Below are 230,686 nucleotides of genomic sequence, written 5' to 3'. Positions count from 1 at the left end.
GAAGGTCAGACACGGACACAAATTGCGCCGTATGATCGCACATTTGGTTCGAAATCCGTTTGGAAACGCGTCCTTGCGATTGCTGCAGGACCGTTCATGAACTTTGTCCTCGCGTTCGTCATTTTATTCGGTCTTGCCTTATATAATGGCTCTCCGACAGGGGAAAGCGTCATCGGAACAGTACAAAAAGGTTCACCTGCCGATCAAGCAGGACTTGTTGAAGGTGACCGAATCATCTCAGTCAACGGACAGGATACAGCCAAATGGACGGATTTACGTGCTGGATTCCAAGATCGTGCTGGGAAAGCGACAGAAGTAAAATATGAGCGTGATGGGAAAGAGACGACAACTGAAATCACGCCAAAAGTGCAACAGCAAGGAGAACAGAAGGTCGGCATCATTGGTGTTACGAATGAGACAGAAAAATCATTCGGAACAGCACTACAAACGGGCGTTTCAGAAACATGGCGGATGTCGACGCTCATCGTCGGAGCGGTTGGAGATCTCGTGACCGGTGTCGTTGGCGTCGATCAATTATCAGGGCCAGTCGGGATCGTCAAGATGACCGATCAGGTCGCAGATAGTGGGTTCTCGATGCTCTTGACATGGACGGCACTGTTGTCCGTTAACTTAGCAGTCTTCAACCTATTGCCACTTCCAGCACTTGACGGAGGACGCTTGCTGTTCCTCTTCCTTGAAGCCTTACGCGGTAAACCTGTCGATCCTCAAAAAGAAGGATTGGTTCACTTCGTCGGTTTTGCGCTTTTGATGTTACTCATGCTCGTCGTTACTTGGAACGACATTCAAAAATTCTTTTAATTAATCACTCAGTCAAAGGAGTTCGTGACTCATTATGAAACAATCAAAACTATTCATGCCAACGTTGCGTGAAGTACCATCTGATGCAGAAGCCATCAGTCACCAACTCTTGCTTCGTGCAGGATTCATGCGTCAAAATGCCGCTGGAATCTATTCGTATCTCCCACTCGCAAAACGGGTTCTCGCAAACATCGAGACAATCATTCGCGAGGAATTAGAGGCAGCGGGTGCGCAAGAATTACTGATGCCAGCGATTCAACCAGCTGAACTATGGGAAGAAACAGGACGCTGGGATATCTATGGACCTGAATTAATGCGCTTGACGGATCGTCATGATCGCCGGTTCGCGCTCGGAGCGACGCACGAGGAACTGATCACTTCAATCGTTCGTGATGAATTGAACTCGTACAAAAAGTTACCGGTCAATCTCTTCCAGATTCAAATGAAATACCGTGACGAACGTCGCCCACGTTTCGGTTTATTACGTGGTCGTGAGTTCATCATGAAAGATGCATACTCGTTCCATTCGTCACAAGAGAGCTTAGACGAAGAGTATCAAAACATGTTTGATACGTATTCGCGGATTTTCTCACGTGTGGGTCTTGAGTTCCGTCCAGTCGTCGCTGACTCGGGTGCAATCGGTGGTAGTGGAACACATGAGTTCCATGCGTTAGCAGCAATCGGTGAAGACACGATCGTCTACTCGGACCAATCGGATTATGCAGCGAACTTAGAGATGGCAGAGTCGATCGATGCCTATCCGAAGCAAGACAAAGCACCAGAAGCACTTGAAGAAGTGCATACGGCAGATGCGAAGACGATTGAAGCGGTCAGTGCACATCTGAACTTACCAGCAAATGAATCGATCAAGACCGTCATTTTCAAAACGGAACAAGGACTTGTCATGGCACTCGTCCGGGGCGATCACGAAGTCAACGATATCAAATTGAAAAACTATCTGGGCGCACTCGACATCACGATGGCGAGCGACGAAGAGATTGAAGCAGCGCTTCACTCAACGCCTGGAACACTCGGACCGATCGGGGCAGACATGAAGATCGTCGCCGATTACGCGGTACGTGCCTTGACGAACGCTGTCTGTGGTGCAAACAAAGCGGAAACACATTATATCCATGTCGATCCAAGCCGTGATTTCGAAGCAGACTATACGGACTTGCGCTTCGTCGAAGAAGGTGACGCGTCACCAGACGGCAACGGAAACGTTAAATTCGCACGTGGCATCGAAGTCGGTCAAGTCTTCAAACTCGGAACACGTTACTCTGAAGGAATGGGAGCGACGTTCCTTGATGAAGGCGGTAAAGCACAACCACTCATCATGGGATGTTACGGCATCGGTGTCTCGCGGACATTGTCGGCAGTCGTCGAACAACATTATGATGAGCGCGGAATCATTTGGCCAAAAGCAATCGCACCATACGATGTCCATTTGATTGTCGTCAATGGTAAAAATGCAGAACAGCTTGAACTCGGAGAAACACTATACCGTGAATTGACAGCTGCAGGATTCAGCGTCCTGCTTGACGACCGGAAAGAACGAGCAGGCGTCAAATTCGCCGATGCGGATTTGATTGGTCTACCGGTTCGCTTGAACGTCGGCAAAAAAGCGGCAGAAGGAATCGTCGAATTAAAAGCTCGTCGCGATGGCGATGCAGAAGAAATTGGACAAGAACAAGTCGTTGAGGCTGTTCGTTCACTCTATGAAGGTTTAGAATAAAGAATGGAGACGGTCACTTTTCATAAAGTGACTGTTTTCTTGTCTCACACCCATTCGCCCCTTGGGCAATCCGCAAGAGGAGGAGGAGTTGCTGTCACGGTGTGAAGCGATCAGACAGCACAATTGCGAGTGGATACACAACAACGCATGTCACTGTTGCTGAGTGACTTGGAATTACCGAACGGTATCATTGAAGAATACTTTAACGAAGCAGTTCTTGAGAAGCTTCGCGTCAATAAAGCAAAAGCAACCTGGACATTTGAAATCCGCTTGCCACACGTTTTGCCCCAAAACGTCTATCAACTCTTTACGAGTCGTTTGATAAGTCGGTATCAGCAATTCGCCGAAGTCAAGGTCATCCTATACGCAGATGGTCGACCAGACGAACGCCTGTATCATGATTACTGGCCATATGTCGTGCAAGATCTCGCCGACGTTTCATCGGCGATGCGGACACAACTCGGACGTGTCTTACCGGAGTTCAAAGAACAGAAATTATTCATTCCAGTCCGGAGTGAACCGGAAGCAGGATTCTTAAAAAGTAGCTTATGTGGGGAATTGCAGTTACTTTATAGTGCTTACGGATTCCCGAAATTCAACTGTGAACCGATTGTTCAAATTAACGAATCGAAACAAGAAGCGTTGCGCAATCAGGTGAAACAGGAAGACATGGAAGAAGCAAAGCGGATGCTCGAGTTGCAATTCAAACGGGAACAATCGCGGGATGACGATGAAGGACCGGTTGAAATCCGGATCGGGAAACCGATTCAAGATGAGATTGTCCCAATCAAGACGATCCAAGACGAGGAACGACGAATCGCGATTCGTGGTCTCGTCTTCTCGGCAGAGAGTCGTGAACTACGAAGTGGAAAGACGATCTTTACGTTTAAGATGACGGATTATACGGACTCCCTCGTCGTCAAGATGTTTGCGCGTGACGAAACAGACGTCAAGATTCTCTCTGCGATCAAAAAAGGGATGTGGATCCAAGCGGCAGGTCGCGTTGAGTTCGATACATTCCTGCGCGATCTTTGTATGATGATTGCCCAACTGTCAGAAGTGAAGATGGAAGCACCGGCTGACCCTTGGGCAGGCGAGAAGCGTGTCGAGTTACACGCGCACTCGCAAATGAGCCAGATGGACGCCGTCATGAACGTGACGAAATACGTTGAACGAGCGGCGAAATGGGGTCATCCTGCTGTTGCGATCACGGATCACGCGGGTGCCCAAAGTTTCCCGGATGCTTACTATGCCGGAAAGAAAAACGATATCAAGGTATTGTATGGAATCGAAGCGAATGTCGTCGATGACGGGGTGCAAGTCGCCTATCATCCCGTGGACCGTAACTTAGATGACGCGACATTCGTCGTCTTTGACGTCGAGACGACGGGTCTATCGGCGATGTACAACAAGATCATCGAACTTGCAGCCGTCAAGATCCACGACGGTGATATCATCGATAAGTTCGAAGCATTCGCGGATCCGAAGCATCTATTGTCGGCGACGACGATTGATTTGACAGGGATCACCGATGATATGGTCCGCGGAAAACCAGACCCGGAACAAGTCGTCAAGGAATTCATGGACTGGGTCGGCGACTCGATTCTCGTTGCCCATAATGCCTCATTCGATATCGGATTCTTGAATGCGACACTCCGTTCCGGTGGACACGATGAATCGGTCTTGCCAGTCATTGATACGCTTGAGCTAGCCCGTGTTTTGATGCCGACGCTAAAAAACCACCGATTGAACACACTCGCGAAACGATTTGACATCGAATTGACGCAGCATCACCGCGCCATCTATGACGCGGAAGCGACAGGCTATTTGATGGTCAAATTGCTGCAAATGGCAGATGAGATGTTCGACATGAAGACACACGCCTCACTCAACCGGGAGATGGGGAAAGATATCTCGCGGGCACGACCATACCACGCGACGGTCTATGCGAAGAACCGGACGGGCTTGAAGAATTTGTACCAATTGATTTCGATTGCTCACACGAAACACGTGCACCGTGTCGTCCGCACACCACGCTCGCAACTCGTCGCGCATCGGGATGGATTGATCATTGGATCAGCTTGCGATAATGGCGAGGTGTTTGATGCTGCCTTGAACAAGTCGGACGAAGATTTAGCAAAAGTGATGCAGTTCTATGATTTCATCGAGATTCAGCCACCCGCGATGTATGGTCATTTGATTGAACGGGAAATCGTTCAGAATGAACTCGAACTGCGCGAACTGATTAAAAAGATCATCCGCGTCGCGGAAGAACATGATATTTTACCAGTCGCGACAGGAAACGTGCATTACCTCGATCAACATGACGCGACGTACCGGGAGATTTTGATCCGGACGCAAGGTGGAGCAAACATGCTGAATATGCGAAAACAATTGCCACCGGCACACTTCCGGACGACTAAGGAAATGATGGACGACTTCAAGTTCCTCGGACCGGATGTGTCGGAACGTCTCGTCATCACGAACAGTCAAGCCGTCGCGGAGCAATTCGAGAACATCGACATCATTCCAAAGGATCTCTATACACCGAAGATCGAAGGAGCAGATGAAGAAGTACGGAACTTGTCGTACGATATGGCGCACCGGATTTACGGCGACACGTTACCGGAGATCGTCGAAGCCCGCCTCGAAAAAGAGTTGAAGTCGATCATCGGTCACGGATTCGCCGTTATCTATCTGATTTCCCATAAACTCGTTAAAAAATCACTCGACGACGGCTATTTGGTCGGTTCACGAGGATCGGTCGGATCAAGTCTCGTTGCGACGATGACCGAGATCACGGAAGTCAATCCATTGCCACCGCATTACGTCTGTCCGAATTGTAAGGAATCGGAGTTCTTCGATGACGGTTCCGTCGGTTCGGGATTCGATTTACCGGATAAGTCTTGTTCGAAATGTGATGTCCCATTGTTTAAGGATGGTCATGATATTCCGTTCGAGACGTTCCTCGGATTTAAAGGGGATAAAGTACCGGATATCGATTTGAACTTCAGTGGAGAATACCAGCCACAAGCCCATGCCTATACGAAAGTCCTGTTCGGTGACGATTACGTCTACCGTGCCGGAACGATCGGTACGATCGCTGAGAAGACAGCGTATGGCTACGTCAAAGGGTATCAGTCGGAGAATGAGTTGACGTATCGGAATGCGGAAGTCGATCGTCTCGTCAGTGGTGTCACCGGTGTCAAACGGACGACCGGACAACACCCGGGTGGGATCATCGTTGTACCGGACTATATGGATATTTACGATATTAGTCCGATTCAGTATCCGGCAGACGATATGGGTTCTGAATGGAAGACGACACACTTTGACTTCCACTCGATTCACGATAACTTACTCAAACTCGATATCCTCGGTCACGATGACCCGACAATGATCCGGATGCTACAAGATCTGTCAGGACGTGATCCGAAGACGATTCCGGTCGATGACCCAGAAGTCATGAAAATCTTCAGTTCGACGGAATCGATCGGTGTAACGCCGGAACAGATTGATTCAAAAACAGGAACGCTCGGCATTCCGGAGTTTGGAACAAAGTTCGTCCGCCAAATGTTAGAAGAGACGAAACCGACGACGTTCTCAGAGCTCGTTCAGATTTCAGGACTCTCGCACGGAACGGATGTCTGGCTCGGAAACGCCAGCGAATTGATCTACAACGGAACGTGTGAACTAAAAGACGTCATCGGTTGTCGAGATGACATCATGGTCTACTTGATCTACGCCGGTCTTGAACCGTCGCTTGCCTTTAAAATCATGGAGTCGGTCCGAAAAGGGAAAGGACTTTCGATTGACATGGAAGAGGCGATGATCGAGAACGATGTACCTCTCTGGTATATCGATTCTTGTAAGAAAATCAAGTACATGTTCCCGAAAGCCCATGCTGCCGCCTACGTCTTGATGGCTGTCCGGATTGCTTACTATAAGGTCCACCATCCGATGTATTACTACGCTTCGTACTTTACGGTTCGTGCGGGTGACTTTGATATCGGTGCGATGAATAAAGGCTCTGCTGCCGTTCGGAAAGTCTTGCAAGACATCAAGGATAAAGGATTTGAAGCGACGGCGAAGGATAAAGGGCTGTATACGGTTCTTGAAATCGCGCTTGAGATGATCGAACGTGGCTTTACGTTCCAAAAGGTCGATCTCTACCGCTCAAGTGCAACGGAATTCCTCATTGACGGAGATACGTTGTTACCACCGTTTAATGCCGTGACAGGTCTCGGGACGAATGCAGCGAAGCAGATCGTCGAAGCACGTAAAGGCGGCGAATTCCTCTCGAAGGAAGACCTCCAAAAACGCGCTAAGTTATCGAAATCGATCATTGAGACGCTCGATAACCTAGGCTGTCTCGAAGGGTTACCGGACGAGAATCAGCTCTCCTTGTTCGACTTGTAAGCCCTTAGGAACACTTGCTTTGAGCGCTTTCCTATGCTATATTGAGTGAGGAAATGTTTTTTATACTACGACTTGGAAGGAGTAGGGGGACCTGCTCCTTTCTTGTTTGTTTTTTGAAGGAGGATGAAGATGACGAACGTAACGGAAAAGGTCGAAGCGCTCGCAAAACCAATCGTCGAACGAGAGGGGATGGAGCTAGTCGACGTTGAATTCGTCAAAGAAGGGGCGGATTGGTTCCTACGTGTCTCCATCGACAAAGAGGGTGGCGTGGATCTTGAAGACTGCGTCAAAATCAATGAACAGTTATCGGAAGCATTGAATGACAATGATCCGATCGACGAGCCGTATTACCTCGACGTCGCTAGTCCAGGAGCGGAACGTCCACTGAAGAAAGACGAGGACTTCGAAAAGGCGATTGGGAAACATGTGTACATCAAAACGCACGATCCAGTAAAGAATGCGGTTGAATTCGAAGGAACGTTGCTCGCGTACACACCTGAGATGCTTGAAATCGAAGTGCGTGTCAAAACAAGAAAATTGAAAATTGAGATACCGGTCGACAAGATTTCACTTGCGCGACTTGCGGTAATGTTCTGACGGAAAGGAAGAGAACGATGGGACCACAGTTACTCGAGGCGATCAATCAAATCGCGAAAGAGAAGGAAATTGACAAGAACATCATCATCGATGCGCTCGAACAGGCATTGATTTCAGCGTACCGACGCAACTTCGGAAAAGAATCGGAGGCTGTAAAGGTCGAATTCGACCAGCAGACAGGAGACATCCGTGTCTTCGCGCTTAAGGAAGTCGTCGAACGATTGACACAACCAGAAGAGCAACTTTCGCTTGAAGAAGCGCACGAGATCGATCCGACATATGAACTCGGCGATTTCCATAAAGTCGAAGTGACGCCAGGCGACTTCGGTCGTGTTGCAGCACAAACGGCGAAACAGATCGTCACACAAAAAATGCGTGAAGCAGAACGCGAACGCATCTACAATCACTTCGCGGATCGTGAAGATGAGATCATGACAGGTATCGTCGAGCGTCAAGATGCACGCAACTTGTACGTCAACCTAGAAGGTATCGAAGCTGTCTTGACGACACACGAGCAAATGCCGAACGAGCGTTTCGGGATTCGTGATCGCATCAAGGTGTACGTCACGAAAGTTGATCCAATGGTCAAAGGATCAGGGGCATCGATTCTTGTGTCACGGACACATCCAGGTCTCTTAAAACGTCTCTTTGAAATCGAAGTACCAGAGATTTCAAGTGGCGAAGTCGAAGTCAAGTCTGTGGCGCGTGAAGCGGGCGACCGTTCGAAAATCGCAGTCGCGGCGGATGACATCGATCCAGTCGGTGCATGTGTCGGGCAAAAAGGGGCACGTGTTCAACGCATCGTCAATGATTTGAACGGGGAAAAAATCGATATCGTCCGTTACTCGGATGATCCGAAAGAATATGTTGCGAATGCACTCAGCCCAGCTCAAGTCGTTGCGGTCTATGTCAACGAACCAGCGAAAGCGACAATCGTCGTCGTTCCAGATTTCCAATTGTCGCTTGCCATCGGGAAACGTGGTCAAAACGCGCGTCTCGCAGCGAAATTGACAGGATGGAAAATCGACATCAAGAGCGAGTCTGAAGCGGAAGCAATGGATCTCGAAGATGTCTTCGCGACGGAAGAGCCGGCAGTAGAAGCGGTCCAAGTCGAAGGCGAGGAATAATTCGTGCAAAAAAAGGTACCATTACGTAAGTGTGTCATCACACAAGAAATGAAACCGAAAAAAGAATTAATTCGCGTCGTCCGGACACCTGAACAAGAGGTCGTCATCGATTTAAATGGTAAGATGAATGGGCGAGGTGCCTATTTATCGAAAGATGCGGCAGTCATTGCGACGGCGAAGAAAAAACGGACGCTTGATCATCATTTGAAGGTCAAGACGACAGATGCCTTATACGATGAATTGCTTGAAATCGCGGGAGGTACAAATGAGTAAATGGGAATCCCTTCTCGGTCTCGCGAATCGAGCTAGAAAAGTGACGACGGGAGAAGAACTCGTACTGAAAGAAGTACGAGGAGGACAAGCGAAGCTTGTTCTTTTAGCAGCAGATGCGGGGGCTGCCACGCGTAAGAAAGTCACAGATAAATGTACGAGTTATCAGGTTCCTTACCTAGAAGTCGCCGACCGGACGATTCTCGGTCAAGCATTAGGAAAGGATGCGCGTGTTGTCGTGTCAGTCAATGAAGCCGGATTTGCGAAAAAGCTAACTGAACTCCTCTCGAACGACTAATTGGAGGTGGATCCTTTGGGTAAGCGTGTATACGAATTCGCCAAGGAACAAAACGTAACAAGTAAGCAGGTCATCACCCAGCTCGAAAAGCTGGAGAAACCAGTCAAGAATCATATGGCAGTATTAGATGAACAGACAGTACAGCAACTCGATCAAGTATTTAATCCCGAAAAATATCGGGCTCAAAAGACGGAGGCTCCAAAACAAGTGAAATCAGATAATAAACCGAACCGACCAGGAAGTACAAACAAACCAGCAGGTAACCAATCACGTAACAGCAAAGGCGGACGCCCAGAATTCGGCAACCGTAACAACCGTGGGGGCAAACGTCGTCCGAACCAAAAGAAAGCAGAACCACGCAAACTTGAAGTAGCGGATCCGAACTCGAAGTCGAGTCAACGGAAAGCAGCTCGCCGAGCGCAAGAAGAGGCGATGGCAAACGTCGTTCAATACTCTGACAACTTGACAGTCGGTGAACTCGCTGAAAAAATGGCGAAAAAACCGAATGAACTGATCATGAAATTGATGGGTCTCGGTGTCATGGCGACGATCAACCAAGATCTTGATGACGAGACAGTCGAACTGCTCGCGACAGAGTTTGGTTTTGAAGTCGAAAAGACTGTCCAAGTCGATGAGACGGACTTTGATCAATACGAATTGAACCTTGACCAGTACGAATTGTCTGAACGTCCACCGGTCGTTACGATCATGGGACACGTCGACCACGGTAAAACGACATTACTCGATTCGATCCGTAACACGAAGGTCACTGCAGGCGAAGCCGGCGGGATCACGCAGCACATCGGTGCTTACCAAGTTGAGATTGACGGCAAGAAGATCACGTTCCTTGATACACCAGGTCACGCGGCGTTCACGACGATGCGTGCACGTGGAGCAGATGTCACGGATATCGCGATCATCGTCGTTGCAGCCGATGACGGTGTCATGCCGCAGACGGAAGAAGCGATCAGCCACGCGAAAGCAGCTGGCGTTCCAATCATCGTCGCTGTCAACAAGATGGATAAAGAGGGTGCGAACCCTGACCGTGTCAAACAAGAATTGACAGAGTTCGAACTCGTTGCAGAGGACTGGGGCGGCGATACGATCTTCGTACCGGTTTCAGCTCTTAAAGGAGACGGCATCGACGAATTGCTCGAGATGATCCTTCTCGTCTCAGAAGTTCAAGAATACAAATCAACACCAGACATGAACGGTCGCGGAACAGTCATCGAGGCGAAACTCGATAAAGGACGCGGTCCAGTCGCTACACTTCTCGTTCAACACGGAACACTTCGCGTTGGTGACCCGATCGTTGTCGGTCACACGTTCGGTCGTATCCGGGCAATGGTCAACGATATCGGTCGTCGTGTCAAAGAAGTCGGACCATCGACGCCAATCGAAATCACAGGTCTAAACGATGTCCCGAAAGCGGGCGATCAATTCTTCGCATTCGAAGATGAGAAAAAAGCACGCCAAATCGGTGAAGCACGTTACCAACGTGAAATCGAAGCACAACGTCGCGATTCAGCGAAAGTTAGCTTAGAAGATCTCTTCGACCGCATCAAAGAAGGCGAAGTCAAGGACCTCAACATCATCATCAAAGGTGATGTCCAAGGTTCAGTTGAAGCCTTAGCCGGTTCATTGAAGAAAATTGATGTCGAAGGTGTTAAAATTAACATCGTACACTCAGGTGTTGGTGCGATCACGGAAGGTGACGTCATCCTCGCCTCGGCAGCAAATGCGATCATCATCGGATTCAACGTTCGTCCGGATGGTAACGCGAAATCAATGGCGGATCAGGAGAAGGTTGAAATTCGTCTTCACCGGATCATCTATAACGCGATTGAAGAAATCGAGCAAGCGATGAAAGGTCTCCTTGATCCTGAGTTCGTCGAGAAAATCATCGGTCAAGCTGAAGTCCGTGATGTCATCAAAGTATCGAAAGTCGGTACGATCGCGGGTGGATATGTCACGGAAGGTAAGTTAACGCGTGATGCAGGTGTCCGTGTCGTTCGTGACAGCATTGTCATCTACGAAGGAAAACTCGATACACTTCGCCGCTTCAAAGATGATGTCAAAGAAGTCGCTGCTGGTTACGAGTGTGGTATTAAGATCGAACGTTATGATGACGTAAAAGTCGATGATGTCATCGAAGCGTTCATCATGGAAGAAGTCAAACGGAAGTAACAGAACGGAATCCATTCTTCCGAACTGGAGGGAACAAACATGAGTTTACGCTCGAATCGTGTCGCCGAACAGGTGCGTAAGGAAATTACGCAACTGCTCATCAAGGATGTCAAGGATCCACGCGTCAAGCCGATTACCGTCACAGGTGTCGAAGTGACAGGAGACTTGCAACAAGCGACGATCTTCTATTCAGTCCTCGGTGACGAAAAAGCACGTGAGGATGCGCGCATCGGTCTTGAAAAATCAAAAGGCTTCATGCGTAAGGAAATCGGATCGCGGATTCGTCTGCGGAAAACACCTGAACTATTGTTCGAGGTCGATTCTTCTGTCGAATACGGATCACGCATTGATGAGTTGCTTCGGAATTTGAACAAAGATTAACACCTAAGGCAACCACGCGTGTGGTTGCCTTTTTTCAAGGAGGACATCACGTGGAACCCATCGGAGTATTACCACTAGATAAACCAGCCGGCATGACGAGTCATGATTGTGTCTTTCGTCTACGTCGCTTGTTTCAGACGAAAAAAGTCGGACATACAGGGACGCTTGACCCAGAAGTAACAGGTGTCTTACCGATTTGTCTCGGTCGAGCGACGAAACTTGCCCGTTTCATCACGGATGAAGGAAAACGTTACGCGGCGGAAGTGACGATCGGTTTTGCAACGACGACAGAAGATGCACACGGAGAGATCGTTCGTGAAACACCGGTCGAACCCGAAAGTATTACTGAAGAGGCGATCGCTGATATTCTGAGCGCCTTGACAGGAGAGATCGAACAGACGCCACCGTATTATTCAGCAGTCAAAGTGAACGGGAAGAAACTATACGAATATGCACGAAAAGGGATTGAAGTCGAGCGACCGACACGGATCGTCCGTATCGATCGATTGGAACGGACATCGGACCTTGTGTTCGAAGATGGTCTTTGTCGCTTCCGCCTTGATATCGCATGTGGAAAAGGGACCTATATCCGGACACTAGCAGTCGAAATCGGAGAACGACTCGGTTATGCGGCACACATGAGCGACTTACGCCGGACAGGTTCTGGTGCGATTGCTGAGACGGACACCGTCACACTCGAGACACTCGAATCGTATGAGACAGTCGAAGAGCGGATGCAACACGTCCTTCCGATCGAACACGTCATCCAAAAATGGCCACGATTGACGGTTGATGCAGCAACAGCGCAACGTGTCTTGAACGGAGCAAAGCTGACAAGCATTCCAGTCGAATTCGAGCTGTTTACTGTCTATAATGAAGAGGACGTACCTTTAGCGCTATATCGACGTCTTCCAGAAGAACAGGTAGCACGCGTCGAGGTCATGCTACAAATCGATTAAGATCGGAGAGAGCATCATGGACATCATACATTTGACATATCCGGAACAGCCTCAAAAAGCCCCTGCTGTCATCGCACTTGGCTTTTTTGACGGTGTACATCTCGGACATCAGCAAGTCATCGCAGCAGCACGGAAAGAAGCGGAGGCTCGTCGCCTGCCTTTGGCTGTCATGACCTTTGATCCACATCCGAAACAAGTACTTGGTAAAGGGGATGAACCGGTCCGCTACATCACGCCGCTTGAACGTAAATTAGAGAAAATCGAACGCCTTGGTGTCGATCGTGTTTACGTCATTGAGTTCACGATTCCTTTCTCGGAATTGTCACCGCAAGCTTTCGTCGATGAATATCTGATTGCGTCCGGTGCAGAGCATGTCGTCGCTGGATTTGATTATTCCTATGGTCGCTTCGGAGCTGGCAAAATGACGACGCTTGATTTTCATAGTCGTGGCACGTTCACGCACACCGTTGTAGCAGAGTTCCAAGAAGAAGCAGAAAAAATCAGCTCAACCCGGATTCGTCGTTTACTTGCTGCAGGAGAAGTCGAACCGGCTGCACGTTTGCTTGGAGAACCCTACCAAATCAAAGGCACGATCATTCACGGTGACGCACGCGGTCGACAAATTGGCTTCCCGACAGCCAACATGCGCCCAGAATTCGCCTACGTCATACCGAAACTTGGTGTGTATGCGACATTCGTTCGCTTAGCGGACGGTCGTCGATTCAAAGCGATGACGAACGTCGGCAGACGCCCGACGTTTTATGAGACGGGAGACGTCAGTATTGAGACACATCTTCTTGACTTTGATGAGGATCTTTATGGTCAAGAATTGACGCTTGAATGGATTGCTTATTTACGCGATGAAAAAGCCTTCAATGGTATCGATCAATTGAAAGAACAGTTGACACGAGACCGCGAAGAGGCAAATACACGATTAAGCGTTTGACAGTACGGACAGGGTTCGTTATGATAGGTCAGTACGATTACGTACAGCCGATTCACTTGGCATCTGGTCTCACCATCCGATGCTCGGGAATACGGTCATTCATAAGATGGAGGTGGAGTGACAATGGCACTCACAAAAGAACGTAAAAACGAAATCATCGAAGCATATGCTACGAAACAAGGCGATACTGGTTCGCCGGAAGTACAAGTTGCTGTTTTAACTGAACAGATCACAACTTTGAACGATCACTTACGTACACACAAAAAGGATCACCACTCACGTCGTGGTCTCTTGAAAATGGTCGGTCGTCGCCGTAACTTGCTCACATACCTTCGTAACAAGGATGTTGCACGTTACCGTTCGTTGATCGAGCGTCTTGGTCTCCGTCGCTAATCCCGACGAGAACGAGGTAGGGAAGCAGGAGCATCGTCTCCTGTTTCTTTTTTTTGCCGATTCATGGACTTTTTGCGCAAGAACCTACATAATTAGATTTGAATGAAAAAACGGATAGCAGTGAGAGGAGATTTGTGCATGTCACAAACAAAACAGACGTTTTCGACCGAACTCGGTGGACGTCCATTAACGATTGAAATCGGTCAATTAGCAAAACAAGCGAACGGAGCAGCATTGATTCGCTACGGCGATACAGCCGTTCTTGCTACGGTCGTTGCATCAAAACAACCGAAGGACTTAGATTTCTTCCCATTAACAGTGAACTATGAAGAAAAATTATATGCGGCAGGGAAAATCCCAGGTGGATTCCTCAAACGTGAAGGACGCCCTGGAGAGAGCGCGATCTTGACTTCGCGTCTGATCGACCGTCCGATCCGTCCATTATTCCCGGACGGTTTCCGTCACGACGTTCAAGTCGCGACGACGGTTCTTTCGTCAGATGCTGACAATTCACCAGAAGTCGCTGCGATGATCGGAGCTTCGATTGCGCTTTCGATCTCGGATATTCCATTCGACGGTCCAATCGCAGGCGTGACAATCGGTCGCGTCGACGGAGAGTTCGTCGTGAACCCGACTTCAGCGCAAATGGAAGTCAGCGACATCGACCTTCAAGTTGCCGGGACAAAACATGCCGTCAACATGGTTGAAGCAGGTGCGAAGGAAGTATCGGAACAAGCAATGCTTGAAGCGATCTTGCTCGGACACGATGTCATCAAGGAAATGATCGCGTTCCAAGAAGAAATCGTCGCACAAGTCGGTAAAGAGAAGTTTGACTACACGGTATCAAGCTTCGATGAGACAATCGTCAATCGCCTGAAAGCAGAAGCATTGGCAGAAGTCACACAAGCAGTTCAAGTCGAAGAAAAACAAGCACGTGACGTTGCCATCAACGAAGTCATCGCAAAATACATCGAGTTGTATGCAGCTGACGAGTCAGTCACAGCAGAACAACTAGCAGAAGTATCAGGCGTTCTCAACAAGTTCGTCAAAGACGAAGTCCGCCGTCTGATCACAGAAGATAAAATCCGTCCAGATGGTCGTGGTCTTGCTGAGATCCGTCCACTTGATTCAGAAGTCGGTCTCTTACCACGTGCACACGGTTCAGGTTTGTTCACTCGCGGTCAGACACAAGTCTTGTCTGTTGCGACACTCGGTGTTGCGGGTGACGCTCAAATCATCGATGGACTGGGTCTGAAGGAAGAGAAGCGTTTCATGCACCACTATAACTTCCCGCCATTCTCAGTCGGGGAAGCACGTCCGATGCGTGCACCAGGTCGTCGTGAAATTGGTCACGGGGCACTTGGAGAACGCGCACTCTTACCAGTTCTTCCGAATGAAGTCGATTTCCCGTACACGATTCGTCTCGTGTCAGAAGTCCTTGAGTCGAACGGTTCTTCATCACAGGCTTCAATCTGTGGTTCGATCCTTGCCATGATGGATGCTGGTGTTCCACTTAAAGCACCTGTCGCTGGTATCGCGATGGGCTTGATCATGGAAGGCGACAATTACTCGATCTTGACGGATATCCAAGGGATGGAAGATCATCTCGGAGATATGGACTTCAAAGTCGCTGGAACTCACGAAGGTGTCACAGCTCTGCAAATGGATATGAAAATCGGCGGAATCACGCGTCAAATCCTCGAAGAAGCACTCGAGCAAGCACGTCTTGGTCGTCTGCACATTCTTGAGCATATGCAAACGGTCATCGCTGAACCACGTGTCGAATTGTCACAATACGCACCAAAAATCGTCACACTCAAAATCAATCCAGATAAAATCCGTGATGTCATCGGACCTGGTGGTAAAGTCATCAACGGTATCATCGATGAGACAGGCGTCAAGATCGACATCGATCAAGACGGAACCGTCTTTATCGCTTCGACGGATCAAGCCGGCATCGATCGTGCCCGTCAATTGGTCGAAGATATCGTCCGTGAAGTCGTCGTCGGTGAAGAGTTCGATGGAACAGTTCGTCGTGTTGAGAAATTCGGTGCATTCGTCGAATTGTTCAAAGGAAAAGACGCACTCGTCCACATTTCGGAACTCGCACTTAACCGTGTCGGTCAAACGGAAGATGTCGTCAAACTTGGAGATAAGCTAAAAGTCCGTGTCACGGAAATCGATGACAAAGGACGTGTCAACGCTTCACACAAAGTCCTGCTCGTCGAAGGCTTAAGTGAAGAAGATCGTGCGGCATACGAAGAAAAGAAAAAGACAGAGCGTGAGAACCGCCCGCCACGTCGGGATCAGGGTTCACGCCCACCACGTGACGGACAACGTCCACCACGTCGTAACTAATGAATCCAAGGTGGCTCGACGGTGCAGAGAATGCAACGAGAGCCACCTTGTTTCCTATATTTGGAGGAATCACTATGATCGAACGGATACAATTAGAAAACGGAGTTCGACTGATCGTTGAACGGATGCCGGAAGCACGCAGCGTCGCGACCGGAATCTTCATTCAAGCAGGAAGTCGGACGGAACAGATCGAGGAGCATGGTATCAGTCATCTCATCGAGCATATGATGTTTAAAGGAACAAAACGCCATACGGCAAAAGAGATTGCGGTTTATTTTGATCGACTTGGTGGAAATATTAATGCGTTCACGAGTAAGGATCAAACGTGTTATTACGTCAAGACACTAGATGAACATGCAGGCGAAGCCTTTCACGTATTGGCGGACATGTTCCTTGAATCGACGTTTGACGCGGATGAACTGGAAAAAGAGAAAAAGGTCGTCATTGAAGAGATCAAGATGTACGATGACACACCGGATGATCTCGTCCATGAGTTATTAGCTGTTGCGGCTTACGGAGAAGATGTCATGGCTCGACCGATTCTTGGAACGGAAGAGAGTGTGCTTCGGATTGATCGTGCGATGATCGGACGATATCTCGAAGAAGCGTATGCTCCGGATCAAATCGTCATTTCCGTTGCCGGAAACGTCTCAGACGAGTTGATTGCGCAGATTCAAGAGCGGATGTCGATTCTCGAATCACGATCGAAGACACGCGAGACGACAGAGCCAAGGTTACAAAATGGTGTGATTCGTAAGGAAAAGGATACGGAGCAGGCTCATATTTGTTATAATTTCCGTGCGATTCCTTCTGCTGACCCACGTTTGCCTGCCCTCGCCTTACTCAATAATGCATTCGGTGCGACGATGTCGAGTCGCTTGTTCCAATCCATCCGAGAGGAACGCGGTCTTGCCTATTCAGTCTTTTCCTATTACACGACGTTTGACGATCATGGAACGTTCACGATCTATGTCGGCACGTCTCCGGAATCAGTCGAAGAGGTCGAACAGGTCCTTGCTGCTGAAATCGATCGCTTGAAGCGGGATGGATTATCGACGAAGGAACTCGAAGATGGGATTGAACAGCTGAAAGGTTCTCTGATTCTAGGGAACGAAGGCACATCGAGTCACATGAATCGAAACGCCCGAAATGAGTTGCATCTGCATCGTCACCCATCACTTGAAGAAGTGTTAGCGGATGTCGAACGGATTCGTCCATCGGATATCGAAGGGCTGATTGAGCACATCTTTTCGGAGGAACCGGCAAAGGCCTATATTCTTCCGGCAGACGAAGAAGAGGAAGCATGATAGCAGAACGGAATAGATGAAACATATGAAATGACGATGTCGAGAAAGAAGGAATACCGTTGAATTTAGCTGAATTGATTCAAGTCATACAGACGCAAAAAATCGAACGAATGGTAGAAGTGGACGTTACGTCCATCACGACCGATTCACGGGATGTTAAACCGGGAACATTGTTCGTCGCCATCAAAGGATATACTGTTGATGGACACGACTATGCTAAACAGGCGGAAGCACAAGGAGCGGTCGCAATCGTCGCGGAACAACCGGTCGACGTGTCGATTCCTGTCATTCTTGTTCGTAGTACATCACGTGCCATTGCCGAGTTGGCTGGCAAATTCTATGATTATCCTTCTGAAAAGATGCGGATGATTGGTATTACGGGAACGAATGGGAAAACGACGACGACGACGATCGTCCGTGATATATTAGCGCACCTTGGTCGGAAGACGGGTATCATCGGTACAGTTGAAGTCAAGATTGGTGACCGCGTCGTGCCAAGTCGCAATACGACACCACAAAGCTCCGAGTTACAAGCCTTTCTGCATCAGATGCATGAAGAAGATGTCCAAGATGTCATCATGGAAGTTTCTTCACATGGATTAGAGCTTGGTCGGGTAACGGGTGTCGATTACGACGTTGCGGGATTCACGAATCTGACGCATGATCACCTTGATTTCCACAAAACGTTTGAAAACTATGCGCGTGCCAAAGGATTGTTGTTTGCACAACTCGGTCAACGGCTGTCGACAGAGAAAGTCGCGGTCTTGAATGCGGATGATCCGACGAGTGAGCTGTATGAGATGATGACAGGTGCTCGTGTCATGACATACGGCATCGACAACGCAGCTGATCTCCGAGCAACAGCGATTGAACAGTCGCTTCAACAAACGACGTTCACGATGCTGTACAAGGAAGAACAAGTCGATGTCACGGCGAATTTCATCGGTCGCTTCAATGTCTACAATCTGTTGCTTGCGACAGGGATCCTCTTGTCTTGCGGATACGATCTAGCGACGATCGCAGGCGCGATTTCAGCAATCCGTCCGGCAAAAGGACGGATGCAACGCTTGCCGATTGAAGGATATAACGTCTATGTCGACTATGCGCATACTCCTGACGGCATCGAACAATGTCTGAAAGCACTCGTTGACGTACCGAAGGAAAAAATCGTCTTCCTGATCGGGACAGGTGGAAACCGCGACGTGACGAAACGACCAAAGATGGGCGAACTCGCTTCGACGTACGCAGGAACCGTCGTCATCACAACGGATGATCCACGATATGAAGCATATGAGTCGATTACATCCGGCATCGCCAAAGGGATGACCCACGATCAGTTCGTTGAAATCGGTGATCGGGAAGAGGCTGTGCGTTACGCAGCACGACTCGCACGACCAGATAATATCGTCATCTTAGCCGGTAAGGGCCATGAAAAATATCAAATCATTGGGGATGAGAAATTCCCGCTCGATGAGGAAATCATCGTCAAAGAGATGATACGACAAATGGAGGAACAGAAGTGACTTATCAACCAATCGTTGTAACCATAGATCAATTTGAAACATTCGTAAAAACACATCCCAAAGGCGACTTACTCCAGCTTCCAGCATGGGGAGAAGTCAAAAGCGCGACAGGATGGACACATGAACGGATCGCGGTCGGAACGGCTTCCGGTGAGATTGCCGGAGTTGGTCTTCTTTTGTTCAAGAAAGTACCGAAGCTACCGTTCACGCTTTGTTATGCACCGCGCGGTTTCGTCGTCGATTATAAGGATACGGACGCAATTCGCGCCCTTCGTGACGAAGCGATTCGTGTCGCAAAACAACAGAAGGCAATTGCGATTAAATTTGATCCAAACGTCGAGCGGGAAGAATATCCTGGTCTGTTGCAGGAGATGCAAGGACTTGGCTTTAAACATAATGGCTTCGGTGGCGGTTTTGACTACGCGCAGCCACGCTTTACGATGGAGACGAGTCTTGTAGGGACAGAAAAAGAGATCTTCGACGGTTTCCATTCGAAGTTCCGCTACAACGTCCGCCTTGCTGAACGCAAAGGTATCGTATGCGAACAAGCGGATCGTGAAGGGCTAAAGACATTTGCGAAACTGATGGTCGAGACGGGCGAACGGGATGGTTTCTCGATCCGCGGTCTGGATTATTTCGAGAATCTGTACGATCATCTTCACCCAAAAGGTGATGCAGTCTTGTTTTTGACGAAACTCGATGTCGTACGTGCGCTTGAGAATACAGAAGCCTTATTACTTCAAGCCGATAAGGAACTCTCGAAGATTCATCGTCAGCTTGAGAAAGAGACGGCTGAGAAAAAGTTAAAGAGCTTAAACAATCGCTTGGAGCAGACGACAGCACAAATCGAAAAAGCCGAGAAGTCGAAGACGGAACTGATGACGATTGCTGCCAAACATCCAAACGGTGTCATCCTGTCTGGTGGTCTTTTGACGCTTGCTGGTCGTCGCTCGTATTACTTATACGGCGCTTCATCGAACGAGTACCGGGAATTCATGCCGAACCACTTGATGCAGTGGACGATGATGCAATATGCGAAAGAACATGGTGCGCTCTCCTATGACTTCGGTGGAGTCAGTGGTTCGACAGACCCGGATGATCATTACGCGGGACTCTATGCCTTTAAATCTGGTTGGGGTAGCCGGATGATTGAAAAAATCGGTGAGTTCGATTATGTACTCAATCGTCCGCTCTATCTGTTGCTTGAGACTGGGTTGCCGATTCTACAAAAACTTCGGAAGAAGCTTCGCCGCTGATGAAACGGGGAACAATCTTCGGTTGGATCGTATTTTTATTGACGATGTTTGCGATTGGATTGTTTCTTGCGGCATCCATGAATCGGATGCCGACGATTTTGATGGATCAACCGGAGCTCGGGATTGATAGTTGTCCACGAGATGTAGCGGGGGAAGATCGCTTAATCAATGCAAGCGAGACGAACCTGAAGCGTCTCCACCCTGCTGTCGAGACAGGGGCAAAGGATCTGATCCGTGTTGCGCATTCGTGCTACAATATCGATATCAAGATTACGCAAGGATACCGCTCGATTCAGCAACAGAACGCGCTTTATGAACAAGGACGTTCTAAGGCAGGGGAAGTCGTCACGAATGCACGTGGTGGTGAATCAATGCACAATTATGGACTCGCTGTCGATTTCGTTCAGCTCGTGAATGGAGAGATTTCATATGATCTTGAGTATGATGGGAATCGGTCAGGGAAAAGTGATTGGCGCGAAGTCGCGGATATCGGAAAAGCGCTCGGTTTCGAATGGGGAGGCGATTGGAAACGATTCGTCGACTATCCTCATTTTGAGATGACGTTCGGGTATTCGCTCGACGAACTGAAGGCTGGTGAACGTCCAAGCCGTTCGGAAAAAGCGAAACGAACGGAAGAAGTCGAAGATTTGTTGAATACGTGATCAACGTCATTCCTGGAGTAATGTGGCAGGAATGACGTTTTTTTTAGATTTCCTAGTCCGATTGTTGGCAGATTGTGAAAATTCGGCTAGAATAGTGATAGTGATAAGTGGACGGCTCACGAAAAGTGAATATGAATTATAGGAGGTCATGTTGTGTCAAAGAAGAAGACGGAAAAAGTAAGCGTCTTTGCTCTTGGTGGCGCCGGTGAGATCGGGAAGAACATGTACGTCGTCGAACTCGACGAGGACATCTTCGTCATCGATGCCGGATTAATGTTCCCAGGAGACGAGATGCTTGGAATCGATAAAGTCATTCCAGACATCAGTTATTTAAAAGAAAACAAAGAGCGGATTCAAGGGATTTTCATTACCCATGGTCACGAGGATCATATCGGGGCACTCAGTTACGTCTTGCGTGACTTAAAAGTACCGGTTTACGGAACGCGTTTGACGCTCGGTTTGATTGAACACAAATTAAAAGAAGCCGGTTTATTGAAAAAGGCAGATCTTCGTCCAATTGATGCCAAGACGAAATTAACCGTTGCAGGTCATTTTATTACGTTCTTCCGGGTCAACCACTCGATTCCGGATGCAGTCGGGGTATGTATTCAAACATCTCAAGGTGCGATCGTCCATACAGGGGATTTCAAGTTCGATTACACACCAGTTGATGGAAAACAAGCGGATTTCGGGAAGATTGCAGCAATTGGTCAACGGGGAGTGCTTTGCTTACTGTCTGACTCAACGAATGCAGAGCGACCAGGGATGTCTGGATCAGAATCGATCGTCGGTTCTGAACTGAACGACGTCATCTATGAGGCACCAGGACGTGTCATCGTCGCTTCATTTGCTTCGAACATTCATCGTCTACAACAAGTGTTTGCGGCAGCAGAAGCGAACAATCGAAAAGTAGCGGTCGTTGGTCGTAGCATGGTCAATAACGTCGAAGTGGCACAGCGTTTGAATTACTTACGCTTCAAACAGAAAACATTGATTGATCTATCTGACATCAACCGCCTCGACGACAACCAAGTCGTCATCTTGACGACAGGATCGCAAGGTGAGCCGATGGCAGCCTTGACACGAATGGCGCGTAACGCACATAAGCAAGTCAATATTCGCTTGAACGATACGGTCGTCGTTGCGGCTTCGCCGATTCCGGGTAACGAAAAGTCGGTTTCGAAAACGATCGATCTTTTGTTCCGTGCTGGTGCGAATGTCATTTACAACCAACGGAAAGTACACGTATCCGGTCACGGTCATGCGGAAGATCTGAAGTTGATGCTCAACTTGATCAAACCGAAATTCTTCCTACCGATTCACGGAGAATTCCGGATGCAAAAGGCACACAGTCGTCTCGCACAGACGGTTGGCGTCAATGCGAACAACATCTTCATCATCGAGAATGGGGATGTCGTTGAGTTCGAGAAGCGCAAAGCACGGATGTCACGCAAAGTGAACGCTGGAAACGTCTTGATCGACGGAATCGGTGTGGGTGATGTCGGAAACATCGTCCTTCGTGATCGTCGCTTGTTATCGCAAGACGGTGTCGTCCTTTGTGTCATTACGATCAGCCGGAAAAACAAAACGATCGTATCGGGACCAGAAATCATCTCTCGCGGATTCGTCTACATGCGTGAATCAGAGGATATGATCAACGAAGCAAACCGAATCGTTGCGAAACAACTACAAGGTAAATTAAACGGAGAATTGGATTGGACGGAGATGAAGTCGTTGATTCGAGATAAACTGAGTGCTTATCTCTATGAACAGACGAAACGCCGCCCGATGATTCTTCCAATCATCATGGAGATTTAACAAACGAGCGGCTCAGATTGACCAATACCTGGTCCACTGAGCCGTTTTTTTATCAGGAGGGATGACGTATGGCGACGACGAAACGAAAACCTGTACGAAAAAAAACGCCGCCACGGAAACGACCGGCAGCGAAGAAACAACGTCAGCCGATTGCGTATCGTACATATGCGACCATCATCGCAATCGTCTCATTATTAGCTTTCGTTCTCGCTTTCGGGGAGTTCGGGAAAGTCGGACTGACGCTAGCCGATGGAGGAGAGCGGTTAATTGGTCAGTTCGGTTCCTTATTATATGGTGGAATCGGTGCTGTGCTACTTTTATTCCTCTCGAATGCGTCGCGTGCTCAAAAATGGGCATGGTCGATGTTACTGATGGGTTCAGTCGTCTGGATTGATCTATTGCTCGGAGCACCACGTGGTATTCTCAATGGATGGCTCTATCAAAACGCAGCTTATTATATTTCGAGCGTGGGTGCCTTCTTGATTGGTCTGTTCTTCATCGGAACGGCCGTTCATATACTAAACCCATCGTTTTATGGAGAGCTGTGGCTTGGGCTCCGAGAACGTGCAGAAGAGTTTCGCAATCGTGAACGGACACCACGTCCTCGTGTCGAAAAAGAGTTGAAACCGAAACCGGTTCGTGAGAAAAAACCGAAGACGTTGCGACCAGCAACTGTCGAGGAACCGATCGAAACGGAACAAGAAGCAGAAGATCCTTCCGTCAACATTCAAGACGTTCCGATCATCGGTTTCACGGATCACGTTGAACCGCAAGCAGCGGAGACACAAGGACCGTTGACGATGACAGAGACACCCGACGGTTATCAATTGCCGTCGCTTGATTTGTTAGCAGAACCAACATCAAAAGACTTGTCCGGTGAGAACAAACGATTGAAGGACAATGCGACGAAATTAATCGCGACCTTAAAGTCGTTCGGGATCGGAGCAAAAGTTTTAAAGATTCATCTCGGACCTAGTGTCACGAAGTACGAGATTGAACCAAAACAAGGAATCAAGCTTAGTCGAATCACGGGACTCGCCGATGACTTAGCGCTAGCGTTAGCCGCAAAAGATATTCGGATCGAAGCACCGATTCCGGGTAAAGCGGCTGTTGGAATCGAGGTGCCGAACCGTGAAGTCGCCATGGTATCACTTCGAGAAGTACTAGGAGCGGAGAGCGTCCAATCGGACAGCGATCGTTTGCTCGTCGCACTCGGACGAAGCATTTCTGGTGAGACGGTGACAGCGAAGTTGAATAAGATGCCACACGTCTTAGTTGCCGGTTCGACGGGTTCCGGTAAATCGGTCTGTATCAATGGGATGATTGTCTCGATATTGATGCGGGCACGACCGGATGAAGTCCGCTTGATGATGATTGACCCGAAAATGGTCGAATTGAACGTCTACAACGGCATTCCGCACCTCTTAGCGCCCGTCGTCACCGATCCTAAAAAAGCGGCACAGGCATTAAAACAGGTCGTCTCGGAAATGGAACGCCGTTATGAGATCTTCAGTCAAAACGGAGCGCGCAACATCGAAGGCTACAATGCACTCATTGATAAGATGAACGCAGAGGAGAAAGTGCATCAACGATTACCGTACATCGTTGTCATCGTCGATGAGTTAGCTGACTTGATGATGGTCGCGTCAAACGAAGTCGAAGATGCGATCATGCGACTTGCACAAATGGCGCGAGCAGCAGGAATTCATATGGTCATTGCGACGCAGCGTCCGAGTGTTGACATCATCACCGGTGTCATCAAGGCGAATATCCCGTCGCGGATCGCATTCAGTGTATCGAGTGCGACTGACTCGCGGACGATTCTTGATACGGGAGGCGCTGATAAATTGCTCGGACGAGGAGATATGTTGTTACTTGGTAACGGCATGAACAAACCGGTCCGCGTACAAGGAGCCTTTTTATCGGACGAAGAAGTCGAGAAGGTCGTCAATCATGTCATCAGTCAGCAAAAGGCACAGTATGTTGAAGCGATGATTCCAAAAGATGTACCAGAGGGCGAAACAGAGGTCGACGATCCACTTTACGATGAGGTCGTCCAGTTCATTCTGACACAAGAGACGGCATCAACGTCGATGATTCAACGAAAGTACCGCATCGGTTACAACCGAGCTGCCCGTCTTATTGATGCGTTAGAAGAAAACGGTCTGATTGGTCCATCTGAAGGATCTAAACCACGTCGCGTCATGGGACGTTAATCGAGTAGAAAGGAAGTCGTGGAATATTCCAAGGCTTCCTTTTCTTTTCTAGAAAAATGTATAGAGAAGCCCCGGTATCTCGAAAAAAGTAAAAGACATATGAAAAAAGACATGATGATTTTGTAAAAATAGAAATGACTGGAAAAATTAATGAAGGCATCAAAAATAAAATCGCTTTCATGAAAATAGTTGTCAGACGTCTGTTGATTTTCAGTAGTGTTTTTGGCATACTCAGTCATATGAGTGACCGACCTTCAACACGAGGGCTGGGAGCGGCTTTTTCACAAATAGATAATGAAAGCGCTCTCATAATTGCAGAGGAGATGGATGAAATGAAGAAGAAACAGGTAATCGTATCGATGATGTCAGTAGCGACAGTTGGTCTTGCTGCTTGTGGTGGTTCAGGTGAGAAAGCCGATCAAAAAGATCAATTCTCTGTTGCGATGGTAGCCGATAAGGGTGGGATCGATGATAAATCGTTCAACCAATCCGCTTGGGAAGGTCTGCAAGCGTACGGTAAAGACAACAAACTTCAAAAGAATGAAGGGTTCTCTTATCTACAATCTAAATCGCAACAAGATTATCAACCGAATCTATCGCGTCTTGCTCGTGGGGGAGAAGATTTAGTTTTCGGAATCGGGAACACGTTCAATGAGGATATCAAAACAGTTGCTGATCAATTCAAAGACACACAATTCGCAATCATCGATAACGTCGTTGAAGGAAAGAACGTCACGTCGATCACATTCAAGGAAAATGAAGGAGCATATCTTGCAGGGATTGTTGCTGCAATGGAGACGAAAAAAGATCATATCGGTTTCGTTGGTGGGATGAAGATGGACGTCATCGAGCGTTTCCGTGCCGGTTTCGAAGCAGGTGCTAAGTCCGTCAATCCGAAGATTAAAATCGATATCCAATACGCAGAAGACTTCGCAGCTCCAGAAAAAGGTCAAGCGATCGCAGCTGGAATGTATGGTAAAGGCGCAGATATCATCTTCCCAGCAGCAGGTGGTACAGGAAACGGTGTCTTCACAGAGGCGAAAAACCGCAAGAAAAACGGTGAAAACGTCTCAGTCATCGGTGTCGACCGAGACCAAAAAGAAGAGGGTATGCCGGAAGACGTTACATTAACTTCTGTCATCAAACGTGTCGACCGTGCAGTCGAAGATACAGCAAACGCAGCGAAGGATGGTAAACTCGAGGACGGCAAAACGATTCGTTATGGTCTGAAAGAAGATGGAGTTGATATCGTACCATCTGAAAAGATTTCGAAGAAGACGTTGACTGCGCTTGAGAAAGCAAAATCAGATGTCGTTTCTGGAAAAATCGAAGTACCTGAGCAATAAGCGTTGAAAAAAGAAGGGGCATTCTTAGGTAGAATGCCCTATTTTCTTCCATTATTGATTGCGTTATGAAAAGGGTTACAAAAGCGCCAGAAGTCAGACTTCTAACCTGTTACAAAATGATTGCAGGATTGTGTTGGGCGTCATATACTTATCTTGGCTGGAGTTCTCATACGTCAGAAGTCTGAGCACTGGTTACAACTAGATAGAGGATGGAGATGCGTCATGTCGATTAAATTAGATCATCGTTTGCTTTATTTACGTGTGATTGAAAAGATCAAGTCTGACATCGATGACGGCGTTTACAAGGAAGGCGAGAAGCTCCCTTCAGAGTTTGAACTTTCAAAGCAACTTGGCGTCAGTCGAGCTACTCTTCGAGAGGCATTACGAATTCTTGAAGATGAGAACATCGTCATCCGTAAACACGGTGTCGGTACGTTTATCAATGCAAGACCACCGTTTACTTCTGGAATCGAAGAATTGTACAGCGTAACAGAAATGATTGCGCGCGCAGGTATGGTTCCGACATCAGAAGTGTTATCATCCGAGATGGTCCAACCGACTGAGCGCGACCGAGAGCGTTTTCAACTTGGTCCGGATGAATTGGTTTATCGAATCGAACGAATCCGACTCGCAGGGGATGTTCCTGTCGTCTATTGTATCGATAAGATTCCAAGCCATTATATTAAAAATGAAGAGCAGTTCACCTCTTCGACATCATTATTTGATGCTTTAGAAAAAGAACTTGGACGACGTGTCACGCATGCCGTGACGCACATCGAGCCACGTATTGATCCGAAAATCGCTGAACAATTACATACGGACCAACCTCTGCTCGCTTTGCGTCAAACGCATTATGATGAGCTCGACCGTTCCGTTCTTTTTTCAGCGAACTATTTTCGAGCAGATAAGTTTGATTTCCACGTCATCCGTAAACGTGTGTGAGCCATTGTTTTAGGATGAATACTGAAAGCGCTTTCCTTCATAACCTACGTAACGCTCCTCATCGCCAGCCTCGGGTGCTAGACGTAGTCTTGAACTTTGTATGACCATATTCGAAAGGGGATTTTCCAGATGAAAAAGAAGTCACTTCTCGCATTAGCAGCAACAGGTTTAGCAATGAGTTCGGTCCTTGCAGCATGTGGTGGCAACGACGATTCAAAAGATTCAGGTAGCGGTAGCAAATCAGAAGGCTTTAAAGTAGGTATGGTTACAGATACAGGCGGCGTGGATGATAAATCATTCAACCAATCTGCTTGGGAAGGTATCCAGAAGTTCGGAAAAGACAACGACTTAAAAGAAGGTACTGGCTACAAATATCTTCAATCTGCAAAACAATCGGATTACCAACCAAACCTTCAGCAATTAGCTCGTGCTAAATACGACTTGATCCTCGGTATCGGATTCTTGATGGCTGAAGATATCGGTAAAGTAGCGGATCAGTTCAAAAAGAACAACTTCGCACTCGTCGATATGGTCGTTGACAAGCCAAACGTCGCGTCAATCGTCTTCAAAGAAAATGAAGGATCATTCCTTGTTGGTGTCGTTGCTGGTTTGACGACGAAATCAGATAAAGTCGGATTCGTCGGCGGCGTTAACTCTGACTTGATCAAGAAGTTCGAAAGTGGATTCAAAGCAGGTGTTAAAGCAGTCAACCCAGACGCTGACATCGAAGTTCAATATGCAGAAGACTTCAACGCTGCTGAAAAAGGACAAGCAATCGCTTCAGGTATGTACGGTAAAAAAGTCGACGTCATCTATCATGCAGCTGGTGGTACAGGACAAGGGGTATTCACAGAAGCGAAAAACCGTAAGAAAAACGGTGAAGATGTTTGGGTTATCGGTGTAGACCGTGACCAAGTCGAAGAAGGTATGCCAGAGAACGTCACATTGACGTCAATGGTCAAACGCGTTGATACAGCAGTTGAACAAGTCGCGAAAGATACGAAAGACGGCAACTTCCCAGCAGGTAAAGTCGTTGAGTTCGGTTTGAAAGACGGCGGTGTTGATATCGCACCTTCAAAAGACAACGTTTCGAAAGAAGCGCTCGACAAAGTCGAAGAGTACAAAAAACAAATCATCGATGGCGACATCAAAGTCCCAGCGACAGACGACGAGTACAAAGAATACGAAGCGTCACTGAAATAATAATGAAAGCGGGGGTCGCTAGCATTGCGGCTCCCCCTTTTAAACTAAACATGGGAGTGGATTTTCTTGGAATACGTCATTGAGATGCTAAACATCAGAAAAGAGTTTGGCAGTTTCGTCGCAAATGATAACATCACGCTCCAGCTTCGGAAAGGTGAGATTCACGCTTTACTTGGTGAAAACGGTGCCGGAAAATCGACGCTGATGAACGTCTTATTTGGTTTGTATCAGCCTGAGGCTGGAGAAATTCGTGTACGTGGTGAAAAAGTCAATATAACGAGTCCGAACGTCGCGAACGATCTTGGAATCGGTATGGTGCACCAACACTTCATGCTCGTTCAAAATTTCACTGTTACTGAAAACATCATTTTAGGTGCAGAGCCACGTGCCGGAATTAAGATCGACCGTGCAACTGCACGTGAGAAGGTACGCCAGATTTCTGAACAGTATGGTCTTGCTGTTGATCCTGATGCAAAAATCGAGGATATCTCAGTCGGAATGCAACAGCGTGTTGAAATTTTAAAGACGTTGTACCGTGGTGCAGACATCTTGATCTTCGATGAACCATCTGCTGTCTTGACACCACAAGAGATCAAGGAATTGATTCAGATCATGAATCGTTTGATCGCAGAAGGAAAGTCGATCATCCTCATCACGCATAAACTGAAAGAAATCATGGAAGTAGCTGATCGCTGTACGACGATTCGCCGTGGTAAGTATATCGGAACGGTCGATATCGATGAGACGATGACACAGTCGCGTCTTGCTGAAATGATGGTAGGTCGTGAAGTCAACTTTAATGCGGAGTATTCCAAGGCAACTCCACAAGAACTCGTTCTCGACATCAAGGATCTAGTCGTCAAGGACAGTCGCGGCATCAAAGCCGTCGATGGATTAAATCTCGACATTCGTGCTGGAGAGATCGTCGGAATTGCCGGAATCGACGGGAACGGGCAAACGGAATTGATTGAAGCCATCACTGGTCTCCGTAAAGCGGATAGTGGAGAAATCTTCCTCAACAATAAATCGATCAAAAACTTGAAGCCACGTAAAGTGACGGAATCAGGTGTCGGTCACATTCCGCAAGACCGTCATAAACATGGACTTGTCCTCGATTATTCAATCGGACATAACATGGTCTTACAAACGTATTACAAACAACCGTATTCAAAAGCAGGCATCATGAACTATAAACAAGTCATGGAAAAAGCAAAAACGCTCATCGAGAAGTTCGACGTCCGAACTCCAAGTCCAGAGACGTTTGCTCGTGCCTTGTCAGGTGGTAACCAGCAAAAAGCGATCATTGCGCGTGAAGTGGATCGTTCACCAGACCTATTGATTGCAGCACAGCCGACACGTGGTCTGGATGTCGGAGCAATCGAGTTCATTCATGAACAGTTGGTTCTTGAACGCGAAAAAGGTCGCGCAGTCTTGTTGATTTCATTCGAACTCGAAGAAATTCTTCAAGTATCAGATCGGATTGCCGTTCTTTATGAAGGGAAAACAGTTGCCTTCTTGGATCCAAAAGAAACGAATGAGATCGAGCTTGGCTTCTTGATGGCCGGCGGTAAGAAAGAGGAGGTAGGTCATTCATGAAGTTAGAGCGTTTTTACGGCATCCTCATTCCGATTCTTTCCATCATCCTTGGAATGGTCGTCGGGGCGATCGTCATGGTCATCGGCGGGTATGATCCGATTGCCGGTTTTGATCAGTTATTCTATGGTATTTTTGGCGAACCATACAGCATCGGTGAAACATTGCGAGCAGCAGCTCCGTTGATCTTTGCCGGTCTTGCTGTCGCATTTGCTTTCCGAACTGGACTCTTTAACATCGGGGTTGAAGGTCAGGTTCTCGTCGGGTGGATGGTCGCAGTTTGGATCGGGATTGAGTTTGATCTACCGATGGCGATTCATTTACCGCTTGCTCTAATTGGAGCAGGTTTAGCAGGTGCACTTTGGGCATCGATTCCTGGTATCTTAAAAGCGAAGTTCCACGTGCATGAAGTCATCACGTCAATCATGATGAACTATATCGCGTTGTATGTGACGAATGATATTTTACGTCACGTCATCGGTATTACGAACGAGCGGACGGAGTCAGTCAAGGAATCAGCATCCCTTGCGTCACCGTTCTTACAAGAGATCACGGATTTTTCACGTTTGCATAACGGGATTTTCATCGCAGTCATCGCTGCCCTCGTCTTCTGGTTCATTTTGTGGAAAACAACGCTTGGTTATGAACTCCGAGCAGTTGGATTCAACAAGAATGCTGCAGAGTATGCAGGTATGGGCGTTAACCGGAACATCATCTTATCGTTCGTCATCTCAGGTGTGTTCGCAGGTCTCGCTGGAGCGATGGAAGGTCTTGGGACGTTCCAAAACATGACATTGAATGCATCCTTCACTGGGGTAGGATTCGACGGAATCGCGGTTGCCTTGTTAGGTGCGAATAACCCGATCGGTGTCGTTCTCGCGGCGTTACTGTTTGCAGGACTCAACATCGGTGGTCTGTCGATGCAACAGATTGGTATTCCACCGGAACTGATCAAAATCATCATCGCATTCATCATCATCTTCGTGGCTTCGGGTTACGCGATTCGTCTCGTCATCGAGAAGTTCACGGTTAAGAAAGAATCTAAAAAAGCGAAAGGAGCCGGTCAATAATGGGCTTTCTTGAAGTACTTTATATCATCGTGCCAATCGCACTCGCCTATTCGGCTCCGTTAATCATTGCAGCACTTGGCGGCATTTTCAGTGAGCGTTCTGGTGTCGTCAACATCGCGTTAGAAGGATTAATGGTCATGGGTGCCTTCACAGGTGTCGTCACGGCATTGACTTTATCGAAAATGGGCTTAGGTGCTGCGAGTCCTTGGCTTGCGATGCTCATCGCGATCGTCGTTGGGGCAGTTTTCTCACTGTTCCTTGCGATTCCAGCAATCCTCTTCCGAGCAGACCAAACGGTTCTTGGAGTAGCGATCAACTTGCTTGCGGTCGGTCTTGCAATCTTCCTTGTTCGGGCACTTTACAGTAAAGGACAGACAGATTCGATTCCAAACCGGATTTCGAAAGAGAATGTACCATTCTTGTCTGATATTCCAGTCTTGAAGATGTTCTTCGCAAACGTCTACTACACATCGTATATCGCAATCGTTCTCGCGTTCGTCGCCTGGTACATCATCTTCAAGACACCATTCGGTCTTCGCTTACGTTCTGTCGGAGAACACCCGATGGCAGCGGACACGATGGGAATCAACGTCACGAAGATGCGTTTCATCGGTGTTATGATCTCTGGTGGTTTCGGTGGTCTTGCTGGTGCTGTCTACGCGACGTCGATTTCATTGAACTTCAGTGTGACGACGATTCTCGGTCAAGGCTTCCTCGCGATTGCAGCGATGATCTTCGGAAAATGGAACCCGCTCGGTGCCATGGGGGCAGCCCTTTTCTTCGGGTTCGCTCAAGCGATTTCGATCATCGGTCAGCAATTGCCGTTACTCGATCAAATTCCACAAGTGTATCTGTTGATTGCGCCGTATTTATTGACGATCTTAGCACTTGCTGGTGTCGTTGGTCGTGCGGATGCACCAAAAGCTGTCGGTGTACCGTATATCAAAGGAAAACGCTAAATTTTTACTAATCATAGACCGGATGTTGCCAATTGGCGACATCCGGTTTTTTTAGATAATCGATAGATTGAATGAGAAAAAGTCCAATAAAAAAAGATGCTTCGCGAGGAAACATCTTTTTTTATTCACTTATTCGAATTTTAACGCATCGCCATCGAACGATTCATCTGCTACTTTGATTGAATCCGTCGGGCAACCTTCGAATGCATCAATCATATCGTCGAATAATGCTTCTGGAATTTCGGCAGTACCATTGTTATCATCAAGAATGACATACGCCAAACCCTCATCATCATAATCATAGATATCTGGTGCCGCTGCTCCACAAGCACCACAAGCGATGCAAGTATCTTTGTCGACAATCGTAAATTTAGCCATTGAACGGTCTCCTCTCTATACGAAAACATTATTGAAACACGCTGTTCTCATCTATATGTCATTGTATCGGACTCATCGTTGCATTTCAATGACGAAGCGTAAGTGACAACAGAAAATGTATATATCATCACATGCCCGCAAATAGTATGTCTAAAACGTAACGAAAAGAAAAAGGATGGGAAATCATCTTCAAATTGATAAACAATTTACATTAGAAGGGAGCGTGACATATGGAAGTTTCTTTACTCGAGCGTATTTTTCTGGAATCGATTCAGCGCCTTCGAAATGAACGATCAGACCGGAGTCTTTATCATGTTTTTCAAGGAAAGAAATCAGCGACTTCTCTGCAAGATGCCCATTTTTATGATTTGGAATCGGTGTTCGGTACTGTATTAGTCAGTAAACAACGATTCGAAACAATCTTGGCTGAACTCGCGCAGAAGAATTGGATTGAGCGGCAAGAGACCTTGCGACTGACGCACGAAGGCGCACGACTAATAAATCAAACGGATCGTGCGATCATTGATCAACTAGGTGGAGAACTTCGTGGTTATGCTGAGATGATGTGGAAACGACTCAGCCTTTTGGTTCAAACCATGATTTGCTTGGAAGCAAAACAGCCGTTCATTCCTGTGCAACAGGAAACCATCGTCCGTGAATGGGTAAAAAGTGTTCTTCCGATCATCTCAAATCGAGCAGAATGGTTACATGATATGCAGCAAGAGTTGATATTTCTCCTTGAGCGCTTATCAGAACGAGATGCGACATTAATTAGTTACCGCTTGTCTGGCGTGCAAGCAGGATGGTCTTATCCACAATTAGCTCAAATGATGAAAACAGATGTGGAGACTGTCCAATACGAATTTACGATCGCTTGGCGAAAGTGCATCGATGACTTGGAAAAAACACCACTTTTAAAGCAAATAGGCGCTGATCTACACACGACAAAAATGACGCAGTCTGCGAAAAAAACATGGGAGTTATTGCAACAGGGGTTAACCGTTGAAGCGGTTGCGATCCGAAGACGATTAAAAAATAGTACGATGGAAGATCATCTCGTTGAGATTGCGATGTATGCTCCTTCGTTTCCGCTGGATCATTTTGTCACGCCATCTCAGCAAGAAGAGGTACGACAGATTGCACAGCGACTCGGAACCTACGCGCTAAAGCGAATCAAGAGTGAGATGCAATCCGATATATCTTATTTTCAAATTCGATTGGTGTTAGCACGTAGTAAATGGGAGGGAATGTAATGGAAGCGTTATTGCATCGTCATTTTGGTTACGAAGCATTTCGACCAGGGCAACGCCAAATCATCGATGCCATCCTAAACGGAACAGATACACTAGCAATTTTGCCGACAGGTGGAGGAAAGTCTGTCTGTTATCAATTTCCTTCTTATGTACAAAATGAAGGGCTGACGTTGATTTTGTCTCCGTTACTCTCGTTGATTGAAGACCAGGTCATGCAAATCAAGCGCCGAGGAGAGCGATCTGTCGCTAAATTAACATCTGTCGAGACGCGAGAAGAGAAAGAACAGATTTTATCTGTACTCGAACATCTACGATATCTTTACTTATCACCGGAGCAACTCGCGCTGCCGCAGATTCGGGCTCGGCTAAAACAGGTAAAGATTGCGCTCTTCGTCGTAGATGAGGCGCATTGTATCTCCCAATGGGGTCACGAATTTCGACCGGAGTATGCAAGACTTGGTCACATTCGACAAGAACTCGGCCTTCCACCATGTCTCGCCTTAACGGCAACAGCAACTCGTGCTGTCGAGCAAGATATTCGAACACAACTGCGTATGCATGAGCCACAAATCATCCGTCGTTCTGTCAACCGACCAGAAATCCAATATGTTGTCGATCGCGTTGATCGAGAAGAAAAAGATGCGGCAGTTGCTCGGTGGATGGAACGCATCGTTCGCCCATGCGTCATCTATACGACGACCCGTAAAGAAGCGGAACGAATTGCTGGAATCATTGACGGTGCGACCTATTATCATGCTGGGTTGACGATAGAAGATCGCCAACTTGTTCAACAACAGTTTCTTCATGATGAGATGGACTGTCTCGTGTGTACGAGTGCGTTCGGAATGGGTGTCGATAAAGGTAACGTCCGAACGGTCATTCACTATACGATGCCTGCGACGATTGAAGCCTATATGCAGGAAGTCGGACGTGCTGGTCGTGATGGTAAAGAGGCAACGGCGATTTTACTCTACGCTGCTCAAGATGAACAATTACAGACGTACTTGATCGACACGCAATATGCACCCGTCTTATGGATCGATCAATTGCAACAAGGGATGAATCAAGGCGAATCCTATGCCAAGATGGAAAGTCGTCTTCGTCTTAATCCGGAAGATCCGGCATATCGATTACTCAAATCGCAACTCGAGAACGGGTGGTCGAAGGAACGCATCATCCAGTGGCAAACGGAACGTAAACAATTAAAAAGACAAGAGGTCAACCTGATGATGGACTACATTCATCGGAACGAATGTCGCCGTACGATGTTGTTGCATCATTTTGATGAGCAGGCAATCGTACAACCACGGTGTTGTGATGTGTGCGGAACGATTGAATGGGAAAATCCGGTGAAGAGAAAGACCCATCAACCGGTAGATTGGAAAATGCGTTTAGAACAAGTCTTTTTTTCATCACTAGATTCGGTGTAAACTAGACAATATCGTTATATTTTTCAAGAAAAGGTGATAAACATTGAGTAAACAAGATCAACGACGGTTGCATCAGAACGAAGAGGATCAGTCATTGCCACCGCGTTCTTCGCGTATCGAACACGTTCGTAACGAGCGATTGAAACAACCGTTTCGAAAAAATCCGCTAGCAATCACGCTGACGGTACTCATGATCACGATCATCATCGCCTTCGTCTCCATCGGTTTCATGATGTAAGGGCACATTGTGAACGGAGATTTTTTTCCTTTCAGCGTATACTAGAAAGGAAGGGGAAGGAGGCACGATGCATGGATCGTGGGAAATATAATATCAAAGCAGTCGCTGCGTTAGTGGGACTCAACCCGACGACCATTCGTGCTTGGGAGCGGAGATATCAGGTGCTCGATCCGGATCGAAGTGAATCCGGACATCGCATTTATAGTGATAACGACGTCGCGAAATTACGCTGGATCGTCGATAAACAAAAAGAGGGATTGTCTGTCTCTAAAGCAATCCAGTTGTATGAGATGCCTGTTAATCGGGCTGAGGTACCGCACGATTATGGAGTCGAACTGCGAGATCAGTTGTTCCAGGCATTGACGAACTTTGAAGAACGACATGCGCACGACATTATGAATAAAGCATTCTCGATGTTTAGCTTCGATAAAGTCATTCAGGACATCGTCGGTCCGCTCTTACATGAGATTGGAGTGAAGTGGGAGTCGGGAGAGATTACGATTGCGCATGAGCATTTTGCGACGGCATTTCTAAGAGCTCGCCTCTCGACACTGTCGTTACAGATGCCGATCAATCCATTTTTACCGCGAATCGTCTGTGTCTGCGCGCCGGAAGAAGAACACGAACTTGGGCTACTTTTCTTCACGCTTTACTTACGTCAATCTGGATTTGATGTCATTTTCCTCGGTTCCGGTATACCGGTTCAGGACTTAGTGACGGTCACGCATCAGTTGCAACCGAAAGCCGTTATTCTTTCCTGCACGTTATCCGATCATTTACCGTTACTTGATGAAGCGTTAGCACGTCTAATGTCTGATTTTCCGGATCTTGAGATTGGTCTTGGTGGTTATGCGGTCGATCAGCTCCCGGAACGATATGGTCCACATTTACTTGGTGCAGACGATCAATCTTGGAAAAGTTGGTTAAGTCGACTCACTCCGACAACTGGTGTATAGTATGGTTCATAACGAACGGAGACATCTGTGTTTCCGGTTTTGACTGGAGGAGTCTATTATGAGGTTTGAACAAATGAAACAAGGACACCTTCGTGTCTTCATCACAAAGCAAGAGTTATCGCTTCACGACGTCCGACCAGAAACGTTGGCTGTCGGGAAGGGACAAGCTTTATTGCGTAACCTATTAGAAGAAGCCGAATCGAATTTTGGTTTTCAAGCAGCGGGAACACTCGAATTTTTCGTTACATTTTTTCCGAATGACGGGATGCTCGTTGATGTACGTCGTGAAGGCGATTTGCCAGAAGAGATGAACGAGGAGTTCGATCAAGTCGAAATCCGTATGACAGTTGATATCGTCCATCACGTCTTATATGCTCTACACTCGCTAGAAGACGTCATTCAAGCGAGTCATGGATTATTGCGACATATGCCTCGGACAGAGACAGGTGGTAGCCTCTACTTCTTCGAGGGAAGCTACTATCTCTATTTCCAAGAACGAATGAATGAGGCGCTCGAGCAGACGGTGACGACGATTTTGTCTGAATACGGTGAGCCGAGCCCGAAAAGTCCACTCGTCATGGCGGAGTATGGGAAAACGATTCAGGCGGAACATGCCGTCGCAACGATAGCCGAACAGTTTAATATGTAAAACATCAGGTGCGACATTCCATTATAGGGGGATGCCGCACCTTTTTGTCTTCTGCTGGAAGTGGCACCATTTTGTATTTTTTCATCGTCAGAAGGATGGTATGATAATCATTGAACGTAAGAAGAAGGAGTGAAGTAGGATGAAAGTGGCAGTATTATACGGTGGGACTTCAGGAGAACGGGAGGTTTCATTAAACAGTGGAAAGTCGATCATGGAAGCATTAAACAGTAAAGGGCATGAGGTCACGGCTGTTGATTTCCATCCTGATCAAGCGCATGAACTCTTCCAGCTGGATGTAGATGTAGCTGTCATCGCTCTTCACGGGAAAATTGGTGAAGATGGACGCGTACAAGCATTGCTTGAACTGGCAGACATTCCATATACAGGTTCAGGTGTGTTAGCGTCAGCGCTTGCGATGGATAAGGCACGTTCGAAAGTTCACTTTGATAAAGCAGGCATTACGATCGCCCGTGATGTGCTGTTAGAGCGTGGAGCTGATATCGAAGCGAAAATCGCAGAGTGGGATGGTCAATTTCCTTGTGTCGTCAAACCAGCACAAGAAGGCTCATCAAACGGATTGACGATTGCTCAAGACGAGAAGATGTTACGTGAAGGAATCGCGAAGGCGTTCGAAGCGGACGATGCAGTGCTTGTTGAACAATTCATTAAAGGGCGTGAAGTGACAGTCCCGGTCGTCGGTCATAAAGGGGCAGAAAAAGCACTACCTGTCATCGAGATCATTCCGAAGAACGCCTTTTATGACTATGAATCCAAATATGCCATCGGTGGTTCGGAGCATATTTGTCCTGCTGAACTGGATGAAGCAACGACAGAAAAACTTCAAGAATGGGCTGTTAAAGCGCATCAAGTCCTTGGCTGTGCAGGATACTCGCGATCTGATTTCCTTGTGCCGGAATCCGGAAATCCAGTCATCTTGGAGACGAATACACTTCCTGGTATGACTTCGACTAGTCTATTCCCGGACGGTGCACGAGCAGTGGGAATTGAATATCCGGAATTGGTCGAATATTTCATGGAACTTGCGATCGAACGACATCGTCAAACAAAACAACCAAATCAATGATATCCTAGGAAAAGAAGTGAGAAAGCGCTTACAAATATAGGCGTAACCCCTTTCATTACGTTCGAGAAAAGAGTATACTTTATCCGAACAAGGAAACGGCATAGGGGATGCCACTTATGGGGAGGAACGTTGGAATGATCACTGACCAACAACATGCGAATCATCGCAAGAACGTACTGGAAGCGACACAAGAAATCGTCAAGGAGGCACTAGGGAAACTTGGTTATCCAGACGAGATGTACGAATTACTTAAAGAACCACTCCGGATGTTGACAGTCCGGATTCCGGTACGGATGGATGATGGTTCGACGAAAATCTTCACAGGATATCGTGCGCAACATAACGATGCCGTTGGACCAACGAAAGGTGGAATTCGTTTCCACCCGAACGTGACGGAAGTCGAAGTCAAAGCATTATCCGTCTGGATGAGTCTGAAGGCAGGTATCGTTGACTTACCATACGGCGGCGGGAAAGGCGGAATCATCTGTGATCCACGTGAGATGAGCTTCCGTGAAATCGAACGTCTCAGCCGTGGGTATGTCCGTGCTATCAGTCAAATCGTTGGACCGACGAAGGATATTCCAGCACCTGACGTCTTCACGAACTCGCAAATCATGGCATGGATGATGGACGAATACAGTCGAATCGATGAATTCAACTCACCTGGTTTCATTACAGGGAAACCGCTCGTCCTCGGTGGCTCACACGGTCGTGAGACAGCGACGGCGAAAGGTGTCGCAATCATGATTCGGGAAGCGGCTGCTAAAAAGGGTATCTCGCTCGAAGGCGCACGTGTCGTCGTTCAAGGATTCGGCAACGCCGGAAGTTTCTTATCGAAATTCATGTATGATTTAGGTGCAAAAGTCATCGCGATCAGCGATGCGTACGGGGCACTCCATGATCCAAACGGTCTCGATATTCCATACCTACTCGACCGTCGTGACTCGTTCGGTACCGTGACGACATTGTTCAAAAATACGATCTCGAATAAAGAATTGCTTGAACTTGAATGTGATATTCTTGTTCCGGCAGCAATCGAGAATCAAATCACAGAAGACAATGCGCACGATATCAAAGCAGCGATCGTCGTTGAAGCGGCTAACGGTCCGACGACGAACGAAGCGACGAAAATTCTCGCTGAACGTGACATTTTGATCGTTCCGGATGTTCTTGCTTCGAGTGGTGGCGTAACGGTTTCTTACTTCGAATGGGTACAGAACAACCAAGGATATTACTGGACGGAAGAGGAAGTACACGAGAAACTTGAAAAAGTACTCGTGAACTCGTTCAACCAAGTCTATCAGACAGCGCAGACGCGAAATGTCGACATGCGACTTGCCGCTTATATGGTAGGTGTCCGGAAGATGGCGGAAGCATCTCGTTTCCGTGGCTGGGTCTAATATTAAGATGAACGTCCGCTTCTTCTTTACGAAGAGCGGGCGTTTTGCATTGCAATTTCTTTCGTCTATGGTAGAGATTTGCTAAGATATAAAAAAAGCAACCGGAAGAGGAGATATTCGAATGTTAGATTGTATCGTAATCGGTGCAGGACCGTGTGGGTTATCGGCAGCGATCGAAATGCAAGATCGGGGACTAGACGTCGAAGTGCTCGAAAAGGGAAATATCGTCGAAGCGATCTATCGTTATCCGACGCATCAAACGTTCTTTTCAAGTAGTGAGAAGTTAGAAATTGGTGGTATACCTTTTATCAATAAAGAATTAAAACCGCGACGTCTCGACGCGCTCGTCTATTATCGAGAAGTCGTTAAACGAAAACAGTTGACGATTCGTCCGTTTGAGACGGTTGAGCGGATTGAACGTCAAGCGGATCATTTTATTATCCATTCGGAGCGTTCCGGGGAAAAAAGAAGCCGAGAAGCTCGCTCCGTCGTGCTTGCGACAGGTTATTATGGTTTACCGAATCGAATGGATGTTCCTGGAGAGGAATTATCTCATGTCTCGCACTACTTTACGGAAGGACATCCGTATTTTGATCAAGATGTCGTCGTCATCGGTGGAAAAAACTCGAGCGTCGATGCAGCGATTGAACTTGAAAAAGCGGGAGCACGTGTGACAGTCCTTTACCGTGGACCGGAGTATAGTCCATCCATCAAACCATGGGTGTTGCCGAACTTCGAATCTCTCGTTCGTTCGGAAAAGGTCAAGATGATTTTTGGAGCGTCAATCGAAGAAATTACGGAGCAAGAGGTGGTTTATCAAATAGATGGAGATAAACAGACCGTCCGTGCTGATTTTGTGTTTGCGATGACAGGTTACACACCCGATGTCGGATTGTTCGCTGACACAGGCATTACGATTGATCGTAAAACAGGTATTCCAAGTCATGACGAAGAGACGATGGAGTCGAATGTCCCGGGCATCTATATCGCAGGTGTCGTGGCAGCAGGATTTGACGCTAATAAAATATTCATTGAAAATGGACGTTTTCACGGTGCAAGCATTGCCAATCATCTCGTTGAACGGTTACGTGGTGTATCGATACAAGCCTAAACAAAACCTCTTGATTTGGAAGGAAAATTTCCGAATCAAGAGGTTTTTTCATTTATTCAACGCGGAATGATTCTTCGAGTTCTAGTTGTGAAGCATCGATTTCAAGTTCGACCATCAGTTTAAGCCGCGCTTTTTGTGAATTCAGTCCATTTGAGAAAATGACGCCGAGTTCTTTTAATTGTTGTCCGCCACCCGTATATCCGTAGACGTCTTGAACGATTCCGTTGAAACAACGGCTGACGATGACGATCGGCATGACGGTAATCAATTCAGCGATCGCATCCACGATACTTGGTGGTACATTTCCTTGACCGAGGACTTCAAGGACGAGTCCATCATAGCCGAGTTGTTTCACAGCAAGTAATAAGTCGGGTTCCATACCGGCATAGACTTTGAGAACGGCGACCCGTTTTGAGAGCGAAGTCACCATGTGTGTTTGTTTTAAGAGCGGTGTATTGAATAAGTAGACATGATCCTTCGTTACCATCCCAAGGTTTCCGAAATGAACGGATTTGAACGTATCGACGGATGACGTATGCGTTTTTGTGACGTTGAATGCCGAATGAATTTCCCCGTTGAAGACGACGAGGACACCTTTTCCGCGCGCAGCTTCACTGACAGCGACACGAAGTGCCGTAATCAGATTAAACTCACCATCGGATCCGACCTCATTGGAAGAACGCATAGCTCCTGTCAAAACGATCGGAACAGGTGCGCCAAGCGTCAAATGTAAGAAATAAGCCGTCTCTTCCAGTGTGTCCGTGCCGTGAGTGATGACGACGCCGTCGTAATGTTCCTTCTTGAGCTCACTCTCGATGAAATGGGCTAGACGCAACATGATGTCAGGTGTCATGTGCGGAGAAGGTAAGTTTGCGAAGTGACGCGTCGTGATGTTGGCAATATCTGTTGCTCGCGGGAGTGAAGCATCGAGTGGATTGATATCATTTGGTAAGACATGACCAGCATGATCCTGTGCCATGGCGATCGTTCCACCCGTATGAATGAGTAATAATGATTTCATGCTAAAGGGTCCTTGTCTACAGACAGAAGACCTTCACCTACTTTCTATGACGGATTCGGTTCGTTCTCCCATATTGTAACCTTTTTCCCTCTTGAAACAACGAGGACGTTTTCTTTTTTCCAAGAAACCTTTATTCTTATAAATGAGGAAGAAAGGGGGAGAGGAAGCGTGGTTCAAATCGTTTTCTCCGGAGTTGCCCCAGGCATCGCACTCCTAACTTATTTTTATCTCCGTCACGAACATGAGTCGGAGCCAGTCGGCTATATCCTTCGAAGTTTCATTTTCGGTATTTTACTGGTCTTTCCCTTGATGTTCATCGACTATATCGTCCAGACCGAATTTGGTGGGCGTGAAGAGGTGCAGTTGATTCGAACAGCCGTTACGGAAGAATTCGCCAAATGGTTTGTCGTCTTTTATACGGTCTATATTCATCAACGGTTTAATGATTATTACGACGGGATCATCTACGCGGTAGCCTGTTCACTTGGGTTCGCAACGCTTGAGAATATTTTATATCTGATGGTGAATGGAACTGTCGAACATATGCTCTTCCGGGCACTCTTACCCGTATCTGGGCATGCATTGTTTGCTGTCATCATGGGATTCTTCATGGGGATGGCGAAATTCTCGCCTCATCCTTATCGTTGGCTATCCCTTTCGATTGCGCTTCCGGTATTTGCGCATATCTTATTTAATTTGTTAATATTGGAAAATGGTGGTATATCTTTTTTGCCAATTATCTTTATGGTTATCTTATGGACGATTGGATTATTTCAAGTACGAGGTGCCAATCGTTTGAATCGACGATTTAAACGGAAAAAACAACATTCAGATGGTATCGAATAGAGAGTAGGAGCGGAGTAACATGATGGAAATCGGGGATTTGGTAATGCTTTCGAATAGTGAGGATCGACAAGGTCGCTCAAAAGTGACGGCCGTGACGAACCGTTTGATTTGGATTGAAGCGCCGAGTGAGGTCGCGACACTTAAAACATTCATCTTGTCAGAGCAAGAAGAAGTTTCATTTTATTTTTTCAAGGAGAAAGGCAAATTATTTGGATTTGATACGGTCGTCGTTGAACGACAAAATGATCCACTTCGTGGTCAACGTTATGCTTTGAAACGACCAAAGGATGATCAAATCGAACGCATCCAACGACGCCAGTTCGTTCGAGTGCCGCAAATACTCGATGTCGCTGTACATCCTCATAACGCGCATTTCGAGCCGTTTACGACGGTGACGCTTGATTTATCGGCTGGTGGAATGATGATCTTGTCAGATCAATTACCGATTGCAAAAGATGAAGAAGTGGAGATGACATTCATCTTACCTACGGGTGATGGGGTATCAAGTACACTAGACGTCGTGGCTGAACTTGTTCGAATCGATCGACGGGAAGAACGATATGAATTAGCCTTTCAATTTACGATGATTCCCGACAGAAGTCGTGAACTTGTGTTGCGTCACTGTTATCAAATGCAAATGAAAAGTTCAAGAAGGGGCATGAATCCATTCACCTGACCGCATTTTTTTGCTATGATAACGTTCGGAAGAATGAATCCCTATCAATCATAGGGAAGATGGAAGGATTGGATGGATGATGAAAAAGATTCAAATCGCTTTAGATGGACCAGCGGGTGCTGGGAAAAGTACGATCGCAAAACAATTGGCAGCACGCCTTGACTATGTATACATTGATACAGGAGCTATGTACCGGGCCGTGACGTTGGCAGCACTTGAACAATCGCTTGATCTCAATAATGGGGAAGCGCTCGGAGAATTAATGAAATCGCTTGATATTCGTTTAACACCAGGCGAAAACGGGCAACGTGTCTTTATTGGTGATCGCGAAGTGACGGATGCGATTCGTTCCATCGAAATCACGAATAATGTCTCGTTCGTCGCTCGTCAAAAAGAAGTCCGGGCTGCACTCGTCACGGCACAGCGAAAATTAGCTGAACGCGGCGGAATCGTCATGGATGGACGTGATATCGGTACAGTCGTATTGCCGGATGCAGAATTAAAAGTCTTTTTAACGGCAACTGTGGAAGAGCGTGCAGCTCGAAGACATCGTGAAAATATCGCGCGTGGAATGGACAGTGACATCACGATTCTTCAAGAAGAGATCGCACTGCGTGATAAGCGCGACAGTGAGCGTGAAGTCTCGCCATTACGCCAAGCTGACGATGCACTATATCTCGATACGACAGAGATGACGATTGATGAAGTCGTCGTCCGATTGATGGAGCTAGCAGAGGGTGTCCTAAAATGAAACGTCAAGATACCATTTACCGGATTGCGCGGTTTGTCGTCTGGGTCATTGCGAAAACAGTCTTCCGATTGAAAGTGACTGGGCAAGAGAATATTCCGAAAGACGGTTCCTTACTTGTCTGTGCCAACCACAGCTCGAACTGGGACCCAGTCTTCCTCGTCAGCGCGATTCCGCCAAAACGCGCGGTTCGTTACATGGCAAAAGAAGAACTGTTCAAAGTTCCTGCCTTAAAACAATTAATGATTGCGGCAGGAACATATCCTGTCGGTCGCGGTCAAGGCGATCGTCAAGCTTTGAAACGGACGATTGAGCTCTTGAATACGGATGAGACGGTCGGTATTTTCCCAGAAGGAACGCGATCTGCGCCAGGTGAATTCACAGCAGCACAACCAGGAGTCGGGTTCTTTGCGTTACGATCGAATGCTCAGATTTTACCGATTGCAATCATCGGATCATATCGCCCGTTCAAACGGATGCACGTTGCGGTCGGAAAACCGGTTGATATCTCGGATTTACGTGACCAGCGGGGCGCGGCGAAATCGATTTCTGACCGAATCATGGACGAAATCAAATCCGTCTACTTCAATCACGCTTAATACCTTGACAAATAGTCAGAATTGTAAGAAGTTAGAAGCAGGATAAACGCATTGACATGTGTCAGGCGTTTCTTGTACTCATCGTGAGGAGGTTGTTTTGGAATGGTCGAAGAAATGAAAGATATGCCTGATTTTGAAATTCATCGGGACCAGGTAGTTACCGGAATGGTCGTGAAAATTGAAGACAAGCAAGCACTCATTGATATCGGATATAAAACAGAAGCCATCTTACCGATCAGCGAAGTATCGAGTCTTCATCTCGATGATATTCGCGGCGTGCTGAACGTCGGAGATGAACTACAAGTGAAGGTCAAGAAAATCACGGATGAAGAGGTCGTCGTCTCGAAACGAGAAATCGACGCGCTCAAAGCGTGGGAGCAAGTAGAAGAGAAGTATAAATCAGGTGAAATCTTTGAAGTTGTCGTCAAGGACATCGTCAAAGGTGGACTCGTCGTTGATATCGGTGTCCGCGGATTCATTCCGGCGTCACTCGTCGAACGGCATTATGTCGAGGATTTCTCGGATTACATCGGTCGTTCGATCGAAGTCAAGGTCGTTGAACTCGATCAAGAGAAGAACCGTGTCATTCTCTCGCATAAAGCGGTCGTTGAAGGCGAATTGAACGCGAAGAAAAAAGAGACACTCGAAAATTTAGAAGTAGGTCAAATCCTCGAAGGTACAGTCCAACGTTTAACGGACTTTGGTGCTTTCGTTGATATCGGTGGCGTCGACGGTCTCGTTCATATTTCGGAGATGGCACACCACCGTGTCGAACGTCCTTCGGATATCGTCACGGAAGGTCAAAAAGTCGAAGTCAAAGTACTTGGTGTCGACCGTGATACGGAAAAGGTGAAGTTATCGATCAAGGAAACACAACCTGGTCCATGGCAACAGATGGAAGGGAAGATCGAAGCTGGCGATATCGTCAAAGGACGTGTGCGTCGTCTCGTTCAGTTCGGGGCTTTCATCGAACTTGCGCCACAAGTAGAAGGACTTTTACACATTTCGCAAATTGCGAACCGTCACATCGGTTCACCTTCGGAAGTACTCGAAGAAGGACAGGAAATTGAGGCGAAAGTACTCGAAGTGCGTCTTGATGAGCATAAGATTTCGCTATCAACACGTGTCCTTGAAGAGGAAGAATCATCCGCTGACGATTATTCGGATTATACGAATCAATCAGAAGGATTCTCAGTCGCTGACTTGACTGAAGACGATTCTGATCAGAAAGAATAAGTAATGACACAAAGCGGACACAAGCGTGTCCGCTTTTTATATGCGGTTTGTTATGGTATATGACAGTTTGATTTGATACAATAGAACGGCTATGAAGCGAGAGAAGAGAAAGAAGGTGTTGGGATGGCAATTCCAGTCGTGGCGATCGTAGGTCGCCCAAATATCGGAAAGTCGACGATTTTTAACCGGGTGATTGGAGATCGGGTTTCAATCGTAGAAGACAAGCCAGGCGTTACCCGCGACCGTATTTACGGAACTGGAGAATGGCTGAATCGTCATTTTCATTTGATTGATACAGGTGGAATCGAAGTCGGGGATGAGCCCCTACTTCAAATGATGCGTCATCAGGCGGAGCTCGCCATTGATGAAGCGGATGTCATCATTTTCATGGTGAACGGACGCGAAGGAATTACAGCAGCGGATGAGGAAGTCGCGAACATGTTATTCCGTTCGAACAAACCGGTCGTCGTCGCTGTCAATAAAGTCGATAACTTTGAAATGCGTGATTTAATGTATGAATTTTACTCCCTTGGATTCGGAGACTTGTTCCCGATTTCTGGTACACATGGTCTTGGTCTCGGTGATTTACTTGACCGTGTCCTTGAACTCGCACCAGATAAAGAAGAATTAGAATATGACGAAAGTACGATCAAGTTTGCCTTGATTGGTCGTCCGAACGTCGGGAAATCAAGTATGACGAACTCGATTCTCGGTGAAGAACGTGTCATCGTCTCGAACATCGCTGGTACGACACGCGATGCGATCGATACACCGTTTACACGGGATGATCAAGAATACGTCATCATCGATACGGCCGGGATGCGAAAACGCGGGAAAGTCTATGAATCAACAGAACGTTTTAGCGTCATGCGTGCTCAAAAAGCAATCGAACGGGCAGATGTCGTCTGTGTCGTTCTTGATGGCGAAGAAGGCATCATCGAGCAAGATAAAAAAGTGGCGGGATATGCGCACGAAGCAGGTCGTGCGGTCATCATTGTCGTCAATAAATGGGATGCTGTCGAAAAAGATGATAAGACGATGAAAAAGATGCAAGAAGAGATCCGGGAAGAATTCCGTTTCCTTGACTATGCACCGATCGTCTTCGTCTCAGCAAAAACAAAACGTCGTTTGCAGACGTTGTTACCGGTCATTCAACAAGCAGCACACAGTCATGCACAACGTATTCAGACAAGTGTCTTGAACGATGTCATCGTTGACGCGGTCGCGATGAACCCGGCGCCGACGGATAAAGGGGTTCGTCTTCGGATCAACTATGCGACTCAAGTCGCGTCACGTCCGCCAACGTTCGTCTTGTTCGTCAATGATCCAGAATTGTTGCACTTCTCCTATAAACGATATCTCGAGAACCGGATCCGGGAGGCATTTGACTTCACAGGTACACCAATCCGGATTTTAGCCCGTCAAAAACAATAATGAGGTGAGTCAGTATGACCAAAATCGCAGTCATCGGAGCAGGGAGCTGGGGAACAGCCCTCTCGCTCGTCTTAGCTGATAATGATCAAGAAGTCATTCTTTACGGTCGTGAACAAATGAATGTCGACCGCATCAATGAGCATCATGAAAATACGCAGTTCTTGCCAGGTGTTGCGTTACCAAAAGCATTAAAGGCAACGACGGATCTTAAAGAAGCGGTCGAAGGGGCGACGCATATCTTGATCGTCACACCATCCTCTGCGATTCGAGCGGTTTCTCGTCAACTAAATGAGTTGCTGACGGAACCTGTCGTTTTGATCCATGCATCGAAAGGAATCGAGCCAAAGACACATCTTCGGTTGTCAGAATTAATCGAAGCAGAGGTCGATCCAGCGAAGCGTAAAGCGATTTGTGTCTTGACGGGTCCATCCCATGCTGAAGAGGTCGCATTACGTAAACCGACGACGGTAACGATTGCTTCAGAAGATTTAGAAGAAGCAGGTCGTGTTCAAGAGCTGTTCACGAATGAAAACTTCCGTGTCTATCTGAATGCGGATATCATTGGCGCAGAACTCGGTGGTGCTTTGAAGAACATCATCGCGCTTGCCGCCGGGATGACGGATGGTCTTGGTTATGGTGACAACGCGAAAGCTGCTTTGATAACGCGTGGAATGGTCGAAATGGCGCGTCTCGGTACGATGCTTGGAGCTAAACCGATGACGTTTACTGGATTGACGGGAATGGGTGACTTGATCGTTACTTGTACATCGGTCCATAGTCGCAATTGGCGTGCGGGGAATGCCATCGGTCGCGGTGAAAAGTTAGAAACGGTGCTAGAAAACATGGGAATGGTCGTCGAAGGTGTTCGTGCGACACAAGCCGCCTATGATTTAGCGGAGACGAAGCAGTGCGAACTGCCAATCACTTCTGCGTTATACCACGTTCTTTTCGATGGTCATACGCCGGAAGAAGAAGTCAAAAAGTTGATGCAACGACCACAAAAAAATGAAATCGAGCATCTCTTCACGACGAAAGATTAACGGAGTGGGGTGGAAACCTTGAGTCCAGGATTAATAAAAATGTGGATCTCGTTCGCTGGCATCGGACTCTTTGCGATCAGTGTCTTGCTGGTCACGGTCAGTCGGACGAAATTGAAAGGGATATGGCAGATTCTCGTATCGACTTTGGCATTCGTCTGTTTCATCGTCGCATCGATCATCATGGTGTTCATCGTCATGGCGGGACCAAGCGCATGAAGAAGTGGTTCGTGATCCTCATGCTCATTCCGGTGACGTTGTTATCAGGTTGTCTATTTCCAGACAGTCAGAAACCGTCGAACCGCGTACCGTATCCGCAACAGTTACGTACCGTACAGGATGCTGTCGATGCGTATCAAAAAGACACGGGTGTTTTGCCCATTAAGACGATGGAAGCGGACACTCCGCTCATGGAGCGTTATCAAATCGAATTAGGGCGGCTCATTCCGCGTTATATGAGTGACCCACCATCAAACAGTTTTGAAGGTGGCGGAACATTCATCTATCTGTTAGTTGATGTCGACACGAAACCAACTGTTAAGTTGATGGATTTACTTGTTGCAGAAGAGTTACAGAAGCTCCAAGTTCGGATTGATGCGTATCGGAAGAAGAACGAAAAGTATCCGTTTAAAGGATCGTTCGGAAAAAACCAGTTTACGCTTGACTATAAAAAACTATTCATCAAAAAAGAACCGACTGTCCCAAGTCCGTATTCAGATGAAAAGTTGTCAATCTATGTCGATGGTCAAGGACGCCTCTTCATCAACTATTTACCAGAGTTGAAGAAAGCTGTTCAAACTGCGAAGAAAAAGCCGAAAGTCGGTCAAGATATTCGGTATTTGCTCTATGAAGATCAACCTTTTGTTCCTGCCTATTCTCAAAGCTACACGATAAACGAAAAAGGCGAACCTGTGTTTTCAGAGAAATCGAGCGAAGAATCTGAAAATTGAACGTTATTTACACGAAAATGTTGTAATAGCAACGTTTATGGGGTATGATTACCCTCGAAGAAGTGATTGGGAGGGGGTGAAAGTAATGAACAAAACTGAACTCATTCAAGCAGTCGTCGAAAAATCAGGTCTTACAAAAAAAGACGTGACGAAAGTTGTTGAATCAACATTCGAATCGATCACTGAGACACTTCAGTCTGGAGAAAAAGTCCAATTGATTGGATTTGGTAACTTCGAAGTCCGTGAGCGTGCAGCCCGTAAAGGTCGCAACCCACGTACGAAAGAAGATATCGAGATTCCAGCAAGTAAAGTACCTGCCTTCAAACCAGGTAAAGCATTGAAAGATGCTGTGAAGTAATCCGGCTACATAGTCGCCCGAGATTTTCTCGGGCGGCTTTTTTGTGGACATTCAGAAGCGTGAAAGCCCGCCGATTATGGTATATTAAAAAAGAAGAACGTCCATCAACGAGATGGCACTGGAGATCGGGGGGTAAAAGCATGGAACAACATGAGCTGCGCGTGGATGAAATCATCACTGCACTCACCACTAAACAAACGACACGATTGGCTCGACATGTGGATTTCCCTTCCATCGATCGTGAACAGATCAGTTGGTTGATTGATGTCGCTCAACATGACACGCTGGATACGGAAGCACTCGTCAAAGCGATTCATTTCGCACAAGTAGCGCTACGTCTGCATGAGCGTGTCAATGAAACCCTACGCGGTTCGAAGGAGCGACAGTTGCTTGTATTAGCAGGAGATTTATTCTCGAGCTACTTTTTCGAACAGCTAGCTGGGTTACCAAAAGAGATTCTCGTTTCACTCGGACGGACGATTCAACGGGTCAACGAGGCAAAGTGTGCCCTTCACGAAATGAATTATGCATCGACGGAAGAACGAGTTCTCTTATGGTTAACAGCAGAGTTCGGATTAATGCAAGGACTCGCAGCAATCACGAAACGAGAATGGCTGACACGACAGGGGCGGCAGATCATTCAACAACAGGCAGAACAATTGGATCTGGTCGCACAGAAATTACTGTTATCGCATCTCGAGCAGATGGCGGTAGCATGAGATCTTGGAAAGGGTGAGCGGTGTGCAGGCAAAAGATAAAGAAAAAAAAGTATATGAAGTGTTTCAATCGATATCAACGAACTATGATCAAATGAATTCAGTCATCAGCTTCCGACTGCATAAACTATGGAGACGCGAGACGATGCGCCGGATGCAAGTCTTCCCGGGTGCTAAATGTCTCGATCTTTGTTGTGGAACAGCGGACTGGACGATTCAACTAGCGAAAGCAGCCGGTCCGACAGGTGTCATCAAAGGACTTGATTTTTCAGAGAACATGCTAAGAGTCGGCGTGGAGAAGGTAGAAGCGCTCGATATGAAAAACATCGAATTGATTCACGGAAATGCGATGGATCTACCGTTCGGTGATAACTCGTTTGATTATGTGACGATCGGGTTTGGTCTACGAAACGTACCGGATTATCTACAGGTCATCAAAGAGATGCATCGTGTCTTAAAACCAGGTGGAACGGTCGTCTGTCTCGAGACGAGTCAACCGACGGCACCGATTTTCCGCGAGGCATATTCATTGTATTTCGGAAAAATCATGCCACAAGTCGGGCGATTGCTTGCGAAATCATACGATCAATACAACTGGCTACAAGAATCGACGGAAGTGTTCCTCGACCGCGTCGAACTGAAACAACTCTTCGAACAGGCAGGCTTCATGCAAGTGGAAGTCAAGGCATTCGCGGGTGGGGCTGCTGCGATGCACCTTGGGAAGAAGTGGTGAGATGTCACTGCATTCCATATACCGTGATGTCACGAAGGAAGTTAATTTAGTCGATCGTTTTCTGATCAGTCATATCGCTTCTGAGGAACCAACGATCGATGCGGCAGGAAAGCAACTGTTGAAGGCTGGTGGAAAACGGATTCGACCGGCATTCGTATTGTTAGCGTCTAAATTCGGTGAAGCAGATCGGGATGAGCTGATTCGTGTGGCGGCCAGTCTTGAGCTCGTCCATATGGCATCACTCGTTCATGACGATGTCATTGATGACGCGGAACTACGACGAGGGAAACCGACTGTCATGCAATACTTTGATGAAGAAGTCGCACTGTATTCCGGGAACTATCTGTTTGGAGAGGCGATTCGATTGATTGGTGAAGTCGGAAAGCCGGAACTTGTCCAAGTGATGGTCCATACGATGCGTGAAATTTGCGAAGGTGAGATTGAACAAATCTATGACCAATATGATTGGGAACAGTCGATTAAACGCTACATCAAACGGATCGAACGAAAAACAGCCATTCTCATCGAAGCGAGTTGTCACCTAGGTGCCATTGTTGCGAACTGTTCTGCAGCCGATACGAAAGCGTTACGGTTGTTTGGACGAGATATCGGACTTGCGTTTCAAATTGCTGACGATTTGCTTGATTTCACAGCGAATCGCACAGAACTTGGTAAGCCCGTAGCAGAGGATTTGCGTCATGGACACAAAACATTACCTGTCTTTTATGGTGCAGAAGATGCTGTCTTTTATGAACGTCTTTCAAAAATCGAGAGTATGCCAACACATGAAGAAGTCGCACCTTTATTGTCGTTTCTTCAAACTTCGGGTGCTCTCGAACGAACGCAACAAACAGTCGATCATTACATCCATCGTGCCATCAAACGTCTCGAACCATTACCTAAATCCTCTGCGAAGCGATCGCTTGAAGAAGTCGCGCGCTACGTTGGAAAACGAAAAGGTTGAAGATTGTCAAAAATTTCTTGCTGTTCTTCTTAAAAGCCAGTAAACTGACTATGTAAGCGCTTTTCTAAAAGCATTTCATAGGGGGAACTAGAGATGGAACAGACATTTTTGATGGTCAAACCGGATGGCGTAGAACGTGGATTGATTGGGGAAATCATTGGACGGATCGAACGCAAAGGATTCATCATTCGTGAAATGAAAATGATGAACGTCACAGAAGAGTTAGCAAAAGCACATTACGAAGAGCATGCGGAGAAACCGTTCTTTGGAGAGTTGGTCACTTTCCTCACATCAGGTCCTGTCGTTGCACTTCGTGTCGAGGGTGCAGACGTCGTTGCCGTCTCGCGTTTGATGATCGGGAAAACAAAACCACTTGAAGCAGCACCTGGAACGATCCGTGGTGATTTCGCGAACACGATGAGTGAGAACGTCATCCATGGTTCAGATAGTGTCGAGAGTGCGGAGCGTGAGCTTGCCCTCTGGTTTCAAGGACAGCCAGTCAACGCGTAATTCATGAATAGAAAGACAACGGGGAAGGGATTCGATTTGATCGAATCCCTTTTGTCGTGTTCTTGTAAAACGGAATGACCCAATTGTCGAATTGCTTTTTGGAATGCCTATAGCTTTATGCTACTATAGAAAATAAGTTGAACCGGTCATGGAGATGACCATTCGATATCGAGAGTGAGCGAGGTGTGCCAATTGGAAGATTATGAACTTTTTATTCAACGATTCAAGACCAAATCAGGGATTGATCTCGGTCAGTATAAAGAAGCACAGATGAAACGGCGATTGACGGCGTTACGTGACAAAAAAGGATATAGTACATTTGCTTCTTATATGCAGGCAATGGATAAGGACACATCGTTATACGACGAGTTTTTAGATCGAATGACGATCAATGTCAGTGAATTTTTCCGTAATCCGATTCGTTGGCAACAATTGGAACAAGATATCTTACCGATCCTAGAGTCGCGAGCACATGGACGAATCCGGACGTGGAGCGCAGCTTGTTCGACCGGAGAAGAACCATACTCCCTTGCGATGATTTTAAGTGAACGGCTCGATCCATCCGCCTTTACGATTCAAGCAACAGATTTGGATGAACTCGTCCTAGAAAAAGCCAAGCTTGGTCGATACGGAGCTTCTGCATTGAATGAAGTCGTCGAAGCGCGTAAAAAGAAATACTTCATTGAGCAAGAGCAAACGTTCGAAGTCGTTCCGGAAATCAAACGACTCGTTCGTTTCAGTAAACATAATCTGTTAGGAGACCGGTACGATACGGGGTTTGATTTAATCATCTGCCGCAACGTGCTGATTTATTTTACAGAAGAAGCGAAAGCGCACGTCTATCGTTCGTTCGTCGAGGCCTTAAAGCCAGGCGGAATCTTATTCGTTGGTGGAACGGAACAAATTTTCCAACCCGAACGGTTTGGGTTAAAGATGAAACAGAGCTTCTTTTACGAAAAAATCGGTTGATCAGGAAGGGATGAAGCGAATGCGTTACATGACAGCAGGAGAATCACATGGAAAAGGGTTGACCGTCATCATCGATGGGATGCCAGCAGGACTCACGATTGATTTCGAAGCCATCCAGCGTGAAATGACACGTCGCCAAGGCGGATACGGACGCGGACGACGCATGCAAATCGAACAGGATCAAATCGATGCGCGTGGCGGGATCCGTCATGGATACACGACAGGATCACCGATCAGTTTGTTCATCGAGAATAAGGATCATACGCACTGGACACAAGTCATGCAAGCGGAACCGCTCGAAGAACAGTTGGAGCGCCCGCGGACGTTGACGCGTCCACGCCCCGGACATGCGGATCTCGTTGGTGGATTGAAGTACGGTCATCGCGATTTACGCGATGTACTAGAACGTTCTTCCGCTCGTGAGACGGCAGCACGCGTTGCCGTCGGCGCCTTCGCTAAACAATTACTGAATGAACTCGGGATTGAAGTGTTCTCGCACGTACGGTCGATTGGTGGCATCGATGCACCGTGGAAAGATCCCGTCGAACATCAGGAAACGATTGACGCTTCACCCGTTCGCTGTGCTGACGAACAAGCAGGGCAACGGATGATGGAGGAAATTGATGCGGCCAAAAAAGAAGGGGATACACTCGGCGGTGAAATCGAAGTCGTCGTGACGGGCATGATGCCAGGAGTCGGATCCTTCACTCAAAACGACTTAAAGCTCGACAGTCGAATTGCGCAAGCTGTCATCAGCGTCAATGCGATGAAATCAGTCGGTTTTGGTGACGGATATGAACTCGGTCGTCGCAAGGGGAGTACCGTCCAAGATGAAATCGTTCATGATGCATCCGGCTATCATCGGCGGACGAACCATCTAGGCGGAATCGAAGGTGGAATGTCGACAGGCATGCCGATTCGCGTCCAAATTGCGATGAAGCCGATTCCGACGCTCTATCGTCCACTACAATCAGTCGATATCGAGACGAAGGAAGCATTCACGGCACAAATCGAACGAAGTGATGCCTGTGCCGTTCCGGCCGCATCGGTTGTTCTAGAAGCCGTCGTCGCGTTTGAGATTGCGGTCGCTATCCTTGAAATGTTCGGGACATCGACACTCGATCGCCTTCAGGCTGCCGTCGCTGCTTACAAAGAGGAGGTCCGGACGTTTTGATCGAATTTGATATCCGGTTGAACACGTCATATCCAGTACTTATCGGAAATGGGGCATTAGCCCGGTTATCGCATCTTTCCGCGCTGAACGAGGCGGACCGCATTTGGGTCATCACGGATGAAACAGTACATCACTTGCAGATGGATCGATTGCAGGCTGCATTAGCGGATGTATCGCCGTCGATCGATGTTCATATCAGCACTGTTGCGCCAGGGGAGAACAGTAAGTCGCTTGCCGTCTATGGCGCTCTACTCGAAGAAGGGGTTCGGTACGGGATGACACGTCATAGCTTGATCCTTGCGTTCGGTGGTGGAATGATTGGTGATTTAGCGGGATTCGTCGCGGCAACCTTTTTGCGCGGCATCCCGTTCCTTCAAATTCCGACGACACTGTTAGCGCATGATTCAAGTGTTGGTGGAAAGGTTGGTCTCAACCTCTCCCTCGGTAAAAACTTAGTCGGTGCATTTTATCAGCCAAGTGGTGTCGTATATGATTTAACGCTCCTTCAGACATTACCAGACCGGGAATGGCGAAGTGGCTTCTTTGAGTTAGTCAAGCATGGGTTCCTTGCGCGACCATCATTTGCGGATTCGTTACTCGATATTTCGCTGGATGCTGTCAAAGGACTCGACTTAGAAGACTGGCTCGCACGGGGGATCAATGTGAAACGGGATATCGTCGAACAAGATGAGACGGAGCAAGGGATGCGTGCGTTCTTGAATTATGGACATACATTCGGTCATGCCGTTGAATATGCGAGTCCTGGTCTTGCGCATGGCGAGGCAGTAGGGATCGGACTTGTCTTCGTCAAGTTCTTGGAAGGAAATGACGGACAGGCGAAGCAGCTCGGGCAATTGCTCCACCGTCTTGGAACGGAATTACCGAATCGACAATCGTTTAAGACCTATCTTGAACTGATGCGTCGCGACAAGAAGAACCACCAAGCAATGATTCGATTCGTCCTTGAAAAAGAAGGGCGCTTCATTTTAGAAGCGATTAGCGAAGAACGATTGCGCCAAGCATTCAATCAAACAGTGAGGTGTCTAGAATGGGCTTAAGAGGAACAGTACAAGTACCAGGCGATAAATCAATGACGCACCGCGCTTTCCTGTTCGGCGGAATCGCCGAGGGAACGACACGTGTCAGAAACGCACTTGAAGGGGCCGATTGTCTTGCTTCACTAGAAGCGATGCAGGCGCTTGGTGCACAAATCAATCGAACACCAGAGGAAATTCGGATTACCGGAACGGATACGTTCCAAGAAGCGACAATTGATTGCGGAAACTCGGGGACAACGATTCGTCTCTTGAGCGGTATCCTAGCAGGCGGTCAAGCGACGTACGCGCTCGATGGCGACGCTTCCTTACGTAGACGTCCGATGAAACGGATCACGGAACCGCTTGCGTTGTTCGGAGCGAACATCACAGGTGAGACGGCGCCGCTTCACATTACAGGAACGCCGCTTGTCGGAACGACGTATACGTTACCAGTCGCAAGTGCACAAGTGAAAAGCGCCGTGTTGCTCGCAGGTCTGCATGCGACGGGTGAGACGACGGTCATCGAGCCGATCCTGTCACGCGACCATACGGAACGGATGTTGCCGCAGTTCGGCGTTGACGTAGCAATCGTTGAACATGAGGATGGTCGGCACATTCGTGTTCAAGGTCCTGTACGCTTACAAGCAACGTCACTCGACATTCCAGGGGATCCATCGTCAGCAGCGTTTTGGTGGACGGCGGCAGCGATCGGGCAGGATAGTCGCATCACGACGACCCACGTCTTGATGAATCCGACACGGATTGGTTTTTTACAGACGTTACGCCAGATGGGTGCAAGTGTCGAAATCAATCATCGCTCAGAAGACGGTGGAGAGGAGACGGCAGATGTGACCGTCGAGACGACATCGTTACAAGCAATCACGGTCGAAGGTGATCAGATTCCATCCTTGATTGATGAGATTCCGTTACTCGCTTTGCTTGCGACGCAAGCGGAAGGACGAACAATCATTCGCGATGCACAAGAGCTTCGTGTCAAGGAAACGGATCGGATCGAGACCGTCGTGACGGCATTACAGCGTCTTGGAGCGAATATCGAGGCAACGGATGACGGCATGATCATCGAAGGACCGACACCTCTGCAAGCAGCGGAAGTCGACAGTGCAGGTGATCACCGGCTTGCGATGATGTTGACGATTGCGGCGACGATCAATCCAGAAATTATGGTTCATGGACGCGAAGTAGTTGAAGTCAGCTACCCAACGTTCTATGATGATTTAAAGAAACTTCAATCCGACCAATCTGAGTAAGCAAGAGGCGGATGACAGAAAGTGGGGCGTTTGCCTTGAATGAACAACTATTGAATGGCATCATCGAAGAATTGGAACACGGTCACACCTCAGAAGCGTTAGCAGCATTAGAAAAACTCGAAAAGACAGGAACGGATGAGGACCGCCTCGCCGTTGCCGATCTCTATATCGAACTCGGATTGTCTGACCGGGCGGTCGATCTCTTGGCGCCACTTTACGTCGAATATGCGGGTAATGCGGGAGTCGCCTTGTTACTAGCAGAGTGTTATATCGATTTGGATCGCGAAGAAGAAGCGATCTCCGTCCTCGAGCAGGTCGACACAACGGACATGGAATATGGTCCACGTTCTCTCGTATTACTCGCTGACCTCTATCAGTCGCAAGGTCTTGACGAAGTAGCGTTAGCGAAACTGAAGGAAGCGCGTAACCTTGCACCGGACGAACCGTTACTGGCATACGGTTTGGCTGAGCTCTACATGACGCTCGGTGCGTTTGATCAGGCGGTACCGTTATTCGCCGAAATCGCGGAGCGACCAGAGTTACGTGCTGAATTGCCGCTCGATGCCCTTTACGCGGAATCACTCGCGATGACAGGACAATTTGAAGATGCGATTCCACTGTACGAACGTGCTGTCGCAGAACGCTCCGACTTGCATACACTGTTTGGTCTTGCGATGACGGCTCACCGTGTCGGTCAACACCAAAAAGCGGTCGAGACATTCCAGCAATTGATTGCACAGGATCCGGACTATACGTCGGCGTACGTACCATACGCGGAAAGCCAAGCCGAACTTGGTTTGACAAAAGAAGCGCTGAACGTCATCAAACAGGGAATGGAGCGCGACGATTACAATGATGAGTTGCGGACGATGGAAGCCTTGTTCCTTCTAAAACTCGGCGATCGCGCTGGAAGCGTCCAAGCGCTGCGTGAGGCGCTTGCCTTGAATCCGGAATCGATCGTCGCAGCGGAACGCTTGCTGTCGTTACTTGCTGAAGACGAGGACCACGAAGCGATGATCGAGACGATCTCTGCCATCGAAGAACACGTCACGGCTCCGATTCTGACATGGTACCGGGCACGCGCTTTGTATGCCTTAGAGGAATACACGCAAGCGATGGAGAATTATGCGATAGTCGAAGGTGCATTCACCGAAGATGCGCTCTTCTTGAAAGAGTATGGATTCGCACTCGTCGAGGAAGGACGGCGTGAAGAGGGACAACGTCTTCTCCGTCGCGCTGCTATGTTGACACCAGAAGATAATGAACTCGTCGACTATGTTGAACGAATGGATGGATGACTTCACGGGAGAAGGGAGTAGGATTGAGATGATAGAGAGAAAGCAGCGATTCTTACGCCGCATCTTGACCTATTACACGTTAAAGCGACGGGAAGCGAAATGGATCATCGATTATTGGCTGCGTAATGAGGCAAAACTCGAGCAAGTACACTTCGTCCAAAATGCGACATTCGCTCCGAAGGCAATCATCATGACGACATACGGATTCGACGCGGAACCATTTCTCTTCAAAAAAGGGGATGTCACGACGCTAGATCCAGAAAAAGCGTATCATGATATTCGCCTGACCGCGGAAGATATCTATATCGAGTTGAACTTTCAAGGTATGATGATGGATGACGAGTATTTGTCTTTACTCGAGGAAAATCCGTTTCGCCCAGAAGTTGCTGTTGAACCGCGCTTAGCGGATGAAGCGACACATTTCATCGCGGTCACGGTCAATCGGCAGGAAGAAGAACGTTTAGTCCGCTTGATTGATGAAGCGCTGGATGCACGCGATCAACATCGATTCCACTCTCTTTCCGAACAGTTACGGCTCGTTCGAAGTCAACTTCCTTAACAGAAGGACTCTATTGCCCAGCAGAGGTAGTAGGGTCCTTTCGTATGTGAAGATTTGTGCAAAATATGAAGAAAAATAGAGTGGAATTTCATAAAACGTTCACATTAAGAGAGTAGGAGGAAATGCGGATATGATACATTAAATGTGACGAATTGTAAGTACGAAGAAAGGGGGAAATGACTTGCGTTTCAAACCATCCGACGTACAGCGGACACGAAGCGAGCAAGCGTACATCGATACGCTGATCGTGCCTTTGCTTCCGGTCGGTTTCGATGAGGCGATGCATGCTTACGCGGAATGCGCAGACATGACATTGACGGTGGCGTCCGAAGTCGAACGCCAGCTATCCGGACGGGCATTGCTCGTTCCTGCTCTGACCTATATCGATGCACCGTCGATCGAACAGTTGGAAGGATGGCGTCAAGCGGCTGCTTCCGGGCAATTCCGTTTCATCACCTTCATCACTGCTGATTTAAGGTGGAAGGAGACTGCCGCCGAAGAGATTATCTACGTGCCACGTCTAGCTCTTGAGACGATGAGTCGTGACCAACAAGGTCAGATGGTCGGGAATTTTGTAGGACAAGTTCTCGAACAGTTAGGAAACCGTTGGACCGCGCTATGAAGCGGTTGACGCAATGATTTTATTAAGATACTATTACCATGTGAGAAATTTGTGTGAAGTACTGTCGTCTTGGGGCACAGCGTACATCACAAGGGGGGATCGAGATGGCTCAAAACGGGTCTAACGTAACACGTCGTCAGTTCTTGACGTATACATTGACAGGCGTCGGCGGTTTCATGGCGGCGACGATGGTCATGCCGATGGTCAACTTCGCAGTTGATCCAGTCCTGAAGAAATCAGGAGCAGGCGATAAAGTAAAAGTAATGAAGTTGTCGGATATCACGACAGAACCAAAACGGGTCGACTTCAAGAAACAAACGCAAGATGCATGGTATGAGTTCGAAGAAACGTTGTCAGCTTGGGTGTTCAAAGATGATAAGGGAGAAATTTTAGCCCTCTCACCAATTTGTAAACACTTAGGTTGCCAAGTCAGCTTCGGTTCAGATCCGACGCACCCGGAGCAATTCTATTGCCCATGTCACTTCGGTCGGTACACGAAAGATGGCGTCAACGTTCCAGGAACGCCTCCGACGAAACCACTCGATGGTTATGAAATGCAGCAGAAAGATGGTTTCCTCTACCTTGGTAAACCAGTCGAAAGAGGTGCGTAAGCGATGATGCAAAAAATCTATGATTGGATTGATGAGCGCGTTGACATTACGCCGCTCTGGCGAGATATCGCCGACCATGAAGTACCGGAGCACGTCAACCCGGCACATAACTTTTCAGCTTTCGTTTATTGTTTTGGCGGATTGACGTTCTTTACGATCGTCATCCAGATTCTTTCGGGGATGTTCTTGACGATGTATTATGTACCGGACATCATCAACGCACACGCGTCCGTCTACTATCTTCAAAATGAAGTCGCACACGGACAAATCGTTCGTGGTATGCACCACTGGGGTGCGTCGGTCGTTATCGTAATGTTGTTCCTACATACATTACGTGTCTTCTTCACTGGTTCATACAAAAAACCACGTGAATTGAACTGGGTCGTCGGAGTTCTCTTATTCTTCGTCGTCTTAGCTCTCGGTCTGACAGGATACCTATTGCCTTGGGACATGAAAGCATTGTTCGCGACAAAAGTTACGATTCAGATTGCTGAAAGTATTCCGGTCATCGGTGGTATCGCGAAGACCCTCCTTGCGGGTGGAGAAATCGTCGGCGCAAGTACAATCGCTCGATTCTTTGCGATTCACGTCTTCTTCCTTCCTGCAGCATTGTTCGTCTTGCTCGGGGCCCACTTCATGATGATCCGTAAACAAGGGATCTCTGGACCACTTTAAACCGACTATCATCTAGACAACAAAAAAGGGGGAGAACACGATGCATCGTGGTAAAGGAATGAAATTCGTCACCGATTCACGGGTGTCGATCAACAACCGGATGCCGAACAAGTCGAAAGATTATTCGGAATATCCAGGTCGAACGGAAGCGTTCTGGCCAAACTTCTTACTTCGCGAATGGATGGTTGGAGCGGTCTTCTTGATCGGCTTCATGACATTGACAATCGTAGAAGCAGCACCACTTCAAAACATTGCCGATCCGACGAATACGTCGTACATTCCGCTTCCGGACTGGTACTTCCTATTCCTCTATCAGCTCTTGAAATACCAATTCGCTGCAGGTCCGTACATCTTGATGGGAACGGTCATCCTCCCAGGTCTTGCGTTCACAGCACTTCTCGTCGCGCCATGGCTCGACCAAGGTCTTGAACGTCGTCCTGCGAAACGTCCGATCGCAGTCAGCATGATGCTTCTCGCAGTCGTCTCGATCGTCTTCTTGACATGGGAATCTGTTCAAACGACTCACTGGGATACAATCCATAAACAAGGTGAGTTGACGATGAACGAAGGACCAAAAATTGATACATCGGCAAAAGGATACGAAATTTATTCGAACCAGTCATGTGTCAACTGTCATGGTAAGAACCTCGAGGGTGGAGCAGCAGCTCCGGCACTCGTTGGTACGAAGAAGACAGAAGAAGAGATTTATGAAATCGCAGATAAAGGTGTCGGTTCGATGCCTGCTGGTCAGTACAAAGGATCAGACGCGGATCGTAAAGAACTCGCGAAATTCATCGCTTCATACGGTGAAGGCGGCGAAAACAATAAATAAGCCAAAAGCCGGGGGAGCAATCCTCCGGCTTTTGTCGATGATGAGGTGAAACGATTGCAAGGTATTTTGACATTACTCCGACATAAAGCCGTACTCTGGATTGTCGGATTGATCAACTTAGCAGGTACTTTATACGGTTACTACTGGTATGAACCACAACTTGCGACATCGAAGTGGTATTACTATCCGTTCATTCCAGATAGCCCGACAGCATCCCTCTTCTTTACGATTATCGTCTTTCTTTGGATTTTCGGGCGACGTTCCCGACTGTTTGAAGCGCTCGCGTTCGTGACATTGATCAAATATGGGGTCTGGGCAGTCGTCATGAACGCCTTGATGTTAAATCAACTTGGAACGGGGGATTCGTTCTTAACAGCAATGGCACTGATGTTGATGGTATCGCACGGAGCGATGGCGTTCCAGGCGTTGTTATACAGTCCGCTGATGACGTTTCGCGTCAAGGAACTCGTCCTCGTCGCCATCTGGGTCATTCATAACGATGTCGTGGATTACGTCCTCGGTCAGTGGCCGCGTTACCCAGCGCTTGCGGAGCATATCCAGTGGATCGGCTATGGCTCCTTCTGGTTGACCGGATTATGTCTTTTGATGGGATATCTGCTTGTTGCGCGCGATTCAATTGACAATAAGATCACTTGAACATAAAATAGACCTATAATCAAAAAAAGAAAGGAACGATGTCTCGTGGCAAACTATTTGATCTATCTCGCGATCATCATCATCGTCCCGATCTGGGCTCAGATGCGGGTGCGGAGCACCTATAAAAAATATCAAGATGTTCCGATTCAGAGTGGAGTGACGGGAGCGCAGGTCGCAGACTTCATCATGAAGCAGAACGGGATCACGAACGTCCGTCTCGAGCCAATCGGTGGAACGATGTCCGACCATTATGACCCAACGAACAAAGTCGTTCGTTTGTCGGAAGACGTCTATTACGGTTCGACGGTCTCAGCCGTTTCGATCGCAGCACACGAAATCGGCCACGTCATTCAAGATGCGACGGATTACAATATGATGCGTGTCCGTCACCGGATCGCACCTGTCGCGTCAATCACATCGAACTTATCGTTCCCACTGTTGTTGATTGGTCTATTTGCCGGTTTCAGTGGTCTTGCGATGCTTGGTGTCGTCTTGATGCTCGGTGCCGTTATCTTCCAACTCGTCACGTTACCGGTCGAGTTTGACGCCTCGAATCGAGCGATGGCGCAGTTGACGGAACACGGAATCATTGATGCCGAAGAAGAACGTGGTTCACGTCGTGTCTTAAACGCAGCAGCTTGGACGTACGTCGCAGCAACACTCGTTGCTGTCGCCGAGTTCCTTCGTCTCGCACTGCTCGTCTTCAACCCGTCAAGTGATGACTAAAACGAAAAACACGGATTGCTCGTTTGAGCGATCCGTGTTTTTTTACGTTTCTTTGATTGGGACTCGATTTTCATCGAACGTGAATCCTTCTCCCGTTACTTCATAGACATCATGCAACGTGATGAAGGCGTGCTGGTCGACACTTTTAACGAGCGTCTTCAAGCGATTGATTTCATTGCGAGCGACGACGACGTACAATACTTCGAGATCCCGTCCGGAGTAACCGCCTTTTGCGATTAGACGGGTCGTGCCACGGTTCATCGTCGCATGAATACCGTCGGCAATTTCTGTCCGGTGATCACTGATGATCATCGCTGCTTTACCGGCATACGTGCCCTCTTGCATCCAATCGATGACGCGGGCACCGACGTAGACGGCAAGTAACGTATACATTGCCTGCTTATAATCGAGATACGTCAAGGATGCGACGATGACGAAGAAATCAAAGACTAAGAACGTTCGACCGATCGACCAACCGAAGTAGCGCTTCGTCAAACGCGCGATGATATCGACGCCACCTGTCGTACCACCGTTGTTGAAGATGATGCCAAGACCAACGCCGATGAAGACACCGGCAAAGAGCGCAGCAAGCACCATATCGTCGCGCAGGTCGATGACGAGTGGTGAATACTTGGCAATCAATCCATACCAGAAGGAAAAACTGAATGTACCGATCAACGTGTAGACGAAGGTCGTCCGACCAAGAATCTTATAACTGACGAAAAAAAGTGGGACATTCAACACTAAGTTCGTGATCGATGGAGACCATCCGAACAGTCCTTTTAAGATCAAGGTAATCCCAGTAAAACCGCCTTCTGCTAACTCATTTTGAACGTTAAAATGATAAATACCAAAAGCAAAGATGAATGATCCGATCAAAATCCAGAAAATGTTCTGGATCCGAATCGGAAATTGGAATGGAGGTGCCATTTCCGTATGCTCCTTTCAAATCAAGACTCTTTCTCTAGGGTAACGGCACGGTCGGAAAAAGACTAGCTTTTCCTATAAAAATCAGTCGAAAAGTGATCAGTATGGTCATTCCGATTGATATTGCTTAGAATAGAGACGAATAGAAGTCATAAAGAGAGTGTGGTTTTATCATGAAAAAAGCAATTGGGATTCTTTGTTATCCATCCGTCGGCGGGAGTGGGGTCGTCGCGACGGAGCTTGGTATGAAATTAGCGGATCGTGGACATGATGTCCACTTCATTACATCGAGCATGCCGTTTCGCTTGACGGAATATCGGCCAAACATCACGGTCCACTTGGTTGAAGTCAACCAGTATTCCGTTTTTAAATATCCACCATACGACATTACGTTAGCGTCAAAAGTCGCAGAAATCATTGATTTATTCGATCTTGATGTCATCCATGCCCATTACGCCGTTCCGCACGCGGTCTGTGCAGATCTCGGGCGAAACATGGCAAAGAAAAAAGGTGTCGCCGTCGTGACGACGTTACACGGAACGGACATCACCGTCATCGGGCAAGATTTAGAGATGCAACCGGCAATCCGGTACGGCATCGAACGATCAGACGCGGTCACGGCCGTCTCCGAGAGTCTAGCGATTGAGACGAATGCGACGCTCAACGCACACTACGACATCGATGTCATTGCGAACTCGATTGATGAGAGTGTCTATTATCCGATGCGGGATGAACGCTTGAAGCGGCATTACGGCATCGAAGCGGACGAAGTCGTCGTCATTCACATCTCGAACTTCCGACCGGTCAAACGAATCGATGATACGCTTGCGGCGTTCGCCATTGCAGCGAAAGACCGGAAGATGCGTCTGTTGCTCGTCGGGGATGGTCCAGAGATGGGACAAACGAGACGTCGCGCAAAGGAACTCGGCATTTATGACAAAGTGATCTTTGCCGGTAAACAGGAACACGTCGCGCAATTGCTCGCCATTAGTGATATTCATGTCCTGTTGTCTGAAAAAGAAGCGTTCGGGCTCGTCGTTCTTGAGGCGATGGCAATTGGCGTCCCGAGTGTCGTCTCGACAGCAGGTGGCTTACCGGAAGTCATACAAGACGGCGTAACCGGATATATCGTTCCGACCTACGATGTCAAAATGGCTGCGGCACGAATCGGTGAACTCGCGGATGATCCGATGTTACGGGAACGGATGGCAGAAGAGGGCATTCGCGATACGCGTCGTCGTTTTGATTCGAATGAGATTGTTCGTCGTTATGAACAAGTCTATGAACGGGTGTGTGCGCGTCATGAACTTGCTTGAAGGCGCACATCATATCATTCAGACGATCGAGGAGGCCGGTGGTGAAGCGTATATCGTCGGTGGTGCCGTTCGTGATATGTTGCTCGACCGGACACCAGGAGACTATGATTTAGCGAGCTCGATGTTACCGGAACAGATCATCGATTTATTCCCTGTTGTCATTCCGACAGGACTCGAGCATGGAACCGTGACGGTCGTTCTCAACCACGTGCCGTACGAGATCACGACGTTTCGCTCAGAAGCAACGTACAGCGATCGCCGGCGACCGGACGAGGTGACGCTTGGCGTTAGTTTGGAAGAGGATTTGACCCGGCGTGACTTTACGATCAACGCGATGGCACTCAGACCATCAGGTCGTGTCGATCTGTTTGGAGGAGCGCGTGACATCGAAGAGCGGATCATCCGGACGGTCGGCGAACCAGCCGAACGTTTTAATGAAGATGCACTTCGAATGATGCGGGCGTTCCGCTTCATGAGCCAACTGGATTTCTCGCTTGACGAAGCAACTGAACAAGCAATCGTTAAACTCGCTCCGCATCTAGCGGCCGTTGCGATTGAGCGGATCGCGATCGAGTTCGAGAAGCTCTTACTTGGTCCTGGAAAACAGCGGGCGTTACAGGCGATGCTCCGGACAGGAATCGAACGCTACCTTCCCGGCATGACTTCAGAAATCGTCAAAGGACTCGCGCAGCAGTCGTTTCAGGGTGTTTCAAAGGATGCCGTCTGGACACTCGTACTCGATGCCGGTCTCGCGAAAGATCAATTGACGCGCTGGAAACGATCGAAACATCAAGTGCAGCTCGCAACGCGTTTAATACCTCTGTTACACCGACCGTTACAAGACTGGGATCGTTATCGATTGTCGGACGAGGAACTGATGATCCTTCGGGAAATGACCGGAACGGATTATCCAGAGCGATCAGACTTACCGATTCGCAGTCGTAAAGAGCTCGCTGTCGACGGAAAAGACATGATCCGCCTCGGTCTTCAAAAACAACAGATCAAAGAAGCACTTTTGCATTTGGAATACAGTGTCGTCACGCGCGCTTGCCTAAACGACCGCGTGACATTATTGAAGGAGGTAGAGCGATGGCGCACTCAGTCCGAGAACAAATCTTGATCGCACTTCGTCAGCGAACGTGGTACTCCGGACAGGAATTAGCAGAGACACTAAATATTTCACGTACCGCTATTTGGAAACATATGCAAACCTTGAAGGAAGAAGGATACCAGATCATCTCGAATAAAAAACAAGGCTATCAATTAGTCGATGAAGGCGATTTGCTGACACCGATTGCGATTGAACAATGGTTAACGACAGCGCGCCTTGGTCGCCACATCCTTCATTTCGAAGAACTGGACACGACGCAGCGGATTGCACATGAGCAAGCGCAACAGCAAGCGCAGGAAGGAACACTCGTCGTATGCGATCACCAGACGAATGGACGCGGACAGCTAGGGAGAACGTGGCATGAGGCGAAAAATGAGGGCATCGCGATGAGTCTACTCGTCCGACCAGATGTACCGATGCACCAAGCAGGTCAATTAACGCTCGTAGCAGGTATTGCACTTGCACAGTCTCTCCGGACATTCGATGTTCCGGTTACGATTAAATGGCCGAACGACATCTTGATCAACGGTCGTAAGGTGGCAGGCATCTTGACGGAAATGCAGACCGAGGCGGACCGAATCAGTTCAGTCATCATTGGCATCGGCATCAATGTGCATCACGAGCAGTTTCCGGAAGGGATCAAAGACCGTGCTACCTCGCTCGTCCGAGAATCAGGAAGAACTTTCCGACGTGCGGAGGTCGTCGCGACGTTTTTGAATCGATTTGAACGACTATACACACAGTGGCTCGAGCTAGGGTTCGGATCTTTCGTCTCCGAGTGGGAAACACTCGCAGATCGCTTACATGAACGAGTGACGCTACGGACACGTCAGATGACCGCTTCCGGAACATTGCTCGGTATTGACGAGACGGGCACGATTCGGATTGAGACGGAAACGGGGGAAACCCGTTTCCATTCGGCAGAGCTGATTTACTGGGAAAAAGAATAAAGGTTTGAATCAGACGGTTTGCAGAGAGCTTTTCCCGTCATGTATAATAAAGCCACGGATGGTATCCGCTTGCCGGAACCATACCGAATTGACAGGTGCCAGTTTTAGCTGTTTCAACTGCCTTGATCTTAACGGACAGGGACAGAAGGACGATATTCAATTATTCCGCCTTCTTTTCCGCATGCATTTATTTTGGAGAAGAAGGCGTTTTCCTTTTGTCCTCCCTACACACGTAAGGAGAGAACACGATGCACACAATGGGTCCAATACTCAAAAAACAACAAGCTGGAGAGAAGCTCGTCATGTTGACGGCGTATGATTATCCTTCAGCAAAACTATCGGAGGCAGCAGGAGTTGATATGTTGCTCGTTGGCGATTCCCTCGGAAACGTCATCCTCGGCTATGACTCAACGATTGCCGTCACGGTCGACGACATGGTTCATCATGCGCGTGCGGTACGCCGCGGCGCACCACAGACGTTCATGATCGTCGATATGCCGTTCGCAAGCTATCACGGTTCATTTGATCGCACGCTTGAATCAGCGGCGCGTATCTTTCAAGAGTCGCAGGCAGATGCCTTGAAGCTGGAAGGGGCAGGGGAGATCTTAAAGACGATTCGTCGTTTGACGGACGCTGGGATGCCTTGCGTCGCGCATCTCGGATTAACACCACAATCCGTTGGTGTCCTTGAAGGATTCAAAGTCCAAGGGAAATCATTAGAAGCAGCCGAACAACTGATTGCAGACAGTTTGGAAGCAGAGCGTGCCGGAGCGAAGATGCTCGTCCTCGAATGTGTGCCGCATCCGCTCGCGAAACGCATTCAAGAGCTCCTCTCGATTCCGGTCATCGGCATCGGTGCCGGTGCAGACGTCGCCGGTCAAGTACTTGTCTATCATGACATCTTGACGTATGGTGTCGGTCGTTTACCGAAGTTCGTCAAAGCGTACACGGACTGGAATACTTCAGGAACGGAAGCAATCGCTGCTTACGTCAAAGACGTCAAAGCCGGTGCTTTCCCTGAACTAGCACACTCGTTCCAGATGGACGAAGAACTGATTGGTGCGCTTTATGGAGGGACTAAGGAATGAAGATCATTCAGGACGTCCAGACGTTACGCGAATGTTTAGCGGGAGCCGGTTCAATCGGTTTTGTACCGACGATGGGATTCTTGCATGAAGGGCATGCCTCCTTGCTCAAACAAGCACGACAAGAGAATGATGTCGTCGTCTTGAGTATTTTCGTCAACCCGACACAATTCGGACCAAACGAAGATTTGGATCGTTATCCACGAGACGCGGAACGCGATCAGAAAATCGCGGAGGCAGAAGGGGTCGATTATCTGTTCTATCCGACGAACGAGACGATGTATCCGCTGGATATGGCCCGTGTTACGGTCCGCTCCGGTGATGATGTCTTATGCGGCGCATCACGACCAGGACATTTTGATGGTGTGTTGACGGTCGTCAGCAAACTATTGAACGTCGTCCGTCCAACCCGTGCTTATTTCGGCTTAAAGGACGCACAACAGCTCGCATTGATTGAAGCGTATGTCGCTGATTACTTCGTTCCGGTTGAGATCGTCCGTTGCCCGATCATTCGCGAAGCGGATGGTCTAGCAAAATCGTCACGCAATGTCTATCTTTCGGAAACGGAGCGGGCGCAAGCACCAGGAATTCAGCAGGCGTTGCAACAAGCGAAACAAGCACTCGATCAAGGGGTGCCTGTTGAAACGGTTCTCGAGCGGACGCGCGAAGCACTTCGATTCGAAGGGACGACAATCGATTACGTCGAAGCCGTCGACTACCCGTCACTAAGACCCGTCACTGAACAAACGACTACGATTCTCTTAGCAGTCGCCGTGCAGTTTGCATCGGCACGCTTGATCGATAATTTACTATATACGAGAGGAGCATGACGATGTTACGCACATTCATGCACGCTAAACTACACAAGGCCCGGGTCACCGAGGCGAACTTACACTATGTTGGTTCGATTACGATCGATGAGGATTTACTCGATGCTGTCGGGATTCTTGAAAATGAAAAAGTCCAAGTGACGAACAATCAGAACGGTGCACGGATTGAAACGTATGCGATTAAAGGTGCTCGTGGTTCAGGTGTCATCTGTTTGAACGGTGCGGCAGCACGCCATTTCCAAGTCGGGGATGAGGTCATCATCATGGCGTACGCGCAACTATCGACGGAAGAAATCGCGACACATGTTCCAAAAGTGGCTGTTCTAAATGAACAGAACGACATCAAACAAATGTTGTCTCAAGAAATCGCCCACACGATCTTATGAAATTTTAGAGACCCGATCATGTCAGCGGGTCTCTTTTTTTGTTAAGATGAAGAATGAAATGCCATCCGGTCATGGAGAGGATGGATAAAAGGTGGAGGATCAGTGTTGAAGAAAAAGTACGTCGTAGTCGACCTGGAAACGACAGGTCATTCCATAAAGGCTGGCGATGAGATGATTGAGATCGGCATGGCGGTCATTGAAGATGGACAGTTGACAGAACAATTGTCTGCCTTCGTGCGTCCGACCCAACCGATTCCTCCATTCATTTCCCAGTTGACGGGCATCACGGATGAGGATGTCAAAGAGGCCGAGACATTCGATGTCATCGCACCGCGTGTCTTATCATTGCTCGACGGTGGTGTCTTCGTCGCACATAATGTGCAGTTCGATTTAAACTTCTTAAACGATGCGTTAGAAGAGGAAGGATACTTGCCGTACACAGGTCCTGTCATCGATACGGTCGAACTCGCACGAATCTTACTTCCGACAGCAGAAAGCCACGCGCTGTCGCATCTGTCAGAGTCATTACAACTTGCCCATCAAGAGGCGCACCGGGCAGGGAGTGACGCTTCGGCGACGGCTGAATTGTTGCTTGAACTACTCAAACGACTACATACGTTGCCGCTTGAGACATTGAAGCACTTAAGACGTTTATCACCACGCCTGTTCAGTGCCATCGAAGAGGAAATCGACCATGCGATTCGTTTAGTCGGCATCGAGGAGGATTCACAGTTTGATCGTTTCCGTAAAATCGCTTTGAAAAAGCGCCAGACGATAGAGCGGTTGGCACATCCGCCCGTTCTTGAACCGTTCGGACCATTTGTTGATGAATTGAACACCGTTACGTTCCCTCGTCTATTCGAAGGATATGAAGAGCGACGTGGGCAGCTCGAGATGATGCGTCATGTCTATCAATCGCTCGATCAAGAAACACCGTTACTCGTCGAAGCGGGAACAGGAACAGGAAAATCGCTCGGTTATCTTGTGCCTGCAGCGCATTACGCACTTGAACATGAAGTCCCGATTGTCGTCAGTACGCACACGATTCAATTGCAGGAGCAACTATTCGCGCGTGATTTACCGCTCTTGCGTCAACTGTTCGATGCGCCGGTCCAGATTGCATTGCTTAAGGGACGGAGTAACTATATTGATTTACGGAAATTCGAATTTTTCTTGAATGATCAAGAGGATGCTTATAACTTCACGCTCGCAAAAGCAATTCTACTCGTCTGGTTGACGGAGACGGAAACGGGAGATTTAGAAGAAGTCAGCTTACCAGGCGGTGCAGCGCAAGGCAATATCGGGATCAAACAGTTGATCCAGTCTGATAGCCAATCGCAACTCGGGCGGTTTGACCCGTGGTACAGCCGGGACTTCTTCCAACATGCGATTCGCCAAGCAAAGGATGCAACGATCATCGTCACGAACCATGCCTTGTTGTTTAGTGATCTGCAGTTCGAAGCCGGGGTCTTACCGAAAGGAAGTCCGTTGATTCTTGACGAGGCACATCAAATCGAAGAGGTCGCGAGCCATCATTTTGGTCTCGTCTTTGATGGACATACGTTTGATCGTCTGTTCCGACAACTCGGGTATTCGTCCGATAAAAAATTATTACACCGCTTGCTCGATCTGTCGGAAGAATGGGACATCGCCGAGATGGTCGAAGCCCATAGTGAGACGGTCGATGAGGCACTGACGACGTTGCTCGAAGAGGCAGACGGTCTATTGATGATTATTCAAGCATACGGGCTCGAACTGGCTTCCCGCAAAGCACGACGGGAAGGAATGGTCAGCATTCGCTTCAAGCGACTCGACCGTTCGATGCGTGCCGTCCAGGAAAGTGCCAAGCGGGTTGAATTGGTGTTGCGGCGTTTGCGTCAAGCAATCCGGGCGATTCATAAACTGTTCCATGAACACCGGGAGCAGATGAGTTATCGCGAACGTTCACTCGTCGCAGATTTAAAAGCGATCACGTCACAAATCGAAGAAGCGGAGCTCGCCATCTTCGAGACGATGCTTGCCCCGCACGATGAGACGGTATCTTGGATCGAGACGTCTGTTAAGAACCGGAAACTAACACGGGTCTACACACAACCAATCGACATTTCAGAGCGACTGCGACGCGATGTCTTTTCGAAACGGACGTGTATCCTGACGTCTGCGACGCTGACTGTCTCGAACAAGTTCCAGTTCATTGAGAACCGTTTAGGGCTCGATGCGTTCGAGACACGTCGTTTCGTCGTTCCGTCGCCGTTCGGATATGCCGATAACGTGCGATTAATGATTCCGACGGATCTCCCGCTCCTACAGGATGTACCATTGCCGGAATTCGCAGAGACGATTGCGGAAGCCATCTTACAAATCGCAGAGGTGACGGAAGGACGGATGCTCGTCTTGTTTACCTCAAATGACTTGCTAAGACTGACGCATGAAGCGACGAAACCGCTGTTACCTGACCGGTTTACGTTACTCTCGCAAGGGGTCACGCAAGGTTCACGGCAACGACTGATGAAACAGTTCAAGCAACTCGATGCCTGTATCTTGTTCGGAACGGCTAGCTTTTGGGAAGGGGTCGATATCCCAGGAGATGATCTTAGTTGTCTCGTCATCGTCCGACTACCGTTCGCGCCACCGGATCAACCGATCGTCCAGGCACGCTCGGAACGGATCGAAAAACTCGGGAAATCATCATTTTTCGAATACAGCTTACCGCAAGCGATCATTCGCTTTAAGCAAGGCTTTGGTCGCTTGATCCGGACGACGAACGACCGAGGTGTCGTCTTCGTACTTGATCGCCGGATTGAGACGACGCGTTATGGAAAACGGTTCGTCACGAGTCTGCCGAAAGTACCTGTTTTATCAAAACCGCTTGATGAACTGACGGCAGAACTAGAATTGTTCTTGAATGATGGCGATTAAGTCTATTCAGATAAACCCTATCGCATTATAATAGATAGAGAAAAATGAGGGAGGACATACAGATGGATTCAAAAATTGAAACACTTGCGACCGTCAAAGTGAACCGCCATGACGATACGTATAAAATCGTCGACTTGTTGAATCGAACACTGAAAACGGAAGATTTAATGTTCGGTCTTGCTCTCGATGAAAAAGACAAGGAGCAGATGGTCTTTACCATCTACCGCACATGAAGTGGAAAATCACGCTTGGTCTGCTAAGTGCACTCATCCTTTTGACTGTACTTGGCACCGCCGTTTATCAGGTGACGATCGCTGAGGCAAAAGACCGGGAACAGAGCGTCGCCGAACAAGCAGAGGCGCGTCTGAAAAAAGAACTCAAACCGACGGACGTCCGGTTCGAATCTGTCTTTAACGGGAAGCGTCAATATGTCGTTTTTACGATGAAGCAGAACGAACAGGCGGTACGGGCGTTCGTTCCGAAAAAAGGAACGATTGAGACACGACCAGTTGCTGATGGTATTGCCATCAAAACGGTCATCGCGGATCATCCGGAACTAGGAGACATCGTGTCTGCTAAGTACGGCTTTGAGGATCGTGCCGTCATCGAGATCGTTTCAAAGACGACGACAGGCTATGATTATTCGTATTATACGTATCAAGAAGGTTCTTTCATCAAACGATTACGAATCAAGTAAAGGGAGTGGGCGACATGTTATCGAAACGCGTACGACAATTGACACCATCTACGACGCTAGCCATCACAGCGAAAGCCAAGGCACTACGTGAAGAAGGTCAAGACATCATCGGTTTAGGTGCGGGAGAGCCCGACTTCAATACACCGGAATTCATCATCCAAGCAGCATTCGAGGCAGCAGAAGCGGGCGATACGAAGTATACGCCGTCTGGCGGAACGGTTGCCTTGAAGGATGCGATCATCGAAAAGACACGCCGTGACTTATGGATGCCATACGAACGCTCAGAAGTCATGGTCGCTTCAGGAGCAAAGCATGCACTATCAACGTTGTTCCAAGCGATTCTCGATCCAGGCGATGAAGTCATCGTCCCAGCACCATACTGGGTCAGTTATCCAGAGCAAATTAAACTCAGTGACGGCGTACCGGTCATTTTAGAAACGGATGAATCGTCTCGCTTCAAAGTGACACGGGAATTGCTCGAGCAACACATTACCCCAAAAACGAAAGCACTCGTCTTGAATTCACCATCGAATCCGACAGGAATGGTCTATTCGAAAGAAGAGCTCGAGATGGTAGCAGATGTTGCGATCAAGCACGATCTACTCGTCATCAGTGACGAGATTTATGAAAAGTTGCTCTATAACGGTGCGACACATATTTCGATCGCGTCCTTGCCAGAGATGCGCGAACGGACGGTCATCATCAATGGTGTCTCGAAGTCCCATGCGATGACAGGCTGGCGAATCGGGTATGCAATCGGACCGAAGGAGATCATCTCAGCGATGACGAACTTAGCGAGCCATTCGACGTCGAACCCGACATCGATTGCGCAAGCAGCATCGGTTGCTGCGTATGCAGAAGGCGATGCACCGGTCGAAGCGATGCGTGTCATCTTTGAGGAACGACTTGAGAAAATCTATGCACGACTCATTGAAATCAAAGGATTGACGTGTCTGAAGCCAGAAGGGGCATTCTACTTGTTCCCACATGCAAAGCAAGCTGCCGAGATGTGTGGATTCGATAATGTCGATGACTGGTGTACAGCTGTTTTATCTGAAGCGAAGGTTGCCTTGATTCCAGGTTCAGGATTTGGTGCACCGGACTATGTCCGCCTATCTTACGCGACGGATCCGGCACGTGTCCTAGAGGCACTCGACCGGATTGAAGGATTCATCACGGCACATACAGCCGTTTAATAGAGAGAGGATGTTGACTGTTGAAAGCAATGATTCGGGATGTAAACAAATATGTAGGAGAAGAAGTGACGATCGGGTGTTGGTTAGCAAACAAACGCTCAAGCGGTAAAATCGCCTTCCTCCAACTTCGGGATGGCTCTGGATTCATGCAGGGTGTCGTCGTCAAAGAAACAGTCGGCGAAGACTTATTCAAGCAAGCAAAAGGCTTAACGCAGGAATCATCACTATGGGTGACAGGTGTCATCAAATCAGATGGCGGTCGGACAGCGATCGGTCATGAAATGGAAATTTCAAAAATCGAAGTCATCCATGAAGCGATCGATTATCCGATCACACCAAAAGCACACGGAACGGACTTCTTGATGGATAATCGTCACCTCTGGTTGCGTTCAAAGCGTCAGCATGCGGTCATGGTCGTTCGGAACGAATTGATTCGTGCAACGTACGAATTCTTTAACCAAGAAGGATTCATTAAAGTGGATCCGCCAATCTTGACAGGTAGCGCACCAGAAGGAACAACAGAATTGTTCCACACGAAATATTTCGATGAAGATGCGTACCTTTCACAATCGGGTCAGCTTTACATGGAAGCGGCAGCAATGGCACTTGGAAAGGTCTTCTCGTTCGGTCCAACGTTCCGTGCTGAAAAATCAAAAACACGTCGTCACTTGATCGAATTCTGGATGATGGAGCCTGAGATGGCATTCCACGATCACGAGATGAACCTCGAAGTCCAAGAAAACTATGTTTCGCACCTTGTGCAATCAGCACTGAAAAACTGTCGTGCGGAACTTGAGTTGCTTGGACGTGACTTGACGGTCCTTGAAAACATTAAAGCACCGTTCCCGCGCGTCAAGTACACGGAAGCAATCGATATGCTCAAGGAGCAAGGATTCGACGATATCGAATTCGGCGATGACTTTGGTGCACCACACGAGACAGCAATCGCAAACAGCTTCGCACGTCCTGTCTTCATCACGCACTGGCCAAAAGCAATCAAACCGTTCTACATGAAAGAAGATCCGGAAAACCCAGACTTCGTCTTGTGTGATGATTTGATTGCCCCTGAAGGATACGGGGAAATCGTCGGTGGTTCACAACGTGAAGAAGATCACGAAAAACTCCTCGCTGAGATGAAGAAACATGGTCTTGACGAGACAGGTGCTTATAAATGGTATCTCGAAACACGCCAATACGGTTCTGTTCCACACAGTGGTTTCGGTCTTGGTTTAGAGCGGACAGTCGCTTGGATCACAGGTGTCGAGCACGTTCGGGAAACGATTCCGTTCCCACGTTTGCTAAACCGCCTCTATCCATAAGCAGTAAGGAAAAACATCGACCCATCGTCTCGACGGGTCGATTTCTTGTTTAGACTAGAGAATCGAGGAAATACGATGAATCATAATTTAGTGCAATTATTCGAGGAAGGGACGGTCGTCTTACCGAAACGATTGTTCACCGAGGCAAAACGGTTAGGCATCAGTTTTGTCGAGTTCACGTTGATTGGTCAATTGTTTGCTTGCCGGGCAGAGGGCATGGAGATGCCGTCACCGGAAGAGTTAAGTAATCGACTTGGACTATCCGAGACGGAAACAATCGAGACGACACTCGGTTTATTACAAAAAGGATTATTGGCAATGGAGAACGTCAATGGGTCTGAACGTTATTCGCTTGTTCCGCTTTACGAAAAGCTGATGGCACCACCGGAACAGGAAGCACCGAACTTTGATACGATCAACCCGTCCGTCTTCCAACAATTCGAACGGGAACTCGGGATGATGTCACCGTTTCAGATGGAGCAGATCATTCAGTGGTTGACGATCGAGAACATTTCGGAAGAGCTAGTGCTTGCCGCACTTCGAGAAGCAGTCTATCATAATGTCCGCAAAATGACCTATATCAATCAAATTCTGCGGACATGGGAACGTGAAGGGATCAAGACGCTTGAGGATCTCGCAGGGCGGGGAGGTTAAGGAGATGTTACGAAAGGCAGAAATCGATCGGATTGAAGCAACGTTAGAAGAGATGTTTCCGGATGCATTTTGTGAGTTGATTCATCGCAACCCGTTTGAGCTGGTCGTAGCGGTTGCACTCAGTGCACAAGCGACCGACGTACTTGTCAATCAGGTGACGCCTGGGTTGTTCGCAGCGTATCCGGATCCTGCTTCGCTTGCTGCGGCACCCGTTGAGGAAATCGAGGATAAAATCAAACGACTGGGATTGTACCGAAATAAAGCCAAAAACATCAAAGCGCTTGCGGCACAACTCCTTGCGCAACACGACGGAGAAGTCCCGACGGAACGCGCCGGGCTCGAAGCCTTACCTGGCGTTGGACGCAAGACGGCGAACGTCGTCTTGTCTGTCGCTTTCGATGTACCGGCATTTGCGGTTGATACGCATGTCGAACGTGTTTCGAAGCGCCTCGGGATCTGTCGCTGGAAGGATAATGTCACGCAGGTTGAAGCGACACTGATGCGTCGCTTCAAACGGGAGCGTTGGTCAAAGCTTCATCACCAATTCATCTTCTTTGGACGTTATCACTGCAAGGCACAACGTCCGAACTGTGAAGCGTGCCCGTTACTCGACATGTGTCGAGAGGGGAAAAAGCGGACAAAAGGACTAGCTACACCATAAAAAAAGTGGATCCGAGATCGGATCCACTTTTTTTTGCATATCATCCATTCCAAGGAGTATCGGACCATTCACGACGCTTTTTCGTGATTGGTACTTTTTTGAATCCCCAGTTTCGGAAATCTTGGTCCGGACTATCACGGCGAATGTAAATCTTATCTTTGATGGCTTTAAAAATCCGGTTTTCGTCCCCATAATGGACAAACCGGGGTTTTACCTCGATGACACCACGACGAACGCGAGATAAAGGTAAGCAGACCAAGTCGGCAATCTCAAGACCAGATTGGTAGAGGTCGCTGTCTTTTTCAGCAAAGATGAAGCCTTTGATTTTTTGACGACTTTTTTCGACGTCGAGATGGACCGTTCCCGAATTGAAGATATCGAAGAACGCCTTTTGAATGAGCAAGTTTTGATAATCATCACGGCTTTCAAGAACAACACGCGCACTCGTTGCTTCTGTCTCATCGAGGAAGGAATAAAATGACTTCATCAAATGAGCGAAGGCAACGACATACGGATCCTTCGGTGTCGAGAAGAAGTCTTGTAGCTTCTGTTTATCGACTTCGACGCTGACGATCGTACAATCAATATCAACTAAAAATTCCGGCAAGGCGATCCAGAAATGTCGTAACATATCGATCGTGATGCCATCTTCTTTACCGTACGGATGCTCCGCTTTTAAAATCTCCTTCAAATGAAGCGGAATATGCGGATCTTCAAAAACTTTTGCCTTAAAATCCATCAAACGTTGACGAAGCGGACTTGGTTCACCGGTCTCGTCCGAATCGATGGCATATTTATATTCCATCAAGACACCCGTTAAGTTGAATTGTGTATTCCCTTTCGGTGTCCCAGTTTCATCAACGAACATGATGTATTTCTTCGGGGCAGGGGTTGAATTCTTAGGAAATCCTTTGACGTCAACGCCTTTGACGTTCGATTGTACCCGTTTGTTCAAATGAATCTCCTCCAATTGCACAATAATTACACAGTCTTTTCGAAAGAAATGCTCTTGATGCCACTTTACACGCTAGGCGGCTGAAAAGCTATAGCCTGATAAGTGAAACCGTAGAAACATTCTCTCGTATGATTAGGTGTTCGACTTAAGGAAGATAATTCCTGTTTTTTAATCGTTATTCTTCACCATTCATCAAGCGATCGATATAACGAACGGATTTAATCGTTTCATTGAAGCGTTTCAGACTCGTTTTTGGCTGAAATGCTTGAACGGAAATTTGCTTTAGTTGATCCACGGCGCTTTCGACCATGCTAGGTCGTAAGTAAGGACTATCCTGGGCATTCGTTTGCCACTGTGCAATCAGTTGATCCGCTCGTTCAACGAACGGTACGACGTCACGATTGAAGTCATATTCGGTTCCGGCACGTCCTTCTTGATAAATACGTTCAATCTCTTGTAATAACGGTTCAATTGTCATTGGTTTTTAACTACTCCTCTCGGCCGATACGGTACAATCACATATCATGGTACAATAAACGCGATAGGAGGGGAATCGTTTTGAATTACCCGAACGGGAAAAAATTTCAAAAGCCACTCGAGTCGCATGGAACCCGAATCAAGAAGGCGCGATCAACCGATTCGACCTTTTCGAATCGAGGGATGACGCTCGAAAAATTATTGAATGAAAGTAATACGTTTTACCTGACCCATAATCGGGCAATCATTCACAAGAAACCCACTCCGTTACAAATCGTCCAAGTCGATTATCCAAAACGGTCGGCAGCGGTCGTCAAGGAAGCCTATTTCAAGCAACCGTCGACGACGGACTATAACGGTGTTTATCGCGGAAAATATATTGATTTCGAAGCGAAGGAGACGACGAATAAAACATCCTTCCCGATAAAAAATTTTCACCCCCATCAAATCGCACACATGCGCCAATGTGTCGAACATGGAGGAATTTGTTTTGTCATCATTCGTTTCAGTCTGTATAATGTGCAATATGTGCTTTCAGTCGAGCACGTGTTCCCCTGGTGGGATCAGCTAGAAAGCGGACGAAAATCTATTCCGCTGACGGTCATTGAACGAGACGGTATCAAAGTCGAGACTGGCGCGTACCCTGCCATCGATTATTTAAAGGCAGTGGACGAACTATATTTCAATTCAGACACTTTTTGATTGAAGGAGAAGGATAGCATATGGAAAGAAGTCGTGTCGCACGTCGTGAAGAGACGAAGTCATCTGAGAAAAAGATGAAACGGACGAAACGTCCCCAAAAGAAAAAGTCAGGTGGAGGTTCCGGTGGGAAAGGTCCACTTTGGAAAAAGTTATTACTGATTGCTACCGGTCTATTCATCTTAATGATGCTGATTGGTGGCGGTTTTGCAGCATATGCCGTAGCTACTGCTCCTGAGCTGGATGAAGCAGAATTACGTGATGCTTTGCCGCTAAAAATTTACGCAAGTAATAAGAAGGAAATTACGAAAGGTGGAACGAGTCGGGAATACGTCTCGATTGATGAAGTCCCTGAAGTCGTCAAGGACGCATTCATTTCGATTGAGGACCGTCGTTTCTATCAGCACAATGGAATCGATTTCCGTCGTCTTGGCGGAGCCATCATCGCGAACGTGACGGACGGATTTGGTTCTGAAGGGGCTTCGACAATCACGCAACAGGTCGTCAAACAGTCGTTCCTGACTTTTGATAAGACGATTACACGGAAAGTCCAAGAGCAATGGCTCGCGATTCGTTTAGAACAGGACTATACAAAAGATCAAATTTTAGAGATGTACTTGAACAAAAACTACTATGGTCAAAATTCATTTGGCATCCAAACCGCTTCAAAAGCATACTTCAATAAGCCTGTAAATAAATTGAATTATGCGGAAGCCGCGATGCTCGCAGGACTCCCACAGCGTCCGACGGCATACGATCCAATTAAAGGAGATCCGAAGTTAACGAAATGGCGTCAGACGCAAGTACTCAATGCGATGCAGACGACAGGCGTCATTACAGAAGCACAACGGGATAAAGCAGTGAAGCAGCCAATCTCAAAATTGATCAATCCGGCACCGAAGTCAACAAAGGATGAATCTTACGATAGTGTCATCTTCGATATGGTATCAAAAGAGTTAGAAGATGATTTTGGCTTGGAAGGAAAAGACATCTATGGTCAAGGTTTAAAAATCTATACATCGATCGATAAACCGATGCACGATTATATGAACGAAGCCATCAAAAAAGACCAAATCGTTAAAATGCCTGAATATGCAGAGACAGCTGCTTCGGCAGTGAATACACAAACGGGTGAGATTTTAGCTGTCGTAGACGGAAAAAATCCGGGTAAGGGAACAGCGAGACGAAACTACGCAAATGAACCGCACCAACCGGGATCGTCCGCAAAACCATTCTTCGCGTATGGTCCAGCGATCGAGAACGATAAATGGTCGACTGCGAAGCAATTGACGGATAAACCAACAGAAGTCAATGGAAAAGAGATTGGTAACTATTATGATGGATACCGTGGCACGAATACGATACGCCACTGGTTAAAAATTTCAGCGAACACACCGGCCATCCAAACGTATCAAGAAATCGGTGGTGACCCAGTTCAAGCATTCGCTGAAAAATCAGGTTTGAAATTAGAAGACGATGAGTCGATTTCACCAGCTTATGCGATTGGTGGGATGAAGCATGGTTTCAATACGACTCAAATGGCTGGGGCTTATGCGACACTCGGAAACGGTGGCGATTATATCAAACCGCACCTGATCAAATCGATTGAATACAGTGATGGATCAAAAATCAAATCACCAGTCAAATCGAAAAAAGCAATGGAAGACTACACGGCGTATATGTTGACGGACATGTTGCGTGATGTCTTGAAACCAGGCGGTACGTTCCCAAGCGCTGGATTATCGTTTGACGCAGCTGGAAAAACTGGGACGACGAATGCTTACAAAGATGTCTGGTTTGCTGGATACACATCAGACGTTTCAATCAGTGTATGGACAGGAACTACGAAGTCCGGCAATAACAATGGTGCAGGGCTCAGTGGTCCGTATAACAGTACGATGGCGCAACAAATCTGGAAAGATTTCATCACGAAGACACGTGATCGTACGCCGGCACCATTTGAACAACCTAGTTCTGTCCTCAGTATCGGAAACGAATTGTACGTGAAAGGGACGAAGGAACCTGTCGTTGAAAAAAAGACGGTACCCGCTCCGACTGGATTACAAGCATCTTACGATGAAGACACAAAGAGCGGTGAACTGACTTGGAACTATAATGATGCTGCGCTTCGTGCCAATGGGTATGACGATGTCTCGTTTGAAGTGACAATGACGGATGCTGATGGTCAATCATCGACAGTCGGAACGAGCTCGACGAATCGAATTGCGATCAGTGGATTGAAGCCAGGTCGCTCGACATTCCAAGTCGTCGCGAAGGCTTCTGGAGAAAAATCAGGTCCGGTTTCGACGACAGTAACGGTCACGGATCCTGAAGCAGAAGAACCGACAACGGACGAACCGACAACGGACGAACCGACGACGGACGAACCGACGACGGATGAACCGACGACGGATGAACCGACGACGGATGAGCCGACGACGGATGAACCATCAACGGACGAGCCGACGACGGACGAACCGACGACGGATGAACCGACGACGGATGAACCGACGACAGATGAACCATCAACGGACGAGCCGACGACGGATGAACCGTCATCGAATGATGGGGCGAATGCTCAAAATAACTCAAATGTACCAGCGGAACGAAACAACAATCCGAACAATCCGAATAACAGTGGAGACGACTCTGAAGATTAATAAAGGAGCGTCACTTGTAAAGTAGACAAGACCAAAGACGAGTAGTTCGTTCTTTGGTCTTGCCTCTTTTTTTGTATAATGAGAAGTGGAAGGAAGTGAAGGCATGCAAGCGAAACAAACGCTCGTTGCATTTCTCGAAGAATTGAAACAGGACCGCTCGTTCATGGAGCGGATTACGTATATGAAAACGATGGAAGCGACAGCTGGGCGTTATGTCGATTTTCCAGAACGACTCCCGGAGCGTTTACGACAAGCCCTTCGCACACGTGGGATCACACAATTGTATCGTCACCAAGGGTTAGCGTTTGAACGTGTACAAGCGGGAGAATCGACGGTCATCGTCACACCGACTGCCTCCGGAAAGACCTATTGTTTTAACTTACCGGTCCTATCGCACCTGCTCGAGCATCCGAACGCGCGGGCATTATATCTCTATCCGACAAAGGCCCTCGCACAGGATCAAAATAGTGAATTACTTGAACTGATCGATCAATTAGAGGCGCCGATCCGATGTTTTACCTATGACGGAGATACGTCACCGACGATTCGAACAAAAGTACGAAAAGCTGGTAATATCGTCATCACGAATCCGGATATGCTACATTCCGGCATCCTACCACACCATACGAAATGGATCGAACTGTTCGAGAACTTGAAGTATATCGTCATCGATGAGCTTCACACGTATCGTGGCGTGTTTGGTAGTCATGTCGCCAATGTCATTCGTCGCTTACGACGGATTTGTCGGTATTATGGTAGTGATCCCGTCTTCATCATGACGAGTGCGACGATTGCCAATCCCAAGGAACTGGCAGAACGTCTGACGGAAAAAACAGTCGGTTTGATTGATGACAACGGTGCGCCAACAGGACGTAAACATTTTCTTGTCTATCAACCACCGATCGTCAACGCACAACTCGGCATTCGACGTTCTGCGACGCTTGAGACGAAACAACTGGCGATGCGTTTCATCAAGAAAAAGTTCCAAACGATCGTCTTTGCACGGTCACGCGTTCGCGTTGAAGTCTTACTGACGTATCTAAGAAGCATCTATCCGCATGAGCTCGGTCCGCGATCGATCGAAGGGTACCGGGGCGGTTATTTGCCGAGTGAGCGTCGCGATATCGAACGACGGTTACGTCAAGGAGAGATCACCGGTATCGTCTCGACGAACGCTCTCGAACTTGGTGTCGACATCGGTCAACTGCAAGTCTGTATCATGAATGGTTATCCGGGAACAATTGCTTCGCTTTGGCAACAAGCAGGACGAGCGGGGCGCCGTCAAGATGATGCGTTAATCATTCTTGTCGCTTCTTCCGGTATGCTCGATCAATATGTCGCAGAACGACCAGAGTTATTCTTGAATCAATCCCCGGAAGCAGCCCGACTTGATCCGGATAATCTGATCATTGCCGTCGATCACGTCAAATGTGCAGCGTTTGAACTGCCTTTTACGAAAGGAGAATCATTTGGAACGCTCGAGACGGAAGATATCCTCGAATACTTAGTCGAAGAGCGTGTCCTGCACGAACGTGGCGATCGATTTTATTGGATGAACGATGCGTTTCCGGCTCATGGAATATCACTTCGGTCGAGTGATCAAGAGAACGTCATCATCGTCGATCAGACCGAGGTACCGAATCGAGTCATCGGTGAAATGGATACGTTTAGTGCGATGACGTTGTTACATGACGAGGCCATCTATCTTCACGGAGCCGATCAATACCAAGTGGAGCATTTGGATTTCGAAGAGAAAAAAGCGTTCGTCCGTGCCGTGGACGTCGATTATTATACGGATGCTAATTTTTCAGTCGACCTTTCCGTGCTCGAAGAAGATGAACAGTATGCAGAGGGAGAATATAGTGTTGCGCGCGGTGATGTCAGCGTCCGCGGAATGGCGACGATGTTCAAGAAGATTAAGTTCGGTACGCATGAGAACATTGGGTCAGGTCCGATTCACTTACCGGAACGAGAAATTCATACGACAGGTGTCTGGTTCACGTTACCCGATCACGCACGCTCTTCGACAGAGCTCGAACAAGTGTTAGAAGGAGTCGCGAATAGTCTCAGACGTGTCGCGCCGCTTTATTTGATGTGTGATGCCAGTGATGTCTTCGTCGTGCCACAAGTCAAGGCGACACACACGCAACAGCCAACTGTATATCTATATGATCGTTACCCTGGAGGTGTCGGTCTCGCGGAGTCGATATATAAGCAACGTGGTGTCATGTTGCGTGCCGCCCGTGATTCAATCGTCACATGTCCTTGTCAGGACGGTTGTCCAGCTTGTATCGGTATGGTCGGCGTAGCTGACGAAAAAGAACGAACGATTCAGTTGTTGGCAGAAATGGAGAAGGAATTATCATGAAAAATCGTCTTAGACGTATGCTGAAATCTATATCAGACGCCGTACCAGAGAATCAAGTGTCTTCCGCACCTGAAGTGGAAACGCTGAAGGCACCAACCGGATGGACTGACGAACAGCAAGCCTGGATTGATCGTGGGGCCGATATCTTGACGTTCGAGGAAGAGTGGATCGTCAGGATCGACAAGCGATATGCATTAATAGATCGGCATGGAGATCGGAGTTTTGCCGAAGTGTATGAGTCCTTACAGCTTCCTCATCCACCGCTTGCACTGGATGTTCCACTTGAGCAAGTCATTTTCTTTGATACGGAGACGACAGGATTACGAGGAACCGGAACGACGATCTTTTTACTCGGGTTCGCGCGCTTTGAGAAGGGTGGATTGCTGATGCGACAGTATTTCTTACCACATCCTCACTTTGAAGCTGCTTTTTACCATCACTTCCTGCATGATATCGGAGATGATGTCCGCTTTGTGACCTATAACGGGAAAAGCTTTGATTGGCCGCAAATCAAGACACGTCATGTCTTTGTTCGGGAACGGGTTCCGCGATTACCGAAAGTCGGTCATCTCGATTTACTTCATGTCGCGCGGCGAATCTTTAAAGGAATGTATGATTCCTATCGATTGACAGCGATGGAAGAGCGAATTGGATTTGAGCGGGAAGGGGATCTACCTGGATTTTTGGCACCGATGCATTATTTCCAGTACGTCGAACACCAGCATCCGGATATCATGACAGGGGTCTTGCAACATCATCTGGATGATTGTCTGACGCTTGTCGGACTCTATGATGCGTGCAACCGACTCGTCACACATCGAGCGGAGGCGCCTTCCCCAATTCAAGAAAACATCGCGATTTGGCTGGCAGATCTCGGAATTCATGAAGGATCACACGCTCATTTTCAGCAAGTCAAAGAACTATCAGCAGAAGGATGGTTGCGCCAAGGATATTTGCATAAAAAAATGAAGAACCATGAACAAGCTCGAGAGTGTTTCTTGAAGAGCGACAGTTATTTAGGGTATGTCGAGCTTGCGAAGTGGGCAGAGCACATTGCAAAAGATCCGGTGCTTGCTTATGATTATACGGAACGAGCACGACAACACGTCGTGCGCCATCATTGGTTGATTACGAAAAAAGAACGAATTTTGGCAGAGCTGGATCATCGAGGACGTCGGTTGAAAAGGAAGTGTGACGTGTGAAAGTTGTCGCCATCACAGGATATAAACCCAATGAACTAGGTATCTTTGATCAAAAACACCCTGGGATCCGGGTCTTAAAGGCAGCATATCGAGAGCGGATGATTCGCTTAATTGAGGATCGAGGCACAGAGTGGTTTATCACGAATGCCTCACCGGGTTGCGAAATCTGGGCATGCGAGGTCGTACTTGAATTAAAGGAAGAGTATCCCCATATTCGTCTCGGTATTCTGTTGCCGTTCTTGGAACAGGAAGCACGCTGGAAAGAGCCAGTTCAAGCGCAGTACCTTTCCATTCTTGAACAAGCTGACTTCGTCGAAGCAATCAGCCAGAAACCGTATACGGATCCATCGCAGTTACGTAATAAAAACGAGTTCATGATTCAAAAAAGCCAAGGATTATTGTCGGTTTTTGATGAAGAACATGGAGGATCAGCGAAATTTTTAGTAGAGCGTGCTAGAATAGAAATGGAACAATCCGATTATCAGTTGTTTTTAATTACACAAGATGATTTATCTTGGCTCGAACAAGAATTACAATACAATGATCAGTGGGAGTGAAGAGGATGTATAAGCCATTGTTGACAGCGGACGATATTTACAAAAAGGAATTCAAAACCGGCCTCCGTGGCTATGTCATCGAAGATGTCGATGGATATTTGGATCAAATCATTAAAGATTATGAAGGATTCGAACGTGAGATCGAACGTCTGAAGAAAGAGAACGAGGCGTTAAAACAAGCACCAGCACAACCGGTAAAACGTGAAGAGCGCCGCGTCGAGCAAGCGGAGCCACAAGTATCAAGTTCATCGAACTATGACATGTTACGTCGTATTTCAAATTTAGAGAAGGCCGTTTTCGGACGTCCGCACCAAGATTGACTTATCAAAAAAGACATTTCTGTCAGATCAGAAGTGTCTTTTTTTATTTCCTTCTTTTTTGAAAGAATCGTCATCTGAACGAAAACGGTGTTAAGATAACTAATAATACATACTACAAAGGATGATGAACCATGTTACAAGTCATGACTGCTTCTGTTCCTCAACCACCGCGCCGTCGTTTTTTTGCAAGTAAACAAGTGAGTACGACGACGAGTGAGACGGATGCACTCTGTAATGAAATCCGTCATGTTTGTCGTTTTGATTGGATGTTGTTTGATCGGATTCGTCTTTCTGACACGATTGTCATTCCTTTTGCGCTGATCGGACCAAAAGGATTGTTCCTCGTGTTACAAAACGATGCGGTCGTAGAATGGATGACGGAGGAATCTTGTCATGTCATGGATTCTGAGCATGGAAGAAAAGTGTTTGCACTTCATCCCATCAATCAGTCGAAACAAATCGTTCAAGCGGTTCGAAAAACGCTAAAAGAACAAGGGATCATCATTCCGATTCATGGCATCACACTTTTTCCGAATGCACCACAGATGCGGACGGAACGAATTAAATTCCCGACGGGGCACAGTTTCAAGGATGTGCGGGCGTTCATCGTCTCAAAGAAATCCTCCCCTGTTCAAGAGCAAGAACGAAAACAAGTTGCGTTTTATCTCGCGCAGCAGCAGGAATGAACAAAGGCAGTGAAGCGCTCGCTTCACTGCCTTTTCGTTTGAATTCATCGTCTTGGTCGAGAAGCAAGAATGTCCTCAGCTTGATCCAAGTCTTCTTTCAAGACATACACCGCTACGCGATCATCCAAGTCTTTACTGAAACGCCGGAATAAAAACGAAGTCTTGACGCCGCGTTCGACTCGAATGTCTAAGTCAGCTGCTTCGAGTCGAGCAGCGTCCTTTAATAAATCTTCTCCTTTTTCACCAAATGCTTCCCCGATTAGTGACCATCGAAGGTTTTCCTTCGTTCGTCTGCTGACGATAACGAGAAATGCAATGACTAAAAGAATGATTAAAACCGTTCGAACTAGCTGTATATCCATCTTTACCTTCACCTCACCTACTATCATACCGAGTTAACGCGCATAAAGTAAACGTTCAACATAGCGGGCGAACGATTTACTTTTCAAACCTTGTTGGCGATACGCGATATAACCGTCAGGGCGAATTAAATATAATCCAGATTGCTTGATGCCAAAGCGTCTTGCCAGTTCACCACCTTGATCGACGACACCATCCTCTTTAAGGGATTGATGGATCGGTACTGTCTCAAATAGATCGGGATAGGTATAGGCGAGTTCCTTGAATGGCTCAAGAAGATCATCGGTTGCATTTTTTGGTAAGAACAGTAGTAATAAGAAATTCCGATCGGCACGACGTAACAATAGTTCGTTCTTTTTCGTCCGCGGGTGAACGACTTCACTGTAAGGCATCGGTTCACCTGGTTTTGGTGTCAATGGACTAAAGTGTCCTTGTGTGACGAAGGTCGAACTCGCTGGGTAGTGGCTGTTGAGCTGTGCAATCCGGTTCGTCACGAAATGATGTAAGGGTGCGATCTTGAGGCTATTACGAATGACTTTTTCCTGCAAGGGTAATAAAAAGGGAATATTGATTTGCAAGAGTTCCGTTGCAAGATTGGTTGATCGTAAAATCCCTTGTGCCGCTTCTCGACGTTCGACGCTATAAGAATCAAGTAACGGAAAACTCGCCTTGAACTGATGGACACACCATAGTTTCCAAGCGAGGTTCATCGCATCAGCAATTCCGGTATTCATTCCTTGACCACCGACGGGTGAATTGATGTGTGCTGCATCCCCGATCAAATAAATCCGGTGGTGTCCGAATTTCTCGATGATCCGGTTATGGACGCGAAACATCGAATACCAATGGACTTTTTTGAGCTCAAACGGTACTTTGGCTCGATTTTGTAAAAAATCGTCAATCGCTTTATGGTCGGTCGGAACAGGTCCGCTCGTTAGATTGCCGGTAATCCGGAACAAGTTCGACTGGAGAGGGAACGACTCGATAACGCCATGATCAGAGAAAAAAATATGAACCTCCTCAGAAGAGAGCGGCCAGTCGACCTCGATGTCAGCCAGTGCCCACGATTCTTTAAACGACTTCCCGCTGAACGGAAGCCCGAGCTCACGACGGACGAAACTGTTTGCACCATCTGCTCCGATGATGAAGGAAGCGTCGACCGTCTCTGTTTCTCCTTTATGTTGTAAGGATGCTGTAACGAATGTTGGAAATTGAGCAAACCCTGTTAATTCTGTTTCGCGCTCGACTACGTGTCCATATTTGGCGAGTTGCGCTTCAAGAATCCGTTCCGTCTCACTTTGAGGCAACAGCGTGACGAACGGAAAAGGTGTATTCAAATCCGTAAAATCAAGTTTTGCCTGCCATGCACCATTGACATAGAGGTTTCCTTGATTGATTTTGATTGCATTCTCCATCAAGTCTTCTGCAACACCAAGCCTTGCGAACAACTCCAGAGAACGCGCTTGAATCCCGATCGCTTTTGAGACGACAGATGGTCCGCTTGCACGTTCGACGATGCGAAAGGATAATCCATAGCGTGAGAGTGCGAGTGCGAGTGTTAAACCGGTTGGTCCGGCACCGATAATGAGGACATCTAATTTTTTATTCACGGATAACCCCCCTTAATTTACATCTTAGCCAAAACTCGTTACCATTAAACTATTGATGACACGCTTGACGTGTGAAAGGATGAAACTTGTGAACGAACAACTTTTTACGACAGAACGATTGATTGCGAATTTTAAAGAATATATCCGTCAGAATGAGGCACATCTGACGAAACGACATGCGTTAAACGCCTATTACAAGACGGTAGCAGGATCGATTTTATCGGACCGGATTGCTAAGAATGCGGATCTCATCGTCCGTATGCGCCATCTGGAAGAGGCGTACCAACACGTTGCACAAGAAGGGCGATGAAACAGGTGAACTTAGCCGATATCCGAAAGCATTACGTAGATTCTGAAGAACGTTTACCTCGTCATGCGGCAGCTGTACTCGTTCCATTAGTCGAGCAAGATGGCGAAGTCTATTTGTTATTTCAAGTGAGAGCTAAGACACTACGTTCGCAACCAGGTGAAATCGCTTTTCCAGGTGGTCGGATCGATGGTGGTGAATTACCGAAAGCAGCAGCTGTCCGTGAAACGGTCGAAGAATTAAATGTCAGTGCTTCTGAGATTGAAGTGATTGGAACGCTTGAACCACTCGTGACACCGAACCGGTCGATCATTTACCCGTATCTTGGTATTCTTCATGCGACGGACTTTAATCCTTCGCCGGCCGAAGTCGATCATGTGTTTCTCGTGTCATTAACGGAATTGATGACTTCGAAGCCGATTAAAGGAGATATGGAGTGGCGGATCCGCCCCGGTAAGGAAGTGCCAACCGAACGCATGGCGAATCGAGAAGCCTATCTGGATCGTACGTATACAGTCACGGAGCACTTTTATGAGCACGGGGATTATCTTATTTGGGGATTAACCGCTAAAATCTTGCGCCAGTTCTTAGCTCAATTGACGCGTGACTAGCTTTTTCGGTCGTTATTTTATATGATTAACTGTAATTGAACGTGTCAGGAGATGAGTCAAATGGAAGAAACAGAAGAGTTATTCGATTATATCGTTGGCGATATGGTAAAAACGAAAGAAGGCTGGGTAGCGGAAGTAACGGCAGTATTGACAAATACGGTCGTTGGTGATGTATCCCACACGAAAAACTTTGAGGCACTCGGATTAGAGTTTGAAAAACAAGTCTTATTAAAGTCAGAGATTGAATTGTTAGAACGTAAAACAAAGTAACACATGAAAGCACACCACATGTTGGTGTGTTTTTTTATGTTCATCCAGTGAACTGAATAATAATGAAATCCTACATTCTTTTGATTTTTGAAGAATTGGACAAAATGACTGAAAACATCGAAAAGATACATTTATTACAAAAAAGTAACAAAGATTAATTCGTAACAGAACGGTTACAAAATATAAAAACGTTGATATACAACGATTGAGAGCGTTTTTTGTAAGCGTGTAACCATTTCGTTACTTTTTAACAGATATATTTCAATTCATGGTGTTCGCTTTTCAAACTATTTGTCACCGTGATACGTTGTGCGGGTCGTAAAACGGCGAGAAAGGTTGGCATCAACATGAAACGAACATCATTCCTTTTATCCCTTTGTTTAGCGGGATTCATATTTATTCTTTTGCCGCATCATGAAGCGTCGGCAGCACAAATTGGGATCGGTACGGAGAAAACGATCGTACAAAATCCATTAGAGATGAAGCGTCAAGCTGCTCAAGAGAAGCGTGAACAAGCAGAGGCGAAAAAACAAGCGCGTCTAAAAGCCTTGGCTAAGCAAAAAGCAGACGCAGAGCAAAAAGCAAAAGCAGCACAAGAAGCCAAAAAGGAAACACGACAGGTAAAGAAACAAAGTCGAACACAAGCAAACGCTAACCGTTCCACAAAGCGTACGGAAACGTTTGAGACGACAGCATATACGACGAATCCAGAAAACAATGGAAGCCGTTTGTATAATGGTCGTGCCTTAACAGCATCGGGTTATGACGTCACGAATACGATTACATACGAAGGACGTCGCATCGTTGCTGTCGATCCATCGGTCGTACCGCTTGGAACTAAGGTACATGTAGAAGGTTTCGGCGACGCAATTGCGCTCGATACAGGTGGTGCGATTCGCGGGAAAATCATGGATCTTCTTGTCGGTTCAAAACAAGAAGCTTTAGAATGGGGTCGCCGTCAAGTCACGGTGACGTTCGAATAAGAGCAGTATACGGTTAGGCGATGGATAGTTTCCATCGTCTTTTTTGTTTTGAGGAAGGATAAAAGAACGATCTGTTCGATGTTGGATTTAGAAAACAGGGGAAAGAGTGGACGGAATAGGTTTTAGAATGTCCAAGAAAGGGGAATTTTACAAAGATAATAAACCGGGAAACGAGGGATGGTTCGTGATTGAATTCAAGGATGTCGGCAAAACGTATGCAGACGGAACAAAGGCAGTGCAACACGTGAATTTTACGGTTGAACAAGGCGAGATTTTTTGTTTGATCGGTCCTTCAGGATGCGGTAAAACAACGACGATGAAAATGGTTAATCGATTGATTGATCATACGGAAGGACAAATTTGGATCGATGGTGAACCGATCATGTCGATCAATGAACATGAACTCCGTCGGCGAATTGGCTATGTCTTACAACAGATTGCCCTCTTTCCACATATGACGATTGAGGAGAACGTCAGCGTCGTACCTGAATTATTGAAGTGGAATAAGGAGAAAGTAGTACAACGGGTCGATGAATTATTTCGGTTGACTGGGTTAAACACCTCACTTAAGAAAAAATATCCAAGTGAACTCTCTGGTGGACAGCAACAACGTGTTGGGGTTATGCGGGCACTCGCAGCAGAACAAGACGTCATCTTGATGGACGAACCATTTTCTGCGCTTGATCCCATTTCACGGGAACAATTACAAAATGATTTGTTGCATCTAAACGAAGAGCTTGGTAAAACAATTTTGTTCGTCACGCATGACATGAATGAAGCGTTGAAACTAGGGAGTCGCATCTGTCTGATGAACGCTGGAGAGATTGCTTTCATCGGTACGAAGGACGAGGTACTAGCAAGTAACGATCCGTTCGTTCAAGAATTCATGCGTCAAGTCAGGGGGAGTGTCGAATGAATGGATTGATCGAAACGTATCAAGACCGGAAGACTGAATTGCTTCAAGCGTTGATCGAACATATCCAATTATCTGTCATCTCCTTGCTCATTGCCTGTGTGATCGCTATTCCGCTTGGGATTTACTTATCACGTAACAAGCGTCTGAGCGAGTGGTCGATTGGTGTGACTTCAGTCATCCAAACGATTCCATCACTCGCATTACTTGGTTTGATGATACCGCTTGTCGGGATCGGTACAGTACCGTCGATCATTGCACTTGTCTTGTATTCTTTATTACCGATCGTTCGAAACACTTATACAGGGCTTGCCGAAGTTGATCCTTCGATTAAGGAAGCGGCACGCGCATGTGGGATGACTCCGATGCAGAGCCTTTGGAAAGTCGAGCTCCCACTAGCTTTACCTGTTATGATGGCCGGGATTCGGACCGCGATGGTACTGATCATTGGTACGGCGACGATTGCCGCCCTGATCGGTGCTGGAGGATTAGGCTCGATCATTCTTCTCGGGATTGACCGTAATGATAACTATCTATTATTGCTCGGTGCGATTCCAGCAGCACTGCTCGCGCTTTTATTTGACGGCTTATTACGTCAAACGGAAGTAGCGACTCGTAAACGACAAACAGCACGTCTCGTAACGGCAGTCGTCTTGATGGTTGCGATCGTCGTCGCACCTTTTGCTGTCGGTCGCAGTGAACGACCAGATCTCGTCGTCGCTGGAAAACTAGGTGTAGAACCGGAAATTTTAATGAACATGTATAAGATTGTCATTGAAGATGAAACGGATTTGACGGTACAAGTCAAACCGAACTTCGGGAAGACGACCTTCGTCTATAAGGCGCTCGAATCAGGTGATATCGATGCGTATCCAGAGTTTACAGGAACGGTGCTCGCTAGTTTGACGAATGAAAAACCGAAGTCGAATGATGCAAAAGAAGTGTATGAACAGGCAAAAGCCGGTCTTGAAAAACAAGATTTAGCCTTGCTACCACCGATGAACTATAACAATACCTATGCTGTAGCTGTTCCAAAGAAATTAGCAGACCGTTACGATTTGAAGACGATCTCTGATTTAAAACAGGTCGCGAATCAGTTGACGGCTGGATTCACGTTAGAATTTAAGGATCGACAGGATGGGTATAAAGGGATTCAAGATAAATATGATGTCAATTTCCAGAAAGTCGTCACGATGGAACCAAAATTGCGCTATAAAGCAATCGAGTCAGGTGAGATCGATGTCATTGATGCTTACTCGACAGATCCGGAGATTGCGAAATACGACATGGTCGTCTTAAAAGACGATCAGCAACTATTTCCTCCATATGAAGGAGCTCCTCTTCTGCGACAAGAGACGATCGAGGAGTATCCAGAAGTAAAACAAGCACTTGAGCAATTATCAGGTAAAATTTCAGATGAAGAGATGTCAAAAATGAATGAAGCCGTCGCATACGGCGGAAAGACGGCGAATGAGGTCGCTCGTGATTACCTGAAGAAGGAAGGCGTCATTCAATGAAACTTTTACTGATCAGTAACCCGACAGCTGGGACGAACGGCACCGGATTACTTGGAGAAGTCATCGAACCATTAAGTACATTATTCGATGAAATCGTCATCAAGAATACGAAGCAAGCTGGAGATGCGATGCAATTTGCGGAAGATTCATCCGCATTTGATGCGGTCGTCGTCATCGGTGGAGATGGAACGGTGTTTGAGACAATCAACGGGGTCGCAAAACTGGATGATCGCCCGATACTCGGTATCATTCCTGGAGGGACCTGTAACGACTTCGCTCGAACTCTTGGCTTACCGATGGCTCCTCGGCTTGCTGCAGAAGCGATCGCGATGCAACACGTTGTTCAGGTCGATCTCGGACAAGTCGAAAATAGCTATTTCTTGAATTTCCTTGGTGTCGGTCTTGTCGCAGAGGCATCGATTGGCATCGATACAGAAGAAAAAGCACGCCTCGGGAAGATGGGATATTATCTATCGACGATTCGCTCAAGTCTAGAAGCACAACCCTTCGAATATGAACTGATTTTAGATGAAGGTCGTCACATGACCGGCGAAGCGGTTCTCATTCTTGCGGCAAACGGAGAATCGCTCGGTGGAATCGAGACGAACTTATCAGATGGAGCCTATAATGACGGGAAACTTGATTTAGTGATCGTCGATGAAGTAAATTTAACAACCATTCGAGATGTGATCCTTCAAAAAATTGGTCTTGCCAATGATCCTTCCTTTACACATATCTTGACGAGTGGGTTTCAGTTGAAAACAAAAGACGCAAAAGTGATCGATACAGATGGTGAAAAAGCCATCCATACACCGGTTACAGTTAAAGTATTGCCGGAGTATCTGCGCATGTATGGAGGCACACAATAATATAAAGTAATGAATGAAAAGAAGGTCGTCATAAAAAACGGTCTTCTTTTTTATCTTTCAGTACATATATGCGGTTATGCTTTGACGCTTTAAAGAAAATATTTGATAAAGGATGACTTTCAATGATTCTTTCTGTACAATGAAAAAGTATTTTGAAAAGGAGGTGGAGCACCATGAAAGGAAACGCATGGGCTTCAAAAGTTGGATTTATTTTAGCAGCAGCGGGATCCGCCATTGGTCTGGGGGCCATCTGGAAATTCCCGTACACGACTGGAACGAACGGAGGAGGCGCGTTTTTACTCATGTTCCTCGTGTTTACCTTATTACTTGGACTGCCCGTTTTAATTGCCGAGTTTTTAATCGGTCGTACGAGTGGAAAAACAGCACTTCAAGCGTTCTCGGCACTTGGTCATAAGAAGTTCACATTCATTGGTGTACTGGGTGTCATCGCCTGTTTCTTGTTGCTCTCTTTCTACAGCGTCATCGGAGGATGGGTTTTGATTTATACCATTCTTGGTTTCACAGGTCGCCTGACGACGATGGACAGTGGTGCGCTTGGTGAATTGTTCGGAACGATTTCCGCCTCACCGTTATATGTCATTTCAGGGCAATTGATTTTCCTCGCTTTGACATGTTGGATCGTCTTACGTGGTGTTCAATCCGGTATTGAAAAAATGAGTAAAATCATGATGCCATTATTATTCGTGTGCTTCATCATCCTTGTCGTTCGATCATTGACACTTGATGGTGCAATGGAAGGTGTTAAATTCTTCATACAGCCTGATTTTTCGGTCCTCAACCGAACTTCGGTCCTGAGTGCGCTTGGCCAAGCGTTCTTCTCCTTATCGCTCGGTGTATCAGCGATGCTGACGTATGCTTCCTACATGAAGGAACGTGGCGAGATTAATCGTTCCGCCGCATGGATCGTCGCGATGAATATCGCGGTCTCATTATTAGCTGGATTCGCGATTTTCCCAGCTGTTTTTGCTTCGGGTCTTGACCCTGCAGAAGGACCGGCATTGCTTTTCATCGTATTGCCGACTGTTTTCAGTCAGATCCAGTTTGGCTCGTTGTTCTTAACACTTTTCTTCCTTCTGTTTGCTTTCGCATCGATCACTTCATCGATTGCTATGCTTGAGGTCGTTGTTGCTTCATTAACGGATCGTAAGGAGAATGCGACATCGCGTGATAAAAAGCGGACGACATGGCTTGCGACACTTGCGATTGCGATCGTCGGAATTCCGTCCGCACTCTCGTTCGGTATGTTGAGTGATGCTCAATTCATGGGGAAAACGTTCTTTGACAGCGTTGATTTCCTTGTCTCGAATATTTTAATGCCGATTGGTGCTTTACTGATTTCGATTTTTGCTGGGTACAAGCTCGATCGAGCTCTTGTCGAACAGGAACTCGTGACGAGTCCATTCATGAAAAAAATCGTGCCTGTGTGGCGTGTGAGTGTTTGTTACTTGAGTCCGATCGCAATTTTGATCATCCTTGTATGGCCAATGTTCGGATAATAGATCACTTTTTTTGGGTAGTCGACAATTTTGTCGACTACCTTATTTGTTGTCAAAAGAATCATGCGAAAGAAAGAACGAATAGTTCATTCTTCGGTCTGATGCGATATTTTTAAAAGTATGTTGAAATATAAATACACGAGGCGTAACATTTCGGAAAAACGGGAAACTTTTTGTTAGACGTTACGTAATGTTAAAATAAAGACACGTAAACCTGATAGAAGAATCAGTACGAAGGAAGAGGGGATGACATGAAGTCTTCATGGTGGATATTTGGTTCCATCGGTATGATGTTCGTATTTCTACAATTGGCCGATACGTTCAACTTCTCGGGAATCTTCATCGCTCTTGGTTTGTGGTTCATTTGGAGCGGTTATCGAACAAAACCAGGTCGACGATATCGGACAGAACGGAAATCGACCGAAATCAAGCGGAAAAATGTGAAAAAGAAATTACTACTTGATGACGAAGATGAGTTCGTCGGAAGTGTCATTTTAAAACCGGAACGGGCGACACGCCGATTTGAAGAGACGGATGATTTAGAACTTCAAGTATTGCAACGGACGATCGAAGAAGGATTCACAAAAATCCAGACGTACGATCAAATCGTTCCCTCTATTCGAGATAGTGAAATCAGAAGTGAGATGCGCATCGTCTCACGGGAAGCACATGTCTTGTTCGAGGAGTTATATGAAAGTCCACGCGACGTCAAAAAAGTTCGGGACTTCTTTACGTTCTATCTGGATTCCTTACTGTCGATTTCAGAAAAATATGCCGATTTGGAACGCCGTGGCGCTCAAGTTCAATTGGATACGAAAAATCAATTGATTTCGAACTTGAAAATGATCGGACAAAAATTAAAGCAACAACAAACCTTGTTGCTTGAAGGGGATACCGTTGATTTAGAACGGGAACTCTTAACGATTGAAAAGGTATTGACGCAAGAGACTGAACAACGAAAACAGGAGGAGAGTTACCGACATGACCCATTCTGATAAAGATACATGGCAACAATGGCCTGATGAGCAAGATCAACCGACGATTTCTGATCCGTCGGTCGACTTAAACGTAGCGGAGACACCGCCCAAAATGCCGGCTCGCCCTGTCGAAGAAATGATTCCTTCGGATGTTCCAGCAGAACAACGACAAAAGATTGAACGTCTACTGCAGGTGATCGATCTACAAAAAACGGATGCCGTCATGCAATTCGGGGCGCCCGTTCAGCGTGAACTATCCCAATTCTCTGATCAAGTCTTAAGTGAAGTGAAGATGAAGGACGGCGGGGAAGCAGGGAAATTACTGAGTGACTTAATGCAGCGTGTCCGCCAAATGGATCCAGATACGCTTCAAGAAAAAAAGAGCTTCTGGTCGAACGTGCCGGTCATCGGTCGGGCGAAGAAAAAAGCGGAAACGTATTTCTTGCAATACGAGAAAATGAGCGCTTATCTCGAAGAAGTCGTACACAATCTTGATCGATCAAAATTTGGATTGATGAAAGACATCACGTTACTCGATCAAATGTATCAAAAGAACAAGCGTTATTTTGAGGAATTAAACGTCTATATTGCAGCTGGCGAGACGAAAATCGCTCACGTTCGTCAACATGAAATCGAACCGTTACGAACGGAAGTCGAGGTATCGCGGGATCAAACGAAGTTACAGGAATTGAATGACTTGATTCAATTGACGGATCGTTTTGAAAAGAAAATCCATGATTTAAAATTATCCCGAACAATTAGCTTGCAGATGGCACCGCAAATTCGTGTCATTCAACAAAATAACCAAATTCTAGCGGAAAAAATTGAATCAGCAGTCGTCAATACGATTCCACTTTGGAAGAACCAAGTTGTCCTATCTTTGAGTCTGTCGCGTCAAAAAGCAGCACTTGAAATGCAGAAGGATGTCACCAATACGACGAACCAGTTACTTGAGCAAAATTCGAAGTTGCTGAAGGAATCGTCGATTGAAATTGCGGAAGAAAACGAAAAAGGCATCGTATCCGTCGAATCGTTAAAAGTAGCGCACCAAAACTTGATCGAGACACTGGATGAGACATTACGTATCCAACAAGAAGGAAAACAAAAGCGACGCGACGCAGAGCATGAACTAGAGCGAATGGAGAATGAATTGAAACAAAAAGTCATCGAAGTCGCCTCAAAAAGCAGAGAATTACCGAATCGACCATACTAAGGAACACGACATTTCGTGTTCCTTTCCTTCATGAAAGGAGAGTTTGAATGAATAATGAAGAGAAGCAGTTGAAATGGGATACGACATGGTTATTATTCGCACGGATGATGGCAGACCGTCATTCAAAATGTGCCTCAAAATCCGTTGCCTGTGTCATCGTTAAAGATGAAAAGCCAATTTCGATCGGAATAAACGGAACACCTAGTCAGCATGTGAATTGCAACGAAATTTACTTAAAGCAAGATGGTATTCTCTATACATCACGTCCTGACCACCCGATTGTTGAAGAATCGGTTGAACGAAACGGAACTCTCTTTTATCGGTGCGAAAATCAGGAAGAACACCATGAATGGTCGAAGCAACATGAGATTCATGCTGAAATCAACGCGCTCGGTAAGCTAGCAGCTGATTCGACGAGCGCGCGTCATGCAACAGCTTATGTCACACATAGTCCGTGTCATGCGTGTAGTTTAGCGCTCATCGCTTCTAAAATCGATCGTGTCGTTTATTCGACAGGGTATGAGTATGGGGACGGACTGAACCTGATGCGACAAAGTGGAATCGAAGTCATCCACTTGCCACTCGCAAACGAATATTTTCTTGAAAAAATTTAACGAAAAAGGGTTGTAAACGCTTCCATAGCATTGTATGATGAAATCAAGCATTGCCATGGTAATTATTCACTCTTCCATTCGGACTGATTTTCAATCGAAAATCGGTCCACTTTTTTTTAGAAAAGAATTGACAGACCTTGAATAGTTTGGCATGATGACTATAGAATATGACGAAGCGGAACGCCGCATTTTCATACAAAACCAATCAAGGAGCTGGAATGCCAGGTCGTTGAATGAAAAATCCTGACTCACATGAGTCAGGATTTTTTTTATGGATGAACAAGTGTCGCTTCCTTGAGGCGTTTAGCACGGATTGCACATTTTGTGGCGACCGCACCTGAGAGGATCGTCATGAATCGCTGACAGAGGATGTCTGGTTGCGATTGATGTAAGAATAGTTGATGTAATAGTCGGTTGAAGGCGGCGTCTAGCGAAGACAAGTGCCGTTTGATTGCAGTGGGAGACATATCTTGAATTTCCTCTGCTTGGTAGCCAGCATCACTTTGGAAAGCAGAGAGGATGAGAAGCTCTGTTTGCGCATCAGCCAACGTTAGCCCTTGTTCTTGGACATGATGACAAGCCTCACGCAATTCATGAATCAACAAATGTTCCAAAGCATACGACGTATGCATTTGATATGGATCGTACACCTGGACAGCTTGCCGAATTTGATCGCGTGTCACAATTTCGGATACCGTCCATTGATCGAGTGTGCCAACAGCTTCACTGTATAGTTGAGTAAGTGGTCGAATCATCGTTTCTCCTCCTTAAGCATAAATGGACTTCCAGTTTCATCATAATTCATTTAGAAAACGCTTACAATATCTGTTTATTAGTAGTCGTGATGAAATCGTGTCTGCTATGATATGAGTGAAGAAAAAGGAGTGAGATGACGTGATTCAATTATTCAAAGCACTTCCGGAAGTGACAATGCCTTCTTATGGAAATGATGCTTTTTCCATCCATCAATCGAATCAACCGATTGGACTTTCGATAGAGACGCTTGTTCCGGGTGAGCGAATCGAAGAAGTGTTACTCGTTGCCTCTGGTGAAATCCGTACTGGTCAAACCGGGAGAGAATGGTTACAGTTCACGTTCAATTCGCCCGCTGGATCTTGTAAGGGAAAACAGTGGATCAATCAAGGAACGGCAGAAGAAGCACTTCGTCCATATCTCGAAACACGAATCGTTCGGGTCGAGGCGAAGGTAGAGGAATATCCGTCGCAATCCGGAAACAAGTCATTGACCGTTCAGCGCGTCACTCCGATTCATGATGCCTCACCGACGCAGTTCTTGCCGCAATTACCGGCAGATGAATCCCTTGAAACGTATCGTGATCAGTTGTTTGGACTAATCGATCAACTTGATTCTCCTTACCAAGAAATCGCACTATCGATTCTGCGACAGTACTGGGCGGATTTTTCAACACGACCGGCTGCTCTGTTTCATCACCATGCCTATATCGGTGGGTTGCTGAAACATACTGCTTGTATGATGACGATTGGTCGAGGAATCTGTGATAGTGAACAACCATACTTGACGCTACTCAAATGTATTCAAGAAGCAGAAGCCGATCATAAAAATGAACTCTTCCAAGCAGCTGAACGAGAGATACGTCAATTTTCTTGGGATGACAGTTTTGATGCCCTCTATCAAGCGGCAAAAGGGATTGCTCTGTTAGATCAACGACCGAATCCGAATGAGTTGTTGCTCGGTATTTTATTGCACGACATCGGAAAGCTATGGGAGTATACGCATGCGGGTGCATCGACAGATCGTTTTTCAAGACTGTTGCACGTAACAGAGGAAGAGGAAGAACTGGCAGGTATTGCGCTTGATCCGGACGGTGTATTGATGGGTCATATGCCATATGGTTGTTTTGTTCTTGAACAAACACTTCGAGAAGAAGATATCCGATTACCGCGTGCTGTTTATCACCGTCTCATGCATATGGTATTATCACACCATGGTAAACGCGAGTGGGGGTCAAGTGTTACGCCGCAAACGACAGATGCTTGGTATCTTCATGCGATTGATCTACTCGATGCACGAAAAGAAAAATGGCGTCAGCAACAAGGACGCTAAGGAGTGAAATCATGCAAGACAAAATACGTACGACCGTCATCACTGGTTTTTTAGGTGCCGGTAAAACTACGCTACTCAATCATCTCGTTTCTCAACCGACAGAAAAATTTGCCTTGCTCGTCAATGAAGTAGGTTCTGTTCATATTGATGAAGCATTGATTGAACGAAGTGACGAAGAGATGATCGAATTGACGAATGGCTGCATTTGTTGTTCGATTCGAGGCGATTTACGGGATGCGTTGCTACGGATCGCAAAACGCCGTCGAGATGGGGAGTTATCGTTTGATCGATTATTGATTGAGACGACAGGCGTTGCGGATCCAGGACCGATTCTACAGACATTCTACTTTGAGCCGGCTGTTGAACAGTCCTATCAGATTTCAAGTGTTGTCACAGTCATCGATGCGTACCACTTGGAACGTCAACTGACGTTCCAAGAAAATGTGAAACAAATCGGCTTTGCTGACGTCCTGATCTTGAATAAAATGGATTTGATTGACGAGTCAAAGCGCGAAACGTTGTCCGCTTTACTGCGCGAACGAAATCCTTCTGCAGCTATCATTGAAACGGAACAGGCTCAACTTGAATCGGACCGACTGTTTGAAACGTTCCATTTTCCAAAAGAAGAGCAAGTACGACTCAGTCAACAAACGGATCAGATTCATCAGTCGGTTGAGGATTTCACGGCATTGACGATCGTCGAGGAACGACCCTTGAACCGAAATCGATTCGGAATGGTCCTACGTGAGGTGTTAGAAGCGTATGCGGAAGATCTCTATCGCTATAAAGGAATCATTCATTTTGCAGATACGGATCGAAAGGTCATTTTACAAGGTACTGGCATGATTTACGGCACAGCAATCAGAGAACCATTTAGCGAACAACCAAAGACGACGCTCGTCTTCATTGGGAAAGGGCTAGATGAACAAGCGATACGAAAAGGAATCGAGGCGGCAATTGAACATGGTTGAACTTTATTTTGACGGTACGGTCCGTCCTTCAAATGATGAAGCGGCGGTTGGGCTTTTCAGTAAAAATTCCGAGGGAGAAGTCACGGAAAAAATGTATCAAATTCAAGCGATCAATAATCATGAAGCAGAATTTATTGCTTTTGCGAAAGCCGTCGATTGGGCGCACGAACTGATTGCACAAGGCGAGAGCGTCATTTCGTTTCGGACGGATTCAGAAGCGGTTGCACTCGCAGTCGAACGCGAATTCGTCAAGAACAAACGAACACAGACGATCTTTGATCCTGCCTTTGCGCGTTATCAACTCTTACCACTCGCTTTCGTGAAGTGGATTCCACGGTCGGAGAACAAAGCAGATCGTGTCGCACGAGAAGCGTTACGATTATACGAAGCATGATTGACGACAAACACCCCTATCCTCACGGTAGGGGTGTTTGTTCATGTTCGATACGCTCGATCAGAATTTGGTCGACGCGTCGTCCGTCTAAATCAACGACTTCAAACCGGTACGGTCCAATTTCGACAGTACTTCCACGGGAGGGTACATCACCTAACGTATATAGAATCAAACCAGCAACCGTATGATAGGCGTTCAACTGTTCACCGGGTAAGTCTTCTGTATAACCGAGCGTCCGCTTTAAATCATCGATGTGCAATAGACCATCCGCGAGGAAGGAGCCATCCTTTCGCATGACGAGTTCCGGTTCTTCCTCGACGCTTGAAATTTCGCCAACGAATGCTTCGAGGATGTCGAATAAGGTGATCATGCCGAGGAAACCACCGTATTCATCAAGAACAAAGGCGATGGATACCGTCTCTTTGCGCATCCGTTCAAGCAAGACGGTTGCTTTTAATTGACGGGGAACGATCAGTGGTGATTGAATCAGTCGTTCAAGTTCTTGAACAGGTCGTTCCGTTGATAGCACCTCTTTCGCATCGATGAAACCGACAAAGTGATCCAAGTCACCATGACCAACCGGTAAGTTTCGATGTCGTGCTTGCCGGAGCTCTTGTAAGATCGTGTCGGAGTCATCCGCTAAGTCAATCCATTCGGTAACGGTACGCGGCTCCATCAGTTCGTACGCGTACAAATCATGAAAATCAAACACACGAGAGACTTGCTCTGCTTCAGATCGATTGAAGGTGCCCTCTTGCGTACCACGAATCAGTAATTGCCGGACTTCGTCTTCCGTCTCGTCTTCTGTTTGCAGGCGATCCAGACCAATCAAACGGAAGATGGAACTCGTCGACTTACTTAGAACCCAAATGAATGGTCGAAGCACAATCGAGAAAAAACGCATCGGTGGGGCAAGCCACATCGTGACCCGTTCTGGACTGACAAGGGCGATACGCTTAGGAACGAGTTCACCGATGACGAGCGAAATATAGGTGATGATCGTTACGACGAGAATATAACCGATCGTACTGGCATAAGGGGCGAGCCACGCGAATTGAGCAAGCCACTTGATGACCGGTCCTGAGAGAGCAGCACCACCAAAGGCACCATTGACGATTCCGATTAACGTGATGCCGACTTGAACAGTCGATAACAGATCGGTTGGTCGATCGAGTAACTCTAATGCAACATGGGCTGACTTTTTGCCATCATTCGCTGCTTTCTCTAATTTGGACCGTTTGGAGGAAAGCAAAGCGAGTTCAGTCATCGCAAAAATACCGTTTGCTAGAATCAAAAGCAGTACAATCGTTAAGTTAATCAACCACATGAAATCTTCACTCCTTTTTTCGATAATAAACTATTCCCGAAAACTGTCTCTCTCATTCCCATTCTGTCTACTTTTGCGTTAAACTAAAAGAGAAATAATCAAAAGGGGGAATTTGTTTATGGAATACCGTGTAGAACGTGACACGATGGGGGAAATTCGTGTACCAGAAGCGCAGGAATGGGGCGCACAAACACAACGTAGTCTAGAAAACTTTAAGATCGGAACGGAAAAAATGCCGATTGAAGTCATTCGTGCCTTTGCAGTCCTGAAAAAAGGAGCGGCGCTTGCGAACCGCGACTTAGGCGTGCTTGAGGCAGAAAAAGCGGGTGTCATCGCTGAAGTATGTGACGAGATCATCGCGGGGAAATTCGATGATGAGTTTCCGCTTGTCGTTTGGCAAACGGGTTCAGGTACACAGTCGAATATGAACGTCAATGAAGTGATCGCTCGGGTCGCGACACGTAAGTTGAAAGAACAAGGCAGTGAGACGACGATTCATCCGAATGATGACGTCAACAAATCACAAAGTTCAAATGATACATATCCGACAGCGATGCACTTAGCAGCGAAGACAGTCTTGCTGGAATCACTATTCCCAGCAATCGATGCGTTGCATGCGACACTTGACGAAAAAGCGAACGCGTTTGCGGATATCGTCAAGATTGGACGGACACACTTGCAAGATGCTACACCGATCACACTCGGTCAAGAAATCAGCGGTTGGGTCCGGATGCTTGCACTTTCGAAGCAGATGATCGAACGGACGCTTGATCCGTTAACAGAATTAGCAATCGGCGGTACGGCAGTCGGGACGGGCATCAACGCACATCCGGACTTCGGTGATTTGGCTGCGCAAAAGATGAGCGAGGAGACGGGATATGAATTCACGAGCGCGGAAAACAAATTCCACGCCCTAACCAGCCACGATCAACTCGTCTTTACGCATGGTGCGGTCAAAGCGTTAGCGATGGACGCGATGAAGATCGCAAACGACGTTCGCTGGCTCGCGTCAGGTCCACGAGCAGGAATCGGCGAAATTACGATTCCAGAAAATGAGCCGGGAAGCTCAATCATGCCGGGGAAAGTCAATCCGACTCAAAGTGAAGCGTTGACGATGGTCGCAGCGCAAGTCCTTGGAAACGATGCGACGATTGGTTTTGCTGCAAGTCAAGGAAACTTCGAACTAAACGTATTCAAGCCGGTCATCATGTATAACTTCATACAATCGGTTCGTTTACTGACAGATGCCTTGCATTCGTTCAATGACCACTGTGCGATCGGAATCGAACCAGAACAGTCCGTCATCGCTGAGAACGTCGAACGTTCGTTGATGCTCGTCACTGCACTCAACCCGCATATTGGATATGAGAATGCGGCGAAAATTGCAAAGGCAGCGCATCAATCCGGGTCAACCTTAAAAGAAGCAGCACTTGCGACTGGTCTACTAACAGAAGAACAATATGATCAATGGATCGTACCAGCAGATATGGTCCGTCCGAACTTAAAAGCGTGAGTTGAAAAAGCGGGGGATTTCCCTCGCTTTCTCTTTATCCGAGGATTGTTCTTCGGATGTATAGAAAGAGAGGGGATTGGATGGAACGAAGTCGAAAACGAATAGAAAAACAACTGCAACAGACGATCATCATGGTCGAGACGTTACTTCGGATGCCGGCCGTGCCACGAACAGAACTACTCGCATTGGCAAGCTGGCTTGAAGGACTCGGGAGAGAGGAACTGTTCAGAGGACTTGCCGATCAAGTGAGTCGGGAAAAAGCGACGTGGGAACAAATGAATGCGGTCATCACGCAGCCAATCGTTAAAGAATTACTGCAGCCAATCGTCGATCAGTTGTCGGACCGTTCACGCGCCAACCGGATTCGAAAAGAATTGGTCGTCACTGTGACAAGACGTTTTCTTGAGAATATCAAATGGAAAAAATCGCTCGAACAGGAGCGCTATATGTCACGATTCTTCAGTTCGGTGGAAGACACGTTGTCGATATCACATGATATTGCTATGGATGCCGTCATTATCGACCATTCATCTATCGTGGAATCATTGGAGTTGTTCCAAAAACTGATCAAACAAATGGAGTCAGCATTCGTTCCCGTCATCATCGTAGGTCCAAACCGGTCTGATATTCGTCAAGTCAGCTATGAGATGGGAGCCGATGACTACTGGGATGAGACAGTGACGAATGAAGAACGACATGTTCGTCTAGCGAGACTATTACGAAAATTAAGGGTCGTATCTTCGACGATCTTGGTCGATGAACTGACGGGAGCTTATAACCGGAAATACCTCCAAAATGCCTTTGATCGTCGCGTAGCACGTCTCGAACGTGAACAGCGGACATTTGGGTTAGCGATTTTTGATATCGATCATTTTAAGAGGATCAATGATTTACATGGACATCCAACGGGGGATTTGGTCCTCTCCGAACTAGCTACCATCGTTCAACAAGCCGCTCGTCTCGATGATGAATTCATTCGTTTCGGTGGTGAGGAATTCATCTTATTGTTTTCAGCAGAAACAGTACCGCAAGCCGTTGCGAGTATGAATAAAATTCGCGAGCGTGTCGAGCGCCATATTTTTGCGAACGGATTAAAAGTAACGGTTTCGATTGGTCTCTCCTTTGCTTTTGATCTCCTCACATCCCTGGCGCAAGCAACAGCAGAGGCAGATGAAGCTCTGTATCAAGCGAAACGTAATGGTCGTAATCAAGTGGTGTCCTATTCGACAGCGATATCGATCGAAAAAATACCAGTCTATATCCGTGTCGAGGAAGGATTCCTTAAACAGGTACATACGCTTGATATGCCGGGTCATCCGAAATACCATATTGAGGTGATTCCGCTAGATGATCAACGGACGTCGCCAATACAATTGGCGATTCTTTCACTCGATCAGTTAGCAAGCGAGAACTTTGTACGATTAGAGGAGTGGAGACAACAACGGGAATCGATCATTGATGCTTTGGTCGTGACGGATCAAGAAGACGATCGTTTAGCCAATGCGCTATCATGCGGTGCGACAGACTATATCATGACCTCACAGATCGATTCTGATATGGAGGAATGGATTGCTGAATGGATCATGCAAATTCCTTAAAAAAACAGCCACATTCGTCCATCATACGGAGCAATGTGGCTGTTTTTTAGTTACTGATCATATCGACGAATGATGAACGGATAATCGTTTCCCTCGACCGCATCATAATGTGTTTCGGAAGTAATCTGAAATGAAGATGGGATTTCGGGATAATGTACATCTCCAGAAAGAACCGTATCAATTTCAGTGATATACAGGCGGCGAGCAAGAGGAAGCGTTTGAGCAAACAACTCTCCACCACCAATCAAAAAGACTTCTTCTTCTGAATCGACGTATGGTTGCAAAGCAGATAGATCATGCCATACCGTTACACCTTCGGCTGCAAACGTCTGATCGCGCGTAATGACGATGTTCTCTCGACCGGGCAACGGTCGTCCGATGGATTCGAACGTCTTTCGTCCCATGATGATAGGTTTGCCAATCGTCGTACGCTTGAAGTGAGCTAAATCAGCTGGAAGGTGCCAAGGCATCGCATTGTCACGACCGATGACATGATTTTTTGTAAACGCTACGATATGTGTGATCATACGGCTACCACACCTTTAATGTGCGGATCAGGATCATAGCCTTCAATGATGATGTCTTCGAAGCGGAAGTCTTCAATACGATCGACTGTTCGAGCGAAGCGCAGCGTCGGTAATTTTTTCGGGGTACGCGTCAACTGAAGATTAACTTGTTCAATATGATTTGAATAAATATGAGCGTCACCGAGCGTATGAACGAAGTCACCAACCTCAAGTCCACACACATGAGCAATCATATGTGTCAGTAACGCATAAGATGCAATATTAAATGGTACGCCTAGGAAAACATCAGCTGAACGTTGATACAATTGGCATGATAGTTTTCCGTCAGCGACATAAAATTGGAACAAGAGATGACAAGGTGGTAAAGCCATCTCATCGACTTGTCCAGGATTCCAAGCACTGACGATCAAACGACGAGAATCCGGATTCGTTTTGATCTGTTCAATGACTTGTGCTAGCTGATCGACCGTCGTGCCATCTGGACGTGGAAAAGAGCGCCATTGTGCCCCGTAAACAGGACCTAGATCTCCGTTCTCATCGGCCCATTCGTTCCAAATCCGCACACCATTTTCCTGTAGATAACGAATATTCGTATCACCCGAGATGAACCAAATCAACTCATGGATGATCGACTTCATATGTAACTTTTTCGTCGTAATGAGAGGAAAACCATCTTGAAGGGAGAAGCGCATTTGGTGACCAAACACGCTGAGTGTTCCCGTTCCCGTCCGGTCTTCCTTTTTTGTTCCGTGTTCCAAAATGTGTTCGCAAAGTGCATGATATTGTTCCATCGGATGACATCTCCTTTTCGAAAAATCCAAATTTCATTGTACCATAAATTAAGATTTTGAGGATGTCGGTAAATGTCTTGCGAATAGATAACGGAATAAGCCAAAGAGCGGAATCACGTCTTGCCACTCTAGTGATTGTGCATTCCGAACACGAATGCGCCGGAGCAGATAGACTTGCAGAATGTAGAATAATAACAAATCGACGGTCATCGTTCGAACGAATTGATTGGTCTCAAAGTAGATGCGGAATATACTCCAATCAGACCGAGCAAGAGCAATCCAAAGCAATAATGTCGTCACGACGCTAAGTAAGGCGACGACGGTAGGAATCCACCCGCGACGACGAAAAGGAAGAAACGTTTTCCTTGGAATAGCGAGGGCGACATAAGGCATCAACACGAAGGCACCTAAGAAGAACGATCCAATACTTGCGACGAGCGGTCCGGGGCGCATGAATCGTTTCTCATCTAGAAATAGTAAAAAGAAAGCGAACGGATAAATGCCGAGTAAGGCAAATAAACTTAACGCGGATGTATCAAATTGACTTTGGTCGAAACGTAAAAACGACATCAAGAAACCTTCTGGAAAGACACGATTATTTCCAAATAATAAGATGAAGACAATAGCAATCGCCCAGACAAGGAAGAGCAAATATCGACGATACATTTGTCCACACTCCTTTCTCATACCTTTCTTTCCCATCATCTTGGATGTAGTAAACACTTGTATTTCATATTTCATGATATCAAATATGTTAAGGTTCTTGCTTGAGCACCTCTCATGGACATGTTAAGATGACGTTGTGATAATTGAAAGCGCTTTTACAAATTGATGCAATCGTTTGCTCAATATGTAGCACGTTACGTACATAAAAGAGGAGAGTGTTGAGGATGGAACGTAAATGGTGGCATGATAGTGTCGTTTATCAAATTTACCCACGTAGTTATAATGATTCGAATGGGGATGGAATCGGTGACTTGAACGGAATCATCGAAAAGTTGGATTATTTGAAGACACTTGGTATCGACGTCATTTGGCTAAGTCCTGTCTATGATTCACCGAATGACGATAATGGCTATGATATCCGTGATTATGAAGCCATCATGAAGGAATTCGGGACGATGGATGATTTTGATCGTCTTCTAGATGAGGCACATGCACGAGATATCAAAATCGTCATGGACCTCGTCATCAATCATTCGTCAGATGAACATCAGTGGTTCGCGGAGTCGCGTCAAAGCAAGGACAATCCATATCGGGATTATTATATGTGGCGCCCGGCAAATCCAGACGGTTCGCTACCAAACAACTGGGGATCGATTTTCTCTGGACCTGCCTGGGAATATGATGAAACAACGAATGAGTATTACTTACACTTATTCTCGAAGAAGCAGCCTGACTTGAACTGGGAAAATGAGCAGATGCGTCATGATGTGTACGGGATGATTCGTCGGTGGTTGGATCGAGGGATTGACGGTTTCCGAATGGATGTCATCAACTTGATTTCAAAGACACCTGGCTTACCAGATGCGACGGTCCATCCAGGAGCACTGTATGGAGATGGTGGAGAACATTATATCAACGGACCGCGTGTCCATGAGTTTTTACACGAGATGAACGAAGCCTCCTTCGGTAAATACGATGTCCTGACAGTCGGTGAGATGCCAGGAGCGACGACGGATGATGCCATTCTTTACACGGATCCGGCACGTAAAGAGGTCAACATGGTCTTTACGTTCGAACATATGGATCTCGATTCAGGTCCGAATGGGAAATGGGACGTCATTCCGTTTGATTTACTTAAACTCAAGCAAAACTTCACCAAATGGCAGACGGCCTTACATGAGACGGGCTGGAACTCGCTCTATTGGAACAACCACGATCAACCCCGTGTCGTTAGTCGATTCGGAAATGACACGACGTACCGCGTCGAGTCAGCTAAAATGCTTGCTACATTGTTGCATTTGTTAAAAGGGACGCCATATATCTATCAAGGCGAGGAAATCGGCATGACGAACGTCGCTTTTGAAGACATCGCGGACTATGAAGATATCGAAATTCGAAACATGTGGAAAGAACGTACGGAACAAGGGGCATCACCGGCTGAACTACTACGTTCCATCCATATCAAAGGACGAGACAATGCGCGGACACCGATGCAGTGGGATGCGTCGGAGAACGCTGGTTTCTCAACGGGAACACCGTGGTTGAAGGTCAATCCAAACTATCCGGAAATCAACGTCGAACAGGCGCTTGCAGATGAGCAATCCATCTTTTATTACTATCAACAGTTGATTCGTCTACGACATGACCATGAGCTCGTCGTCTATGGTCGCTATCAACTCTTACTCGAAGATCATCCAGAAGTTTACGCCTATTCACGAACGCTTGAAGGGGAGACATGGTATGTCTACTGTTCGTTTGCGGATCATGATGTGAATATTCCGTCTACGCATGATACGTCAGATCGGGTCATCGGAAACTATGAAGAGTCCGTCATTACCGACGAACTCACACTTCGACCTTATGAGGCAGTCGTCTTTCGTACGTTTGAAGGTTGATTCATCTAGCCATAAAACAGAGGGCTGACTCAAAAAAAGAATGACGCGTCTTTTCACGCCCCTTTCTCAGGCGAGACACTAAGCCCGCTTTCCTACTTCATTCAAGCAGGAAAGCGGGTCTTGTTTGTCTCTGAAGCGCATAAATGCGCTGTTTCCTATAGAAGTTGCGTGTGACGCGTCATTTTTTACGAGAAAAGGGTGGCAGATCATCATTCTGCCACCCTTTCTTTATAAATTATCGCTCCAATTGAGCGACTTGTTTAACCTGAGCGATGATTGTATCACGATCAGTCGTTGATGGATTGAGGCGGATGCCATACAGTCTTTCGGGACCCACTGGCTTCTCGTGCAATAACTGACCTTCGATGCACAAAGGTTCTTGACCCTCGATCAATGAGAACTCAACCACGATTTTCATTGATTTGAGGAGTGGAAGTTTTAGTTCTGTGCTGATTGCTAGTCCGTTCGGTGAGATATTATGAATTTTCATCAGCCCTTTAGGAGTACGCTGGTCATTTTTCAATAAATGAAATTCACCTGTTATTGGTTTTTTCAGCGTATATCGAAAGGGTTCATTCCGTTTAATTTTCATGTAGGCACCTCCACTCCCATTATCCGACAATTTCGTCAAGTCTTCTAGTTTTTTTAGATCATGCAGCAGCGTCTGTCGATTGTTTCGTTGGGTGGATACGTTTTGCTAAATACATAAATGGTGTCGCGAACCAAGCGACGACGAATTTCGCGAGATACGTCGTAATGAAGATTTGCCACCAGATGGAGAAGGGCATATCGTGAAAGGCAATCGCACAAAACGTCAACGTATCAAGCAATTGACTTAATACGGTTGACCCTGTCGTCCGTAACCAAAGCTTACGTTCGCCTGTCTTTTGACGGATCTTTGAATAAATAAAGACATCGAATAGTTGCGAGACAAGATAAGCGGCAAGACTACCAACAGCAATCCATGGTAAGAGTCCAAACAATAAATGCAAGGAATCGGATGTTTCGAGTGCAGCCTTATCAGAAAGTGGTGTATACAAGAGACTGAACTGCATGAGAACGGTCGTCGTGATCAGGGAGAAGAACCCCATATAGACGCCTTTACGAGCGACCTGTTTTCCGTATTTTTCATTGAGGATATCTGTCGCTAGATAACAACTGCCATACACGACGTTTCCTAACGTGAAGACGAAACCAAAAATATCGACGGTTTGTGTAACTTGGATGTTTGCAATGATTGTTGCGATGGCAATCCACATCAACAATCCTGTCTTACCAAATAAATAATAACTGAAAATCAATAATCCCATCGTTAAAAAAATGGAAGGGATCCATAACCATTCGTTCATGAGATGTACTCCTTTCTGTTCATACAGATGAAAATTGTACGCTGAAATTCATCAACTGTCAAAGGTGACGAAGAGGTGAGGGGCATTAAAAAAAGACCATGAATTTCATGGTCTTTCGGACGGTCTTTAGCCCATTCGTTGCAGAGAGTACCGACGACGTCTTCCTTTGACGTAATAGTTCTCTGTCGACGTAAAATCATTCGCTTCCAAAATGCGTTTTGCAAACGAAGCGTGTGGTGATTGTTCAAGGACACGCGCGCGTACTTCGTGACGATCTAGTACCCCAGAATACGTCAATGCTTCAGCAACTGCTTGAGTAGCTAGACCCCGACGCGTATAGGGATCAAACACCATGAAGTCGAGTTGGAAGTAGTGACCCATTTTTAAGAGCAGAACCCGCCCCACGATCGTATCCGCTTCAACGATATCAAAGTAATAATCTTCAGGATAACTGTGCTCGACGGAATCAAAAGCCCGCTCTTCTCCAAGCTCATGGTCATACCCTTTGATTTCTTGCGGAGTCAGTCCATATGCTTGCTCGCCATACTTCAAGAAATGATCGTACTCAGCTTGATCGACATGACGTAATGTTCGACGTCTCAATTCCATCACAAAATCCTCCCTCATCCCAATTGATGCTTCGTTTACATTATAGCGATACCCTCCGTGCAATTGCAAAAATTAACTGGAATCGATCCGCAGGAAGAAATCTAAAAAAAGTCATTCTGTAATCATCTTGTGATTGTTTTAATTCCCGTGGAATATGGTAAAGTAATGATGTAGACAACTGCATACTGGAAGGGGCTGGAAAACGTGTTCACAGAACGTGACGGAATCAAATTGCGTCTAGAGCAAATCGAACGATTGTATTCGGACTTGAATCGTGAAGCGAAACAATTGACGGAACGCTTACGCCAATTAGATGAACAAGGGGATGAAGTTCACCATGATCTTTCCCTTAATAAAGAAGACCGCGATCATCTGAAGTCAAGCATTGATGAGACGCTTCAGGCACTCATGAAGCGGACGACGGTCGATGCAAAAGTCGAACAGGAAAAGCAAGAAGACCTGATTTCGAAAAAAGCATTGATTGAAGATATCGAAGGATTATTGAAGAAAAAGAAATGAGCTAGCTCCGGCTAGCTTATTTTTTTGTGGAGGAACACATTATGAAACCAACCATTGGACTGACGACATGTCTTCGTCCGACTGACGACGTGCATCATCGTGTGAAGCAGTTGTTAGCGGATGAGACGATACATTTTATCTACGTCGTGCGTCAGAAAAAAAGCATAGAACACTTGCAACAGGAGACAGGATTACCGGTGCTTGTCGTCGATAAACAACGGCTTGATTTATACCCATTAGGCGAGACGACATCGTTCTTTTTCCATCCTTCGAGTGCGGTGTTTCGCATCAAACAAATTGATGCAGGTGGAGGCGACCCTCTCGTTGCGATCGGACGCTTATCGGAAGGGATGCGTGTGCTTGACTGCACACTTGGTCTTGGAGCAGATGCCATCGTCATGAGTCATGCCGTCGGAGAGCGAGGTCAGATTACCGGCTTAGAAAGTCGGGTTGAGACAGCATTTGTCGTCAAGAACGGATTAAAACGTTGGGAAGAATCCTACGAACCGATCAATCAAGCGATGCGACGAATTGAAGTGAGAGTCAAACACCATCTCGCCTATTTGAAAGAATGTCCGGATAATTCCTTTGATGTCATCTACTTTGATCCTATGTTCGAACAGACCGTCGAAGAATCGACGCATCTCGATGCTTTACGAACGCTTGCGAATTATGAAGCCTTATCCGAGGAAGCGATGGTGGAGGCGAAGCGTGTGGCACGTCAGCGCATCGTGTTAAAAGCACATTATGAGAGTCCCTTGTTTGAACGGTTTGGGTTTGAACGAACTAAGCGAAAGACGTCGAAGTTGCATTATGGCGTGATTGAACTGTAAGTCAAAAAAAGACCTCTGCCAATTTTTGGCAGAGGTCTTACTTATTATTTGCTGATTATTGAACGGCGTCTTTTAATTCGTCTTCCATCTCTTCAAACGTTTCCTGAACGGCATTGACCGGTTGTTTCGTCATCAAGCTGACAACGACCGTAAAGATCAAGCTTGTGAAGAATCCAGGTACCATTTCATAAAGCGTCGTACTAAGTCCGAGTTGAACCCAGATGATAACAGTCAAGGCACCTGAGATAATACCAGCTAGTGCACCTTGTTTCGTCATCCGTTTCCAGTAAAGAGAAAGCAAGATGATCGGACCAAAGGCAGAACCGAATCCAGCCCATGCATAACCGACAAGCGCAAGAATCGTCGCTGACGGATTCCAAGCGAGTACACTTGCAACGATTGCTACGAGAAGCACAGAGATTCGACCAGTAAAGACGAGTTGTTTATCCGTTGCATCCTTTTTCAAGAACGTTTTATAAAAATCTTCTGTCAACGCACTCGAAGTAACGAGCAACTGTGATGAAATCGTCGACATGATTGCTGCAAGAATCGCAGCCATCAAGAACCCAGTGATATACGGGTGGAACAGTACGTCAGAGAAGCGGATAAAGACCGTTTCCGGGTCGCCAAGTCCGTTCCCTTGACCTTCGAAATAGGCAATTCCGACGAGTCCTGTCATCATCGCACCAAGAATCGAGATGAACATCCATCCGATCCCGATACGCCGGGCGCTTTTTAAATCCTTGACTGAGCGAATCGCCATGAAACGGACGATGATGTGTGGTTGACCGAAGTAACCAAGTCCCCAGGCAAGGAATCCAATGATTCCAAGAACTGTTGTTCCTTTAAGTGGATCAAACAACGAAGGGTCTAATTTTTCAGCGTAGTTGTACGCACCATCGATTCCGCCGACGTCTGTCAATGCGACGATCGGTACAAGAACGAGTGCGATGAACATGATACAGCCCTGGACGAAATCGGTCCAACTAACTGCGAGAAAACCGCCGAAAAGTGTGTAGGCGATTACGACCGCAATCGTCAAGAGCATACCATAGTGGTAATCAAATCCAAATGAGCTGACGAACAATTTTCCGCCAGATACGATTCCAGCTGATGTGTAGAACGTGAAGAAAATGATGATGACGAGTGCTGATACGGTACGAAGCACGCGTGATTTGTCTTCAAAACGATTCTCTAAGAAATCAGGGATCGTAATTGAGTCGTTTGCCATTTCTGTATAGAGACGGAAACGTGGTGCGAGTACGATATAGTTTACGTAACATCCAATCAATAAACCGAGTGCGAGCCAAAGGGCTGATACACCTGTTGCATACATGGCGCCGGGAAGTCCCATGAGCATCCATCCACTCATATCCGATGCACCAGCAGAGAGTGCTGTGACACCTGGACCGAGATCGCGTCCGCCTAACATGTAATCTTCTGTATTCGTCGTTCGCTTGTAGGCAAAATAACCGATTGCCAACATGAGAACAAGATACAGGATGATCGAAATCCATTCTTGCGTCATAAAGTTAAATCCTCCAAATGCAATAGTTTTTTCAGCGATCAAGCATGCATTGACTTGTTCGCCAAATGATATGTTCCCCACCTTACAAGGGATAAAACGACTTTGCAAGTCACTTCATTTTCATGAAAAGTGCCGCTATGCCTAGCGCCTTAAGGAGTTGGGACGGTTTTAGTCCCTGTTAAAGTTCTACTAATCGAAATGTTCTGAATAATTTAACAAAACATAAATGATCCTAATAAATTAGGATCATTTATGTCATATTAATTGGTCCAAAACCGTTGGTATGCAGCGCTTAAACGGTCTAATGCCTGATTTAATTGTGCACGAGGACACCCGATGTTTAACCGTTCAAATGTTTCTCCACCAGATCCGAACGAAGAACCGTGCGTTAGAGCGATTTTTGCCTCCTTGACGAGCCAATCTGCTCGTGTTTTACTATCCAGATTGAGTGCTTTGAAGTCGATCCACAACAGGAAAGTTGCTTCTGGAATGACAACGTCTAATTTTGGCATCTCTTGGCGAATCCGACGGATGGCATGGTCACGATTTCCTTCTAAATACACAAGTAATTGTGACAGCCATTGTTCACTCATAGCATCACCATACGCTGCTGAAATCGCAGTCGAAGCCAATGCATTCGGGTGAACGAAATGACGTTGTTGGACACGTTCGATTTGTTGACGAATCGAGATGTCAGGTACGATTAGATAAGACGCATAGAGACCCGGAATATTGAACGTTTTGGATGGGGCACTCACTAAAATGAGTTTTTCATAATCCAAACCGAGAATGGGCGTGTGCACGGAACCTGTATAGACGAGGTCCGCATGAATCTCATCGGATACAAGATAAACATCATGTTGCTTAGCGAGTTCGACGATTTGTTGTAATTCTTCTCTCGGATAGACTTTACCGCTTGGATTATGCGGGCTACAAAGAATCATCATACGTGCTGTTCGCATTTGCCGTTCGAGAAGTGAAAAGTCAGTCTGGTACGTCTCACCGTCTAAAAGAAGCGGATTTTCAATGAGTTGTCGTTGATTAGACTGAATGATTTGATGAAATGGAGGATAGACCGGTGTCTGGATGATGATTTCATCACTCGGTTCCGTCAGTGCGAGGACAGTATGTGCAAGTCCTGGAACAACACCACTTGAGTAGAGAATGGAATCAGTAGTGATTGTGACGTCATATCGCTTTTGAAACCATTGTTGAATTGCTCGTTTGGCTTCGTCTTCAAACATCGAGTAACCGAAATGACCTGTAGCAGCACGTCTAGTCAATCGTTCTGTCAAATGGTGGGGTGGACGGACGTCCATGTCGGCGACCCACATTGGAATCAGCTCATCTGATCCATATAGCGAAGGGAGCCCGTCCCACTTGACGGATCCTGTATTTCGTTTCTCGATCGTTTCATCAAAATTGATTTGTTCCATCAGACTTCACTCCTGTTCTTCAATAGTTGAATGACTCCATTTCACCATAGCGGATAGAGAGAGAGTGGGGCAAGTCGAAAAAATAAAGGTTTAACATTTATACGATCAGGCAATTACTAAACTCGAACCTACCATAATGAAACGGAGTGATGATCATGTTGCATTCTAAAGTAGTCGTCGGGCGATCGCCTGAGGAATTAGAGGAAAGACTTAATGAATTTTTTGAAAATAATGGGGTCGGATCAAACGCCATCATTACATTAAAATTTTCAACATTCGTTGCGTCTAAAGCGGATGAACATTATTCAGTTTTAGTCGTCTATGATAACTCGCTAACGAAAACTACACTGTAAATGAGTGACAAGAAGTTGAGCTGAAAAGCATCGACTTCTTGTTTTGTCTTTTTCTATAAGTTATACTAGAATTAGGTTTTACAAGCTTCCGTAGGTTAATGGCAGACCTCAGCAATGGTAATGCTGCAGTGCGAGTTCGATTCTCGCCGGAAGCATAGACACGTCTTCCGTCTCAAGTGATATATACTTGAAACGGAAGACTTTTTTCATGAGTTCGATATTTTTGATTTGAGGAGTGACTTTCATGCATCCAGTCATTCATTCTGTTGGTGATAAGATCAAGCAAGAACGAAAAAAACAAGGAATGACACAAAAAGCACTTTGTGAAGGAATTTGTAGTCAGGCTGAAATCAGTAAAATCGAAAATGGTCGAAATTCCCCAACGATTGATTTATTACAGCAGATTTGTCGAAGACTACGCATCCCGATTTCATTGTTTTTTGAAGATGAATTCGTCTCACAAAAATTAAATGAAATAGACCAACGAATGATTCGGCATTTGCGTGAAAAAACGTACTCAGATATGGCAAAAGACTTAGCAAAATATGAGAACGTCAATAATGCGGTTGAAACTCAAATTTTAATTCGCTACCATCAAGAATTACTAGACTATGAAAGAGGAAATATTGATTTTCGGACATGTATCGCCTCTTTATTACAAGTTGTCAGACAGGAACAGATCAAAGACAAATCATTTCTTCTTTATACACGAATTCAGATGGTAATTGCTGTTCTGTATACGAACCACGAAGAATATAGTCGTGCCCATCAAATCTATAAAGAACTATTAGACTTACCTTATCAAACAAGAGAATATAAAAAAATTCGAATGAAGATCATGTATAATTTCATACGTAATTTAGTAGAGTTTGAACGATTCGAAGAAGGGTTGCAGGAAGTTGAGAAGGTCATCGAAGAGACAAAACAATTGCAGGATTTAACGTATCTCGGACAGTTTTACTTTCAAAAAGGAATCTTATTAGAGGCGTTAAAAGCATCTGAATCAGAAACAAAAGAAGCGTATACGACCGCTTATTCTTTTTTCATTGCTACTCAGAATCACTCTTATCTAAAAATCCTTGAAACCTATTTTTCTGATCACCTCTTATTTCCGATTAATGAAAGTGAGTGAACAAAAAATGATACATTTACCAACTTCATCAATTGGTAAAAAAATTAAGATGTTACGATTAGAAAAACGGATGACTCAAAAGGAACTGTGTGAGGATATTTGTAGTCAAGCTGAGATTAGTAAAATCGAGAATGGAAGAAACATTCCAACAATTGATTTATTACAACAAATTTCTAGAAAACTACGAATACCTATTTCTTTATTTTTTGCGGATGAACAGGTCTCGCAAAAGTTGAACGAAATTGACCAAAAAATGTTACGGCATTTTAGAGAAAAAACGTATGGGGAAATGTCAGCAGAGTTAGTTCAATATTCTAACTCTACAACCATATTTGAAATTAGAATTTTTATTCATTATTATCAAGTCCTGCTTGAATATGAAAGAGGAAATATTGATTTTCGTTCATGCATTACATCCTTACTTCAATTAGTTGCGCAAAAGAAAATCATGGAACAGTCGTCTCTTCTTTATATTCGAATTCAAATGGCAATTGCTGTTCTCTATACGAATAATAAGGAATATGCGCATTCTCACCAAATTTATGAAGATTTATTAAAAATGCCATATCAGACCTGTGAATATAAAAAAATTAAAATGAAAATCATGTACAATTATTTAAGAAATTTGTATAGACTAAAGCGATTTGAAGAAGGATTGCAAGAAGTTGAACAAGTAATTGAAGAGACAAAAAGACTACAAGATTTAACATATCTTGGTCACTTTTATTATCAAAAAGGGTTCTTTTTAGAATCATTACATGCTGCAAATAATGATATTAGAGAGGCATATACCATTGCCTATTCCTTTTTTATTGCAACAAATAATCATGCTTATCAAAAAATTCTTGAAGTGCATTTAGCAGAACTATTGCTATTCCCAATAGATGAAAGTGAGTGAAAAATGATGAAGATGAATTCACTAACTTCATCGATTGGTACAAAAATAAAACAGTTGCGTATTGAAAAGCAGATGACACAAAACGAACTGTGTAATGGTATTTGTAGCCAAGCTGAGATTAGTAAAATTGAAAATGGTTTGAATTCACCCACTGTAGATTTAATGAAGCAAATTGCCACTCGATTAAAAGTTCCAATTGCACTTTTATTCGAAGAACTTCAAGAAAACGAAGAAATGGAACGCTTTGATCAGACTGTTTCAGCGCTACTTCGAGATGAAAAGTATGAGCAGATCAAGAGATACATTTCTAAGCACAATAATAATGAAAATATTGAGTTAGTCATATTAAATGCATATTTTCGAATCATCGTCGACTTGAAACAGGATCAGTATGATTTTAGGACCGCGACTTTCCTATTAAATAACCTTCTAATTGAACGGGATGTTCAAAACGAATCAATCACTTTGTTCATTCGAATCAAAACCGCGATTGCCAATTTATATGCTGAACATAAGCTATTCCATTTGACGACGAATTCTTATTTGGATATCGAAATTTTGTTAGAGAGTCTTAATAGCTCATTATATGTCACCTCTTTAATCAAAATTTATTTTAATCATGCCCAAATCCTTTTGTATCAAGATCTGTTTGAAGAATCAAAAATATATATTCAAAAAGGAATTGAATTATGTTTACTTCATCAGCAAACTTTTCTTTTAGGGCATTTGTATTTTCAATTAGGTAACTATCAAGAAGCGGTAGGAATAGATTCATTTCAAAAAACATATACAGTTGCGTATACATTATTGCATGCATTAGAGCTTAAATCGACTAAACAAAAAGTTGTTGATCTAAAAGAGGAACACTTATTATTTACTTTTGAGTAGACTTAAAAGTATTCCTATATAGGCTTGTCCCAATGCGAAATCTTATACTATATCTTGTTTTTAGAGTGCATAAAATTAGCAATCTTCTTTATCTGTTAAGAAAAATTTTTCGGAATCATAAACTGATTTCTCCGTATACTTAATCAAATAATAAACACGCTGTTAAGTGAAAATGAAACTACAAGAAAGGAGCAGAAATTTTGGAAATCGAAGCATTTGGTCAACATATTAGACAACTACGTGTCGAAAGAAATTTAACGCAAACAGAATTAGCAAGAGATGTATGTAGCCAAGCGGAATTGAGTAAAATCGAAAATGGAAAAATCATGCCGACGATAGATATTGTTCAACGGTTATCCCAAAAGCTCCATACTTCAACGGCTCATCTCTTCATTGATGCGAATGAGACCAGTCTATTTCATCAATTTGATAGACAATTGTCTGACTTTTCTAGACGACATCGTTATGATGACATGCTTGATTTCATTAAACAAACACCAAATGATTTACCTTCTTCTGTTCAATTATTAATTCGTTATTTTGAGTGGGTGGCTCGTGAGGGTAAAAAAGATATTGACTACCGTACTTGTATTTCTCAATTACTTTACTTATCAGATCAAGAACAAATGGAAATCGAATACCCATCTATTTTCTTAAGAATTAAAATGTCTGTCGCAAACTATTATTATTTAAATCACCAATATCAATATGCGCGAAAAATATATGAAGAATTATTAGAGTATGATTATATGACATATGATTTGATAAAACTAAAATCTAAAATTATGTATAACTATGCGCAACAACTGTACTTTCAATCAGATTTTGAAACGGGACTGAAGATAACAGAAAAAGGCATTCAATCATCTCTAGAAAGAAAAGATACGTCATTGTTAGGTCATTTTTTTTATCAACGAGGTTGTTTTTATGAAAAGTTAGATTATCCACGTAAGGACATTCAAGAAGCATTTACTCACGCGTATACCATATTTCACGCGTTACACAATAGAAATCACGCCGAACTAGTATTAAATGGTAAACGTGATTTTTTATACTTTGAACTTTAAAATAGATGAAGGAGGAGATCGTATGAGTCATTTATCTTCATCAATAGGATATGAAATTAAACGGATTCGAAAAGAGAAAAATATGACTCAAGCTGAATTATGTAAGGGAATATGTAGTCAAGCCGAAATTAGTAAAGTAGAAAATGGTAAAAATTCACCAACAATTGATTGGTTACAACAAGTTGCAAAACGTCTTAAGGTACCGCTGTCGATGTTGTTTGAAGATCATCTTCGAAGTGATATGTATACATCTTATGATCAACAATTATTGAGGTTGTTACAAAGTCATCAATTTGAAGAAGCCTGCATGATTATTGATGATATAAAAAACAAAATAGACTACGATGAGATAAAATTTTTAGCAATGTATTATGAAATTATCATTCATGAAAAACGAAATTTTAGAACTTATCTTGAAACCATTGGTGAATTTAAACAATTATTGATGCATACGTCATTACAATTCAAATCTCCAACGCTTTATTTAAGAATTCATATGGCAATCGCGATTTCTTTTATTGAGCATGAGGATTTTGATTCAGCAGAAAATAGCTTTCAAGAATTGCTTCGGTTTAACTATGACACAATTGAACTGAAAAAAGTTCGTATTAAGATTCTTTATAACTATGCAAAACAACTATCTGAACAAAATCGAAATCAACTTGGATTAGAGATGACTGAACAAGGCATTCAAGAGAGCTTGCAAATTGAAGATGGTCAACTTTTAGGTCAACTATATTATCAAAGAGGTTACTTCAAAAAAATTTTGAATCGTAACCCCTCTGACATCCAAAAAGACTTTACAATGGCGTACTCATTATTCCGTACCTTTAATCTACCTGTTCATGAAAAAATCTTACTTGAAAAAAATAGTTCATTTGTTTTATTTCGTATTTAGAATCGTTCACCTGTCTTTTTACATGCAAGAAGTGCCTGTTCAATCAATTCAGATGCACGATCGGGGTATTGTTGATGCCCTTCTAAAATGACTGTCGATACATCATCAATTCCGAAAAATGCTAATAAGTCTAACATGTAGCGAACAGCGTGTTCACTTGGTGCTTTCTCTTTTGTCGAGTAATCGCCACCGCGTGAATGAATCAGCAACACTTGTTTGTTTTCAACCAGTCCGATCGAACCTTCAGCTGTGTAACGAAACGTTTGACCAGCCTGTGCGAGATAATCCATATAGTTGTGAAGCGGTGCAGGAACTGTTAAGTTCCACATCGGAAATGAAAAGACGACCTTATCGGCATCTAAGAATCCGTTTAAATATTCTTGAAGCCGTTGTGCGTGGATCGCATCATCTCCCGTTAATTCCTCTCCTTTAAATAGTCGACCTGCCGCATTCGCAAGCTTTAAATCAAAGAAGGGGAGACGTTCCTCGAATAAATTCAAAACCGTGATTGTATCGTCAGGATGATGCTCACGATACGCATTTAGGAAAGCATCGTTCAATTCAGAACTAATGCCTTTTTTTTGATGTGTGCTATCGTTGGCTTCAATAAACAGTAGATGAGACATAGTTAATCGCTCCTTTCTATACCTATCTATTCCCATTCTAATCAAAATCAAGACTTCCCATTATTTTATTATTTTTAGAAAATTCAGGTTTTGTTTTGGTTCTGATAAGGAAAATAACCGACAGGAACTAGAAAGAGGGGATGGCGGTGAACACACAGCGACGTTCTTCCAATAGTTTGCAATATCATCGAGAAATCCGGGCAAATTATCAGTTGTTCGGGATGATCATTTTTGTATTGACGAGTTGTGGTGCCATTTTATATATCGTTGCTAACCTGTTTAGTCGTTCTGGTTTAAATGGGGAGGATTGGATTCGCGCTCTCGTCATTGCGAGTGCTGGAATAGCACAATACTTCATTGGTAAAAGTACACTGTCAGATCGGCTAAAGCCACATATAATGTCGAGTGTTTTTTTGTTGATTCCATACATTTATTATCCGTTCATCGATCGTGGTGTCCAAACGGTTTGGGCATGTGCACTTCTTTTCATTTTAGCGTCATTAGTCGTCATTAATCGGACAATGTTGCTGTATGCAACGAGCATTACGACGATTTCTCTTCTCTATATTTGGTATCATACTCCATCTTTTGAAAATGCCACGATGTTTGCATCCGATCACATCGCGCGCATTGGACTTATCTTGATTGCGACGATCATTAGTTTATTGATTCATAATCAATACGTCACCCGTCTTGAACGTAATATTGACTACCTAGCCCGTTTACAAGAACAAGCATTCACGGATCCTGTGACAGGTTTATCAAACCGATCTTCATTTGTGATTGAAGTAGATAAGAAGAAACGAGAAGGTGATATGATTTGTCTCATTGATCTGGACGATTTCAAAACAGTCAACGATGCATTCGGATACCGAACTGGAGACCGCTCGTTACACATCATTGGCCGGCGATTGATGAATCACTTTCCGGACTGTACAATTGCGAAAGCAAGTGGAAGTGCTTTTTTATTGCATGCACCACACCATTACGATGCACGCGTGCTCTGTGATGATATTTTGTCGAGTGTAGCAGAACGTGTACAAATCGATTTTAAGCAGATTAATGTAACTGCAAGTATCGGTGTTTCATACATGAACGATGAAACAACAGACCATGTCATTAACGATGCAGAGATTTCATTATTTACAGCAAAGGCAAATCGAAAAAATACGTATGCGATTACAGATTTAGCGACTCAAAATGAACGAAAGCGAGCGCTTCAATTAACACGCGATTTGTACGATGCAGAGTTGGATCGTGATTTCTTCGTTTTATTTCAACCTCAAGTCAATGCACGAACGCGTCAAATCACAGGAGTGGAAGCATTAATTCGTTGGAATCACCCGGAGTATGGTCTCGTTCCGCCAAATGAGTTCATTCCACTTGCGGAACGGACACGTTTCATTGAAACGCTTGGAAGCTGGGTCATGCGACAAGCTTGCTTACAAGGAAAAGTATGGTTGGAAGAAGGGAAGGAACCTATAACGATTTCAGTGAATGTTTCGCCTTGGGAATTGCGACAACCTGATTTTACAGATCGAGTACTGACGACCTTAAAACAAACAGGTTTTCCACCATCACTCCTTGAAATCGAGATGACAGAACACATCTTCATCGAGGGAACGGAACAAATCATTGAGACATTGAATGCGCTCCATTTATACGGAATTCGAATTGCACTCGATGATTTCGGAACCGGTTTTTCCTCTATGCAGCCTCTCGTTGAACTTCCATTCGATCAATTGAAGATTCCGAAAGAAATCGTTCAAGAAGCGATTCATTCTGAAAAAAAACGAGCGATGATCGAGACAATCATTCAATTAGGGAAACGATTAGATATGACGATCGTCGCAGAAGGAATCGAACTAGAAGAAGAGGCAGCGTTGCTCGAGCGGTTAGGATGTCATACGTTGCAAGGGTACCTCTTCCATCGACCGCTACAACCGCGGCAACTCGAACATTTTTTAGCGATGTATCGGGAAGGGTAACCAATCAGTAAAAATTTAAAAAGCAAACAGGCGATGGACATGGTCCATCGCCTGTTTGTATAACAGTTTGCGAAATAATGAATCAGAGATACCGTGCAAAACGACGCTCGAGAATCTCTTGGATGACTGCGATACAGGAACAAATTCCCCAGTAAATGAACGCAACGACAAAGTAAACGGTCATATAATCAAATTCACGCCCACCAACGATTTTTGCCTTTTGAAATATTTCAGGGACAGTAATCATGGCAGCAAGCGACGAGGCTTTGACGAGATCAAGCAAGACGTTTGAAAGCGGTGGGATGGCGATTCGGATCGCTTGTGGCAAAATAATACCAACGAACGTTCGATATCGCGATAAACCAAGCGAAGCTGCCGCTTCTTCCTGACCACGATCAATCGATAGTAAGGAAGAACGAATGATCTCTGCCATGTACGCAGCACTATTCAAACTAAAACCGGTAATTGCTGCTGTTAAAGCGTCCAGTTGAATATTGATGACCGGCAGTCCGAAATACAACATGAACAGCAACACGAGAATCGGAACACCTCGCATGAACGAGATGTAGGCGCTCGCTCCGATACGTAAAAGTCGAAGCCTAGACAGACGACAAAGGGCAAGGAGCAAACCAATTCCAAGACCAATGGCCATGCTGAGCAAGGAAATCCATAGCGTCTGTCCCAGTCCACTCAAAATATAAGGAAACGATTCAACCGCCAATTCCGGATTGAAGACGGACCGCCAATCAATCGAAGACATCGTTAATTCACATCGACGATCGTCGTTTTGACGTCAGGCATTTGAGAGACATCTTTTCCAGCATAGAATTGCTTCGAAATTTCCTTTAATGTGCCATCTTCCTTCATTTTATCGAGTTGTTCGTTAATGTTGGATTGAAGTTCCTTGTTATCTAAATCCATGATTAAACCAACCTGACTTGGATTATAAGCGATATCAGGGTGAATCGTAATATCGAAGTCCTTGAAGAAATCGACAGCGAGTGTTTGCAAGTAGTAATCATTCAAGATGACGTCTGTTCGACCATTTGAGACATCTCGTAGATACTGATCGTTCGTCGCGTTATCGTACGTGACTTCTTTTGCACCGTATTTTTTAGCAATCTGCATATATGTCGTTGTAGCTTCTCCGGCAGCTTTTTTCCCTTTCAAGTCTTCAAGAGACTTGATGCCTGATAAATCACTTTTACGGACGATTGCCGTACCATACGTATATTTATATGGTTTTGAGAACGCGAATTTTTCTTTACGATCATCGGTAATCGTAATGTCGTTAGCAGCAAGATCGACTTGACCTGTATTGACGCTTGTCAACATACCGTCGAATGACATCTCTTTGAATTTCACTTTCAAATCAAGACGCTTTGCTACTTCTTTGACGACTTCGACATCAAATCCAGTCAACTTATTGTTTTTCTCTTCATGATAAGATGTCGGGAAAAGTGTACCAGCCGTCGCGACAACAATTGTGCCATCTTTTTGAATCTTGTCATATGCGGTTGCCTTCTCCTCTTGCTGACCACATGCGCTTAATAAGATCGAGCTTCCTGCGATCAAGAGACCCGTAAATTGCATTGTTTTTTTCATCGTATTATTCCTCTCTCTACTTCCATGATCAATAACTCTTTTCATAGTTAAAAATACCACGGAATCTTATGTTCGGGCAAAGTAATACGCGCACAAAGTGTAGAATTCAACTAAAAAAAATATTGAATGAATATCCATATTTATGTAAGCGTTATCAATGTTGATATATAGTATTTCTATCTTCAAAGGTTAAATAAAATGGTGATTATGCATAGTAGCGAATAAACATAAAAGAGTGTAAAGTATAATTTAACTGAATATACAGAAAATTAAGAAGGCAAGGAGAGTGCTACCATGACATTTCATCAGTACCCTGAACAGCAGGGATTATACGACCCTCGTATGGAACATGATGCGTGCGGGATCGGGGTTTACGCACATCAAACAGGACGAGCGAGTCATGAAATCGTTGAACATGCATTGGCCATGCTTTGTCAAATGGAACATCGTGGTGGACAAGGAAGCGATGCGAAGACGGGAGACGGGGCGGGTATTTTAACGCAATTACCAGATCGTTTGTTTCGTGAAACGGTTCGCCACATTTCCTTCCCTAAAAAAGGGGATTATGGCGTTTTCATGATGTTCTTACCACGTGAGGAACGGGAACGGATGCGACTCGAACGAACATTAGAATCCATCATCTTGACAGAAGGACAAGACGTCTTAGGATGGCGTACTGTACCTGTTCAGTCAGAAGTGCTTGGGTCGGGTGCCCGCCGCACGGAGCCAGTCATTCGTCAATGTTTCATTGGTGCAAAGGCGATGGAAGGATTGACATTTGAACGAACACTCTTTTTGATTCGTCGCGCATTTGAACGTGAATCAGAACAACTCGGTCTTGAACAATACGTCTTGAGTAGCTCGAGTGAAACGATCGTTTACAAAGGACTCGTGACGACGGATCAATTGCGCGCATACTTCGATGACTTACGAGATGAGCGCTATCAATCAGGGTTTGGTATCGTGCATTCGCGTTTTAGTACGAATACGTTCCCAAGTTGGAAACGTGCTCACCCGAACCGTTATTTGATTCACAACGGTGAAATCAACACGTTGCAAGGAAATATTCGGGCGATGCGCGGTCGAGAACGTCGACTGGCCGAGACGACGTATGGTAATCGGGCAGAGGAAGTGTTACCGATTCTAGATGAGACAGGTAGTGACTCGTCGATGCTTGATAATGCGTTTGAGTTTCTTCATCTGTCCGGACTCTCGCTCGCTGAGACAGCACTGATGCTCGTACCAGAACCATTCGAACATGCTGAGATCAGACCGGCTAAGCGCGCATATTATGAGTACCACAGTAGCATGATGGAGCCATGGGATGGTCCGTCTGCAATCGTCTTTACGAACGGAAAACAGATTGGTGCGACGCTTGACCGAAACGGTTTACGCCCAGCGCGATATGTATTGTTACGCGATGGTCACTTCATGTTGTCGTCAGAAGCAGGAGTACTCCCTCTTCGTGAACAAGACATCCTGTACAAAAAACGATTAGCACCGGGTGAACTGCTTTTACTCGACTTTGCGTCCGGTCAGTTGATCGCAGACGAAGAGATCAAACGGGAGCTAGCGACACGGCACCCTTACGCGGAGTGGCTCGCGCAAGAAGTCGTGTCCCTTTCAAGTAACGACTTCAAGGAAACGCTCGTTGAACTTGGAACAAAACAACGGCATTTTGGATATACGCGTGAAGATATCGATCAATACTTGATCCCGCTCGTCGAAGAACAAAAGGATCCGTTAGGTGCGATGGGGACGGATATACCGCTAGCGGTCTTAAGTGAACGCCCTCAATCCTTGTTCCGATACTTCAAGCAACTGTTCGCACAAGTCACGAATCCACCAATTGACGCGTTACGCGAAGAGATCGTCACCTCGACGCTGACATGGCTTGGTCGACAAGGGGAACTGCTGACGCCGAACCGCGCGAACTGTCGTCGTGTTCGCTTAGAGACCCCGATTCTGCGACCAGACGAAGCCCATGCGCTTAAACAAAGTGGACTTAAGCAAAAAACGATTTCGACGACGTTCACCGACTCGCTTGCAGAAGCGCTCGACATGATCGTTGATGAGGCTGTGACCGCTGCACGAAACGGGTATGAATTATTGACATTATCGGATCGTCTCGTACGCCTCGGCACATTGCCGATGCCAATCCTCTTAGTGACGAGTGCGATTCATCATGCGCTGATCCGTAAGGGATTACGTACAAATCTCAGCTTGATCGTTGAAGGGGGAGAGATTCGTGAAGTCCACCATGTCGCGACGTTGCTCGGATATGGTGCGGATGCGATTTATCCGTACCTGGCATATGCGACGCTTGAAGAAGCGGTAGGGGATCGTTTTACGGATGTAGACAAACGTTACCAAAAAGCAGTCACGGAAGGCGTCGTCAAAGTCATGTCGAAGATGGGCATTTCGACGGTCTTCAGCTACCGTGGTGCGCAGATCTTTGAAGCAGTCGGAATCGATCGCTCCGTCATCGACCAGCATTTCACTGGTACGGTCTCTCAATTGAGCGGAATGACGCTTGAACTGATGGAAGAAGAAGTCCGACGAGCACAACGAATCGCTGACGAGCGTATTCACCTGGAATCCGGCAGTGTCTTCCGGTACCGTCAAGCGGGAGAACATCATGCCTTTAACCCAGCAACGATTCATTTGTTGCAACACGCATGCCGGACGAATGATTACCGGCTCTATCAAAAGTACGCTCAACGCATTCAAGAGGAACCAGCAACGGTGCTACGACATCTGTTGACGTTCAAGGAGACGACGGCGATCCCGATCGAGGAAGTCGAGCCTGTCAGCGAAATCGTCAAATACTTCAAGACGGGTGCGATGTCCTACGGATCGTTATCAAAAGAAGCACACGAGACGCTTGCGATCGCGATGAACCGCTTAGGCGGAAAGAGTAATAGTGGTGAAGGCGGTGAAGAGGAGGAACGATACGAACGGGATGAAAATGGTGACTTCCGGATGAGTCGGATCAAACAGATCGCTTCTGGTCGTTTTGGGGTGACAAGTCACTACCTCGTTCACGCGGACGAATTACAAATCAAGGTGGCACAAGGTGCGAAACCCGGTGAAGGCGGTCAATTGCCTGGTGAAAAAGTCTATCCGTGGATTGCGCGGGTGCGTGCATCAACACCAGGTGTTGGATTGATTTCCCCACCTCCACACCATGATATCTATTCGATTGAAGATTTGGCCCAGTTGATTCATGACTTAAAACGTGCGAACGATCAAGCCCGGATTAGCGTCAAACTTGTCGCCAAAGGTGGCGTTGGGACGATCGCGGCTGGAGTTGCGAAGGGACTTGCCGATGTTATCGTCATCAGTGGTCATGACGGCGGCACAGGTGCCTCGCCGAAGACGAGTATTCAACATGCCGGACTGCCATGGGAACTTGGTCTTGCAGAGACCCATCAAACGTTGACATTAAACGGGTTGCGCGAGCGTGTCGTCCTTGAAACTGACGGAAAGCTATTGACTGGTCGCGACGTCATCCTCGCCGCAATGCTCGGAGCGAATGAGTATGGGTTTGCGACAGCTCCGCTTATCGCCGTCGGATGCATCATGATGCGTGCTTGTCATCTCGATACGTGTCCTGTTGGTGTCGCGACGCAAGATCCAGAGCTCCGTAAGAAATTCACAGGATCTGCCGATGATGTCGTCCATTTCATGACGTTCATCGCAGAGGAAGTACGAGAACATTTAGCGAAACTCGGTGTAAGACGGCTGCAAGATCTCGTAGGGCGGACGGACCTACTCGAACCATCGGAGCGACAACGGACGCATTGGAAGGCGAAGAGTCTTGATTTTTCGCGTCTCCTCGTCCACGTGACACACGGTCCGGCTGAACAACAGCAGCATCATGTCGAGCGTTCCTTTGACGCGCGTGAAATCTCGCCGTATTTGGAGGCGGCAGATTTCAGTCAGCCTCAGACATTACGTTTAACGATTCAAAATACAGACCGTGCGATCGGTACACAGACCGGTGCCATGCTAACAAGACGGTTTGGGGCCCTTGGTCTGCCGACGGATCGATTGAAACTCGAACTGAATGGATCTGCCGGACAAAGTTTAGGCGCTTATTTACCACGTGGCGTAACGCTTGATGTCACGGGAGAAGCGAATGATTACGTCGGGAAAGGATTGTCCGGGGGGATCATCGCCGTTCATCCTCCACGTTCGATTTCGTTCGTCTCGTCCGATCAGTCGATCATTGGTAACGTCGCACTTTACGGGGCGACGAGTGGAGAACTTTATGTCAACGGTCAGGCAGGTGAGCGATTTGCGGTTCGAAACAGTGGAGCAGTCGCTGTCGTCGAAGGAATCGGTAATCATGGACTCGAGTATATGACCGGTGGATCCATCGTCGTCCTTGGCGATGTCGGAAAAAACTTTGCTGCCGGTATGTCAGGTGGTGTCGCCTATGTCTTACCGCGTAACCCTGAACAATTTTTACAACGTGTCAACCGAGAACTTGTTACGACGGGACCTGTCACGCATGTCGAAGAGATTGCGCGACTAAAGACGTTCATCGAACGTCACGTCGCACGGACCGGCAGTGAGCAGGGGGATGCGATTCTAGCGAACTGGGATCATGTCATTCATTCGTTCATCCGCGTCATTCCTTCGACGTATGAGAAAGTGACGACGTTGATGGCTGATTTCGCAAAACAAGGACACAACACCGAAGAAGCGATGTTGCTCGCATTTGAGACACATCTAGGACGCAGAACAGGAGGGGTACGATGAAACGACGCGATCAATTCATGACAGTTGCTCGTTCGGGTGGAACGGAACGACATCCAAGCGAACGAGTGGGTGATTTTAAGGAATATAAGACGGCTTTGACGGAAGCAGAAGCGAGTCAACAAGCAAGTCGATGTATGGATTGTGGCACCCCGTTTTGCCATGTAGGGGAAGTGTTTGATCAAGTGAAGATTGGTTGTCCAGTCTATAACTTGATTCCAGAATGGAACTTGCTCGTAGAAGAAGGACGTTTTCAAGAGGCACTCGATCGCCTTCTTGAGACGAACAATTTCCCGGAATTCACGGGTCGCGTCTGCCCGGCGCCATGTGAAGGGTCGTGTACGTTGTCGATTCATGAACCTGCGGTCGCAATCAAAGATATCGAACGGACGATCATCGACATTGGCTTCGAAAAAGGATGGGTCGTGCCCCGAATTCCAGCAATACGATCGACACGTTCGATTGCCATCGTTGGATCTGGTCCTGCCGGTCTTGCGGCTGCCGATCAGCTGAATCAAGCCGGTCACCAAGTGACGGTCTACGAGCGGGAAGATCGGATTGGCGGATTACTCACGTATGGTATACCAGCCATGAAACTCGATAAAGAGGTCGTACAGCGCCGTGTTGATTTGCTTGAAGCAGAAGGGATCCACTTCCGGACGAACGTCACGATCGGTGCAGATATCACTCTCGAGACACTTGAAGCGGAGTATGACGCCGTTATCTTATGTGTCGGCGCGACGGAACCACGCAAATTAATGGACGCGCCAACGCGTGGAGTTGGTTATGCGATGGATTATTTGACAGGGGTGACACGTCACGTGCTCTCGCAAGAACCGTTGTCTGCTGATCATGACGCAAAAGATAAAGATATTCTCGTCATCGGTGGAGGCGACACCGGAGCGGACTGTGTGGCAACTGCACTCCGTCAACGTTGTCGCTCCGTCGTCCAATTCGGTAAACATGAACAACCGGGTACGACGCGTGCAACAGGAAACATGTGGCCGGATACACCGTCACTCTACTCCATCGATTATGGGTACGCAGAAGCTTTTCAACAATTTGGTCGGGATCCTCGTGAATACTTGATTGCGATTAAGCGATTCACAACAAGTGAATCGGGTCAAGTCACCGGTGTCTGGACGATTCAGACGACGAAAACAAAAAATGAATCGGGTACAGTGATCTTTGAGGAGATCGAAGGGAGCGATCGTTACTTCCCAGTCGATCAAGTCTGGATTGCCATTGGATTCAGTGGTGTCGAAGAGAACGTACTCGAACATTTAGCAGTCGCCTCGGAACGTGGGAAAATCAAGACGACACGTTACGCGACGAACCGTCCAGGCGTATTTGCCGCAGGTGACGCAAGACGTGGTCAATCACTGATCGTATGGGCGATTCGCGAAGGTCGTGAAGTAGCAGAAGCCGTTGGACAATATTTAAAAGCAATGCAACAAACAGGCTAAATCACATCGTCTGGATTTTCTGGCAACATCGGAAATCCAGGCTTTTTTGTGTTTGGCAAAGAAATCTGCCAGTTCAAAAATAACTATTGATTTTGTTTCAAGGTGAAACACCGAAAATATTTCTGCTATTCTTATAAAATGAAGAGGAGGTATGACAGATGAAGTCAGAAATCATCTATTTCGTATGCGAGAGTGGAATGGCGAGTAGTATCATGGGGGCTACGATTTTAAGAAAGCGCTTACTTGAATGCGGTATTACGACAGACGTCAAGACATGTCGGATCGCAGAACTACCTGATCAAGCAGCTTTTATCGTCGGAGAAACGCAACTCGTCCATCGACACGTATGGAAAACACATTGTTCGGTTCATCCAGTCGATCGGATTCTTGATCCGACTGCATATGACGTCATCCTCGAATCTTGGCAGAAAAGAGTGAGGCTGCATGACTGAATTTACACCACGGGAACATGATATCTTATTTTTCCTCTTATCACGTGAGGAACCTGTTCAAATACAAGAGATTGCGGAAACGCTCGAGACATCGGAACGAACGATTCAACGTGAACGCGATCGTCTTGCCCAGTCTTTAGAAGATCATGATTTGCGTTTGACTTATGTTCGCGGCAGAGGTCTCTTAATTGAGGGAACGGACGAAGCCAAACATGCATTACGGGACCAACTCTTGTTGTCACATAAACAATTACCGAACGCTGAAGATCGCCAAGTCGAGTTAGCGTATCGGCTACTACAAGAAGAAGGGATGGTCAAATTACAGGCGATCGCCCATGCGATGTATGTGGCTCCGAGCACGGTTAGCCAGGATTTAGAGAGGATTGATGAGTGGTTTCTACAATATGACCTTGAAATCAAGCGCAAAAAAGGTATTGGTGCCGAAGTCATCGGCGAAGAAATCAACAAACGCCGATTACTGATTTCATTGATCTTTACGCAATGGGATGTTCTCGCTTTCTATCGGTTGTTACAAGGCGACGCCGGGCAATTACCTCATCTGTTACGCATGAATCGAACATCCTGGCTTGAGATGATCAATCAAGCGTACGCGGTCATAGCGCCATTGACGAAAGAAGGGCGTCTCAATGACCGACAAATCATGCGTGCGACACTCAGCTTAGCTTTACAAGCGTTACGCAAAGATCAGTTTCCGATGCGTTACGAGTTAAAAGCGTATCCGGTCGAAATCCTCAAATGGGTGGAACGCGTCGAAGAGCGATTACCTGACACGTTGTCGATTGCCGAACGCCAATGGTTATCAGAAGAATTGCGTGCTTTCTTTCAATCGGACGCAGGAGATACGGAAGAACTCGTCACGCGCCTTCGTGTAAAACGATTGATTGAGCATGTCTCCTTGTTATATGGAACGAACTTTACGAAGGATCATGCGCTAGAACGCGGACTCGTTTCGCATATTCAATCGTACACACGTCAAAATAGCGTCAATCCGTCCTATGTCATCAAACAAATCGAACGGGAATATCCGCGCTTGTTTGATGCGGTCAAACAAGCAGCACTGTCGATCTTCAACGATGCGACATTTGAAGACGTAGATTTAGCATTTTGGGTCATGCATTTCGGTGCCGTTCTCAGCAAACCGACACCAAAACTCCCATATCGTGTTCTCGTCGTCTGCTCTGCTGGACTCGGTTCCTCGAAGTTGTTGATGAATCGGCTACGGCAAGAATTCGCTGAACTCGAGCACATCGATAACTCGTCCCTGTTTGGCATCGAACGGTTACCAATCGATTCGTACGACTTTGTATTGTCGACTGTACCGTTGCCTGACATTCGTCCACCACATCTTCTCGTCAACCCGTTGCTTCCTCAGGATGAGGTCGAACGAATTCGGAAATTAATTCTCGCCTTGCCTAAATCCTTTCAACCGGCACCGCGAAAGACAAAAACGGAATGGCTCGATCTTGAGCAATTGCATCGGCTCGTTGCATCGTCCATTCAAGTATCGGACGGATTCCAAATGGAACGGTTAGCGCGCGTGGGCGATGGGATTGAATCGCTCTTGTTTGAGATCAGTACACGCATGGTCGAGCAAGGATTGGCGAAGTCAGCTGTTTCGCTCTCTGGACAATTGCTACGTCGTCATGAGATGTCAGGTCTTGGTATTCCGGGAACGCGGCTTGCGCTGTTTCACGGACGCGATGCGACGATTCAACGAGGGGGATTCCTCATCTTTGAATTGCCTGAACCGATCGACTTGCTCGGAATGGATCAACAGTTACAATCCGTCGAACGGCTCCTCGTCTTGGTCGCACCGGAAGAGACCTCGAACGAACTGCTTGAATTACTCAGTTCGATCAGTGCTGCGATCATCGAGAGTCCCGAACAAATGGATCAATTCGAGTTCGGGGAGGAACAGACGATTCGTCTGCTTTTGAATCGAACGTTTCGAACGGTCATTGATCAATTCCTAGGTCACACTTGAAAAATCCCTGTCACTCCATTCCTGAAGTGACAGGGATTTTTTCACGTCAAGCAGGCTTCTTTTTAGTCTGTCCAACTTCTTGGACAAAGACTGAACTAGGAAAGATTGAGTAAGCGCTTGCAGTACTCTTACAATAAGGTCATAGCAAAGCAATCATCTTATCAACTCATACACGAAATGGAGGCTAACGCAATGGCGACAGCTCAAAATGGAGCACGGGGCATCCGTGTACAAGTTCAACGGTTCGGAAGCTTTTTAAGCGGTATGGTCATGCCGAACATCGGTGCATTCATCGCCTGGGGGATCATCACGGCACTGTTCATCCCAACTGGATGGGCACCAAATAAGGAACTCGGTGAACTCGTCGGTCCGACAATCACCTATCTTTTACCGTTGCTGATCGGATACACGGGCGGGAAATTAATGCATGACGTCAGAGGAGGCGTCGTCGGGACGCTCGCGACGATGGGGGTCATCGTCGGAACAGAGATTCCGATGTTCCTCGGTGCCATGATCATGGGACCACTTGGCGGATACGTCATCAAAAAGTTCGATCAGTTGATCGAAGGAAAAATCAAGCCAGGTCTCGAGATGCTCGTCAACAATTTCTCGGTCGGGATCATCGGTGGGTTGTTGATGCTCGGTGGATTCAAAGTATTCGGACCACTCATGACAGGTCTTGACGACATCATGGCTGCAGCAGTTGGTGCGATCGTCAGTGCACACTTGCTACCATTAGCGAGTTTGTTCATTGAACCAGCGAAAATTTTATTCTTGAACAACGCCATCAACCACGGCATCTTAAGCCCACTGGGTCTCGATCAAGTAAACGAGGCGGGCAAATCAGTTCTGTTCTTACTCGAAGCCAACCCCGGTCCGGGTCTCGGATTGTTACTCGCTTACTCGTTCTTCGGTTCTGGTGCGGCAAAGAAAACAGCACCGGGTGCCGCGTTCATTCAGTTCATCGGTGGGATTCACGAAATTTACTTCCCATATGTCTTGATGAAGCCGGTCTTATTGCTTGCGATGATCGCAGGTGGTATGAGTGGGATCCTCACATTCGTCCTATTTGATGTCGGTTTAGTCGCACCTGCTTCACCAGGTAGTATCATTGCGGTTCTTGCAATGGCATCCCGCGGTTCTTACGTCGGATTGATCGCCGGTGTCCTTGTTTCAGCATCTGTGACCTTCGTTGTCTCAACTGTTCTGCTGAAGACAAGCAAAGCAAAAGAGACATCCCTTGAAGAAGCAAGCGCGAACGTTAGTGCGATGAAAGGAAAACAATCGATTGCCTCGACACTCGTTTCAGCTGATGCTAAACCACTTGCAGAAGTCGAACATATCATTTTCGCTTGTGACGCTGGTATGGGATCGAGTGCGATGGGGGCATCCGTCCTTCGCAATAAAATCAACAAAGCGGGCTTACCGATCAAGGTAACGAATACGTCGATCAGTCAATTGCCGCAAAACGCCGAACTGATCATCACGCATCGTGATTTGACGGAGCGGGCGAAGGAACAGGTACCAACGGCAGAACACCGATCAGTCGATAATTTCTTAAATGCCGGATATTATGATCAACTTGTTCATGAGATCGAAACAGCACGAAATAAGATTTCTTAAAAATAAAGATAGAGATATTCAAGGAGGAATAAACATGACAACGACAATGAACCTTTCACCGGAACTTGTATTACTGAACCAACAATTCGCAGACGAGACGGCAGCCATTACGGCTGCCGGTCAACTCCTCGTCGATCATGGATATGTCGAAGCGGGTTATATCGATTCAATGCAAGAGCGTCACGCTTTATCAACGGTCTATATCGGTAATCATGTCGCAATTCCCCACGGAACAGAGTCGGCTAAATCACAAGTCAAGAAAACAGGACTATCGATTCTACAAGTACCGCAAGGCGTAACGTTCGGAACGGAACAAGCACGACTCGTCATCGGTATCGCTGGCGTCGGGGACGAACATCTCGAGTTGCTCTCGAATATCGCGGTCATTTGCTCCGATGAGGAGAACGTCGAGCGTATCGTGGCAGCGACATCAAAAGAAGAAATCATCGCCTTATTGACAGCGGAGGTGTAAGCATGAAAGCCATCCATTTTGGTGCCGGTAACATCGGACGTGGTTTCATCGGCTTACAACTCGTCAAGACGGGTTACGAAGTCTGTTTCGTAGATGTCAATTCGACGGTCGTCGATGCATTAAAAGCACGCCATACCTACGAGGTCGGTTATGCCTCTGAACAGGGAGGACGTGAACGGGTCGACGGCGTGACGGCGCTCAACAGTTTGTCTGAACCGGATCAGGTCATTGCAGCGATTCGCGATGCAGATGTGATTACGACTGCTGTCGGTCCGAGCTTGTTGTCGAAAATAGCTCCTTTGATTGCGGAAGGGTTACGTCAACGTGATCAACAGACACCTGTCTACGTCATTGCGTGCGAGAACATGATCGGTGGGTCAAAACACTTGCAAGCGGAGGTAGCGAAACATCAGACGGTAGCGGAGAACTGGTATTTTCCGAATGCAGCGGTTGACCGGATCGTGCCGCTTCAACATCACGAAGACCCGTTATACGTCGAAGTGGAAGAATTCTTCGAATGGGTGATTGAGACGACTGGACTACCGGAAGCTTATCCACGGATCGAAGGCGTCACTTATGTCGAGAACATCGAACCGTTCATTGAGCGGAAGCTGTTCACCGTTAATACGGGACATGCGATTGCTTCGTACCTCGGAGCACTCTTTCATAAAGAGACGATCGCTGAAAGTCTAACGGATCCACGCATCCGTCGTGGTGTCCAGACAGCACTTTATGAAACAGGGTGGTTGTTACTTGAAAAGTACGGCTTTAACCCCGTCGACCATAGTGCATATATCCAAAAGAATATGAAACGCTTTGAAAACCCGCGAATTCATGATGAAATCATTCGTGTTGCTCGTTCACCGATTCGTAAACTGAGTCCAAGTGACCGACTCGTCAAACCAGCGAAGGAATTGATGGAGCGTGGGATCGAAGCAGATGGATTAGCACGCGGGATCGCAGCAGCCCTGACCTATTTCGATCCAAATGATTCAGAATCTTCTGAATTGAATGCGTATATCACGAAATATGGAATTGAAGATGCGTTAAACGCATACCTAAAACTGTCAGCAACGGATCCACTTGGATCTCGAATCATTGAACATTATGAAGCGATGCAACAACAAGTCAATTCGATTGCTTGAGAATAAGTGTGCGCACCACCCTTCACGTCACGTGAAGGGTGGTTTTGTATATCGAATAACATGTAGCGCATCGTCATCGAAATAACCAGTTTTTGAAATTCTTCTATCACAATTTGATTACAATTTGTATATTCAATTTGGAATATTCGAAAACGAATATTTAGCGATTAAAATACATTGTACGCTATATGAACGGAACATCTCTATTCCGATTTTTCAGGTAAGAGAAGGTGATTATATGTTGAATTATAAAGTGAACGTATATAGATTAAACGGAGCACGACCAAAAGCAACAAAAGGAACCGGACCAAAACATTTGATTTATTCGAGTCAGTTTTCTTCACGTACACCAGTCCATTTATTGCATCAACTCATCTTGAATCGTTTGTTGGTTGAACAAGAAAAAAACCTTGAATTGACGTATACGATCGAAGTAAATGCGGTACTTGATCAATTCGTGATCGACGTCCGTGTCTTTTCAACAGATACGGTCAGTGTCCAAGTCGAGCGTGACTTGATTGAAATCATTGAACGTGAAGAAGTCCGTCATATCCCAGCGCTTGAAATCGGAAAACCGGATTTCGCGGAATTCGCTCACATCGTCTTAAAGGTCAAGGAAGGCGGACCACGCCTTTCACAAGAGGATACGCAACGAATTTTCAATGAGTCTGGAGTTCGAGGGCGAATCATCCTGCATAAGGAACGAATCGACAGTCATGAACCGTCACATTCGATTCAACTACTGATTGGTGGGACGGAAAAGTCTTTATATAGTCTTTCGCAATACCAGCTTGATCCACTCTTCCGTAAACATGGGTTAACGATTCAATCCTTGAATCTGTTACCGTTTGATTTATTCATGATTCGTGACAAAATCGCGATGCTGTCTTCGGCAGATGCTTCGCAACTGTGGATCGATGACATCACGACATCCAAGAACGGACGATCACATCAGATTTGTTTTAACGATGGGAATGAATGCATGACGGTTATCTGTGATCTTCATGGATCAATTCGTTCTTATAAGTGTTCGTGATGGTTTAACTCTTCTTCGAATAGGCTACATTCTTAACAGAGGTTCTAACGAAGGGGAGTCGAACAATCATGTTATCTAAACAACAGACGGAAGAATTCAAGCAACGATTATTAAAGGAAAAAGAAAAGACGACATCAAACATCGAACAACGCGATATGGATTACGATGAAGGTGAATTGTCGAGTTACGATAATCATCCTGCCGATTCCGGCGATGAATTGTTCTTGCGGGAACGCGATCAAGCGATCACGGACATGCAAGAGGATATGCTCTCTGATGTGGATCGTGCCCTAAAAGCGATCGAGGACGGAACGTATGGCATTTGTAAGGTCTGTGGAAAAGAGATTGAGATTGAACGTCTTGATATCATTCCGGAAACGCTATTATGTATCGAGCATGCAAAAGAAGAAGCAGAACAAAACGAGAACGATCCGAATTCGCGACCAAGTGAAGAAGATGTACTGGATCCATCTGTTACAGCCCGCGGGAAAGACATCGACGGTGATACGGATGGATTCTCGAAAGTAAGTGATTTCGGTAGTTCCGATACACCGTCTGACCAAGAAGACGGAATTGACCCGACACGGTCTTGACCGGCAAAACATCTCCCGAAAATGGAGATGTTTTTTCTCGAAAAAAATCACAGATATTTACCGGAATTTTTTGACTTTTCATATAATTTTGGTACGATGGTATCGAGGGGGCTGTTTTAGCCTATATTAAAATGTAAGCGCATACAAGCATCCGTCTCACTGCTTGACCATTTTAGTTGAGGGAGGAAATAACGCATGATTTATGACATTCCGAACAAGCAAGGGTCAAAAGTACAGTACAAGGAACGGTATGAAAATTACATCAATGGAAAGTGGACGGCACCTGTCGGGGGAGAATATTTTGATAATGTCACACCTGTCACTGGTAAAGTATTGTGCCAAGTCGCTCGTTCCGGTAAGGAAGACATCGAACTGGCTCTTGATGCAGCACACGCGGCAAAAGAAGCATGGGGGAAAACGTCTGTAACGGAACGCTCAAACATTTTAAATAAAATCGCGAATCGGATGGAAGAAAACCTTGAGATGCTCGCTTATGCAGAGACACTTGAGAACGGGAAAGCGGTCCGTGAGACACTCAACGCCGATCTACCGCTCGCAATCGATCACTTCCGTTATTTCGCCGGCGTCATCCGTGCCCAAGAAGGTTCGGTCGGCGAACTCGATCAAGACACGGTAGCGTACCACTTCCATGAGCCACTTGGCGTCGTTGGTCAAATCATTCCGTGGAACTTCCCTCTCCTGATGGCTGTCTGGAAGCTGGCACCGGCTCTCGCAGCAGGAAACTGTGTCGTCTTAAAACCAGCAGAACAAACACCAGCGAGCATCATGGTGCTCATGGAACTTGTTGAAGATCTATTGCCACCTGGTGTCGTGAACATCGTCAATGGATTTGGTCTCGAGGCAGGAAAACCGCTCGCTTCAAGCAAACGAATCGCAAAAATCGCCTTTACGGGTGAGACGACGACAGGACGTTTGATCATGCAGTACGCATCACAGAACCTGATTCCGGTCACACTCGAACTCGGTGGGAAATCACCGAACATCTTCTTCGAAGATATCATGCAGGCAGATGATGCTTTCTTCGATAAAGCAATCGAAGGATTACTGATGTTTGCGTTGAACCAAGGAGAAGTCTGTACGTGTCCGTCGCGTGCCTTGATTCAAGAATCAATTTACGAGCCGTTCATGGAACGTGTTCTAGAGCGTGTCAAAGCCATCAAGATCGGAAATCCTCTTGATTCGGACGTCATGATGGGGGCTCAAGCTTCGAACGAACAGATGGAGAAAATCCTTTCATATCTTGAAATCGGTAAGTCGGAAGGCGCAGAGTGTCTCATCGGTGGAGAGCGTAACATGCTTGAAGGGGATCTTGCAGAAGGATATTACATCCAACCAACGATCTTCAAAGGACACAATAAGATGCGAATCTTCCAAGAAGAAATTTTCGGACCGGTCTTGTCGGTTACGACATTCAAGACGGAAGAAGAAGCGCTCGAAATTGCGAATGATACGTTATATGGTCTTGGTGCCGGAGTCTGGACACGTGATATGAACCGTGCTTATCGGTTTGGGCGTGCGATCGAAGCAGGACGCGTCTGGACGAACTGTTATCACCAATATCCAGCTCACGCGGCGTTTGGTGGTTACAAAATGTCAGGGATCGGACGTGAAAACCATAAGATGATGCTCAACCATTACCAACGGACGAAAAACCTACTCGTTAGCTACAACCCGAATAAACTCGGTTTCTTCTAAGTCGGAAAGGACGTGGATGCAAATGGTGGAACGTGTTCAGGCGACAGCAGCTTGTCTAGAGTTAATCGACCAGTTGAGAGAAAAACACGGTCCGTTGATGTTTCATCAATCTGGTGGTTGTTGCGATGGCAGTTCCCCGATGTGTTTTGCGCAGGGTGATCTATTCCTGGGAGATCAGGATAAAAAACTGGGAGAGATCGGTGGTTGTCCGTTTTATATTCATGAAGATCAATATGAGTACTGGAAACATACGCAACTCATCATTGATGTCGTGGATGGTCGAGGCGGAATGTTCTCTCTTGAAGGTGTCGAAGGGAAACGTTTTTTGACACGCTCCCGTGCGTTCACGCAAGAGGAATACGCTGAACTATCAGCATCAAGCTAAGGAATCAAACACGGTTTCGTCGAGGTGACTTGTTCATTCAGGTCGCTCGTACGGAATCGTGTTTTTTGTTCGTATCACGACGTTCGAACAGGATAAAAGTTGGTAATGCGGCATAAGAACGGTATAATGAACTCATATTTTGACGAGAAGATAGTTTCACACTATGACATTTTAGGGGGTCACCATGAAATATCCATTTTTAGGTTGGACAGGTCAAACGATCGGAGTGACGGCGCCCTCCTCCGGATTAAGTGAACAGCAACAGGAATGGGTCGAACGAGCAGTTGAACAGGTACAAGCACGACAAATGAACGTCCGTTTAGGCGAAACGATTTGGTCGCATCAACATGCTGAGAGTGCACCGGCTAAACAACGGGCCGAAGAATTGAACCGCATGATGACGGATGAGACGATTGATGCCGTCATCCCGCCATTTGGCGGGGAACGCGCCATTGATCTTTTACCTGAGTTGACGCTAGCTACTTACCAAACAAAATGGTTGCTTGGCTATTCCGATATCAGTACGCTATTGCTCAGTCTGACGCTTCAGACGGGAATTGCAACAGCACATGGTCCGAATTTCGTTGAGCTTCGAAGTGAAGAATGGGACGAGACGACAAGTGCCTGGCGACGAGTACTTGCGACGCCAACTGGAGGAACCGTTACACAGTGGGCTTCCGATCGTTATCAATCCAAATGGACTGATGAAGAACGTCCAGCAGGTTCGTTATTTCAGCTAACGGAAGCGACGGAATGGAAAGCACTTGATGAGCGAACAGAAGTGACCGGACGTATACTTGGTGGGTGCCTAGAGACGATTCGCCATCTGATTGGGACACCGTATGGAGATGTGCAGCGTTTCCAGCGTGAAGAGATCAACGGAGAACCGATACTCTGGTACTTTGAGGTGTCTGAAGCGAATTCGGCAGAGGTGCACCGGACGCTGCGACAAATGGCGTATGCTGGATGGTTCAACCATGCGGCTGGCTTTTTATTCGGGCGCACGTCTGCAAGGATTACAGAAGACCTGACATGGCTAAACGTGTATCAATATCTAGCGGATGAGACAGGCTTACCAGTCTTATACGATCTTGACATCGGTCATCAGCCGCCGCAGGTGACGTTAATCAATGGAGCGACGGGTACGGTTCGTATTCAAGGAAAAGATTCACGAATCGATCTGACGTTCAACTAAAAAGGAGAGCACGCAATGGCACGTCGTAAGTTTCAAGCATTAGGCGTTTATAAACGCGTCCATATCAATCCGGAGACACGTCGGATGACGTTACCGGAACCATTTTACGATGCACTTCGTCTAGAAGATGAATTGCTGATTGCACAAGTTGGAGATGTTCTCGTCATGCGACGTCCGGGGGAGGTCGTCGAGACAGAAACAGATTTATTGAGCGAACTCGTAGAAGATGGATTCACGGGTACAGAGCTCGTCCAAGAATTTGCCTACCGGCGTCAGCAACAAGAACAGCGATTACGTCAACAAGTCTTGCAGGATGAAGAGGATGACCATGCTGCTCAACTGAAGATCGAGTTATAACGGAAAGAAGGAGTGGGGCAGATGCGTCGCAGAACAAAAATTGGAATCGGAGTCATCGGATCCGGATTAGTAGCAGCGAGTTATTATTTTTACGAGATGGCAATCGCTACGAATCCAAAGCCATTCTTATCGAATAATCGAGATCTAAGTGACGAGATGGTCCGATTGATGCAACCTGGTCAGACATGGATCAAGGAGCAACCGCTTGAGCGGATCGAGATTGAAGCGAAAGACGGTTTAACGTTACGCGGGCATTTTCTTCCGTCACCTGTTCCGTCAGATCGGATCGTCATTCTCGTGCACGGGTACGGAGGCGTCGGAACGGATTTAGCCGGATTCGCCTATCTGTACCATCAGGCCGGTTTCCATGTCATGATGCCCGATAATCGTGGACACGGAATGAGTGACGGTCACTACATCGGATTCGGATGGCATGATCGGGAAGATTGTCTCAGTTGGTCGAACTATCTGATTGAACGGATCGGACAGGAGGCGAAACTATTCCTGCATGGCGTATCGATGGGAGGGGCGACCGTATTGATGACGAGTGGCGAACAACTCCCACCACAAATCAAAGGAATCATTTCTGATTGTGCCTATACGTCCGTTAATGCAGTCCTTGCGTATCAGATGAAGCGGATGTACCGTCTACCACACTTTCCGTTCTTAGGCATGACGAGCGTATTGACGAAGCTAAAGGCTGGTTATACGTTCCGTGAAGCATCTGCGCTGAAACAGGTCAAAAAGGCACAAGTACCGATTTTGTTCATCCATGGTGGGGCGGATACATTCGTACCGACAGACATGGTGTATGAGCTGTATGAAGCTTGTCCAACGGAAAAAGAGCTCGTCGTCATTCCGAATGCCGCTCATGCGATGGCCTATTTTGAGGATCCAGCATTGTATGATGATGTCGTCGAGAAGTTCGTTCGCAACATCTTGCGAAATGATTGACAACTCCGTTCTTTACCCGCTATATTAATATCATAAATCAACGTCGTCGTGGCGGAACTGGTAGACGCGCTAGACTCAGAATCTAGTGGTGGCAACACCGTGGAGGTTCAAGTCCTCTCGGCGGCATAAATGATTGAAGGAGGCAATCCCAGCAGGGGGTTGCCCTTTTTTTATTGCTGAATAGAAAACGATTACAACGAATAAAAATTCAGAAATATTTATCTTTTTAGAATTTTTCTGGTAAAATACGTTTTAAAGAGGGTACTCTTCAGGGAAAGTACTAAGTGAAGTAGACAATCTTTAACACATAGGAGAGGGGAAACAAACATGAAAAAAGGGAGTATCTTGCTAGCGCTCTTGATGAGCTGTGTTCTCGTACTTGGTGCATGTAGCATCGGTTCGAAAGAAGAAGAGTCGTCTGAAGGAAAGACTTATAAGGTCGGCATTGACGTCACGTATCCACCATTCGAATATAAAGACGGGGATACGTACAAAGGAATCGACATCGATCTCATGAAAGCAATCGCGAAGGATCAGAACTTCAAGATTCAATTTGAAGCGATGGACTTTAGCGGCATCATTCCGGCACTTCAAGCAAATCAATTGGACGTTGCCATTGCCGGTATGAGTATTACGCCAGAACGGAAGAAAGTCGTCACATTCTCGGATCCATACTTCAAAGCTGGTCTTATTCTAGTCGTCAAAGAAGATGAGAATGGTATTAAATCTGTCAACGATTTAAAAGGGAAAAAAGTAGCCGTCAAAAAGGGAACGACGGGTGCGAAATATGCAACGGATAACGCAGATAAACTGGGCTTTACAGTCACACAGTTCAATGACAGTCCAGCGATGTTCCAAGAAGTGAAGAATGGTAACGCTGCTGCTTTGATTGAAGATTATCCTGTCATCTCATATGCAAACAAACAACAAAACCTTGGATTAAAACTTGTCGGAGACCGTCTCAACGGGGACAACTACGGAATCGCTGTCTTAAAAGGTGAGAACGAGGATCTGATGAAGAAAATCAACAAAGGGCTTGCGAATCTGAAAGAAAACGGTGAATACGATAAAATCGTTGACACGTATCTGAAATAAGTCGCAAGGCGATAAGGGAGTGGGATAGCCAATGGAAGTGGTCAAAACCGCATTTCCATTTTTCTTGGAAGGGCTTCAAGTCACATTGTATATTTTCATCATCGCGGTCATCGTCGGCTTTCTGATTGGCTTAGTCGTCGCATTGATGCGGTTATCACCATCAAAAATCTTAAACGGGATCGCAATTGTCTATATTGATGTCATTCGCGGAACGCCGTTCATCGTTCAGTTATTCTTCATCTATTTTGGACTCAATTCGCTCGAATGGTTATCGATGGACCGGATGTATGCAGGGATACTGACGGTCGCAATCAATGCCGGTGCTTATTTTGCGGAGATCATTCGAGCTGGTATCCAGTCGATTGATAAAGGACAAACAGAAGCTGCGCGTTCACTCGGGATGACAGGGCGTCAAACGATGGTACAGATCATCTTACCGCAAGCATTCCGACGGATGTTACCAACGATTACGAACCAATCGATCATCAGCTTAAAAGATACATCGTTGCTGTCGATCATCGGAATCGCTGACTTGACGCAACAAGGTCAGGTTCAGCAATCGACGACGTTCGAACCATTTATCGTCTGGTCTGTCGTCGGATTGATGTACTTCGTCATCATTTATCTCTTGTCCTTAGTGGCGAAGTTCTTGGAACGGAGGTTTACATTACGATGAGTATCATTGAAGTGAAGAACTTAAAAAAATCCTTCGGTTCGAATGAAGTCTTAAAAGACATCAACGTCTCGATTGCAGAAAAAGAAGTCGTTTGTGTCATCGGTCCGTCGGGATCTGGGAAAAGTACGTTTTTACGCTGTTTGAATCGATTGGAAGAGATCACGGGTGGCACGGTCATCGTCGATGATTTCGACATTACGAGTCCAAAGGTCGATATCAACAAGGTCCGGGAAGAAGTCGGGATGGTCTTTCAACATTTTAATCTCTTCCCACATAAGACCGTGCTAGAAAACGTCACGCTCGCACCGATTAAAGTGCGTAAATCGGATAAAGAACAGGCGAAACAGCGGGCACTTGAACTACTCGATAAAGTCGGATTACGTGAAAAAGCGGATAATTATCCAGGTGAATTATCTGGAGGTCAAAAACAGCGGGTCGCGATTGCCCGCGCGCTTGCGATGAATCCGAAAATCATGTTGTTTGATGAGCCAACGTCAGCGCTTGACCCGGAAATGGTCGGTGACGTGCTTGCCGTCATGAAACAGCTTGCCCTTGAAGGCATGACGATGGTCGTCGTGACCCATGAGATGGGATTTGCTCGAGAGGTTGGAGATCGCGTCTTATTCATGGATGGTGGCTATATCGTCGAAGAGAACGTGCCACAAGCATTGTTTGATTCTCCACAACACGAACGGACGCAATCGTTCCTTAGTAAAGTCTTATGATGGAACCGGCGTATCTAAATGCGGATACGCCGGTTTTTTGACGAATCATAAATAACTGGCTAAGCGCTCATAAGAAAAACTTATACATTTAAGCGCAAGAATTTGGGAATTCGAAATGCACACACAGGAAAAGAGTAGTAATATAGTAACGAAGGCACTTTCATGGAAGAATGACACGATCATTCCTTCTCATGACGTTCAGCGTTTTATTCATGCAATTCCTTTTGAAAGCGCTAACAGGTAGAGGGCTGGAAACACATCGAGTATCCACTGGATGTGTGGGGAGAAATATAGAAACGGGGGGAACCGTACATGGCAGGCCACGAGCAAGATCAACAAGCATTCTATGGACCAAACCTTGGCTACATCATTGAATTGTACGAGCGTTTTTTAGAAGACAAGACATCCGTTGATGAGGAGACACGTGCTTATTTCGAAGAGCATGGTGCACCCGTGACGGAACCAGTTGTACCGATGCAAGTCGAGACAGGAGATTTCGAAAAATATCTTGCGGCGAATCGTTTAGCGGAACAAATTCGTGCAAAAGGACATCTTGCGGCGGATATCTATCCGCTGAAGGACCATCCGCGAGAAACAGGATTATTCGAATTGAGTCAGTACGGATTGACAGAAGCAGATCTTCGAAAAATGCCAGTCTCACTCGTCTGTCCTGAACCACCAACTGGTGTACAGGACGCGTTTGAAGGCATCGAACATTTAAAAGCGCAGTACACGGGAGCAGCCGCAGTTGAGTTCCAGCATGTCGACGATCTCGATGAAAAGAAATGGCTCCGTCAGAAAATCGAGCAAGGTGCTTTGACAGCGACGCTAGATGCTGAACAAAAGAAACAGTTGTTCAAACGCTTAGCTGAAACGGACCTCTTCGAAAAATACTTGCACAAAACATACGTTGGTCAAAAACGCTTCTCGATTGAAGGACTTGACGCGATGGTGCCATTGCTCGACACAATCGTCGGACACCTCATCTCGAACGGGTCGGAGACGATCAATATCGGAATGGCACACCGTGGACGGTTGAACGTTTTGGCGCACGTACTCGGGAAGCCGTATGAAATGATCTTTGCTGAGTTCCAGCATGCACCAAACCACGACCTCGTACCATCTGAAGGCTCGATTGGGATCACGTACGGTTGGACGGGCGACGTGAAGTATCACCTCGGTTTAAACCGAAAACTTGAGCAAGAGACACGTAACGTGCGGATGACGCTTGCGAACAATCCGTCGCACCTTGAGTTCGTCGACCCAGTCGTCGAAGGCTTCACACGTGCGGCACAAGATGATCGCTCACAAAAAGGAGCACCACGCCAAGAGCAAGCGGCTGCTGCTGCGATCCTGATCCACGGTGATGCAGCGTTCCCAGGTCAAGGAATCGTGGCTGAAACATTGAACTTAGCGAATCTCAAAGGATATAACACCGGCGGAACGATTCATATCATCGCGAACAACACGATCGGCTTCACGACGGAGCCGACGGACTCCCGTTCGACGCGTTACTCGAGTGATCTTGCCAAAGGATATGAGATCCCAGTCTTCCACGTCAATGCGGATGAGCCGGAAAGCTGTCTCGCTGTCGCGTTGCTCGCGAGCGAGTACCGGGCAACGTTTAAGAAGGATGTCATGATTGATTTGATCGGATATCGTCGTTTTGGTCATAACGAAATGGATGAACCGATGAATACGAACCCGGTCTTATACGATTTGATTCATAAACATGATCCAATTCGTGTCTTGTACGGGAAAACACTTGTCGCGAACGGGGATGCGACAGCTGACGAAATTCAATCGATTGAAACATCGATCAATGACCAGATGAAAGCAGCTCGTGAAAAAGTACCAAACGTCGAGAAAGAGTATGGTGGGGTCATGCCGGACGTCGTCTTTAAAGGCGTTCCGACCATCGAGACAGGGGTCTCGATTGAAACATTGACGGCGTACAATGAAGAATTATTACAGTGGCCGGACGGCTTCCAAGTGTTCCATAAACTTGAGAAGGTCCTGAAGCGCCGGACGGATGCGTTCTCAACGAAGAACGGAATTGACTGGGGACATGCCGAAACATTGGCGTTCGCTTCGATTCTCTCAGATGGAACACCCATCCGCTTGAGCGGTCAAGATTCTGAACGGGGAACGTTCGCACAACGGAACATTAATCTTCATGATGTGAAAACAGGAGAAGGCTTCTCGCCACTCCATGCCTTGTCAACGGCAACTGCATCATTCTCGGTCTACAACAGTCCGTTGTCTGAAGCAGGTGTACTTGGTTTTGAATACGGTTATAACGTCTTCGCTCCGGAAACACTTGTATTATGGGAAGCGCAATATGGGGACTTTGCGAACTCAGGTCAAGTCATCTTCGACCAGTTCATCTCAGCTAGCCGAGCAAAATGGGGACAAACGTCAGGTCTCGTCATGTTGCTTCCGCATGGTTATGAGGGGCAAGGACCAGAACACTCGAGTGGTCGTTTAGAACGTTTCTTGACGTTATCGGGTGAGAAAAACTGGACGGTCGCGAACGTGTCAAGTGCTGCCCAGTACTTCCACCTGTTGCGCCGACAAGCAGCGATTCTCGGGAAAGAGGAAGTCCGACCGCTCGTCGTCATGACGCCGAAGAGTCTCTTGCGTCATCCGCTTGCGACATCCGATGTCTCTGAGTTGACGGAAGGTAGTTTCCAACGTGTCATCGAACAAGCTGGACTTGGCGAAGCACCAGATCGTGTTAAACGTCTTGTGTTCTGTTCTGGTAAGATGGCAATCGATCTAGCAGAAGCCGTTTCAAAATCAGATGAGAATCTCGATTGGCTACAAATCGTCCGGGTCGAGGAGTTGTATCCGTTCCCGGCGAAAGCCTTACAAGAAGTCATCGCGCGCTATGAAGCCGTCGAAGAGATGGTCTGGGTACAAGAAGAACCGAAAAACATGGGGGCTTGGTCCTTCATGGAACCTCGACTTGAGACAGTCGCACCGAACGGCATCCAAACCGTCCGTTACATCGGTCGTCGTCGTCGTTCTAGTACAGCAGAAGGTGACCCGTCAGGTCATAAAGTAGAGCAGGCACGTATCATCAATGATGCACTCACAGCGACTGTTTCTACTCCAACAGCACCATCACACGTATCAAATCACACATCATAACTTAAGATAGAATCGAGTCATAGGGGGAGAATACGATGGAAATCAAAGTACCAGAACTTGCCGAATCAATTACTGAAGGAACGGTGGCGTCTTGGTTAAAACAACCAGGTGATCACGTGGAAAAAGGGGAAGCCATCGTTGAGCTCGAGACAGATAAAGTCAACATCGAAGTACCGTCAGATGAAGCAGGTACGTTGACGGAAGTGATGGCTGCTGAAGGAGATACAGTTCGCGTCGGGGAAACGATTGCTGTCATCTCTGCTGGTGGCGAGGCTCCAAAACCGGCTGCGGCAGAACCAGTACAAGAAACGCCAAAAGAGACACCAAAAGCAGAAGAAAAAGCGGAACAACCGGTGGCTGCAGCAGCGACTGAAAGTACATCTGTTGCGGATCGTCCGATTGCTTCACCTGCTGCCCGTAAACTGGCTCGTGAAAAAGGAATCGATTTAGCGCAAGTGGCGACGCAAGATCCACTTGGTCGCATCCGCGTCCAAGACGTCGCGACGTTTGAAGTAGCACCACGTGAGCAAGCAAAACCGGCTCCTACGAAACCCGCTACACCGGCACCAGCACCTGCAGCCGCTCCTGGGAAACCGGAAGAGCGAATCAAGATGTCACGCCGTCGTAAGACGATTGCGAACCGACTCGTTGAAGTTCAACAAACGGCAGCGATGTTGACGACATTCAATGAGATCGATATGTCAGCGGTCATGGCACTACGTAAACGTCGCCAAGAGAAATTCGTGAAGGAAAACGAAGTCAAACTCGGCTTCATGTCATTCTTTACGAAAGCAGCAGTTGCAGCACTTAAAAAGATGCCATACTTGAATGCTGAGATTCAAGGGGATGAAATCGTCCTGAAGAAATTCTACGATATCGGGATTGCGGTCTCAGCACCGGACGGTCTCGTCGTTCCTGTCGTACGTGATGCGGACAAGAAGAACTTCGCTGAGATTGAAAAAGATATCATTCAACTCGCTGTCAAGGCGCGTGACAACAAACTCGGTCTATCTGATTTGACGGGTGGTACGTTCACGATCACGAATGGTGGTACGTTCGGTTCACTCATGTCGACACCGATCTTAAACGGTCCACAAGTCGCGATTCTAGGGATGCATGCAATCAACTTGCGTCCTGTCGCGATTGATGCTGAACGGATGGAAAACCGTCCGATGATGTATGTCGCACTCTCCTACGACCACCGAATCGTTGATGGAAAAGAAGCCGTTACGTTCCTGAAGCACATCAAAGATTTGCTTGAAGATCCAGAGTCATTGATTTTCGAAGCGTAAGTTTCAAAAAGACCCGTTTGATCGAACGGGTCTTTTTCTATGTCGTAATAACACTTTGTCATCAAATCACGAAATGACATTTACATTTTCTCTATATCAGCTTCATACATACGACTTAGGATAGGTATTGTAAGAATATTTCAAGGGGGAATCAATTATGTTGAAACAATTTGGGTTAACGATGGCTGCAGGCGCGATATTAAGTACAGGTTTTCCGACAGAAGATGTCGGTGCACAATCAAAAGGAAAATCATTGCTCGATCCAAATCGAATCATCAACGTCGCTCACCGCGGAGCTTCAGGGTATGCACCAGAGCATACGATGCCAGCTTATGAAATGGGACATAAGACATTCAAAGCGGATTACATCGAGATTGACTTACAGATGACAAAAGATGGTCAATTGATTGCGATGCACGATGAAACGGTTGATCGGACGACAGATGGGACGGGTGCTGTCAAAGACAAGACACTTGAAGAAATCAAGAAGCTTGATGCAGGAAGCTGGTTCAATGAAGTAAACCCTTCACTTGCTCGAAAAGAGTACGCTGGATTAAAAGTGCCGACACTTGAAGAAATTTTCTCGACATATGGAAAGCATGCGAACTATTATATTGAAACAAAATCGCCAGAGGTTTATCCAGGTATGGAAGAGAAGTTATTGAATACCTTAAAAGCTTATGATTTATCGAGTGATCGTGTAAAACCGGGTCAAGTCTTAATTCAATCGTTCAGTGAAGCAAGTCTTCAAAAAGTCAAAGCCATGGATCCGAATGTACCGCTTATTCAGTTGATGGAAGCGAACGAAGTCAAGGCATTGACGGATGATCGATTGACTGCAATCCGTCAGTATGCGGTCGGTGTCGGTCCTTCCTTCAAAGCGTTGACACGTGAGAACGTCTCAGCGATTCGCGCGCATGATTTATTACTTCACCCGTATACTGTCAATGAAAAAGCGGATATGGTACGTATGCTTGATTATGGTGTTACAGGTGTCTTTACGAACTATGCCGACCGTTTCAATGATGTCGTGAAAGGGCTGTACAAAAAATAAAGTAAAAACGAAACAGTACTATTTCTTCTTTCGAACAGGAAAGGAGGAATAGTTTTTTGTTTTTAAAACTCGTATTTTAAATCCAATATTTCATTCCATACGTAAACCCTATAGAGGTTTATCAGAATTTCGAATCATGAGACAAAACAATGTAGTCAGTTTCGTATTTCATGGTACGATAACAGTGCAGTTTTGGGAAGGAATGGAGTGAGGATCGTGAGAATTACACAGTATACGGATTATGGACTACGTGTGTTGATGTATCTCGGGGTGCACCGGGATGTTATCACACCAATGCCGCAGATTGCCAAGCATTATGGCATCTCATCCAACCATTTAATGAAGGTAACACAACAATTAGCGAAACTTGGCTATGTCGAATCAACAAGAGGTCGGTCAGGCGGACTCCGTTTGATTCGTGAGCCAAAAGACATCAACATCGGGAAAGTCGTTCGGGAGATGGAACCGATGGATATCGTCGAGTGTTTTGGAAGCAACGGTCATTGTGTCATCGAACCAGGATGCCGTCTAAAAGGTGTGCTCGGACGAGCGCTTCGAGCTTTTATCCGGGAACTGGAACAGCATACATTAGAAGAATTGCTAGATAATCGTGATGAGTTGGCACTCTTGTTTGCTGCCTCATCTTTACAGCGTTCCTAATCAAAAAACCCTCGCTTCCGTGAATGGAAGCGAGGGTTTTGTCATAGCGATATTTATACATCATCTTGACGTTTCTTTGGTTCCACATGTTCTTTGTTCTGGGACAAGTCGTCTCGAACAGACGATTTCCATAGCGGCACATTGCTGTAATATGCAGCACGAGCGATCAGATGTCCTCCAATTGGTGCTGTGATGAGCACGAACAGAATGCCGAGAACGACACGAGAGGAGAAGAATCCATCTTCAGTGACGAAATAGATGATGACGCCGATTAAAATCGACATGACACCTAATGTCGCGCTTTTAGATGCAGCGTGAGCACGCGTATAGACATCCGGTAAGCGGATCAGACCAAGCGCGGTGACGAGACTAAATCCCATACCGAGCAAGGCGAAGACCGCGACGATCAATTCATTGGTTGCGATCACGTTCGATGATCTCTCCTTTCTCGATATATTTTGAAAAGGCAACTGTACCGATGAAGGCGAGTATACCAATCAACAGGATGACTTCGAGGTAGTCGCTCGTCCGTAAGATGATCGAGACAAGTCCAACGATTGAAATCAAGCTGATACCAATTGAATCAAGCGCGATGACACGATCCGCAACACTTGGTCCTTTGATGACCCGGTAAAACAGACCAAGCATCGAGAGAAAGACACCCCCGAGTGCGATATAGATTAAAATATCGAACATCACCGACTCACCTCCAGAATGGCTTTCTCAAAACTATCACGAATCGAAGCGACCGCTTCATCGACCTCTGGCATGTGGAGTGCATGAATGTAGAGTGTCTTATTATCATCCGAGATATCAACGACAAGCGTTCCCGGTGTCAGCGTGATCAGCATTGACAGCAACGTGATTTGCCACGGTTGATCGAGTTCGGTCTCATAGGCGAAAATACCAGGTTGAATATCTAACTTCGGCTTTAAAATGATTTTCAAGACATCGATGTTCGCGACGACAAGCTCGTAGAGAAAGCGGAAAAACAATAGGACGAGTGCGACGACAGGTCCGAGATAAAAGCGACCTTTGAAGCCGCGACGGAAAGCGAACATCGCAATCAGCCCTAGCGCGTAACCGATGACGAAACCGGAGGCCGAGAAATTGTTTGAGAGAAACATCCACAAGAATGCAAGAAATAAGTTGAGCAAGACTTGAAATGCCATGAATTAACGACCTCCTTTTAGTACGGCATCGATATAGAGCGTTGGATTCGTCAACGGTTCGACGGCTTGTTGAATCAGTGGACGCATCGCCTCAGCACCTACTCCATAGAGAATGCTGAGCGCAACTAAGACAATCGTAGGAACTAGCAGCTTGGGAACAAGCGCTTGTTTATCACCCGAGTAGGTCTTCGGTGTTCCCCAAAAGGCACGCATGAACAATTGAACGACGGAATACAAGACGAGCAGACTTGATAGTAAGACGATGATCGGTCCAATCAACTCACCAGCTTCAATACCACCACGAACAATCAGGAATTTCCCAATGAACCCGCTGAGCGGTGGAATCCCGGCAAGTGATAACGCCGCGATGAAGAACGTCCAACCTAGTACAGGATAGGTTTTGATCATCCCTCCCATATCTTTCAGTTTACTCGAGCCGGCAATTCCGACCATGATCCCTACGAGAAGGAATAAAGCGGCTTTGATCAACATATCATGAAGAAGGTAGAAAATCGCACCTTCTAGTGCTTGCGGTGTCATGAGGGAAACCCCGTACAAGATGACCCCGACTGCGACGATGATGTTGTAGATGATGATTTGCTTCGCATCCCGTGTCGCAAGCGCACCGATCACCCCGATGATGATCGTACTGAGAGCAAGGATACTTAAGATTTGATGAATCGTTCCAATCTCATTTGAGAAGAACAAACTATACGTCCGTAAAATCCCGTAGACCCCGACCTTCGTCAGCAAGGCACCGAACAGAGCAAGAACAGGCGTCGGCGGTACTTGATAAGAACCAGGTAACCAGAAGTAGAGCGGGAAGATCGCACCTTTTAATCCGAAGACGATCAGGAATAACAAGGCGATGACGTTTAGGATTGCCGGCTGTCCGACCTCTGAAATCTTTTGACTGATATCCGCCATGCTGAGTGATCCGATGATTCCGTACAAGAAGGCAACCGTCATGACGAATAATGCGGACGAGATGACGTTGATCAAAAGATACTTCAGCGATTCTCGTAATTGTGCCGGTTTCCCGCCGAGAACGATCAAGACATAAGACGAAATCAGGAAGACTTCGAAGAAGACGAACATGTTAAAGATATCACCTGTCGTAAAGGCACCATTGACACCAACGAGCAGGAATTGAACGGCGATGAAATAGTAGTATCGTTGATAGGAAACGCTCAAGTAGACAATGGCATACCAGATGATACAAAGAACAAGAATGCTCGTCGTCGTGACGAGTAAAGCGGATAGTATGTCAGAGACGAGTGTGATACCAAAAGGTGCTGGCCAGCTACCGAGTGTGACTGTTAAGATGCCGTTCGACCGGACAGTCAGCACAAGATAGATGGAGACACAGACAGTCAAAATCGTCGAAAAGAGGGAAACGATTCGTTGTCCTTTGAGGTGTCTCGGGAAAAACATCAAGATGACACCCGTCAACAAAGGGATGATGATTGGTAGTAGCGGTAAGTTAATCATTCGAATCGGTTCCTTTCATCTCTTCGATATTATCGGTTCCGAGTTCTTGATAGGCACGATAAGCGAGTACCAAGAAAAAGGCAGTGACACCAAAGCTGATGACGATGGCGGTCAAGACGAGTGCTTGCGGTAGTGGATCCGTATAGGAAGTCACGCCGTCCTTTAAGACCGGAGCCGCGCCTCGTTTTAATCCACCCATCGTCATGACGAGTAGATGGGCAGCGTGGCTGAGCAACCCTGTTCCGATGATAATGCGAAGAATACTTTTCGAAAGAATGAGATAAATGGCACACATCGTCAGGATGCCTGCGGCGATCGCCATGATGATTTCCATATTAATCACTCTCCCCAATCGTTTGAATAATCGTCATCGTCACACCGACTACAACAAGATAAACACCAAGATCAAACAACATCGCCGTATGAAGTGATGTCTTACCGAATAACGGTAGGTTGAAATAGTCATGTGCATGTGTGAAGAACGGGACGTTAAAGACAAGCGCTCCTGAAGCCGTCAGTACGGCAATCAACATGCCAAGAGCCGTGATCCATTTGTAGTCGAATGGCAAAATCCGGCGTAACGTCTTGATGTCGTAAGCAAGTAAGATCAAGACAAGAGCAGACGCCGTCACAAGACCACCAATGAAACCGCCACCTGGCGTATAGTGTCCAGCAAAGAACAAGTAGACAGCAAACAGGAAGATGATGAACGTGATAAAGGAAGTCGCGGACTCTAAGATGACGTCATTCGTATGCTTTTTTGTCTGCTTTTTCATTTATCCATCCCTCCTGTTCGTCTGAATTTAATCATCGTGTAAATTCCGATTCCGGCAAGTGCGAGAACGGCAATCTCAAACAACGTATCAAAGCCACGGAAGTCGACGAGAATGACGTTGACCATATTACCGCCAGCGGCAAGATCAGCGACATTATCGATGTAATATTTGGCGATTGAAGTAAACGATCGTTGGCTGAGAGAAGCAAGTGCGACGAGTGTCACCGTCAATCCGACGAGTGCCGAAATCAAGGCGTTGCCGAGCTTGAACGGAATGCGCTCTTCTTTCCGGCTGATTTCCGGTAAACGATAGAAAACGAGCAGGAACAGAGCGACCGATACTGTCTCGATGACGAGTTGCGTCAAGGCAAGGTCTGGCGCTCGGAACAAGACGAAGAACAGAGCGACCGTATAACCTGTTACACCGAGCAAGATGATCGATGTCAGTCGTGAACGCGCAAAGGTGATCGAGAGTGCACTCGAAACGAGAACGAGTGCAAGGATGATCTCATACGCGTCAATCGAGCTGATTGGATCAACCGCGAAGCGGAAGGCATCAAACCCGTATAATGCCGTCAAGATCAAGATGACGATGAATCCGAAGATGTAGACGAGATACGACCGCATGTATCCGGTCATGACCGTATCATGGATTTTTGTCGATGTCTGTTCACCACGACGTAACAAGGCGTCATATTGATGATTCAAGGAGACGGCACGTGGTATCCGGTTGTAAAGCGATTGCCAGCGTGGCAATGTTTTATACAAGATGACGCCAGCACTGATGATCACGAGTGTCAGGAATAATTCAGTATTGAATCCGTGCCACATTGAAATATGCACATCAATCTTGCCACCGGCATCAACGACTTGCGGTAAGATCGCTTCGACTGCTGGTCGGATCAACGTATCCGATAATATATTCGGGAAGAGTCCGATGATGACGACAAGCGAGACGAGGACGAGAGGTGGAATCAACATGCCAATCGGTGCCTCGTGTGGTGTTTTCGGTAACTTGTCGTCTTGACGCTTACCGAAGAACGTTCTGCGGACGATCAAGATGCTATAGACGAATGTAAAGATACTTCCGACGACGGCGAGTACAGGAATGATCCAACCGTAAGAAGGTAAGTGGAACAAGTCAGATCCTGAAACTTCAAGTACACCTGTCAAGAACATCTCTTTACTTAAGAAACCATTGAATGGTGGAATCCCCGCCATCGAAAGGGTCCCGATCATCGCAATCGTCATCGAAATCGGCATGAGTTGCGCAAGACCACCGAGCTTCCGAATGTCGCGAGTACCAGTCTCGTGATCGACGATTCCCGCCATCATGAAGAGACTGCCTTTAAACGTCGCGTGGTTGATCAGGTGGAAGATCGCAGCGACTGTCGCAATCGTATATAATCCGTCATCTAACGCGTCAACGTGCAAGGCGGCTGCTCCGAGTCCGAGCAAGGACATGATCAATCCAAGCTGAGAAATCGTCGAGTAAGCAAGGATTCCTTTCAAATCATGTTGTTTCACCGCATTGAGTGAACCCCAGAATAAGGTGAATATTCCGACAGATGAGACGAGATAGAACCAGAGCGACTCATCCGCAAAAATCGGACTGAAACGAGCGACAAGATACAACCCTGCCTTGACCATCGTTGCCGAGTGCAAGTAGGCGCTGACAGGGGTCGGTGCTTCCATCGCATCCGGTAACCAGATGTGGAACGGAAATTGAGCCGATTTCGTGAAGGCAGCTAGCAAGAATAAAACGAGGGCGACCGAAAAGAAGGGTTCACCTTGAATCGATTCAAGCGACGCATAGGTCTCACGAATACTTAACGATCCACTGAGTGTTGAGAGAATCGCGATTCCCCCAAGCATCGCTAGTCCACCGAAGACGGTGATCAGCATCGATTTTTGAGCGCCGTAACGAGAACGTTCCCGCTCGTACCAATAGGCGATCAATAAGAACGACGAAATCGACGTTAATTCCCAGAACAGATAGAGGACGATCATGTTATCTGACAGCACGACGCCAAGCATGGCGGTCATGAACATCAACAGATAGACATAAAATGTTCCGAGTGATTCTTTTTTCGCATCTAAATAAAAAATCGAATAAAGAACGACGAGTGAGCCGATTCCTGTGATCAATAGTGCGAACAATAAGCCGAGTCCGTCGAGATACGTGACGAAATCGATACCGAGCGATGGTATCCACGGCATGCGTGCCGTAAAGGTCTCACCTGACATCGTACCAGCGAGAAAGCGGCTGAAATACGAAACGAGCAGTACAGGTACGACAAGTACAAACCAACCGGTATGAATGTTCGGAAGGCGTTTCGCTAGAAGCGGAATGAAAAGACTGATCAATATGGGCAGTAAAATAGCCCCGTGCATCACGGACACGAAATTCCCTCCTTTGTGACATCGACGACCAAAAATGAAAAAGGGACGCGAACGCAAGCTGTTGAAGCTCGGAACTGTCCAGTAGAAGACACGATTCATTTTGTTCGTCGAAGATGTTTCTGAATCAAGTATAGCGTACTTTTTTCCTTCTTGCATGACGTGAAGCGTTGAAGCATAAGGGATAGAGCCATTTTCTCTCTTGATTATTAAATATGTAGGAACACGGCAGAAATAGGCTGAAATTTTTTTTGATTTTTTTCAAATAACACGTTGATCCATGAGAAGAATGATTCAAACTCAAGTAACTCGGGTACATCTATCTAGAGTACAACTAATGACCATAGAGGGGGAACTTTCATGCGAGCAACATTCAAGACAGGTGTCATTTTAGGTGGTTTAGCGGCGATTGCGACAATCGCCTATCAACAATACCAACAACGAAAAACGACTTCAGACGATATTGACCATCGTCCAAGTGTCGACGCGAAACGCGATCCGGCTGAAGTCGGACTGACACAACTTGATTCCATTCATCGGGCAGATTGGCAAGCGAATGGATTCCCACAAACGCACGCAGAACTCGAACGCCTCGAGCGAGAAGAAAATTAAAAAAACACGTCTCTCGAATGAGAGGCGTGTTTTATGGTCATTAAGCACTTGTTGTGACTAGGGCACGTGTCCGTTCACTGTGTGCAGTATAAGAAGAAAGATGTTCGAATTGATAAAGCGTTAAGGTCGCTGTGCGACGTTGACCGGTACTCGATTCTAGCATTAAATAAGCTTCATTGAAGTCTGTTCCACCACCATCATAGCGGATGTGTGCCGTAATCGTTCGTCCATCTGTTGTCTGCATATAAATATCGTATCCTCCGAAATCAACGCGCTTAAAGCTAGTTGCCTCGCTTACGATGTGTTTGAATGTTTCGATTAAAGAATATGTCATCGTTCGTTCCTCCTTTTATTTCTTCAAAGCAAAATAAGTTATAATCAACTCCGAATATTACTATTCCCATTAAATTCAAGAAATAAACATCATAAATGAATCTTTTTTAGTTCTTGTTATGAAACGCGTTTCATACTTTATGATGAATACAGACGGTGCGTGACCGATTCTGGGCGTTAACCGATATAGAAACTATAATCAAAAGACAAGGGGATGGTCGTGACCATCCCCTTGTCTTTTTGATTATAGTTCTACGTTGTGATAGACCTGTTGCACATCCTCAAGATCTTCCAGTGCATCGATCATTTTCTCGAATTGGGCGACGTCGTCTTCAGACAACGCGACTTCGTTTTGAGCGAGCATGACGAGTTCGGCAAGTGAGAACTCGGTGATCCCTGCAGCTTTCAACGCTTCTTGCACAGCATGGAATTGTTCCGGCTCAGCGTAGATGATGACAGATTCGTCTTCTTCGAGGATATCGCGCACATCAATATCCGCTTCCATCATCAATTCGAGAACGTCATCTGCAGTTTTACCTTCGAAGGCAAAGATTGCCGTCGCATCGAACATATAAGCGACGGATCCGCTCACGCCCATGTTTCCGCCATTTTTTCCGAATGCAGCACGGACGTCAGAAGCCGTCCGGTTAACGTTGTTCGTCAACGTTTCGACGATGACCATTGAACCGCTTGGACCGAATCCTTCATATCGTAAGACATCGTAGTTTTCTTCCGCTCCACCTTTTGCTTTTTCAATCGCCCGATCGACGATGGCACGTGGCACGTTGTATGTCTTCGCTCGTTCGAGAACGACCTTTAATGCTTGGTTTGATTCTGGATCGGGTTCACCTTGTTTAGCCGCTACATAAATCTCACGACCGAACTTTGCGTAGATCCGACTCGTATTTTTGTCTTTTGATGCTTTTTTTTCCTTGATGTTGTTCCATTTACGACCCATTTCGTATCCACTCTCTTTCCGTAATATCAGAAATCCCTGATTTCCTATGCGTTATCAGTATACCTTAAACTACCTGACAGACTGAACTAAAATGTCGGTGGAACAGTTGAATTTCTACTAAATACGTTTAAGCGATGCGGAAGAAAGGAACTTTACCGATAGAGAAATATCAATTTAAGGGAGAGTGGCAGAATTTGAATCAGGCTGGAGTAGTTCATCGCGCATTATCACCGTTCGTTTATGCCTATGATCAAGAAACCGTCCATGTCCGACTTATGACGGCTAAAGGCGATATTGAAAAAGTTGAATTGATATATGGTGATCCGTATGAATGGGAAGCGGAAAAAGAAGAAGACCGAGATTGGAATTTTGATCCGGAGAAAGAAAAATCATGGAAAGTGAAACGGACGCCGATGCAACACAATGGAAGTGATGCGACGTATGACTATTGGTTCATTGCAATCCGTCCAGAACGGAAGCGGGTACGGTATGGGTTTGAGGTTCATGGCGATAAGATAGCCGTTTTAACCGAGCGTGGCTGGTATGACGAAGCACCACTCAATCATCCAGGCTATTATTTTTCTGTGCCATATGTTCATGCGACGGATGTCTTTGATACACCGGATTGGGTGAAGGATACGGTCTGGTATCAAATTTTCCCGGAACGATTTGCGAATGGTGACCGGGCGAATGATCCAGCGGGAACGAAGGAGTGGGGAAGTGAAGCACCGGCTTTTCAGAATTTCTTCGGTGGAGATTTTCAAGGGGTCATTGATCACGTCGATCATTTACAACGTCTCGGCGTCACGGGTGTCTACTTCTGCCCAGTCTTTGAGGCACCATCCAATCATAAATACGATACGCTTGATTACTTGAAGCTTGATCCTGCGTTCGGTGACGAGAAAACGTTCCGCAAGATGATCGATGTGCTACATGAGAACGGTATCCGCATATTACTCGATGCCGTCTTTAATCATATTAGTGAAGAGCACCCAGCATTTCAAGATGTCTTAGAAAAGGGACAAGACTCGAAATACGCCAACTGGTTTACGATTGATTCCTTCCCGGTCGATCCATCGATTCCAAACTATGAAGTGTTTGCATTTGAACGAAACATGCCGAAGTTGAATACTGCCCATCCGGACGTCAAAGACTATTTGCTTCACGTCGGACGTTACTGGGTCGAGGAATTCGGAATTGACGGCTGGCGTCTGGATGTCGCGAGTGAAGTCGATCATGCGTTTTGGCGTGAGTTTCGAAAGGAAGTCCGGGCTGCGAACGGAACATGTTATATCGTCGGCGAATGCTGGACGGATTCGCAACCATGGCTCCTCGGCGATCAATTTGATGCCGTCATGAATTACGGTTTGACAGAGAGCTTTTTGACTTGTTTTGCGACGGGCGAGACGAGCGTTCGTGATTTCTCACATGCAGTCAGTCGAAATTTAAACTGGCACTCTCAAAATGTCAACGAGGTCATGTTCAATTTGATTGACTCGCATGATACACCGCGTGCTCTAACGCGTGCGAAAGGGAATATCGATCGAATGAAATTGCTCTTCACTACACTGTTGACGTTTCCAGGTTCACCCGTCATCTATTATGGTGATGAGATTGGAATGAAGGGTGGGCAAGATCCGGCCAACCGTGCGTGTATGGAATGGGACGAGACGAAGCAGAACCTTGAGTTGTTCGATCACGTTGCGCAGTTGATCGCCCTTCGAAAACAGCATCCGGTTTTAGCAAATGCCGGAACGTATCATTTCCAAAGGATCGATGATACAAGACAGACATTTATTGTCGAGCGACGTCAGGGCGAACAGGTTTACTTGCTCGTCGTCAACGTCAGTGAAGAGGTACAATCTCTTTCGCTTGAAGGAACGTACGAAAGTCTGTTAGATGGAACGACGTTATCGGGAACTATTCAAGTAGAAGCTGTGTCAGCTCTTCTTTTGCGACACGTATAAGAAAAAGCAAGTCGTGGATATCGCATCCGCGACTTGCTTTTTTAGTGTGCATTACGAATCAAACGGATGGATCAGTAAACCGCTCCGAAGTTTCGGTTCGAACCAAGTCGATTTCGGTGGCATCACTTCTCCGGCATCAGCCACTGCCATTAAATCTTCGATCGAAGTCGGATGCAAGTGAAAAGCGACAGCGGCATGCCCAGAGTCCACGATCTGCTCAAGACCAGCATATCCCTTGTGACCACCGACGAACTGGATCCGTGCGTCCGTCCTTGGATCTTCGATACCGAGTAACGGTGTCAACAACTCTTCTTGTAAAATCGAGACGTCGAGATTCGCTTTCGTTCCGATCCGTTCAGAATTGTACGAAAGGGTGTACCATTGCCGGTTGAGATACATCTCGATTTGGTGAGACTTCGTTTGTTCAGCGCGTCCTTTTGTAATCGTAAAGCGATGGGCTAATCGCTCGAGGAAGTCAACGACCGATTGACCGTATAAATCTTCGACGACACGGTGATAGCCAAGGATTCGTAATTGATCCTGCGGGAAGGAGACACCAAGAAAACGTTGGGCTTCCTCCTGATCCGTCCGACTGGCAGCGATGGCTGCCGCCGCTGCACGGTGGTGACCATCAGCGATATAGAGAGCGTCGTGACGGGCGAACTGGCTCCCGATCGTCAACAGGTGATTACGATTGGTGATTTTATAAATTCGATGTGTCACTCCATCGACGCTGAAATCATATAGGGAATCTCCAGCAGTAATCGTCGTGACGATTGCTTCGAGTTGTGCATCGGTTTGATGCGCAAGTAAAATCGGACCCGTATGTGCTTGTAACTGTTCGACGTGTCGGACACGGTCGCGCTCTTTATCAGGACGTGTGAACTCATGTTTACGAATTTGATTCGTCTCATAATCACTGACGGCAACACATCCGACGAAACCGGATTGCGTATGTGTTCCATCTGACAATTGATAAATGTAATACGTCTCGTCTGCATCGAGCTGTAAGATGCCGTTTGTTTGACTCTCTTCGAAGGCAAGCGCTGCTTGCTGATAAACGCGTGGGTCATCTTCAGCGATTAATGACGGAAGAGTAGCTTCTGCTTTATCGATCCGTAAAAAAGACAGCGGATGACGTCGGATCTCGGAACGTGCTTCTTCGCGCGAATAAACATCATACGGTAAGGCGGCAAATTCTGCCGCATATTTTGAGTCCGGTCGTAACGCCGCAAAAGGTTCGAAAGTTGGCATGGGGTTCACTCCTTTAGAGTAGGCGTGTTTTCAAGACGCCAGGAATCTGATTCAGTCGGTCGAGCGAAATCATCTCGTCCGCATGGTTATCGATATCGATGATCGTATAGGCAATCGCATCTTTACTACCGTTGATCATGTTGGCGATATTGATCGACTCTTGTGCTAACACCGAGGCGATTTGACCGACCATGTTCGGAATGTTGTGGTGAGCAATCGTAATCCGTCGTTTTCCAGTGAACGGTAACTCGACAGCTGGAAAATTGACAGCATTGCGGATATTTCCTGTCTCAAGGAACAGACGCAGTTGATCGACTGCCATGATGGCACAGTTTTCTTCCGCTTCACTCGTCGATGCCCCGATATGTGGTAAGGCAATGACTCGGGGGAGGGACAAGATGAAGGCATTCGGGAAATCCGTCACATAGTTCGCCAGGCGACCGGAGCGGAGTACGTCGGCTAATGCTTGTTCATCGACGAGTTCGCCACGCGAGAAGTTGAGCAGGGTCGCGCCGTGTTTCATCTTCGAGAGGAGAGACGCATCGAGTAAACCTGTCGTTGCGTCAACGAGCGGGAGATGCAACGTGATGTAGTCGCTTGTCGCGAGGAGATCCTCGAGCTGTGTTGCCCGCTGAATCTGATTCGAGACGCGCCAAGCGGACTCAACGGACATATGTGGATCATAGCCTGTGACGGTCATGCCGAGCTCGTGAAGGGTGTTGGCTAAGTTTGCCCCGATCGCCCCAAGTCCAACGATCCCGATTCGTTTCCCGAGTAACTCCGTTCCGACGAATTGTTTTTTGTTCGCTTCGATCCGCTCCGGAATATCCGGTCCGCGCAAGTTGTTCGTCCAAAGCAGACTCGGGACGAGTTTTCGCGCCGTCAGGAACAAACTACCGATGACAAGTTCCTTGACGGCATTCGCATTGGCACCTGGTGTCGAAAAGACGGGAATCCCGCGGTTCGCGAGTTGATCGAGTGGAATCGTATTGACACCGACGCCAGCTCGGGCGACGGCTTTGAGACTATCTGGAAAGCGCATGTCATGTAAATCCTTGCTGCGGACGAGAAAGGCGTCTGGTTGCTCCGTTTCCCGCTGGACGTGATAGTCATCTGTAAATCGTTTTAATCCTTTGTCTGATAGATCATTCCATAGTTGGACTTGATACATTTAACGTTCCCCCTGTTCAAAACGGTGCATGATATGAAGCAGTGCCGTAACCCCTTCGGTCGGCATCGCATTGTAAAGACTCGCGCGCATTCCACCAATCGAGCGGTGACCGGCAAGATTGATCAAATCGTGACGCGCAGCGAAGTTCAAGAAAGCAGCGTCTTCCGATTCGCTTCCAGTCGAGAATGGAATGTTCATCCGGCTTCGATCCTTGACGGCTACATGGTTATGAAATAGATCGGATTGATCAATTGCTTCATATAACATGCGCGCTTGTGAGACGTTTCGTGCCGCGATCGTCTCGAGTCCCGTCTCTTCAATCCAATCGAGCACTAATTTCGTCATATAAAGACTAAACGTCGGTGGCGTGTTATAAAGAGATCGCTGTTTTGCATGGATGTCATACCGTAAGTAGGCACCGATCGTGTCAGGAACACGATCAAGCAACTCGTTCTTCACGATGACCACCGTTAAACCAGCGACACCAAGATTTTTTTGAGCACCAGCATACAACACATCGAATGACTCGATTGGCAATGGTTCAGACAAAATCGAAGACGAGACATCAGCGACGAGTGGCACATCGACATGTGGCGGTGTCTGATACGTCGTCCCTTCGAGCGTATTGTTCCAAGTGATATGCAGATAGTCGGCCGTTGACGTGAACGGACCTTCTGGGATGAAGCGATACCCGTGATCAGCGGAAGAGGCGAGCACACTGACCGTGGCGTACAGTTTGGCATCTGCCATCGCCTTCGTCGACCAGCCGCCGGTATCGATGAAATCAATCCGTCCGGTCTTCGTCGCCAGATTTTGCGGTAACATCGCGAACTGAAGTGTAGCTCCTCCCTGAAGAAACAATACGGAGTACGAATCGGGAATCGACATCAGTCTCCGTAAGGATTGTTCAGCCGCATCTCGAATCGATTCAAAGATTGGCGAACGATGACTCATTTCAAGAACGGATTGTCCTGAATTTTCATAATCGAGTAGCTCGGATTGAGCCTTCAATAGGACCGGGGCAGGAAGGACTGCTGGACCGGCAGAGAAGTTATAAACCGTCATGAGGAACACTCCTTCTTGAATTTTCAGAAAATATGTACCCCTCAAGTGTAACGGAATGAAAAATGAGAAGCAATTCCAACTGACGATGAATGGAACATGAAAACAAAAACATCCCTTGAATCCGTTACGACGGATCAAGAGATGTCAGTTGACCAAAGTGCCATTTCCAACCATCTGACGTAGCACGATAGATGGATACGATCCGGAAACGACCAACATATTGAGTTGTCCCGTATTCAAATCGGTCTTCTGTCAAACTATACTGGATTGCCGTATCTTCGAAATGATCAATGTATGAAAAATCATCGGTCCGGGATAACCAGCGGATGTTTGCAGGATCCACGTAATGATCGAGGTAGGTCTCGGCATCGAAAGACCGCCCTAACGCATCGATGAACGTAAATTCGGGAGATAATAGATGCGAGACTTGTGATAAATCTCCTTTTAGCATAGCCTCTTGAAGGTGTTGCATGGTTTGTTCGAGTGTCATGTTACATCTCCTTTCTTCCTGAATCGCTAGTGTAGCATATATAAACACAAAAAAGACCCTGCGTGAGCAGGGTCTAAAGGAAATTAAAGTTTTACAACGTTAGTTGCTTGTGGTCCGCGTTGACCTTCTTCAACTTCGAAAGAAACCTCTTGACCTTCGTCAAGTGATTTGAAACCTTCAGATTGGATTGCTGAGAAGTGTACGAATACGTCGTCTCCGCTTTCGCGCTCGATGAAGCCGAATCCTTTTTCTGCGTTAAACCATTTTACTTTACCTTGTTCCATGTGTATTGCCTCCTGCGTGTGACTTGCACACTGATTATTACTACCGTGATCAATTTCATCGAATATAAAGTGAAACACTTCGTATCTCCACCGAACAACAATAATTACTTAATAATATAGCATGCCTGTATCGAAAAAGAAAGGACAAAACAAAAAAAGAACAAACGAAGCTGTTCTTCTCTGAATAAAGCATACAATTAAAGGGTTCATTCTGCTCATGTCGAAAGAGTATAACTGATTCTTTCAACGAGTCGGAATATGTTCTCTTTTACTACTGAGTTGTCGTAATGTATGCAAAATGAATCCTTGAAAGTTCGGATAACGTGTCGGTTGTTCCCAAACAGTTCGGAATAGTTGCGTCATCGCGGAATGAATGAGTGCATCTTCCACTTGTGTGCGACGGAACAGAAGAAAGAGTGTTTTTTCGTAACGATCGTATAATCGTTCTAACGCGACAGGGTCGCGTTGTTTGATTTGATTGAGCAAATCAGTGTCTGAATACATAAGTCACTCCTTCTTCGACAGTTTTCTCTATAGTATGCTGTCACTGTAATGTAATGAAACTATTATGTAGATTCCCGCTACATGAATTATGAAACACGCAAACTTCTTGAACTAAAGATAATAATGGAAATGGAGGAGCGTTATATGTTTCCTGTATACATTCGTCCGTACATCTTGGAAGATGCAGCGGCGATCCTTGATGTGAATTTGCGAAACCGTGATCACTTTGAATACTGGATGCCTATCAAGCCGTCACCTGAACAATACACGATAGAAGGGCAACGAGAACGGATTCATCGTCATCTAGAGTTGATGCGTCAAGATGCTTATTATGCGTATGGTGTTTTTTTATCCGAGACGGACCAGTTGATTGGGGATGTTTCGGCGATGTTCGTTCAACGTGGACCAGCGGAGACGTGCATGATTGGCTACCAGTTGGATTCCGCCTTTTCAGGACGAGGATATATGGCACAAGCGGTCGGATTGTTCGTGGATCATTTATTTGATGTCCACCAGTTCCACCGGATCCGAGCTGAAGTCATGCCAGAGAATATCGGCTCGATCCGTGTCCTTGAAAAAGTCGGATTTCGTAAAGAAGGAATCGCGAAACAAAACCTCTTCATCAACGATGCCTGGGAAGACTTTATTTTGTTTGCTCTATTAAAAGAAGACCGGAAGGAGTCACGTCATGCCAATCTCTGATTACTATGCCAATCTGCGCCAACTTGTCGGAACGCAGCGTCTTTTTACACCATGCGTCGCAGCGATCATTCGAAACGAAGCAGGTCACATCCTCTTTCAGGATCCAGGAGGTCCGTTTTGGAGTTTGCCTGCTGGAACAATCGAACTGGGAGAATCTCCTGCGCAAGCAGTCATTCGCGAAGTCTATGAAGAAACGGGTCTATTTGTCCGACCGATTCGTCTGATTGCGACCTTCGGTGGAGAGGCGTTTCGTTTGACGTACCCAGACGGAAACGAAGTTGAATATGTAGCGACAGTATTCGAGTGTAAGGTAGTCGGCGGAACGCTCGAAGCGATTGATGGGGAATCCAAACAATTAGCATATTTCCCAAAACAGGATCGTCCTCCTTTGGCACTGCCTTATCCTGATCATGTGTTTGAAGCATCCGAAGCAACGAGCTATTTTGACTGGGAAGAGCACTGGTTGACAGATTTACAACAACAAAATCGGTAAAAACCGAACATTAAATTGCTGATAACGGAATAAAGTTCTTGAAAAACCTTAAAAACGCGAAAATTTCTTTGACACCATGAGGACAGTTCGTTATAGTAGTCAAGGGGCGAATGATCATCGCCAATATATTAAAAAATATTCGTAATTAGAGGTGTTATTCATGGATGTAGTATTCGATTATGAAGATATTCAATTAATTCCAGCAAAATCAATCGTTGGTAGTCGTTCGGAATGTGATACGTCTGTCGAGTTCGGTGGTCGTCGTTTTAAGCTTCCGGTCGTACCGGCAAACATGCAAACAATCATTGATGAATCGATTGCTCTATTCTTAGCGGAAGGCGATTATTTCTATATCATGCATCGATTCGAACCGGCTCGTCGTTTGGCGTTCGTACGAATGATGCAAGAACGTCAACTGTTCGCTTCAATTAGCGTCGGTGTCAAGGAAGAAGAATATCAGCTGATCGAACAACTTGCGGCAGAGGGCCTAACTCCGGAATACATCACGATTGATATCGCACACGGTCATTCGGAAGCCGTCATTCAGATGATTCGCCACATCAAGTCGCATCTGCCAGCAAGTTTCGTCATCGCTGGTAACGTTGGTACGCCAGAAGCGGTGCGCGAACTTGAGAATGCGGGAGCCGACGCAACAAAAGTCGGGATCGGACCTGGTAAAGTATGTATTACGAAGATTAAGACAGGATTCGGTACAGGCGGTTGGCAACTCGCGGCACTTCGTTGGTGTGCAAAAGCAGCAAGTAAACCGATTATCGCGGATGGTGGTATTCGGACGCATGGCGATATCGCGAAGTCGGTCCGGTTCGGTGCTTCGATGGTCATGATTGGTTCACTCTTCGCGGGGCATGAAGAATCGCCTGGTGAGACACATGAAGTGGACGGGGTGCTTGTCAAAGAATACTTCGGTTCTGCTTCTGAGTTCCAAAAAGGGGAACGCAAGAACGTTGAAGGAAAGAAGATGTTCGTCGAGCATAAAGGAAGTCTGACGGATACGTTGATCGAGATGGAGCAAGATTTGCAATCGGCAATTTCGTATGCTGGCGGGAACAAATTGCAGGCGATTCGGACAGTCGACTATGTCGTTGTCAAGAACTCGATCTTCAACGGCGATAAAGTATATTAAAGTGATTAGTTCGCTCTTAACGGAGCGGACTTTTTTTAGTTCTTTAGCATAACTCTTCCATAGGAGGGGTATACATCAAATGGACCAAAAGATTCGGAATATTTTGGATAGGAGTGATTGACATGCTATTTGAAACAACATCGTACTTAATCGAAAAATTTGCCACTGTTCGTAACCAAACAATTGCCTTAATTGAACCGCTCGAAGCAGAAGACTTCATCATTCAAGCGAGTTCGGACGTGAGTCCGCCGAAATGGCACATCGCCCATACGACTTGGTTTTTTGAACGGATGATACTACAGGAATATAGTGAAGGCTATCGCGTTTTCCATCCGAAGTACAATTATCTGTTCAATTCTTACTACAACTCGATTGGTCCTTACCAGCCTCGTCAACAACGAGGGATGTTGTCACGTCCGACCGTCGAGGACATCATTGCTTATCGGGCATATGTCGATGGACAAATGGTCGAGTTCTTGAAGGAAGAACGGACTCCAGAAGACCAACGGAAAATCGAAACGTTAGTCGAGATGGGGCTACAACACGAACAACAACACCAGGAATTGATCTTGATGGACGTGAAGTATAACTTTTTCACGAATCCGTTGTTACCTGCTTATCAATCAAAGTCGTTGGCAACAGATGTGTCTGAAAATGCAGTTAAGGAAACATCGTTCATCCAATTCGAGGAAGGACTCGTCGAGATCGGTCATACAGGAGACGGTTTTGCGTTCGACAATGAGAGTCCGCGTCATAAAACGTGGTTGCATCCGTTTGAACTAGCGACGCGTCCTGTCACGAATGGAGAGTATTTAGCGTTCATTGAAGCAGGGGGTTATGAAAAATCAGAGTATTGGTTATCCGACGGCTTTGCGACAGTGCAAAAAGAAGGCTGGAAAGCCCCGTTATATTGGATGAAGGATGACGCGGGAGAGTGGACGATCTTTACGATGAACGGTGTCGAACCGCTTCGTCTTGATGAACCGGTCTGTCATGTCAGTTTTTATGAGGCGGACGCTTATAGTCGCTTTATAGGGAAACGGTTGCCGACAGAAGCGGAATGGGAATGGGCTTCTCGTCAAGTCGATTCTGTCACGAAGCGCAATATGATGGGAAGCGGCACCTTCCATCCAGTCGCCGTCGAAGAGTCAGAGACGACGCTTGCGAGCATGTTCGGAAACGTCTGGGAGTGGACGTCGAGCGCTTATAGTTCATATCCAGGCAGTAAACCGCTCGAAGGAGCACTCGGGGAATACAACGCGAAGTTCATGTGTAATCAAATGGTACTGCGTGGAGGAGCGTGCGTGACGCCTGACGATCACATTCGCGAGACATACCGTAACTTCTTCCCGCCTGATAAACGTTGGTTATTTGGCGGCTTCCGATTGGCAGGTGACATGTGATGCGAGAGACAGTCATTGGGTACGATTTATATACGCCGCAACAAAACATGCGTTTAGAAGTCATCGAAGGTCTGATGCGAGAACAAAAGGTCTTACCGGCAAAATATTTTTATGATCATATCGGATCCCAGTTGTTCGAACAGATTACGCAACAACCGGAATATTATCCGACACGGACAGAACTCGCCATCTTAGAGCAGCATCGAGCGGAGATCGCACGAAGTATCGGCGATGTGCATACACTGATTGAATATGGAAGTGGCAGCAGTCGTAAAATCCAGATGTTACTGGAGACATTTACGCATCTAGACACGTATATGCCCATTGATATCTCAAAAGACTTCCTGATGGAATCTGCACGCCAATTGTCGGAACGGTATCCTGCGTTGCATATTAAAGCGGTTTGTGGGGATTACTCACAATCGATTTCTTTACCGGTCGAGGAGTCTCAAAAACGAGTCATCTTTTTCCCGGGTTCGACGATTGGTAACTTTGAACCGGAGGAAGCGATGCGCTTCTTACGTCATTCCTCACGAATTCTTGAAACAGGAGATGGATTCTTGATCGGTGTTGATCTGAAAAAGTCTGTTGATGTGCTTGAACGGGCTTATAATGATGCAGCCGGCGTCACAGCAGCATTCAATTTGAACATGTTGACGCATTTGAATCAGATGCTCGAGGGAACGTTTGATGTGACACGATTTGAACATCATGCTTTTTATAATGAAGAAAAAGGACGAATCGAAATGCATCTTCGGAGTCAACTCGATCAACTCGTGCAAGTCGGAGATGTAACGGTTCCGTTTAAAAAAGGCGAAACGATTCATACGGAAAACTCCTATAAATACAGTAAAGAAGAGTTTGAGACACTTGCCCGTCAAAGTGGTTTTCATTCAGTCAATTGTTGGATCGATGACGATGAACGATTCAGTGTGCATTATTTAGAAAAAATGTAACGGCGAAAAAACTAAAAATACTCCCGCTTGTAAGCTTCTGTGTAGAAGCGATGAAGGGGAGTATTTTTGTGGGTGAAAGCGTTTATTCGATCCGAGCGCCTTCTGGAATCGGATGTTCCGGTACGACGAGGATCGGCATCCATTGTTCCGAACGTCCGATCTCAAGCAACCGCCCCGACTCTTCAGGCGTACGACCAGGTACATTCAACACGGCAATCGCTTGTTTTCCAAGCAACTCATGGACATCGGGTCGCAGCGATTCCCAAGCGAGTGAAAAAGAACGCGTAAAGCCGTCGAATTGTAGTTCAAGCTGAATCGAGCAGTCTGTGCGATTTGAAATCGACTGGATTGTACCAACACGTATATCTAAAGCATCGAATAATTCAAGAGGAACGATTGGTTTCATGGACAATGGTGTACTTCCTTTCAAAGTGAAGTATAGAGTGGGTTAGGAGTCGAGAGAGACGTAGGTCGGCTCATAAGTCGTCCATTCGATATCAGGAGTTTGATGACGTGCAAGCTTCGCTAATTGGCTACCGAGATACGGTCCGATCGTCAAACCGGATGCACCAAGTCCGTTCGCTAGGAACACGTTCGGATGATTTTGAAGCGGTCCAATCACCGGCAGGGAGTTTTTCGTATACGGGCGCAAGCCGATACGCAGTTCATCAATCGTCGTTTCTTCGAGACGCGGTAAGACAGGTAAAGCACGATTCAATAAGGCATGCATCCCTTTGACGGTCGGTTTCAAATCATAATCGGTCTGTTTTTCGTGTGTTGAACCGACGATCAATTTCCCTTCGTGGATGGAGACGAGATATAATCCACGTTGTCCCATGACGACGGGCCATGTCGTTGATGTAGAGTCCGTCAAATCGAGTTGCAGGATCTGTCCCTTCTCCGGATGCAAATCGATTTTAAGCTCAAGTGGACGGAGTAGGTCATTTAACCAGACACCCGCCGTTAAAATGAACTGTTCTGCCAAGTACTGTTCATTTTCCGTGGTTATACCAGTGACGACTCCCTTGTCTACGACAAGAGAAGCATCTCCTTCTAGGACGGTCGCACCGTGTTCGACAGCACCACGAATCAGTGCAGCACACAAGGCACGTCCGTCAACGCGTGCACCACCGGAAACGAATAAGGCATCCTCGATCTGTTCGACGAGTGGAAAGAGCGTTTTGACACGATCTTGGTCCAGTCGTTCGATACGTTCGATGGCAGGAGCTTCCGGAAAACGGTTTTGCGCAATCGTCTCCATCTTTTCGATTTTTGATGTTTCATGTAAGGCGATCGTGCCAACTTGCTGATAACCCGTACTGATCTCACCGAGTGCTTCCAGTTCAGGAATCAATGTCTTGTAAAAATGAGCCCCGTTATTCGCTAATTGGTACCATGCCTTATTTCGTCGCTGTGTCATCCATGGACAGATAATGCCGGCTGCCGCATGAGAGGCTCGACCGGGTTCCTTCCGATCGACGAGTAAGACGCGTTCACCAGCCTTCGATAAATGATAGGCAGTCGAGGCACCGAGAATGCCGGCGCCGATGATGATATGGGTGTACATGAAAGATTCAACTCGATTCTGTTCAATTGGAATATCTTATATTGTAGCAGTAGAAGATCCGGACGACTAGCAAGAGCGGGTTTCCAATCTGTAGCACATCGAATGATGGGAAATGATGGGGAAAGTGAACCATTTGGTGCGTCATGACGTATACTAAATATACAGTTTCTAAAAACTGTGAATTAGACGATTAGAAACAGCTGAATTCGGAAACATACCCTTATAGGCATCATGTCCTGTCATCATCGACTTTGAAACGGTCCATCATGAAGGAGGGGAAGGCAATGAATATGAGTCAAGCCATCGTACGCAGACGCTACACGGATCATACTTTATTTTATTCCGCCATCCTAATCTGGAAATTGCTATTCTTCCTGCCACTGCTCATGTTCGTCAACAGCGGCACGGACCATGTGTTTCAAATGTACTTCGTACCGTACCTCACGGTCATCTTCCTATTTCGTGTGATGACCTACTTCGCGACCTATAAAGCATCTTTCATGGAGATGACGGAAATGGGTCTATCGTTATCCTTGCTGATCGCAGATGTATATTTGATTGCGTTGTTCGACATTCCACTTCCGTTTGCTTTAATTATCCTTGCGCTCGCTTTACTCCACTTCAGTGCGGCATTCAGTCGTTTTCGTTGGTTCCGCCGTCGTCTTTGGTTGAATCGGCATCTTGAGATCCTCAATTATTTGACGGATCACGGTGAAGTACCCATTAAAATTGCCGTCATGGCAGAAGATGAAATGCTTGTGACGACGAAGAGTGGAAAAGAGTTTACGTATCGTCAGGTTTATTGGAGCGGATTTTATATTGAACATGGTTGATTGCTATTTGAAACGGATTTCTCTTTGGGGAAATCTTTTGAGACTGAAGACAAGTGCAATTGTTCTCTAACGAGAAGGATTGCGCTTTTTTTGTTCGACTCGCATCGTTTTCCTGGGACAAGCATCGCGCCGCTTCGCTCTGGCTTGTGTCTCGCCTGAGGAAAGGGCGTGAAAAGGTGTGTCATTTTTTGAGTCAGTTCATTTGTCTACAATCTGAAAGGATTTCTCTTCGAGGAAATCCTTTTTTTGTTGCATACGAAAAAATATAGTACGCTTACATAGGAAAAGGGGGAGAAAAAGTTGATTCGTTGTATACTGATCGATGCGAATGACACAATCATTTTGACCGATGATGTAAGTCGGATACAGGAGTCAGGCATCACACGTTATTTCGTTGATTTCGATCAACCGACAGACGCAGAGAAGCAAAAATTGATTGAGGTCTTTGATTTTCATCCACTGGCGATTGAAGATTGTTTTCATTACTTGCAACGCCCAAAGCTTGAATATTATACAGAACATAGCTTTTTTGTCCTTCATGCGCTCGATGAAGGAACGTTGACGAGTCGTGAAATCAATTTGTTCGCAAGTGATCGGCATCTCGTTAGCTACCATGAGCAATCTTCACCAGAAATTGATATCGTGTTTGAACAGTGTAGCCAACGCCTCGACAAACAAGAAACAGTCGACCTCGTACATAAAATCATGGATAAGATCGTCGACGGGTATTTTCCGATCGTTCATGCAACGGAAGATGAATTGTTTGCGCTTGAGGAACGCTACCGAACGCGTGGCAATGATCGTCGGTTGATGGAGGAGATTTTCGAACTACGCGCGCGGTTACTTCGAATCTCGCGGACGGTCATGCCGATGCGGGACTTACTGTATCGTGTCGTCGAATCGAAGCGGTTATCGATTCATCCAAAGAAACAGGCATTCTTTCGCGATTTGTACGATCACTTACTGAAGTTATCGGAAATGATCGAATACAATCGATTGATGACATCTGAGTTTCGGGATAATTTCATCTCTCTCAACTCGTACCGGATGAATAGTATCATGAAGACATTAACGATCTTCACGACGATTTTCATGCCGTTGACGTTCATCGCAGGTATATATGGTATGAACTTCGAACACATGCCAGAACTGACGACCCAGTATGGTTATTTCGTAACGTTAGGGGCAATGGGACTCCTCGCTTTAGGAATGATTCTGTTCTTCAAAAAAAATCGCTGGTTTGATGAATAAGGGGGGATGTAAGTGGATATTCGACAATTGCTCTTTTTTACGACGATCGTCGAGCAAGGCTATAATTTAACGCGTGCTTCGAAGCACTTGTCAATCTCGCAACCGGCGCTTAGTCAGATGATCCGCGACTTCGAACAGCTGGAGCAAGTAGAACTGTTCATTCGAAAGCACGGACGGTTGACAGGATTATCGGAAACAGGACGTCAATTGTATGAGGATGCGAAGATCGTTCTGACACGTCATCAAGCATTGATGGGTCATCTGCGTGAACGTTCGAACGTCGTCCGAGGAAAAGTCCGTCTCGGCATCCCACCCGTCATCCTCCCTGTTTTATTTTCGCAGTTGATTCCGAAGTTCATGGCGGAACATCCAGGCATCGAACTCGAAATCATCGAAGAGGGGGCGTTTGAACTCAAGCGTCGACTGTTACTTGAAGAACTCGACTTGGCCATTTTGATTGAACCGGGCGAATCCTATGGTATCGAACGTTTTCGATTGATCGAAGATGAGGTCGTCGTCGCCGTGCGTCCGAATCACCCGTTTCAAGCCAAAGAAGCGTTGTCGTATCGTGATATCGGAAATGAACCACTTGTCATCTTGAACGATCGATTCATGTTACATCATCAAATACTATCGGAGTTTCGTAAAGTGCAGCAAGAGCCGAATATCTTCTTCATGTCAGGGGCATGGGACTTGTTGATCGGGATGGTCCAAGAACTTGACGTCATCTCAATCCTACCGGAGCCGATACTACGGTTTCATCATGCGGATGACATTAAAATCATCCCGTTCGACCCACCGATGTTATGGGATGTCTCGTTGAACCGACTCGTCGGGACGGAATTACGTCCTGTTGTCCGGCACGTCCACCAATACATCGTCCACTATTTTCAGTCGTATTGGCCAACGCCTGCGCGATGAAGAAAAAAGACCGGAACGCATCGCGCTCCGGTCTTTTGTGTTGAACGATTGTATTTTATGAAGTGACGTGTTGCGTCAGACTGCGAATCTGCTTTGCTGCTTGTTTATAAGGAGTCAGCGTCTCTTGTGCCTGTAACGTCGCGCGTTCACTCTCAAGTTGCTCGAGTGTTTGGCGTAATAGGTGCTCTGAAACGGCTGTCAAAGAAGTGTCCAGATGTGCCGACGCGACTGCCAGCAAGCGTTCTTCTTGAGTGGCAGTGTACGCGAGTGCTTCTTGTTTGGTTAATGTCGCCAGCTCTTCCTTCAACTGCTCCTTCTCATTTTTCTCAAAGAAGGCTTTCGCATTCCGGAAATGACGTTTGACGCCGATATAAGGAGTTGCATCTTCGAAGGGTCCGTCGAACGTCATTTCGTTTAATCGAGAGACCGTAACAGGCGCGAGCTGGAAGGATTCGTTCCATTGCTCTAGCAACTGTTGCTCCTCTTGTTGACGCCGGATCAAGGACGCTTCGAGCCATTGGTCGACACGGAAATGCGTGACACGGAGCTCTTGTTCAAAATCGAACCGAAGGAACGTCAACAGTTCCGTTAACGCATCTTGTAATGCTGCTCCTTTGCCAGTTTGAGCAAAACGAACAGGGTTATAGGCTTCCTTGAAAAAGTCAGGGAAACGGTAATAAATGCGTTGTACGACATGGTGCAACAGCTCATGGATCTCTGCTTTGAGTGCAGGTTCGATCACAGCGGCGCGATTGTCTTCGAAACGATCCGTGACCTGCTGTTCTAGAGTAGACAGCTCAGCCAACCGTTCTTCTTTTCGCAACAGATTCGCTTCAGTCGCAGCGATAAATCGTTCGAGTCGCTGGACGGTCTTTTCCGTCTGCTCAGACAACGAGATTTTGGCAAGACCGGTCAAATCCTCTGCAAGGAAGTGATGGAATGCCTCCTCGAATTCGGGTAGACCGGAAGTTGAATCCGATAGCTCTTGTTGCTTTTCGGTGAGTCCTTGTAAGCTCGAGACTCCATACAGTCGGGGCGACCGAATCCCGAAGCGTTGCAATTCCGTCGCGACATAGTTCAAGACATCTTGACGTTCGCTATCTGAAGCAGCGAGATCAATCGCATTGACGAGGAAGAACATCTTATCGAGTTCGAAGGCGTCTTTGACACGACCGAGTTGAATCAAGAATTCACGGTCAGCGCGGGCAAAGGCATGATTGAAGTACGTGACGAATAAGATCGCATCCGCGTTCTTGATGTAATCAAAAGCGACATCAGTATGACGGGCATTGATTGAATCTGCTCCTGGCGTATCGACGAGCGTCACGCCGAGACGTGTTAACGGACTATCGTAATAGAAATCGATAACATCTACGAAACAGCTTCGTTCTTCCTGCGCGACATACTGTTTAAAAGCGTCTTGATCGACCGTCTGAGCGGTACCGATGAAGGATTGCACGGCAGGGAATCCTTTCAAGAAAGCACGCAAGAACGGGTCCGCTAGTGACGCGGTACGTGGTAAGAGCGTATCATATGCCTGTTTCGTTGACTCGAACGTCAGCGTTTCGACCATTGCTTCATTTAAGTCCTCAAGCATCGCTGCTTCCGACTTGAACGTGACTTCTGCCACGCCGTGCGGGTGTGCAGCGTCAACAGGGTGAATCCGGTTGATCGATGCGGTCGTCGGATTCGGAGAGACCGGGAGTACTTTGTCTCCGAGCAAGGCATTGCAAAACGACGATTTTCCAGCACTGAAGGCACCGAATAAGGCAATCGTGAACGATTGGTGTGTCAGTCGGTCCAATTTGTCATTCAAATAAGCGACGGCATCTTCAAAACCTTGAAGACCATTTAGATGCTGACGGATTTGAGCGACGTCTTCCGGTGCATAACGGACGGCTTGTTGCTCACTGATCGTCGTCGCAACTTCAAACGAAGTAGTTTCTGTCACCGATTCATATCCGGTAAAGGAAACGATCGCCGCTTCTTGCTGAATCAATTGCTCCTCCCAAACTGAGACTTGCGTCCGAGCCTGTTTGAGTTGTTGGTCAGATGGATTGGCAACGCCATGCTCATATCGCTCGAGTGCTACGGTAGCCTGTTGCCATGCTTGAACGCTATTCCATTTATGCTGTAGTGACGTCTGTTGCTGCAATAGTTCAGCTTGTTCTTTCGGGAAAGTTGCCGTCAACTCTTGACGAACAAGCTCACGCCACGCGTTCGTTTCCTTGACGAACCACGCTTGTGTCTGTTCGGCGACACGATTCGTGAACTGGAGCACTGATTCACCTGTGATCGTAATACCGGTTGGCAAGGCACTTTCGAGTACGGAAAGCGGTGGGTCGAGTGAGAGCTGATCGATTGCGACGATATGCGTATCCTGCAGGAGACCAAGGTCACGTAACGATTGTTTCATCAAGTTACGTAAATGAAGCGAAATTTCGGAAGCGGTCACTGTCTGATAGGCACGGAGCACGTCTTGTGCGATCTCCGCTTGAGCCGCTTCCGTTTTTTTCGCGCTACGGAATAATCCAACCTTGAAATCATGCTGACGTGACTCGAGGAAACGGCGCATCTTCTCGCGTAACTCAAATGGCATCAATGTCGCATTTTTCAAGAGTTGATCCCGATGAAGCGAAAACGTCTGTACCCAGCGGTCCGGTTGACGTGCTTCTAATTGTTGCGAGACACGCGTTAATTCGGTTTCGATTTTCGCCGGATCCCGTCGTTCAGCGTCATTCAATTGCTCAGCCATCGTCTCGTGGGTTTCTGAGACGAGACGTGTGAGATAACGTGTATGCTCCTGGTGAAGACTTTCGAGTGTCAAAGCGGCAGAAGTCAACAACTTCGGTTGAGCGTCCCGAATGCTTTGTTTGACGAGCTGTTCGACTTCCGTGAAATCGTTATGCGGATGGGCTGGGTCCCGTAGGCTCGTAAAGAAGATTCCTTTCGGCACGACACCGTGTTCAGCGAAGGACGCATGAACCGAGCGGCGGAAGGCGTCGAATGATAGTTCATCGTTACGATGTTTATCGATTTGATTGACGATTAAATACAATTCCGGTACGGCAACTTGTAATTCATCCGTCACCATGAAGTTCAATTCGGATTGAACATGATTGTAGTCCATGACGTAAAACAAGATGTCAGCCAAGTGAAGGGCAGACTCCGTTGATACCCGGTGGGCATCATCGACCGAGTCGACGCCTGGCGTATCCATTAAGACGAGACCAGGAGGCAGCGCGGACGCGGCATGCGTCAAATCGATTTGTCGGACATCACCACTTTTCCCAAGCGATTGAAGATGCTCCTCTTGCTCTGTTGCTGTCAGACGAACAGACGGCTGTTCATGAAAGTGAACGATTGCTGAATCCATCTCACCTTGCTGAAGTGTCACGATGTTTGCACTCGTCGGAATCGGACTCGTCGGTAAGACCGATTCACCCGTCAAGGCGTTGATCATGCTCGACTTTCCAGCTGAAAAGTGACCAGCAAACGCAATCGTGAACTCTCGTTTTAATAGTTTGCTAGCAAATTTATCTAGTTTATCTAAACGGAGTTGATCCGTTGAAGGTTGAATCAATGTGGCGAGTGAAGCCGTCGCCTCGAGTTGGTTCGATAATCGTTCCTCAAATGAGCGCATGCAATGAAACCCCTTTCTTTCAGTCATCGTTCAGTGTATCACGATTTTTTCCGTTTCGTCATCCTTCTGCAAACGTCAAAAAACGATTCGCCAAGGAAGAGGCGAATCGTTTTGATCGGCATCAAGACGACGGAACGATTTCGTCCGCGCGTGTCGATTCTTGTTCCGTCGAATGAATCCGGCGCAACAAGTGTAATTTGAAGAGATACATCACGAGCAAGTGAACGTTCGCCTGTGTTGCCTTGTAGAGTATCCACGGTAGCGCAGGGACGAATTCATGAATGGCGATGATACATTCTTGCGTACCAGGAATTTGCCGGAATTCAATCCGACCACGGCTATCTTGCTCGACTTTTGCGAACAGTCCGCCGGTAATCCGGTACGTCGCCATTTGTCGGTCGTGGACTGGTTCCTTCGTCAATTCAAGTAGGGGTTGTTCGTAAAATGGAATGTGGATTCCGACGACTTGATCCTGCACAGTTGACGATAGGAAGGGACGGGCAAACGAAGACAACCAATTCATATAATCGTCGGCTGCCCAATCGGCGTCACGATCCTTCGGTAGAAGGACACGTTGGACTGAACGGACGTCAAGAACGTCTGGTGTCGAAGACGATGAGGAAGAAGATCCTTCTTGTTTTTCCTCCTCTTTTAACGCATCTCGGACTGATTGTTCGAATGTGATTTTACCGTCACTGATGCCGGGAATCATTTTTTCAGGATCTGCGACCATCTCATGGACCATGCTTTCAACGAGTGGATATACGGTTTCTTTTGGTTCTCCGGACACGAGCGTCACCCAAAGGCGCGATAATTTAACGGTCAATAAAGGAATATCGATCGTCGGTTGTCGTTTACCCATGATGTCGGCTGTTTTAAGGATCATCTCTTTGTAGGTCATCGCTTCCGGTCCACCGATATCGATGGCTCGGTCTTTAACGTCATCGCGATCGACACTTTCACCAAGGGCATGAATGACGTCGGGTAAGGCGACAGGATGGGTCTTGTTACGTGTCCATCGTGGGAGTGCCATGACGGGTAGACGTTTGACGAGTTTCGATAAGATTGGGAACGATGAACCTTTAGGACCAACGATTAACGCAGCACGGATCGTCGTCACCGGTGTTCCATATGCACCGAGAACGCGTTCGACTTCAAGTCGACTCTTTAAGTGACGCGATAGATTTTCTGTTTCCTCGGGAATGATGCCACTTAAGTAGATGATTTGCCGGATGCCGTTTTCTTTTGCGGCACGGGCGAAGTTATCGGCTAACAATAAGTCCATATTCTCAAACGATCCTTGTGTCAATTTAGCAGATGGCATCATCGAATGGACGAGGTAGACAGCGATGTCCGCTCCTTTCATGCCTTCGATCGTATCGTCTAGAGAAAAGAGGTCGCACGATCGCCATTCGACGCGTTCCTCATTGTCCTTGTCGTCACCATTTCGTGAAAGGGCGATGACGTCATATTTTTTCTTTAGTTCGTTCAGTAAATTGTGACCAATGTATCCGGTGGCTCCGGCTAAAGCTAAGCGAGTTGGCATGGATGTAAACTCCTCTCTAATATCTGTTGTAATGTACCCTCAAACGAGTCGATTCAATCGCAAGAGGATAAGTTGAGACGATTCAGTTGAATGGAATAGGGAATAGTAACATATGGAAAAGAACCAGCAAGAAGAATGAAAACAAAGGGGGCTTCAACCATGCAGACGATACAATTCATGCAAGAGGGACATGAACGACGATTCGATCTGTTGTGGAGACGTTTAAAGCCGAAACAACGAGAAGATGCAGCGATGGTCTCGATGCTGTACCTTGCGACAGGACAGCCACAAGTACTCGAACGGTTTTCGGACTACTTCTTTCCAGATAGTGGTGAGTTTTTTGATCGTGAATTTCTAGCTGAACCCTATCCGAGTCCAGCGTTAGAAGCGATCATCCACTTGATCGTCCAATTGTATAATGGACGAACGACGATCACGATTATCGAGCTGATTGAACGATTGGATGAGCAACAGATGTCGCTCGTACTCGAAGCGATTAAATTGCGGGCTTACGGATGTCAGATGTTACAAAAAGTCGCGAAATCGTAATGACACTAGTATGAATCCGATTGATGAAGAACTTCTCTTCGTCGATCGGATTTTTTTGTGAGGGAAGAAAAGTTGTAAGTTCAAGAATCGATAAGAAGATGTTCGTGAATCAGAGTTCATTAAAATAAATCGTCATGAAAATAAAAGCTAAGTTTATTCACGAAGAACTAATTGAGATGGGCGGCGACTGGAAATAAGATGAAAGTATCAGTAAAAGGTGGTCTAACTATGGAAGGAGTGACATCATGCAGCTCAAAGAATCGATCTACTTTCACTCACCGATTTTCATCCAAAACTTGTTGACGACTTTACAAGGACGTCGCCTGTTCCATGAACGATATGGTCCCGCCTATCAGCAACGCTTACAAGAACTGAAACAGAAGTTAGGACGACCGATTGACGTTCGAGCAGAACAATTGCATCGATTAAACGACTTCCTTTCTTTTTGCCAAACACATAGTCCATACTATCAGGAATTGTTTTCTACCATTGCACTAGAGCTCCCGTTACAATCGATTGACGAACTAAAACAGATTCCCCCTTTGACGAAAGAAATCTTACGCCAACAAAATGAGGACGTCCATGCGCACGTCCATGCCCCGATTCTCGGAAAAACGGGCGGTACGACTGGTAAATCGATTCAAGTGCACTATACAAAGGAAGATATGCAAATCCGAATGGCACATCTTGACTTCTTCAAGTGGACCCATGGAGTCGATCAAGGGATGCGCCGCGCAAGTTTTACCGGTCAAACCCTTGCTTCCCCGCAACAAAAGGCGCCGGTTTATTGGCGGACGAATAAAGTCATCAATCAGATGTTGTTCTCGATTAAAAACATTAATCCGAAAACCGCCGCTGCATACATTGAACAACTCAATCGGTTTCAGCCGGAATCGATTGATGGTTTGCCTTCAGGGATGATCGAAGTCGCGCGATATGCTAAAAAATATGGGATGACCTGTTCGTTTCGACCGAAAGCGATTTTCCCGACGGCAGAGATGATGACGGCAGAAGAACGAGCACTCATCGAAGACGTTTTCCATGCACCGATCTATGATCAGTATGCGTCGTCAGAAGGGGCCCCGATCGTCGCCGAATGTCCGTATGGGAAAAAACATCTACATTATGAGATGGGAATCATTGAACGTGATGAGGACGGCGAAATTCTCGTAACGAGTTTTGATACGCACGGGACACCTCTCGTCCGTTACCGTGTCGGCGATCGGATGACGCTCAGTCAGGAAACGTGTCCTTGTGGTCATCAAGGTCCGATCATCGCTTCGATCGACGGACGGGGGAGAAGCTTCATTCAACTCAGAAACGGTCACCGTGTCTTTGAAGGTGAACTCGCGGGAATCGTTCGGGCGTTCCCGAACTGTATCGAACGCGTACAATACATTCAAGAGACACGGGACGAGATTGTTTTATTATATGTTCCGGATGAACGATGCTTCGAGAAAGAACATGAGAAGAAACTCTTTTTTGTTCTAGACCGACTGTTTGACGGACAATTAAATGTCGTCATGCGCGCGGTACCGGAAATTCCGAAAGAAATCAGTGGAAAGACACTACTGATTAAACAACAGTATGCATGACACACGAAAAGGCGAGATCATCGATGATCTCGCCTTTTCATATGTCCTGAAACCATCAGTCGCGCGGACGCACCGGAATCCAGATGGCAGATTGATAGTCGGCGGCAGACGGGTCGCCTGCCGAATAGACTTCGAGTTCAGCGTGAGGCAGAGGATCATATCCATGCGATGGGAGCCACTCTTGATAGATACGCTGCCACATCTCTTGAATGGCATGTGGCATTGGACCAACGACCGGAAACGTCGCCCAAAGACTCGCCGGAATCGTCATTGTTTCCTGACCGGGTAGGACTTCCGTTGTCGTCGTCGCGATCCAATAATCCATCGATGCTTCGGTGAAATTGGAGCAGACACCAATCACACCTTCAATCTGACCGTCATTTTGTTTGAACAAGGTAGCATCTTGACCAGAATGATTCACATCATTCCAAAACAACGGAATCAGCTGTTTTTGGGCACCATCTTGCGTCGAGAAATGTTTTCGCCATCCTGAAATCTGTAAAGCCGGTCGTTCGATGAGTTGGTAATCCATTTGCTCCAGTCCCTTCAAGGTCACCTGAATGCTCAGGCGGTTATAGGCGTGAATCGGACATCGCTCGTTTCGCATCAACGTCGGCGAACAACCATGCTGACGTTTGAAAGCTTTCGTAAAAGCTTCCGGCGTCTCATAACCAAAACGTAAGGCGAGATCGATGATTTTTTCGTCCGTCTGTGTCAATTGTTGCGCTGCGAGCGTCAGACGTCGTCCTCGGATGTATTCCGGTAACGTCATCATCGCAAGTAACGAAAACGTCCGTTGTAAAGGATAAGCCTGCATCTGAGCGACTTTTGTCAAAACGTTGAGATCGAGCGAGTCTTCTAAATGATCTTCAATATAGTCAATAACGCGTTGAATCGATTCGAGCCACATCTTGTCACCTCCTTGTTTTCAGTATAGTAGAGCGAAGATCGTCGGACCTGTCCAAGCCGATAGCAATTTGTCAGGATGCATGTTCCCTTATTCTTGTCATATTCCTGTCAGGTACATCGGCTATCGTAGAGACATCGAAACCGTTACTTCCCTTGCGAAAGGACGTGATGACATGGGTATCAAAGAGCAGATCTACAATCGCTCTCCTCTATTTCTCCAGCACCTCTTCACAACCCTCTATGGGTATCAATTGCATCGCGAACGTTATGGACCGGTCTATCAAGAACGGTTCCGGATGCTCCTCGAACGAGAACATACGACGATCGACGTCAAAGCGGAACAACTTGATCGTTTAAATGACTTCCTTCGCTTCTGTACTGAACACAGTCCCTATTACCGTCAGCTCTTCACTTCACACGGCATTCGCCTGCCGTTAACGGACTTATCCAAACTAAAACATATTCCTGTACTATCAAAAGAAATATTACGAACACACATGGAGGACATTCAAACAGATGTCGCTGCGCCAATCATAGGGAAAACGGGTGGAACGACAGGCACGTCACTGCAAGTACGATATACGATACCGGATATGCAAATTCGCATGGCCCATCTGGATTATTTCAAGGCGACCCACGGTGTCTACCGTGGCATGCGACGAATCAGCTTTACGGCACAGGATCTCGTACCCGAGCGTCAACAGGTGGACGTCTACTGGCGGATGAATCGAGCGGCGAATCAACTCTTGTTCACGGTAAAACGATTATCCCCACGGACGATGGCAGCGTATCTTGAAGCCATCGAACGTTTTCAACCAGAAACGATTGATGGTCTTCCGTCAGCGATGATTGAGCTCGCCCGGTTCGCGAAGCGAGAAGGGATCCGCTTGACGTGTCAACCGATTGCGATTTTCCCGACGGCAGAACGGATCGACGCGGAAGAGCGCCAAGTCATCGAAGAAGTGTTTCACGGACCAGTCTTTGATCAATATGCATCGTCTGAAGGGGCACCAATCGTTTCAGAATGCCGATTAGGTCAAAAGCATCTGCACCATGAGATGGGGATCATCGAACTCGATACAGACGGGGAGATTCTTGTGACGAGTTTTGATACACACGGGACCCCCCTCATTCGCTACCGGGTCGGAGATCGGATGACGCTCAGTCCGCGCACCTGTTCCTGTGGTCACCCGGGACCAATCATCGAATCGATTGACGGCAGGGGGCGGGCCTTCATTCAAAAACCGGATGGGCAAAAGATTTTTGAAGCGCAACTGGCGAGTCTCGTTAAACATTTGCCAAACAGTATCGAGCGTATTCAATATGTTCAAATGACGACAGATAGCGTATCGATCTACTACGTTCCGGACGCAGAGCGGTTCAGTCAATCAGACGAACGACTTCTGATGGAACGGCTGTACCGTTTATTCGGTCGTGATATCCATCTCGATGTACAAGCCGTATCTTATATCGATGCCGAGGAAAGCGGGAAAATTTTACTCGTTAAATCAAGTTTAACAGGATGAAGGTGGCGGGCAGATCGTGACATCTGTCCGCTTTTTTAATGATTTTTCATCATACCTCAGTTAAAAGTACATGTTAAAAACACCTCCACTGTTAGTACTTCTAAAAAGGTACCAATATAAAGGTGTTTTAGATTACCTCATTCATTCAATTCGTTTTTGATATCCCTTACCTTTTTTAAAAGCCATTTTTTATTTTCTTTGTCTTTTACGATGATGAAATCTTCTGTTCCTTTAACAGAATAAATGGTGGACCCGACTGAAAAAAGATTCGATTGACTGTTCGCTTGGGGCATTTCATATGCTTTTGTTTTCTTTAATATCGTACTAATTTTTTCTCCTTGTCGCTTAGATGCATCCAATTCAGCTTCTGTTCCACTATACTCTTTGTTATTCACAATGACGATCATGGCATAACTAGCTTCGTCCTCTGTACCGGTTTGACTGCATCCGAATAAAAATCCAATGAACACAATGACGAATATCTTTTTCATCGGAACCTCCTTATATGAGTAATTGTTGAATAATAACGTAAATTCATGATAGGTAAAAGTCGCTTCCTTTACCAAATATAAGGTAAAATCAGGAAAAGGAGGGGGATAGATGAAACCTCAGATTTTACTGTTAGGCATGTTCCATCTCGATCGCCCGACCAATGGTGATTTGATTCGTCCAGGAATTTTTGATGTCGCGTCAGAAAAAAGGCAACGAGAAATCCAAGAAGTCGTTGCTCGATTGAACGCATTTCGACCGACAGGCGTTGCCCTTGAGACGTCACCTGAACGCATAAGTGACCTGCAACATACATATGACACCTATCAACATGAGAGCGATTTAACCGAAAATGAACGGCAACAAATTGGCTTTCGATTAGCCCGGATGGCGGGAGTAGCAGATCTCCATGGGGTCGATTGGAACGAAATCGTACCCGGCGTACCGGATTTAGGAATCGTCCGTTCACATCATCCGGAAGCCTTTGAGACGATCGTCGCGGCTGAGATGAAGCGGACAGAACAATTAGAGCACGCGATGGAACAGTCATCATTCTCCGAATGGCTCGATCGATTGCACGCTGAAGAAACGATTGCAGCGTCGGCTAGAATCTATGATCAAATCGAACGACTGGAGAGTGGTCGGATTTGGGTTGAACGCTACTGGCGAGTCCGCAATCAAAAGATCGCAAATCGTTTACTGCACCTTGCTCAGGCGAACGAACGAATCGTCTGTTTGTACGGTGCTGCGCACCTCCCGTTATTACGACAATATTTGAATGAATCGAACCAAGTCGAAGTGATGACGTGGAACGATTGGAACAACAAAAAGGAGTGTATGTAAATGCTATTTCACTACCATATTTGGACACCACATTTGGAAGAAACAGAGGCTTGGTACACGGCACGCGGATTTCACGTTTCCCAGCGCATCGGGAAGAAAGACGGAGAATTTTCGTCGTTTAATCCACCTCTATCATGGGATGATTTTCGAGCAGATCAAATTTTATTCCGAATCATTGAAATGAAACGGGGAGCGGTCAATGTGACGATCGGATTCGGAAAAACGGTTCGCTTCGATCACATCGGATTTTTGATTCAGCCTGGTGACGTGCAAACGATTCTTGATCGCGCAGAAACGTTATCGTTCACGGTCCAAGCGAACGAGCGTCGGACGTTCTTGCAGACACCATACGGATTACGGATTGAACTGCAAATCCATGAAGATGCGATTGCGGATACTGATGGAACGACAATTGAGCGTTTAATTCTAACGACACCGCGCGAAGGATTAGAGGCGGATTTAACGAAACTGTTCGATCGATCGATTTCACAAATCCAAACCGTCCGCGGGGAGAAGACCGTCTTACAAGAAGCAGTCTTTTCCGACGTATCGCTCGTAGGTACGGATCCGAACGGTGTTCAGCTTGTCTGCTCATAATCAACGAATACTTTGATCGGGAGATCTGGTGTTTCCATCAAGGCAGCGAAGCAACTGGCAAGCTCCGAAAACGAAGTCTCGTGTTCGAACAAAGCTGGCAATGTCGCGTGACGATCGTCTGAAAAGAGCCAGTCTGCATGCTTGCGGTAGTCCCAGCCGTCACTCGATGCAATGATCTGAAGTTCTTTCGCGTGAAACGCGGGCGTCAACGTCAAGGTTTCCCGGTTGCCGTCCGATAAGACGCAGATTGCACCATGAGGACGGACAGCAGACTGAAGCTCGGCAAAGGCCGCTTGGCGTCCAGAACATTCGATAGCGGCGTCATACATACTTGAATCCGGTGTGACAACACGTGCACCTAATTGACGCGCTAACTCTGCTCGGGACGTAAGTGGCTCGAGGATATCAATCTGACGAACGTTAACGTAATACCGTAAGTAATGCACTGTCAGCAAACCGATCGTACCCATTCCAGAAACTAAGACGCTTGTATCGGGTGTCAATGTCAGCTTACGGACGCCTTTTGCCGCGTCACAGGACAGAATCAGTAGTAAGGCTTCACGTGGTGAGACATAAGCAGGAACCGGGATGACTTTCGATTCAGGAATGATCGCTTGATCTTGATGACCATAGAAGCTGACAACCCGATCTCCGGGCTTGACGATTTGGACGGCGTCACCAACTGCAAGCACTTCGCCATAACTTTCATATCCTGTCTCGAGCGGATAGTCATAGCTGGTTTCGGTCATGTCTTGTTCCAGCCATTGGGGAAGTTCGGCACCGATACTAATGGCACCGGCTAGAGTGCGGACGTAGACGTCATGGATGCCAAGCGGCGGCAGTTCCCGAACAAGATAACCAGGTGTCTTCGACTCCACAAGACAGCAAATCGTTGTAGTGTTCAACATGTAAACCTCATTTCATTGTTGGATTGATGTCATATGGATCAAGCATATACCACTTTACTTGTAAAATATAACAATTCGAAACCAGAAATGATGTAGAATAAGAAAGAAAAGGAGGGAATCGAATGGAACCATTATTGATTTTGGCATTGCTCGTGTTCGCATTCTTGACGTATCGGTATAGTAAGATCCTCGTCCGAAAGGATATCTCTGCTGCAAACAAACGACTCGCAATCGTCTTTTATTTGATTGCCGTCAGTGGACTTGGCGCTGTTGTTTATTTCAACGTATAAGGAGGACCATCCATGCATTCAACGACTAAACGACGAATCGGTGCGTATATCATCAACCAAGCTGTTTATTTCGGACTTTCTGTCGTCATCGAAAAAACGGTGTTACGACGTGTGAAGTCAGAAGTCGTTCACGCTGTCGTGACACAACCGACGATCAGTTTTCTAGGAGAAGTCGCGCAATTAAAACTGTTGAACGGAAAAACGATTGGTGATCAGATTTGCGGCATCCAGGTTGAAAGCGAGAACGGATTGCCGTTGACGACAAAACAAATCGTCCGCCGAACAGTCTATCGTGATACGGTCTCGTTATTTAAGATTCGACCGTACTGGAAACCGTTTCTTGAGAACGGACAACGATTACCGGAAGATGACTTCGCGAGAACGATCGTCCGCTTGAACCAGGAGAAGCTAAATAATGAAGCTTGATTTTCATGTTCATTGTGTCCGTGCCTCTCAACCTACAGGAGCCATCCTCCTCTATCATGGTTGGGGCGGAACGGCTGTCTCTTATCTAGAGTTTGCGCGACAATTATCTGAAGAAGGATACGATGTCTTCATCCCGGAACTTCTTCGGCATGATCAACGTGATCCGCTTGATCATCCATTTGATCCAGAAATAACGACGACCTATTTTTGGTGCGTCGTCGAACAATCGATTACGGAAGCGACAGCTATCATCAAACAATCAGGCTGGCATGTTTCAGACGTGATAGCGATCGGCGTCTCGATGGGTGGGTTCATTGCCCACGGGATCATGTCGCGTCGGCCGATTAAAGCACTCGTTGCGATCAATGGGGGCGGTGCCTATCTTGAAGCAGAACGTCAATTCCGCGTTCGTGACGGGCGACCTGCTATCAAAAAGGAGGATGTACCATGGAAACTCGATCCAATCAGTGTGATGGATGAGCGTCCGCGGTTGCTTCTGCACGGCGATGCCGATGACATCATTCCACTATCGATCCAGCAGTTTTATCACGGGACAGCTGTTCAAGCAGGTATGGCGCAAACGACCGTATTAGACGTTTTTCCGGGTGTCAATCATACCGTGACCGATGCCATGATCAAGCAACTGATCACATGGCTGAAGTACGTCAAACTTCAAGGGGCGACAGATGGACTACATACGTTTTCTTCGCACTAAGGTCGGTCAAGAAAAAGTGATGTTGAACTTTGCCGGTGGGATTGTCTTTGACAAGGAGGGGCGCATTCTTCTTCAAAAACGGCGGGAGCAACAAGCATGGGGCTTTCCGGGCGGGGCACTGGAACTAGGAGAGTCGCTCATTGAAGCCGCACAGCGTGAGATTTTTGAAGAGACCGGTTTTCATGTCAGGATCGAACGGTTGAGTGGTGTCTATTCGAAGTACGAAGAGATGTATCCAAACGGGGATGTCGCCCAACCGATCGTCCATTTTTTCGTTTGCCGAATCAATGGGGGACAATGGACGATTGATGCCGATGAATCATTCGATGTTGCTTTTTTTGAAAGAGATCAGATGCCAGAGCTCTATAGCGAACTGCATCAAACAGCCTGGAACGATTTTTTGACAGAAACGAGTCCGGTCTTTCGATAATGCAAAACATCCTTCTGATTTTAACGTCAGAGGGATGTTTTTACATGCGACATATTCAGCGTTCAAAGCCACCTTCGGAATGGATGACTTGCCCGGTCACCCAGCCACCGTCAGGACTGACGAGGAATTGGATCAATCGTGCGACGTCTTCCGGCGCACCGATTCGCCCGAACGGAAAACTAGGTTTAAGCGCCGTCCGGGTTGCTTCATCCATCCAAGTCGAGTCTGTCGGACCCGGATTGACGGCGTTGACGGTGATGCCAAGCGGCGCCACGGCTGCCGCGTAAGTCTTCGTAAACGTCGACAAGGCACCTTTTGTCGTAGCGTAAGCAATCTCGTCAGGCATCGGACCGAGATCCTGTCCGGACGTCAGTTGAATGATACGACCGGACGTTAGATGTGCTTCAACGAATTGTTTCGTGAAACGTGTCGCGAGCAACAACGGTGCCCGGAGATTGACGGCATAGTGTTGATCAAGACTGGCTGCATCAAGTGTTCGCCAATCCGTCATCGTCGAATGGGCAGCGTTATTGATCAGGATACTTGGTGTTCCAAAGTCTTCTACCTGATCGAATAAATCATCAGCGGCATCTGCTTGACCTAAATCAAGTTCGATCGCAAGGACGCGGGCACCTTGATTTTCAAGTTCGGTCGTAAAACTAGTCGCCCAATCCGCTGTTGCTTTAAAATAAGTAAAGACCAGGTCATGTCCAGACATGGCAAGCTGGCGGCAAATCGCAGCTCCGATGTCGCGTGTCTGACTGGCACCGGTCACGATAGCAATCGGTCGTTTCGTCATATGTACGCTCCTTTACATAGATACAATCAAATAAATGAATGGTTCCAAATGTTTACAAAAACAGTATAGCGTAAGAAAGACAATGAACGGAAGCGTTATTATGATTTAACATACTGATTAAATGCATGTTTTGACTTGAAACGTGGTAAAGAAAAAGTGTACGAAATTATTCGTTAAACAGGTGGGGGAGGATGAATCGATCATGAAAGCAATCGTCTTATTCGACGGAGAATGTAATCTCTGTGACGCGAGTGTCCAGTTCATTTTGAAACGAGACCAAGGATATCATGATTTTGCTTCGTTGCAAGGGGAAACAGGACAAGAAATCGTCCGTCGTCATCATCTTCCGGAAACGATCGACAGTGTCGTTGTGATTGACCGGGGTGTACCCTATATCAAATCAGATGCAGCGTTACGGATTGCCCGTCATTTAAAAGGTGGATGGCGTCTGTTGAGTGTGTTTCAGATTGTTCCACGTTCACTTCGAGATCGCGTCTATGATTTCGTTGCAAACAACCGTCATCGCTGGTTTGGACAAAAGCAGCAGTGCGCGTTACCGTCTCCGGAGACGCGAGCTCGATTTCACGACTAAAGATGAAAAACCGCGACGAATCGGTCGCGGTTTTCTTTCTGTTCATTGGTTGGTCACATGCAACCAGTGACAACTTGGCAATGGATCGCCGAGGAAACTTAATCCTAAATCATGGGCTTGGTGGATTGTTTCAAAACAATCGTCTCCTTCATCCAGATACACTTCATGATGCGGTGATTGGAGGTGTGTTCCTGCGATACGCCAAAGATTTGAACGGTGTGTCACCGTTATTTCGTAGTCGATGTTTGGTGAGACGACGAGCGGATTACCAACAGAATGATGAAGCGTATATCGAGTTGGTGATTGATGTGATAAATAGACTTGCTGTGTCGAAGCGACATCTTCTCGATATAACTGATGACAAGCATCAAAAGAGCGAGTAGGATTTGCTTGTTTTGATAGTTGATGAGTCGTTTCACCATTACATGTCAGGACCTCTGTAAAGGTACGATACTCTTTAGAAAAAGGCGAATATTGTCGCGCATCGCCTTCGAAATAACGATGCGGAGAAAACGGATTCGGGTTCATGAGAATCGGAGGAGCAATGAACGTCAGTACACGCAATCGGTATGAAGAAACCTTCGTATGTGAAGCGGATAGCGGGTACAAAGAAAAATAGAGTACGAATTGTTCAAATTCCCGTTCTCGGTCTTGTTCTTGTTTTATCTGATTCGTAACGCGGGCGAACGTCTTGATTATGCGTGCGAACGGCATCGATTTTCTAGAAATGGGACGTAACACCCGGATTTCGAAACGTGTAAACTGTTCAGGGTCAATCGTTCCTTTCCATTCGGGTGTTGTAGTTTGACCTAATCGATGCCCATCTTGAAATATCGAATAATGCGATACCTCTGGAATTTCACCCCATAATAGTCGGACAACATGATTTTGTTGAATCAGGACAGTCACTTTTCGATTCCAGAACAAATCATCCGTACTTGAAACAAGAGCCGTGACGATACGTGTCTTCGAATCTGAATCGATCAGTTCGAACGACAAAGGCTCATATAAAGGGAGTACATCCGTTTGATAGGTATTCGAGTTCTGAATGAAACAAGGTATACCGTTTAAGAAGAGTCGGACCTTACTTGTTCCTTCCCAGGTGAGACAAACGGTTTCTCCGCTTTGTTTGATTTGAATGTGATTGATGTCAATCATGGGACTTATCGCTCCTTACACGAATTCTGAAAGAAAACCCCCTCCACTTCTGAATCAGAAGGGAAGGGGAAACGTCATAGCAATCCTTTTGCGACCTCTAGTTTTTCTTGATCGTGTTTTAATTGCTTTTTCAAGTCATGCGCGTGATACATCTCATGGTCAATCATGTATCCGGCGATCGCAGCGTGAGTCTGAATGGCTTTGTTCAGTTGTTCGGTCAAGACTTTCCGCACATCAGGAGAAGCCGTTTCCGTAATCGCGACAGCATAAGCGCGGACGAGTGATTTACTGCTGATTAAGAAATCTGTCGCAATCAACTCGTCTCGTTTTTTACTGGGACGATTAATGGATTGAAGAGCTTCATTCATGTGAACCGCCTCCTTCATGATCTGCCAATAGCTTTTGTAAATCGTTTAATGCTTGTTCGCTATCTTTGATGTCTTGAGCAATCAATTTTTCAAGCGTCTCATCTTTGACAAAAGAACGAACAGCAACAGCTTTAACGAGACAGGCTTGTTTCATCGTCATGATTTCATGGATTTCGAGTGTTTCATGGATTGCAAGTGGTGATTTAGCCATCGGTCTCACTCCTTATCATGTAACATACGTTTGACAGTATCTTTAACGTTTTGCATTCCTGTTTTTTCTGCTAGGTCGTGGTGAAGTTTGTGTGCTGGTACCTTCATATTCGGAATATTTCCTTGTGGTGCAGGGTTTTCTAGATGAACGAATTCACCGGTGCCATCTTGTGCTTCCCCTTGAGCCCAGCGACCTTCTTTTGAAGCTGTTCCTTCCGATAGGTCCCAGAACTCATAAGCATGCGGTTGCGCTTCCATCTCATCTTCCGGTGCGAAAGTAGCAGGCACGACGACGCCGTTTTTCGTTTCCAGCTCTTCGATCGCAGCCATCCATTGATACTGGTGATAGCGGTCACGGGCGAGCATCTTACGGAATGTAGCACGCACGCCTTCATCCGTCGTCATATGATAGAGACGGGCGACTTGAAGTCGACCTTGTGATTCAGCATGTAGGTTCGAGCGCATATCTGCCAATAAGTTACCGCTCGCGACGATATAGGATCCGTTCCACGGAATGCCGTTTGCGTTTGATGGCAGTCCACCGAGACCGCTAACTAAAAGATGCTGTGGATTCATACCCCCGAGAATTGCTGCCGTCGCTGGATCTTTGGCAGCTTCTGCCTGATCATCCGGTGACGCCCCGTCGAGCAATTGAGAAATGAGGGAACATAGCATTTCAACGTGCCCGATTTCTTCCGTCCCGATATCCATCAGCATATCCTTGTACTTTTCTTCACCTCGACAATTGAAGCCTTGGAAAAGATATTGCATCATGACCGTCATCTCACCGAATTGTCCACCGAGTACCTCTTGCACGGCCCGAGCGAGTTTTGGATCGGGTCGATCAACCTTGACTTCGAATTGTAATTCTTTTTGATGGCGAAACATGAAAGAACCCCCTTTAAGTTTTAAACATATGCGAGTTACACATGTTATATACCTTATTCAGTTTCTTTCAAACCTGTTTTCATCTTATTTTTCGTTACGCTGAAGTGATCGTTTGATCAAAGTATGATTTATAGGTTCATTGACCCACTCGGTGATGTTATTGAAAATGAAGGACGTCTCGTTCAAGATGAATCGTCGCCACTGTTTATTTTTAGGGATGTAAAGTGCATCGAACCGCTCTCTAATCCGTCGAGGAGCAACTGCTTGATTGAAAAAGAGACGATTTTCATCAATTGTTGCTTTTAACGTTCGGAGTAGGGCAAAAGGATGCTTTCCAAGCGTCCCACACTCTACGGTTAAACCTAAAAAACCGATGTGTCGCTTTTTTGTTTCTTTATACAGATAGTTTAACCATTCTCCTTCGATTGCATAAAACTGTTGATCTCGTGGTTGATCGACAAACGGGTAATTTGTATATTTTTCTACTTCTTTTGCGTGTCTCGGATCTTCCGATGACATGACGAGTTGGACTTGCCCCGCTGGTCCATAACCAGTATGACAGTCGAGCATCACGACGTGTCGGTAAGCAGATAGGGTATCGACGAGACGACTTAATACGTCAGAGAAGTAAGCGTCTTGCGTACGTCCGCCATAATAGAATCCGGTCGGATGTTTGAATTGTCCTAGTGTCGCAGCTTTTAAAAAAGCATGTGGACCTAGACGAATCAAGTTGTATAAGACCTGTAACGTAAACGGTATATAATCCAGACGACGCCCTGATCCTGACCGTTTTATGAACAAAGACTGTAAGTCATCAAAACCTGGATTACGTAAATCAGCCTTTGAAAAATCGTGAATCGCATTTCGATTTAAATTGAGGTTATGATGGGTTTCTTTGCGATGATATTTCATTCCGTAAGCATTGATACCATGGATCAGCAAAACATCGACTTCTCCCGTGTTCAGCTGTTTCATATGGTCACTTAAAAACTGAAGCTGCATGGCACTGCCTGCATATCCTTCGATTCCGTGCAGTCCACTCGATAGAATGAATAATGTCGAATTATTACCGGACTGTCCGTGCCACCAGTCGGAATAAAGTGATGCTTCTTGTTCAAGTGAATCATGAGTTAGTTTCGGATAATGCCGTGAAAGAATGTGCTGTGCAGTTTCATTGAAACGTTGGCGTGCTGTTTCATACGTACCAGAAAAATAATGAAGCATGATTAATCCTCCTTCAATAGGCGTGAACTTGAGGAGCAGTCAAGAGATAATGTCGAACTGAGAATTTCTAGAGCATGATCTTTAGCAACGGCAGTTTCTGCTGCCGTACAGTCTTCAGGGACGTGAATGGCATATTCTCGCATGTAGGCATCATTAGCTGTAAATAAGATACACATATCCGTTGTTAAACCAGTGATGATAAGACGTGAGACATCCAAATGCTTCAATAAAATATCAAGTTGGGTCCCGAAAAAACCTGAATGTTTTGGCTTGATGATAAAGTAATCGTTCTCTTCTGGGTGCATTGTTTCAATGAGGACATCGCCAAGACCACCGCGACACTCATCAATGATCTGATTAACATTTTCCTGCCACAGACCAAAATTGTCATTGACGTAAATCACCGGGATGTTTTGACGTTTACAATGTTGTTTTAATTTTGAGAGTGGTTCAAGGACAGGGAGCGTTTGTTGCAATAACTGCTCGGCTCCTTCAAAATCCATCTTATTGATAACATCAATAATCAACAATGCTGTATTTTCTTGAACAGTCATGGCGGACTCCTCTCATAAAAAAGTGATTAAATAATGATAAGGCGAATAGAGCTGGGCTTTAGAGATAAAAATCTCAGAAGGGGAGGCTGATTCACGGGCTCCCCGGACATCAATTAAACAACGATAAATGAGGGATTCCAACTCTGCGATGAAATCAGGATATTGATATAAAGCGTCATACAGCCGTCTTTTGCGGTGATCTTCCATCAAGACGATGCAGGGGTTGGTCTCTTTCAGTGCCATTGCACTGAAGACAGTTTTTTGCTGTTTAAAATCTTGATTTAAACAGCGAACGATTTGATTTAAATCAGCTTCCACGTTCTTCACTTCCTAGTTGTAGATTATTCATACTGTTCTCATACATGTTATTGGTTGTGTTCCACTCTTCATCACGAGGTAAACGGATAAAAAAGTCGGATCCCTTTCCGATTTCTGAATGAACGGTGATACGTCCGCCATGCGCCTCAATGATCTCCTTACAAATCGGTAAACCGAGACCTGTGCCTTGAACTTGGAGGTGGTCTGCCTGTTCGACGCGATAATAGGGATCAAACAGATAGGGAAGATCTTGAGTTGGGATACCATATCCGTCATCGCTAATGGTGATGACGATTTCAGATTCACAGCACGCTAGCGAGACTTGGATATTTGAATCAACGGGAGAATATTTTATCGCATTATTCAAGATGTTTAATAAGACTCTCCGGATTTTTTCTTGGTCAGCCGTGATCAGACAAGGACCGTCGCTTTGGATTTGTAAATGATGTGTCGATGTCGAAACGTTCAACCACTCGGTTAACTCAATGAGCAGATGTTCGATGCAAAATCTTTCTAACTGATAGGATTCTTTTTGATGACTAAGTCGCTGATAATCTAGGAATTCGGTTAATAATTGGCTGAGTCGCTGCGTCTCACTTCGCACGGTCTCTAAGTATTTGCGCTGCTTTGAAGGAGACAATGTCCGGTGTAACATCAGTTCACTAAACCCTTCAATGGAGGCAAGCGGCGTTCGTAGCTCATGAGATAAAACCGAAATGAAGTTCTGCTCTTTTTTAGCATGATTGACTTCAATAGTACGTTCTCGAAAAACAAATAAAATACCTTGACGATCTGGCAAAAATTCTGTGTAAAGTCGTACGTGACGATCGTCTGGCATTGAGAAATCCTGAGCAGGAACGACTGTTGCATGCTCGAAGCCTGCTTTGATTTGTTCGACATATGCATACAACGCATCTGTTTCGAGAATCAACGGTTCGAAGGCTTCGATAACGAATGCTAAGTTTTCAGATTGTTTTTCAGATGGTGACCAGTTCGGGAACAATTGATGGAACATATGATTCGTAAAAATATTTGTGTTCGTCACATCGACGAACAATATAGCTTCTCGAAGACCATTTAAAATGCGTTGAATTAATTGATGGTGATCTTTTATACGGATGTCATCAAGCAACCGCATCAACCCGATATTCAATAAATGTGTCGTTTTCTGAAGTGCGATAGTCTCGGTGAAACGATGATGAAATTGTAAAGTCAATGTACCAATGAATTTTGACGGACTGTGTAATGGGAGAGCACACAACGTCAATTGTTCTTCCTCAATTAGATGGATTGATGTATCTAGCTCGGTCTTGGCTTCTAACTCTAGCCGTTCTTGGTCATAAGTCGGTTCGTCTGATAGTGCGATATGGACAGCTTCAAAACTTTCCGACTGTGGTGAAAAAAAGATATGCGTCGCCCGAAAATGACTACCGATTGCCTGTAGCCACGTGTGAAGACCTGACATTGATTGATGACGTAAAATTTGAGTAGCTAACTGGTTTTGAAATTGAAGTTGTCGCTCAATTATTTTTTGTTGATAGAAAGACTCTTGGAGTTGTGAATTGACAGCTTGCGTTTGCTGGTGCTCAAAGGCGAGCAACGTCGTCATTTGTTGCATCGATCGCCCAAGTGTACCAATCTCGTCGTGACGGTTCTGAAAATCGTTCTGCTCCAATCGGTCAGGGTGTTTCGTTTGATCGACGAGGTCAAGTAAGTCCGTTCGAAAAGACCGCACAAATCTTAAAATCAAGTAACTGAGAAGGCAAAAAGCAATGATCATCACACCAAAGGCGTAGCGTAAAACTTCAACGGTTCTTTGTTGTAGTGATTGTTGTGCTTTTCGCTCTTCATTATGAATCAATCGAAAATAGTCATTGATAGCGGAGTCAGATTGTTGAACCAGCTTTTGATTATCCGTGAGTACTTGTAACGTCAGTTCCAGTTCTAACAATCTTGCAAATTGAACGAGTTGATGTGTAAAGCGTTCATCCGCTGGATCTGAATAACGTTGACTAAATGATTGAACGTGTTGTTGTAAGCGTTCCAACCGCTGATTGACCTGCTTAAGATCGGTTTGATCATTAAAGTCGATTTGTTGGACTTGAAGATTGACTTGTTGTGCTTCATTCCATAGTGTGCGAGCTTGCGTTTTTTGTGATGTGATCTTCTGTGATGAAGTTCGGTGTTGCTCCAGCTCTTTTTGAGCAAAGTAAAATGTTAAGACGCCGATGCTTGCAAAAATCAAGAAATTCGAAAACAATAGGATATAAAATCGATGAAACATACTTGATGAAAGCCACTTCATGACTAGACCTCTTTCTAAAAAGATATATAAACAAACGATAAAAATACATGTTTAAAGAAATCTTATCATAGACATTAAACATTCTGCTTGAATTGCTTCATCGATTAAAATATCATTTTGCCTCTTTCCGAAAAAATCCCTAGATTTTGACACTTCATTTCCTTTAAGATAAACGATATACATATGTGCAAAATCACTCGAAATGACACTTCAAGCCATACTATTGATTGTGAAAATGAGTAAGCTTCTGTACTATGTTTATATAAAGGAAAGAAAAAGAAGGTGAAATGGATGAAGATGACTCGCTCTACGGACTATGCCATTCGTGTGCTTATTTTCGCAGCGTCGCATCCGAATCGGCTCGTACAAATTCAAGAAGTGGCAACCCATTATGATATTTCTAAAAATCATTTGATGAAGATTGTCCATTCATTGAGCAAGTTTGGTCTCATCATTTCCGTACAAGGTCGTAATGGTGGATTCAAATTAGCGAAATCGCCAGAGACGATTACGTTAGGAGAAATCGTTCATTTATTTGAAGAAGTATCCTATCTTGAAAATGTGACCGTTCCCAATAAAAATGGTAGTTTGCAAAACACACGTCAAGCGTTCGATCAAGCATTCATGTCCTTTACGGACGCGTTGCAGGCATACACGTTACAAGATTTAATCGCGCCGACGATGAACGACTGAAGAAAGAGTCAGAGAGGGGTAGATGATCTCTGACTCTTTATCCGTGTACATATTCCAGTCATTCAGATTTTTATCAGATCATCATGTTAATTATGATTAAAACTAGTATCTTTTATGTTACTATAAACAAGATTCGGACGCTATTCGAATCTTAATTTTGAAACAAAAACATGTACACTTTGTACTTGTTTTTGTGGTATAACTTTACAGGAAGGAGGGGATATTTCCAATTTACCTGCTTGATTTCATACAGGACTCTTACTGTCCATTCAGATAAAGGATTAAAGGCATTCGTCCATTGATCCACGTAAAAGGGAGGGTTTCGGTATGTCCGAAATGACCATCGAAATGTTCGTTCACTTCATTCAACACTTAGTGCATTCTCCACGATTTATCGTCCAGCGTCATCATGAATGTGAGGATGCCTACATTTTTGAAATTCGTGAGTTGAATTTATCGCGTGTCTCAAAAGCCGTATTGCTTCATAAAACAGTTGATCTTCTTCAGGAAAAAACGTCAGAAGATACACGCGAAACGTTGACGAATGAACTGGTCACTCTATCACAAAAGACATTATTGAAGTCAGATACGATTGCTACACTTAAAGTGGAGTCTACAATAGAAGGTTCATTACATCTTATATTTTCGGAAGACAAAAAGATCTGGTTTTCTGGCATTCTTGATACTGAAGAGGCGATCAATCGGTTCACAGAACGTTTTCAAAGCGTCATAAATGATGATCGAACGTCTTATTAAACAAAGCAGGGCGAGCCACATCAGTGGTTCGCCCTGCTTTTGTCTTACCCTGTACAGAGCATCAAGACGTTGCCGTCGGGATCTGCAAACGTAAAGTAAGCAAAATCATCGAAACGCTCGATGTCACGGATGATGGGAGCCTGTAACGACAACACAAACTGATAAGATGCATCAATATCTGTTGTATAAAAATTAAATAAAGCATGTGGTGAAGGGTGATGTTGGTACGTTGCGTCATTCGAATGATCATCGAGCGTCAAACTCGTTGGACCTTCGAGTGGGAGATTGTAAACAGGTGACGAGACACGCGACACATCCAACGGCAACTGCAGTAACTGGTGATACCAAGCGGCGGCACGTTTCACATCCTGAACATGCAAAAAGACAGCATTCAAGCGGGGCGCAATAAGGTGGGTCGAAATTGACATGAGCATCTCCTCCTTTTTTCATACATGTTTCTTTCGGTAAACGCCTCTTAATTCCTTCAATCCCTATAAATGGAATATGGTATGATATATCAGGAAAATCATTTACGAATGGGAAAGGAATGATGAGATGGAAACCATCATCTGTACGACGTGTGGCGTCGAACAAATCAATCCAGAGCGCGAAACGTGTCCGATTTGCTTAGAGGAACGACAGTATGTCAATCCAACTGGTCAAACGTGGACGACGCTCGCTGCCATGCAAACGTCAGGAACGTATCAAAACGTCATTAGTGACGACGGAGCAGGCGTCTATGCGATTCAGACGACACCGGCGTTCGGTATCGGTCAGACGGCATATCTTGTCCAAGGAAAATCGTTCAACCTGTTATGGGACTGCATTACATATCTTGATTCAACAACGAAAGAGCAACTTGAAAAATTAGGCGGAATTCAGGCGATTGCTTTATCACATCCGCATTATTACGCGACACAAGTCGAATGGGCGGAGACTTTTGACGTGCCGATCTATATTCATGAAGATGATGCATCGTTCGTTACGCGACCAAGCGAACGCATCGTCTTCTGGAGTGGTGAACGCTTGGAATTGGCAGAAGATGTGATGTTACATCGCGTCGGTGGTCACTTCAAAGGAGCAGTCATCTGTGAACGAAAAGACGCATCAGCGGGTCTATTGTTGACAGGGGACATCATTCGGATCGTTGCCGATCGGGCATGGGTCAGTTTCATGTACAGCTATCCGAATGTGATTCCGCTTCCGGCAAAGACGGTCGCGCGAATGGCAGAAACGTTACGTCCGCTGCAATTTGAAAAATTATATGACGCCTTTCATCGGAAAATCGAAACCGGTGCGTCTGAAGCAGTAGCGCGCTCTGCAGAGCGGTACATTGCTGCCTTGAACGGGGACTGGTTCACGACATGAAGTCGCGCTTGATCGTCATTCGCGGGAATTCTGGTAGTGGAAAAACGACGCTTGCCAAAGGGTTACGATCGGTTTTACCGGATAGCATCTTGTTTTCACAAGATGTTATCCGCAGAGAGATGTTGAACGTAAAAGATGGACCAGGAAATCCGGCGATTCGCTGGATCGAGGAGTTGGTCGGACTTGCTGACGGACGCCACGCGACGATTCTGCTGGAAGGCATTCTTGCACAGGACTGGTACGGTGAGATGATTGACCGGTTGGAACGTCGCTTTACGTCACGGTACGCGGCGTATTATTTTGACGTCTCCTTCGAAGAAACCATTCGTCGCCATGCGATGCGCCAGCCGACGGAGTTTTCTGAGACGGATATGAAACGCTGGTGGATTGATCGGGATCACCGCCCGACGGATCGTCTGATTGCTGAGGATACATCGATAGAAGCCATGATTCAGAAAATAAAACAACAGCAAAAAGGGGAGAGCGAATGACACACTACATTTTTGACATGGATGGAACGTTGTTTCAAACGAATGCCGTGCTTGCGCATGCGCTAGAAGATGTCTTTCATGAGTTGCGTCAGACGGGGCGCTGGGAGGGAGAGACGCCAGTCGCCCTCTATCAGCAGATCATGGGCGTCTCGTTACCGGAAGTCTGGCAGACGTTACTACCGGACTTTTCAGCCACAGACCAACAGGCTGCGGATCAAAAGTTTCGACGTAGCATAGAGCAGGCAGTCAAGGCGGGGCATGGTTGCCTATATCCGGGAACGGTCGAATTGCTAAGTCGTTTAAAACAAGCGGATCACTCCGTCTATATCGCCAGTAATGGGTGGCCATCCTACTTGTCAGCGATCGTGACGACGTATGGACTCGAAGCCTATATCGATCATGTCTATAGTATCGAAGACATCCGTTTCGGTGATAAATCATCACTCGTACGGGAGATTTGTAAGACGCACGACATCTCGTCAGGCTACGTTGTCGGTGACCGCTTATCTGATTTCAAAGCGGCGCATGCGAACGGACTCGCTGCGATCGGTTGTCAGTTCGATTTTGCGCAAGAGCAGGAACTCGCAGTCGCGGACCGCGTCGTAAAAGAGTTGAGTGCTGTCTACTAAAAAGAGCCGTCTTCTGCGGAAGACGGCTCTTACTTATAGCAATTATTCTGCCCACCAGAGGGCGTCGTCTGGTTTCTTCGCAATCGACGCGACTTCTTTTTCACTCGATACAGTCGGATGCGACCCTTTCAGTGCCTTACCAGCTGTATTCTTAAAGAAGAAGAAGAACGTGACGAAGCCGATGACGCTGACTGCTGTTAGATAGAAAGCAGGAGCGAGCGGGTTTTGTGTCGTATGGACGAGCCACGTCGAAACGAGTGGCGTCGTTCCACCGAAGATTGAGACCGAGACGTTGAACGTCACGGATAGCGTCCGGTAACGGACATCCGTATAGAAGATACTCGGTAGAAGACTTGGCATCGTTCCTTCAAAGATCGCCAAGAAGAAGCCAAGGATGAAGATTCCGATCCCGACGAACAAGAGTGGTTTAAGACCAATCAAGAAGAACGACAGGATTGAAAGCAACGATAGTCCGGCTAACGCAAAAAGAACGATATTGCGATTGCCTTTTTTGTCACTAAGCTTCCCGAAGAAGTAAGCGAGCGGAATCATGATCACCATGACACCGGTGATGAGAATCGTGCTTGTCGAACTTGACATGCCGATGACTTCATCGAGGTACGATGGCATGTAGGACAAGAGCATGTAGTTCGTAATGTTGAAGAAGGCGACAGCGATGAAACAAACGATGATATCACGTTTGTGGTCACGCAGGATTTCGCGGAATGTCGCGGGTTCTTCTGTATTTTCATTGATCTCATTTTCGAAGATCGGTGATTCATCCAAGTGGCGACGTAAATAGAGACCAAATAAACCGAGTGGTGCCCCAAGAATGAAGGGAATCCGCCATCCCCAAGATGCCATTTGATCATCCGATAAGGTGACGAAAAGTGTTGTAGCAAGTAATGAGGCGAGAATATATCCACCGAGTGTACCGATTTCAAGTCCACTTCCGAGAGCACTTCGTTTGTTATCTGGTGATGACTCAGCGATGTAGACCATTGCGCCGGCATATTCACCGCCAGTCGAGAATCCTTGTAAGATCCGGGCTAACAATAACAGAATCGGTGCCCAAATTCCGATTTGATCATAGGTCGGTAATAGTCCAATGATGAGCGTCGAACCAGCCATCATAACGATTGTCGTCGTTAGGACGACCTTCCGCCCGAGTCGATCTCCAATGCGTCCAAAGACGATTCCGCCGATTGGTCGCATTAAAAAAGCGATCGCAAAGGTCGCAAACGTAAAGACGAGCTTTAGTTCATCATTTTCAACAGCGCTAAAGAAGTTTTGACTGATGATGATTGCGAGATAGGAATAAAGACCAAAATCGAACCATTCCATCGCATTCCCAATTCCGGTCGCGTAGACACTTTTTTTGGTTTGCTGCATGTCAACGACATTGACTTTTTCTTTTCTGAATTTCATAAGTTCTGTTCACTCCCTTTAATAAGTTCGTATCGTACCATAGCAGGAAATGAAGTCAAGTTGCTAATGCGCTTAACCACTTGAAAACGACTGAAAATGGCTCTGTGCCGGGAGTTGTCAAACCGTTGCTACTCTAAGGACGAACAGGGGTGTGCATTTTTTATGAAAAAAATTGAAAATTTTTTGGATGTTTTCATAAATTCGAAACAATTTTCATATGTTCTCACAACTAAAAAATCAGTAATCCGCCTTTAGGATGAGGGAAGTTAAACTATTTTTTGGTAATTTTAAAATGAAGATGGAAAGTAAAAGGAGAATACTTATGAAGAAGAAATGGATCGCCATTGTATGTCTTGGGCTCATTGTAGTCATCGGTAGTTGGTATGCTGGATTTCAAGAATCAAAAGTATCCGGTTTTCCGTTGCCGCGATTTGCTACGGCAGTTGAAAAACAAGGCGAGTGGAAAATCAAAACCCGTCTAGTCTCGGAAACTGACGGACCGGGTTTACTCTATGGGACTCGGATTCGCCAAGCCGGTTGGAAAGAATTCGATCGTGAAGGCGCAACGGCGTGGTATGAAAAAGACGGGAAAGTGATTGCCTTGACGACGTTTGATGGGGAACTGTATCTCGAAAATTCGAGTAAAGAAAAGATTCGGTTATAACACAATGAAATGAGACAACGATTGGCTTGTCTCATTACTGTAAGCACTTCAAAAGGATTGCATGGGCATAAGCTCATGCAATCCTTTTTGTTTTAATCATCTTCGGAAGAGGAGAGTTGTTTATGTGTCTTAGAATCGTAAATTTTATAGGAAATCGGAAATCGATGGTTCTTTGTTGAAATGACGCGACAGAAATAGGGCACGTCTTCTCCGTACGCTCCTAATTCCGGATAATCTTGAAAGGTAAAATCCTCATAATCTTCGGTTGAGTCGAAAATAATAGACATGGATTGTGTCTTTCCTGAGTTTTCCTCTACATAACAGTCACCTTTGATGACAGCGTAGTCCTTGAAGACGATTTGCGATAGGCTAGGGACCGTCCAGTAAAGTAGTCCAAATCCAAGTAACGTGATGAAGATGAACTGAAGTTTGTCTTTAAATGTTTCTGTCGAGTCTTTCCATGTATCAATCGTAAAGAAGATGCCACCAAAAAGTGTAATGATTCCGAGTATAAGCATTCCGTAATACAGAATGAGTTCACGATTCATTTGATTTAGCTCCGTTCTTCATAAATATAGTCCATTCGCCTGAACGACGAAATGCGAATGTTCATAATGGTATGTGATGACGGAATAGTCGAACGGACGACCGTTCGTCAAATGAAATACTGTCTCGATCGTTAATCCAGGATCGCCCTCGGTGAGATCCAGATGACGAGCCGACTCAGCGCTTAACTTCCCGACGTGCATGTACATATCCGAGAACCCAATATTCAATTGGAGTGCCGTCTCTAAGTATTCGAAGATCGACTGCTCGACGATTTCACGATTTAAGTACGGAACGATTGATTGGCGATAGTAAGACTCTTCGAGACAGAGGATCTTGCCGTCGATGTAGCGGATTCGCTTAACGTAATAAACCGTCTCACCTGCCTCTATCCCGAGATTCTTCGCGATGTTATTCGTTGCAGACATTGGTTCGAGTGCAAGAACGGTCGACTCAATCGTATGACCGACGAGATTCTGCTTGAATCCTTGGGTCGAGAACAGACGAATGTAGCCGGTGCGATTCGTCTTCCGGACAAAAATCCCGCTTCCGCGGACTTGAAAAATGATTCCTTTTCGTTCGAGTAACTCAAGTGATTTTGTCATCGTCGTCTTACTGACGGCGAACTGCCGGATCAACTCTTCAAGAATCGGTAGTTTGTCCCCTTGTTTCAACTCATGTTGTTCTATGTACCGTTCGATTTCATCAGCCGTCTGTTGGTATTTCAGCATAGGACACCTTCTTTTCTTGCGAACTTTTTCTTTCTTTAGTATAGCATAAGCCTTCTGTTGATTAATAACATGTTAAATTAAATTATTTATGTATTGATTAATTGTGCATGTACAATTAAAATGAAAGGGTATTCAAGCGTCATATTCAGGGGAGGTACACGATATGGGCAAGGTTCGCGATTATCAACAATTGGCGCATTCGATTTTAGAAGCTGTCGGGGGTGAAGACAACGTCATCAGCGCCGTCCGATGTGCCACACGACTTCGTCTTGTTTTGAAACGATCGGATTCGTCAGCTAAGGAAACAGTCAGTGCACTACCTGGCGTCATTACGGTCGTTGAGTCTGGCGGGCAGTTTCAAGTCGTCATTGGTCAACACGTCGGGGAAGTTCATCAAGAATTTTTGAAGCTTGTCGATTTGGAACAACCGGAAACGGAAGAAGCACCGAAAGGGACGGTTCTCAACCGAATCATTGCGACGATGTCAGCGGTCTTTGCACCGTTTGTCTACATCTTAGCTGCAGCGGGGATTCTGCAGGGAACTTTGATTTTGACGACGCTCGCTTTTCCGGCATTCGCGAAGACAGGTACTTATGAAGTCTTCAGCTTCATCTCATGGGCACCGTTTACGTTCTTGCCGATTTTCATTGCCATCACGGCAGCAAATCATTTTAAGGTCAATGCCTTCATTGCGGTCGCCTGTAGTGCGGCACTGGTCAGTCCAACATGGGCAGATATCGCAGCACGCATCACGGCTGGTGAATCCATCACGTTTTTAGGAATCGCATTATCCGGGACGACGTATACGTCATCGGTCTTACCGCCATTATTCCTCGTCTGGATCCTGTCTTATGTCGAGCGATTCTTGAACAAGACGATCCATGAAGTCGTCCGTCCGTTGTTCGTCCCGTTCTTCAGCATGGTGTTGATGGTGCCGCTTACGATTCTCTTGATCGGACCGATCACAACACTTGGTGCAGAGGGGATCGCAAACGGGTATAACTACTTAGCAGAGAATGCTCCTGCGGTTGCTGGTCTCATCATCGGTGGCTTCTGGCAAGTCATCGTTATCTTCGGTGTCCACTGGGGTGTCACGCCGATGGTGCTCGCAAACTTCGAACAATATGGTCGCGACTCGTTCCAGGCCTACCAAACGATTGCCGTCATCGCTCAAATCGGTGCCGTCATCGGAGTCATCTTGAAAGCACGCAACAAAGAAACGAAAAAAGTCGGGGTTTCAGCCGGACTGACAGGTATCTTCGGTATCACGGAACCGGCTATCTATGGGGTGACGCTCCGCTTTAAGAAACCGTTCATCTATGGCTGTATCTCGGGAGCAATCGGCGCTGTCACGGCGAGTTTCTTTAAACCATATTACTTTGCTTACGCCGGATTACCGGGACCATTGACGCTCGTCAACGGTATCGACTCCGACTATCCATCGTCGATCATCGGCTTATTGATCGGAACGGCGATTGCCTTGATTCTACCGATCGTCTTGATTCAAGTGTTCGGCTTCGGGGAGCAGGCTGCTCCGGTCGTAGCACCTGAAAGTACAGCGACACCAGTTGCAAAACAGGAAGTCAGCGCAACTCTGACAAACGAAGAGACGCTTCGCGCACCACTTGAAGGAAAAATCGTTGCTTTATCAGATGTACCGGATCCTGTCTTTGCTTCCGGTGCGATGGGACAAGGGGTAGCGATTCGTCCGACGAACAACCGGGTCACGGCTCCGTTTGACGGTACCGTCGTCATGGTCGCCCCGTCAGGTCACGCGATCGGATTACGCTCGACGAGTGGTGTCGAAGTCTTGATCCATGTCGGTCTTGAGACCGTGACGCTCGACGGTAAACCGTTTACGCTTCACGTCAAAGAAGGCGAATCCGTGACGACAGGCGATCTACTCGTAACGTTTGATGCGACAGCGATTGAAGCGCATGGACTTGAGACGATCACGCCAATCATTATCACGAACACGCAGAGTTATGCGCAAATCCTACCGACGGACGAGACGGTCACGACGGCAAACACACAGATCTTGACAATCATCAAGTAAGAGAAATAGAAGGAGGACATGAAGATGAAGACATTACCAAACGATTTCTTATGGGGCGGTGCGTTAGCAGCGCATCAATTCGAAGGCGGCTGGAACGCTGGTGGAAAAGGACCGAGCGTCGTCGATGTATTGACGGCAGGGGCGCACGGCGTTGCACGACGTATCACGGATCAGGTAGAGGAGAATGAATTTTATCCGAATCACGAGGCGATTGATTTTTATCACCGTTATAAAGAGGACATCGCCCTGTTTGCTGAGATGGGACTAAAGTGTCTCCGGACGTCAATCGGTTGGAGTCGGATTTTCCCGAACGGGGACGAGACAGAACCGAACGAAGAAGGACTGAAGTTCTATGATGACGTCTTCGACGAATTACTGAAATACGGCATCGAACCGATCATCACACTGTCGCACTTTGAGATGCCACTCCACCTCGCACGTGAATACGGTGGATTCCGCAACCGGAAAGTAGCGCTGTTCTTCGAAAAATTCGCGGAAGTCTGTTTCACACGTTACAAAGACAAGGTCAAGTACTGGATGACATTCAATGAAATCAACAACAAGATGGATGTCAGCAATCCATTATTCCTCTGGACGAATTCCGGTGTCCTCCTTGATCCGGAAGAGAACGCGATGGAAGTCATGTATCAAACGGGTCACCACGAGTTGCTCGCGAGTGCACTTGCCGTCGCGAAAGGGAAAGCGATCAACCCGGACTTCGAAATCGGAGCAATGGTCTCACACGTACCGATCTATCCGTACTCATCGCACCCGGAAGATATTCTGCTCGCTGAAACATCGATGCGTCAGCGCTATTTCTTCCCGGACGTCCAAGTCCGCGGCTACTACCCGTCTTATGCGTTAAATGAGTTCAAACGGGAAGGGTATGATATTCCGATCCTAGACGGTGACGCAGAAATCTTACGAAACGGAACAGTCGACTATCTTGGATTCAGTTACTATATGTCGACGACCGTCAAACATGATGCTGTCGTCAATAACACGGGAAATATCGTCAACGGTGGTCTCGCGAAAGGCGTTGAGAACCCATACATCCAGTCGAGTGATTGGGGTTGGGCGATTGATCCGGTTGGTCTGCGCTATGCGATGAATCGTCTATACGATCGTTACCAGATTCCGTTGTTCATCGTCGAAAACGGCTTTGGTGCAATCGATACGATCGAGGATGGTCAGATTCATGACACTGCGCGAATTAATTACTTGCGTGCGCATATCGAAGCATTCAAAGCAGCTGTACTCGAAGATGGAATCGAATTGATCGGTTACACGCCGTGGGGCGTCATCGACATCGTCTCCTTTACGACAGGGGAGATGAAAAAACGCTACGGCATGATCTACGTCGATCGGGATAACGAGGGTAACGGATCGATGGAACGGATGAAAAAGGATTCGTTCGATTGGTATCGTCACGTCATCGAGACGAATGGTGCTGCGTTACACGGTTCAGAGACGGCCAAATGATGAAGTAAGGGGTAACGGAAAAAATCCGTTGCCTCTTTTTTTAAAGAATTAGAATGAAAAAGAAGTGGGGTATGGCACACTAAGGAAAAAACGGAGGACCGGTAAATGATTAAAAAACGCTATGCCGATCGACGTGACTGGCGTCGCATCACACAACGACACTATGTTCATGAACAAGTAGAAAACAAAGTGTTCAAAGGACATGTGACACTCCTTCAACTGATTGAAGTCACTTCACCGTTAGACGTCCGATATGGTGACGAAACGATTCGAATCGCTGACGCTGGTTACGTCTGGGTACAACAATTCCCAAGCGATGCCCATCATGCCGTGACCTCGATGTTTGACGCCACAGGTCAGTTGGTACAAAACTATATCGATATCTGTCTTCGTACTGGAGTGGAAGACGGACGTATCTACTGGGAGGATCTGTTTCTCGATCTGATCGTTTTGCCATCGGGAGAAGTCTTGTTAGTCGATGTGGACGAACTGGAAGCAGCACGGGAGCAAGGGGACGTCTCAGAAGCGGAATACGCGCTCGCTTTAGCGGAAGCAAAACAACTGCAAAAACAACTACAAGACGGAACTTTTCCGCTCGTCGCACACGTTGAAGTAATGAAAGAACGGTTAGAATTGCAACTCAAACAGGGAACACCGCGTTGACGGGGTTCCCTGTTTTTTTAGGCATGTCGTTCTTCGTTGATCTCGTTCGTTGCGAAATACTGTTGCTTGCGCGGGAGGAGAACCAATCCAAGGAAACAGATTGTCACGATCACGAGGAGACCGGCAAATAGAATCGTACTGAAACGAATCGACCAGATGTCACCGAGCAGACCGATCGCGACGATCGCTAGAATCTGTAGCAGACTGACGCCGACACCGTATAGACTCGTAAAGCGTCCCATTAAGTGGAGTGGAATATTCGTCTGTTGGAACGTCAAGAAACCGGTTCCCGCAAATGCGTGAAAACTACCGAGCAACAAGAAACCAGTACAGACGATCGAAAACGAATTCGCATTCGCATACAGCATGTAACCGACAGCGACAAATACATAGCCGATCGTCAGCATCGTCCGAATGGAGAGGGTTTTAGCGTAGCGGGCGACGACCCAGCTGCCGGCGACGGAACCAATCCCAGTCAGACTCATCAGTAAACCATAGTCGGTTTCCGATAACCCGATGCTCCGCTGTAAAAAGACGACTTCTTGTGTATCAAGCGCAAGTGTCGCGATCATCATCAGCATCGCGAGGATATACAATCCGGTCACGTAGCGTGCGCTTTTGCTGAACTGATAGACAAGCCGCCAATCGGATATAATGTCTTGCAGCCGCATCCCTCGTTCGACCGAAGCGGTAAATCGCGGCAAGCGCATCAGTAGGACAGCTGATCCGAGAAACGAGAAGGCATTGAGCCAAATGGCAATGTCAGCAGAAGCAACATAGAGCAGTCCTCCAGCGAGAGCCGGACCAATTAAAAAAGCACCAGACGTGATCAGACTACGATAGGCATTAAACGACGCCCGATCGTTTTGAGGAACAAGCGTCGTGATGTAGGTCAACGTTGCCGGTTCAACGACCGCTTTGATGATGGCTAAGGCGATCAAATCGATGTAAAGCAACGATAGTGGTAGAAATGGCATGATACCGATTAAGAAAGCACGCAACAAATCAGTCTGAATCAATAGTTGACGTAAGTCGGATCGGTCGACCCAACTTCCCGCGAACGACTTGATGACGAGAGAGACGACCGGACTGATGATCCAAAGCGCAGCAACGGCTGACGCAGAGCCGGTCAAGCGATAGATGTATACGTTGATCGCAACGAGATAAATGAAGTCACCAAACTGTGAAATACCGAGCGCACTTAAGAGGGTTCGTTCTCGAGAAGACATGACAGCATCCTTTCTTACATCATTTTCCAATAGTATACCAGAAAATTCAGATAACGTTTTCGTATATCTCTATACTTTTTATGGAAGAGTGGGTATACTTGGAAAAAAATCAAAGGAAGAAGGGTTCAATCATGTTAACGACCATCGATTTATATCAAGCTTTGACTGTACTTGAAACGGAGCGACTCCGTTTACGACCGGTGCGCACAGAAGATGCAGCAGATATCTATGCCTACACGAAAGATGAAGAGACGGCGCGTTATGTCAGCTGGCATGCGCATAAAAGCCTCACGGACTCTGAGCATTTCGTCGAGCACATCCTTCGACAATACGAACAAGGGAATCCGGCACCTTGGGCGATTGAAGACAAAGCGAACGGACGAGTCATCGGAACGATTGATTTCATCAAAGTCTCGTTTGAGCAACAGCAAGCAGAACTCGGTTATGCGCTGTCGCGCGATTACTGGGGGAAGGGTTTGATGCCGGAAGCAGCAGCGCGTCTCGTACAGTACGGTTTTGAGACACTCGGACTCGAGCGCATTCAAGCCCGTTGTTTTGTTGCGAATGATGGATCAGCTCGTGTCATGGAAAAAATCGGTATGACATTTGAAGGAATCTCGCGGAGTGCTTTATTTGTTAAAGAGCGTTTCTGGGATTTAAAGATTTATGCGATCACGCGTAGTGATTATGAAGGGAAGTAAGAGATGGGTTCACGACTGATGCATGCTTACATCGGACAACGATTGATCACGTCATTACCGGAACTTGACCCCGCTCGATTTCTTCTCGGTGCGGTCGCTCCTGATGCACGCTATGACGAGAAGGAGCAAGCCCACTATTATACGGGTGAATTAGCGAGCGGGACACGAACAATTGACTACGAAGCATTTTGGAGAGACTCGACGTCTTGGGATCCATCTTTTCGAAGTGGCTATTACGTCCATCTGATAGCGGACGATATTTGGTTACGCGGTTTTTATATGGGGTGGTTACGACAAGCAATCATAGCCGACGCCTCGATCGGTTCAAGGTATCATGATGATTTTAGGCGGTACAATACACGCATCGCTCCGTTCGTGAACTGGAATGAACAAGCGATCAACGGAGCGCTTCATGAAGTGAGTGTACAGTCGAGGTGGAAAGCACTTCCACAATTTGTTGGCGAGGTAGAAGAGGACCAACGAACCGTTCTGCCACAAGAATATGATATCTTGTTGCCGCATCAATTGGACGGATACATCGAAACAGCGATTGAACGGTCCATCCATCACCTAGGTGAAAAAGGGCTAAAGATTAATCCGGCCAAAGAATCATCTCCGAATCATTGAAATGACCCATTTGACAATCCCGAATAATATGTAGCAGCATCCGTTCAGCAGACCAATCCACATCAGGTTAATCAGACTTTCTAAACCTTCAAACCAATCCATGACTGGTGTAACGAATAAAGCGAATACAAAAAGTACCATGACGGTCCAACTGACGGTTGGAATCAGGAAGAGAATTGTTAAGCCGGCGACTACAGCTGGTACGATTCGTTTATAGATAAGATAGATCGCTGCAACGTTCAAGAATATAATATAGATCACAAAGGCAATTGAAAATAATTGCGACATAAAATACCTCCAATTAACGATTTGATAAGGAACGCATCCACTTAAAAAAATAGGATGCGTTTTTTCTTTATTCAATTGTAAGTTGTTTCAAGAGTACTCATATACATAAGCTTAAACAAAAAGAAAATCGTTTTTTTAATTTTAATTCAAAGCAAAACACTCGGAATAAGTTTAAATCTATGCTAAGATGGTAATAAGAAAAGTAAGGAAGTAAGGAATACAAGAAAAACACAGAAAGAAGGAAGTTCGTGATGGAGCTATCAAAGTTAACGTCAAAAGGACAGATCACCATCCCTAAAAAAATTCGGCAAGCCTTGCAAGTGGAGGAAGGAGATCGCGTGGCATTCATTGAGGAGGACGGGTTTGTCATCATGGCGAAAGCGGATTTGAAACAGCTGCATGACCTTCAAGATATATTGAGCGATGAGACGTTCAAGACACTCATCCACAAAGCAAATCATCATTTGTAAAAACAAAAAAAGGAGGAAATAACAGATGGATATGCGCGAAGTAGATTTACCAGGAATCGGACGGAAGTTCGAAGGCATCACGACACGAGGAGATAAGGTGGTCGTCATCGTCCATGACGACGGACGACGCGAAATGCATCATTATGATGACGATGATTTTGATGAGAGCATCTCGAGCGTGACGTTCAATGATGCAGAAGCTCGTCAGATGGCAGGAATTCTCGGGGGATTATCCTATAAGCCGAAGGATCTTGAGAAAATCGAACTGGCGTTTGATGATCTCGTCATCGAGTGGTTCAAAGTCGGTCAAGATTCAAAGGTCAACAATCGAACGATCGGTGAACTCGATGTCCGTAACCATTACGATATTTCAATCATTGCGGTGCTCAAGCATGACCGTTCAAAATCGCTCAATCCAGGACCGGATACACGCCTTGAAGCCGGTGATACGATCGTTTTATCTGGAGAGCGTCAAAACATCCGTCACATCACGAAAGCATTATTCTCAATCGAAGGAGGCGGATAATATATGGATCATCTCATATTTGAAGTCGGTACCGCGCTTATCTTAGTGGCAATCGCGGCAGTGCTCGCGAACAGACTCAATTTCTCGATCATCCCGTTTCTAATCATTCTCGGGATGATTGTTGGACCGCACGCTCCGACAATCGGGATACTAGACTTCAAGTTCATTGAAAGTGCTGAGTTCATCAGTTTCCTCGGACGAATTGGCGTCCTATTCCTCTTGTTCTATCTCGGACTCGAGTTCTCGATCGGTAAGTTGATCCGGTCTGGAAAATCGATCGTCACGAGCGGAACGATCTATTTATCGATTAACTTTACAGGTGGTTTACTCTATGGATTCATCGCCGGATTCCCACTCTATGAAGTACTCGTCATCGCCGGAATCATTACGATCTCCTCGAGTGCGATCGTGGCGAAAGTACTCGTTGATCTCCGCCGGACTGGTAACACGGAGACGGAATTGATTCTTGGAATCATCATGTTCGAGGACATTTTCCTCGCTGTCTACTTGTCGGTCTTATCGGGACTGCTTCTCGGTGGTGGGACGACATTACTCGCATCCCTCACATCGATCTTGATCGCCCTCGGCTATATGTTGTTGTTCTTCATCGTCGCTCGGAAGGCAACACCGCTTTTGAATAAGATGCTGAAGATCGCCTCGGATGAAGTCTTCATCATCGTCGTCTTTGCTGCCTTGTTCTTCATCGCCGGATTCTCGGAAACGATTCATGTTGCAGAAGCAATCGGGGCGTTGTTACTCGGCCTCGTCTTCTCAGAAACCGACCAAGGTGAGCGGATCGAACATCTCGTCGTACCATTCCGTGATTTCTTCGGTGCGATCTTCTTCTTCAGTTTCGGATTGAGCATCGATCCGACGATGTTACTTGACGCCGTCTGGCTCGCACTCGGTGCCGTCGTCATCACGATCATCGGGAACTACGTGGCCGGTATGATTGCGGGGCGTAAAGCAGGCTTGTCACACAAAGCATCCTCGAACATCGGCTTGACGATTGTCTCGCGTGGGGAATTCTCGATCATCGTCGCGAATCTCGGAATCGCTGGTGGGTTGATGGACATCTTGTCACCATTCTCTGCTTTATACGTCTTGATTCTCGCCATTCTCGGACCGTTGATGACGAAGGAATCAAAACGGATTTACAACGTCATGAATAAAATCTTCAAGTGGACGGAACCAAAAGCGAAAAAGACGAAGAAAAATGCCTGACTGATATAAACGAACAACCGGTTCGCTTTCCCGAACCGGTTGTTGTTGTTTAAGTCAAGACTTCATACGTCGCCATCAGGAATTGTCCCGAATGGCGACTCGCTGTCAAACGAAGATTCGTTTCATTCGTTCCTTCCGGAAACAGCGGGATACCTGTTCCAAGGATGACAGGGGCGATCGCCAGTTCAATCGAGCGGATGCGCTTTAAGCGCAACGCTTCTTGAATCAACTCGCCACCACCGATCAGCCAAACGTTACCTTCGATCGTTGGCGAAATCCGGTCGAGCAGTTGATCGAGCGGTTCATCCGTATAGGTGACCGTCTCAGACGTTCGTTGCGTCCGGCTATAGATATAACTCGGAATATCTGCGTAAGGGTATGTCTCGCTGAGTTGTAGGACTTCATCATATGTTTTTCGTCCCATGATGACGGCACCGACTTGATCATAGAACGCTTGATAACCATTATCCCCGTCTCCGGCAACGGCAAATAACCAATCAAGTGAACCATCGAGTCTGGCAATTTTCCCGTCAAGACTACAAGCGATATAAAGAACGGTCGTAGGTTGTGACATCCATAATTCCTCCTTTTGCATCGTGTGACTTCATCTTAGCGTATAATGACGACAAAAGATGTCGTCATTATAGGAGGAACTGTATGAATACGAGACAATGGCGTTTAGTACGCTTGTTAAACCGGGGCGAACACTTCTCTGCACGGATGCTCGCGGAAGAATGTCAGGTGTCGATCCGGACGATTCAACGAGACATGACGGTACTTGAAGCAAATGGTTATCCAATCTATAGCGAACCTGGCGTAGCAGGGGGGTACCGGATGTTGCCACATCGGAACATGCCGCCACTCGTTTTGACGGATGAAGAGACGATTGTCTTCTTCATCCTTCTGGAATGGATTAGTCAGATTCCTGATTTTCCATTCGGAACGATTCGTCAGGAAGTCGCTGAACGCTATGCGAACGAGTTACCGAAGATGACGGAGCAACAGATCGTAAAATGGAAAGACCGCTTTCGCTTTCAAGCTGTCGATACACCACCGTCGCCGCAAAATCCTGCGTTACTCGACTTGTTAGAGAGCGGACGGATGGGGAATATTCTCTATGAGACGACAAAAGGACGACGCATGATCGTCGTAGATCCGATTGGTTTATCGTTCGAACAGGAACGCTGGTACTTCTATGGACAGACGAATCGAGGGTATCGCCAGTTCCGTGTTGATCGGATCAAAGACGTGACGCTTCATGAGTTGCCAGCAACCGAGTTAACCTTTTCAGATTTGGAACAAGACATGACACGTGTACCGATGACGACGGTAAAACTGGAAGTATCACCATTAGGCGAACGGTTGCTAGAGGGGATTTTACCGATTCAGTCGGAACGAACATGGTTGGTTCCGGAAACCGAACTGCCGTATCTCGGACGCCAATTGATGCGGCTCGGTCCGGAAGTGCGAGTCCTTGAACCACTCGAACTCCGGGAGCAGTTGATTCGTCAAGCAGCAGAAATGATTGCTGTGCAACGATTCGATAAGGCGCTCGGACAGGATTGATTAAAAAACTATGTTAGGATATAGGTAGAAAGAAACAATAGAGGAAGGGGTCTTCCATGGAAACACTATCATTGATTTTATTGATGCTTGCCCTCATCTTATTGACGCAAGTCATCGGACATTACATCCGTTTCATCCCAACGGCTTTGATTCAAATCATTGCCGGAACCGTCGCCGCTCTCCTAATGAGTGATTTGACGATCGAGGTCGAATCCGAATGGTTCCTCCTCTTATTCATCGCACCGTTACTTTATAACGATAGTTCTCACTTCCCACGAGAAGATTTATGGCGGATGCGGACAGCGATCTTCGGGAACGCGATCATTCTCGTCTTGTTGACGACGATCGTCGGAGGGTACTTCATCAACTGGTTGATTCCAGTTATTCCAGTCGCTGCTGCCTTTGCTTTAGCTGCGATTTTATCGCCGACCGATCCGATTGCCGTCAACGGGATCGCGAAACGTGTCCAGATTCCAGAACAGATTCTGACACTCGTCCGTGGAGAATCACTGATCAATGACGCTTCAGGATTAGTTGCGTTCAGTTATGCGGTCGCTGCTGTCGTCACAGGGTATTTCTCGCTTCAAAGTGCAACGACTGAGTTCTTCTACATGTTCATCGTCGGAGCATTGATCGGATTGACGATTTCGCTCGCGATGAACTTTCTTAAGGTACGCTTGCGTCGCGCCGGCATTGAAGATGTCGTCTTTTATGCTTTGCTGCAAATTTTAACGCCGTTCATCATCTTCTTCATCGCCGAAGAAGGGTTTCACGCGTCAGGCGTCATCGCCGTCGTGACAGGTGGTATCTTGCATGCCTTGATCAAAGAACGGACGGAAACGTTCTTTGCACAAGAGCAGACGTTGACGGATAACATCTGGACGATGATTGCGTATACGTTAAACGGGATCATTTTCTTATTGCTTGGTTTGACGTTGCCAGAAGCGACACGCGAGATTTTTGCAGATGATGCGATCAACAACTGGCGTCTCATGCTATATGTCATCGAAATCGGTTCATTCATTCTCGCGATCCGTCTCGTCTGGACGATGTTCTTCAATTGGTTCGATCATCGGTTCTTTAAAAAAGAGGACCGCGATCATCGTCGACCGTCCTTCAAACAAGATTTAATCACGACACTGGTCGGGGTTCGCGGAACGATCACGATGGTCGGGGTCTTGTCATTACCGTTCTTGACGGAGTCCGGCGAAGCCTTCCCGGAACGCTCATTGATCATCTTCCTTGCAGCGGGAGTCATCATCTATACACTCGTTCTCGCAACGATTCTCTTACCGGTCTTGAACCGGGGAGAAGCGGCTACACCGATCGCACTCGACCTGAATGCCCAAAAACAACGGATGATTCGCCGTGCAATCTCAGAAATCAAACAAGTGACGGACGAAGACAATGCGGTCGTTGCGTTTGATCTCCTTAATGAGTATCATGTCATGCTTCGGTTGCTTCGGGCACAGGAAAAAAGTCAGGAAGAGCTCGATCAATTCAATGATCAATTGAAAGCATTGCGACTGGAAGCCGTCCAGTGGGAAAAGGAAGAATCAAAACGTTTCGTCGCTGAGCACAAGGTGCCGGATCTGTTGAAGAAGGATGTCTTCCGCTCGATCGAAAACCGTCGTAAGGCGATCGGCAAGGATTCGCGTTTCCAAATCGTCCAACCGATTCGAAAATTGTGGTGGAAGCGGAAACGATCGAACATGTCATCTGACGCGTTGATTCAAATGACACAAGTCGAGCATGAACTGTATGAAAAGGTAATGGGCACAGTGATCGAACGTCTCGAGAATTGCCGCTCATCGTACCCACCAGACGTCGTTCAAAGTGTGCTGGAATTCTATAAACGACTTCGCTTCAAACATACGCGTTGGTCGTCACCAATCGGTGGCAAGGACGTCGATCAGCAAAAAGAAGAACTTTGCTTGAAAGCTATCGAAGTTCAGCGTCTTGAAATCGCGAATATGTCGAAAGAAGGGGATCTCTCGAACGAAGAGGAGAAGGAATTACGTCGCTTCATTCACTACATCGAGAGTGTCGTTCTCTACGAATACGTCGAATAACAACGAGACTGTTCGTTTGTCACATATTTAAAAGGAGCACGTTTTCTCTGAAAAAGAGAATCGTGCTCCTTTTGTGCGTCTTGATTTAAATCATGTATAGCGTCTTTTGGACTGCGTAGCGTTGATGGTCGTGAAATAGATGTTCGATTGCTTCAACCGGGTCGATCCATCGTAAGGAATGATCATCCTCAATCGGATCTTGTACTTTCTGCCCAGCATCACAACGATAGAACTGCCCTTCGTTCAAATAATATGCCGTTTCGTTTTGTGAATAGAAATGTTGATTGGCTCGTCCGATGAAATCACCGATTTCGATGTCCATCCCCGTTTCTTCTAGTACCTCTCTTTTAAGACAGTCTTCATACGTCTCATAGGTCTCGATACCGCCACCTGGAAGAAACAACTTACCGTCCTTTTTTTGAATGACGGCAATTTTACCTGTTTGAGAGTCGCGCATGACCGCATAAACAGCAGGTCTTGTTATGTAGTGTTGGTTCTGTTCTTGTTGCCCGAAGGTGATGACATCCATTCTTAAATCACTCCTTTTCGTATAATCATTTGAATTCAATCATACCTTACAAAATAGTATGTAAGCATGCCAAACAAAAACCCCTCATTTCACTCAAGAAATGAGGGGTGACCTATGGGTAAAGATCGTTTGTTTCAAACGAAATGTTTAATTGATTAACCGAGCGACAAGTATTTGACTTCGAGATAATCTTCGATGCCGTAGACGCCACCTTCACGGCCAAGACCACTCTCTTTATAGCCACCAAATGGAGCTTGTGCAGCAGATGGTGCGCCATCGTTCAGACCGACAATCCCGTATTCGAGTCGTTTTCCGAGCATCAATGCTTCATCGATGCGTTCAGAGAACGCGTAAGCCGCAAGTCCGTATGGTGTGTTGTTCGCCCGTTCGATGACTTCATCAAGCGTCTCAAAGACAGAGATCGGTGCGAGCGGACCAAACGTCTCTTCCTGCATGCAAAGCATGTCTTCAGTGACATTGGCAAGCACGGTTGGAGTGACGAAGTAGCCGACCGATTCGTCAATCGTACCACCAGTCAGGATCGTTGCCCCTTTTGCGACAGCGTCATCGATGTGTGCTTTGACTTTTGCGACGGCTTTCGCATTGATTAATGGACCAACTGTCGAGTCAGCGTCCATCCCGTTACCGACTTGCAATTGTTTGACGGCAGCTGTGAATTTTTCCGTAAACTCATTAAGGACAGATGCTTGCACGTAGAAGCGGTTCGTCGCGACACACGCTTGACCACCGTTCCGGAATTTCGAGCGCATCGCGCCTTCGACAGCTTTGTCGAGATCCGCATTTTCCGTGACGATGAAGGGTGCATGTCCACCGAGTTCAAGTGACAATTTTTTCATCGTATCAGCTGCTTGACGCATGATCAATTTCCCGACGGCTGTTGAACCTGTGAACGTGATTTTCCGGACACGGGAATCGGCTTGCCAGACGCCACTGATTGTTGCTGCGTCACCTGTTAGGACGTTGATGACACCTTTAGGGATACCTGCTTCTTCTGCTAGTTCAACGAGGCGAAGTGCCGTAAACGGTGTCTCTTCCGATGGTTTAAGGACGATTGTACAACCTGCTGCAAGAGCCGGTGCGAGTTTGCGTGTGATCATTGCTGCTGGGAAGTTCCATGGTGTGATCGCTGCGACGACACCGACAGGTTCTTTTTCGACGAAGAGTCGTTTCCCTGGAACAGAAGCCGGAATCGTTTCACCGTAAATCCGACGTGCTTCTTCAGCGTACCAACGGACGTATTGATTGCCGTAATCGACTTCGCCAAGTGCTTCGACGTACGGTTTCCCTTGTTCCGTCGTCATGATGCGGGCGAGTTCCTCGCGATTTTCGTTGATCAAGCGATACCAGGCGTCGACTAAATTCGCGCGTGTGTCTGCTGTTTCATTTGACCACTTAACGAATGCTTCGCTCGCTGCGTCAACGGAACGTTGTGCGTCTTCCGCTGAACTTGCTGGAACATGTCCGAGCAATGCTTTCGTTGCTGGGTCGTAGACCGGAATCGTTTCTGTCGTATCGTACCATTCACCATTAATTAAGTTCTTTTCAATCATCTTGTTGCACCTCCGCGAATTTCATTACGTCCTTTATTAAACACCTCAAGACGAGTGAGCGGAAGTTCCGCTTTGGATGGGCAGTCATAACGAAACGGAATGACTCAAAAAGTAGTTAATCGACTGAACAATCGGGAACAGTTAGAATAGAGGGGAATGAAAACGTCAAAATTGATGAAGGAGTCGAAAAACATGAGACGGAACTGGATCATTGGCGGTGTGGCGCTGAGTCTGCTACTAAGTGGATGTGGGGAAAGCGAAGTCAGCGAGAAAAAGTCGGAAAAAACACGAGAGACACAGCAAAAAAGACAAGCTTCGCAACAAGTTTACATAGAAAAGACGCTACAGCGTGCTGAGCGTTACGCTGCACAGTACGATTATGACCGGGCGATCAAGGTGTTAAAACCCGTGCGCACAAAAGAGACGAAACAGAGGGAAGAGGAATACGAACAGAAAAAGCAGGCGCTCCTGCCTGTGACGAAACCTGTGCCGCATCTCTTTTTCCATTCATTGATTGCTGATCCAAACCAAGCATTTGATGGCGACCGGAAGGAAGCGGGATACGATGATTACATGGTGACACAACAGGAGTTCGAACGGATCTTGGATGCGTTGTACAAAAACAACTACGTACTCGTCCGACCAACAGATTTAGCAAAAGAGGTGAACGGGAAGATCGTCGAGACACCCGTCCGTTTACCAAAAGGAAAGCAACCGCTCGTGTTGTCGCAGGACGACGTCAATTATTACGAATACATGGAAGGCGACGGATTTGCGAAGAATTTAAAAGTGAAGGATGGAAAAATTGTCAACGCGATGATTGGAAAGCCGGATGGTTCTTATGATCTCGTACCAATCGTCGATGCGTTCGTCCAGTCTCATCCTGACTTTTCCTATAAAGGAGCAAAAGGGTTGCTCGGTATTACAGGTTATAATGGGGTGCTCGGGTATCGTTCCTCCTACAACCAATACGGACACAATAAACAGGTCGAAACGGCACGAAAACAAGCGAAACAGACCGCCGTCGCATTAAAAAAGGATGGCTGGCAGTTCGCGAGTCATACGTACGGACATATTTGGGTCGGGAAAGAATCAGTCACGACGATTCGCGCGGATCTTAAACGCTACAAACAGGACGTTGCTCCGCTGATCGGAAAAACGACGCAACTGATTTATCCATATGGCAGTGATGTCGGGGATTGGCATGAGTATTCGGGTGAGAAATATCGTTTGCTCATCGATAGCGGTTTCCGTTATTTCTTCAATGTCGATGCGAGTCAACATGCGTGGAAGCAAGTTGGACCCGACTACTTCCGCCAAGCTCGAATCAACGTTGATGGGATTCGTTTACGTCAAGCAGTTGCTGGAAATACGAGCATACTCGATCCATTCTTTGATGCGAAAGAAGTCTTTGATCCAGCACGACCGGAACGGAAGTGAGTGATTGAAAACTAGTTAATTCATCGATTAAAGCAATTAAAAAGGTAGTGGCTGCGTTCCGTCCTGATCCGTAAAGTGATAGGTCTTCGCGAGATCGGCAACGAAGATGGCTTGTCCAGAATAACGGCTAACATCGTCATCCGCCATCAGCGCTGTAACGGCTCGTCCGATATAGGTCGTCGATTCAGTCGCGGCACTCGCGAATCCAGCATCGACGACCCGTTCCGTTCGCATGAAACCGGGGCACAGCGCGATGACAGAAATGGTCGTCTGAGCTAACTCCAGTGCCATGACGTGTGTCATTCGATTAATCGTTTGCATCGCCAAATCATAATAGAGGTTTCCAGACACCAGCTCTGGAGTGAATGACGTCACATTGATGACGAGCGCAGCTGGACTCTGTTGCAGCAATGGCATCGCAGCCCGAATCGTCCACAAATACGCTTTTGGTCCGGCAGACATCATCGCGTCCCAATGTTCCGGTGGTCGCTCCCAAAACCGTCGTCCGGTTCCAGACGGCAAGTGGCTTTCCGAACCACCGAACACGCAGTTGACGAGGAGATCGATTCGACCATGTTGGTGCTGAATCTGCTGAATCAGACGATCGATATCGTAAAGACTCGTATGGTCACAAACGACGGGGATGCCAAGTCCGCCGCGTGCTGTGACACCAGCAGCCGTCTCTTCGATCGTTTCGCTTCGTTGATCCGTTGCCTGTTCATTCGTACTCCGTCCTGTGACGTAGACAATCGTTCCAGCGTCACCCAAGGCATAAGCGATGCCACGTCCGGCGCCACGGGAGGCACCAGCGACGAGTGCAATACGTGTTGACATGATGAAACTCCTTTCAGATACGAGAAGACGGATGGGCAGATGCGCATCCGTCTTCTTCTGTCTTTAAAAACCTTTAATCGTCATCCCACCATCGACATAAAGCGTTTGTCCGGTCACGTAACGGGCTGCAGCAGACGATAAGAAGACAGCTGGTCCAACAAGTTCTTCTAATTCACCGACCCGACCGAGCGGTGTCACGTCAACGATCTCTTGCAGGTATGTAGGATCTTCCAACAATGGTTCTGTTAATGGTGTCTTAAAATACCACGGTCCGATTGCATTGACGCGAATATTTTGTGGTCCCCATTCAAGCGCCAATACTTTCGTCATCTGAATCATTGCCGCTTTCGTCGTCGCATATACGACGCCGGTCCGTAAGGCGACGTGACCAGCAACCGAGGCGATATTCAGAATGCTTCCACCTGTCTCCTGCATCCGTTTACCAATTTCTTGAGCAAAGAAGAAAGCGGATTTCAGATTGGTCTGTTGGATCGTTTCCCACTCGTCTTCCGTCACATCGAGTGCCTTCGAACGAATGTTCATTCCGGCATTGTTGACGAGCCCATCAATCTGCAGTACTTGTTCGTAAGCACGAGCTACCGTCTCGACGACTTGTTTCCGGTCAGTGATGTCGCACGGGAATATGTAAGCCGTTCGACCGAGTCGTTCGATTTCTTGTGCCGTCTCCTTCAAATCGCGTTCCGTCCGGGCGACGAGAATGATGTTAGCACCGGCTTCTGCCATTCCGATGGCGAGTGCACGTCCGATGCCTCGACCAGCTCCTGTGATGAGAAATGTCTGATCGGTTAACGAAAAACTTGGAAGATACATGATGTCACGTCCTTTTATTGAGAGTCATCACTTACTCTAATGAAAAATTGACTGAAAAGAAAGAAAAATCACTCCAAGGTAGAGTGGAGATGGTAAAATATTGAAAAGGAGGGATGAGATGAAGCGTGGTTTAGTTGTGACATTATGTATAGCACTCGTGAGCCTTGCTGCTATTCAACTAGTCGGTACAGAAGTCTATCGTTATTTCTTTTATGATCCGGCAACCTATCAAGCCCGATTTATGGTTGATGGAGGCGGGAAAGAAGAAGGAAAACCGACCAAGCAAAAAATCGACATCCAAAGCGGGGGATTTGCGGATAAGGATGCCTTAGGTGTTGCTACCTTTTACGGCGTCATCGGTCTTGTCATACTACTGATTGTCATCTTTAGTGTGCGTTATTTCTTGAAGCGTTTGCGAAAACGACGCAAACGAGAGAATGTAATCGACGATTTAATGCAGCCGCCGCCGGTGTTTTCCCCAAATCGTTCGACACGACAAACACTTGTTGGTGAAGAATCAGAGTCAGAGATTCGCCGTCTGTTACAAACGTTCGATCGGCAACTGACACGACAAAAACGCCGCCGCTCCGAAGAGACGGTCGGCGAATGGTTACAACGGATTGATGTCACGCTTGATCCATTGATCTACCATCTCGTCCGGTACGGTGACACACCGGATTCGGCGATTTCACAAGATCAAGTCGATGGGCTGAGGCATGAACTACAAGTGCACCTTCAGCGCGACTGACCGAGTAAATCAAGCAGGATCGCATGATGGGAGGCGTCTCGTGAGACGAGCGACAATTCACGGACGACATCAAACTCGTCGACCGGTAACGTCTTGATTTCAGGGGATAGTCCGTCTTGGAAAATCTCCGGCAACAGGGCAATACCGAGCCCTGCACGGATGAAACCGAGGACGCTCGATCCGAATTCCATCTCGTTTTCTGCTTGATAGACGGCACCTCGCTCGATGAACGCGTCCTTTAGGATGTTCGTCGAATCGCAATCGATCGGAAGCGACAAGAAAGAGGCGTCACGAATTTGCTCAAACGCCACAGACGTACAGTCTGTGAATCGTTCATCGTCTTGATGGACATAAAGTAAAAAGTTCTCCGTATACAAATGGGTCGTATGATACGGATGGACATGGTGACGATCGTCGAGTAAGACAGCATCGTATCGGCGTTCTTCAAGACCTTGCATCAAATCGATCGTCGTATGCGCCGTCTTTAATTTGAGATCCGGTGCCGTCGCTTGACGCGAGACGTGACGGGGGAGATATGTCATCGCGACGCTTGGCCATGATCCGAGCGTCAACGTCGTCCGTTCGTCGATCGTACCGATCCGTCGTTTCATCTGATCGATCCGGTCAAGCAGTTCACGGCTCTCTTCAAAGACGATTTCGCCAGCTGTCGTCAACGTGACACCATGTGCCGAGCGGTGCAACAGCGAGACTTCGAGTGCACTCTCAAGGCTTTTGATTTGTTTACTTAACGCCGGTTGCGTCATATGCAGTACTTCGCTTGCTTTCGTCAGGCTACCGGTCTCCGCGGTGACGAGGAATGCTTCCATCCATTCGGTCTTCATTGGTTCACGCTCTTTTCATACAGGTTGTTTAGAACTTACGCCATTTGAACGCATCTGACAATCATTTTGCATTTTTTATATTCTTAGTTTGGAATATTCTAAATTGGGAATATATAAAATAAAGAGGTGAACGGATATGAATGATCGGATACCAATACGATTCTCAGCTCTCGGAGACGCGACACGGATTCAACTCATCGAAGCGTTACGAAATGGTCCTCGCTCCGTCAATGAGTTAGCTGAACAACTACACTTACGCCAACCGCAAACCTCGAAGCATTTAAAGCTGTTGCTTGACGCGGAACTAATCACTGTCGAACGGCAGGCGAATCGTCGCTTGTATAGCCTTCGCCCAGAAACGTTTCGAGAGCTCGTCATGTGGAGCAACTCGCTTGCACAAATGGAAGCCCGCATGCATCGTCTAGACGCACATTTGAAGCAGATTCAGTCGAACGTGAAGGGAGACGGGACGAATGAAAAAGGAATTGAAGACCTCGATTGAGGGGAAGACTTTACGAATGGAATGGACATGTGAGGCTCCTCGAGATAATGTCTTTGCTGCATTCACAGAAAAAGAGCAACTCGAAGCGTGGTGGGGACCGGAAGGCTGGGAGACGATGATCAAGACGTTTGAGTTTCAACCAGGTGGTGTATGGCATTATTGCATGCGCTGTGTTGATCCGGCGCAAGGTGACTTTTACGGCATGGAGTCGTGGGGGAAAGCGATTTTCAGACACATCGATGCTCCGAACACGTATAGTCATGCCGATTATTTCTCGGACGCGTCAGGGGCGATCTCTGAACATTTACCGGGTAGCGAAAATGTCACGACATTCCTCGACCTCGGGGAGACGACGTTGATTGTCTTCGAGTCGACCTATGAGACAGAAGCAGCCGTGCAAGAAGTGCTCGGTATGGGGATGAAGGAGGGCTTTACGTCGCAACTGTATCGCCTTGATCGCTTATTAACGAAACGTTGAGAAGGAGTCGGTGAAGGATGCGGAAGCTCGGTCTTATAGTATGTCTGCTTTGTTTAGCCGGTTGTGGAAAATATACGTTGGAAGAGGCGAAAGAGAATGGCGACATCATCGTCCAGAATGATGTTACGAACAGCGACCGATTCGAGTCCTTTTTAAAGAAGTCAATGCAAGGCAAATCAGATCAGATCCGCATCACGGCATTTACGACTGAAGGAGACCCAGTATTGTATGACGTCAAGTATGAGGGAAAGTCGTATCAATACACGTCTGATTCATCGCGTGATCAATTCGGTACAACAGACGATGATCGTAAAAACGAAGTCTGTAAGAGACTCGTCAAGACAAGCGAGAAGGAACAGTCGGTCTATACGTTACGCCAATGCGCTGAAGGGGCGGATCATGAGCTCTTACGATTGCCAACACAATAATCAAAAAGGATCGTGTCCCGTCGAATCAATCAGCGGGCACGATCCTTTTTATTCGCTGTCGAGACGACGCAAGGCTTCGCGCCAACTGGAGAAGCGTTCAATCAACAACGTCAGTGAAGGTGCTTGGTGCGCACGCGCCCACTTGGCATATTGTTGACTCGTCAGAAGCGGTCCATGTGTGGCTGCAGCTTGTTGAAGAGCGTCTAAGCAGTCTTGATCGGTGAAGAAGCCGTTCGAGGTGAGATCGAAGTGTGCCAAGGCATTTTTCCAGGTACCGAACCGACGAATGATCGTATTCGCACTCAGCATCTCTGGGTGTAAATCCCGCAATTCCGTGTAGGAGCGAATCGTCATGTTCGTTCCTTTTTGTGCGACATAAAAAGCAACGCTTTCTTCGATCGACCACCGCTTCGTTCGCTTGACCGCAGCGGGACGGTTCAGCGTCATGCGTTCTTTCGTCGATAAATGGGAAGCCTTGACGATTCCAGCTCGTTCTAACAGGTGTGCCCACGAACCGAATCGGGCGTTGATTTCTTCAAGCGAAGGGTAAGGAAGTTGAGCTGCTAACTTTTGATAATGGGTAGCTTTCATAGGTGAATGGTGCATTTGATGAAGACCTTGAATCAAGCGGATGATCTTCTCGTCCGTTGCTAAGGTGGAAGTGGAAGTCGGATGTTGACGCATGCAAGATATCTCCCTTTTGAATGGTTGTTTCAATTACAGGCTAGTGTAGCATGAGCGATTGCGAGAACATACTAACAATATCGTAAGGTAAGAAAAATAGCGCATTTTTATCCAGGAAATACAGGAAAATTAGAGAAGAAACACGAATACATTATTATAGAAGAAAAGAGAAGGAACTGATCAATGACAGAAACACAGACGATTGATACGATGGAGGATATTTTAAAGATGCTCGACGCACGATTGCGTGAACCAGAACCGTTTTGGGACAAGTTCTATGAAGATCGGTCGAAACCGGTCCCGTTTTTTAAGAACATTCCGGACGAGAACTTAGTTCGCTACATCGAAGAGGGCTGGCTCTCGCCTGGTGACGCATTAGATCTCGGAACAGGACCGGGTCGAAATGCGATTTATCTCGCAACACACGGTTTCTCGGTGACAGGACTGGATCTCTCAGCAACCGCGTTAGACTGGGCAACGGAACAAGCACAACAGACTGGAGCGCACGTTGCGTTTCGAAAGCAAGATTTTCTAGAGACGACCGAACAGAATACATATGATTTCATTTACGATTCCGGCTGTTTTCATCATATGGCGCCACATCGACGTGTGACTTATGTGACGCGACTGAAGGAGATGTTGCGCCCAGGAGGATATTTCGGATTGACGTGTTTTGTTGCGGGCGGTCCGCTTGGCGGGGCGACGTTGACGGACTGGGAGGTCTATCAAGAAAACAGTCTCCAAGGTGGACTCGGCTATACGAAAGAGCGGTTACTCGCCATATTCGATGCATTCGACGTCATCGAACTAACGGAAATGAAACCCGTTGACAATCCGGAGGCATTATTTGGTCATGCTGGACTGTGGACTGGTCTGTTTCAATTAAAGGATTGATTCGTCCGGCATTCGAGACGCGAACCAGTCTACAAAGTAGTGGACATCCTCTCGCGAAACGATTTGGTCTGTATCGTAAGCGGCGAACAGTGACAAAAAGCGCGGTTCGTCAGGAAAATAATGAAGCAGGATTGGACGGAGTGTCTCTAGGTCATGCACGAAGCTTTGATCGTCTTCTAGAATAAGGTGATAGGCGCTCCGAACAATCCGTTTCATGATCGAATCGGAATGAAGCAAAGCGACCTGACCTGTTTCTAGGAGAAATAAATCCGTTTTCAACTGCTCACATACTCCATTGTTTAACGCGAAGCCAAGAGCGCGTGTCGGGCGAAGGGATGGAAATCGACTTTGGAGATTTTCGCCTGCCAAAAACAAATTGACGGATTTCAACCAGACGCCCCAGCGAAGAACTTCGTCATCCCGCATGACGTCGCGAAGCAGACCGATGTCATAATCGATTTTGGTGACGAATGGATAGTCCTTCAACCAGTCTTCTGTCCGTTCATCTAACTGCATGTGTTCTTCTTCCGTCAACGGTTCTGTCAAAATCAGTGTAAAATCGAGGTCGGATTCAAAGGGACGCGCCGTTCCTTTGGCGACGCTGCCATACAAGTACACGCCATGAAACGCGGATAAGGTTTGTACATAGGCGACGACGTCCTGAATTACGGCACGATAACGGACAGGAATCGCTTTAGCGGAAGTTGGATTGTGGATGTAGCCATTTTTCGTGCCCAATGTCGTTGGATACTGCATTTGTCTTCCTCCTCATCCTTCAGAGATGGATTGATAGCGATACCACTTCTTGTTTCGCTGCACATATAGAAACATCGTATCATCTTTTTCGTGATAGATGACCGTACCGCTCTTAAGACGAG

General features: G+C 46.5%; 234 protein-coding genes and 2 tRNA genes (2 of these 236 only partly in view). 169 read left to right on the top strand and 67 right to left on the bottom strand.

The genetic code is table 11. The features are described from left to right. From rseP to N179_RS06360, 25 genes are all read left to right on the top strand, one after another. Positions 1–819, top strand: the 3' portion of a protein-coding gene (gene rseP, locus N179_RS06485) for an RIP metalloprotease RseP (RefSeq protein WP_023468687.1). Its footprint begins 423 nt before the window's first position; 819 of the gene's 1,242 nt are visible here — the last part of the coding sequence; its start codon lies off the left edge, out of view; the stop codon is at positions 817–819. Positions 820–853: 34 nt separating this feature from the next. Continuing rightward, a complete protein-coding gene (locus N179_RS06480; RefSeq protein WP_075642536.1) occupies positions 854–2,554 on the top strand; it encodes a proline--tRNA ligase in 1,701 nt (566 codons plus the stop codon). Between the two features lie 147 nt (positions 2,555–2,701). Beyond that, positions 2,702–6,973, top strand: coding sequence for a PolC-type DNA polymerase III (locus tag N179_RS06475; RefSeq protein ID WP_200934663.1), 4,272 nt, complete (start codon positions 2,702–2,704; stop codon positions 6,971–6,973). 129 nt (positions 6,974–7,102) lie between these two features. Next, a complete protein-coding gene (gene rimP / locus N179_RS06470; protein ID WP_023468684.1) occupies positions 7,103–7,570 on the top strand; it encodes a ribosome maturation factor RimP in 468 nt (155 codons plus the stop codon). A 17-nt stretch (positions 7,571–7,587) separates the two neighbouring features. Then, positions 7,588–8,697: a transcription termination factor NusA gene (gene nusA / locus N179_RS06465; protein ID WP_023468683.1), complete on the top strand. Its 1,110-nt coding sequence runs from the start codon at positions 7,588–7,590 to the stop codon at positions 8,695–8,697. Positions 8,698–8,700: 3 nt separating this feature from the next. Next, on the top strand, positions 8,701–8,970 hold the full coding sequence (rnpM, locus tag N179_RS06460; RefSeq protein WP_023468682.1) for an RNase P modulator RnpM: 270 nt from the start codon (positions 8,701–8,703) through the stop codon (positions 8,968–8,970). Next, positions 8,963–9,265 carry a YlxQ family RNA-binding protein gene (locus tag N179_RS06455; protein ID WP_023468681.1) on the top strand — a complete coding sequence of 101 codons (303 nt, stop codon included), beginning with the start codon at positions 8,963–8,965 and terminating at the stop codon, positions 9,263–9,265. Before rnpM ends, N179_RS06455 begins: the two co-directional genes overlap by 8 nt. A 15-nt stretch (positions 9,266–9,280) precedes the next feature. Next, positions 9,281–11,452, top strand: a complete 2,172-nt coding sequence (gene infB, locus N179_RS06450) for a translation initiation factor IF-2 (RefSeq protein WP_023468680.1) — start codon at positions 9,281–9,283, stop codon at positions 11,450–11,452. Between the two features lie 39 nt (positions 11,453–11,491). Beyond that, the gene (rbfA, locus tag N179_RS06445) at positions 11,492–11,833 is read left to right on the top strand and encodes a 30S ribosome-binding factor RbfA (protein WP_023468679.1); all 342 of its coding nucleotides are present in this window, start codon (positions 11,492–11,494) and stop codon (positions 11,831–11,833) included. A 50-nt stretch (positions 11,834–11,883) separates the two neighbouring features. After that, on the top strand, positions 11,884–12,792 hold the full coding sequence (truB, locus tag N179_RS06440; RefSeq protein ID WP_023468678.1) for a tRNA pseudouridine(55) synthase TruB: 909 nt from the start codon (positions 11,884–11,886) through the stop codon (positions 12,790–12,792). 16 nt (positions 12,793–12,808) lie between these two features. Next, complete coding sequence (locus N179_RS06435) at positions 12,809–13,738, top strand: bifunctional riboflavin kinase/FAD synthetase (RefSeq protein ID WP_055968627.1); 930 nt, start codon at positions 12,809–12,811, stop codon at positions 13,736–13,738. A 123-nt stretch (positions 13,739–13,861) separates the two neighbouring features. Then, complete coding sequence (gene rpsO / locus N179_RS06430; RefSeq protein ID WP_023468676.1) at positions 13,862–14,131, top strand: 30S ribosomal protein S15; 270 nt, start codon at positions 13,862–13,864, stop codon at positions 14,129–14,131. Between the two features lie 138 nt (positions 14,132–14,269). After that, the gene (pnp, locus tag N179_RS06425) at positions 14,270–16,489 is read left to right on the top strand and encodes a polyribonucleotide nucleotidyltransferase (protein WP_075642535.1); all 2,220 of its coding nucleotides are present in this window, start codon (positions 14,270–14,272) and stop codon (positions 16,487–16,489) included. Between the two features lie 74 nt (positions 16,490–16,563). Next, positions 16,564–17,796 (top strand): M16 family metallopeptidase, encoded by a 1,233-nt coding sequence (locus tag N179_RS06420; RefSeq protein WP_023468674.1) that lies wholly within the window; start codon positions 16,564–16,566, stop codon positions 17,794–17,796. Positions 17,797–17,855: 59 nt separating this feature from the next. Beyond that, positions 17,856–19,319, top strand: coding sequence for a UDP-N-acetylmuramoyl-L-alanyl-D-glutamate--2,6-diaminopimelate ligase (locus tag N179_RS06415; RefSeq protein WP_075642534.1), 1,464 nt, complete (start codon positions 17,856–17,858; stop codon positions 19,317–19,319). Beyond that, complete coding sequence (locus N179_RS06410) at positions 19,316–20,575, top strand: lipid II:glycine glycyltransferase FemX (protein ID WP_075642533.1); 1,260 nt, start codon at positions 19,316–19,318, stop codon at positions 20,573–20,575. The genes N179_RS06415 and N179_RS06410 overlap by 4 nt, the downstream gene beginning before the upstream one ends. Then, positions 20,575–21,237 carry a M15 family metallopeptidase gene (locus tag N179_RS06405; RefSeq protein WP_075642532.1) on the top strand — a complete coding sequence of 221 codons (663 nt, stop codon included), beginning with the start codon at positions 20,575–20,577 and terminating at the stop codon, positions 21,235–21,237. Before N179_RS06410 ends, N179_RS06405 begins: the two co-directional genes overlap by 1 nt. Before the next feature lie 153 nt (positions 21,238–21,390). Further along, a complete protein-coding gene (locus N179_RS06400; protein WP_023468670.1) occupies positions 21,391–23,055 on the top strand; it encodes a ribonuclease J in 1,665 nt (554 codons plus the stop codon). Between the two features lie 68 nt (positions 23,056–23,123). Continuing rightward, the gene (locus tag N179_RS06395) at positions 23,124–25,271 is read left to right on the top strand and encodes an FtsK/SpoIIIE family DNA translocase (RefSeq protein WP_058713734.1); all 2,148 of its coding nucleotides are present in this window, start codon (positions 23,124–23,126) and stop codon (positions 25,269–25,271) included. A 332-nt stretch (positions 25,272–25,603) separates the two neighbouring features. Beyond that, positions 25,604–26,617 (top strand): BMP family lipoprotein, encoded by a 1,014-nt coding sequence (locus N179_RS06385; RefSeq protein WP_075642531.1) that lies wholly within the window; start codon positions 25,604–25,606, stop codon positions 26,615–26,617. A gap of 222 nt (positions 26,618–26,839) precedes the next feature. Beyond that, entirely contained in the window at positions 26,840–27,559 is a 720-nt protein-coding gene (locus N179_RS06380; protein WP_023468666.1) for a GntR family transcriptional regulator, read from the top strand. A 129-nt stretch (positions 27,560–27,688) separates the two neighbouring features. Then, a complete protein-coding gene (locus tag N179_RS06375; RefSeq protein WP_023468665.1) occupies positions 27,689–28,762 on the top strand; it encodes a BMP family lipoprotein in 1,074 nt (357 codons plus the stop codon). Positions 28,763–28,828: 66 nt separating this feature from the next. Continuing rightward, positions 28,829–30,358 carry an ABC transporter ATP-binding protein gene (locus tag N179_RS06370; protein ID WP_023468664.1) on the top strand — a complete coding sequence of 510 codons (1,530 nt, stop codon included), beginning with the start codon at positions 28,829–28,831 and terminating at the stop codon, positions 30,356–30,358. Beyond that, a complete protein-coding gene (locus N179_RS06365; protein WP_023468663.1) occupies positions 30,355–31,425 on the top strand; it encodes an ABC transporter permease in 1,071 nt (356 codons plus the stop codon). The genes N179_RS06370 and N179_RS06365 overlap by 4 nt, the downstream gene beginning before the upstream one ends. Beyond that, positions 31,425–32,384, top strand: a complete 960-nt coding sequence (locus tag N179_RS06360) for an ABC transporter permease (protein WP_023468662.1) — start codon at positions 31,425–31,427, stop codon at positions 32,382–32,384. The genes N179_RS06365 and N179_RS06360 overlap by 1 nt, the downstream gene beginning before the upstream one ends. A 129-nt stretch (positions 32,385–32,513) precedes the next feature. Here the strand turns inward: N179_RS06360 and N179_RS06355 are convergent, their stop codons facing one another. Continuing rightward, positions 32,514–32,762, bottom strand: a complete 249-nt coding sequence (locus tag N179_RS06355) for a ferredoxin (protein WP_023468661.1) — start codon at positions 32,760–32,762, stop codon at positions 32,514–32,516. A gap of 230 nt (positions 32,763–32,992) precedes the next feature. On the opposite strand from N179_RS06355, the gene N179_RS06350 reads away from it, so the two are divergent. The 8 genes from N179_RS06350 to N179_RS06315 all read left to right on the top strand — a co-directional run bounded on the left by N179_RS06350 (position 32,993) and on the right by N179_RS06315 (position 40,883). After that, positions 32,993–34,015, top strand: coding sequence for a YpbB family protein (locus N179_RS06350; protein WP_035396806.1), 1,023 nt, complete (start codon positions 32,993–32,995; stop codon positions 34,013–34,015). Further along, the gene (locus tag N179_RS06345; protein ID WP_075642530.1) at positions 34,015–35,445 is read left to right on the top strand and encodes a RecQ family ATP-dependent DNA helicase; all 1,431 of its coding nucleotides are present in this window, start codon (positions 34,015–34,017) and stop codon (positions 35,443–35,445) included. Before N179_RS06350 ends, N179_RS06345 begins: the two co-directional genes overlap by 1 nt. Before the next feature lie 43 nt (positions 35,446–35,488). Then, positions 35,489–35,683, top strand: coding sequence for a hypothetical protein (locus N179_RS06340; RefSeq protein ID WP_023468658.1), 195 nt, complete (start codon positions 35,489–35,491; stop codon positions 35,681–35,683). Positions 35,684–35,754: 71 nt separating this feature from the next. Further along, the gene (locus N179_RS06335; RefSeq protein ID WP_023468657.1) at positions 35,755–36,639 is read left to right on the top strand and encodes a MerR family transcriptional regulator; all 885 of its coding nucleotides are present in this window, start codon (positions 35,755–35,757) and stop codon (positions 36,637–36,639) included. 58 nt (positions 36,640–36,697) lie between these two features. After that, positions 36,698–37,288 carry an adaptor protein MecA gene (locus tag N179_RS06330; protein ID WP_075642529.1) on the top strand — a complete coding sequence of 197 codons (591 nt, stop codon included), beginning with the start codon at positions 36,698–36,700 and terminating at the stop codon, positions 37,286–37,288. Positions 37,289–37,427: 139 nt separating this feature from the next. Further along, on the top strand, positions 37,428–38,372 hold the full coding sequence (locus N179_RS06325; RefSeq protein WP_023468655.1) for a D-alanine--D-alanine ligase: 945 nt from the start codon (positions 37,428–37,430) through the stop codon (positions 38,370–38,372). A 134-nt stretch (positions 38,373–38,506) separates the two neighbouring features. Further along, entirely contained in the window at positions 38,507–39,772 is a 1,266-nt protein-coding gene (locus N179_RS06320; RefSeq protein ID WP_023468654.1) for a Glu/Leu/Phe/Val family dehydrogenase, read from the top strand. Positions 39,773–39,893: 121 nt separating this feature from the next. Then, complete coding sequence (locus N179_RS06315; protein WP_075642528.1) at positions 39,894–40,883, top strand: YpdA family putative bacillithiol disulfide reductase; 990 nt, start codon at positions 39,894–39,896, stop codon at positions 40,881–40,883. Positions 40,884–40,935: 52 nt separating this feature from the next. On the opposite strand, the gene N179_RS06310 is transcribed toward N179_RS06315, so the two are convergent. Continuing rightward, positions 40,936–41,904 (bottom strand): asparaginase, encoded by a 969-nt coding sequence (locus N179_RS06310; protein WP_023468652.1) that lies wholly within the window; start codon positions 41,902–41,904, stop codon positions 40,936–40,938. Positions 41,905–42,072: 168 nt separating this feature from the next. On the opposite strand from N179_RS06310, the gene prsW reads away from it, so the two are divergent. The 26 genes from prsW (at position 42,073) to N179_RS06180 (ending at position 63,139) form a co-directional block, all read left to right on the top strand. Further along, entirely contained in the window at positions 42,073–42,750 is a 678-nt protein-coding gene (prsW, locus tag N179_RS06305; protein ID WP_075642527.1) for a glutamic-type intramembrane protease PrsW, read from the top strand. 19 nt (positions 42,751–42,769) lie between these two features. Then, the gene (locus tag N179_RS06300; RefSeq protein WP_075642526.1) at positions 42,770–43,426 is read left to right on the top strand and encodes a flagellar brake protein; all 657 of its coding nucleotides are present in this window, start codon (positions 42,770–42,772) and stop codon (positions 43,424–43,426) included. Between the two features lie 76 nt (positions 43,427–43,502). Then, positions 43,503–44,177, top strand: a complete 675-nt coding sequence (gene cmk / locus N179_RS06295) for a (d)CMP kinase (RefSeq protein WP_023468649.1) — start codon at positions 43,503–43,505, stop codon at positions 44,175–44,177. Next, positions 44,174–44,773 (top strand): lysophospholipid acyltransferase family protein, encoded by a 600-nt coding sequence (locus N179_RS06290; protein WP_075642525.1) that lies wholly within the window; start codon positions 44,174–44,176, stop codon positions 44,771–44,773. Before cmk ends, N179_RS06290 begins: the two co-directional genes overlap by 4 nt. A 102-nt stretch (positions 44,774–44,875) precedes the next feature. Beyond that, positions 44,876–46,009 carry a 30S ribosomal protein S1 gene (gene rpsA, locus N179_RS06285; RefSeq protein ID WP_023468647.1) on the top strand — a complete coding sequence of 378 codons (1,134 nt, stop codon included), beginning with the start codon at positions 44,876–44,878 and terminating at the stop codon, positions 46,007–46,009. Between the two features lie 123 nt (positions 46,010–46,132). After that, on the top strand, positions 46,133–47,443 hold the full coding sequence (gene der / locus N179_RS06280; protein ID WP_023468646.1) for a ribosome biogenesis GTPase Der: 1,311 nt from the start codon (positions 46,133–46,135) through the stop codon (positions 47,441–47,443). Positions 47,444–47,457: 14 nt separating this feature from the next. Continuing rightward, entirely contained in the window at positions 47,458–48,483 is a 1,026-nt protein-coding gene (locus N179_RS06275) for an NAD(P)H-dependent glycerol-3-phosphate dehydrogenase (RefSeq protein ID WP_023468645.1), read from the top strand. Positions 48,484–48,522: 39 nt separating this feature from the next. Beyond that, on the top strand, positions 48,523–48,699 hold the full coding sequence (locus tag N179_RS06270; protein ID WP_023468644.1) for a DUF2768 domain-containing protein: 177 nt from the start codon (positions 48,523–48,525) through the stop codon (positions 48,697–48,699). Further along, entirely contained in the window at positions 48,696–49,430 is a 735-nt protein-coding gene (locus N179_RS06265) for a hypothetical protein (protein WP_035396816.1), read from the top strand. Before N179_RS06270 ends, N179_RS06265 begins: the two co-directional genes overlap by 4 nt. Positions 49,431–49,515: 85 nt before the next feature. Next, positions 49,516–49,788, top strand: coding sequence for an HU family DNA-binding protein (locus N179_RS06260; protein ID WP_012370671.1), 273 nt, complete (start codon positions 49,516–49,518; stop codon positions 49,786–49,788). A gap of 140 nt (positions 49,789–49,928) precedes the next feature. Beyond that, positions 49,929–50,507: a heptaprenyl diphosphate synthase component 1 gene (locus N179_RS06255; RefSeq protein WP_023468642.1), complete on the top strand. Its 579-nt coding sequence runs from the start codon at positions 49,929–49,931 to the stop codon at positions 50,505–50,507. 22 nt (positions 50,508–50,529) lie between these two features. After that, positions 50,530–51,237 carry a demethylmenaquinone methyltransferase gene (locus N179_RS06250; protein WP_023468641.1) on the top strand — a complete coding sequence of 236 codons (708 nt, stop codon included), beginning with the start codon at positions 50,530–50,532 and terminating at the stop codon, positions 51,235–51,237. A gap of 1 nt (position 51,238) precedes the next feature. Next, the gene (locus N179_RS06245; RefSeq protein ID WP_023468640.1) at positions 51,239–52,201 is read left to right on the top strand and encodes a polyprenyl synthetase family protein; all 963 of its coding nucleotides are present in this window, start codon (positions 51,239–51,241) and stop codon (positions 52,199–52,201) included. A 93-nt stretch (positions 52,202–52,294) separates the two neighbouring features. Further along, entirely contained in the window at positions 52,295–52,711 is a 417-nt protein-coding gene (gene ndk, locus N179_RS06240; RefSeq protein ID WP_023468639.1) for a nucleoside-diphosphate kinase, read from the top strand. Between the two features lie 192 nt (positions 52,712–52,903). Further along, positions 52,904–53,680, top strand: a complete 777-nt coding sequence (locus N179_RS06235) for a CheR family methyltransferase (RefSeq protein WP_023468638.1) — start codon at positions 52,904–52,906, stop codon at positions 53,678–53,680. Between the two features lie 19 nt (positions 53,681–53,699). After that, a complete protein-coding gene (aroC, locus tag N179_RS06230; protein WP_035396818.1) occupies positions 53,700–54,854 on the top strand; it encodes a chorismate synthase in 1,155 nt (384 codons plus the stop codon). After that, positions 54,851–55,912: a 3-dehydroquinate synthase gene (gene aroB, locus N179_RS06225; RefSeq protein ID WP_023468636.1), complete on the top strand. Its 1,062-nt coding sequence runs from the start codon at positions 54,851–54,853 to the stop codon at positions 55,910–55,912. Before aroC ends, aroB begins: the two co-directional genes overlap by 4 nt. Further along, positions 55,903–57,159: a 3-phosphoshikimate 1-carboxyvinyltransferase gene (aroA, locus tag N179_RS06220; protein WP_075642524.1), complete on the top strand. Its 1,257-nt coding sequence runs from the start codon at positions 55,903–55,905 to the stop codon at positions 57,157–57,159. Before aroB ends, aroA begins: the two co-directional genes overlap by 10 nt. 11 nt (positions 57,160–57,170) lie before the next feature. Next, positions 57,171–58,457 (top strand): tetratricopeptide repeat protein, encoded by a 1,287-nt coding sequence (locus N179_RS06215; protein WP_023468634.1) that lies wholly within the window; start codon positions 57,171–57,173, stop codon positions 58,455–58,457. A 28-nt stretch (positions 58,458–58,485) separates the two neighbouring features. Next, the gene (locus tag N179_RS06210; protein WP_035396825.1) at positions 58,486–59,016 is read left to right on the top strand and encodes a ReoY family proteolytic degradation factor; all 531 of its coding nucleotides are present in this window, start codon (positions 58,486–58,488) and stop codon (positions 59,014–59,016) included. A gap of 181 nt (positions 59,017–59,197) precedes the next feature. After that, positions 59,198–59,638: a DUF2487 family protein gene (locus tag N179_RS06205; protein ID WP_023468632.1), complete on the top strand. Its 441-nt coding sequence runs from the start codon at positions 59,198–59,200 to the stop codon at positions 59,636–59,638. Positions 59,639–59,742: 104 nt separating this feature from the next. Next, complete coding sequence (locus tag N179_RS06200) at positions 59,743–60,249, top strand: ubiquinol-cytochrome c reductase iron-sulfur subunit (protein WP_023468631.1); 507 nt, start codon at positions 59,743–59,745, stop codon at positions 60,247–60,249. Positions 60,250–60,252: 3 nt separating this feature from the next. Further along, the gene (gene qcrB / locus N179_RS06195) at positions 60,253–60,924 is read left to right on the top strand and encodes a menaquinol-cytochrome c reductase cytochrome b subunit (RefSeq protein ID WP_012370658.1); all 672 of its coding nucleotides are present in this window, start codon (positions 60,253–60,255) and stop codon (positions 60,922–60,924) included. A gap of 40 nt (positions 60,925–60,964) precedes the next feature. Further along, on the top strand, positions 60,965–61,756 hold the full coding sequence (locus N179_RS06190) for a menaquinol-cytochrome c reductase cytochrome b/c subunit (RefSeq protein ID WP_023468630.1): 792 nt from the start codon (positions 60,965–60,967) through the stop codon (positions 61,754–61,756). A 54-nt stretch (positions 61,757–61,810) separates the two neighbouring features. Then, complete coding sequence (locus N179_RS06185; RefSeq protein ID WP_023468629.1) at positions 61,811–62,413, top strand: DUF1405 domain-containing protein; 603 nt, start codon at positions 61,811–61,813, stop codon at positions 62,411–62,413. A 45-nt stretch (positions 62,414–62,458) separates the two neighbouring features. Next, the gene (locus N179_RS06180) at positions 62,459–63,139 is read left to right on the top strand and encodes a zinc metallopeptidase (protein ID WP_023468628.1); all 681 of its coding nucleotides are present in this window, start codon (positions 62,459–62,461) and stop codon (positions 63,137–63,139) included. A gap of 42 nt (positions 63,140–63,181) precedes the next feature. Here N179_RS06180 and N179_RS06175 read toward each other — a convergent pair whose 3' ends face one another. Continuing rightward, a complete protein-coding gene (locus N179_RS06175) occupies positions 63,182–64,069 on the bottom strand; it encodes a YitT family protein (protein WP_023468627.1) in 888 nt (295 codons plus the stop codon). Positions 64,070–64,239: 170 nt separating this feature from the next. On the opposite strand from N179_RS06175, the gene bshA reads away from it, so the two are divergent. From bshA to N179_RS06160, 3 genes are read left to right on the top strand one after another with little or no spacing between them, the layout of a single operon-like run. After that, a complete protein-coding gene (gene bshA, locus N179_RS06170; protein WP_023468626.1) occupies positions 64,240–65,382 on the top strand; it encodes an N-acetyl-alpha-D-glucosaminyl L-malate synthase BshA in 1,143 nt (380 codons plus the stop codon). After that, entirely contained in the window at positions 65,369–66,502 is a 1,134-nt protein-coding gene (locus N179_RS06165) for a CCA tRNA nucleotidyltransferase (RefSeq protein ID WP_235515908.1), read from the top strand. The genes bshA and N179_RS06165 overlap by 14 nt, the downstream gene beginning before the upstream one ends. Next, entirely contained in the window at positions 66,472–67,443 is a 972-nt protein-coding gene (locus N179_RS06160) for a biotin--[acetyl-CoA-carboxylase] ligase (RefSeq protein ID WP_023468624.1), read from the top strand. The genes N179_RS06165 and N179_RS06160 overlap by 31 nt, the downstream gene beginning before the upstream one ends. A gap of 37 nt (positions 67,444–67,480) precedes the next feature. Here the strand turns inward: N179_RS06160 and N179_RS17235 are convergent, their stop codons facing one another. Continuing rightward, positions 67,481–67,603, bottom strand: a complete 123-nt coding sequence (locus N179_RS17235) for a hypothetical protein (RefSeq protein WP_256429275.1) — start codon at positions 67,601–67,603, stop codon at positions 67,481–67,483. Between the two features lie 88 nt (positions 67,604–67,691). On the opposite strand from N179_RS17235, the gene panB reads away from it, so the two are divergent. The 10 genes from panB to nth all read left to right on the top strand — a co-directional run bounded on the left by panB (position 67,692) and on the right by nth (position 77,190). Then, positions 67,692–68,531 (top strand): 3-methyl-2-oxobutanoate hydroxymethyltransferase, encoded by an 840-nt coding sequence (panB, locus tag N179_RS06155; RefSeq protein ID WP_023468623.1) that lies wholly within the window; start codon positions 67,692–67,694, stop codon positions 68,529–68,531. Continuing rightward, a complete protein-coding gene (gene panC / locus N179_RS06150) occupies positions 68,528–69,358 on the top strand; it encodes a pantoate--beta-alanine ligase (RefSeq protein ID WP_023468622.1) in 831 nt (276 codons plus the stop codon). The genes panB and panC overlap by 4 nt, the downstream gene beginning before the upstream one ends. Before the next feature lie 2 nt (positions 69,359–69,360). Then, entirely contained in the window at positions 69,361–69,744 is a 384-nt protein-coding gene (panD, locus tag N179_RS06145) for an aspartate 1-decarboxylase (RefSeq protein ID WP_029341994.1), read from the top strand. A 105-nt stretch (positions 69,745–69,849) separates the two neighbouring features. Continuing rightward, positions 69,850–72,663: an ATP-dependent DNA helicase DinG gene (gene dinG / locus N179_RS06140; RefSeq protein WP_058713749.1), complete on the top strand. Its 2,814-nt coding sequence runs from the start codon at positions 69,850–69,852 to the stop codon at positions 72,661–72,663. Between the two features lie 62 nt (positions 72,664–72,725). Then, entirely contained in the window at positions 72,726–72,896 is a 171-nt protein-coding gene (locus tag N179_RS06135; RefSeq protein WP_012370646.1) for a YpmA family protein, read from the top strand. Further along, on the top strand, positions 72,893–73,360 hold the full coding sequence (locus N179_RS06130; protein ID WP_075642522.1) for a hypothetical protein: 468 nt from the start codon (positions 72,893–72,895) through the stop codon (positions 73,358–73,360). Before N179_RS06135 ends, N179_RS06130 begins: the two co-directional genes overlap by 4 nt. 14 nt (positions 73,361–73,374) lie before the next feature. Continuing rightward, positions 73,375–74,556 carry a pyridoxal phosphate-dependent aminotransferase gene (locus N179_RS06125; protein ID WP_058704903.1) on the top strand — a complete coding sequence of 394 codons (1,182 nt, stop codon included), beginning with the start codon at positions 73,375–73,377 and terminating at the stop codon, positions 74,554–74,556. A 29-nt stretch (positions 74,557–74,585) separates the two neighbouring features. Beyond that, positions 74,586–75,875: an asparagine--tRNA ligase gene (asnS, locus tag N179_RS06120; RefSeq protein ID WP_174316766.1), complete on the top strand. Its 1,290-nt coding sequence runs from the start codon at positions 74,586–74,588 to the stop codon at positions 75,873–75,875. 75 nt (positions 75,876–75,950) lie between these two features. Beyond that, on the top strand, positions 75,951–76,529 hold the full coding sequence (locus N179_RS06115; protein ID WP_023468616.1) for a DnaD domain-containing protein: 579 nt from the start codon (positions 75,951–75,953) through the stop codon (positions 76,527–76,529). A gap of 4 nt (positions 76,530–76,533) precedes the next feature. Further along, positions 76,534–77,190, top strand: coding sequence for an endonuclease III (gene nth / locus N179_RS06110; RefSeq protein WP_023468615.1), 657 nt, complete (start codon positions 76,534–76,536; stop codon positions 77,188–77,190). 40 nt (positions 77,191–77,230) lie between these two features. On the opposite strand, the gene N179_RS06105 is transcribed toward nth, so the two are convergent. After that, positions 77,231–78,145, bottom strand: coding sequence for a DUF3800 domain-containing protein (locus N179_RS06105; protein ID WP_023468614.1), 915 nt, complete (start codon positions 78,143–78,145; stop codon positions 77,231–77,233). A 175-nt stretch (positions 78,146–78,320) separates the two neighbouring features. Continuing rightward, positions 78,321–78,623: a DUF1798 family protein gene (locus N179_RS06100; protein ID WP_023468613.1), complete on the bottom strand. Its 303-nt coding sequence runs from the start codon at positions 78,621–78,623 to the stop codon at positions 78,321–78,323. A 74-nt stretch (positions 78,624–78,697) separates the two neighbouring features. Here N179_RS06100 and recU point away from each other — a divergent pair, with 74 nt between their 5' ends. From recU to N179_RS06065, 7 genes are all read left to right on the top strand, one after another. Continuing rightward, positions 78,698–79,324 (top strand): Holliday junction resolvase RecU, encoded by a 627-nt coding sequence (gene recU, locus N179_RS06095; protein WP_035396916.1) that lies wholly within the window; start codon positions 78,698–78,700, stop codon positions 79,322–79,324. A 20-nt stretch (positions 79,325–79,344) separates the two neighbouring features. Next, on the top strand, positions 79,345–81,981 hold the full coding sequence (locus N179_RS06090; RefSeq protein WP_075642521.1) for a PBP1A family penicillin-binding protein: 2,637 nt from the start codon (positions 79,345–79,347) through the stop codon (positions 81,979–81,981). Positions 81,982–82,084: 103 nt separating this feature from the next. Then, on the top strand, positions 82,085–84,349 hold the full coding sequence (locus N179_RS06085; protein ID WP_023468610.1) for a DEAD/DEAH box helicase: 2,265 nt from the start codon (positions 82,085–82,087) through the stop codon (positions 84,347–84,349). Beyond that, positions 84,346–85,551: a ribonuclease H-like domain-containing protein gene (locus N179_RS06080; protein WP_075642520.1), complete on the top strand. Its 1,206-nt coding sequence runs from the start codon at positions 84,346–84,348 to the stop codon at positions 85,549–85,551. The genes N179_RS06085 and N179_RS06080 overlap by 4 nt, the downstream gene beginning before the upstream one ends. Continuing rightward, entirely contained in the window at positions 85,548–86,108 is a 561-nt protein-coding gene (locus N179_RS06075; RefSeq protein ID WP_075642519.1) for an SLOG family protein, read from the top strand. Before N179_RS06080 ends, N179_RS06075 begins: the two co-directional genes overlap by 4 nt. Positions 86,109–86,113: 5 nt before the next feature. Further along, entirely contained in the window at positions 86,114–86,428 is a 315-nt protein-coding gene (gpsB, locus tag N179_RS06070) for a cell division regulator GpsB (protein ID WP_023468607.1), read from the top strand. Positions 86,429–86,559: 131 nt separating this feature from the next. Beyond that, positions 86,560–87,114 carry a nuclease-related domain-containing protein gene (locus N179_RS06065; protein WP_075642518.1) on the top strand — a complete coding sequence of 185 codons (555 nt, stop codon included), beginning with the start codon at positions 86,560–86,562 and terminating at the stop codon, positions 87,112–87,114. A gap of 44 nt (positions 87,115–87,158) precedes the next feature. On the opposite strand, the gene N179_RS06060 is transcribed toward N179_RS06065, so the two are convergent. Together N179_RS06060 and N179_RS06055 are read right to left on the bottom strand one after the other, a co-directional pair. Then, entirely contained in the window at positions 87,159–87,476 is a 318-nt protein-coding gene (locus N179_RS06060; RefSeq protein ID WP_029341982.1) for a hypothetical protein, read from the bottom strand. A gap of 33 nt (positions 87,477–87,509) precedes the next feature. Then, on the bottom strand, positions 87,510–89,084 hold the full coding sequence (locus tag N179_RS06055) for an FAD-dependent monooxygenase (RefSeq protein ID WP_023468604.1): 1,575 nt from the start codon (positions 89,082–89,084) through the stop codon (positions 87,510–87,512). Between the two features lie 88 nt (positions 89,085–89,172). Here N179_RS06055 and yvfG point away from each other — a divergent pair, with 88 nt between their 5' ends. The 11 genes from yvfG to N179_RS06000 all read left to right on the top strand — a co-directional run bounded on the left by yvfG (position 89,173) and on the right by N179_RS06000 (position 98,875). Beyond that, positions 89,173–89,394 carry a protein YvfG gene (yvfG, locus tag N179_RS06050; protein ID WP_023468603.1) on the top strand — a complete coding sequence of 74 codons (222 nt, stop codon included), beginning with the start codon at positions 89,173–89,175 and terminating at the stop codon, positions 89,392–89,394. Continuing rightward, a complete protein-coding gene (locus N179_RS06045) occupies positions 89,391–90,002 on the top strand; it encodes an NUDIX hydrolase (RefSeq protein WP_023468602.1) in 612 nt (203 codons plus the stop codon). Before yvfG ends, N179_RS06045 begins: the two co-directional genes overlap by 4 nt. A gap of 60 nt (positions 90,003–90,062) precedes the next feature. Next, on the top strand, positions 90,063–90,272 hold the full coding sequence (locus tag N179_RS06040; protein ID WP_023468601.1) for a hypothetical protein: 210 nt from the start codon (positions 90,063–90,065) through the stop codon (positions 90,270–90,272). Positions 90,273–90,619: 347 nt separating this feature from the next. Beyond that, entirely contained in the window at positions 90,620–91,255 is a 636-nt protein-coding gene (locus N179_RS06035; RefSeq protein WP_023468600.1) for a 3D domain-containing protein, read from the top strand. Between the two features lie 184 nt (positions 91,256–91,439). Then, entirely contained in the window at positions 91,440–92,171 is a 732-nt protein-coding gene (locus N179_RS06030) for an ABC transporter ATP-binding protein (RefSeq protein ID WP_035396921.1), read from the top strand. Beyond that, the gene (locus N179_RS06025) at positions 92,168–93,685 is read left to right on the top strand and encodes an ABC transporter permease/substrate-binding protein (RefSeq protein ID WP_023468598.1); all 1,518 of its coding nucleotides are present in this window, start codon (positions 92,168–92,170) and stop codon (positions 93,683–93,685) included. Before N179_RS06030 ends, N179_RS06025 begins: the two co-directional genes overlap by 4 nt. Next, complete coding sequence (locus tag N179_RS06020) at positions 93,682–94,554, top strand: diacylglycerol/lipid kinase family protein (protein ID WP_035396868.1); 873 nt, start codon at positions 93,682–93,684, stop codon at positions 94,552–94,554. Before N179_RS06025 ends, N179_RS06020 begins: the two co-directional genes overlap by 4 nt. A gap of 173 nt (positions 94,555–94,727) precedes the next feature. After that, positions 94,728–96,071, top strand: a complete 1,344-nt coding sequence (locus N179_RS06015) for a sodium-dependent transporter (protein ID WP_075642517.1) — start codon at positions 94,728–94,730, stop codon at positions 96,069–96,071. Between the two features lie 251 nt (positions 96,072–96,322). Next, positions 96,323–97,066, top strand: coding sequence for a 5-bromo-4-chloroindolyl phosphate hydrolysis family protein (locus N179_RS06010; protein ID WP_023468595.1), 744 nt, complete (start codon positions 96,323–96,325; stop codon positions 97,064–97,066). Beyond that, positions 97,053–98,261: a toxic anion resistance protein gene (locus tag N179_RS06005; RefSeq protein ID WP_023468594.1), complete on the top strand. Its 1,209-nt coding sequence runs from the start codon at positions 97,053–97,055 to the stop codon at positions 98,259–98,261. The genes N179_RS06010 and N179_RS06005 overlap by 14 nt, the downstream gene beginning before the upstream one ends. A gap of 47 nt (positions 98,262–98,308) precedes the next feature. Next, the gene (locus tag N179_RS06000) at positions 98,309–98,875 is read left to right on the top strand and encodes a deoxycytidylate deaminase (RefSeq protein ID WP_023468593.1); all 567 of its coding nucleotides are present in this window, start codon (positions 98,309–98,311) and stop codon (positions 98,873–98,875) included. Between the two features lie 269 nt (positions 98,876–99,144). Here the strand turns inward: N179_RS06000 and N179_RS05995 are convergent, their stop codons facing one another. Beyond that, entirely contained in the window at positions 99,145–99,630 is a 486-nt protein-coding gene (locus tag N179_RS05995) for a hypothetical protein (protein ID WP_023468592.1), read from the bottom strand. A gap of 139 nt (positions 99,631–99,769) precedes the next feature. On the opposite strand from N179_RS05995, the gene N179_RS05990 reads away from it, so the two are divergent. Genes N179_RS05990 through N179_RS05980 form a run of 3 tightly spaced genes read left to right on the top strand, consistent with a single transcriptional unit; the run spans position 99,770 to position 102,325 of the window. Next, positions 99,770–100,960 (top strand): HD domain-containing protein, encoded by a 1,191-nt coding sequence (locus N179_RS05990; protein WP_075642516.1) that lies wholly within the window; start codon positions 99,770–99,772, stop codon positions 100,958–100,960. Positions 100,961–100,971: 11 nt separating this feature from the next. Next, positions 100,972–101,931 carry a CobW family GTP-binding protein gene (locus N179_RS05985; RefSeq protein ID WP_023468590.1) on the top strand — a complete coding sequence of 320 codons (960 nt, stop codon included), beginning with the start codon at positions 100,972–100,974 and terminating at the stop codon, positions 101,929–101,931. After that, on the top strand, positions 101,924–102,325 hold the full coding sequence (locus N179_RS05980; protein ID WP_023468589.1) for a reverse transcriptase-like protein: 402 nt from the start codon (positions 101,924–101,926) through the stop codon (positions 102,323–102,325). The genes N179_RS05985 and N179_RS05980 overlap by 8 nt, the downstream gene beginning before the upstream one ends. Positions 102,326–102,347: 22 nt before the next feature. Here the strand turns inward: N179_RS05980 and N179_RS05975 are convergent, their stop codons facing one another. Next, positions 102,348–103,652, bottom strand: a complete 1,305-nt coding sequence (locus tag N179_RS05975; protein ID WP_075642515.1) for a hemolysin family protein — start codon at positions 103,650–103,652, stop codon at positions 102,348–102,350. 118 nt (positions 103,653–103,770) lie between these two features. Between N179_RS05975 and fumC the strand changes: the two genes are divergently transcribed. Beyond that, on the top strand, positions 103,771–105,165 hold the full coding sequence (gene fumC / locus N179_RS05970; RefSeq protein WP_035396940.1) for a class II fumarate hydratase: 1,395 nt from the start codon (positions 103,771–103,773) through the stop codon (positions 105,163–105,165). Between the two features lie 80 nt (positions 105,166–105,245). Continuing rightward, on the top strand, positions 105,246–106,763 hold the full coding sequence (locus N179_RS05965) for a GGDEF domain-containing protein (RefSeq protein WP_023468587.1): 1,518 nt from the start codon (positions 105,246–105,248) through the stop codon (positions 106,761–106,763). Between the two features lie 50 nt (positions 106,764–106,813). Here N179_RS05965 and N179_RS05960 read toward each other — a convergent pair whose 3' ends face one another. Genes N179_RS05960 through N179_RS05950 form a run of 3 tightly spaced genes read right to left on the bottom strand, consistent with a single transcriptional unit; the run spans position 106,814 to position 108,747 of the window. Then, positions 106,814–107,290, bottom strand: a complete 477-nt coding sequence (locus tag N179_RS05960; RefSeq protein ID WP_075642514.1) for a dihydrofolate reductase — start codon at positions 107,288–107,290, stop codon at positions 106,814–106,816. Continuing rightward, complete coding sequence (locus tag N179_RS05955) at positions 107,287–108,081, bottom strand: thymidylate synthase (protein WP_055968468.1); 795 nt, start codon at positions 108,079–108,081, stop codon at positions 107,287–107,289. The genes N179_RS05960 and N179_RS05955 overlap by 4 nt, the downstream gene beginning before the upstream one ends. 48 nt (positions 108,082–108,129) lie before the next feature. Continuing rightward, positions 108,130–108,747, bottom strand: coding sequence for a hypothetical protein (locus N179_RS05950; RefSeq protein ID WP_023468584.1), 618 nt, complete (start codon positions 108,745–108,747; stop codon positions 108,130–108,132). Between the two features lie 224 nt (positions 108,748–108,971). Here N179_RS05950 and N179_RS05945 point away from each other — a divergent pair, with 224 nt between their 5' ends. After that, on the top strand, positions 108,972–110,642 hold the full coding sequence (locus N179_RS05945; protein WP_058264844.1) for a glycoside hydrolase family 13 protein: 1,671 nt from the start codon (positions 108,972–108,974) through the stop codon (positions 110,640–110,642). Positions 110,643–110,877: 235 nt separating this feature from the next. Here N179_RS05945 and N179_RS05940 read toward each other — a convergent pair whose 3' ends face one another. From N179_RS05940 to N179_RS05930, 3 genes are all read right to left on the bottom strand, one after another. Next, positions 110,878–111,234, bottom strand: coding sequence for a PilZ domain-containing protein (locus tag N179_RS05940; protein ID WP_023468582.1), 357 nt, complete (start codon positions 111,232–111,234; stop codon positions 110,878–110,880). A 58-nt stretch (positions 111,235–111,292) separates the two neighbouring features. After that, positions 111,293–111,991: a queuosine precursor transporter gene (locus N179_RS05935; protein WP_035396950.1), complete on the bottom strand. Its 699-nt coding sequence runs from the start codon at positions 111,989–111,991 to the stop codon at positions 111,293–111,295. A 126-nt stretch (positions 111,992–112,117) separates the two neighbouring features. Further along, positions 112,118–112,600, bottom strand: coding sequence for a GNAT family N-acetyltransferase (locus N179_RS05930; protein WP_064299696.1), 483 nt, complete (start codon positions 112,598–112,600; stop codon positions 112,118–112,120). Between the two features lie 204 nt (positions 112,601–112,804). Between N179_RS05930 and N179_RS05925 the strand changes: the two genes are divergently transcribed. Both N179_RS05925 and N179_RS05920 read left to right on the top strand, forming a co-directional pair. Further along, positions 112,805–113,119: a hypothetical protein gene (locus N179_RS05925; protein WP_035396953.1), complete on the top strand. Its 315-nt coding sequence runs from the start codon at positions 112,805–112,807 to the stop codon at positions 113,117–113,119. Positions 113,120–113,160: 41 nt separating this feature from the next. Beyond that, positions 113,161–113,952, top strand: coding sequence for a class I SAM-dependent methyltransferase (locus N179_RS05920; protein WP_052017107.1), 792 nt, complete (start codon positions 113,161–113,163; stop codon positions 113,950–113,952). A gap of 55 nt (positions 113,953–114,007) precedes the next feature. On the opposite strand, the gene putP is transcribed toward N179_RS05920, so the two are convergent. Continuing rightward, the gene (gene putP / locus N179_RS05915; RefSeq protein ID WP_075642513.1) at positions 114,008–115,480 is read right to left on the bottom strand and encodes a sodium/proline symporter PutP; all 1,473 of its coding nucleotides are present in this window, start codon (positions 115,478–115,480) and stop codon (positions 114,008–114,010) included. Positions 115,481–115,740: 260 nt separating this feature from the next. Continuing rightward, complete coding sequence (locus tag N179_RS05910) at positions 115,741–116,916, bottom strand: MalY/PatB family protein (protein WP_083639922.1); 1,176 nt, start codon at positions 116,914–116,916, stop codon at positions 115,741–115,743. Positions 116,917–117,353: 437 nt separating this feature from the next. Between N179_RS05910 and N179_RS05900 the strand changes: the two genes are divergently transcribed. The 6 genes from N179_RS05900 (at position 117,354) to N179_RS05875 (ending at position 122,152) form a co-directional block, all read left to right on the top strand. Beyond that, a tRNA-Thr gene (locus tag N179_RS05900) sits at positions 117,354–117,424 on the top strand. A gap of 89 nt (positions 117,425–117,513) precedes the next feature. Beyond that, positions 117,514–118,401 (top strand): helix-turn-helix domain-containing protein, encoded by an 888-nt coding sequence (locus N179_RS05895; protein ID WP_075642512.1) that lies wholly within the window; start codon positions 117,514–117,516, stop codon positions 118,399–118,401. A 7-nt stretch (positions 118,402–118,408) separates the two neighbouring features. Continuing rightward, the gene (locus tag N179_RS05890) at positions 118,409–119,299 is read left to right on the top strand and encodes a helix-turn-helix domain-containing protein (RefSeq protein WP_075642511.1); all 891 of its coding nucleotides are present in this window, start codon (positions 118,409–118,411) and stop codon (positions 119,297–119,299) included. 6 nt (positions 119,300–119,305) lie between these two features. Next, a complete protein-coding gene (locus N179_RS05885; RefSeq protein ID WP_158024754.1) occupies positions 119,306–120,187 on the top strand; it encodes a helix-turn-helix domain-containing protein in 882 nt (293 codons plus the stop codon). A gap of 200 nt (positions 120,188–120,387) precedes the next feature. Then, entirely contained in the window at positions 120,388–121,254 is an 867-nt protein-coding gene (locus N179_RS05880) for a helix-turn-helix domain-containing protein (RefSeq protein WP_075642510.1), read from the top strand. A 22-nt stretch (positions 121,255–121,276) separates the two neighbouring features. Continuing rightward, on the top strand, positions 121,277–122,152 hold the full coding sequence (locus N179_RS05875) for a helix-turn-helix domain-containing protein (protein WP_075642509.1): 876 nt from the start codon (positions 121,277–121,279) through the stop codon (positions 122,150–122,152). Here the strand turns inward: N179_RS05875 and N179_RS05870 are convergent. Next, positions 122,149–122,778, bottom strand: a complete 630-nt coding sequence (locus N179_RS05870) for an FMN-dependent NADH-azoreductase (RefSeq protein WP_075642508.1) — start codon at positions 122,776–122,778, stop codon at positions 122,149–122,151. The genes N179_RS05875 and N179_RS05870 overlap by 4 nt on opposite strands. Before the next feature lie 146 nt (positions 122,779–122,924). On the opposite strand from N179_RS05870, the gene N179_RS05865 reads away from it, so the two are divergent. Further along, complete coding sequence (locus N179_RS05865; RefSeq protein ID WP_423752123.1) at positions 122,925–124,766, top strand: putative bifunctional diguanylate cyclase/phosphodiesterase; 1,842 nt, start codon at positions 122,925–122,927, stop codon at positions 124,764–124,766. A gap of 82 nt (positions 124,767–124,848) precedes the next feature. On the opposite strand, the gene N179_RS05860 is transcribed toward N179_RS05865, so the two are convergent. After that, on the bottom strand, positions 124,849–125,526 hold the full coding sequence (locus tag N179_RS05860) for an amino acid ABC transporter permease (RefSeq protein WP_023468567.1): 678 nt from the start codon (positions 125,524–125,526) through the stop codon (positions 124,849–124,851). 2 nt (positions 125,527–125,528) lie between these two features. Continuing rightward, positions 125,529–126,371 (bottom strand): transporter substrate-binding domain-containing protein, encoded by an 843-nt coding sequence (locus N179_RS05855; protein WP_023468566.1) that lies wholly within the window; start codon positions 126,369–126,371, stop codon positions 125,529–125,531. A gap of 294 nt (positions 126,372–126,665) precedes the next feature. Between N179_RS05855 and gltB the strand changes: the two genes are divergently transcribed. From gltB to N179_RS05745, 22 genes are all read left to right on the top strand, one after another. Then, positions 126,666–131,138: a glutamate synthase large subunit gene (gltB, locus tag N179_RS05850; protein ID WP_075642506.1), complete on the top strand. Its 4,473-nt coding sequence runs from the start codon at positions 126,666–126,668 to the stop codon at positions 131,136–131,138. Then, positions 131,135–132,601 (top strand): glutamate synthase subunit beta, encoded by a 1,467-nt coding sequence (locus N179_RS05845; RefSeq protein WP_075642505.1) that lies wholly within the window; start codon positions 131,135–131,137, stop codon positions 132,599–132,601. The genes gltB and N179_RS05845 overlap by 4 nt, the downstream gene beginning before the upstream one ends. Positions 132,602–132,759: 158 nt before the next feature. Beyond that, positions 132,760–133,053, top strand: coding sequence for a PTS sugar transporter subunit IIB (locus tag N179_RS05840; RefSeq protein ID WP_075642504.1), 294 nt, complete (start codon positions 132,760–132,762; stop codon positions 133,051–133,053). Beyond that, on the top strand, positions 133,046–135,058 hold the full coding sequence (locus N179_RS05835; protein ID WP_075642503.1) for a BglG family transcription antiterminator: 2,013 nt from the start codon (positions 133,046–133,048) through the stop codon (positions 135,056–135,058). Before N179_RS05840 ends, N179_RS05835 begins: the two co-directional genes overlap by 8 nt. 192 nt (positions 135,059–135,250) lie before the next feature. Further along, positions 135,251–136,681 carry a PTS mannitol transporter subunit IIBC gene (locus tag N179_RS05830; protein WP_075642502.1) on the top strand — a complete coding sequence of 477 codons (1,431 nt, stop codon included), beginning with the start codon at positions 135,251–135,253 and terminating at the stop codon, positions 136,679–136,681. A 34-nt stretch (positions 136,682–136,715) separates the two neighbouring features. Beyond that, on the top strand, positions 136,716–137,153 hold the full coding sequence (locus N179_RS05825) for a PTS mannitol transporter subunit IIA (protein ID WP_244150215.1): 438 nt from the start codon (positions 136,716–136,718) through the stop codon (positions 137,151–137,153). A 2-nt stretch (positions 137,154–137,155) separates the two neighbouring features. Next, complete coding sequence (locus N179_RS05820) at positions 137,156–138,298, top strand: mannitol-1-phosphate 5-dehydrogenase (protein WP_075642501.1); 1,143 nt, start codon at positions 137,156–137,158, stop codon at positions 138,296–138,298. Positions 138,299–138,536: 238 nt separating this feature from the next. Then, positions 138,537–139,334, top strand: a complete 798-nt coding sequence (locus tag N179_RS05815) for a hypothetical protein (RefSeq protein WP_075642500.1) — start codon at positions 138,537–138,539, stop codon at positions 139,332–139,334. 68 nt (positions 139,335–139,402) lie between these two features. After that, complete coding sequence (locus N179_RS05810) at positions 139,403–139,927, top strand: TraR/DksA C4-type zinc finger protein (protein WP_075642499.1); 525 nt, start codon at positions 139,403–139,405, stop codon at positions 139,925–139,927. 195 nt (positions 139,928–140,122) lie between these two features. After that, positions 140,123–141,643 (top strand): aldehyde dehydrogenase, encoded by a 1,521-nt coding sequence (gene adh, locus N179_RS05805; RefSeq protein ID WP_055968451.1) that lies wholly within the window; start codon positions 140,123–140,125, stop codon positions 141,641–141,643. Positions 141,644–141,665: 22 nt separating this feature from the next. Further along, on the top strand, positions 141,666–142,028 hold the full coding sequence (locus tag N179_RS05800) for a DUF779 domain-containing protein (RefSeq protein WP_023468555.1): 363 nt from the start codon (positions 141,666–141,668) through the stop codon (positions 142,026–142,028). Positions 142,029–142,212: 184 nt separating this feature from the next. After that, positions 142,213–143,223 (top strand): S66 family peptidase, encoded by a 1,011-nt coding sequence (locus N179_RS05795; protein ID WP_023468554.1) that lies wholly within the window; start codon positions 142,213–142,215, stop codon positions 143,221–143,223. 15 nt (positions 143,224–143,238) lie between these two features. Then, positions 143,239–143,580, top strand: a complete 342-nt coding sequence (locus N179_RS05790; protein ID WP_023468553.1) for a hypothetical protein — start codon at positions 143,239–143,241, stop codon at positions 143,578–143,580. Positions 143,581–143,601: 21 nt separating this feature from the next. Continuing rightward, the gene (locus N179_RS05785; RefSeq protein ID WP_055968447.1) at positions 143,602–144,534 is read left to right on the top strand and encodes an alpha/beta hydrolase; all 933 of its coding nucleotides are present in this window, start codon (positions 143,602–143,604) and stop codon (positions 144,532–144,534) included. A 42-nt stretch (positions 144,535–144,576) separates the two neighbouring features. Then, positions 144,577–144,660, top strand: a tRNA-Leu gene (locus tag N179_RS05780). A 201-nt stretch (positions 144,661–144,861) separates the two neighbouring features. Continuing rightward, entirely contained in the window at positions 144,862–145,629 is a 768-nt protein-coding gene (locus N179_RS05775; RefSeq protein ID WP_023468551.1) for a transporter substrate-binding domain-containing protein, read from the top strand. Positions 145,630–145,660: 31 nt separating this feature from the next. Continuing rightward, a complete protein-coding gene (locus tag N179_RS05770; RefSeq protein WP_023468550.1) occupies positions 145,661–146,305 on the top strand; it encodes an amino acid ABC transporter permease in 645 nt (214 codons plus the stop codon). Further along, on the top strand, positions 146,302–147,030 hold the full coding sequence (locus N179_RS05765) for an amino acid ABC transporter ATP-binding protein (RefSeq protein WP_023468549.1): 729 nt from the start codon (positions 146,302–146,304) through the stop codon (positions 147,028–147,030). Before N179_RS05770 ends, N179_RS05765 begins: the two co-directional genes overlap by 4 nt. A 312-nt stretch (positions 147,031–147,342) precedes the next feature. Continuing rightward, positions 147,343–150,183 carry a 2-oxoglutarate dehydrogenase E1 component gene (locus N179_RS05760; RefSeq protein ID WP_055968445.1) on the top strand — a complete coding sequence of 947 codons (2,841 nt, stop codon included), beginning with the start codon at positions 147,343–147,345 and terminating at the stop codon, positions 150,181–150,183. A 35-nt stretch (positions 150,184–150,218) separates the two neighbouring features. Beyond that, positions 150,219–151,475 (top strand): 2-oxoglutarate dehydrogenase complex dihydrolipoyllysine-residue succinyltransferase, encoded by a 1,257-nt coding sequence (gene odhB, locus N179_RS05755; RefSeq protein WP_055968443.1) that lies wholly within the window; start codon positions 150,219–150,221, stop codon positions 151,473–151,475. A 157-nt stretch (positions 151,476–151,632) separates the two neighbouring features. Then, positions 151,633–152,529 carry a glycerophosphodiester phosphodiesterase gene (locus N179_RS05750; RefSeq protein WP_075642498.1) on the top strand — a complete coding sequence of 299 codons (897 nt, stop codon included), beginning with the start codon at positions 151,633–151,635 and terminating at the stop codon, positions 152,527–152,529. Between the two features lie 216 nt (positions 152,530–152,745). Continuing rightward, positions 152,746–153,189 carry an Rrf2 family transcriptional regulator gene (locus N179_RS05745; protein WP_023468545.1) on the top strand — a complete coding sequence of 148 codons (444 nt, stop codon included), beginning with the start codon at positions 152,746–152,748 and terminating at the stop codon, positions 153,187–153,189. A gap of 53 nt (positions 153,190–153,242) precedes the next feature. On the opposite strand, the gene mnhG is transcribed toward N179_RS05745, so the two are convergent. From mnhG to N179_RS05710, 7 genes are read right to left on the bottom strand one after another with little or no spacing between them, the layout of a single operon-like run. Continuing rightward, positions 153,243–153,617 (bottom strand): monovalent cation/H(+) antiporter subunit G, encoded by a 375-nt coding sequence (mnhG, locus tag N179_RS05740; protein WP_023468544.1) that lies wholly within the window; start codon positions 153,615–153,617, stop codon positions 153,243–153,245. Continuing rightward, positions 153,601–153,837: a Na(+)/H(+) antiporter subunit F1 gene (locus tag N179_RS05735; RefSeq protein ID WP_369792030.1), complete on the bottom strand. Its 237-nt coding sequence runs from the start codon at positions 153,835–153,837 to the stop codon at positions 153,601–153,603. Before N179_RS05735 ends, mnhG begins: the two co-directional genes overlap by 17 nt. A gap of 47 nt (positions 153,838–153,884) precedes the next feature. Further along, positions 153,885–154,361, bottom strand: coding sequence for a Na+/H+ antiporter subunit E (locus N179_RS05730; protein WP_023468542.1), 477 nt, complete (start codon positions 154,359–154,361; stop codon positions 153,885–153,887). 3 nt (positions 154,362–154,364) lie between these two features. After that, positions 154,365–155,852 carry a Na+/H+ antiporter subunit D gene (locus N179_RS05725; RefSeq protein WP_075642497.1) on the bottom strand — a complete coding sequence of 496 codons (1,488 nt, stop codon included), beginning with the start codon at positions 155,850–155,852 and terminating at the stop codon, positions 154,365–154,367. Further along, positions 155,845–156,186: a Na(+)/H(+) antiporter subunit C gene (locus N179_RS05720; protein ID WP_023468540.1), complete on the bottom strand. Its 342-nt coding sequence runs from the start codon at positions 156,184–156,186 to the stop codon at positions 155,845–155,847. The genes N179_RS05725 and N179_RS05720 overlap by 8 nt, the downstream gene beginning before the upstream one ends. A gap of 1 nt (position 156,187) precedes the next feature. Next, the gene (locus N179_RS05715) at positions 156,188–156,628 is read right to left on the bottom strand and encodes a Na(+)/H(+) antiporter subunit B (RefSeq protein ID WP_023468539.1); all 441 of its coding nucleotides are present in this window, start codon (positions 156,626–156,628) and stop codon (positions 156,188–156,190) included. Beyond that, on the bottom strand, positions 156,625–159,030 hold the full coding sequence (locus N179_RS05710) for a Na+/H+ antiporter subunit A (RefSeq protein ID WP_075642496.1): 2,406 nt from the start codon (positions 159,028–159,030) through the stop codon (positions 156,625–156,627). Before N179_RS05710 ends, N179_RS05715 begins: the two co-directional genes overlap by 4 nt. Before the next feature lie 357 nt (positions 159,031–159,387). Between N179_RS05710 and N179_RS05705 the strand changes: the two genes are divergently transcribed. Next, the gene (locus N179_RS05705) at positions 159,388–159,639 is read left to right on the top strand and encodes a hypothetical protein (RefSeq protein ID WP_023468537.1); all 252 of its coding nucleotides are present in this window, start codon (positions 159,388–159,390) and stop codon (positions 159,637–159,639) included. Positions 159,640–159,679: 40 nt separating this feature from the next. Here the strand turns inward: N179_RS05705 and N179_RS05700 are convergent, their stop codons facing one another. Together N179_RS05700 and N179_RS05695 are read right to left on the bottom strand one after the other, a co-directional pair. Beyond that, positions 159,680–159,973 carry a hypothetical protein gene (locus N179_RS05700; RefSeq protein WP_023468536.1) on the bottom strand — a complete coding sequence of 98 codons (294 nt, stop codon included), beginning with the start codon at positions 159,971–159,973 and terminating at the stop codon, positions 159,680–159,682. Between the two features lie 243 nt (positions 159,974–160,216). After that, positions 160,217–160,930: a YebC/PmpR family DNA-binding transcriptional regulator gene (locus tag N179_RS05695; protein ID WP_023468535.1), complete on the bottom strand. Its 714-nt coding sequence runs from the start codon at positions 160,928–160,930 to the stop codon at positions 160,217–160,219. A 194-nt stretch (positions 160,931–161,124) separates the two neighbouring features. Here N179_RS05695 and N179_RS05690 point away from each other — a divergent pair, with 194 nt between their 5' ends. Next, positions 161,125–162,897, top strand: coding sequence for a glycoside hydrolase family 13 protein (locus tag N179_RS05690; RefSeq protein ID WP_075642495.1), 1,773 nt, complete (start codon positions 161,125–161,127; stop codon positions 162,895–162,897). A 51-nt stretch (positions 162,898–162,948) separates the two neighbouring features. On the opposite strand, the gene N179_RS05685 is transcribed toward N179_RS05690, so the two are convergent. From N179_RS05685 to N179_RS05660, 6 genes are all read right to left on the bottom strand, one after another. Continuing rightward, positions 162,949–164,151 (bottom strand): DUF1015 domain-containing protein, encoded by a 1,203-nt coding sequence (locus N179_RS05685; RefSeq protein ID WP_075642494.1) that lies wholly within the window; start codon positions 164,149–164,151, stop codon positions 162,949–162,951. Positions 164,152–164,164: 13 nt separating this feature from the next. Further along, positions 164,165–165,322, bottom strand: coding sequence for a phosphoglycerate dehydrogenase (locus N179_RS05680; protein WP_075642493.1), 1,158 nt, complete (start codon positions 165,320–165,322; stop codon positions 164,165–164,167). Beyond that, positions 165,323–166,387 carry a 3-phosphoserine/phosphohydroxythreonine transaminase gene (gene serC, locus N179_RS05675; protein WP_075642492.1) on the bottom strand — a complete coding sequence of 355 codons (1,065 nt, stop codon included), beginning with the start codon at positions 166,385–166,387 and terminating at the stop codon, positions 165,323–165,325. A 124-nt stretch (positions 166,388–166,511) separates the two neighbouring features. Then, positions 166,512–166,877, bottom strand: a complete 366-nt coding sequence (locus N179_RS05670; protein ID WP_075642491.1) for a nuclear transport factor 2 family protein — start codon at positions 166,875–166,877, stop codon at positions 166,512–166,514. An 83-nt stretch (positions 166,878–166,960) separates the two neighbouring features. Then, the gene (locus tag N179_RS05665) at positions 166,961–167,161 is read right to left on the bottom strand and encodes a cold-shock protein (protein WP_023468529.1); all 201 of its coding nucleotides are present in this window, start codon (positions 167,159–167,161) and stop codon (positions 166,961–166,963) included. 243 nt (positions 167,162–167,404) lie between these two features. After that, the gene (locus N179_RS05660) at positions 167,405–167,665 is read right to left on the bottom strand and encodes an RNA polymerase sigma factor (protein ID WP_055968430.1); all 261 of its coding nucleotides are present in this window, start codon (positions 167,663–167,665) and stop codon (positions 167,405–167,407) included. 144 nt (positions 167,666–167,809) lie between these two features. Here N179_RS05660 and N179_RS05655 point away from each other — a divergent pair, with 144 nt between their 5' ends. The 5 genes from N179_RS05655 to egtD all read left to right on the top strand — a co-directional run bounded on the left by N179_RS05655 (position 167,810) and on the right by egtD (position 172,363). Continuing rightward, entirely contained in the window at positions 167,810–168,367 is a 558-nt protein-coding gene (locus N179_RS05655; RefSeq protein WP_075642490.1) for a GNAT family N-acetyltransferase, read from the top strand. Continuing rightward, the gene (locus N179_RS05650; RefSeq protein ID WP_075642489.1) at positions 168,354–168,860 is read left to right on the top strand and encodes an NUDIX domain-containing protein; all 507 of its coding nucleotides are present in this window, start codon (positions 168,354–168,356) and stop codon (positions 168,858–168,860) included. The genes N179_RS05655 and N179_RS05650 overlap by 14 nt, the downstream gene beginning before the upstream one ends. 160 nt (positions 168,861–169,020) lie before the next feature. Further along, positions 169,021–170,004 (top strand): GMP reductase, encoded by a 984-nt coding sequence (gene guaC / locus N179_RS05645; RefSeq protein ID WP_075642488.1) that lies wholly within the window; start codon positions 169,021–169,023, stop codon positions 170,002–170,004. Between the two features lie 122 nt (positions 170,005–170,126). Next, complete coding sequence (gene egtB / locus N179_RS05640; RefSeq protein ID WP_075642487.1) at positions 170,127–171,407, top strand: ergothioneine biosynthesis protein EgtB; 1,281 nt, start codon at positions 170,127–170,129, stop codon at positions 171,405–171,407. Further along, positions 171,407–172,363, top strand: a complete 957-nt coding sequence (gene egtD, locus N179_RS05635) for an L-histidine N(alpha)-methyltransferase (RefSeq protein WP_075642486.1) — start codon at positions 171,407–171,409, stop codon at positions 172,361–172,363. Before egtB ends, egtD begins: the two co-directional genes overlap by 1 nt. An 82-nt stretch (positions 172,364–172,445) precedes the next feature. Here the strand turns inward: egtD and N179_RS05630 are convergent, their stop codons facing one another. Beyond that, positions 172,446–172,769 (bottom strand): hypothetical protein, encoded by a 324-nt coding sequence (locus N179_RS05630; protein ID WP_075642485.1) that lies wholly within the window; start codon positions 172,767–172,769, stop codon positions 172,446–172,448. Positions 172,770–172,811: 42 nt separating this feature from the next. Next, positions 172,812–173,930, bottom strand: a complete 1,119-nt coding sequence (locus N179_RS05625; RefSeq protein WP_075642484.1) for an NAD(P)/FAD-dependent oxidoreductase — start codon at positions 173,928–173,930, stop codon at positions 172,812–172,814. Positions 173,931–174,214: 284 nt separating this feature from the next. Here N179_RS05625 and N179_RS05620 point away from each other — a divergent pair, with 284 nt between their 5' ends. The 3 genes from N179_RS05620 to N179_RS05610 all read left to right on the top strand — a co-directional run bounded on the left by N179_RS05620 (position 174,215) and on the right by N179_RS05610 (position 176,935). Next, on the top strand, positions 174,215–174,763 hold the full coding sequence (locus tag N179_RS05620) for a hypothetical protein (RefSeq protein ID WP_023468520.1): 549 nt from the start codon (positions 174,215–174,217) through the stop codon (positions 174,761–174,763). Between the two features lie 300 nt (positions 174,764–175,063). Then, positions 175,064–176,014 carry a magnesium/cobalt transporter CorA gene (corA, locus tag N179_RS05615; RefSeq protein ID WP_075642483.1) on the top strand — a complete coding sequence of 317 codons (951 nt, stop codon included), beginning with the start codon at positions 175,064–175,066 and terminating at the stop codon, positions 176,012–176,014. Between the two features lie 12 nt (positions 176,015–176,026). Next, positions 176,027–176,935 (top strand): LysR family transcriptional regulator, encoded by a 909-nt coding sequence (locus N179_RS05610; RefSeq protein WP_023468518.1) that lies wholly within the window; start codon positions 176,027–176,029, stop codon positions 176,933–176,935. Between the two features lie 55 nt (positions 176,936–176,990). On the opposite strand, the gene N179_RS05605 is transcribed toward N179_RS05610, so the two are convergent. Continuing rightward, positions 176,991–180,578: a dynamin family protein gene (locus N179_RS05605; RefSeq protein WP_075642482.1), complete on the bottom strand. Its 3,588-nt coding sequence runs from the start codon at positions 180,576–180,578 to the stop codon at positions 176,991–176,993. A gap of 121 nt (positions 180,579–180,699) precedes the next feature. Continuing rightward, entirely contained in the window at positions 180,700–182,124 is a 1,425-nt protein-coding gene (locus N179_RS05600) for an NAD(P)H-binding protein (RefSeq protein WP_075642481.1), read from the bottom strand. Between the two features lie 159 nt (positions 182,125–182,283). Here N179_RS05600 and N179_RS05595 point away from each other — a divergent pair, with 159 nt between their 5' ends. Then, complete coding sequence (locus N179_RS05595) at positions 182,284–182,673, top strand: hypothetical protein (protein ID WP_075642480.1); 390 nt, start codon at positions 182,284–182,286, stop codon at positions 182,671–182,673. Positions 182,674–182,918: 245 nt separating this feature from the next. After that, positions 182,919–184,268, top strand: a complete 1,350-nt coding sequence (locus N179_RS05590) for a phenylacetate--CoA ligase family protein (protein ID WP_075642479.1) — start codon at positions 182,919–182,921, stop codon at positions 184,266–184,268. A gap of 55 nt (positions 184,269–184,323) precedes the next feature. Here the strand turns inward: N179_RS05590 and N179_RS05585 are convergent, their stop codons facing one another. Beyond that, entirely contained in the window at positions 184,324–185,178 is an 855-nt protein-coding gene (locus N179_RS05585) for an AraC family transcriptional regulator (protein ID WP_075642478.1), read from the bottom strand. Between the two features lie 172 nt (positions 185,179–185,350). On the opposite strand from N179_RS05585, the gene N179_RS05580 reads away from it, so the two are divergent. Further along, positions 185,351–186,703, top strand: a complete 1,353-nt coding sequence (locus tag N179_RS05580; protein WP_075642477.1) for a phenylacetate--CoA ligase family protein — start codon at positions 185,351–185,353, stop codon at positions 186,701–186,703. Between the two features lie 137 nt (positions 186,704–186,840). Here N179_RS05580 and N179_RS05575 read toward each other — a convergent pair whose 3' ends face one another. Then, on the bottom strand, positions 186,841–187,194 hold the full coding sequence (locus tag N179_RS05575) for a hypothetical protein (RefSeq protein ID WP_075642476.1): 354 nt from the start codon (positions 187,192–187,194) through the stop codon (positions 186,841–186,843). A 109-nt stretch (positions 187,195–187,303) separates the two neighbouring features. Here N179_RS05575 and N179_RS05570 point away from each other — a divergent pair, with 109 nt between their 5' ends. Both N179_RS05570 and N179_RS05565 read left to right on the top strand, forming a co-directional pair. Then, positions 187,304–188,035: a DUF5694 domain-containing protein gene (locus N179_RS05570; protein WP_075642475.1), complete on the top strand. Its 732-nt coding sequence runs from the start codon at positions 187,304–187,306 to the stop codon at positions 188,033–188,035. Next, entirely contained in the window at positions 188,036–188,632 is a 597-nt protein-coding gene (locus tag N179_RS05565; RefSeq protein ID WP_075642474.1) for a hypothetical protein, read from the top strand. It abuts the gene before it with no gap. Here N179_RS05565 and N179_RS05560 read toward each other — a convergent pair. Beyond that, on the bottom strand, positions 188,614–189,540 hold the full coding sequence (locus N179_RS05560; RefSeq protein ID WP_083639918.1) for a zinc-dependent alcohol dehydrogenase: 927 nt from the start codon (positions 189,538–189,540) through the stop codon (positions 188,614–188,616). The two genes, N179_RS05565 and N179_RS05560, sit on opposite strands and share 19 nt — an antisense overlap. Before the next feature lie 122 nt (positions 189,541–189,662). Between N179_RS05560 and N179_RS16935 the strand changes: the two genes are divergently transcribed. The 4 genes from N179_RS16935 to N179_RS05545 are packed head-to-tail and all read left to right on the top strand — an operon-like array spanning position 189,663 to position 191,401. Further along, positions 189,663–189,830 (top strand): hypothetical protein, encoded by a 168-nt coding sequence (locus N179_RS16935; protein ID WP_023468507.1) that lies wholly within the window; start codon positions 189,663–189,665, stop codon positions 189,828–189,830. A 12-nt stretch (positions 189,831–189,842) separates the two neighbouring features. After that, a complete protein-coding gene (locus N179_RS05555) occupies positions 189,843–190,256 on the top strand; it encodes an RDD family protein (RefSeq protein ID WP_075642473.1) in 414 nt (137 codons plus the stop codon). Then, positions 190,246–190,971 (top strand): alpha/beta fold hydrolase, encoded by a 726-nt coding sequence (locus N179_RS05550; protein ID WP_075642472.1) that lies wholly within the window; start codon positions 190,246–190,248, stop codon positions 190,969–190,971. The genes N179_RS05555 and N179_RS05550 overlap by 11 nt, the downstream gene beginning before the upstream one ends. Next, a complete protein-coding gene (locus tag N179_RS05545; RefSeq protein ID WP_075642471.1) occupies positions 190,943–191,401 on the top strand; it encodes an NUDIX hydrolase in 459 nt (152 codons plus the stop codon). The genes N179_RS05550 and N179_RS05545 overlap by 29 nt, the downstream gene beginning before the upstream one ends. A gap of 55 nt (positions 191,402–191,456) precedes the next feature. Here N179_RS05545 and N179_RS05540 read toward each other — a convergent pair whose 3' ends face one another. Continuing rightward, complete coding sequence (locus tag N179_RS05540) at positions 191,457–192,200, bottom strand: SDR family oxidoreductase (protein ID WP_075642470.1); 744 nt, start codon at positions 192,198–192,200, stop codon at positions 191,457–191,459. Positions 192,201–192,402: 202 nt separating this feature from the next. On the opposite strand from N179_RS05540, the gene N179_RS05535 reads away from it, so the two are divergent. Next, entirely contained in the window at positions 192,403–192,792 is a 390-nt protein-coding gene (locus N179_RS05535; protein ID WP_075642469.1) for a thiol-disulfide oxidoreductase DCC family protein, read from the top strand. A 42-nt stretch (positions 192,793–192,834) separates the two neighbouring features. Here the strand turns inward: N179_RS05535 and N179_RS05530 are convergent, their stop codons facing one another. From N179_RS05530 to N179_RS05495, 8 genes are all read right to left on the bottom strand, one after another. After that, positions 192,835–193,950 carry a hypothetical protein gene (locus tag N179_RS05530; RefSeq protein ID WP_075642468.1) on the bottom strand — a complete coding sequence of 372 codons (1,116 nt, stop codon included), beginning with the start codon at positions 193,948–193,950 and terminating at the stop codon, positions 192,835–192,837. A 74-nt stretch (positions 193,951–194,024) separates the two neighbouring features. Then, positions 194,025–194,318 (bottom strand): spore coat protein, encoded by a 294-nt coding sequence (locus tag N179_RS05525; RefSeq protein ID WP_058713253.1) that lies wholly within the window; start codon positions 194,316–194,318, stop codon positions 194,025–194,027. Next, entirely contained in the window at positions 194,311–194,529 is a 219-nt protein-coding gene (locus tag N179_RS05520; protein ID WP_055968392.1) for a hypothetical protein, read from the bottom strand. Before N179_RS05520 ends, N179_RS05525 begins: the two co-directional genes overlap by 8 nt. 5 nt (positions 194,530–194,534) lie before the next feature. Beyond that, positions 194,535–195,416 carry a manganese catalase gene (locus tag N179_RS05515; protein ID WP_058264888.1) on the bottom strand — a complete coding sequence of 294 codons (882 nt, stop codon included), beginning with the start codon at positions 195,414–195,416 and terminating at the stop codon, positions 194,535–194,537. A gap of 84 nt (positions 195,417–195,500) precedes the next feature. Further along, on the bottom strand, positions 195,501–196,640 hold the full coding sequence (locus N179_RS05510) for a M14 family metallopeptidase (protein ID WP_075642467.1): 1,140 nt from the start codon (positions 196,638–196,640) through the stop codon (positions 195,501–195,503). Positions 196,641–196,642: 2 nt separating this feature from the next. Beyond that, positions 196,643–197,194 carry a cysteine hydrolase family protein gene (locus tag N179_RS05505; RefSeq protein ID WP_075642466.1) on the bottom strand — a complete coding sequence of 184 codons (552 nt, stop codon included), beginning with the start codon at positions 197,192–197,194 and terminating at the stop codon, positions 196,643–196,645. Positions 197,195–197,206: 12 nt separating this feature from the next. Further along, a complete protein-coding gene (locus tag N179_RS05500) occupies positions 197,207–197,512 on the bottom strand; it encodes a hypothetical protein (RefSeq protein WP_075642465.1) in 306 nt (101 codons plus the stop codon). Next, positions 197,502–199,817 (bottom strand): HAMP domain-containing sensor histidine kinase, encoded by a 2,316-nt coding sequence (locus tag N179_RS05495; RefSeq protein ID WP_075642464.1) that lies wholly within the window; start codon positions 199,815–199,817, stop codon positions 197,502–197,504. Before N179_RS05495 ends, N179_RS05500 begins: the two co-directional genes overlap by 11 nt. Positions 199,818–200,108: 291 nt before the next feature. Between N179_RS05495 and N179_RS05490 the strand changes: the two genes are divergently transcribed. Together N179_RS05490 and N179_RS05485 are read left to right on the top strand one after the other, a co-directional pair. Next, complete coding sequence (locus N179_RS05490) at positions 200,109–200,510, top strand: RrF2 family transcriptional regulator (protein ID WP_047394819.1); 402 nt, start codon at positions 200,109–200,111, stop codon at positions 200,508–200,510. Positions 200,511–200,837: 327 nt separating this feature from the next. Beyond that, entirely contained in the window at positions 200,838–201,266 is a 429-nt protein-coding gene (locus N179_RS05485; RefSeq protein WP_075642463.1) for a hypothetical protein, read from the top strand. Between the two features lie 44 nt (positions 201,267–201,310). Here N179_RS05485 and N179_RS05480 read toward each other — a convergent pair whose 3' ends face one another. Then, complete coding sequence (locus N179_RS05480; protein WP_235515895.1) at positions 201,311–201,694, bottom strand: VOC family protein; 384 nt, start codon at positions 201,692–201,694, stop codon at positions 201,311–201,313. Positions 201,695–201,821: 127 nt separating this feature from the next. Here N179_RS05480 and N179_RS05475 point away from each other — a divergent pair, with 127 nt between their 5' ends. From N179_RS05475 to N179_RS05465, 3 genes are read left to right on the top strand one after another with little or no spacing between them, the layout of a single operon-like run. Next, on the top strand, positions 201,822–202,634 hold the full coding sequence (locus tag N179_RS05475; protein WP_075642462.1) for an MBL fold metallo-hydrolase: 813 nt from the start codon (positions 201,822–201,824) through the stop codon (positions 202,632–202,634). Further along, positions 202,631–203,125 (top strand): AAA family ATPase, encoded by a 495-nt coding sequence (locus N179_RS05470; RefSeq protein ID WP_075642461.1) that lies wholly within the window; start codon positions 202,631–202,633, stop codon positions 203,123–203,125. The genes N179_RS05475 and N179_RS05470 overlap by 4 nt, the downstream gene beginning before the upstream one ends. Further along, the gene (locus N179_RS05465) at positions 203,122–203,754 is read left to right on the top strand and encodes an HAD hydrolase-like protein (RefSeq protein WP_058713245.1); all 633 of its coding nucleotides are present in this window, start codon (positions 203,122–203,124) and stop codon (positions 203,752–203,754) included. The genes N179_RS05470 and N179_RS05465 overlap by 4 nt, the downstream gene beginning before the upstream one ends. Positions 203,755–203,796: 42 nt before the next feature. Here the strand turns inward: N179_RS05465 and N179_RS05460 are convergent, their stop codons facing one another. Next, a complete protein-coding gene (locus N179_RS05460; RefSeq protein WP_023468496.1) occupies positions 203,797–205,182 on the bottom strand; it encodes an MFS transporter in 1,386 nt (461 codons plus the stop codon). 322 nt (positions 205,183–205,504) lie between these two features. On the opposite strand from N179_RS05460, the gene N179_RS05455 reads away from it, so the two are divergent. Continuing rightward, positions 205,505–205,846, top strand: a complete 342-nt coding sequence (locus N179_RS05455; RefSeq protein WP_075642460.1) for a hypothetical protein — start codon at positions 205,505–205,507, stop codon at positions 205,844–205,846. A gap of 92 nt (positions 205,847–205,938) precedes the next feature. On the opposite strand, the gene N179_RS05450 is transcribed toward N179_RS05455, so the two are convergent. Continuing rightward, positions 205,939–206,394, bottom strand: a complete 456-nt coding sequence (locus N179_RS05450) for a hypothetical protein (protein ID WP_023468494.1) — start codon at positions 206,392–206,394, stop codon at positions 205,939–205,941. Positions 206,395–206,412: 18 nt separating this feature from the next. After that, complete coding sequence (locus N179_RS05445; protein WP_075642459.1) at positions 206,413–207,123, bottom strand: GntR family transcriptional regulator; 711 nt, start codon at positions 207,121–207,123, stop codon at positions 206,413–206,415. 163 nt (positions 207,124–207,286) lie between these two features. Between N179_RS05445 and N179_RS05440 the strand changes: the two genes are divergently transcribed. The 3 genes from N179_RS05440 to N179_RS05430 all read left to right on the top strand — a co-directional run bounded on the left by N179_RS05440 (position 207,287) and on the right by N179_RS05430 (position 211,324). Beyond that, the gene (locus tag N179_RS05440) at positions 207,287–209,179 is read left to right on the top strand and encodes a beta-glucoside-specific PTS transporter subunit IIABC (protein WP_075642458.1); all 1,893 of its coding nucleotides are present in this window, start codon (positions 207,287–207,289) and stop codon (positions 209,177–209,179) included. A 24-nt stretch (positions 209,180–209,203) separates the two neighbouring features. After that, positions 209,204–210,661, top strand: coding sequence for a 6-phospho-beta-glucosidase BglA (gene bglA, locus N179_RS05435; protein ID WP_075642457.1), 1,458 nt, complete (start codon positions 209,204–209,206; stop codon positions 210,659–210,661). 105 nt (positions 210,662–210,766) lie between these two features. Beyond that, positions 210,767–211,324 carry a ribonuclease FAU-1 family protein gene (locus N179_RS05430; RefSeq protein WP_055968364.1) on the top strand — a complete coding sequence of 186 codons (558 nt, stop codon included), beginning with the start codon at positions 210,767–210,769 and terminating at the stop codon, positions 211,322–211,324. Positions 211,325–211,341: 17 nt separating this feature from the next. Here the strand turns inward: N179_RS05430 and N179_RS05425 are convergent, their stop codons facing one another. Further along, positions 211,342–212,553, bottom strand: coding sequence for an MFS transporter (locus N179_RS05425; RefSeq protein WP_075642456.1), 1,212 nt, complete (start codon positions 212,551–212,553; stop codon positions 211,342–211,344). A gap of 131 nt (positions 212,554–212,684) precedes the next feature. Between N179_RS05425 and N179_RS05420 the strand changes: the two genes are divergently transcribed. Then, on the top strand, positions 212,685–213,254 hold the full coding sequence (locus N179_RS05420; RefSeq protein ID WP_075642455.1) for a GNAT family N-acetyltransferase: 570 nt from the start codon (positions 212,685–212,687) through the stop codon (positions 213,252–213,254). Positions 213,255–213,257: 3 nt separating this feature from the next. Beyond that, positions 213,258–213,881 carry a zinc dependent phospholipase C family protein gene (locus tag N179_RS05415; protein WP_075642454.1) on the top strand — a complete coding sequence of 208 codons (624 nt, stop codon included), beginning with the start codon at positions 213,258–213,260 and terminating at the stop codon, positions 213,879–213,881. Here the strand turns inward: N179_RS05415 and N179_RS05410 are convergent. After that, entirely contained in the window at positions 213,864–214,169 is a 306-nt protein-coding gene (locus N179_RS05410) for a hypothetical protein (RefSeq protein WP_075642453.1), read from the bottom strand. The two genes, N179_RS05415 and N179_RS05410, sit on opposite strands and share 18 nt — an antisense overlap. A gap of 251 nt (positions 214,170–214,420) precedes the next feature. Between N179_RS05410 and N179_RS05405 the strand changes: the two genes are divergently transcribed. Genes N179_RS05405 through N179_RS05395 form a run of 3 tightly spaced genes read left to right on the top strand, consistent with a single transcriptional unit; the run spans position 214,421 to position 216,389 of the window. Then, a complete protein-coding gene (locus N179_RS05405) occupies positions 214,421–214,639 on the top strand; it encodes an AbrB/MazE/SpoVT family DNA-binding domain-containing protein (RefSeq protein ID WP_023468485.1) in 219 nt (72 codons plus the stop codon). A 25-nt stretch (positions 214,640–214,664) separates the two neighbouring features. Beyond that, positions 214,665–215,165, top strand: coding sequence for a cation:proton antiporter regulatory subunit (locus N179_RS05400; protein ID WP_029341865.1), 501 nt, complete (start codon positions 214,665–214,667; stop codon positions 215,163–215,165). Between the two features lie 3 nt (positions 215,166–215,168). Next, positions 215,169–216,389 carry a cation:proton antiporter gene (locus N179_RS05395; RefSeq protein ID WP_023468483.1) on the top strand — a complete coding sequence of 407 codons (1,221 nt, stop codon included), beginning with the start codon at positions 215,169–215,171 and terminating at the stop codon, positions 216,387–216,389. Between the two features lie 49 nt (positions 216,390–216,438). On the opposite strand, the gene N179_RS05390 is transcribed toward N179_RS05395, so the two are convergent. Then, positions 216,439–216,963: a dihydrofolate reductase family protein gene (locus N179_RS05390; RefSeq protein ID WP_075642452.1), complete on the bottom strand. Its 525-nt coding sequence runs from the start codon at positions 216,961–216,963 to the stop codon at positions 216,439–216,441. An 83-nt stretch (positions 216,964–217,046) separates the two neighbouring features. On the opposite strand from N179_RS05390, the gene N179_RS05385 reads away from it, so the two are divergent. Continuing rightward, on the top strand, positions 217,047–217,955 hold the full coding sequence (locus tag N179_RS05385) for a helix-turn-helix transcriptional regulator (protein WP_075642451.1): 909 nt from the start codon (positions 217,047–217,049) through the stop codon (positions 217,953–217,955). Between the two features lie 56 nt (positions 217,956–218,011). Then, entirely contained in the window at positions 218,012–220,027 is a 2,016-nt protein-coding gene (locus tag N179_RS05380) for a Na+/H+ antiporter (protein ID WP_075642450.1), read from the top strand. A gap of 85 nt (positions 220,028–220,112) precedes the next feature. Here N179_RS05380 and N179_RS05375 read toward each other — a convergent pair whose 3' ends face one another. After that, positions 220,113–220,556: an NUDIX hydrolase gene (locus N179_RS05375; RefSeq protein ID WP_075642449.1), complete on the bottom strand. Its 444-nt coding sequence runs from the start codon at positions 220,554–220,556 to the stop codon at positions 220,113–220,115. Between the two features lie 155 nt (positions 220,557–220,711). Next, positions 220,712–222,127: an NAD-dependent succinate-semialdehyde dehydrogenase gene (locus N179_RS05370; protein WP_023468478.1), complete on the bottom strand. Its 1,416-nt coding sequence runs from the start codon at positions 222,125–222,127 to the stop codon at positions 220,712–220,714. A 192-nt stretch (positions 222,128–222,319) separates the two neighbouring features. Between N179_RS05370 and N179_RS05365 the strand changes: the two genes are divergently transcribed. Further along, entirely contained in the window at positions 222,320–223,567 is a 1,248-nt protein-coding gene (locus N179_RS05365; RefSeq protein WP_244150214.1) for a polysaccharide deacetylase family protein, read from the top strand. Positions 223,568–223,603: 36 nt separating this feature from the next. Here the strand turns inward: N179_RS05365 and N179_RS05360 are convergent, their stop codons facing one another. Both N179_RS05360 and N179_RS05355 read right to left on the bottom strand, forming a co-directional pair. Then, the gene (locus N179_RS05360) at positions 223,604–224,401 is read right to left on the bottom strand and encodes an SDR family NAD(P)-dependent oxidoreductase (protein WP_075642447.1); all 798 of its coding nucleotides are present in this window, start codon (positions 224,399–224,401) and stop codon (positions 223,604–223,606) included. Between the two features lie 63 nt (positions 224,402–224,464). Continuing rightward, positions 224,465–225,232, bottom strand: a complete 768-nt coding sequence (locus N179_RS05355; protein WP_075642446.1) for an SDR family NAD(P)-dependent oxidoreductase — start codon at positions 225,230–225,232, stop codon at positions 224,465–224,467. 118 nt (positions 225,233–225,350) lie between these two features. Here N179_RS05355 and N179_RS05350 point away from each other — a divergent pair, with 118 nt between their 5' ends. Next, positions 225,351–225,980: a hypothetical protein gene (locus tag N179_RS05350; protein WP_075642445.1), complete on the top strand. Its 630-nt coding sequence runs from the start codon at positions 225,351–225,353 to the stop codon at positions 225,978–225,980. Here N179_RS05350 and N179_RS05345 read toward each other — a convergent pair. Next, a complete protein-coding gene (locus N179_RS05345; protein ID WP_075642444.1) occupies positions 225,968–226,822 on the bottom strand; it encodes a LysR family transcriptional regulator in 855 nt (284 codons plus the stop codon). The two genes, N179_RS05350 and N179_RS05345, sit on opposite strands and share 13 nt — an antisense overlap. A 136-nt stretch (positions 226,823–226,958) precedes the next feature. Between N179_RS05345 and N179_RS05340 the strand changes: the two genes are divergently transcribed. The 3 genes from N179_RS05340 to N179_RS05330 are packed head-to-tail and all read left to right on the top strand — an operon-like array spanning position 226,959 to position 228,230. Next, on the top strand, positions 226,959–227,324 hold the full coding sequence (locus tag N179_RS05340) for an ArsR/SmtB family transcription factor (RefSeq protein ID WP_055968349.1): 366 nt from the start codon (positions 226,959–226,961) through the stop codon (positions 227,322–227,324). Between the two features lie 16 nt (positions 227,325–227,340). After that, a complete protein-coding gene (locus tag N179_RS05335) occupies positions 227,341–227,802 on the top strand; it encodes an SRPBCC family protein (protein WP_244150213.1) in 462 nt (153 codons plus the stop codon). Between the two features lie 17 nt (positions 227,803–227,819). Continuing rightward, positions 227,820–228,230, top strand: coding sequence for a DUF4362 domain-containing protein (locus tag N179_RS05330; RefSeq protein WP_075642442.1), 411 nt, complete (start codon positions 227,820–227,822; stop codon positions 228,228–228,230). A 48-nt stretch (positions 228,231–228,278) separates the two neighbouring features. On the opposite strand, the gene N179_RS05325 is transcribed toward N179_RS05330, so the two are convergent. After that, a complete protein-coding gene (locus tag N179_RS05325; RefSeq protein WP_035397098.1) occupies positions 228,279–228,914 on the bottom strand; it encodes a homing endonuclease associated repeat-containing protein in 636 nt (211 codons plus the stop codon). Between the two features lie 183 nt (positions 228,915–229,097). Between N179_RS05325 and N179_RS05320 the strand changes: the two genes are divergently transcribed. Beyond that, on the top strand, positions 229,098–229,808 hold the full coding sequence (locus N179_RS05320) for an SAM-dependent methyltransferase (RefSeq protein WP_075642441.1): 711 nt from the start codon (positions 229,098–229,100) through the stop codon (positions 229,806–229,808). Here N179_RS05320 and N179_RS05315 read toward each other — a convergent pair. Continuing rightward, on the bottom strand, positions 229,797–230,564 hold the full coding sequence (locus N179_RS05315) for a nucleotidyltransferase domain-containing protein (RefSeq protein WP_075642440.1): 768 nt from the start codon (positions 230,562–230,564) through the stop codon (positions 229,797–229,799). The genes N179_RS05320 and N179_RS05315 overlap by 12 nt on opposite strands. A 12-nt stretch (positions 230,565–230,576) precedes the next feature. Next, positions 230,577–230,686: the end of a hypothetical protein gene (locus N179_RS05310; protein ID WP_075642439.1), read on the bottom strand. Its footprint extends 247 nt past the window's final position; 110 of the gene's 357 nt are visible here — the last part of the coding sequence; the start codon falls outside the window, past its right edge; it ends in the stop codon at positions 230,577–230,579.

The sequence above is a fragment of the Exiguobacterium indicum HHS 31 genome (assembly GCF_001939065.1).
Taxonomy (GTDB): Bacteria; Bacillota; Bacilli; order Exiguobacteriales; family Exiguobacteriaceae; genus Exiguobacterium_A; species Exiguobacterium_A indicum.
Note: the sequence above shows the minus strand (reverse complement) of the source record. Positions and strands in the feature narration are given on the sequence as shown.

Excerpts from the sequence above, each read along its gene's own strand:
- N179_RS05515 (WP_058264888.1), bottom strand. The coding sequence starts at position 195,416 with ATGTTTCGCCATCAAAAAGAATTACAATTCGAAGTCAAGGTTGATCGA.
- N179_RS06215 (WP_023468634.1), top strand. The coding sequence starts at position 57,171 with ATGACAGAAAGTGGGGCGTTTGCCTTGAATGAACAACTATTGAATGGC.
- N179_RS05770 (WP_023468550.1), top strand. The coding sequence starts at position 145,661 with ATGGAAGTGGTCAAAACCGCATTTCCATTTTTCTTGGAAGGGCTTCAA.
- N179_RS06025 (WP_023468598.1), top strand. The coding sequence starts at position 92,168 with ATGAATGGATTGATCGAAACGTATCAAGACCGGAAGACTGAATTGCTT.
- N179_RS06085 (WP_023468610.1), top strand. The coding sequence starts at position 82,085 with ATGCAAGCGAAACAAACGCTCGTTGCATTTCTCGAAGAATTGAAACAG.
- N179_RS05875 (WP_075642509.1), top strand. The coding sequence starts at position 121,277 with ATGAGTCATTTATCTTCATCAATAGGATATGAAATTAAACGGATTCGA.
- N179_RS05525 (WP_058713253.1), bottom strand. The coding sequence starts at position 194,318 with ATGAATGAAGCTCTTCAATCCATTAATCGTCCCAGTAAAAAACGAGAC.
- gltB (WP_075642506.1), top strand. The coding sequence starts at position 126,666 with ATGACATTTCATCAGTACCCTGAACAGCAGGGATTATACGACCCTCGT.
- N179_RS06010 (WP_023468595.1), top strand. The coding sequence starts at position 96,323 with ATGAAGTCTTCATGGTGGATATTTGGTTCCATCGGTATGATGTTCGTA.
- N179_RS05425 (WP_075642456.1), bottom strand. The coding sequence starts at position 212,553 with ATGTCTTCTCGAGAACGAACCCTCTTAAGTGCGCTCGGTATTTCACAG.
- N179_RS05965 (WP_023468587.1), top strand. The coding sequence starts at position 105,246 with ATGGAACGAAGTCGAAAACGAATAGAAAAACAACTGCAACAGACGATC.
- bshA (WP_023468626.1), top strand. The coding sequence starts at position 64,240 with ATGAAAAAAGCAATTGGGATTCTTTGTTATCCATCCGTCGGCGGGAGT.
- N179_RS06160 (WP_023468624.1), top strand. The coding sequence starts at position 66,472 with ATGGCGCACTCAGTCCGAGAACAAATCTTGATCGCACTTCGTCAGCGA.
- N179_RS05475 (WP_075642462.1), top strand. The coding sequence starts at position 201,822 with ATGGAAACCATCATCTGTACGACGTGTGGCGTCGAACAAATCAATCCA.
- N179_RS06310 (WP_023468652.1), bottom strand. The coding sequence starts at position 41,904 with ATGAAATCATTATTACTCATTCATACGGGTGGAACGATCGCCATGGCA.
- N179_RS06210 (WP_035396825.1), top strand. The coding sequence starts at position 58,486 with ATGATAGAGAGAAAGCAGCGATTCTTACGCCGCATCTTGACCTATTAC.
- N179_RS05815 (WP_075642500.1), top strand. The coding sequence starts at position 138,537 with ATGTTGAATTATAAAGTGAACGTATATAGATTAAACGGAGCACGACCA.
- N179_RS06275 (WP_023468645.1), top strand. The coding sequence starts at position 47,458 with ATGACCAAAATCGCAGTCATCGGAGCAGGGAGCTGGGGAACAGCCCTC.
- adh (WP_055968451.1), top strand. The coding sequence starts at position 140,123 with ATGATTTATGACATTCCGAACAAGCAAGGGTCAAAAGTACAGTACAAG.
- N179_RS05395 (WP_023468483.1), top strand. The coding sequence starts at position 215,169 with ATGGATCATCTCATATTTGAAGTCGGTACCGCGCTTATCTTAGTGGCA.
- N179_RS06260 (WP_012370671.1), top strand. The coding sequence starts at position 49,516 with ATGAACAAAACTGAACTCATTCAAGCAGTCGTCGAAAAATCAGGTCTT.
- N179_RS05390 (WP_075642452.1), bottom strand. The coding sequence starts at position 216,963 with ATGTCACAACCTACGACCGTTCTTTATATCGCTTGTAGTCTTGACGGG.
- guaC (WP_075642488.1), top strand. The coding sequence starts at position 169,021 with ATGGATGTAGTATTCGATTATGAAGATATTCAATTAATTCCAGCAAAA.
- N179_RS06360 (WP_023468662.1), top strand. The coding sequence starts at position 31,425 with ATGGGCTTTCTTGAAGTACTTTATATCATCGTGCCAATCGCACTCGCC.
- N179_RS05420 (WP_075642455.1), top strand. The coding sequence starts at position 212,685 with ATGTTAACGACCATCGATTTATATCAAGCTTTGACTGTACTTGAAACG.
- N179_RS05825 (WP_244150215.1), top strand. The coding sequence starts at position 136,716 with ATGACAACGACAATGAACCTTTCACCGGAACTTGTATTACTGAACCAA.
- N179_RS06355 (WP_023468661.1), bottom strand. The coding sequence starts at position 32,762 with ATGGCTAAATTTACGATTGTCGACAAAGATACTTGCATCGCTTGTGGT.
- N179_RS06320 (WP_023468654.1), top strand. The coding sequence starts at position 38,507 with ATGATCACTGACCAACAACATGCGAATCATCGCAAGAACGTACTGGAA.
- bglA (WP_075642457.1), top strand. The coding sequence starts at position 209,204 with ATGAAGACATTACCAAACGATTTCTTATGGGGCGGTGCGTTAGCAGCG.
- N179_RS05520 (WP_055968392.1), bottom strand. The coding sequence starts at position 194,529 with ATGGCTAAATCACCACTTGCAATCCATGAAACACTCGAAATCCATGAA.
- N179_RS06245 (WP_023468640.1), top strand. The coding sequence starts at position 51,239 with ATGTCACTGCATTCCATATACCGTGATGTCACGAAGGAAGTTAATTTA.
- egtB (WP_075642487.1), top strand. The coding sequence starts at position 170,127 with ATGCTATTTGAAACAACATCGTACTTAATCGAAAAATTTGCCACTGTT.
- N179_RS05935 (WP_035396950.1), bottom strand. The coding sequence starts at position 111,991 with ATGAACGAATGGTTATGGATCCCTTCCATTTTTTTAACGATGGGATTA.
- der (WP_023468646.1), top strand. The coding sequence starts at position 46,133 with ATGGCAATTCCAGTCGTGGCGATCGTAGGTCGCCCAAATATCGGAAAG.
- N179_RS06365 (WP_023468663.1), top strand. The coding sequence starts at position 30,355 with ATGAAGTTAGAGCGTTTTTACGGCATCCTCATTCCGATTCTTTCCATC.
- asnS (WP_174316766.1), top strand. The coding sequence starts at position 74,586 with ATGATTCGGGATGTAAACAAATATGTAGGAGAAGAAGTGACGATCGGG.
- N179_RS05750 (WP_075642498.1), top strand. The coding sequence starts at position 151,633 with ATGTTGAAACAATTTGGGTTAACGATGGCTGCAGGCGCGATATTAAGT.
- nth (WP_023468615.1), top strand. The coding sequence starts at position 76,534 with ATGTTACGAAAGGCAGAAATCGATCGGATTGAAGCAACGTTAGAAGAG.
- N179_RS05545 (WP_075642471.1), top strand. The coding sequence starts at position 190,943 with ATGGACTACATACGTTTTCTTCGCACTAAGGTCGGTCAAGAAAAAGTG.
- N179_RS06115 (WP_023468616.1), top strand. The coding sequence starts at position 75,951 with ATGAATCATAATTTAGTGCAATTATTCGAGGAAGGGACGGTCGTCTTA.
- N179_RS05845 (WP_075642505.1), top strand. The coding sequence starts at position 131,135 with ATGAAACGACGCGATCAATTCATGACAGTTGCTCGTTCGGGTGGAACG.
- N179_RS06455 (WP_023468681.1), top strand. The coding sequence starts at position 8,963 with ATGAGTAAATGGGAATCCCTTCTCGGTCTCGCGAATCGAGCTAGAAAA.
- N179_RS05835 (WP_075642503.1), top strand. The coding sequence starts at position 133,046 with ATGACTGAATTTACACCACGGGAACATGATATCTTATTTTTCCTCTTA.
- N179_RS05810 (WP_075642499.1), top strand. The coding sequence starts at position 139,403 with ATGTTATCTAAACAACAGACGGAAGAATTCAAGCAACGATTATTAAAG.
- N179_RS05355 (WP_075642446.1), bottom strand. The coding sequence starts at position 225,232 with ATGTATCTTCCAAGTTTTTCGTTAACCGATCAGACATTTCTCATCACA.
- N179_RS06435 (WP_055968627.1), top strand. The coding sequence starts at position 12,809 with ATGGACATCATACATTTGACATATCCGGAACAGCCTCAAAAAGCCCCT.
- serC (WP_075642492.1), bottom strand. The coding sequence starts at position 166,387 with ATGACGGTTTATAACTTCTCTGCCGGTCCAGCAGTCCTTCCTGCCCCG.
- N179_RS06005 (WP_023468594.1), top strand. The coding sequence starts at position 97,053 with ATGACCCATTCTGATAAAGATACATGGCAACAATGGCCTGATGAGCAA.
- N179_RS05650 (WP_075642489.1), top strand. The coding sequence starts at position 168,354 with ATGCCAATCTCTGATTACTATGCCAATCTGCGCCAACTTGTCGGAACG.
- N179_RS05490 (WP_047394819.1), top strand. The coding sequence starts at position 200,109 with ATGAAGATGACTCGCTCTACGGACTATGCCATTCGTGTGCTTATTTTC.
- gpsB (WP_023468607.1), top strand. The coding sequence starts at position 86,114 with ATGTATAAGCCATTGTTGACAGCGGACGATATTTACAAAAAGGAATTC.
- N179_RS06475 (WP_200934663.1), top strand. The coding sequence starts at position 2,702 with ATGTCACTGTTGCTGAGTGACTTGGAATTACCGAACGGTATCATTGAA.
- rimP (WP_023468684.1), top strand. The coding sequence starts at position 7,103 with ATGACGAACGTAACGGAAAAGGTCGAAGCGCTCGCAAAACCAATCGTC.
- N179_RS06350 (WP_035396806.1), top strand. The coding sequence starts at position 32,993 with ATGGAAGTTTCTTTACTCGAGCGTATTTTTCTGGAATCGATTCAGCGC.
- N179_RS06165 (WP_235515908.1), top strand. The coding sequence starts at position 65,369 with ATGAACTTGCTTGAAGGCGCACATCATATCATTCAGACGATCGAGGAG.
- N179_RS05380 (WP_075642450.1), top strand. The coding sequence starts at position 218,012 with ATGGAAACACTATCATTGATTTTATTGATGCTTGCCCTCATCTTATTG.
- N179_RS06040 (WP_023468601.1), top strand. The coding sequence starts at position 90,063 with ATGGAAGAAACAGAAGAGTTATTCGATTATATCGTTGGCGATATGGTA.
- N179_RS06345 (WP_075642530.1), top strand. The coding sequence starts at position 34,015 with ATGGAAGCGTTATTGCATCGTCATTTTGGTTACGAAGCATTTCGACCA.
- N179_RS05820 (WP_075642501.1), top strand. The coding sequence starts at position 137,156 with ATGAAAGCCATCCATTTTGGTGCCGGTAACATCGGACGTGGTTTCATC.
- N179_RS05385 (WP_075642451.1), top strand. The coding sequence starts at position 217,047 with ATGAATACGAGACAATGGCGTTTAGTACGCTTGTTAAACCGGGGCGAA.
- N179_RS05670 (WP_075642491.1), bottom strand. The coding sequence starts at position 166,877 with ATGACACTCGAACAAACCATGCAACACCTTCAAGAGGCTATGCTAAAA.
- panD (WP_029341994.1), top strand. The coding sequence starts at position 69,361 with ATGTTACGCACATTCATGCACGCTAAACTACACAAGGCCCGGGTCACC.
- N179_RS05455 (WP_075642460.1), top strand. The coding sequence starts at position 205,505 with ATGAAGAAGAAATGGATCGCCATTGTATGTCTTGGGCTCATTGTAGTC.
- N179_RS16935 (WP_023468507.1), top strand. The coding sequence starts at position 189,663 with ATGGAACCATTATTGATTTTGGCATTGCTCGTGTTCGCATTCTTGACG.
- N179_RS06325 (WP_023468655.1), top strand. The coding sequence starts at position 37,428 with ATGAAAGTGGCAGTATTATACGGTGGGACTTCAGGAGAACGGGAGGTT.
- rbfA (WP_023468679.1), top strand. The coding sequence starts at position 11,492 with ATGAGTTTACGCTCGAATCGTGTCGCCGAACAGGTGCGTAAGGAAATT.
- panB (WP_023468623.1), top strand. The coding sequence starts at position 67,692 with ATGCACACAATGGGTCCAATACTCAAAAAACAACAAGCTGGAGAGAAG.
- N179_RS05715 (WP_023468539.1), bottom strand. The coding sequence starts at position 156,628 with ATGAAAAAGCAGACAAAAAAGCATACGAATGACGTCATCTTAGAGTCC.
- N179_RS06330 (WP_075642529.1), top strand. The coding sequence starts at position 36,698 with ATGAGGTTTGAACAAATGAAACAAGGACACCTTCGTGTCTTCATCACA.
- N179_RS05320 (WP_075642441.1), top strand. The coding sequence starts at position 229,098 with ATGACAGAAACACAGACGATTGATACGATGGAGGATATTTTAAAGATG.
- N179_RS05700 (WP_023468536.1), bottom strand. The coding sequence starts at position 159,973 with ATGACATATTCTTTAATCGAAACATTCAAACACATCGTAAGCGAGGCA.
- N179_RS05985 (WP_023468590.1), top strand. The coding sequence starts at position 100,972 with ATGCAAGACAAAATACGTACGACCGTCATCACTGGTTTTTTAGGTGCC.
- N179_RS05445 (WP_075642459.1), bottom strand. The coding sequence starts at position 207,123 with ATGCTGAAATACCAACAGACGGCTGATGAAATCGAACGGTACATAGAA.
- N179_RS06100 (WP_023468613.1), bottom strand. The coding sequence starts at position 78,623 with ATGACAATTGAACCGTTATTACAAGAGATTGAACGTATTTATCAAGAA.
- N179_RS05975 (WP_075642515.1), bottom strand. The coding sequence starts at position 103,652 with ATGTGGTTGATTAACTTAACGATTGTACTGCTTTTGATTCTAGCAAAC.
- N179_RS05945 (WP_058264844.1), top strand. The coding sequence starts at position 108,972 with ATGGAACGTAAATGGTGGCATGATAGTGTCGTTTATCAAATTTACCCA.
- N179_RS06045 (WP_023468602.1), top strand. The coding sequence starts at position 89,391 with ATGAAACAGGTGAACTTAGCCGATATCCGAAAGCATTACGTAGATTCT.
- N179_RS05620 (WP_023468520.1), top strand. The coding sequence starts at position 174,215 with ATGAATATGAGTCAAGCCATCGTACGCAGACGCTACACGGATCATACT.
- N179_RS06200 (WP_023468631.1), top strand. The coding sequence starts at position 59,743 with ATGGCTCAAAACGGGTCTAACGTAACACGTCGTCAGTTCTTGACGTAT.
- N179_RS05565 (WP_075642474.1), top strand. The coding sequence starts at position 188,036 with ATGCTATTTCACTACCATATTTGGACACCACATTTGGAAGAAACAGAG.
- N179_RS05685 (WP_075642494.1), bottom strand. The coding sequence starts at position 164,151 with ATGCCAACTTTCGAACCTTTTGCGGCGTTACGACCGGACTCAAAATAT.
- N179_RS06270 (WP_023468644.1), top strand. The coding sequence starts at position 48,523 with ATGTGGATCTCGTTCGCTGGCATCGGACTCTTTGCGATCAGTGTCTTG.
- N179_RS05930 (WP_064299696.1), bottom strand. The coding sequence starts at position 112,600 with ATGGAATTGAGACGTCGAACATTACGTCATGTCGATCAAGCTGAGTAC.
- N179_RS05705 (WP_023468537.1), top strand. The coding sequence starts at position 159,388 with ATGCGAGCAACATTCAAGACAGGTGTCATTTTAGGTGGTTTAGCGGCG.
- N179_RS05760 (WP_055968445.1), top strand. The coding sequence starts at position 147,343 with ATGGCAGGCCACGAGCAAGATCAACAAGCATTCTATGGACCAAACCTT.
- aroC (WP_035396818.1), top strand. The coding sequence starts at position 53,700 with ATGCGTTACATGACAGCAGGAGAATCACATGGAAAAGGGTTGACCGTC.
- N179_RS06300 (WP_075642526.1), top strand. The coding sequence starts at position 42,770 with ATGATGGAAATCGGGGATTTGGTAATGCTTTCGAATAGTGAGGATCGA.
- N179_RS05600 (WP_075642481.1), bottom strand. The coding sequence starts at position 182,124 with ATGCCAACTCGCTTAGCTTTAGCCGGAGCCACCGGATACATTGGTCAC.
- N179_RS05430 (WP_055968364.1), top strand. The coding sequence starts at position 210,767 with ATGATTAAAAAACGCTATGCCGATCGACGTGACTGGCGTCGCATCACA.
- N179_RS06020 (WP_035396868.1), top strand. The coding sequence starts at position 93,682 with ATGAAACTTTTACTGATCAGTAACCCGACAGCTGGGACGAACGGCACC.
- aroA (WP_075642524.1), top strand. The coding sequence starts at position 55,903 with ATGGGCTTAAGAGGAACAGTACAAGTACCAGGCGATAAATCAATGACG.
- N179_RS05575 (WP_075642476.1), bottom strand. The coding sequence starts at position 187,194 with ATGAAAAAGATATTCGTCATTGTGTTCATTGGATTTTTATTCGGATGC.
- N179_RS05590 (WP_075642479.1), top strand. The coding sequence starts at position 182,919 with ATGCAGCTCAAAGAATCGATCTACTTTCACTCACCGATTTTCATCCAA.
- N179_RS05800 (WP_023468555.1), top strand. The coding sequence starts at position 141,666 with ATGGTGGAACGTGTTCAGGCGACAGCAGCTTGTCTAGAGTTAATCGAC.
- N179_RS05410 (WP_075642453.1), bottom strand. The coding sequence starts at position 214,169 with ATGTCGCAATTATTTTCAATTGCCTTTGTGATCTATATTATATTCTTG.
- N179_RS05315 (WP_075642440.1), bottom strand. The coding sequence starts at position 230,564 with ATGCAGTATCCAACGACATTGGGCACGAAAAATGGCTACATCCACAAT.
- panC (WP_023468622.1), top strand. The coding sequence starts at position 68,528 with ATGAAGATCATTCAGGACGTCCAGACGTTACGCGAATGTTTAGCGGGA.
- pnp (WP_075642535.1), top strand. The coding sequence starts at position 14,270 with ATGTCACAAACAAAACAGACGTTTTCGACCGAACTCGGTGGACGTCCA.
- N179_RS06065 (WP_075642518.1), top strand. The coding sequence starts at position 86,560 with ATGTTACAAGTCATGACTGCTTCTGTTCCTCAACCACCGCGCCGTCGT.
- N179_RS05570 (WP_075642475.1), top strand. The coding sequence starts at position 187,304 with ATGAAACCTCAGATTTTACTGTTAGGCATGTTCCATCTCGATCGCCCG.
- N179_RS05405 (WP_023468485.1), top strand. The coding sequence starts at position 214,421 with ATGGAGCTATCAAAGTTAACGTCAAAAGGACAGATCACCATCCCTAAA.
- N179_RS05540 (WP_075642470.1), bottom strand. The coding sequence starts at position 192,200 with ATGACGAAACGACCGATTGCTATCGTGACCGGTGCCAGTCAGACACGC.
- N179_RS05340 (WP_055968349.1), top strand. The coding sequence starts at position 226,959 with ATGAATGATCGGATACCAATACGATTCTCAGCTCTCGGAGACGCGACA.
- N179_RS05735 (WP_369792030.1), bottom strand. The coding sequence starts at position 153,837 with ATGCTTGGTCTGTTTTACCGGGTCATCAAAGGACCAAGTGTTGCGGAT.
- rpsO (WP_023468676.1), top strand. The coding sequence starts at position 13,862 with ATGGCACTCACAAAAGAACGTAAAAACGAAATCATCGAAGCATATGCT.
- cmk (WP_023468649.1), top strand. The coding sequence starts at position 43,503 with ATGATGAAAAAGATTCAAATCGCTTTAGATGGACCAGCGGGTGCTGGG.
- N179_RS05325 (WP_035397098.1), bottom strand. The coding sequence starts at position 228,914 with ATGCGTCAACATCCGACTTCCACTTCCACCTTAGCAACGGACGAGAAG.
- fumC (WP_035396940.1), top strand. The coding sequence starts at position 103,771 with ATGGAATACCGTGTAGAACGTGACACGATGGGGGAAATTCGTGTACCA.
- N179_RS06255 (WP_023468642.1), top strand. The coding sequence starts at position 49,929 with ATGGAACAACATGAGCTGCGCGTGGATGAAATCATCACTGCACTCACC.
- N179_RS05980 (WP_023468589.1), top strand. The coding sequence starts at position 101,924 with ATGGTTGAACTTTATTTTGACGGTACGGTCCGTCCTTCAAATGATGAA.
- N179_RS05625 (WP_075642484.1), bottom strand. The coding sequence starts at position 173,930 with ATGTACACCCATATCATCATCGGCGCCGGCATTCTCGGTGCCTCGACT.
- N179_RS06175 (WP_023468627.1), bottom strand. The coding sequence starts at position 64,069 with ATGGCACCTCCATTCCAATTTCCGATTCGGATCCAGAACATTTTCTGG.
- N179_RS06130 (WP_075642522.1), top strand. The coding sequence starts at position 72,893 with ATGAAGTGGAAAATCACGCTTGGTCTGCTAAGTGCACTCATCCTTTTG.
- rpsA (WP_023468647.1), top strand. The coding sequence starts at position 44,876 with ATGGTCGAAGAAATGAAAGATATGCCTGATTTTGAAATTCATCGGGAC.
- N179_RS05370 (WP_023468478.1), bottom strand. The coding sequence starts at position 222,127 with ATGATTGAAAAGAACTTAATTAATGGTGAATGGTACGATACGACAGAA.
- N179_RS05830 (WP_075642502.1), top strand. The coding sequence starts at position 135,251 with ATGGCGACAGCTCAAAATGGAGCACGGGGCATCCGTGTACAAGTTCAA.
- qcrB (WP_012370658.1), top strand. The coding sequence starts at position 60,253 with ATGATGCAAAAAATCTATGATTGGATTGATGAGCGCGTTGACATTACG.
- N179_RS05775 (WP_023468551.1), top strand. The coding sequence starts at position 144,862 with ATGAAAAAAGGGAGTATCTTGCTAGCGCTCTTGATGAGCTGTGTTCTC.
- N179_RS05725 (WP_075642497.1), bottom strand. The coding sequence starts at position 155,852 with ATGATTAACTTACCGCTACTACCAATCATCATCCCTTTGTTGACGGGT.
- N179_RS05450 (WP_023468494.1), bottom strand. The coding sequence starts at position 206,394 with ATGAATCGTGAACTCATTCTGTATTACGGAATGCTTATACTCGGAATC.
- N179_RS05510 (WP_075642467.1), bottom strand. The coding sequence starts at position 196,640 with ATGCTTCATTATTTTTCTGGTACGTATGAAACAGCACGCCAACGTTTC.
- N179_RS05910 (WP_083639922.1), bottom strand. The coding sequence starts at position 116,916 with ATGGAACAAATCAATTTTGATGAAACGATCGAGAAACGAAATACAGGA.
- N179_RS05535 (WP_075642469.1), top strand. The coding sequence starts at position 192,403 with ATGAAAGCAATCGTCTTATTCGACGGAGAATGTAATCTCTGTGACGCG.
- N179_RS05335 (WP_244150213.1), top strand. The coding sequence starts at position 227,341 with ATGGAATGGACATGTGAGGCTCCTCGAGATAATGTCTTTGCTGCATTC.
- odhB (WP_055968443.1), top strand. The coding sequence starts at position 150,219 with ATGGAAATCAAAGTACCAGAACTTGCCGAATCAATTACTGAAGGAACG.
- N179_RS05995 (WP_023468592.1), bottom strand. The coding sequence starts at position 99,630 with ATGATTCGACCACTTACTCAACTATACAGTGAAGCTGTTGGCACACTC.
- N179_RS06375 (WP_023468665.1), top strand. The coding sequence starts at position 27,689 with ATGAAAAAGAAGTCACTTCTCGCATTAGCAGCAACAGGTTTAGCAATG.
- N179_RS06035 (WP_023468600.1), top strand. The coding sequence starts at position 90,620 with ATGAAACGAACATCATTCCTTTTATCCCTTTGTTTAGCGGGATTCATA.
- N179_RS05895 (WP_075642512.1), top strand. The coding sequence starts at position 117,514 with ATGCATCCAGTCATTCATTCTGTTGGTGATAAGATCAAGCAAGAACGA.
- N179_RS06290 (WP_075642525.1), top strand. The coding sequence starts at position 44,174 with ATGAAACGTCAAGATACCATTTACCGGATTGCGCGGTTTGTCGTCTGG.
- N179_RS05360 (WP_075642447.1), bottom strand. The coding sequence starts at position 224,401 with ATGTCAACACGTATTGCACTCGTCGCTGGTGCCTCCCGTGGCGCCGGA.
- N179_RS05630 (WP_075642485.1), bottom strand. The coding sequence starts at position 172,769 with ATGAAACCAATCGTTCCTCTTGAATTATTCGATGCTTTAGATATACGT.
- N179_RS05555 (WP_075642473.1), top strand. The coding sequence starts at position 189,843 with ATGCATTCAACGACTAAACGACGAATCGGTGCGTATATCATCAACCAA.
- N179_RS06335 (WP_023468657.1), top strand. The coding sequence starts at position 35,755 with ATGGATCGTGGGAAATATAATATCAAAGCAGTCGCTGCGTTAGTGGGA.
- N179_RS06060 (WP_029341982.1), bottom strand. The coding sequence starts at position 87,476 with ATGGATATACAGCTAGTTCGAACGGTTTTAATCATTCTTTTAGTCATT.
- N179_RS05415 (WP_075642454.1), top strand. The coding sequence starts at position 213,258 with ATGGGTTCACGACTGATGCATGCTTACATCGGACAACGATTGATCACG.
- N179_RS05920 (WP_052017107.1), top strand. The coding sequence starts at position 113,161 with ATGAAACCAACCATTGGACTGACGACATGTCTTCGTCCGACTGACGAC.
- N179_RS05350 (WP_075642445.1), top strand. The coding sequence starts at position 225,351 with ATGAAGCGTGGTTTAGTTGTGACATTATGTATAGCACTCGTGAGCCTT.
- N179_RS06380 (WP_023468666.1), top strand. The coding sequence starts at position 26,840 with ATGTCGATTAAATTAGATCATCGTTTGCTTTATTTACGTGTGATTGAA.
- N179_RS05655 (WP_075642490.1), top strand. The coding sequence starts at position 167,810 with ATGTTTCCTGTATACATTCGTCCGTACATCTTGGAAGATGCAGCGGCG.
- N179_RS05330 (WP_075642442.1), top strand. The coding sequence starts at position 227,820 with ATGCGGAAGCTCGGTCTTATAGTATGTCTGCTTTGTTTAGCCGGTTGT.
- N179_RS06000 (WP_023468593.1), top strand. The coding sequence starts at position 98,309 with ATGAATAATGAAGAGAAGCAGTTGAAATGGGATACGACATGGTTATTA.
- N179_RS05585 (WP_075642478.1), bottom strand. The coding sequence starts at position 185,178 with ATGTGGCTCGAATCGATTCAACGCGTTATTGACTATATTGAAGATCAT.
- N179_RS06125 (WP_058704903.1), top strand. The coding sequence starts at position 73,375 with ATGTTATCGAAACGCGTACGACAATTGACACCATCTACGACGCTAGCC.
- N179_RS06395 (WP_058713734.1), top strand. The coding sequence starts at position 23,124 with ATGGCGACGACGAAACGAAAACCTGTACGAAAAAAAACGCCGCCACGG.
- N179_RS06480 (WP_075642536.1), top strand. The coding sequence starts at position 854 with ATGAAACAATCAAAACTATTCATGCCAACGTTGCGTGAAGTACCATCT.
- N179_RS05595 (WP_075642480.1), top strand. The coding sequence starts at position 182,284 with ATGCAGACGATACAATTCATGCAAGAGGGACATGAACGACGATTCGAT.
- N179_RS06190 (WP_023468630.1), top strand. The coding sequence starts at position 60,965 with ATGCATCGTGGTAAAGGAATGAAATTCGTCACCGATTCACGGGTGTCG.
- N179_RS05720 (WP_023468540.1), bottom strand. The coding sequence starts at position 156,186 with ATGGAAATCATCATGGCGATCGCCGCAGGCATCCTGACGATGTGTGCC.
- N179_RS05860 (WP_023468567.1), bottom strand. The coding sequence starts at position 125,526 with ATGTCTTCGATTGATTGGCGGTCCGTCTTCAATCCGGAATTGGCGGTT.
- egtD (WP_075642486.1), top strand. The coding sequence starts at position 171,407 with ATGCGAGAGACAGTCATTGGGTACGATTTATATACGCCGCAACAAAAC.
- N179_RS05950 (WP_023468584.1), bottom strand. The coding sequence starts at position 108,747 with ATGTATCGTCGATATTTGCTCTTCCTTGTCTGGGCGATTGCTATTGTC.
- N179_RS05665 (WP_023468529.1), bottom strand. The coding sequence starts at position 167,161 with ATGGAACAAGGTAAAGTAAAATGGTTTAACGCAGAAAAAGGATTCGGC.
- N179_RS06090 (WP_075642521.1), top strand. The coding sequence starts at position 79,345 with ATGGAAAGAAGTCGTGTCGCACGTCGTGAAGAGACGAAGTCATCTGAG.
- N179_RS05530 (WP_075642468.1), bottom strand. The coding sequence starts at position 193,950 with ATGATTGACATCAATCACATTCAAATCAAACAAAGCGGAGAAACCGTT.
- N179_RS05785 (WP_055968447.1), top strand. The coding sequence starts at position 143,602 with ATGCGTCGCAGAACAAAAATTGGAATCGGAGTCATCGGATCCGGATTA.
- N179_RS05375 (WP_075642449.1), bottom strand. The coding sequence starts at position 220,556 with ATGGATGTCATCACCTTCGGGCAACAAGAACAGAACCAACACTACATA.
- N179_RS05955 (WP_055968468.1), bottom strand. The coding sequence starts at position 108,081 with ATGGAACAATATCATGCACTTTGCGAACACATTTTGGAACACGGAACA.
- ndk (WP_023468639.1), top strand. The coding sequence starts at position 52,295 with ATGGAACAGACATTTTTGATGGTCAAACCGGATGGCGTAGAACGTGGA.
- N179_RS06265 (WP_035396816.1), top strand. The coding sequence starts at position 48,696 with ATGAAGAAGTGGTTCGTGATCCTCATGCTCATTCCGGTGACGTTGTTA.
- N179_RS05840 (WP_075642504.1), top strand. The coding sequence starts at position 132,760 with ATGAAGTCAGAAATCATCTATTTCGTATGCGAGAGTGGAATGGCGAGT.
- N179_RS05890 (WP_075642511.1), top strand. The coding sequence starts at position 118,409 with ATGATACATTTACCAACTTCATCAATTGGTAAAAAAATTAAGATGTTA.
- N179_RS05605 (WP_075642482.1), bottom strand. The coding sequence starts at position 180,578 with ATGCGCTCATTTGAGGAACGATTATCGAACCAACTCGAGGCGACGGCT.
- putP (WP_075642513.1), bottom strand. The coding sequence starts at position 115,480 with ATGACGCAAGAATGGATTTCGATCATCCTGTATCTTGTTCTCATGTTG.
- N179_RS05440 (WP_075642458.1), top strand. The coding sequence starts at position 207,287 with ATGGGCAAGGTTCGCGATTATCAACAATTGGCGCATTCGATTTTAGAA.
- N179_RS05400 (WP_029341865.1), top strand. The coding sequence starts at position 214,665 with ATGGATATGCGCGAAGTAGATTTACCAGGAATCGGACGGAAGTTCGAA.
- N179_RS05495 (WP_075642464.1), bottom strand. The coding sequence starts at position 199,817 with ATGAAGTGGCTTTCATCAAGTATGTTTCATCGATTTTATATCCTATTG.
- N179_RS05855 (WP_023468566.1), bottom strand. The coding sequence starts at position 126,371 with ATGAAAAAAACAATGCAATTTACGGGTCTCTTGATCGCAGGAAGCTCG.
- N179_RS05695 (WP_023468535.1), bottom strand. The coding sequence starts at position 160,930 with ATGGGTCGTAAATGGAACAACATCAAGGAAAAAAAAGCATCAAAAGAC.
- N179_RS06315 (WP_075642528.1), top strand. The coding sequence starts at position 39,894 with ATGTTAGATTGTATCGTAATCGGTGCAGGACCGTGTGGGTTATCGGCA.
- N179_RS05460 (WP_023468496.1), bottom strand. The coding sequence starts at position 205,182 with ATGAAATTCAGAAAAGAAAAAGTCAATGTCGTTGACATGCAGCAAACC.
- N179_RS05765 (WP_023468549.1), top strand. The coding sequence starts at position 146,302 with ATGAGTATCATTGAAGTGAAGAACTTAAAAAAATCCTTCGGTTCGAAT.
- N179_RS05870 (WP_075642508.1), bottom strand. The coding sequence starts at position 122,778 with ATGTCTCATCTACTGTTTATTGAAGCCAACGATAGCACACATCAAAAA.
- N179_RS05465 (WP_058713245.1), top strand. The coding sequence starts at position 203,122 with ATGACACACTACATTTTTGACATGGATGGAACGTTGTTTCAAACGAAT.
- N179_RS05560 (WP_083639918.1), bottom strand. The coding sequence starts at position 189,540 with ATGTTGAACACTACAACGATTTGCTGTCTTGTGGAGTCGAAGACACCT.
- N179_RS05505 (WP_075642466.1), bottom strand. The coding sequence starts at position 197,194 with ATGACTGTTCAAGAAAATACAGCATTGTTGATTATTGATGTTATCAAT.
- N179_RS06420 (WP_023468674.1), top strand. The coding sequence starts at position 16,564 with ATGATCGAACGGATACAATTAGAAAACGGAGTTCGACTGATCGTTGAA.
- N179_RS05960 (WP_075642514.1), bottom strand. The coding sequence starts at position 107,290 with ATGATCACACATATCGTAGCGTTTACAAAAAATCATGTCATCGGTCGT.
- N179_RS06385 (WP_075642531.1), top strand. The coding sequence starts at position 25,604 with ATGAAGAAGAAACAGGTAATCGTATCGATGATGTCAGTAGCGACAGTT.
- N179_RS05730 (WP_023468542.1), bottom strand. The coding sequence starts at position 154,361 with ATGGCATTTCAAGTCTTGCTCAACTTATTTCTTGCATTCTTGTGGATG.
- nusA (WP_023468683.1), top strand. The coding sequence starts at position 7,588 with ATGGGACCACAGTTACTCGAGGCGATCAATCAAATCGCGAAAGAGAAG.
- N179_RS05885 (WP_158024754.1), top strand. The coding sequence starts at position 119,306 with ATGAAGATGAATTCACTAACTTCATCGATTGGTACAAAAATAAAACAG.
- N179_RS06080 (WP_075642520.1), top strand. The coding sequence starts at position 84,346 with ATGAAAAATCGTCTTAGACGTATGCTGAAATCTATATCAGACGCCGTA.
- N179_RS06405 (WP_075642532.1), top strand. The coding sequence starts at position 20,575 with ATGAAACGGGGAACAATCTTCGGTTGGATCGTATTTTTATTGACGATG.
- N179_RS05680 (WP_075642493.1), bottom strand. The coding sequence starts at position 165,322 with ATGTATCAAGTCCAACTATGGAATGATCTATCAGACAAAGGATTAAAA.
- N179_RS06015 (WP_075642517.1), top strand. The coding sequence starts at position 94,728 with ATGAAAGGAAACGCATGGGCTTCAAAAGTTGGATTTATTTTAGCAGCA.
- N179_RS05470 (WP_075642461.1), top strand. The coding sequence starts at position 202,631 with ATGAAGTCGCGCTTGATCGTCATTCGCGGGAATTCTGGTAGTGGAAAA.
- N179_RS05580 (WP_075642477.1), top strand. The coding sequence starts at position 185,351 with ATGGGTATCAAAGAGCAGATCTACAATCGCTCTCCTCTATTTCTCCAG.
- N179_RS05660 (WP_055968430.1), bottom strand. The coding sequence starts at position 167,665 with ATGTATTCAGACACTGATTTGCTCAATCAAATCAAACAACGCGACCCT.
- N179_RS05790 (WP_023468553.1), top strand. The coding sequence starts at position 143,239 with ATGGCACGTCGTAAGTTTCAAGCATTAGGCGTTTATAAACGCGTCCAT.
- N179_RS05795 (WP_023468554.1), top strand. The coding sequence starts at position 142,213 with ATGAAATATCCATTTTTAGGTTGGACAGGTCAAACGATCGGAGTGACG.
- N179_RS06135 (WP_012370646.1), top strand. The coding sequence starts at position 72,726 with ATGGATTCAAAAATTGAAACACTTGCGACCGTCAAAGTGAACCGCCAT.
- N179_RS05480 (WP_235515895.1), bottom strand. The coding sequence starts at position 201,694 with ATGTCAATTTCGACCCACCTTATTGCGCCCCGCTTGAATGCTGTCTTT.
- N179_RS05940 (WP_023468582.1), bottom strand. The coding sequence starts at position 111,234 with ATGAAAATTAAACGGAATGAACCCTTTCGATATACGCTGAAAAAACCA.
- N179_RS05365 (WP_244150214.1), top strand. The coding sequence starts at position 222,320 with ATGAGACGGAACTGGATCATTGGCGGTGTGGCGCTGAGTCTGCTACTA.
- N179_RS05485 (WP_075642463.1), top strand. The coding sequence starts at position 200,838 with ATGTCCGAAATGACCATCGAAATGTTCGTTCACTTCATTCAACACTTA.
- N179_RS05550 (WP_075642472.1), top strand. The coding sequence starts at position 190,246 with ATGAAGCTTGATTTTCATGTTCATTGTGTCCGTGCCTCTCAACCTACA.
- N179_RS05345 (WP_075642444.1), bottom strand. The coding sequence starts at position 226,822 with ATGAAGACCGAATGGATGGAAGCATTCCTCGTCACCGCGGAGACCGGT.